The organism is Niallia sp. FSL R7-0271 (assembly GCF_038005785.1).
Classification (GTDB): domain Bacteria; phylum Bacillota; class Bacilli; order Bacillales; family Cytobacillaceae; genus Niallia.
Genome location: NZ_JBBOTZ010000001.1, coordinates 2,896,811 through 3,127,496 on the forward strand (window position 1 = coordinate 2,896,811; position 230,686 = coordinate 3,127,496).

The 230,686-nt window shown below is 39.4% G+C and carries 215 protein-coding genes, 22 tRNA genes, 3 rRNA genes, 2 riboswitches and 2 other annotated features (2 of these 244 cut by a window edge); of the genes, 60 read left to right on the forward strand and 180 right to left on the reverse strand.

The features are described 5' to 3' along the window. The 11 genes from ytaF to MKX82_RS14910 all read right to left on the reverse strand — a co-directional run. Positions 1–556, reverse strand: the 5' portion of a protein-coding gene (ytaF, locus tag MKX82_RS14860; RefSeq protein ID WP_233317463.1) for a sporulation membrane protein YtaF. It extends 80 nt beyond the left edge of the window; the window shows 556 of its 636 coding nt (coding positions 1–556); its start codon is at positions 554–556; its stop codon lies off the left edge, out of view. 79 nt (positions 557–635) lie between these two features. After that, positions 636–1,460, reverse strand: a complete 825-nt coding sequence (gene mutM, locus MKX82_RS14865; protein ID WP_233317461.1) for a DNA-formamidopyrimidine glycosylase — start codon at positions 1,458–1,460, stop codon at positions 636–638. A 20-nt stretch (positions 1,461–1,480) separates the two neighbouring features. Then, positions 1,481–4,105, reverse strand: coding sequence for a DNA polymerase I (gene polA, locus MKX82_RS14870; RefSeq protein ID WP_233317458.1), 2,625 nt, complete (start codon positions 4,103–4,105; stop codon positions 1,481–1,483). A gap of 441 nt (positions 4,106–4,546) precedes the next feature. Further along, positions 4,547–6,304 (reverse strand): two-component system histidine kinase PnpS, encoded by a 1,758-nt coding sequence (gene pnpS / locus MKX82_RS14875; RefSeq protein ID WP_233317456.1) that lies wholly within the window; start codon positions 6,302–6,304, stop codon positions 4,547–4,549. 1 nt (position 6,305) lies between these two features. Further along, positions 6,306–7,016: a response regulator transcription factor gene (locus MKX82_RS14880; protein WP_233317454.1), complete on the reverse strand. Its 711-nt coding sequence runs from the start codon at positions 7,014–7,016 to the stop codon at positions 6,306–6,308. Between the two features lie 193 nt (positions 7,017–7,209). Continuing rightward, positions 7,210–8,145 carry a malate dehydrogenase gene (mdh, locus tag MKX82_RS14885; RefSeq protein WP_233317452.1) on the reverse strand — a complete coding sequence of 312 codons (936 nt, stop codon included), beginning with the start codon at positions 8,143–8,145 and terminating at the stop codon, positions 7,210–7,212. Positions 8,146–8,298: 153 nt separating this feature from the next. Continuing rightward, complete coding sequence (icd, locus tag MKX82_RS14890; protein WP_233317450.1) at positions 8,299–9,567, reverse strand: NADP-dependent isocitrate dehydrogenase; 1,269 nt, start codon at positions 9,565–9,567, stop codon at positions 8,299–8,301. Positions 9,568–9,769: 202 nt separating this feature from the next. Further along, positions 9,770–10,885 carry a citrate synthase gene (gene citZ, locus MKX82_RS14895; RefSeq protein WP_233317447.1) on the reverse strand — a complete coding sequence of 372 codons (1,116 nt, stop codon included), beginning with the start codon at positions 10,883–10,885 and terminating at the stop codon, positions 9,770–9,772. Between the two features lie 678 nt (positions 10,886–11,563). Continuing rightward, the gene (gene ggt / locus MKX82_RS14900; RefSeq protein WP_237941793.1) at positions 11,564–13,144 is read right to left on the reverse strand and encodes a gamma-glutamyltransferase; all 1,581 of its coding nucleotides are present in this window, start codon (positions 13,142–13,144) and stop codon (positions 11,564–11,566) included. Then, complete coding sequence (locus MKX82_RS14905) at positions 13,141–14,382, reverse strand: MFS transporter (RefSeq protein ID WP_233317443.1); 1,242 nt, start codon at positions 14,380–14,382, stop codon at positions 13,141–13,143. The genes ggt and MKX82_RS14905 overlap by 4 nt, the downstream gene beginning before the upstream one ends. A gap of 285 nt (positions 14,383–14,667) precedes the next feature. Then, entirely contained in the window at positions 14,668–15,129 is a 462-nt protein-coding gene (locus tag MKX82_RS14910; RefSeq protein WP_233317441.1) for a DUF441 domain-containing protein, read from the reverse strand. Positions 15,130–15,322: 193 nt separating this feature from the next. Here MKX82_RS14910 and ytvI point away from each other — a divergent pair, with 193 nt between their 5' ends. Further along, positions 15,323–16,444, forward strand: a complete 1,122-nt coding sequence (ytvI, locus tag MKX82_RS14915) for a sporulation integral membrane protein YtvI (RefSeq protein ID WP_233317439.1) — start codon at positions 15,323–15,325, stop codon at positions 16,442–16,444. A 52-nt stretch (positions 16,445–16,496) separates the two neighbouring features. Here ytvI and MKX82_RS14920 read toward each other — a convergent pair whose 3' ends face one another. The 7 genes from MKX82_RS14920 to dnaE form a co-directional block, all read right to left on the reverse strand. After that, positions 16,497–16,886 (reverse strand): FxsA family protein, encoded by a 390-nt coding sequence (locus MKX82_RS14920; protein WP_233317437.1) that lies wholly within the window; start codon positions 16,884–16,886, stop codon positions 16,497–16,499. 141 nt (positions 16,887–17,027) lie between these two features. Next, a complete protein-coding gene (gene pyk, locus MKX82_RS14925; protein WP_233317434.1) occupies positions 17,028–18,788 on the reverse strand; it encodes a pyruvate kinase in 1,761 nt (586 codons plus the stop codon). 86 nt (positions 18,789–18,874) lie between these two features. Then, positions 18,875–19,837, reverse strand: coding sequence for a 6-phosphofructokinase (gene pfkA / locus MKX82_RS14930; protein ID WP_233317432.1), 963 nt, complete (start codon positions 19,835–19,837; stop codon positions 18,875–18,877). Positions 19,838–20,341: 504 nt separating this feature from the next. Then, a complete protein-coding gene (accA, locus tag MKX82_RS14935) occupies positions 20,342–21,295 on the reverse strand; it encodes an acetyl-CoA carboxylase carboxyl transferase subunit alpha (protein ID WP_233317429.1) in 954 nt (317 codons plus the stop codon). Then, positions 21,289–22,158 carry an acetyl-CoA carboxylase, carboxyltransferase subunit beta gene (gene accD, locus MKX82_RS14940; protein WP_237942333.1) on the reverse strand — a complete coding sequence of 290 codons (870 nt, stop codon included), beginning with the start codon at positions 22,156–22,158 and terminating at the stop codon, positions 21,289–21,291. Before accD ends, accA begins: the two co-directional genes overlap by 7 nt. 169 nt (positions 22,159–22,327) lie before the next feature. Further along, positions 22,328–22,945 (reverse strand): FadR/GntR family transcriptional regulator, encoded by a 618-nt coding sequence (locus MKX82_RS14945; RefSeq protein WP_233317427.1) that lies wholly within the window; start codon positions 22,943–22,945, stop codon positions 22,328–22,330. Positions 22,946–23,107: 162 nt separating this feature from the next. Next, positions 23,108–26,470 (reverse strand): DNA polymerase III subunit alpha, encoded by a 3,363-nt coding sequence (gene dnaE / locus MKX82_RS14950; protein WP_341078108.1) that lies wholly within the window; start codon positions 26,468–26,470, stop codon positions 23,108–23,110. A gap of 284 nt (positions 26,471–26,754) precedes the next feature. Between dnaE and MKX82_RS14955 the strand changes: the two genes are divergently transcribed. Then, positions 26,755–27,087, forward strand: coding sequence for a YtrH family sporulation protein (locus MKX82_RS14955; RefSeq protein WP_233317424.1), 333 nt, complete (start codon positions 26,755–26,757; stop codon positions 27,085–27,087). Position 27,088: 1 nt separating this feature from the next. Continuing rightward, positions 27,089–27,598 carry a sporulation membrane protein YtrI gene (gene ytrI / locus MKX82_RS14960; RefSeq protein WP_233317423.1) on the forward strand — a complete coding sequence of 170 codons (510 nt, stop codon included), beginning with the start codon at positions 27,089–27,091 and terminating at the stop codon, positions 27,596–27,598. Positions 27,599–27,643: 45 nt separating this feature from the next. Here ytrI and MKX82_RS14965 read toward each other — a convergent pair whose 3' ends face one another. The 3 genes from MKX82_RS14965 to MKX82_RS14975 all read right to left on the reverse strand — a co-directional run bounded on the left by MKX82_RS14965 (position 27,644) and on the right by MKX82_RS14975 (position 30,552). Next, a complete protein-coding gene (locus MKX82_RS14965; protein WP_233317422.1) occupies positions 27,644–28,576 on the reverse strand; it encodes a DHH family phosphoesterase in 933 nt (310 codons plus the stop codon). An 18-nt stretch (positions 28,577–28,594) separates the two neighbouring features. Then, positions 28,595–29,914, reverse strand: coding sequence for a DRTGG domain-containing protein (locus MKX82_RS14970; protein WP_233317421.1), 1,320 nt, complete (start codon positions 29,912–29,914; stop codon positions 28,595–28,597). A gap of 389 nt (positions 29,915–30,303) precedes the next feature. Next, entirely contained in the window at positions 30,304–30,552 is a 249-nt protein-coding gene (locus MKX82_RS14975) for a hypothetical protein (protein WP_233317420.1), read from the reverse strand. A gap of 176 nt (positions 30,553–30,728) precedes the next feature. Between MKX82_RS14975 and MKX82_RS14980 the strand changes: the two genes are divergently transcribed. Then, the gene (locus MKX82_RS14980) at positions 30,729–31,826 is read left to right on the forward strand and encodes a M24 family metallopeptidase (protein WP_341078119.1); all 1,098 of its coding nucleotides are present in this window, start codon (positions 30,729–30,731) and stop codon (positions 31,824–31,826) included. A 61-nt stretch (positions 31,827–31,887) separates the two neighbouring features. Here MKX82_RS14980 and MKX82_RS14985 read toward each other — a convergent pair whose 3' ends face one another. Beyond that, positions 31,888–32,022, reverse strand: a complete 135-nt coding sequence (locus tag MKX82_RS14985; RefSeq protein ID WP_267913463.1) for a hypothetical protein — start codon at positions 32,020–32,022, stop codon at positions 31,888–31,890. Positions 32,023–32,132: 110 nt separating this feature from the next. Between MKX82_RS14985 and MKX82_RS14990 the strand changes: the two genes are divergently transcribed. Further along, on the forward strand, positions 32,133–32,576 hold the full coding sequence (locus MKX82_RS14990; protein ID WP_233317418.1) for a universal stress protein: 444 nt from the start codon (positions 32,133–32,135) through the stop codon (positions 32,574–32,576). A 37-nt stretch (positions 32,577–32,613) separates the two neighbouring features. Here the strand turns inward: MKX82_RS14990 and argH are convergent, their stop codons facing one another. The 18 genes from argH to ezrA all read right to left on the reverse strand — a co-directional run bounded on the left by argH (position 32,614) and on the right by ezrA (position 52,177). Next, positions 32,614–34,002 carry an argininosuccinate lyase gene (gene argH / locus MKX82_RS14995; protein WP_233317417.1) on the reverse strand — a complete coding sequence of 463 codons (1,389 nt, stop codon included), beginning with the start codon at positions 34,000–34,002 and terminating at the stop codon, positions 32,614–32,616. Beyond that, positions 33,999–35,207, reverse strand: a complete 1,209-nt coding sequence (locus tag MKX82_RS15000; RefSeq protein WP_341078130.1) for an argininosuccinate synthase — start codon at positions 35,205–35,207, stop codon at positions 33,999–34,001. Before MKX82_RS15000 ends, argH begins: the two co-directional genes overlap by 4 nt. A 279-nt stretch (positions 35,208–35,486) precedes the next feature. Then, positions 35,487–35,987: a MogA/MoaB family molybdenum cofactor biosynthesis protein gene (locus MKX82_RS15005; RefSeq protein WP_237941798.1), complete on the reverse strand. Its 501-nt coding sequence runs from the start codon at positions 35,985–35,987 to the stop codon at positions 35,487–35,489. Between the two features lie 27 nt (positions 35,988–36,014). After that, a complete protein-coding gene (locus MKX82_RS15010; protein WP_341078133.1) occupies positions 36,015–36,845 on the reverse strand; it encodes an EcsC family protein in 831 nt (276 codons plus the stop codon). A 137-nt stretch (positions 36,846–36,982) separates the two neighbouring features. Beyond that, a complete protein-coding gene (locus tag MKX82_RS15015) occupies positions 36,983–38,173 on the reverse strand; it encodes an acetate kinase (RefSeq protein ID WP_233317413.1) in 1,191 nt (396 codons plus the stop codon). A 301-nt stretch (positions 38,174–38,474) separates the two neighbouring features. Further along, complete coding sequence (locus MKX82_RS15020; protein ID WP_341078135.1) at positions 38,475–39,461, reverse strand: class I SAM-dependent methyltransferase; 987 nt, start codon at positions 39,459–39,461, stop codon at positions 38,475–38,477. Between the two features lie 116 nt (positions 39,462–39,577). Continuing rightward, positions 39,578–40,078 (reverse strand): thiol peroxidase, encoded by a 501-nt coding sequence (gene tpx / locus MKX82_RS15025; protein ID WP_341078137.1) that lies wholly within the window; start codon positions 40,076–40,078, stop codon positions 39,578–39,580. Positions 40,079–40,236: 158 nt separating this feature from the next. Continuing rightward, entirely contained in the window at positions 40,237–40,704 is a 468-nt protein-coding gene (ytfJ, locus tag MKX82_RS15030) for a GerW family sporulation protein (RefSeq protein ID WP_341078138.1), read from the reverse strand. Positions 40,705–40,733: 29 nt separating this feature from the next. Then, the gene (locus MKX82_RS15035) at positions 40,734–41,435 is read right to left on the reverse strand and encodes a DUF2953 domain-containing protein (RefSeq protein WP_233317409.1); all 702 of its coding nucleotides are present in this window, start codon (positions 41,433–41,435) and stop codon (positions 40,734–40,736) included. Between the two features lie 90 nt (positions 41,436–41,525). Next, positions 41,526–42,014 (reverse strand): RDD family protein, encoded by a 489-nt coding sequence (locus MKX82_RS15040; RefSeq protein WP_233317559.1) that lies wholly within the window; start codon positions 42,012–42,014, stop codon positions 41,526–41,528. Between the two features lie 18 nt (positions 42,015–42,032). Next, entirely contained in the window at positions 42,033–43,046 is a 1,014-nt protein-coding gene (gene sppA / locus MKX82_RS15045; RefSeq protein WP_341078143.1) for a signal peptide peptidase SppA, read from the reverse strand. 130 nt (positions 43,047–43,176) lie between these two features. Further along, the gene (gene rarD / locus MKX82_RS15050; protein WP_233317407.1) at positions 43,177–44,106 is read right to left on the reverse strand and encodes an EamA family transporter RarD; all 930 of its coding nucleotides are present in this window, start codon (positions 44,104–44,106) and stop codon (positions 43,177–43,179) included. Between the two features lie 104 nt (positions 44,107–44,210). Next, complete coding sequence (locus tag MKX82_RS15055; RefSeq protein ID WP_233317406.1) at positions 44,211–45,818, reverse strand: amidohydrolase; 1,608 nt, start codon at positions 45,816–45,818, stop codon at positions 44,211–44,213. Between the two features lie 100 nt (positions 45,819–45,918). Continuing rightward, positions 45,919–47,496, reverse strand: a complete 1,578-nt coding sequence (mbcS, locus tag MKX82_RS15060) for an acyl-CoA synthetase MbcS (protein WP_233317405.1) — start codon at positions 47,494–47,496, stop codon at positions 45,919–45,921. A 159-nt stretch (positions 47,497–47,655) separates the two neighbouring features. Next, on the reverse strand, positions 47,656–47,862 hold the full coding sequence (locus MKX82_RS15065; RefSeq protein WP_233317404.1) for an alpha/beta-type small acid-soluble spore protein: 207 nt from the start codon (positions 47,860–47,862) through the stop codon (positions 47,656–47,658). Between the two features lie 114 nt (positions 47,863–47,976). Next, entirely contained in the window at positions 47,977–49,182 is a 1,206-nt protein-coding gene (gene thiI, locus MKX82_RS15070; protein ID WP_341078153.1) for a tRNA uracil 4-sulfurtransferase ThiI, read from the reverse strand. After that, positions 49,179–50,321, reverse strand: coding sequence for a cysteine desulfurase family protein (locus MKX82_RS15075; protein WP_341078155.1), 1,143 nt, complete (start codon positions 50,319–50,321; stop codon positions 49,179–49,181). The genes thiI and MKX82_RS15075 overlap by 4 nt, the downstream gene beginning before the upstream one ends. A gap of 149 nt (positions 50,322–50,470) precedes the next feature. Continuing rightward, positions 50,471–52,177, reverse strand: coding sequence for a septation ring formation regulator EzrA (gene ezrA / locus MKX82_RS15080; protein WP_233317401.1), 1,707 nt, complete (start codon positions 52,175–52,177; stop codon positions 50,471–50,473). Between the two features lie 345 nt (positions 52,178–52,522). On the opposite strand from ezrA, the gene hisJ reads away from it, so the two are divergent. After that, positions 52,523–53,326, forward strand: coding sequence for a histidinol-phosphatase HisJ (gene hisJ, locus MKX82_RS15085; RefSeq protein WP_341078159.1), 804 nt, complete (start codon positions 52,523–52,525; stop codon positions 53,324–53,326). On the opposite strand, the gene refZ is transcribed toward hisJ, so the two are convergent. Next, on the reverse strand, positions 53,309–53,932 hold the full coding sequence (gene refZ / locus MKX82_RS15090) for a forespore capture DNA-binding protein RefZ (RefSeq protein ID WP_237941804.1): 624 nt from the start codon (positions 53,930–53,932) through the stop codon (positions 53,309–53,311). The genes hisJ and refZ overlap by 18 nt on opposite strands. Before the next feature lie 210 nt (positions 53,933–54,142). Here refZ and MKX82_RS15095 point away from each other — a divergent pair, with 210 nt between their 5' ends. After that, on the forward strand, positions 54,143–54,631 hold the full coding sequence (locus MKX82_RS15095) for a GAF domain-containing protein (RefSeq protein WP_233317398.1): 489 nt from the start codon (positions 54,143–54,145) through the stop codon (positions 54,629–54,631). 65 nt (positions 54,632–54,696) lie between these two features. Here MKX82_RS15095 and MKX82_RS15100 read toward each other — a convergent pair whose 3' ends face one another. Beyond that, positions 54,697–56,574, reverse strand: coding sequence for a sensor domain-containing diguanylate cyclase (locus tag MKX82_RS15100; RefSeq protein WP_233317716.1), 1,878 nt, complete (start codon positions 56,572–56,574; stop codon positions 54,697–54,699). 542 nt (positions 56,575–57,116) lie between these two features. Between MKX82_RS15100 and rpsD the strand changes: the two genes are divergently transcribed. Beyond that, positions 57,117–57,719: a 30S ribosomal protein S4 gene (gene rpsD / locus MKX82_RS15105; protein WP_127736987.1), complete on the forward strand. Its 603-nt coding sequence runs from the start codon at positions 57,117–57,119 to the stop codon at positions 57,717–57,719. 775 nt (positions 57,720–58,494) lie between these two features. Here the strand turns inward: rpsD and MKX82_RS15110 are convergent. The 5 genes from MKX82_RS15110 to tyrS all read right to left on the reverse strand — a co-directional run bounded on the left by MKX82_RS15110 (position 58,495) and on the right by tyrS (position 61,765). After that, positions 58,495–58,752, reverse strand: coding sequence for a hypothetical protein (locus MKX82_RS15110; protein ID WP_233317714.1), 258 nt, complete (start codon positions 58,750–58,752; stop codon positions 58,495–58,497). Positions 58,753–58,795: 43 nt separating this feature from the next. After that, positions 58,796–58,960, reverse strand: a complete 165-nt coding sequence (locus MKX82_RS15115) for an aspartyl-phosphate phosphatase Spo0E family protein (RefSeq protein ID WP_233317712.1) — start codon at positions 58,958–58,960, stop codon at positions 58,796–58,798. A gap of 333 nt (positions 58,961–59,293) precedes the next feature. Then, positions 59,294–59,494: a YozQ family protein gene (locus MKX82_RS15120; protein WP_341078166.1), complete on the reverse strand. Its 201-nt coding sequence runs from the start codon at positions 59,492–59,494 to the stop codon at positions 59,294–59,296. Between the two features lie 246 nt (positions 59,495–59,740). Continuing rightward, positions 59,741–60,367, reverse strand: a complete 627-nt coding sequence (locus MKX82_RS15125) for a LysE family transporter (RefSeq protein ID WP_233317708.1) — start codon at positions 60,365–60,367, stop codon at positions 59,741–59,743. A gap of 141 nt (positions 60,368–60,508) precedes the next feature. Further along, on the reverse strand, positions 60,509–61,765 hold the full coding sequence (tyrS, locus tag MKX82_RS15130; RefSeq protein ID WP_237941808.1) for a tyrosine--tRNA ligase: 1,257 nt from the start codon (positions 61,763–61,765) through the stop codon (positions 60,509–60,511). Between the two features lie 103 nt (positions 61,766–61,868). After that, positions 61,869–62,097, reverse strand: a binding site (T-box leader). Positions 62,098–62,246: 149 nt separating this feature from the next. Between tyrS and MKX82_RS15135 the strand changes: the two genes are divergently transcribed. Then, positions 62,247–65,168 (forward strand): transglycosylase domain-containing protein, encoded by a 2,922-nt coding sequence (locus MKX82_RS15135; protein ID WP_341078172.1) that lies wholly within the window; start codon positions 62,247–62,249, stop codon positions 65,166–65,168. Between the two features lie 43 nt (positions 65,169–65,211). Here the strand turns inward: MKX82_RS15135 and MKX82_RS15140 are convergent, their stop codons facing one another. From MKX82_RS15140 to MKX82_RS15150, 3 genes are all read right to left on the reverse strand, one after another. Beyond that, positions 65,212–67,071 (reverse strand): SpoIID/LytB domain-containing protein, encoded by a 1,860-nt coding sequence (locus MKX82_RS15140; protein ID WP_341078174.1) that lies wholly within the window; start codon positions 67,069–67,071, stop codon positions 65,212–65,214. A gap of 182 nt (positions 67,072–67,253) precedes the next feature. Continuing rightward, the gene (gene ccpA, locus MKX82_RS15145) at positions 67,254–68,252 is read right to left on the reverse strand and encodes a catabolite control protein A (protein ID WP_233317700.1); all 999 of its coding nucleotides are present in this window, start codon (positions 68,250–68,252) and stop codon (positions 67,254–67,256) included. Between the two features lie 366 nt (positions 68,253–68,618). Beyond that, positions 68,619–69,695 carry a bifunctional 3-deoxy-7-phosphoheptulonate synthase/chorismate mutase gene (locus MKX82_RS15150; RefSeq protein ID WP_233317698.1) on the reverse strand — a complete coding sequence of 359 codons (1,077 nt, stop codon included), beginning with the start codon at positions 69,693–69,695 and terminating at the stop codon, positions 68,619–68,621. Positions 69,696–69,988: 293 nt separating this feature from the next. Between MKX82_RS15150 and pilM the strand changes: the two genes are divergently transcribed. Then, on the forward strand, positions 69,989–72,145 hold the full coding sequence (pilM, locus tag MKX82_RS15155) for a cell division protein FtsA (RefSeq protein WP_251646826.1): 2,157 nt from the start codon (positions 69,989–69,991) through the stop codon (positions 72,143–72,145). Between the two features lie 40 nt (positions 72,146–72,185). On the opposite strand, the gene ytxJ is transcribed toward pilM, so the two are convergent. The 3 genes from ytxJ to MKX82_RS15170 form a co-directional block, all read right to left on the reverse strand. After that, a complete protein-coding gene (gene ytxJ, locus MKX82_RS15160) occupies positions 72,186–72,512 on the reverse strand; it encodes a bacillithiol system redox-active protein YtxJ (protein WP_233317694.1) in 327 nt (108 codons plus the stop codon). A 61-nt stretch (positions 72,513–72,573) separates the two neighbouring features. Continuing rightward, a complete protein-coding gene (locus MKX82_RS15165) occupies positions 72,574–73,038 on the reverse strand; it encodes a YtxH domain-containing protein (protein ID WP_233317692.1) in 465 nt (154 codons plus the stop codon). A gap of 16 nt (positions 73,039–73,054) precedes the next feature. Next, positions 73,055–73,498, reverse strand: a complete 444-nt coding sequence (locus MKX82_RS15170) for a DUF948 domain-containing protein (protein ID WP_233317691.1) — start codon at positions 73,496–73,498, stop codon at positions 73,055–73,057. 283 nt (positions 73,499–73,781) lie between these two features. Here MKX82_RS15170 and MKX82_RS15175 point away from each other — a divergent pair, with 283 nt between their 5' ends. Further along, positions 73,782–74,897, forward strand: coding sequence for an aminopeptidase (locus tag MKX82_RS15175; protein ID WP_233317689.1), 1,116 nt, complete (start codon positions 73,782–73,784; stop codon positions 74,895–74,897). 48 nt (positions 74,898–74,945) lie between these two features. Here MKX82_RS15175 and murC read toward each other — a convergent pair whose 3' ends face one another. The 6 genes from murC to MKX82_RS15205 all read right to left on the reverse strand — a co-directional run bounded on the left by murC (position 74,946) and on the right by MKX82_RS15205 (position 83,572). Further along, on the reverse strand, positions 74,946–76,244 hold the full coding sequence (murC, locus tag MKX82_RS15180; protein WP_233317687.1) for a UDP-N-acetylmuramate--L-alanine ligase: 1,299 nt from the start codon (positions 76,242–76,244) through the stop codon (positions 74,946–74,948). Between the two features lie 282 nt (positions 76,245–76,526). Next, on the reverse strand, positions 76,527–80,219 hold the full coding sequence (locus MKX82_RS15185; protein ID WP_341078181.1) for a DNA translocase FtsK: 3,693 nt from the start codon (positions 80,217–80,219) through the stop codon (positions 76,527–76,529). A gap of 317 nt (positions 80,220–80,536) precedes the next feature. Next, positions 80,537–81,337: a DUF1444 domain-containing protein gene (locus MKX82_RS15190; RefSeq protein WP_233317729.1), complete on the reverse strand. Its 801-nt coding sequence runs from the start codon at positions 81,335–81,337 to the stop codon at positions 80,537–80,539. Positions 81,338–81,498: 161 nt separating this feature from the next. Continuing rightward, complete coding sequence (locus MKX82_RS15195) at positions 81,499–81,813, reverse strand: thioredoxin family protein (protein ID WP_341078184.1); 315 nt, start codon at positions 81,811–81,813, stop codon at positions 81,499–81,501. Positions 81,814–81,898: 85 nt separating this feature from the next. Further along, the gene (locus tag MKX82_RS15200) at positions 81,899–82,420 is read right to left on the reverse strand and encodes a DUF84 family protein (RefSeq protein WP_233317680.1); all 522 of its coding nucleotides are present in this window, start codon (positions 82,418–82,420) and stop codon (positions 81,899–81,901) included. A 78-nt stretch (positions 82,421–82,498) separates the two neighbouring features. Next, positions 82,499–83,572, reverse strand: a complete 1,074-nt coding sequence (locus tag MKX82_RS15205; protein ID WP_341078186.1) for a M42 family metallopeptidase — start codon at positions 83,570–83,572, stop codon at positions 82,499–82,501. A gap of 203 nt (positions 83,573–83,775) precedes the next feature. Here MKX82_RS15205 and MKX82_RS15210 point away from each other — a divergent pair, with 203 nt between their 5' ends. Continuing rightward, positions 83,776–84,087: a PepSY domain-containing protein gene (locus MKX82_RS15210; RefSeq protein ID WP_233317677.1), complete on the forward strand. Its 312-nt coding sequence runs from the start codon at positions 83,776–83,778 to the stop codon at positions 84,085–84,087. 42 nt (positions 84,088–84,129) lie between these two features. Here MKX82_RS15210 and MKX82_RS15215 read toward each other — a convergent pair whose 3' ends face one another. Together MKX82_RS15215 and trmB are read right to left on the reverse strand one after the other, a co-directional pair. Continuing rightward, positions 84,130–84,966, reverse strand: a complete 837-nt coding sequence (locus tag MKX82_RS15215) for a YtnP family quorum-quenching lactonase (RefSeq protein WP_341078189.1) — start codon at positions 84,964–84,966, stop codon at positions 84,130–84,132. Between the two features lie 101 nt (positions 84,967–85,067). Beyond that, positions 85,068–85,706 (reverse strand): tRNA (guanosine(46)-N7)-methyltransferase TrmB, encoded by a 639-nt coding sequence (gene trmB / locus MKX82_RS15220; protein ID WP_233317656.1) that lies wholly within the window; start codon positions 85,704–85,706, stop codon positions 85,068–85,070. A gap of 236 nt (positions 85,707–85,942) precedes the next feature. Between trmB and MKX82_RS15225 the strand changes: the two genes are divergently transcribed. After that, complete coding sequence (locus MKX82_RS15225) at positions 85,943–86,224, forward strand: YtzH-like family protein (RefSeq protein WP_233317654.1); 282 nt, start codon at positions 85,943–85,945, stop codon at positions 86,222–86,224. Here the strand turns inward: MKX82_RS15225 and MKX82_RS15230 are convergent. The 4 genes from MKX82_RS15230 to thpR form a co-directional block, all read right to left on the reverse strand. After that, positions 86,216–86,995 carry a phosphotransferase family protein gene (locus MKX82_RS15230; RefSeq protein ID WP_233317727.1) on the reverse strand — a complete coding sequence of 260 codons (780 nt, stop codon included), beginning with the start codon at positions 86,993–86,995 and terminating at the stop codon, positions 86,216–86,218. The two genes, MKX82_RS15225 and MKX82_RS15230, sit on opposite strands and share 9 nt — an antisense overlap. A gap of 380 nt (positions 86,996–87,375) precedes the next feature. Further along, a complete protein-coding gene (gene pulA, locus MKX82_RS15235; RefSeq protein ID WP_396953824.1) occupies positions 87,376–89,529 on the reverse strand; it encodes a type I pullulanase in 2,154 nt (717 codons plus the stop codon). A 40-nt stretch (positions 89,530–89,569) separates the two neighbouring features. Beyond that, positions 89,570–90,553, reverse strand: coding sequence for an NERD domain-containing protein (locus tag MKX82_RS15240; protein ID WP_341078194.1), 984 nt, complete (start codon positions 90,551–90,553; stop codon positions 89,570–89,572). 33 nt (positions 90,554–90,586) lie between these two features. Further along, positions 90,587–91,153: an RNA 2',3'-cyclic phosphodiesterase gene (thpR, locus tag MKX82_RS15245; RefSeq protein ID WP_251646818.1), complete on the reverse strand. Its 567-nt coding sequence runs from the start codon at positions 91,151–91,153 to the stop codon at positions 90,587–90,589. A gap of 276 nt (positions 91,154–91,429) precedes the next feature. Here thpR and cysK point away from each other — a divergent pair, with 276 nt between their 5' ends. Next, positions 91,430–92,362, forward strand: coding sequence for a cysteine synthase A (gene cysK, locus MKX82_RS15250; protein ID WP_341078197.1), 933 nt, complete (start codon positions 91,430–91,432; stop codon positions 92,360–92,362). Between the two features lie 51 nt (positions 92,363–92,413). On the opposite strand, the gene dat is transcribed toward cysK, so the two are convergent. Further along, complete coding sequence (gene dat, locus MKX82_RS15255) at positions 92,414–93,271, reverse strand: D-amino-acid transaminase (RefSeq protein WP_233317645.1); 858 nt, start codon at positions 93,269–93,271, stop codon at positions 92,414–92,416. A 31-nt stretch (positions 93,272–93,302) separates the two neighbouring features. Continuing rightward, positions 93,303–94,721 carry a dipeptidase PepV gene (gene pepV, locus MKX82_RS15260; RefSeq protein WP_233317643.1) on the reverse strand — a complete coding sequence of 473 codons (1,419 nt, stop codon included), beginning with the start codon at positions 94,719–94,721 and terminating at the stop codon, positions 93,303–93,305. Between the two features lie 278 nt (positions 94,722–94,999). Between pepV and MKX82_RS15265 the strand changes: the two genes are divergently transcribed. After that, on the forward strand, positions 95,000–95,449 hold the full coding sequence (locus MKX82_RS15265) for an NUDIX hydrolase (protein WP_341078199.1): 450 nt from the start codon (positions 95,000–95,002) through the stop codon (positions 95,447–95,449). A gap of 40 nt (positions 95,450–95,489) precedes the next feature. On the opposite strand, the gene MKX82_RS15270 is transcribed toward MKX82_RS15265, so the two are convergent. After that, positions 95,490–96,731 (reverse strand): M48 family metallopeptidase, encoded by a 1,242-nt coding sequence (locus MKX82_RS15270; RefSeq protein WP_233317638.1) that lies wholly within the window; start codon positions 96,729–96,731, stop codon positions 95,490–95,492. A gap of 380 nt (positions 96,732–97,111) precedes the next feature. Here MKX82_RS15270 and MKX82_RS15275 point away from each other — a divergent pair, with 380 nt between their 5' ends. Further along, positions 97,112–97,333, forward strand: coding sequence for a DeoR family transcriptional regulator (locus tag MKX82_RS15275; protein ID WP_127736905.1), 222 nt, complete (start codon positions 97,112–97,114; stop codon positions 97,331–97,333). A gap of 92 nt (positions 97,334–97,425) precedes the next feature. Here the strand turns inward: MKX82_RS15275 and MKX82_RS15280 are convergent, their stop codons facing one another. Continuing rightward, on the reverse strand, positions 97,426–98,145 hold the full coding sequence (locus MKX82_RS15280; RefSeq protein ID WP_233317725.1) for a pseudouridine synthase: 720 nt from the start codon (positions 98,143–98,145) through the stop codon (positions 97,426–97,428). A gap of 51 nt (positions 98,146–98,196) precedes the next feature. Then, positions 98,197–99,822 (reverse strand): putative polysaccharide biosynthesis protein, encoded by a 1,626-nt coding sequence (locus tag MKX82_RS15285; RefSeq protein ID WP_233317636.1) that lies wholly within the window; start codon positions 99,820–99,822, stop codon positions 98,197–98,199. A gap of 216 nt (positions 99,823–100,038) precedes the next feature. Between MKX82_RS15285 and MKX82_RS15290 the strand changes: the two genes are divergently transcribed. Continuing rightward, positions 100,039–101,313, forward strand: a complete 1,275-nt coding sequence (locus MKX82_RS15290) for a BaiN/RdsA family NAD(P)/FAD-dependent oxidoreductase (RefSeq protein ID WP_233317633.1) — start codon at positions 100,039–100,041, stop codon at positions 101,311–101,313. A gap of 29 nt (positions 101,314–101,342) precedes the next feature. Here the strand turns inward: MKX82_RS15290 and MKX82_RS15295 are convergent, their stop codons facing one another. The 5 genes from MKX82_RS15295 to MKX82_RS15315 form a co-directional block, all read right to left on the reverse strand. Continuing rightward, positions 101,343–101,525 carry a sporulation protein Cse60 gene (locus tag MKX82_RS15295; RefSeq protein WP_233317723.1) on the reverse strand — a complete coding sequence of 61 codons (183 nt, stop codon included), beginning with the start codon at positions 101,523–101,525 and terminating at the stop codon, positions 101,343–101,345. A gap of 116 nt (positions 101,526–101,641) precedes the next feature. After that, positions 101,642–101,947: a rhodanese-like domain-containing protein gene (locus MKX82_RS15300; RefSeq protein WP_233317631.1), complete on the reverse strand. Its 306-nt coding sequence runs from the start codon at positions 101,945–101,947 to the stop codon at positions 101,642–101,644. A 145-nt stretch (positions 101,948–102,092) separates the two neighbouring features. Beyond that, positions 102,093–104,513, reverse strand: a complete 2,421-nt coding sequence (leuS, locus tag MKX82_RS15305; protein ID WP_251646814.1) for a leucine--tRNA ligase — start codon at positions 104,511–104,513, stop codon at positions 102,093–102,095. Between the two features lie 72 nt (positions 104,514–104,585). Beyond that, positions 104,586–104,810: a binding site (T-box leader), on the reverse strand. Positions 104,811–104,920: 110 nt separating this feature from the next. After that, positions 104,921–106,096 carry an amidase gene (locus MKX82_RS15310; protein ID WP_341078204.1) on the reverse strand — a complete coding sequence of 392 codons (1,176 nt, stop codon included), beginning with the start codon at positions 106,094–106,096 and terminating at the stop codon, positions 104,921–104,923. A gap of 22 nt (positions 106,097–106,118) precedes the next feature. Next, the gene (locus tag MKX82_RS15315; RefSeq protein ID WP_341078206.1) at positions 106,119–106,691 is read right to left on the reverse strand and encodes a histidine phosphatase family protein; all 573 of its coding nucleotides are present in this window, start codon (positions 106,689–106,691) and stop codon (positions 106,119–106,121) included. Positions 106,692–106,926: 235 nt separating this feature from the next. Between MKX82_RS15315 and MKX82_RS15320 the strand changes: the two genes are divergently transcribed. Continuing rightward, positions 106,927–108,120 (forward strand): MDR family MFS transporter, encoded by a 1,194-nt coding sequence (locus MKX82_RS15320; protein WP_237941818.1) that lies wholly within the window; start codon positions 106,927–106,929, stop codon positions 108,118–108,120. A gap of 57 nt (positions 108,121–108,177) precedes the next feature. Here the strand turns inward: MKX82_RS15320 and MKX82_RS15325 are convergent, their stop codons facing one another. Then, positions 108,178–108,441 (reverse strand): YtzC family protein, encoded by a 264-nt coding sequence (locus tag MKX82_RS15325; protein ID WP_233317621.1) that lies wholly within the window; start codon positions 108,439–108,441, stop codon positions 108,178–108,180. A gap of 197 nt (positions 108,442–108,638) precedes the next feature. Here MKX82_RS15325 and MKX82_RS15330 point away from each other — a divergent pair, with 197 nt between their 5' ends. Together MKX82_RS15330 and MKX82_RS15335 are read left to right on the forward strand one after the other, a co-directional pair. After that, positions 108,639–109,601 (forward strand): TIGR01212 family radical SAM protein, encoded by a 963-nt coding sequence (locus MKX82_RS15330; RefSeq protein ID WP_233317619.1) that lies wholly within the window; start codon positions 108,639–108,641, stop codon positions 109,599–109,601. Continuing rightward, positions 109,598–110,170, forward strand: a complete 573-nt coding sequence (locus MKX82_RS15335; RefSeq protein ID WP_233317617.1) for a class I SAM-dependent methyltransferase — start codon at positions 109,598–109,600, stop codon at positions 110,168–110,170. The genes MKX82_RS15330 and MKX82_RS15335 overlap by 4 nt, the downstream gene beginning before the upstream one ends. Before the next feature lie 48 nt (positions 110,171–110,218). Here the strand turns inward: MKX82_RS15335 and MKX82_RS15340 are convergent, their stop codons facing one another. The 3 genes from MKX82_RS15340 to MKX82_RS15350 are packed head-to-tail and all read right to left on the reverse strand — an operon-like array spanning position 110,219 to position 112,703. Beyond that, on the reverse strand, positions 110,219–110,764 hold the full coding sequence (locus tag MKX82_RS15340) for a GNAT family N-acetyltransferase (protein ID WP_233317615.1): 546 nt from the start codon (positions 110,762–110,764) through the stop codon (positions 110,219–110,221). 26 nt (positions 110,765–110,790) lie between these two features. Then, positions 110,791–111,885 (reverse strand): tetraprenyl-beta-curcumene synthase family protein, encoded by a 1,095-nt coding sequence (locus tag MKX82_RS15345; protein ID WP_341078222.1) that lies wholly within the window; start codon positions 111,883–111,885, stop codon positions 110,791–110,793. A gap of 14 nt (positions 111,886–111,899) precedes the next feature. Then, positions 111,900–112,703 carry an alpha/beta hydrolase gene (locus MKX82_RS15350; protein ID WP_341078225.1) on the reverse strand — a complete coding sequence of 268 codons (804 nt, stop codon included), beginning with the start codon at positions 112,701–112,703 and terminating at the stop codon, positions 111,900–111,902. 339 nt (positions 112,704–113,042) lie between these two features. Between MKX82_RS15350 and MKX82_RS15355 the strand changes: the two genes are divergently transcribed. Beyond that, positions 113,043–113,900, forward strand: coding sequence for a C39 family peptidase (locus MKX82_RS15355; protein WP_341078226.1), 858 nt, complete (start codon positions 113,043–113,045; stop codon positions 113,898–113,900). 17 nt (positions 113,901–113,917) lie between these two features. Here MKX82_RS15355 and asnB read toward each other — a convergent pair whose 3' ends face one another. From asnB to ytkD, 5 genes are all read right to left on the reverse strand, one after another. Next, a complete protein-coding gene (gene asnB / locus MKX82_RS15360) occupies positions 113,918–115,810 on the reverse strand; it encodes an asparagine synthase (glutamine-hydrolyzing) (protein WP_341079568.1) in 1,893 nt (630 codons plus the stop codon). A 277-nt stretch (positions 115,811–116,087) separates the two neighbouring features. Next, the gene (gene metK, locus MKX82_RS15365; protein ID WP_233317609.1) at positions 116,088–117,290 is read right to left on the reverse strand and encodes a methionine adenosyltransferase; all 1,203 of its coding nucleotides are present in this window, start codon (positions 117,288–117,290) and stop codon (positions 116,088–116,090) included. A gap of 245 nt (positions 117,291–117,535) precedes the next feature. Then, positions 117,536–117,695: riboswitch (SAM riboswitch) on the reverse strand. 60 nt (positions 117,696–117,755) lie between these two features. After that, a complete protein-coding gene (locus MKX82_RS15370) occupies positions 117,756–117,998 on the reverse strand; it encodes a DUF2584 domain-containing protein (RefSeq protein ID WP_233317607.1) in 243 nt (80 codons plus the stop codon). A gap of 25 nt (positions 117,999–118,023) precedes the next feature. Next, the gene (locus tag MKX82_RS15375; protein ID WP_233317606.1) at positions 118,024–118,818 is read right to left on the reverse strand and encodes an alpha/beta hydrolase family protein; all 795 of its coding nucleotides are present in this window, start codon (positions 118,816–118,818) and stop codon (positions 118,024–118,026) included. A 15-nt stretch (positions 118,819–118,833) separates the two neighbouring features. Then, on the reverse strand, positions 118,834–119,361 hold the full coding sequence (gene ytkD, locus MKX82_RS15380; RefSeq protein WP_233317604.1) for an RNA deprotection pyrophosphohydrolase: 528 nt from the start codon (positions 119,359–119,361) through the stop codon (positions 118,834–118,836). A gap of 193 nt (positions 119,362–119,554) precedes the next feature. Between ytkD and MKX82_RS15385 the strand changes: the two genes are divergently transcribed. Both MKX82_RS15385 and cls read left to right on the forward strand, forming a co-directional pair. Continuing rightward, positions 119,555–119,812 (forward strand): DUF6154 family protein, encoded by a 258-nt coding sequence (locus tag MKX82_RS15385; RefSeq protein ID WP_233317602.1) that lies wholly within the window; start codon positions 119,555–119,557, stop codon positions 119,810–119,812. A gap of 368 nt (positions 119,813–120,180) precedes the next feature. Then, the gene (gene cls, locus MKX82_RS15390; protein WP_233317600.1) at positions 120,181–121,635 is read left to right on the forward strand and encodes a cardiolipin synthase; all 1,455 of its coding nucleotides are present in this window, start codon (positions 120,181–120,183) and stop codon (positions 121,633–121,635) included. 35 nt (positions 121,636–121,670) lie between these two features. Here the strand turns inward: cls and MKX82_RS15395 are convergent, their stop codons facing one another. After that, positions 121,671–122,144 carry an S-ribosylhomocysteine lyase gene (locus MKX82_RS15395; protein ID WP_233317599.1) on the reverse strand — a complete coding sequence of 158 codons (474 nt, stop codon included), beginning with the start codon at positions 122,142–122,144 and terminating at the stop codon, positions 121,671–121,673. Positions 122,145–122,333: 189 nt separating this feature from the next. Here MKX82_RS15395 and yidD point away from each other — a divergent pair, with 189 nt between their 5' ends. Then, on the forward strand, positions 122,334–122,582 hold the full coding sequence (gene yidD / locus MKX82_RS15400) for a membrane protein insertion efficiency factor YidD (RefSeq protein WP_245399887.1): 249 nt from the start codon (positions 122,334–122,336) through the stop codon (positions 122,580–122,582). Here yidD and MKX82_RS15405 read toward each other — a convergent pair. Beyond that, entirely contained in the window at positions 122,579–123,142 is a 564-nt protein-coding gene (locus tag MKX82_RS15405) for a beta-class carbonic anhydrase (RefSeq protein ID WP_233317598.1), read from the reverse strand. The two genes, yidD and MKX82_RS15405, sit on opposite strands and share 4 nt — an antisense overlap. Positions 123,143–123,330: 188 nt before the next feature. On the opposite strand from MKX82_RS15405, the gene MKX82_RS15410 reads away from it, so the two are divergent. From MKX82_RS15410 to MKX82_RS15420, 3 genes are all read left to right on the forward strand, one after another. After that, complete coding sequence (locus MKX82_RS15410) at positions 123,331–124,692, forward strand: cytochrome ubiquinol oxidase subunit I (protein ID WP_233317596.1); 1,362 nt, start codon at positions 123,331–123,333, stop codon at positions 124,690–124,692. 14 nt (positions 124,693–124,706) lie between these two features. Further along, entirely contained in the window at positions 124,707–125,750 is a 1,044-nt protein-coding gene (locus MKX82_RS15415) for a cytochrome d ubiquinol oxidase subunit II (RefSeq protein WP_233317595.1), read from the forward strand. 108 nt (positions 125,751–125,858) lie between these two features. Next, positions 125,859–126,014, forward strand: a complete 156-nt coding sequence (locus tag MKX82_RS15420) for a DUF1540 domain-containing protein (protein WP_233317593.1) — start codon at positions 125,859–125,861, stop codon at positions 126,012–126,014. A 36-nt stretch (positions 126,015–126,050) separates the two neighbouring features. On the opposite strand, the gene MKX82_RS15425 is transcribed toward MKX82_RS15420, so the two are convergent. The 6 genes from MKX82_RS15425 to MKX82_RS15450 form a co-directional block, all read right to left on the reverse strand. Beyond that, complete coding sequence (locus MKX82_RS15425) at positions 126,051–127,286, reverse strand: NAD(P)/FAD-dependent oxidoreductase (RefSeq protein ID WP_341078238.1); 1,236 nt, start codon at positions 127,284–127,286, stop codon at positions 126,051–126,053. A gap of 34 nt (positions 127,287–127,320) precedes the next feature. Beyond that, complete coding sequence (locus MKX82_RS15430) at positions 127,321–128,781, reverse strand: o-succinylbenzoate--CoA ligase (protein ID WP_341078241.1); 1,461 nt, start codon at positions 128,779–128,781, stop codon at positions 127,321–127,323. Positions 128,782–128,913: 132 nt separating this feature from the next. Next, the gene (gene menB, locus MKX82_RS15435) at positions 128,914–129,732 is read right to left on the reverse strand and encodes a 1,4-dihydroxy-2-naphthoyl-CoA synthase (protein WP_127736786.1); all 819 of its coding nucleotides are present in this window, start codon (positions 129,730–129,732) and stop codon (positions 128,914–128,916) included. Between the two features lie 42 nt (positions 129,733–129,774). Beyond that, a complete protein-coding gene (gene menH, locus MKX82_RS15440; protein WP_341078246.1) occupies positions 129,775–130,587 on the reverse strand; it encodes a 2-succinyl-6-hydroxy-2,4-cyclohexadiene-1-carboxylate synthase in 813 nt (270 codons plus the stop codon). Next, entirely contained in the window at positions 130,584–132,326 is a 1,743-nt protein-coding gene (gene menD / locus MKX82_RS15445; protein WP_237941823.1) for a 2-succinyl-5-enolpyruvyl-6-hydroxy-3-cyclohexene-1-carboxylic-acid synthase, read from the reverse strand. Before menD ends, menH begins: the two co-directional genes overlap by 4 nt. Then, entirely contained in the window at positions 132,323–133,699 is a 1,377-nt protein-coding gene (locus MKX82_RS15450) for an isochorismate synthase (RefSeq protein ID WP_341078256.1), read from the reverse strand. The genes menD and MKX82_RS15450 overlap by 4 nt, the downstream gene beginning before the upstream one ends. Before the next feature lie 337 nt (positions 133,700–134,036). Between MKX82_RS15450 and MKX82_RS15455 the strand changes: the two genes are divergently transcribed. Continuing rightward, a complete protein-coding gene (locus tag MKX82_RS15455; protein WP_237941825.1) occupies positions 134,037–134,771 on the forward strand; it encodes a TraR/DksA C4-type zinc finger protein in 735 nt (244 codons plus the stop codon). Positions 134,772–134,816: 45 nt separating this feature from the next. On the opposite strand, the gene MKX82_RS15460 is transcribed toward MKX82_RS15455, so the two are convergent. Genes MKX82_RS15460 through glgB form a run of 5 tightly spaced genes read right to left on the reverse strand, consistent with a single transcriptional unit; the run spans position 134,817 to position 142,749 of the window. Continuing rightward, complete coding sequence (locus MKX82_RS15460; RefSeq protein WP_251646798.1) at positions 134,817–137,219, reverse strand: glycogen/starch/alpha-glucan phosphorylase; 2,403 nt, start codon at positions 137,217–137,219, stop codon at positions 134,817–134,819. Continuing rightward, complete coding sequence (glgA, locus tag MKX82_RS15465) at positions 137,209–138,660, reverse strand: glycogen synthase GlgA (protein ID WP_233317576.1); 1,452 nt, start codon at positions 138,658–138,660, stop codon at positions 137,209–137,211. Before glgA ends, MKX82_RS15460 begins: the two co-directional genes overlap by 11 nt. Next, complete coding sequence (locus MKX82_RS15470; RefSeq protein WP_233317574.1) at positions 138,657–139,685, reverse strand: sugar phosphate nucleotidyltransferase; 1,029 nt, start codon at positions 139,683–139,685, stop codon at positions 138,657–138,659. The genes glgA and MKX82_RS15470 overlap by 4 nt, the downstream gene beginning before the upstream one ends. Before the next feature lie 30 nt (positions 139,686–139,715). Then, a complete protein-coding gene (locus MKX82_RS15475; RefSeq protein WP_233317572.1) occupies positions 139,716–140,861 on the reverse strand; it encodes a glucose-1-phosphate adenylyltransferase in 1,146 nt (381 codons plus the stop codon). Further along, the gene (glgB, locus tag MKX82_RS15480) at positions 140,809–142,749 is read right to left on the reverse strand and encodes a 1,4-alpha-glucan branching protein GlgB (protein ID WP_233317570.1); all 1,941 of its coding nucleotides are present in this window, start codon (positions 142,747–142,749) and stop codon (positions 140,809–140,811) included. The genes MKX82_RS15475 and glgB overlap by 53 nt, the downstream gene beginning before the upstream one ends. A gap of 314 nt (positions 142,750–143,063) precedes the next feature. Between glgB and MKX82_RS15485 the strand changes: the two genes are divergently transcribed. Continuing rightward, positions 143,064–143,276, forward strand: a complete 213-nt coding sequence (locus MKX82_RS15485) for a hypothetical protein (RefSeq protein ID WP_233317568.1) — start codon at positions 143,064–143,066, stop codon at positions 143,274–143,276. A gap of 150 nt (positions 143,277–143,426) precedes the next feature. Here MKX82_RS15485 and MKX82_RS15490 read toward each other — a convergent pair. From MKX82_RS15490 to MKX82_RS15605, 24 genes are all read right to left on the reverse strand, one after another. Further along, positions 143,427–143,498 (reverse strand) — tRNA-Glu (locus MKX82_RS15490). A gap of 3 nt (positions 143,499–143,501) precedes the next feature. Next, positions 143,502–143,592, reverse strand: a tRNA-Ser gene (locus tag MKX82_RS15495). 7 nt (positions 143,593–143,599) lie between these two features. Continuing rightward, positions 143,600–143,674: transfer RNA gene (locus MKX82_RS15500), tRNA-Asn, on the reverse strand. 9 nt (positions 143,675–143,683) lie between these two features. Next, positions 143,684–143,760: transfer RNA gene (locus tag MKX82_RS15505), tRNA-Ile, on the reverse strand. Positions 143,761–143,766: 6 nt separating this feature from the next. Beyond that, positions 143,767–143,840: transfer RNA gene (locus MKX82_RS15510), tRNA-Gly, on the reverse strand. 18 nt (positions 143,841–143,858) lie between these two features. After that, positions 143,859–143,934, reverse strand: a tRNA-His gene (locus MKX82_RS15515). 33 nt (positions 143,935–143,967) lie between these two features. Continuing rightward, positions 143,968–144,043, reverse strand: a tRNA-Phe gene (locus tag MKX82_RS15520). 20 nt (positions 144,044–144,063) lie between these two features. Further along, positions 144,064–144,140: transfer RNA gene (locus MKX82_RS15525), tRNA-Asp, on the reverse strand. 3 nt (positions 144,141–144,143) lie between these two features. Continuing rightward, positions 144,144–144,217: transfer RNA gene (locus MKX82_RS15530), tRNA-Met, on the reverse strand. Positions 144,218–144,243: 26 nt separating this feature from the next. Then, positions 144,244–144,336 (reverse strand) — tRNA-Ser (locus MKX82_RS15535). Between the two features lie 9 nt (positions 144,337–144,345). Continuing rightward, a tRNA-Ile gene (locus tag MKX82_RS15540) sits at positions 144,346–144,422 on the reverse strand. Between the two features lie 20 nt (positions 144,423–144,442). Continuing rightward, a tRNA-Met gene (locus MKX82_RS15545) sits at positions 144,443–144,519 on the reverse strand. Positions 144,520–144,541: 22 nt separating this feature from the next. Further along, positions 144,542–144,617 (reverse strand) — tRNA-Ala (locus MKX82_RS15550). Between the two features lie 22 nt (positions 144,618–144,639). Next, positions 144,640–144,716 (reverse strand) — tRNA-Pro (locus MKX82_RS15555). A 4-nt stretch (positions 144,717–144,720) separates the two neighbouring features. Next, positions 144,721–144,797, reverse strand: a tRNA-Arg gene (locus MKX82_RS15560). Between the two features lie 18 nt (positions 144,798–144,815). Continuing rightward, positions 144,816–144,904, reverse strand: a tRNA-Leu gene (locus tag MKX82_RS15565). Between the two features lie 16 nt (positions 144,905–144,920). Next, positions 144,921–144,995 (reverse strand) — tRNA-Gly (locus MKX82_RS15570). A gap of 17 nt (positions 144,996–145,012) precedes the next feature. Next, positions 145,013–145,097 (reverse strand) — tRNA-Leu (locus MKX82_RS15575). A gap of 4 nt (positions 145,098–145,101) precedes the next feature. After that, positions 145,102–145,177 (reverse strand) — tRNA-Lys (locus tag MKX82_RS15580). An 18-nt stretch (positions 145,178–145,195) separates the two neighbouring features. Then, a tRNA-Thr gene (locus MKX82_RS15585) sits at positions 145,196–145,271 on the reverse strand. A gap of 6 nt (positions 145,272–145,277) precedes the next feature. Next, positions 145,278–145,353 (reverse strand) — tRNA-Val (locus MKX82_RS15590). A gap of 7 nt (positions 145,354–145,360) precedes the next feature. Then, positions 145,361–145,477: ribosomal RNA gene (gene rrf / locus MKX82_RS15595) — 5S ribosomal RNA — on the reverse strand. A gap of 135 nt (positions 145,478–145,612) precedes the next feature. Then, positions 145,613–148,548, reverse strand: a 23S ribosomal RNA gene (locus tag MKX82_RS15600). A gap of 326 nt (positions 148,549–148,874) precedes the next feature. Next, positions 148,875–150,423: ribosomal RNA gene (locus MKX82_RS15605) — 16S ribosomal RNA — on the reverse strand. Together the 16S, 23S and 5S rRNA genes with 21 tRNA genes alongside form the textbook arrangement of a ribosomal RNA operon. A 671-nt stretch (positions 150,424–151,094) precedes the next feature. Between MKX82_RS15605 and MKX82_RS15610 the strand changes: the two genes are divergently transcribed. The 6 genes from MKX82_RS15610 (at position 151,095) to MKX82_RS15635 (ending at position 155,689) form a co-directional block, all read left to right on the forward strand. Beyond that, complete coding sequence (locus MKX82_RS15610) at positions 151,095–151,787, forward strand: MgtC/SapB family protein (RefSeq protein ID WP_233316424.1); 693 nt, start codon at positions 151,095–151,097, stop codon at positions 151,785–151,787. A gap of 110 nt (positions 151,788–151,897) precedes the next feature. Next, positions 151,898–151,973: transfer RNA gene (locus MKX82_RS15615), tRNA-Ala, on the forward strand. Between the two features lie 250 nt (positions 151,974–152,223). After that, positions 152,224–153,423 carry a saccharopine dehydrogenase family protein gene (locus tag MKX82_RS15620; protein ID WP_233316425.1) on the forward strand — a complete coding sequence of 400 codons (1,200 nt, stop codon included), beginning with the start codon at positions 152,224–152,226 and terminating at the stop codon, positions 153,421–153,423. 10 nt (positions 153,424–153,433) lie between these two features. Continuing rightward, positions 153,434–154,573 carry a carboxynorspermidine decarboxylase gene (nspC, locus tag MKX82_RS15625; RefSeq protein ID WP_233316426.1) on the forward strand — a complete coding sequence of 380 codons (1,140 nt, stop codon included), beginning with the start codon at positions 153,434–153,436 and terminating at the stop codon, positions 154,571–154,573. Positions 154,574–154,689: 116 nt separating this feature from the next. Continuing rightward, positions 154,690–155,475: an SDR family NAD(P)-dependent oxidoreductase gene (locus MKX82_RS15630; protein WP_341078273.1), complete on the forward strand. Its 786-nt coding sequence runs from the start codon at positions 154,690–154,692 to the stop codon at positions 155,473–155,475. A gap of 13 nt (positions 155,476–155,488) precedes the next feature. Then, positions 155,489–155,689 carry a ChaB family protein gene (locus MKX82_RS15635; RefSeq protein WP_251644694.1) on the forward strand — a complete coding sequence of 67 codons (201 nt, stop codon included), beginning with the start codon at positions 155,489–155,491 and terminating at the stop codon, positions 155,687–155,689. Between the two features lie 42 nt (positions 155,690–155,731). Here the strand turns inward: MKX82_RS15635 and MKX82_RS15640 are convergent, their stop codons facing one another. From MKX82_RS15640 to MKX82_RS15655, 4 genes are all read right to left on the reverse strand, one after another. After that, entirely contained in the window at positions 155,732–156,166 is a 435-nt protein-coding gene (locus MKX82_RS15640; protein ID WP_341078278.1) for a VOC family protein, read from the reverse strand. A gap of 116 nt (positions 156,167–156,282) precedes the next feature. Continuing rightward, on the reverse strand, positions 156,283–156,516 hold the full coding sequence (gene tlp / locus MKX82_RS15645; RefSeq protein ID WP_233316430.1) for a small acid-soluble spore protein Tlp: 234 nt from the start codon (positions 156,514–156,516) through the stop codon (positions 156,283–156,285). 136 nt (positions 156,517–156,652) lie between these two features. After that, the gene (locus MKX82_RS15650; protein WP_237941830.1) at positions 156,653–158,371 is read right to left on the reverse strand and encodes an ATP-binding protein; all 1,719 of its coding nucleotides are present in this window, start codon (positions 158,369–158,371) and stop codon (positions 156,653–156,655) included. Positions 158,372–158,608: 237 nt separating this feature from the next. After that, the gene (locus tag MKX82_RS15655; RefSeq protein ID WP_251644834.1) at positions 158,609–159,607 is read right to left on the reverse strand and encodes a zinc-dependent alcohol dehydrogenase family protein; all 999 of its coding nucleotides are present in this window, start codon (positions 159,605–159,607) and stop codon (positions 158,609–158,611) included. Between the two features lie 155 nt (positions 159,608–159,762). Here MKX82_RS15655 and MKX82_RS15660 point away from each other — a divergent pair, with 155 nt between their 5' ends. Further along, positions 159,763–160,545, forward strand: coding sequence for an SDR family oxidoreductase (locus MKX82_RS15660; protein WP_233316432.1), 783 nt, complete (start codon positions 159,763–159,765; stop codon positions 160,543–160,545). A 121-nt stretch (positions 160,546–160,666) separates the two neighbouring features. Then, a complete protein-coding gene (locus MKX82_RS15665; RefSeq protein ID WP_341078282.1) occupies positions 160,667–161,410 on the forward strand; it encodes an NADPH-dependent oxidoreductase in 744 nt (247 codons plus the stop codon). Between the two features lie 41 nt (positions 161,411–161,451). Here MKX82_RS15665 and MKX82_RS15670 read toward each other — a convergent pair whose 3' ends face one another. From MKX82_RS15670 to MKX82_RS15695, 6 genes are all read right to left on the reverse strand, one after another. After that, complete coding sequence (locus MKX82_RS15670; RefSeq protein ID WP_233316434.1) at positions 161,452–162,684, reverse strand: sensor histidine kinase; 1,233 nt, start codon at positions 162,682–162,684, stop codon at positions 161,452–161,454. An 11-nt stretch (positions 162,685–162,695) separates the two neighbouring features. Next, positions 162,696–163,367, reverse strand: a complete 672-nt coding sequence (locus MKX82_RS15675; protein ID WP_233316435.1) for a response regulator transcription factor — start codon at positions 163,365–163,367, stop codon at positions 162,696–162,698. Positions 163,368–163,525: 158 nt separating this feature from the next. Then, a complete protein-coding gene (locus tag MKX82_RS15680) occupies positions 163,526–165,658 on the reverse strand; it encodes a glycosyltransferase family 39 protein (RefSeq protein ID WP_341078285.1) in 2,133 nt (710 codons plus the stop codon). Positions 165,659–165,693: 35 nt separating this feature from the next. Then, the gene (locus MKX82_RS15685; protein ID WP_341078287.1) at positions 165,694–166,086 is read right to left on the reverse strand and encodes a GtrA family protein; all 393 of its coding nucleotides are present in this window, start codon (positions 166,084–166,086) and stop codon (positions 165,694–165,696) included. Continuing rightward, the gene (locus MKX82_RS15690; RefSeq protein WP_237941832.1) at positions 166,083–167,051 is read right to left on the reverse strand and encodes a glycosyltransferase family 2 protein; all 969 of its coding nucleotides are present in this window, start codon (positions 167,049–167,051) and stop codon (positions 166,083–166,085) included. Before MKX82_RS15690 ends, MKX82_RS15685 begins: the two co-directional genes overlap by 4 nt. 170 nt (positions 167,052–167,221) lie before the next feature. Next, positions 167,222–167,599 (reverse strand): hypothetical protein, encoded by a 378-nt coding sequence (locus MKX82_RS15695; protein ID WP_341078292.1) that lies wholly within the window; start codon positions 167,597–167,599, stop codon positions 167,222–167,224. A 181-nt stretch (positions 167,600–167,780) separates the two neighbouring features. Between MKX82_RS15695 and gsiB the strand changes: the two genes are divergently transcribed. Then, positions 167,781–168,158 (forward strand): KGG domain-containing protein, encoded by a 378-nt coding sequence (gsiB, locus tag MKX82_RS15700; protein WP_237941833.1) that lies wholly within the window; start codon positions 167,781–167,783, stop codon positions 168,156–168,158. 68 nt (positions 168,159–168,226) lie between these two features. Here gsiB and MKX82_RS15705 read toward each other — a convergent pair whose 3' ends face one another. Genes MKX82_RS15705 through MKX82_RS15720 form a run of 4 tightly spaced genes read right to left on the reverse strand, consistent with a single transcriptional unit; the run spans position 168,227 to position 170,476 of the window. Next, the gene (locus MKX82_RS15705) at positions 168,227–168,496 is read right to left on the reverse strand and encodes a hypothetical protein (RefSeq protein WP_233316441.1); all 270 of its coding nucleotides are present in this window, start codon (positions 168,494–168,496) and stop codon (positions 168,227–168,229) included. Between the two features lies 1 nt (position 168,497). Next, positions 168,498–169,208, reverse strand: coding sequence for a pirin family protein (locus MKX82_RS15710; RefSeq protein WP_233316442.1), 711 nt, complete (start codon positions 169,206–169,208; stop codon positions 168,498–168,500). Positions 169,209–169,221: 13 nt separating this feature from the next. Then, complete coding sequence (locus MKX82_RS15715; RefSeq protein ID WP_237941834.1) at positions 169,222–169,827, reverse strand: alpha/beta hydrolase; 606 nt, start codon at positions 169,825–169,827, stop codon at positions 169,222–169,224. 37 nt (positions 169,828–169,864) lie between these two features. After that, on the reverse strand, positions 169,865–170,476 hold the full coding sequence (locus MKX82_RS15720) for a flavin reductase family protein (protein WP_237941835.1): 612 nt from the start codon (positions 170,474–170,476) through the stop codon (positions 169,865–169,867). 337 nt (positions 170,477–170,813) lie between these two features. On the opposite strand from MKX82_RS15720, the gene MKX82_RS15725 reads away from it, so the two are divergent. Both MKX82_RS15725 and MKX82_RS15730 read left to right on the forward strand, forming a co-directional pair. Further along, positions 170,814–171,719: an HD-GYP domain-containing protein gene (locus tag MKX82_RS15725; protein ID WP_233316445.1), complete on the forward strand. Its 906-nt coding sequence runs from the start codon at positions 170,814–170,816 to the stop codon at positions 171,717–171,719. An 18-nt stretch (positions 171,720–171,737) separates the two neighbouring features. Continuing rightward, positions 171,738–172,058 carry an 8-amino-7-oxononanoate synthase gene (locus tag MKX82_RS15730; protein WP_233316446.1) on the forward strand — a complete coding sequence of 107 codons (321 nt, stop codon included), beginning with the start codon at positions 171,738–171,740 and terminating at the stop codon, positions 172,056–172,058. Between the two features lie 615 nt (positions 172,059–172,673). On the opposite strand, the gene ade is transcribed toward MKX82_RS15730, so the two are convergent. After that, the gene (gene ade, locus MKX82_RS15735) at positions 172,674–174,407 is read right to left on the reverse strand and encodes an adenine deaminase (RefSeq protein WP_325169585.1); all 1,734 of its coding nucleotides are present in this window, start codon (positions 174,405–174,407) and stop codon (positions 172,674–172,676) included. A 392-nt stretch (positions 174,408–174,799) separates the two neighbouring features. On the opposite strand from ade, the gene MKX82_RS15740 reads away from it, so the two are divergent. The 3 genes from MKX82_RS15740 to MKX82_RS15750 are packed head-to-tail and all read left to right on the forward strand — an operon-like array spanning position 174,800 to position 176,412. Continuing rightward, complete coding sequence (locus MKX82_RS15740; protein ID WP_233316448.1) at positions 174,800–175,369, forward strand: chromate transporter; 570 nt, start codon at positions 174,800–174,802, stop codon at positions 175,367–175,369. A 2-nt stretch (positions 175,370–175,371) separates the two neighbouring features. Then, positions 175,372–175,914 (forward strand): chromate transporter, encoded by a 543-nt coding sequence (locus MKX82_RS15745; RefSeq protein ID WP_233316449.1) that lies wholly within the window; start codon positions 175,372–175,374, stop codon positions 175,912–175,914. Between the two features lie 21 nt (positions 175,915–175,935). Beyond that, positions 175,936–176,412, forward strand: a complete 477-nt coding sequence (locus MKX82_RS15750) for an Lrp/AsnC family transcriptional regulator (RefSeq protein WP_341078303.1) — start codon at positions 175,936–175,938, stop codon at positions 176,410–176,412. A gap of 49 nt (positions 176,413–176,461) precedes the next feature. Here the strand turns inward: MKX82_RS15750 and MKX82_RS15755 are convergent, their stop codons facing one another. From MKX82_RS15755 to MKX82_RS15770, 4 genes are read right to left on the reverse strand one after another with little or no spacing between them, the layout of a single operon-like run. Then, complete coding sequence (locus tag MKX82_RS15755; RefSeq protein WP_237941838.1) at positions 176,462–177,040, reverse strand: 5' nucleotidase, NT5C type; 579 nt, start codon at positions 177,038–177,040, stop codon at positions 176,462–176,464. A gap of 17 nt (positions 177,041–177,057) precedes the next feature. Then, a complete protein-coding gene (locus tag MKX82_RS15760) occupies positions 177,058–178,170 on the reverse strand; it encodes an FAD-dependent monooxygenase (protein ID WP_341078307.1) in 1,113 nt (370 codons plus the stop codon). A 17-nt stretch (positions 178,171–178,187) separates the two neighbouring features. Beyond that, positions 178,188–179,285 (reverse strand): bifunctional diaminohydroxyphosphoribosylaminopyrimidine deaminase/5-amino-6-(5-phosphoribosylamino)uracil reductase RibD, encoded by a 1,098-nt coding sequence (ribD, locus tag MKX82_RS15765; RefSeq protein ID WP_233316622.1) that lies wholly within the window; start codon positions 179,283–179,285, stop codon positions 178,188–178,190. 13 nt (positions 179,286–179,298) lie between these two features. After that, on the reverse strand, positions 179,299–180,039 hold the full coding sequence (locus MKX82_RS15770) for a GTP cyclohydrolase II (protein ID WP_233316453.1): 741 nt from the start codon (positions 180,037–180,039) through the stop codon (positions 179,299–179,301). A 355-nt stretch (positions 180,040–180,394) separates the two neighbouring features. Here MKX82_RS15770 and MKX82_RS15775 point away from each other — a divergent pair, with 355 nt between their 5' ends. Both MKX82_RS15775 and MKX82_RS15780 read left to right on the forward strand, forming a co-directional pair. Then, positions 180,395–181,270 carry a TetR/AcrR family transcriptional regulator gene (locus MKX82_RS15775; protein WP_233316454.1) on the forward strand — a complete coding sequence of 292 codons (876 nt, stop codon included), beginning with the start codon at positions 180,395–180,397 and terminating at the stop codon, positions 181,268–181,270. Between the two features lie 85 nt (positions 181,271–181,355). Further along, the gene (locus MKX82_RS15780; protein ID WP_341078309.1) at positions 181,356–182,354 is read left to right on the forward strand and encodes a potassium channel family protein; all 999 of its coding nucleotides are present in this window, start codon (positions 181,356–181,358) and stop codon (positions 182,352–182,354) included. 55 nt (positions 182,355–182,409) lie between these two features. On the opposite strand, the gene MKX82_RS15785 is transcribed toward MKX82_RS15780, so the two are convergent. The 3 genes from MKX82_RS15785 to MKX82_RS15795 all read right to left on the reverse strand — a co-directional run bounded on the left by MKX82_RS15785 (position 182,410) and on the right by MKX82_RS15795 (position 185,581). Further along, on the reverse strand, positions 182,410–182,742 hold the full coding sequence (locus tag MKX82_RS15785) for a four-helix bundle copper-binding protein (RefSeq protein ID WP_233316456.1): 333 nt from the start codon (positions 182,740–182,742) through the stop codon (positions 182,410–182,412). 126 nt (positions 182,743–182,868) lie between these two features. Further along, the gene (locus MKX82_RS15790) at positions 182,869–184,218 is read right to left on the reverse strand and encodes a glucose-6-phosphate isomerase (protein ID WP_233316457.1); all 1,350 of its coding nucleotides are present in this window, start codon (positions 184,216–184,218) and stop codon (positions 182,869–182,871) included. A gap of 199 nt (positions 184,219–184,417) precedes the next feature. Then, positions 184,418–185,581 (reverse strand): iron-containing alcohol dehydrogenase, encoded by a 1,164-nt coding sequence (locus tag MKX82_RS15795; RefSeq protein WP_341078311.1) that lies wholly within the window; start codon positions 185,579–185,581, stop codon positions 184,418–184,420. A 249-nt stretch (positions 185,582–185,830) separates the two neighbouring features. Between MKX82_RS15795 and MKX82_RS15800 the strand changes: the two genes are divergently transcribed. Further along, positions 185,831–186,064, forward strand: coding sequence for a DUF378 domain-containing protein (locus tag MKX82_RS15800; protein WP_233316459.1), 234 nt, complete (start codon positions 185,831–185,833; stop codon positions 186,062–186,064). A 50-nt stretch (positions 186,065–186,114) separates the two neighbouring features. On the opposite strand, the gene yugI is transcribed toward MKX82_RS15800, so the two are convergent. The 4 genes from yugI to MKX82_RS15820 form a co-directional block, all read right to left on the reverse strand. Then, the gene (gene yugI / locus MKX82_RS15805) at positions 186,115–186,525 is read right to left on the reverse strand and encodes a S1 domain-containing post-transcriptional regulator GSP13 (protein ID WP_233316460.1); all 411 of its coding nucleotides are present in this window, start codon (positions 186,523–186,525) and stop codon (positions 186,115–186,117) included. Between the two features lie 197 nt (positions 186,526–186,722). Next, positions 186,723–187,895 carry an aminotransferase gene (locus tag MKX82_RS15810; protein ID WP_233316461.1) on the reverse strand — a complete coding sequence of 391 codons (1,173 nt, stop codon included), beginning with the start codon at positions 187,893–187,895 and terminating at the stop codon, positions 186,723–186,725. After that, positions 187,895–188,395 (reverse strand): Lrp/AsnC family transcriptional regulator, encoded by a 501-nt coding sequence (locus MKX82_RS15815; protein WP_233316462.1) that lies wholly within the window; start codon positions 188,393–188,395, stop codon positions 187,895–187,897. Before MKX82_RS15815 ends, MKX82_RS15810 begins: the two co-directional genes overlap by 1 nt. A 40-nt stretch (positions 188,396–188,435) precedes the next feature. Beyond that, positions 188,436–188,696, reverse strand: a complete 261-nt coding sequence (locus MKX82_RS15820) for a DUF1871 family protein (RefSeq protein ID WP_233316463.1) — start codon at positions 188,694–188,696, stop codon at positions 188,436–188,438. A 260-nt stretch (positions 188,697–188,956) separates the two neighbouring features. On the opposite strand from MKX82_RS15820, the gene MKX82_RS15825 reads away from it, so the two are divergent. After that, the gene (locus MKX82_RS15825; protein ID WP_267913430.1) at positions 188,957–190,213 is read left to right on the forward strand and encodes an Nramp family divalent metal transporter; all 1,257 of its coding nucleotides are present in this window, start codon (positions 188,957–188,959) and stop codon (positions 190,211–190,213) included. Between the two features lie 47 nt (positions 190,214–190,260). Here the strand turns inward: MKX82_RS15825 and MKX82_RS15830 are convergent, their stop codons facing one another. Continuing rightward, entirely contained in the window at positions 190,261–190,773 is a 513-nt protein-coding gene (locus tag MKX82_RS15830) for a superoxide dismutase family protein (protein WP_233316464.1), read from the reverse strand. Between the two features lie 132 nt (positions 190,774–190,905). Between MKX82_RS15830 and MKX82_RS15835 the strand changes: the two genes are divergently transcribed. Next, positions 190,906–191,301, forward strand: a complete 396-nt coding sequence (locus MKX82_RS15835) for a kinase-associated lipoprotein B (protein ID WP_233316465.1) — start codon at positions 190,906–190,908, stop codon at positions 191,299–191,301. Positions 191,302–191,401: 100 nt separating this feature from the next. On the opposite strand, the gene kapD is transcribed toward MKX82_RS15835, so the two are convergent. Beyond that, positions 191,402–192,022, reverse strand: coding sequence for a 3'-5' exonuclease KapD (kapD, locus tag MKX82_RS15840; protein WP_341078318.1), 621 nt, complete (start codon positions 192,020–192,022; stop codon positions 191,402–191,404). Between the two features lie 222 nt (positions 192,023–192,244). Between kapD and MKX82_RS15845 the strand changes: the two genes are divergently transcribed. After that, on the forward strand, positions 192,245–194,104 hold the full coding sequence (locus MKX82_RS15845) for a transglycosylase domain-containing protein (protein WP_341078320.1): 1,860 nt from the start codon (positions 192,245–192,247) through the stop codon (positions 194,102–194,104). A gap of 35 nt (positions 194,105–194,139) precedes the next feature. Here MKX82_RS15845 and MKX82_RS15850 read toward each other — a convergent pair whose 3' ends face one another. Then, on the reverse strand, positions 194,140–194,694 hold the full coding sequence (locus MKX82_RS15850) for a DUF5366 family protein (RefSeq protein WP_233316468.1): 555 nt from the start codon (positions 194,692–194,694) through the stop codon (positions 194,140–194,142). Between the two features lie 278 nt (positions 194,695–194,972). Between MKX82_RS15850 and MKX82_RS15855 the strand changes: the two genes are divergently transcribed. Further along, positions 194,973–195,152 carry an asparagine synthase gene (locus MKX82_RS15855; RefSeq protein WP_233316469.1) on the forward strand — a complete coding sequence of 60 codons (180 nt, stop codon included), beginning with the start codon at positions 194,973–194,975 and terminating at the stop codon, positions 195,150–195,152. A gap of 155 nt (positions 195,153–195,307) precedes the next feature. Then, positions 195,308–195,682, forward strand: a complete 375-nt coding sequence (locus tag MKX82_RS15860; protein ID WP_233316470.1) for a hypothetical protein — start codon at positions 195,308–195,310, stop codon at positions 195,680–195,682. A gap of 43 nt (positions 195,683–195,725) precedes the next feature. Here the strand turns inward: MKX82_RS15860 and MKX82_RS15865 are convergent, their stop codons facing one another. Further along, positions 195,726–195,926, reverse strand: a complete 201-nt coding sequence (locus MKX82_RS15865) for a hypothetical protein (protein WP_233316471.1) — start codon at positions 195,924–195,926, stop codon at positions 195,726–195,728. Between the two features lie 201 nt (positions 195,927–196,127). Here MKX82_RS15865 and MKX82_RS15870 point away from each other — a divergent pair, with 201 nt between their 5' ends. From MKX82_RS15870 to MKX82_RS15880, 3 genes are read left to right on the forward strand one after another with little or no spacing between them, the layout of a single operon-like run. After that, the gene (locus MKX82_RS15870) at positions 196,128–196,901 is read left to right on the forward strand and encodes an SDR family oxidoreductase (RefSeq protein ID WP_233316623.1); all 774 of its coding nucleotides are present in this window, start codon (positions 196,128–196,130) and stop codon (positions 196,899–196,901) included. A gap of 51 nt (positions 196,902–196,952) precedes the next feature. Continuing rightward, complete coding sequence (locus tag MKX82_RS15875) at positions 196,953–197,474, forward strand: hypothetical protein (protein WP_341078326.1); 522 nt, start codon at positions 196,953–196,955, stop codon at positions 197,472–197,474. 1 nt (position 197,475) lies between these two features. After that, positions 197,476–198,504: an alpha/beta fold hydrolase gene (locus MKX82_RS15880; RefSeq protein ID WP_341078328.1), complete on the forward strand. Its 1,029-nt coding sequence runs from the start codon at positions 197,476–197,478 to the stop codon at positions 198,502–198,504. A 47-nt stretch (positions 198,505–198,551) separates the two neighbouring features. Here MKX82_RS15880 and MKX82_RS15885 read toward each other — a convergent pair whose 3' ends face one another. Further along, positions 198,552–200,054 carry a leucyl aminopeptidase gene (locus MKX82_RS15885; protein WP_341078330.1) on the reverse strand — a complete coding sequence of 501 codons (1,503 nt, stop codon included), beginning with the start codon at positions 200,052–200,054 and terminating at the stop codon, positions 198,552–198,554. A gap of 293 nt (positions 200,055–200,347) precedes the next feature. On the opposite strand from MKX82_RS15885, the gene MKX82_RS15890 reads away from it, so the two are divergent. After that, positions 200,348–200,824, forward strand: a complete 477-nt coding sequence (locus tag MKX82_RS15890; protein ID WP_233316475.1) for a divergent PAP2 family protein — start codon at positions 200,348–200,350, stop codon at positions 200,822–200,824. A gap of 38 nt (positions 200,825–200,862) precedes the next feature. On the opposite strand, the gene MKX82_RS15895 is transcribed toward MKX82_RS15890, so the two are convergent. Further along, the gene (locus MKX82_RS15895) at positions 200,863–201,555 is read right to left on the reverse strand and encodes a 3D domain-containing protein (RefSeq protein WP_233316476.1); all 693 of its coding nucleotides are present in this window, start codon (positions 201,553–201,555) and stop codon (positions 200,863–200,865) included. A gap of 253 nt (positions 201,556–201,808) precedes the next feature. Then, on the reverse strand, positions 201,809–202,174 hold the full coding sequence (locus MKX82_RS15900; protein WP_233316477.1) for a HesB/IscA family protein: 366 nt from the start codon (positions 202,172–202,174) through the stop codon (positions 201,809–201,811). A 236-nt stretch (positions 202,175–202,410) separates the two neighbouring features. Between MKX82_RS15900 and MKX82_RS15905 the strand changes: the two genes are divergently transcribed. After that, on the forward strand, positions 202,411–203,091 hold the full coding sequence (locus MKX82_RS15905) for a DUF2225 domain-containing protein (protein ID WP_233316478.1): 681 nt from the start codon (positions 202,411–202,413) through the stop codon (positions 203,089–203,091). 41 nt (positions 203,092–203,132) lie between these two features. On the opposite strand, the gene MKX82_RS15910 is transcribed toward MKX82_RS15905, so the two are convergent. After that, on the reverse strand, positions 203,133–203,372 hold the full coding sequence (locus MKX82_RS15910; RefSeq protein ID WP_233316479.1) for a YuzB family protein: 240 nt from the start codon (positions 203,370–203,372) through the stop codon (positions 203,133–203,135). 214 nt (positions 203,373–203,586) lie between these two features. Between MKX82_RS15910 and MKX82_RS15915 the strand changes: the two genes are divergently transcribed. Continuing rightward, positions 203,587–204,678 (forward strand): NAD(P)/FAD-dependent oxidoreductase, encoded by a 1,092-nt coding sequence (locus tag MKX82_RS15915; RefSeq protein ID WP_237941846.1) that lies wholly within the window; start codon positions 203,587–203,589, stop codon positions 204,676–204,678. Between the two features lie 65 nt (positions 204,679–204,743). On the opposite strand, the gene MKX82_RS15920 is transcribed toward MKX82_RS15915, so the two are convergent. Beyond that, positions 204,744–205,070 carry a YuzD family protein gene (locus MKX82_RS15920; protein WP_233316481.1) on the reverse strand — a complete coding sequence of 109 codons (327 nt, stop codon included), beginning with the start codon at positions 205,068–205,070 and terminating at the stop codon, positions 204,744–204,746. Positions 205,071–205,236: 166 nt separating this feature from the next. On the opposite strand from MKX82_RS15920, the gene MKX82_RS15925 reads away from it, so the two are divergent. Then, positions 205,237–205,473: a NifU family protein gene (locus MKX82_RS15925; RefSeq protein WP_233316482.1), complete on the forward strand. Its 237-nt coding sequence runs from the start codon at positions 205,237–205,239 to the stop codon at positions 205,471–205,473. 44 nt (positions 205,474–205,517) lie between these two features. On the opposite strand, the gene thrB is transcribed toward MKX82_RS15925, so the two are convergent. The 4 genes from thrB to yutH form a co-directional block, all read right to left on the reverse strand. Continuing rightward, on the reverse strand, positions 205,518–206,435 hold the full coding sequence (gene thrB, locus MKX82_RS15930) for a homoserine kinase (RefSeq protein WP_233316483.1): 918 nt from the start codon (positions 206,433–206,435) through the stop codon (positions 205,518–205,520). Beyond that, positions 206,432–207,493 (reverse strand): threonine synthase, encoded by a 1,062-nt coding sequence (gene thrC / locus MKX82_RS15935; protein WP_233316484.1) that lies wholly within the window; start codon positions 207,491–207,493, stop codon positions 206,432–206,434. Before thrC ends, thrB begins: the two co-directional genes overlap by 4 nt. Further along, the gene (locus MKX82_RS15940; RefSeq protein ID WP_233316485.1) at positions 207,493–208,788 is read right to left on the reverse strand and encodes a homoserine dehydrogenase; all 1,296 of its coding nucleotides are present in this window, start codon (positions 208,786–208,788) and stop codon (positions 207,493–207,495) included. Before MKX82_RS15940 ends, thrC begins: the two co-directional genes overlap by 1 nt. Positions 208,789–209,039: 251 nt before the next feature. Then, positions 209,040–210,047 (reverse strand): spore coat putative kinase YutH, encoded by a 1,008-nt coding sequence (gene yutH / locus MKX82_RS15945; protein ID WP_311315875.1) that lies wholly within the window; start codon positions 210,045–210,047, stop codon positions 209,040–209,042. Between the two features lie 285 nt (positions 210,048–210,332). Here yutH and MKX82_RS15950 point away from each other — a divergent pair, with 285 nt between their 5' ends. Beyond that, positions 210,333–210,818 carry a phosphatidylglycerophosphatase A family protein gene (locus MKX82_RS15950; protein ID WP_233316486.1) on the forward strand — a complete coding sequence of 162 codons (486 nt, stop codon included), beginning with the start codon at positions 210,333–210,335 and terminating at the stop codon, positions 210,816–210,818. A 47-nt stretch (positions 210,819–210,865) separates the two neighbouring features. Here the strand turns inward: MKX82_RS15950 and MKX82_RS15955 are convergent, their stop codons facing one another. The 5 genes from MKX82_RS15955 to lipA form a co-directional block, all read right to left on the reverse strand. Then, positions 210,866–211,633, reverse strand: coding sequence for a TIGR01457 family HAD-type hydrolase (locus MKX82_RS15955; protein ID WP_341078338.1), 768 nt, complete (start codon positions 211,631–211,633; stop codon positions 210,866–210,868). Positions 211,634–211,667: 34 nt separating this feature from the next. After that, entirely contained in the window at positions 211,668–212,105 is a 438-nt protein-coding gene (gene hepT, locus MKX82_RS15960; RefSeq protein ID WP_233316488.1) for a type VII toxin-antitoxin system HepT family RNase toxin, read from the reverse strand. A gap of 40 nt (positions 212,106–212,145) precedes the next feature. After that, positions 212,146–213,345 carry an EAL domain-containing protein gene (locus MKX82_RS15965; RefSeq protein ID WP_251644704.1) on the reverse strand — a complete coding sequence of 400 codons (1,200 nt, stop codon included), beginning with the start codon at positions 213,343–213,345 and terminating at the stop codon, positions 212,146–212,148. Between the two features lie 246 nt (positions 213,346–213,591). Continuing rightward, positions 213,592–213,870, reverse strand: coding sequence for a YutD family protein (locus MKX82_RS15970; protein WP_233316490.1), 279 nt, complete (start codon positions 213,868–213,870; stop codon positions 213,592–213,594). A 300-nt stretch (positions 213,871–214,170) separates the two neighbouring features. Then, complete coding sequence (lipA, locus tag MKX82_RS15975; protein WP_237941848.1) at positions 214,171–215,085, reverse strand: lipoyl synthase; 915 nt, start codon at positions 215,083–215,085, stop codon at positions 214,171–214,173. 323 nt (positions 215,086–215,408) lie between these two features. Here lipA and MKX82_RS15980 point away from each other — a divergent pair, with 323 nt between their 5' ends. After that, positions 215,409–216,410 carry a M23 family metallopeptidase gene (locus MKX82_RS15980; RefSeq protein ID WP_341078346.1) on the forward strand — a complete coding sequence of 334 codons (1,002 nt, stop codon included), beginning with the start codon at positions 215,409–215,411 and terminating at the stop codon, positions 216,408–216,410. Between the two features lie 50 nt (positions 216,411–216,460). Here the strand turns inward: MKX82_RS15980 and yunB are convergent, their stop codons facing one another. From yunB to MKX82_RS16055, 15 genes are all read right to left on the reverse strand, one after another. Further along, a complete protein-coding gene (yunB, locus tag MKX82_RS15985) occupies positions 216,461–217,207 on the reverse strand; it encodes a sporulation protein YunB (RefSeq protein ID WP_233316493.1) in 747 nt (248 codons plus the stop codon). 88 nt (positions 217,208–217,295) lie between these two features. After that, positions 217,296–218,381, reverse strand: a complete 1,086-nt coding sequence (locus tag MKX82_RS15990) for an HD-GYP domain-containing protein (protein ID WP_341078349.1) — start codon at positions 218,379–218,381, stop codon at positions 217,296–217,298. A 124-nt stretch (positions 218,382–218,505) separates the two neighbouring features. Next, positions 218,506–218,808 (reverse strand): YunC family protein, encoded by a 303-nt coding sequence (locus MKX82_RS15995; protein ID WP_233316495.1) that lies wholly within the window; start codon positions 218,806–218,808, stop codon positions 218,506–218,508. 82 nt (positions 218,809–218,890) lie between these two features. Beyond that, positions 218,891–220,249, reverse strand: coding sequence for a bifunctional metallophosphatase/5'-nucleotidase (locus MKX82_RS16000; protein ID WP_341078352.1), 1,359 nt, complete (start codon positions 220,247–220,249; stop codon positions 218,891–218,893). A 44-nt stretch (positions 220,250–220,293) separates the two neighbouring features. Further along, entirely contained in the window at positions 220,294–221,139 is an 846-nt protein-coding gene (locus tag MKX82_RS16005; RefSeq protein ID WP_341078354.1) for a DUF72 domain-containing protein, read from the reverse strand. Positions 221,140–221,321: 182 nt separating this feature from the next. Then, positions 221,322–222,719 carry a Fe-S cluster assembly protein SufB gene (sufB, locus tag MKX82_RS16010; protein ID WP_233316498.1) on the reverse strand — a complete coding sequence of 466 codons (1,398 nt, stop codon included), beginning with the start codon at positions 222,717–222,719 and terminating at the stop codon, positions 221,322–221,324. A gap of 54 nt (positions 222,720–222,773) precedes the next feature. After that, positions 222,774–223,208: a Fe-S cluster assembly sulfur transfer protein SufU gene (sufU, locus tag MKX82_RS16015; protein WP_233316499.1), complete on the reverse strand. Its 435-nt coding sequence runs from the start codon at positions 223,206–223,208 to the stop codon at positions 222,774–222,776. Then, complete coding sequence (locus MKX82_RS16020; protein WP_233316500.1) at positions 223,198–224,427, reverse strand: cysteine desulfurase; 1,230 nt, start codon at positions 224,425–224,427, stop codon at positions 223,198–223,200. The genes sufU and MKX82_RS16020 overlap by 11 nt, the downstream gene beginning before the upstream one ends. Continuing rightward, positions 224,427–225,734, reverse strand: coding sequence for a Fe-S cluster assembly protein SufD (sufD, locus tag MKX82_RS16025; RefSeq protein ID WP_233316501.1), 1,308 nt, complete (start codon positions 225,732–225,734; stop codon positions 224,427–224,429). Before sufD ends, MKX82_RS16020 begins: the two co-directional genes overlap by 1 nt. Positions 225,735–225,753: 19 nt before the next feature. Beyond that, a complete protein-coding gene (gene sufC / locus MKX82_RS16030; RefSeq protein ID WP_233316502.1) occupies positions 225,754–226,539 on the reverse strand; it encodes a Fe-S cluster assembly ATPase SufC in 786 nt (261 codons plus the stop codon). Positions 226,540–226,899: 360 nt separating this feature from the next. Further along, a complete protein-coding gene (locus MKX82_RS16035; protein WP_233316625.1) occupies positions 226,900–227,265 on the reverse strand; it encodes a carboxymuconolactone decarboxylase family protein in 366 nt (121 codons plus the stop codon). Positions 227,266–227,399: 134 nt separating this feature from the next. Next, positions 227,400–228,236, reverse strand: a complete 837-nt coding sequence (gene metQ / locus MKX82_RS16040; protein WP_341078362.1) for a methionine ABC transporter substrate-binding lipoprotein MetQ — start codon at positions 228,234–228,236, stop codon at positions 227,400–227,402. 87 nt (positions 228,237–228,323) lie between these two features. After that, complete coding sequence (locus MKX82_RS16045) at positions 228,324–228,989, reverse strand: methionine ABC transporter permease (protein WP_233316504.1); 666 nt, start codon at positions 228,987–228,989, stop codon at positions 228,324–228,326. Further along, on the reverse strand, positions 228,986–230,008 hold the full coding sequence (locus MKX82_RS16050) for a methionine ABC transporter ATP-binding protein (RefSeq protein ID WP_233316505.1): 1,023 nt from the start codon (positions 230,006–230,008) through the stop codon (positions 228,986–228,988). The genes MKX82_RS16045 and MKX82_RS16050 overlap by 4 nt, the downstream gene beginning before the upstream one ends. Positions 230,009–230,161: 153 nt before the next feature. Continuing rightward, positions 230,162–230,265, reverse strand: a riboswitch (SAM riboswitch). 293 nt (positions 230,266–230,558) lie between these two features. After that, positions 230,559–230,686, reverse strand: partial view of a hypothetical protein gene (locus tag MKX82_RS16055; protein WP_233316506.1) — the 3' end only. It continues 226 nt past the right edge of the window; the window shows 128 of its 354 coding nt (coding positions 227–354); its start codon lies beyond the right edge, outside the window; its stop codon occupies positions 230,559–230,561.

Here is a 230,686-nt window from a genome sequence, read left to right on the forward strand (position 1 = left end):
GCATTCGTCCGCCAAACATTCCTAACGAAACAAAGGATGTACTCATAATGATGACAGCAAGTGTCAAAAAGAATGGAGAGAATCCTAGCATGGATGCTCCTATTCCTGCCCCAAATGCATCTAATGACAGCGCAAACCCAAGGACTATTGCCTCAACTCCTGTTATAGTTCCAGAGTTGTCAAAATCAGCTGACATCGGTTTTCTTAAAATGTTAATCACAATTCCCAATGACTTAATTTCAAAATTCACCAAGTTTTTTTCTGTGGTAATAATTTCTCTTTCTTTATCCGGCCGAAAAAACTGATATAAGATCCAGATTCCTAAAATAATAAGAATTCCGCCGCCGATTTGTTCGGCAAAATCAGAAGAGAACACTTGTGCAATAACATGGCCTAACAGCATCGAAAGCAGCAGTGTGAATCCAGAACAGCAGGCAATGATGAAAATGGATTTAAAAGGAATCTTCATCTTTCGTAAACCATAAGTGAACCCGACACTGAAATTATCAATACTGACAGCAAGCGCTAATAGGATAAGAGAAAGTACTTGTGACATTTTAAAAAAGCTCCTTCCTAACGGATAGTAATATACTATATGGAAGGAGCCCATCCAATGTTAATGCTAATACTGGCTGCTATTTTTGACAATGCGGACAAAAAACAGTCCCTCTGCCTCCAACAATGATTCTTTCTAATTCGGAGCCGCATTTTTTGCAAGCTTCCCCTTTTCTGCCGTAAACAAAAAGTTCAAGCTGGAACATTCCGATTTGCCCTTGTGTATTAACATAAGAGCGTATCGTGCTTCCGCCTTTTTCCACCGCTTCTGACAATGTCGCTATAATTTCTCTGTACAGAGTCTCTGCTTCTAGATCATTGATCGTGCTCGCAATTCGTTCTGGATGAATGCCGCTGCGGAACAATGCCTCATCTACATAAATATTTCCGAGTCCAACGACAATCTTTTGATCAAGCAAGGCTGTTTTGATGCTTCTTGTCGTGCGTCCAAGCCTTTCCTTGAAGTTCCCGATTGTAAATTCAGAGTCAAAAGGCTCCGGACCAAGCTGGGAAAGGGGAAGGGTATGGTGCTCCTCCCCTTTTTTAAATAGATGCATCGTTCCGAATTTGCGGACATCCTTATATCGCAACTGTGAGTCGTCTTCAAAATAAAAAATTACATGTGTATGCTTGTCAACAGGATCGTCCTTTTGGAACAACCCGTACCGTCCTTCCATCCGCAAATGAGAGACAATTGTAAAATCAGTTGTTTCAATGAGAAGGAACTTGCCTCTCCGTTTAATATCTTCAATCCTTTGTCCAACAAGAGCATCGGAAAACTCCTCGACATTTTCCGGTCTTTTTATCATCTTCGCCCACGATACAGCAACCTCTTTGATTACCTTATGCTGTGTGAGCTCCTTTAACGTCCGTCTGACTGTTTCTACTTCTGGTAATTCAGGCAACTTCATTTACCTCTTTTCTATTACTTAGCATCAAACCATGTGTCACCATACGAATAGTCCACCTTCAGCGGAACACTAAGTTCCACTGCGTTTTCCATCACGTCTGGCACAATTTCTTTCAGCTTTTCGATTTCATTCTTTGGTGCTTCAAAGATCAATTCATCATGCACCTGCAGCAGCAGTTTTGCTTGCAAGCCTTCTGATTCCAAACGCTTCGCCATTTCAATCATCGCTTTTTTGATAATATCTGCCGCACTGCCCTGTATTGGCGTATTCATCGCAGTTCTTTCTGCAAAGCTGCGCAAATTGAAGTTTCGGCTTGTAATATCAGGCAAGTATCTTCTTCTATGAAGCAATGTGGACACATAGCCTTGCTGCTTTGCGTCTGCCACAATCTCCTCCATATAGTTCTTAACGCCAGGATAGCTCTCCAAATATCTTTCAATAAACTTCCCAGCTTCCTTTCTCGTGATACTCAAGCTCTGTGATAAGCCGTAATCACTGATACCATAAACAATGCCAAAGTTAACTGCTTTAGCGTGTCTTCTCATATTAGAGGTTACTTCATCTGCTTCCACATGGAAAACAGACATTGCTGTTTCTGTATGGATATCATGATCCTCCCTAAAGGCCTCAATCAGCTTCTCATCATTGGCAATATGAGCAAGCACCCGAAGCTCAATTTGGCTATAGTCAGCAGCAAATATAATCCAATCCTTCTCAGAAGGAACGAATGCTTGCCTAATTTTTCTGCCTTCCTCAAGTCTGATTGGAATGTTTTGCAGATTTGGATCAATGGAGCTCAATCGGCCTGTTTGTGTCAACACCTGATTAAAGCGAGTGTGAATTTTGCCGTTGTGAACCACTTTTTGCAATCCTTCAATATATGTGGACTGAAGCTTTCCAAGCTGTCTGTATTCAAGAATTTCCTTAATCACATCATGGGAGCTCGCCAGCTGTTCTAAGACATCTGCTGAAGTGGAATAACCTGTCTTTGTCTTTTTAACGACAGGCAGACCAAGCTTTTCAAACAGGATAACCCCCAGCTGCTTAGGAGAATTGATGTTGAACGTTTCGCCAGCCAATTCATAAATACGCTCTTCAATACTTTTAAGCCTGTCATTGATTTCTGCACCCATCTTTTGAAGTCTTTCTACATCAACCTCTACTCCTGTTGATTCCATATCTGCTAGTACAAGACTAAGTGGCATTTCCAGCTCATAGAATAGTTCCTCTTGACCATTCTTCTTAAGCTCTTCTTCCATTTTGTCCTGAATGGCAGAAAGGGCAAATGTTTTGCGGACAAGATGGTCTGAAAGCATGTCTTCCTCTGGCACCTTTCGTTTAGCTCCTTTACCATAAAACGCTTCATCCGATTGAATATTCGTGAAGCCGTACTTTTTAGAAACAGACGCAACATCCTCGATGGATGCAGATGGATCTGCAAGATACGCCGCAATTAAACAGTCGAATGTGATGCCTTTCAAATGAATGCCCTTATGTCGGAGAGCTACCTCTGATCTTTTCGCGTCATACACTGTCTTCTGCTTTGACTCATCCTCTGCCCATTCCTTAAAGGCTGCTGATTCTAGGGCTGATTCAATCGGCAAATAAAATGCCCCTTTTTCATTCACTAACGAGATTCCGATAATTGGCGCATAATGATAGTTATCTTCTAACACTTCCACATACAGGACGTTCTCGTCGGCAAAAATATCTGCCGTAATCTCCTTCACATGTTCAAATTCAATTTGTTCCAGCTCTGCAGCTTCTTCCACAGGTGCATCTCCAAGCTTGTCCAAAAGAGAATTAAAGCCGAGCTCCTTGAAAAATGGGCGGAGCTTCTCTTCGTTCATGCCCGGAAATTCCAGTTCCCCTAATCCTACAGTTAACGGAGCCTCTCTTGTAATCGTGGCCAGCTCCTTGCTCATTAACGCTTGGTCTTTGAATTCCTCGAGTTTTTCTTTCAGCTTTTTACCACTGACTTGATCGATGGACTGCAGAAGATTTTCAAGTGTTTCAAATTCCTTCAACAGCTTAATCGCCGTCTTTTCTCCGACTCCTGGCACCCCAGGAATATTATCAGAACTATCACCCATTAATCCCTTCATGTCAATAATCCGGTCTGGAGTCAAGCCGTATTTTTCTTGAATATGATCAGGCGTATATGATTCAATATCTGTAATCCCTTTTCTCGTAATGTAAACAGTCGTTTTATCTGAGCTCAGTTGAGTCAAGTCTTTGTCACCTGATATAACAACAACCTCATATCCATCCTGTTCGCCTTGCAAGGAAAGTGTACCGATAATATCATCTGCTTCATAATTCTCCAGCTCATAGTGGCGGATGCCATATGACTGTAAGAGCTCCCTTATATATGGAAACTGCTCCGATAATTCAGGCGGAGTCTTTTGACGACCTCCCTTATATTCACTGAAGGTTTTATGCCGGAATGTTGTTTTGCCAGCATCAAAAGCAACGAGCATATGTGTCGGCTTTTCATCCTCCAATATTTTCATCAGCATCATTGTAAAACCGTAAACTGCATTTGTATGTACACCTTTGTCGTTGTTCAGCAGAGGCAAGGCAAAAAACGCCCTGTATGCAATGCTGTTCCCGTCAATCAGAATCAGTTTTTTCTTCAAATTCAGTTCCTCCATTCCTTATGTTCCTCTATATCAGCCGCCTTTGCTTTAACAGCAAAATAAGTAATATTATTATGGTCTAATCTCTTTTATTTTACCATGAGTAGATAAAGATTGTAAGGAATAGCCCTTGTTCATAGCCTGCTCATGCTAATCCCTTTTATAAGACAGAAAAGCATTTACTACCGTTAAAAAATAGAAAAAGTGCAGAAAACAATTCTGCACTAAAAAGATTATGTATAGATGCACCTAATTAATTGATTTTCAACGATAGGATCTCTTTTAAGTAGATTAACTCTTGTAAATGTAAGAAGCCGAAAGCGGGGTGGCTTTCGGCTTCAGCTCTTAACCTAATGGATAAGGGGGGTCTTCACTAGTATTTTAGCAAACCCTTGTAAATACTTTGCAAACCATATGTAAAAGTAATGTAAACTTGTACAATTAATATGGGAACTTTTTATGCAGCAATATGGTGAAAGTTGTTCCTTCGCCAACTTCACTATCCACCTTTATTAATCCTTTATGGAGTTCAACAAGATGCTTTACAATTGCCAATCCAAGGCCAGTTCCGCCAGAGTTCCTGCTTCTTGCTTTATCGACTCTGTAAAAGCGTTCAAAAATCCTTGGAATTTCACTTCTTTCAATACCTATTCCCGTATCTGCTACAAAAACTAATACATCCCTTTCCTTGTTTTCGACAGAAACGGAAACCTTGCCGCCGCTTGGTGTATAAGAAATCGCATTAGATATCAGATTCATAAACACTTGAATAAGACGGGCCCTGTCACCTTCAATCCAAACTTCCTCACTAGGACGTTGAAAATCAAGAATTAAATTCTTGGCATCCGCTTTATTCGCAAGAAGTTTGCTGACCTCTTCCAAAATATCCAGGATATTAATTGGCTCCTTAACTAATGAGAAGTTATGCTGCTCCAGCTTTGTTAAGTCAAGTAAGTCCTGAATAAGCGATTGCAGCCTGTCACTCTCTTTTAATATGATTTGCAAAAACTCTACTAATGCCTCTCTATTATCCATCGCCCCGTCCAATAGAGTTTCCGAAAATCCTTTAATGGAGGTGATTGGTGTCTTCAGTTCATGAGATACATTTGCGACAAAATCTTTTCTGATTTGTTCGAGTTTTTTCAACTCTGTAATGTCATGGAAGACGAGCAATATGCCCATCCACATATCATTTGTCCCGATTATAGGCACACCATAAACTTGGAAGCTTTTTTTCTCAAAATTAATAGTAAGCTGTAATTGCTTAACAACCTTATGCTCCGTCATAAAAATTTCTTCAACTAAATCAGATATTTCTCTATGTTCTATAACGTGATAGTAAAGCTTGTATAAATAATCAGATGAATTAACAGTAAATAAATCCTTGTAAGCTCTGTTTACTAGATTTATATACCCTCTGCTGTCAATCAGCAACAGCCCGCTCCCAATATTTTCAATAAGAGTTCCAAGCCGGTCCTGCTGAATCTCCTGAGCCTTAACCATCTCTTGCAGGTTTTTTGCCAGCTTATTTAAAGAGGAGCTGAGCATACCTGTCTCATCCATATTATCCTCATATGTACGTGCATGATAATTGCCTTTTGCCAAATCAACCGCTACCTTTGCAGCAGATTCGATTGGTCTCATATAGCGGAACACAAGTGTTAAACCAATAACAAAGATTAAAACAAAAGCAATGAGCAATGCAGCAAGGACATATGTATTCATCTGCTGATAGGCATCCTTCTGTGATGACAAATCAAGACCTAAAAAAAGATAGCCTTGCTTGTCCCCATTAAACTTCAGCTCTTGCCAATAATAATGGAAACTCGTATCTCCGCCAGTAAAGTCATCTTGCGGCTGGCTCGATGCTTTGCTGACGACTGAACTCAGTGATTGTAAAAATTCATCATGCGCCTTTTCTCCCTCATCAATGAGGATATTTCCTTTTGTGTCTGTTACTGTTATTTGGATATCCAAAAGCCTGCTGTATTCTGCCATCTCACTTGCATCTATATCCTCAATAGAATCAGCATTGGCCATTTGAGCTACAAGCAAACTGCTTTCCCTTTCCAGCCTCGTATCAGACGAATTTATGTAAGAAGATTTATTTAACTGGTAAATAAACAAACCCAGCACCAAAAAGACAATGGCGACGACCAGAAGTAAACTGGCCAGCAGCCTGGATTTAAATGTTTTCATTTTATTTTGGTTCCTCTAGTTTATATCCTAATCCACGAATCGTTTTAATGTAGATTGGCTTCTTCGTGTTATGCTCCATTTTTTCACGCAAATGGCTTATATGAACATCAACGATTCTTGTGTCTCCAACAAAATCGTAGTTCCAAACCGCACTTAACAGCTGATCTCTAGTTAGAACACGTCCTTTGTTTCTCGCCAAATACAGAAGCAGTTCAAATTCCTTTGGAGTAAGCTCTAAAAGTTCTTCCTTGAAATATGCTTCATAGTGGTTTGGCATGACTTTAAGCTCCCCAATTTTAAGCGTATCTCTTTCTTCCTTTTCCTGCTCTGATGATTCTGATATTAGCTGAGAGCGTCTTAATACTGCTTTAATACGGGCAATAACTTCCCTTGGGCTGAATGGTTTTGTCATATAATCATCTGCACCAAGCTCCAAGCCAAGAACCTTATCGAACTCATCATCCTTTGCAGTCAGCATAAGAATGGGTGTAAATATTCTTTGCTGCCTCAAGTTTTTGCAGACATCCATCCCGTCCATCTTCGGAAGCATCAAATCAAGGAGGATGACATCAGGATTTGACGTAACCGCAAGATTCAGCCCTTCCTCACCATCCATTGCTGTTATAACATCATAGCCCGCCTGTTGCAGGTTATATTTTAGTAGTGTTACGATAGACTGCTCATCATCAACCACAAGAACTTTCTTCTTCATAAATGCCTCCAAGTTTAAAAAATTCCCCTAAGTCCCCCAAAATTTACATGTCTATTATAGTATAAATCAGCAGCAGACGAACAACAAGCTAAGCTTGCTCTATCCATCCTACTTCCTGCATATTTTTGGTCCGTATTGGAGAGTAGGTAAAAAAGACCCATCTAGTACTAGATGGGTCTTTTTATAATACATTTTATGTAAGCACATTAAGAACATTTTTCACGGAAATTACTGACTTGTCCAATGCTGCTTTCTCTTCTTTTGTCAGTTCAAGTTCAATTACCTGCTCGATACCGTTTCCGCCAAGTATGGTCGGAACTCCCAAGTATATATTAGAATAGCCGTATTCTCCATCAAGATAAGCAACTGCAGGCAAGACTCTTCTTTGGTTTTTGATTATCGCTTCGCACATTTCGGCAAGTGATGCTGCCGGAGCGTAATAAGCGCTTCCATTTCCGAGCAGATTAACGATTTCAGCACCGCCGTTTCTTGTTCGGTCAATAATCTCATCCAAGCGATGCTTTGGTATCAATGTTTCCAGCGGAATACCACCAGCATAGGAATAACGGATTAAAGGAACCATATCATCTCCGTGGCCGCCAAGAACAAAGCCAGTAATATCCTTAACAGATAAATTCAATTCCATTGCTACAAAGCTTCTGAATCTTGCTGAATCCAGGACACCAGATTGTCCAATGACTCTATTTTTCGCAAAGCCTGACTCCTTGTACACCGTGTATGTCATTGCATCTACCGGGTTGGAAAGGACAATGATAATGCAATCCGGCGAGTACTTGACCACTTCATTTGTGACCGACTTCATAATACTTTGATTTGTTTGCACTAAATCATCTCTGCTCATCCCAGGCTTTCTTGCGATACCCGCCGTGATAACAACTATATCCGAACCTTCTGTATCCTTATAATCTGATGTTCCTTTAATATTTGCATCAAAGCCTTGTACTGGACTCGCCTCAAACATATCAAGCGCTTTTCCCTTTGTTGGATTTTCCATCTTCGGAATATCAAGCAGCACAATATCGCCAAGCTCCTTTTGAGCCAGCAGAAATGCAGTCGTAGCACCAGTAAATCCGCCGCCAATAATGGAAATCTTTTTGCGCAAACTCATGCTAATTCCTCCTTTAAATCTTTTTTATGCAATAAAAGAGGGAAGAGGCCCCTCAACACTCTTCCCTCGAATAGACTAAGCCTTAACAGTCAAGGGCTTGATTTTAGCAGGTATTCTTTTGGAATACTTGGCAAATTCAAACGATGAGCTATTTTAGTCCATATTTTTAATTAATTCATCACCGAATTCAGAACATTTCACTTCAGTCGCTCCGTCCATTAAACGAGCGAAATCGTAAGTTACCACTTTAGAAGCGATAGTCTTTTCAACTGATGAAACAACTAACTGAGCTGCCTCATTCCAGCCTAAATGTTCAAGCAACAGTACACCTGAAAGTAGAACAGATGAAGGATTCACTTTATCTAATCCAGCATATTTTGGCGCAGTTCCATGTGTCGCTTCAAAGATAGCATGACCTGTTTCGTAGTTGATATTCGCTCCTGGAGCAATTCCAATTCCGCCTACTTGTGCTGCAAGCGCGTCAGAAATGTAGTCTCCATTCAAGTTCATTGTAGCAACTACATCGAACTCAGTTGGACGAGTCAGGATTTGCTGCAGGAAGATATCAGCAATGGAATCTTTTACGATGATCTTTCCAGCTGCTTCAGCTTCTGCCTGAGCTTTATTTGCTGCATCTGAGCCTTGCTCTTCTTTAATGCGGTCATATTGCGCCCAAGTGAACACTTTATCTCCGAATTCTTTCTCAGCTAGTTCATAGCCCCAGTTCTTAAAGGCACCTTCTGTAAATTTCATGATATTGCCTTTGTGTACAAGTGTTACAGACTTTCTGCCTTCTTTGATGGCATAGTTAATTGCAGCACGCACTAAACGGCTTGTGCCTTCTTCAGAAACTGGCTTGATTCCTAAACCGGAAGTTTCCGGGAATCTGATTTTGTTAACACCCATTTCATCTTGAAGGAATTTTAGTAGTTTAGCAGCACCTTCAGACCCTTTTTCATACTCGATTCCTGCATAGATATCTTCTGTATTTTCACGGAAGATAACCATGTCTGTATCTTGCGGTCTTTTAACAGGAGAAGGCACGCCTTCAAACCATCTAACAGGTCGCAAGCATACATAAAGGTCAAGCTCTTGACGAAGTGCTACGTTCAACGAACGAATTCCACCGCCGACAGGAGTTGTTAATGGACCTTTTATAGCAATCAAGTATTCTTGTATTTGTTCCAATGTTTCAGAAGGCAGCCATTCACCTGTTTCATTAAATGCCTTCTCTCCAGCCAACACTTCTTTCCAAACAATCTTACGATCACCGCTATATGCTTTTTCTACGGCAGCATCCAGCACTCTTGAAGCTGCAGCCCAGATGTCAGGACCGATTCCGTCACCTTCGATAAATGGTACGATTGGATTTGCTGGTACATTTAATACACCATCAACTACTGAAATTTTTTCACCTTTCATATGTATCCCTCCGTTAAAAAAGTATTTCCTGCAAAAGAAGCGTTACTCCTTTTGCAAGAATGGCTAAAGTAAGTTGCGCATATTGGCTTCGTCTAAGAAGGGCGCTCGGCACGTATGCCGCTTAATCGCACATTCCCCGCTTTAGGAGACTCCTGACTTTGCTTGTTCTATGCTGCAATAAGTATATCATAGACGCGTAAATTTAGCGTTCATGAACTGGAATGTAAACAGCTCTTTCAGGTCCTGTATAATCAGCTCTTGGCCTGATCAAGCGGTTATTTTCGTATTGCTCTAAAATATGGGCAAGCCATCCGGAAACCCTGCTCACAGCAAAAATCGGCGTGAACAAATCATGATCTATTTCCAGGCTGTGATAGACAGACGCAGAAAAGAAATCTACATTCGGAACAAGGCCTTTCTTTTCCTTCAGCAGTTCTTCAATCCTTAAGCTCATTTCAAACAGCTCTGATTGACCCGTCAATTCTGTCAGCTTCCTTGCCATTTCCTTCAAGTGCTTAGCACGCGGATCACCTTTACGGTAAACGCGGTGACCGAAGCCCATGATTTTTTCCTTCTTATCCATTTTGTCAAAAATATAAGCATCAACATTATCAACACTGCCGATTTCTGTCAGCATCTTCATGACTGCTTCGTTAGCACCGCCGTGGAGCGGTCCCTTCAATGCACCAATTGCAGATGTGATACCTGAATATACATCAGACAATGTTGCCACACAAACCCGTGCTGTAAACGTAGAAGCATTCAGCTCATGGTCTGCATGCAGCACTAATGCTTTATTAAATGCCTCTACCGCAATGCTCTCAGGCTCTTCTCCTGTCAGCATATATAAAAAATTTGCTGCAAAGTTCAAATCTTTTCTCGGTGCAATCGGATCAAGCCCTTTTCTTAATCTTGAGAAGGCTGTAACGATAGTAGGGATTTTGGCTTGTAATCTCAATGCTTTTTGATAGTTTGTGCTTTCATCCATAAAGTCAGCATCCTTATCGTAAACACCCAGAAGGGATACTGCTGAACGGAGTACAGCCATTGGGTGCACATTTGCAAGCGGCAACAGCCTAAGCTGTTCAAGCAGCGGCGCAGGCAGCTCTGCATTATCAGCTAACTCTTGCTTTAAATCATCCAATTCTGCTTCTGTCGGCAATCTTCTGTTCCACAGTAAAAAAACTACTTCTTCAAAACTGGAGTTTTCCGCCAAAACATCAATGTCATAACCAACATACGATAATGAATCATCAATGATAGAGCTGATAGAAGAAGTGGTTGCAATTATTCCTTCTAGACCTCTTGTTACTGCCATAAACTATCTCTCCTTTTCTCCTTACTTCTCTCCAATACATCGCAAAATATAAGTCCCCATATTATTCATGAATGTAGTTACGTATATAATTACAGATTTCTTTAATGAATCTTGCCTCTACATTGAATTTTTAGATTATTCAGACTAAAATTTGATTAAGACTTGTTTGGAGCCATTTAATAAAAAATTAGGTAGCAGCTGAAAAACAGCCTCTAAAAAAAGTTCACTATTTTGTTAGATTAACTGATTATGTACCTAAAAATCAATAAAAATTGTTTTGCGGATTGATAAAACCAGATTTTGAGGGGCCTTTTTCTAACATTTCCACCATAGTATCATTTCTCTTTTCTGTTAAAATAAGACATTGTAAATGCTTACATTTTTCGTCAAAAAAATAAGGAATACCATCTTTATAATACGGGTGTTCCGTAACTACATTTTTATTATACCTAAAAATTCTCCAAATGTCTCATATTTTACACCTATAAACTATCAATATAGTAAAAAATATTACATACTTACCATGCCTTTAGTAAAATATATTCTTTTCACACCGCTAATATTCCGGATTTTTTAGCACAGCATTGGAGACAAGTTGTGACATATAAATTATTTTTCTGCTAAAACAGTAAGTAAAAAAAAGGAAGCACAGCTGCTTTCATCTGTGCCCCCTCACCACTATCTTCCGACAGCTGCTCCATCACTTCTCGGGTCAACACCGCCATAGAAAAACCCTTGCTCATCAATGAGAATTGCGTTCGCATGACCCATAATCCCAGCATAGTCATCAACTCTATTCACTGAATGGCCTAGCTTTTGCAGCTTTTCCAAAACGTCATTTGCCACCCGACCTTCGATTTTCAATTCTTGGGTTTTTTCTCCCCAAGTTCTGCCCCATACAAATCTTGGACCGCTGATTGCAGCTTGTGGGTCCATCCCGTAGTCAAGCATTCTAGTGATCATCACCGTTTGTGTTTGCGGCTGTCCTTCACCGCCTTGTGTGCCGTATAGTACATATGGCTTATCTTCTTTAAAAGCCATCGCCGGCATCAACGTATGAAAAGTCCTTTTATTTGGTTCTAATGCATTAATATGGTCTGCATCAAGGGAAAAGAAGGAGCCTCTGTTTTGCATCGTAATTCCTGTATCTCCGGCAATAATTCCTGATCCAAACTCGAAATATAAGCTTTGAATAAAGGAAACTGCATTGCCGTCTTCGTCCACAACTGCAGCATGCGCAGTATCACTGCCGACAGGCTGTGTCGGCAAATCACATGTATGGTCAAATGATATGGAGGCAGCCAATTCCTTTGCATATTCTTTGCTTAATAATTTTTCTAACGGTATATTATGCCACACAGGATCTGTTAAGTGATTGTTCCGATCCTGGAAGCTTTTTTTCACAGCCTCCACTAATAGATGGTAATATTCGTATGATTCATGTGGGATTGCTGATAAATCGAAATTTTCCAAAATATTAAGTATCATCAGACCAACAAATCCTTGCGAGTTAGGTGGTACTTGGAATATGGTATAGTCCCGATATGTGGACGAAAGAGGTTCAGTCCATTCACCTTGATGTGCAGCAAAATCCTGTTCTGTCAGCAAACCGCCCTTTTTTTGGATACTGGAAATAATTCTCTTTGCTAAATCTCCTTTATAAAAATCATCTCTTCCTTTATCCGCCAAGCTTTGAAGTGTACACCCAAGATTTTTCTGCACAAACTTGCTGAATGTATTGGGCACTTTTCCCTCAGGCAAAAATACTTTTGCCATGTCTTTATCTGACTGTAACAGTTCGATACTCTTTACCGTATTTTCATATTGGTCATTGGAAACAGGGAATCCATTTTCGGCATATTCAATAGCAGGTGCAAGCACTTCCTTGAGTGACATCCTTCCATATTCCCTTAGGACTGCATCCCAGCTGTCTACCATCCCTGGCACTGTAATAACACTTTCTATTCCGCGAAAAGGAATCGCCTCTTTGCCTTTATATTTGTCTCTCGTCACTTTTGAACCGGAACGGCCACTGCCGTTGTAGGAGCGGACCTTCTTTTTTTCTGCATGATAAGCAAGCCAAAAGGAATCACCGCCAAGACCTGTCATATGAGGATAAACAACTGCAAGGCAAGCACTCACTGCAACAGCAGCATCAAATGCGTTCCCTCCTTGTTGTAATATCCTTTCACCAGCCTGTGAAGCTAAATAATGGGGGCTGACCACCATCGATTTTGTGCCGACAATTACTTTCTTCAAATCAGCTTCTCCTCCCTTTTCAAAGTGGCGATTGATTCAATCGAATTAACATCCGCTTGTTTTTTATCTGTCGTGAACAAAAATAATACTGCACCGATAATTAGCAGCCCCCCTGATAAATAGAAGCCAAATTCAAGACTTCCTGTCTTATCTGCAAAATAGCCTGTTATATATGGTGCAAAAATAGAGGAAAGCATACCGCTGAAGTTGAAAAACCCATAAACTCTTGAATACATGGACTGTGGCGTAATATCTGCCATATAAGAAATCAATACTGGGTCTAGCGCTAATTTCCCAAGCAAACCGTACAGGCATAAACCAACGATTAAGAAGGAGTAATTTTCTGTGTAAGGAATGACAAACTGACAGATTGCCCCTGCCAGGGAAAGCCCGATAATAAGCGGTTTTCTGCTTTTAATTCGATCAGATAAATAACCGAAAAGAATTGCTCCAGGAATGGAGGCCCACGGTACTAAGGAGGAAATAATGCCTGTTTGCGAAGCCTCTATATCTCTTGCTGTCTGCAAATAGTAAGGAAGCCATGTCAGCATTCCGAAAAAGCCATATAAGGAACAGAAAATCAACACATAAACGAATATATGGTTTTTTGTAAAAATGCTTTTTAATTCTACTTTTTCTGCTCCTTGAACAGCCTGTTTTTTCTCTTTATGTGAGTTATCGCGGACAAAAATACCAATTAAGATACCGACGATTATCGTTGGGATGGCAAAGACATAAAAGGGAAACTGCCACCCTTTATTTAAAGTATAGGTAAAGTAGCTTGATGACATAAATCCAAGTGAGATACCAAAGGCCATGCCGCTGTTTATAATCGCAGAAACGAGGCCGCGGTACTTCTTCGGAGTAATGGTGGAGGAGATGCCGTATTGCGAGCCATAATAGGTGCCCTCACCTAATCCAGTAAGTGCGCGCATCAGTAGAAATATCCCAAATGTTGTAGATGCACCACTCAAATATGTTCCGATACCGAAAACGATAAAGCCGATCACTAACACTTTGACACGGCCGAACTTATCTGCCAAAAACCCTGTAGGAATTTGCATGAAGGCATATGCAGCAAAAAAGACGGTCGCCATTAATCCTAACTGCGTTTGATTTAAACTCCATTCCTCGCCGATACTGCCCATGACAGGTGATAAGATATTTCTGTCAGCATACATAAATACCCAGCCTAAAAAGAATAAAAAGATAGTGAGTACAGGACGTGTTTTTTTCATGTAATTGTCTCCTTTTACTAAAATGTTGACACAATCGTACCATGATAAAAACAAAAGGAAATGAATTCTGTCAGATAATCTGACAGTGTTTTTTCGTTTTGAAAATAATTATCTTTAAATAATTTCATTATGTATATTTTAAAAACTCAAAATTTACTATTCGAAAGTTGGCAGCATTTACATGAAAGGATTTCTTACAATATGTAGAGGAGATACAAAAGTGAGAGGAGATAAAACAAAAGAACAATAAAGGGAACCTCAGAACGTGTTCCCTCGCCTATTTCGCTATTTAAACCACTCCATAGCCCTCATCGCCATGTATGCAATCCCTGCTCCTATTAACGGACCAACAGCAACCCCTTTAAACAAGGAAACAGCTAAAATGGTTCCTAATACAAGTGCAGTAGTGATTTGGGGATCTGATGACAGCAAGTTAACCCCGCCTTTGGCAAGCAGTGCGACTGCAATTCCAGATAAGAGGGCAATCCATGCAAAAGGAGATTTAAAAGCGGCAGAAAGATCTCGAAAACCGATTTCACCAGTTGCGATGGGTGCCAGTACAGCTATTGTAATAATGGTAACCCCCCAATTAATCCCCTTTGACTGGATGAAAGAGAAGGATTTTGCATCAAGGCCGATCACCTTTAAAATCAATAATGCTCCGACTGCGAACAGCAGAGATGTGTTTTTGGCAATAAGGGCGATAATGACAAGCAAATATAAAAATAGGTATGATTGACTAAACATATTATGTACTCCTTTCTAAAGCTAAATTACCATTTATTGACCCATCCTTTTCCTTTCCTCTATAATCAATGATATAAGCATAGATGAGCCGTTAACTGATTATACTTTATGGCTGCATTGTTTAAGTTTACATATGAAATGATAACATTTCGGAAAGACTGCTATGTATTTTCCAAAGAATGGAGGACGTCTATTGAACCTGACTTTGATTCACCGTTCACTTCGTCTGCTGTTTGTAATTGCAGTGACGGTACTAGTATTTGTTGGTTTTTTTTATTTATCAAAAATAACCTATCCCTTTATTATCGGTTTTTTGATTGCGTTCCTGATGAATCCACTTGTAAACTTCCTGCAATTTAAGTGTAGATTACCTAGGTCCTTTGCCGTAGTTTTAAGTATTATTATCATTTTATCTGTGTTTGCAGGCCTTATTACACTGTTAATCGCAGAAATTGTCACAGGTGCTGCCTATCTTGCTAATGTCGTACCACAGCATATTAATACACTGATTGAATACATAGAGAACTTTTTTACCGCCCAAATTATCCCGCTTTACAATCAGCTTGCAAGCACATTTAACAGCTTAGGTACTAACCAGCAGGATACCATTATTTCCAATATCAAAAATGTTGGAGAGCAAATCGGGACAAGTGTGGGAGCGTTTATCCAATCGTTTTTCCAAAACATCCCGATTATCTTGTCTTGGTTTCCCAATGCTGCTACTGTGATTATTTTCTCTTTATTGGCCACCTTCTTTATCAGCAAAGACTGGAATCGCCTCATACGAAAACTTTCAAAATTGCTTCCTCCGCGTTTGAGCAGAAGCGGAAAATCCGTGTTTGTCGATTTAAAGAGAGCATTGCTTGGTTTTTTGAAGGCTCAGCTTACATTAGTATCTATCACAACAGTCATCATTTTAATCGGCTTAATCATTCTTAGAGTCGATTACGCAATCACTATTGCCTTAGTAACTGGGATTGTTGATATTATCCCTTATTTAGGCACTGGGCTAGTCTTTGTTCCATGGATTATATACGAAATGATTGCCGGACAAATGCCTTTAGCTGTCGGACTGACAGTATTGTATATAGTAGTTCTTGTGCAAAGACAAATCATGGAACCAAAAATCCTTTCTTCTAGCATCGGTGTTGATCCTCTTGCAACATTAATTGCCTTATTTGTCGGCTTTAAGCTGATCGGTTTTTTAGGATTAATCATCGGTCCAGTCACACTTGTCATTATTAGCACATTGAATAAAGCTGGAGTTTTCGCTGATTTATGGAGCTTCATAAAAGGAGACGAAAAAAAGATATAACAAGCAAACAAGCGGCCTGGAATAAATCCTGGCCGCTTGTTTTTTCCTACATTCATTGTTGAATGATAATCCTGTTCTTTTGCAGCAGTTTTTTCTGCATGTAGTTAAGCAGCAGCTTCTTGCAAAGCTTCCTCGTCGGTGGAAGCAACAGTAAAGCACCTGCAATATCAGACAGAAAGCCTGGCAGCAGCATAAGTATTCCTCCGAGAAGTACACAAAAACCGTTCAATATGGCATCGCCTGGAAGTCTTCCTGAATTTAATTGCTCTTGAACATTTTTTATGGCTTTTACGCCTTCCTTTTTAAGAATAAAAGCTCCCAGCGCACTGGTTACCACCACTAACAGCAAAGTCTCCGGTATGCCGATAAACCGTCCTGACAGCAGAAATGCAGCCAGTTCGACAAGCGGAAGAAACAATAATGCGATAAAAAGATTGCGCAAAATGATGCTCCTCCTTCAAAACCACTTTTCTCTATTATAGCTTTTTCTGCTTGATTAGAAAAATATTTAGTGAATGCATATTCTTCCAAACAAAACAAAACGCCAAGGGTAAAGAACCATTGGCGTTTTTATTATTAACTATTACAGCACACTTGCATGTCCGCTGTAGATTGTTCCAATACGGGAATCAACTGTAATTTCTTGTCCATCTTCGAAGATGCTAGTTGCATTTTCAACACCTACGATTACTGGGATACCAAGATTTAGTCCAACTACAGCAGCATGGCTTGTTAATCCGCCCTCTTCTGTAATCAAAGCACTGCATTTTTCCAAAGCTGGAACCATGTCACGATCTGTTCCTGTAGTTACTAAAACAGAACCTTGCTTCACTTTATCAAGTGCATCCTTCGCATTGTTAGCAACGATAACCTTACCGTAAGCTGTTTTGCGGCCGATACCTTGACCTTTTGCTAAAACGTCTCCAACAACATGAATTTTCATGATGTTTGTAGTTCCTGTTTCACCAACTGGCAGACCAGCTGTAATAACAACTGTGTCACCGTGTGTCACGATAGAGCTGTTAACACTCTCTTGTACTGCTACATCAAGCATTTCATCAGTAGACTCTGATCTTGTGCTTAGACGTGGATAAACACCCCAAACTAGAGCAAGCTGTCTTAAAATATGCGCATCATATGTCACAGCAACAATTGGAGCTTCCGGACGGAATTTAGAAATCATTCTTGCCGTTTGTCCACTTGCAGTTGGTGTGATTACTGCTTTAACATCAAGATTCAAAGCAGTGTGAGCAACAGATTGTCCAATTGAATCAGTGATGTTGTGCTCAATCTCTCTGCTGCGTTTTGAAAGGATCTCTTTATGGTTAAGAGCTGTTTCTGCTCTTGACGCGATATTATGCATTGTTTGAACAGCTTCAACAGGGTATGTTCCAGCAGCTGTTTCTCCAGAAAGCATGATAGCATCTGTACCGTCAAAAATCGCATTTGCTACATCACTTGCTTCCGCTCTTGTTGGACGCGGATTGCGCTGCATGCTGTCAAGCATTTGCGTAGCAGTAATAACCGGCTTACCTAAGATATTACATTTTTTAATCAATAATTTTTGAACCAATGGAACTTCCTCTGCAGGTATTTCCACACCTAAGTCACCGCGTGCTACCATTAAGCCGTCGGAAACTTCCAAGATTTCATCGATGTTATCGACACCTTCTTGGTTTTCGATTTTAGGAATGATATGAACATGAGAAGCGTTATTGTCTTTTAACAACTGCTTGATTTCAAGTACGTCAGATGCACGGCGAACAAATGAAGCTGCGATGAAGTCAATGCCTTGCTCCACTCCGAATAGAATGTCGTTAGCATCTTTTTCTGTGATTCCTGGAAGCTTAACAGAAACGCCAGGCACGTTAACACCTTTTTTGTTTTTCAATGTGCCTGTATTGAGGATTTTTGTATGTATTTCTCCTGCTGCTTTATCAATGCTTGTTACTTCAAGTCCAATTAAGCCATCATCCAAAAGGATTTTGCTTCCTGCTTCGACATCATCGATAAGTCCTTCGTATGTAATGGAGAATTTTTCTGTAGTACCTTCTACTTCTTTCATAGAAACAATGATGTTGTTTCCAGCTACAAGCTCAATAGCACCGTCTTTCATATTATTCGTACGAATTTCCGGGCCTTTTGTATCAAGAAGAATCGCGATGTTTTTACCAGTAACTTCAGATGCTTCACGGATGTTTTTAATACGAGCTCCATGCTCATCAAAATCACCATGAGAGAAGTTTAAACGTGCAACGTTCATACCTGCTTCCATAAGTTGTGTCAGCTTTTCAACACTTTCACTAGCAGGACCGATTGTACATACTATTTTTGTCTTACGCATTATTATTGCCTCCAATTTAAATATTTTTTATTCATGGCAGAGACTCCAAGTAGAAATAATTCTAATTCGAGTCTCCTGTTCTATCATTAGATGGACAATTCTTTTGATAGGCGATATAAGTTCTTGTCGATTGTATGTTTGCGTGATAATGCTTCAATTATATCATAATCTACCAATTGGTTCTTTTCGATACCAACTGCTCGTCCGCCTTTTCCTTCTACAAGAAGCTCGACTGCGTATGCGCCAAGTCTGCTTGCAAGCACACGGTCTGCTGCAGTTGGAGAACCTCCGCGCTGCATATGACCCAATACAGAGACGCGAGTGTCAAACCCGGTGTGCTCTTCAATTTGTCTGCCGATTTCGACACCTGAGCTTACACCTTCAGCAACAATGATAATGCTGTGTTTTTTGCCGCGTTCACTACCTTTTTTCAGACGGTCAACCACTTCTTCAATATGGAAGCCTTCTTCTGGAATAAGGATTGTTTCAGCTCCGCCAGCAAGACCTGCCCAAAGTGCAATGTCTCCAGCGTTTCTTCCCATAACTTCGACAATAAATGTACGCTCATGGGATGTTGCTGTATCGCGGATTTTGTCAATCGCATCAATAACAGTGTTCAAAGCTGTATCAAATCCGATAGTCAGCTCTGTTCCTGGAATATCGTTGTCGATTGTTCCTGGCACGCCGACACATGGATATCCTTGTTCTGTAAGCGCCTTCGCACCCATGTAGGACCCGTCTCCACCGATAACTACAAGACCATCAATACCGTGCTTTTTAAGCTGCTCAATACCTTTTTGTTGACCTTCTTTTGTTTTAAACTCTTCACAACGAGCAGAGAATAAGAATGTTCCGCCGCGGTGAATGATGTCTCCAACAGAACCAACTTCTAGTTTTTTGAAGTTTCCATTGATTAGACCTGCATATCCGCCAATTACTCCGTATACTTCCACGTTATGGAAAATAGCTTTACGCACAACTGCTCTTACTGCTGCATTCATTCCTGGCGCATCTCCGCCGCTAGTTAGTACCCCAATTCTTTTAACCATTACAATCACCTCATACAATTTAATCTACTGCTATGTAGATAAAAACATACATATACTAAATTATATAACATCTTTCTGCAATATCTGTCACAAATATTACACATAAAAAGATAATATTCCCTAAAAAATAGTAATTCCCAAGGCTTTCTTTTCCTTATTATGATAATTTAGCGTTCATTTAATTACATTTGACTATAACAATTCTAACATATCATGAAGGCTCATCTATCTCAACTTTATCTAAAAAAAAAATTAAAGACGGAATTGTCAGCAAAATCTTATTTGCTCCCTCTTTTATCTTTTCCCGAATAAGAAAGCTTAAACCCTCTAGCATGCTATTTAAGAATCTTTGATGATTCCTTTTTTGCCGACATCTGCATTTTCTCATTTTCCGATGATAATTGCTATATTTTCATTCAATATTTTTATATAAAGATTTGCACAAAAAAAAATAAAGCTTAAACAAGAAGCTTATGCTTCCCATTTAAGCTCTTTACGTTAGAATCACTCAGAGATATGTTCTCCGATGCTTTTGAATTTATTGTAACGGTGTTCAACAAGCTCACCTTCTGTCATTGCCCTCAATTCCTTAAGGGATGCAAACAACACCTGTTCAATCTCACCAGCTTGTGCTTCGACATCGTGATGTGCTCCGCCTCTTACCTCTGGAATGATCGTATCAACAATACCCAGCTCCTTCAAATCAGGTGCTGTGATTTTCATCTTTTCTGCAGCTTGCTTTGCCAGATTAGAGTCTTTCCATAGGATGCTTGCTGCACCTTCTGGAGAAATAACGGAATACGTGGAGTTCTCAAGCATATGCATATGGTTACCAACACCTAATGCCAGCGCTCCGCCACTTCCTCCTTCTCCAATTACGATGCAGATAACAGGCACTTTTAAAGAAGCCATCTCAAATAAATTTTTCGCAATAGCTTCACTTTGCCCGCGTTCTTCTGCCGCTTTTCCAGGATAAGCCCCTTTTGTATCAATAAAGCAAACAATCGGCCGTCTAAACTTATCTGCCTGTTTCATTAATCTCAATGCTTTTCTGTATCCCTCAGGATGAGGCATACCAAAGTTTCTGCGGATATTTTCCTTTGTATCCTTCCCTCTTTGGTGGCCTATAACTGTTATCGGAAGACCTTTAAATTTAGCAATACCGGCAACTATTGCTGCATCATCACCAAATGTTCTGTCACCATGCAGCTCGATAAAATCGGTGAAAAGATATGGAATATAGTCAAGAGTTGTCGGTCTGCTTGGGTGTCTTGCAATCTGCACCCTGTCCCAAGGCTTCATGTTCTCATATATATCCTTTTCCAATTTCTCCAATCGTTTTTCCAGTTTTTCAATTTCAGTAGAAAGATCAACATTTGCTTTTTTCGAGAAATCTTCAAGTTCTTTAATCTTGTTTTTCAGTTCAACGACTGGCTTGTCAAATTCTAGTTCTACCATTCTGAATCACCGCCCGCTTGATGCATTTCTAATACTAAATGGAGTTTTTCTTTCATTTCCAGTCTCGGTATAACGGCATCGAGCTGACCATGCTTTAATAAAAACTCAGATGTTTGGAAGTCTTCCGGCAGCTTTTCGCCTATCGTCTGTTCGATAATTCTTCTACCTGCGAATCCGATCAGGGCGCCTGGCTCAGCAAAGTTATAGTCTCCTAACGAAGCAAAACTTGCAGACACTCCACCTGTTGTTGGATGTGTCATCACCGTAATGTACAACCCGCCATTGTCGCTGAATTTCTTCAATGCTGTACTTGTTTTAGCCATTTGCATTAAACTGAGGACACCTTCCTGCATCCTTGCACCGCCTGATGCTGTGAAAATGATGAATGGCACAGAAAGTTCATCTGCTTTTTCTATTGCCAAAGTGATTTTCTCTCCGACAACCGATCCCATGCTTCCCATTCTAAAGGAAGAATCCATGACAGCGACTACTACTTGAAGACCATTTATTTCACCAGTGCCCGTTACAACCGCTTCATTCATATGCGTTTTTTTCTGATCGCCTGCGATTTTTTCCTCGTAGCCTGGGAAATTTAATGGATTGCCTGTTTTCATTTCCTTGTTCATCTCTGTGAACGTGCCTTCATCAAGCAAGCTGTCGAGCCTCTCATAGCCTGTCATTGGCAAGTGGAAGCCACAGTTCAGGCAAACCTTGAGGTTCTTTTGCAATTCCTTTGTATACATGATTTTTTTGCAATTGCTGCATTTTGTCATGACACCTTCTGGAACATCATGTTTAGATGATTCTGAAGGGATGGTTGCATATTTCTTTTTTTTCGATTTCGAAAATATTTCCTTTATCATCAATGTGGAAGCCTCCCCATTTTTTTGCATTTTGCGCTTTATCTAAGACCATATTTTTAATCTTAGCAGCACATTATAGTAAAAAAAAGCATACTGATACTTGCCTGACTGGCATTTTTAAAAAGTATCTAAAAATCAGGATAATAAATAAAATAATAGCTAATTTTCTTTAAAGTTGCTTTTTTTCCCTATAGTTCATGATCAGTTCTAGTTCATTTTTGCTTTTTATATTATTTAATAGCAGCAAATAGTCTTCTTTTGTCCAGTAGACATTGGAAAACCCTAAAGAATAATAATAATCCTTTAGAATAGTCCATAAACGAAACAGCAAATAGTTGTCGGCTATATGGACAATCTTGAAAAAGAAATCACTCTCACTGACCTTTTCAGACTCAACCCATTCTGTGATTTCGGCCAGCTCTTTCTCTGTCATTTTTTCCATTGCAATTTGCAAACAATTCAATTGTATAAAGTTCTTTGTTTCTAATACATCCAATTTAGCCTTTTCATCACGCAGTATAAATGTGCTGATTAACTGTACAAGACGATGTCCTTGAAAATCCCGAAGAAAAGTGCCTTCGCCTTTTTTCGTCTCAATAAGCCCTAAAAGCTCTAAAGCCCTCAGCGCCTCTCTTACAGACGACCTTCCTGCATTTAGCCTTTCGGAAAGGGTACGTTCAGAGGGAAGCCTGTCTCCAGGTTTTAAGCCATCCTGCTCAATCATGTCCCTTAATTGATTGACTATGTCCAAATAAAGCTTGGAGCTGTTAGAAGAAGACTCGTTCACCGTTCATCATCACCTGCTTCTTGTTAGCATGTCCTTAAAACTTCTGGTCATCTTTCCTTTTCCCGCCATAAAAACTTCCTGTTTCTGTAAGAAAACTCGCGAACTTAGTGGTCAGACCAGTTGACTTATTAAACAATATAACAAGATTGCAGAGTTGTAAAGTTAATCAGACAAGATTACGTGATTTGTACCAAGCAATTCTTCAAGCCTTTGAAGGCATTCCTTTACAGGATCGATGAAGAAATCTTCATTCAGCTGAATCGTCTTTCCAGATTGCACATAGTGGATAATAACAGGGGTAGCCCCTTTATAATTGTTAATGATGTCCAATAGTCTTCCTTTTATTTCATCTGTTTCATTTTCCTGGACAATCTTAATAAATAATTTATGTTTGTTTGCTTTCTGTGATTGGACGATTTCCAAAACATTTGCAGCATCTTGGATAACAAATTGTTTGTTTCCGTTCCGTTCATCAACTTTCCCTTCCATAAATACAATTTTTTCCGTTTGAATCAAGTTTTGCAGTTTTTTATAAGCTGCCGGAAAAGCGACTGCCTCCATTTCCCCGCTCTGGTCACTTATGGAAAGGAACGCCATCGGTTCCCCTTTTTTTGTTCGGATTGCTTTCCAGTCCGTTATATATACTATAGTCCTGTATTTTCCGCCTGGAGCCATCTCACCTAAATGATTAGAGCGAAGCAATTGCTTGTATTGCTCATATATGGAAACTGGGTGATTAGATAGATAGAGTCCGAGAACCTTTTTCTCTAATGAAAGCTTATCCTCTGCGTTCATCGGATCTACTTGGACATATTTCGGCTTAAAGAAGAAGCCTTCTTCACCGAACAGATCATCTTGTTCCATGCCATCTGGATGAACAAGTTGAGCATGCTGAATTGCTACATCAATGGTCGCAAGCAATGTTGCCCTGTCCTCTCCAAATTCGTCAAAGCAGCCTGCGTATATAAAGGCTTCTATGATTTTTCTGTTTACTATCTTTGGAGAGGTTCGCAAACAGAAATCAAAAAGATCCTCAAATCTTTTTTGCCTTCTCGCACGGAACACTTCTTTCAAGACAGCTGCTCCGACCCCTTTAACAGCCGCTAAGCTGTATAAAATCTCACTGCCTTCGACCATAAAGGCGAAATGACTCTTATTAATAGAAGGAGGCAAAACCTTAATACCCATTTGCTTTGATTCCTGGATATACTGCATAATTTTCCCTTCATTTCCGACTGCTGACGTCAGAAGAGATGACATGAAAAACAGCGGATAGTTCGCCTTTAAGTAGGCAAGCTGGTAGGCAATCATACTGTATGCTACTGCGTGACTCCTATTAAACCCGTAATCTGCAAATCGGACAATCAGTTCATAAATTTCATCTGCGGCCTTTTGTGTATATCCCTTTGCCAACGCACCATTTACAAAATGAACCCGTTCTGACGCTAGCACATCCCGCTGCTTTTTGCTCACTGCTCTGCGAAGCAAATCTGCTTCGCCTAGAGTAAAACCTGCCATTTTAGAAGCAATTTGCATAATCTGCTCTTGGTAAACAATTACCCCGTATGTTTTCTCTAAGATTACCTGTAAATCAGGGTGGTAATAATCAATTTCTTCTTTGCCGTGCTTCCTGTTAATATATAACGGGATGTTCTCCATTGGACCGGGACGGTAAAGGGCATTAACAGCTACTATGTCTTCAAACTCTGTTGGTTTTAGCTTTTTCAAGACATTTCTCATTCCGTCAGATTCCAACTGAAATATTCCTGTTGTTTCTCCTTGGCTCAAGAGTTCAAACACTGCTGAATCATCTAAAGGAATTTCTTTAATTGCGATTCTTCTATGTGTTTGGCGCTGAATGGTTTCCATGATAGATTGCAGCAAGGATAAATTCCTTAACCCGAGAAAATCCATCTTTAATAATCCCAGTTCCTCCAAATGCTCCATGCTGTACTGTGTTAAATAAACCTCTTCATTGCCTCCTTGAATCGGGACAATCTGTACAAGGGGCTCTTCGCTTAACACTACCCCAGCAGCATGTGTAGACGCATGTCGCGGCAGCCCTTCTATTTTGCAAGCTGTTTCAAAGATTTGTTTATTTTTCGGAGATTCCGCAATAAATGCTTGAAGCTGCTTTGATTCCCGCAGGGACTGCTCCAATGTGATTCCAAGCTTCGAGGGCACTGATTTTGAAAGCTGCTCCAACTCTTTCATCGATAACCCAAAAACCCTGCCAACATCTCTTAAGGCAGCTTTTGCTGCAAGTGTCCCAAATGTAATAATTTGTGCTACATGCAGCTCACCATATTTGTTTTTAACATATTCAATAACCTGTTCCCGCTTGTCATCCGGGAAATCAATATCGATATCTGGCATCGTAATCCGTTCAGGATTCAAGAAGCGCTCAAACAGCAAGTCATATTTTATCGGATCAACGTCTGTAATGAACAACACATATGCAACCATCGAGCCTGCAGCAGAACCCCTTCCAGGCCCTGTTAGGATTTCGTTGTCTCTTGCATATTTCATAAAGTCCCAGACAATCAGAAAGTAATCGCTGTAGCCCATCCGGTTGATTACATCCAGTTCATAACGAAGGCGTTCCATATGTATTTTCGAAGGATTTGTATATCTAGCTTTCAGCCCTTGCTCGCATAAGTCCAGTAAATACCCGTCGGCTGTTTGTCCGGCTAAAAGAGGGTATTTTGGCAATGCAGCGACCTTCTCTCCAAGCTGGAATTCACATGCTGAAGCAACCGCCCAAGTATTCTCCAACGCCTCCGGCTCCTCGCTGAACAGCTCTACCATCTCCTGCTTGCTTTTCAAATAACGCTCTTCAGATTCCCATTCATCCTCTACTACCTCAGCTAAGGTGATGCCATGTTTAATTGCATTCAAACAGCTTTGCGCAAAACGGTCTCCCTTGCTTGTATACTTGACATCATTTACAGCAATCAGTTTTGTTGCTGAAGACTCTGCTAATTCTTTTAGCTTTTTATTCAAGGCTGTCTCTGCTTCTATCCCGTGCTTTTGAAGCGATAAATAAAAATGACCGGGAGCGAGTATGCTCTTAAATAAAGCCACTGTTTCTTTAGCGTGCTCTAGGTCTTCTGCCAGCAGAGACTGCTCTATTTCACCACTATGTCCTGGAGTAAACGCAAACAGCCCGTCAGCATAATGCTTTAGCCATCTGATTGGAATGCCTTGTTTGTTTTTAGTCTGGATGGCACTTGATAATTTCAACAGGTTTTGGAAGCCTTCCCCGTTTTTTGCCAGCAGCACTAGAGGAAAGGCCGTATCTGTGTGCTTTTCACTGATAATATCGACAGTTAAACCGATAATAGGTTTAATATTCTGCTTGATACATTCCTTATAAAAAGCTGCCGTCCCATACATAACATTGCGATCGGTCAAGGCAAGCGCACTGAATCCCCTTTCCTTCGCAGCGGAAACAAGCTGTTTAACGGACGCTGTACTCGACAGCAAGCTGTACGCGCTTGATACTTGCAGATGAACAAAAGACATATAATCACCACTCTTTTACAAAAACTTTCTACTATTATTCTTTATCGCCACAATCATTTAATTGTTCGACTATGGCAACTAATTATCCTTTTATTATAGTTCTATTGCATAAAAAAAGAAAATATGTTCTTACTTTTTCATTGTCTATACGAATTCCTTATAGCAAAGCCTAATTCATTTTAATATGGAAGTTTTTTCGTGTTTCCAAACTCCAGCAATCATAATTCCCCCAGTTTGTCCATATGTATGATTAAGAGAATAATAGGGACTGTGAGGTTGACAAGATGAACCAAGAACCATTTTTCCCGGCATTTATAGAAAGCTATTTTATTGCCCTTGGTGTTGTGCTCGGAGGTGCCCTGTTAGGCGGTTTAGCCGCATTTATGACAGGCAAGCCTCTCTTGACAGAAATAACGAAATTGTCGGATATGATTAGGATTTGGGCGATTGTTACAGCTATAGGCGGCACTTTCGATGCAATCAATACAATTGAAAAGGGTATTTATGACGCCGGAACGAAAGATCTTTTCAAACAGATACTATTGATTGTTTCTGCATTCGGCGGGGCCCATACTGGTGCAACGATCTTACGATGGATAACACAGGAGTATATTTAACATGAGGATACCACCGTTTTATAAAAATGTTTCCCTTCAGCGTTTTTTTGCTGGAATGGTGATAGGAGGCTTTATAAGCTGGTGTGTCTTTCTGTTTATGTTTGGTGTTTGGCAAGAAAGGTACAGCACTGAAATAAAAAATCAAAAAAGCACGATTGCAGACTTAGAAAAAGATAAGGAAATATGGCAGCAGGAGTTTTCCGAGCTGAATAAAAAAGCGGAGGAAAAACTGACAATACAAGGAATAGTCGTGAAAATAAACAGCAAAGACAAGGAAAAATACGATATCAAACCATTTAATGCTTTAGAAATGGAAGATGCTATTAAGGAAGATCTGCGGACAATTGTGGCTAAAGATATGGAGCTTGTATATAAAAGCCGGGCCCTGCTCAAGAAATCTATCGAAAATAAAGTGGTCGAATCAGATCAAAAGCGCTACAGATTCAAAGTCTCTGAGCTTATCATTTATACGACTGTATATGTAGAGCTGAGTGTAACCTTTGCCGATTAGCAGTATGATAAAAAACCCAAGAAATAATTCTTGGGTTTTTATTTTTTATTTACAAAGCTCATCTAAATCACGGATAACGTCTTGTGCAACATCCCAGCTAAATATACTCGCTCCAGATGCGAGGGGATGACCGCCACCATTGTACTTTTTCGCAAGGACATTAATAATAGGACCTTTAGAGCGGAATCTGACCCTGATTTGATCGTCTTCTTCAATAAAGAACACCCATGCTGTAATACCCTTTACGCTTCCCAGTTCGCCGACAAGTAACGAAGCTTGCGAAGGAACAGCCTCAAAACGGCTTAATACCTCCTTATCAAGCTTCATATATGCTGCTCCGCTTGGAAGCATCGTAAAATTCTGCAGCACATATCCATTTAATTTAACGATATTTGGTTCAAGCTCATACATTTGATTGTACATGTCAGGCCTTGTGAAGTTGTAATTTATTAATTCTCCTGCATAGCTGAAGGTTTTTTCTGTTGTGCTTGGATATAAAAACCTGCCTGTATCTCCGACAATGCCGGCATAAAGCAGTCTTGCTCCTTCATCGTTCAGCTTCAAGCCTTGATCTTTGCCAAATAAATAAAATTCATAAATCATTTCGCTTACAGAGCTTGCCGAAGTATCGACCCAAACAATATCCCCGTATGGATCGTCATTAGGATGATGGTCAATTTTTATCAGCATACGCCCTTTTGTATATCTACTATCACATACTCTTTCTTGATTGGCAGTATCGCAAACAATAACTAAAGCATTCTCATACATGCTGTCCTCAATTACATCAAGTCTTCGTAAAAAATGAAGCGATTCTTCTTCCTTCCCTACTGTATAAACTTTTTTGGCAGGGAAAGATGTTTTGATGATTTCAGCCAAGCCTCCTTGAGATCCATATGCATCTGGATCTGGACGGACATGCCTGTGGATTATAATGGTTTCAAATTGTTTAATTGCATCTAATATGCTTTGTTTCATCTTCTATTTCTCTCCTTTCTAGTGTCTGTCAATTAACTGGCACATCATCATAGCCTTGCCGACAAGCACGCCTTGATTGAACACTTCTACATCGACTTTCCCAAATTTCCGGCCAACTTCCAGGATTTTCGGGACTATTTCAATGGTGCTGTCAATCTGAACTGGTTTTATAAAATAGATTGTTAAGTTTTCCACCACTAAATCGCCTTTTTTATGCCCTCTCAGCACTCGGTTTGCAGCTTCTGCAACAATGGTGGTGAACACTCCATAAGAAATGGTTCCTAAGTGATTTGTCATCTGCGGGGTAACTTCGCAAGTAAAGGAATTTTCTGACTTCGGTTTCCCTTTAGAAACATTGATTTGTTTTGTAATGATATCATCAATTGTTTCGCCAATCTGCGGCTGTCTCTGATTCATCTGCAGCGCTTTTAAGACATCCTGTCTGCTTATGATTCCCTGGAGCCTATTTGCTTCATCAACTACTGGAAGCAGCTCAATCCCTTCCCAAACCATAATGTGGGAGCAAGAGGCTACACTTGTTTTGCCGCCGACTGTAACAGGGCTTTTCGTCATAATCTTTTCAACTGATATTTCCTTTTGTTTACCGATAATATCTTTTGAAGTAACCATGCCTTGTACTTTCATGTTGGCATCAACAACTGGAAACCTGCCATGCATTGTCTCTTCATTATATTTCTGCCACATGGAAACAGGATCATCTGTCTTTAAATAAATCGTCTCTTCCAAAGGAGTCAGAACATCCTCTACAAGCACTATTTCCTTTTTAATCAACTGATCATAGATTGCCCTGTTGATCATGGTAGCAACAGTAAAGGAATCATAGCTTGTTAAAATAATCGGAAGCTGCAGCTCATCAGCAAGCCGCTTCACATGTTCCTCTGTATCAAATCCACCGGTAATTAAAACAGCCGCACCTGCTCTTAATACATGCTCCTGAGCCTTTATTCTGTTCCCAATGATCATTAAATTGCCTGCACCTGTATAGCGCATCATTGCATCTAGTTTCATCGCTCCAATGACAAATCGGTTTAGGGTTTTATGAAGTCCATCCCTTCCGCCAAGAACTTGTCCATCTACAATATTTACTACCTCAGCAAATGTCAGCTTTTCAATATTTTCTTTCTTTTTTCTTTCAATCCTTATCGTTCCAACCCGTTCAATCGTGCTGACATACCCTTTATTCTCAGCCTCCTTAATAGCACGATAGGCTGTTCCTTCGCTTACGCTCAGCGCCTTTGCGATTTGCCTGACGGAAATTTTTTCTCCAACGGGCAGTTCGTCGATATAATTCAGAATCTGTTCATGTTTTGTTGCCACTGTTCACCCTCCTTTTGGGTTTCATTCTCTATGTAGTCAACTCATAAACCTAATGAAAACGGGTAAGTTTAGTGAGTTTAGCTCTTTCGGTTGTCTTCTCTTTTATTATAGAATGTCCACTCGTTCGATTCAATCCAATATGTATATAACAGTGAAATTTTTATCGTCTTAATTATTAGTACAGTTTTGACCATTTAGTTATTTAATACTTGTATGACAAAGAAAAAAGAAAGTAACGAAAGAATTGTTACAAATAATTCATATATCTGTTATAGAATTAGAAGCAAAAAAAGAAGCTTGCCAAATCCCTTCTTCATTATCCACCAATGTTGCCCAATTATGCGAATGGACTCACCTGTGATTGAGAAGCTTTGACAAGCTTAAGTATTTTATTGATAGTAACGGATTTTTCTTTTCTTTTGCAGCTGCTGAAGTGTTTTTTTACTGTTCTGTTGTTTTGCTTTTGGCGTATACAGCAATGCAGTTAAGTTTCCTGCAAGCACAAAGATGGCAAATGCGAGCCAAGTAACAGAAAAGATTCCTGCCAAGCCAGCATCATACGGAGCAAGCCTTGGTACACCATAATATAAAAGAACACCACATAACAGAATGCATAATAAATACCGATTCTTCTTCATATTTTTCCTCCTTTTTTCACTTATAACCATTCTATGCGGACAAGTTTAAAAAAAGTCATTCTTCTTGAATATTTCGCATTACTAAAGGTTTACAAGCAATGGAGTTGTTGATAATCTTAAGAAGCGATAACATATATTAAGATAATGTTTAACTTTATTAAAGGAGGAATTATTCCTTGGAGAAGCAATTAAAGGAACTATCAACATGGATGGAACAAGAGGCAATCGATTTCACCTTCTTGACATCAACAGATAATATTTTTTATTTGAGCGGATTTTACAGTGATCCACATGAAAGACTACTGGCACTGATACTTTTCCCAAAAGAAGAACCGATTCTTGTATGTCCTGCAATGGAGCAAAATGATGCAAGAAATGCAGGCTGGAAGTATGACATAATCGGTTATAGTGACACGGATAATCCATGGGAAACAATTCAGGAAAAAGTCAGCAAAAAATCAGCAGCAAAACGAATTGCTGTTGAAAAAGAACATATGAATATTTCTAGATATGAAGCATTACAGCAATATTTCCCTGCCATTGAGAAATACTTGCCTGCAGAGGAAAAGCTGAATGAAGTGAGAATGGTCAAATCAGAGCATGAGCTTTCCAAAATCCGCGAAGCTTGCAAGTGGGCAGATTATGCGATTGAGGTTGGCTGCAGCGAGATTGCAGAAGGCAAAACAGAAATGGAAATTTTGGCTGCCATTGAGTATGAATTGAAGAAAAAAGGCATCGGCAAAATGTCCTTCTCCACAATGGTGCTAACAGGCAAAAACGGTGCGTCACCACACGGCACTCCAGGGAATACAAAAATCAAAAAGGGAGATTTAGTTCTGTTTGATTTAGGCGTTGTTGTGGATGGCTATTGTTCCGATATTACAAGAACGGTAGCTTTCGGGGATATAAATGATGAACAGCAAAAGATATATGACACAGTATTGAAAGCCCAGCTCGCTGCTCTTGATGCATCTGTTCCTGGAGCTAAATGTATGGATGTGGACTTGGCAGCACGAAATGTGATTAAGGACGCTGGTTATGGAGAGTATTTTCCACATCGCCTTGGACATGGTCTTGGTATAAGTGTTCATGAGTTCCCATCCCTCACATCAACAAATCCACTTACATTAAAAGAGGGTATGGTTTATACAATTGAGCCAGGTATATATGTGCCAAATGTAGCAGGTGTGCGAATCGAAGATGATGTGTATGTAACGAAAGATGGCGTGGAAATCCTGACGAAGTTTCCGAAAGAGCTTCAAGTAATTTCATAATGAATGAAGAAGGGGCTGACTCAAATGACCGTTTAACGGAGTTTTGAGTCAGTTTTTTTGCTTATTTCTCTTCTTGGCTGCGGATAATCAAGCTGTCAATGGCGCCGTCATTATAGGCGTCCATCACTTGTGCCGTAACTTCCAAATGACCATTTTCATCATAATCAAAGTTCGGGTTTCCCTTTATTTCCCTCATGATGGCTGTCCCCTCCTGTTTTGAAATGCTTTTTTATTTTTGCTTATTAAAGTTAATGTTATGCAATAGGAGGGTATATAATTAAATAGAAGAAATAGGAGGGTGTTAATATGGGGTTAACGTATAAGAAAATCATTGTTGCTGTCGACGGTTCGGAGCAAGGAGAAAAAGCCTTTGAAAAGGCTGTATCTATTGCAGCAGAAAATAATGCAAAGCTTATTTTAGCACATGTTATTGACACACGTTCTTTCGCTACAGTTGCAGCATTTGATCAATCTGTTGCTTCGAAAGCAGACGAATTTGCCAAAGAAATAATGGAAAAGTATACAAGGAAGGCAGCCCAAGGCGGTGTAGAAAATGTGGAGAAAGCAATTGAATTCGGATCACCAAGAGCTGTTATTCCAAGGGATATTGCCGAGAAATATGATGCCGATTTGATTATTTGCGGCGCTACTGGTTTGAATACAGTGGAACGTTTTATTATCGGCAGTGTTTCTGAGGGAATTGCCCGCAATGCGCCATGTGATGTGCTTATTGTAAGAAATGGAATATAAGAAAGAGAGAGGCATCCCAACGGATGCCTCTCTTAAATTATGCCTTCGCAAAAGAATCAAGGCATGTTTTTGCTTTTTTAATAGCTTGTTCGACTTGCTGGAATCCAGTTCCGCCTGCACTGTTTCTTCTTTGTACAGCCGTTCTTGGATTGAGCACCTCGTAAATATCTCCTTCAAACAGCGGGCTTGCAGCTTGAAGTTCATCCAGCGGCAAATCTGCCAAAAAGCATTGTTTCTGCACACAGTGCAGCACTAATTTGCCTACAACCTCATGTGCTTCTCTAAACGGCATGCCTTTGTCTGATAAATAGTCGGCCAGTTCTGTTGCATTAGAAAAGTCATTTTTTGTTGCTTGCTCCATTGCATTTGTCTGAACCTTCATCGTCTGAACCATGCCAGCAAAAATCTTCAAAGAACCTGCTACTGTTTTGACAGTATCAAACATTCCTTCTTTGTCTTCTTGCATGTCTTTATTATAAGCAAGAGGAAGTCCCTTTAAGACAGTCAGCAATCCCATTAAATTACCGTAGACTCTGCCTGTTTTTCCTCTGATTAGTTCTGCCATATCCGGATTTTTCTTCTGCGGCATGATGCTGCTTCCTGTTGAGAAGCTGTCATCCAGTTCAATAAATTTAAACTCCTGGCTTGACCAAAGAATGATTTCCTCACTGAATCTAGATAGATGCATCATTAAGATACTGCTCGAAGATAAAAACTCCAAGATAAAATCACGGTCGCTGACAGCATCCATGCTATTCTCATAAATACCTTCAAAATCCAAAAGTTCAGCAGTTCTGTAACGATCGATAGGGAAAGTTGTCCCTGCTAATGCTCCTGCACCAAGCGGCGAGACATTAATGCGGTTCAAGTTTTCCTTGTATCTCGCTTTATCTCGTTCAAACATCCAAAAATAAGCCATCAGATGATGAGCAAAGGATATAGGCTGTGCTCTTTGCAAATGTGTATACCCAGGCATAATCGTTTCGATGTTGGCTTCCGCCTTTTCGAGCAATGCACCTTGAAGCTCCTCTAAAAGAGCAATGATATTCTTTACTTGCTTGCGCAAATACAAATGCATATCTGTTGCAACCTGATCATTACGGCTTCTTCCAGTATGAAGCTTGCCGCCAACAGGACCAACCAGTTCTGTCAGTTGGCTTTCAAGATTAAGATGGATATCTTCCAATTTAACAGAGAACTCAAGCTCTTCCTTGTTTGCTTTTTCTTTTAATAGAAGCAATCCAGCTTTGATTTTTTCCGCTTCCTCTACACTTAGAATTCCTGTTTCAGAAAGCATTGCCACATGGGCAATGCTTCCGTCAATGTCTTCTAAGACTAGCTCTTGATCAAAGGAGATGGATGCGCCGAATTCGTCTACCCATTCTTCTGCAGATTTTGTAAATCTGCCTCCCCATAATTTCTTCACACTGTCACCTTCTTGCTGTTTTCCACAATGCTTTGCACTTTTGTTGGCAGACCCCATAGTTTAATGAAGCCAACAGCAGCTGCATGATCGAATTCATCATCTGAAGTGTATGTTGCCAGCTTTTCATCATACAAGGAGTTAGGAGATTTTCTTCCTTCAACGATTGCATGACCTTTAAATAGCTTAACACGTACAGTTCCTGTCACATTCTTTTGCGTTTCTTTCAGGAATGCCTGAAGAGCATTTGTTATTGGAGAGAACCATAAGCCTTCATAAATAACTTCCGTGATTTTCTTTTCGATAACTGGCTTGAAGTGAGCAACTTCTTTTACAAGCGTAATGTCTTCGAGCTCTTTATGTGCTTGGATAAGTGTAATAGCACCAGGGCACTCATAAACCTCACGTGATTTAATCCCAACAAGGCGGTTTTCTACATGATCAATACGTCCTACTCCATGCTTACCTGCCAATTTATTCAGCTCAAGGATTAAATCAGACAATTTGTATGAAATGCCGTCAATGCTGACTGGAATACCTTCTTTAAAGTTTATTTCGATAATGTCCGGCGTATCAGGCGCATTTTCTAGACTTACTGTTAAATCATATGCATCTTCCGGCGGTGCCGCCCATGGATCTTCTAAAATTCCGCACTCATTGCTGCGTCCCCATAAGTTTTGGTCAATAGAGAATGGGCTGTCTAAGTTAATTGGAATCGGAATATTTTTCTCTTTCGCATATTCGATTTCTTCTTCACGAGACCAACCCCATTCGCGCACTGGCGCCAACACCTTTAAGTTCGGGTTAAGAGCTTGGATAGAAACCTCAAAACGCACTTGGTCATTTCCTTTTCCTGTGCATCCGTGTGCAACAGCTACTGCATTTTCTTTTTCTGCCACTTCAACAAGTTTTTTTGCAATTAACGGTCTTGAAAGTGCAGAAACTAGCGGATATTTTCCTTCATATAATGTATGTGCCTGCATCGCTATCAAAGCAAAATCCTGTGCAAATTCTTCTTTTGCATCAATTACATATGATTGAACAGCTCCAACTGTTAGAGCCTTTTCTTGAATAAATTTCAAGTCCTTACCTTCTCCAACATCAAGACAGCAAGCAACTACATCAAAACCTTGATCTTGTAGCCATTTGATTGCTACGGATGTATCTAAACCACCTGAATATGCTAATACAACTTTTGGATTCGCCATGAGCGTTTTCCTCCTATATATACGAATAATTATTCATTTATTTATATTTTTATTCAAAAACTATACTAAACACTTTAGCAACTTTTTAAGAGAATTTCAAGCTTTTATTCTATAAAAATACAAAAATATTTATATTTATAATAACGCCTCTATACATACACTCAGGACGTCTAAAAGTATTTGTTGTCACATCAGTATTTTCATTGCCGGTTATAAAAAAAAACCGTAAAAAAAAGGAGGCTCTCCTCCCTTTTATGCAAAATCTTATTCAAATGTTCCTTATTTTTTATGTAGTTCACTGATGACATGGCTGAGCTCTGGAAGTATAAGTTTCTTCATTCCAAGCATTACAGCTCCTGTTGAACCTGGCATTGCAAAGACTGCACGCTCGCCAACCGTCCCGGCAATTGCTCTTGACAGCATAGCTGCTGCTCCAATATCCTCTGTATAGCTAAGCATCCTAAAAAGCTCACCAAACCCGCTTATTTCCTTTGTTAACAATGGTGCGACTGCTTCAATTGTGACATCTCTTGGAGAAATCCCCGTTCCCCCGTTCAAAATAATTGCTTGTGCTTCTGTATTTTTCAATAGTTCTGTTTGAATTTCCTTTATTTCATCTTTGACAATCACATAATTAGCTGTATAATGGCCTGCCGCTTCCAACAATTCCATTATTGTCTTTCCGCTTTTATCATCAGCCTCTGTTCTTGTATCACTCACTGTAATTACTTTGCACTTAATATGAGTATAATTCTTATTATTATGAGTATTTATGCTCAAACCTGCTTCCTCTCCTTTATTTTCTGCTTAACTTTGCAGCTTTTCATACAGGTACCGGCGCTGGTAAAACTTATAAATAAATTCTGTTATCTTTTTCGTATACTGATAATTGGCCCCCGCACCGATAAACATGCTGACAAAAGGCATTTTCTTATATGTCTTTTTACCAAATAGAAAAATAAAAAACATTTTCATTGTCTGCTGCAACATGACCTCTGCCACTTCCGAACTTGCAACGTTTTCTGTTCCTTCATAAAAATAATTGTTCGGTCGTCCCAACTCTTCCATTAATTCTGCCCAAGCCTTGCCTTGAAGTCTTTTTGGCAGGCATGCACCATGAAGAACCTTTAATGCAGTCATTATTTCAGTAGGAGTGTTGCCTGGTGAACCAAACAAGGAAGATATTTGCTGACAAAATCTTATATTGATTGCCATCAGTCCCAAAAAGTCAGAAGCTGCCGCTGCAACACCGCCAGTTCCTGTAATACTGCCTTGAAAACAGGCATACAAACGGTGTTTCACCATTTGCTGCTGCCCAATAAAGTGGAGTTGATCAATTGTTAAAGACTTCATATCCGTTATTTCCGTAATATTCTCATTAAATATTCTAGCGGTTGACAGCATTCGCTCATTTGCATTTTCGTGAAGGCTGGAACTTAAAAGCATCGTATATGCATGAAATAAAGAATTATCAATAACTGCATAAATATCCTGCCACTTGCTTTCTTCTATATATGACATGCTTTTTTTCACATACTTTTCATATAAACTCACCATATCATTCTTTTCATATGAAAGCAGTTCTCTCTCCCACTCAGATAGCTCCTTAAGTACTTCTTCTTCTCTAAATGTCAGCATAATACAGCTCCTTTCAAGTTACCAAAGCCTTTAGTATTTACAGTATATCATTTGGCCAGGCACTAGCATTGTATCCATACATAAAAAAAGACAATCTTTTGCAATTACAAAAGATTGTCTTTCCCTTTTAATACAGCTTACACACTTGCAATTCTTGCAACGTCGCGTGCAATCATAACTTCTTCATTTGTTGGGATTACCATAACTTTTACTGGCGAGTGAGGATAGTTAATAAATGATTCCTCACCAGAAATTTTATTTAGTGATTGATCCCAATAAACTCCCATAAATTCAAGGCCTTTCAACACTCGTGCACGAACAACTTCACTGTTTTCACCGATACCAGCTGTGAAGATGATTGCATCTACACCGTTCATGCCAGAAGCGTAAGAACCAATATATTTATGAATATGCTCAGCAAATACTGTCAATGCCAATTCAGCACGGTCATTTCCAGATTGAGCTTGTTCTGTAATATCACGAAGGTCACTTGAGAATCCGGAAATTCCTAGCAATCCGCTTTTTTTGTTCAATACTTGCAGTACTTCATCTGCAGATTGGTCTGTTTTTTCCATGATATATGGAATCAAGGCAGGGTCGATGTTACCTGAACGAGTCCCCATTGTTACACCAGCAAGCGGTGTGAAGCCCATAGAAGTATCAATTGATTTACCGCCTTCGATTGCAGCGATACTTGCTCCGTTACCTAAGTGACAAGAAATCAAACGAAGCTGGTCAATTGGACGGCCTAGCATTTCTGCAGCGCGTTGTGAAACATATTTATGGCTTGTTCCATGGAAACCGTACTTACGAATACCGTATTTTTCATAGTATTCATAAGGAAGACTGTATAGATAAGAGCTTTCAGGCATTGTTTGGTGGAAAGCAGTATCAAATACAGCAACAGCCGGCACATCTGGAAGAACGTTTTGGAATGCACGGATTCCAGTCAAGTTAGCTGGATTGTGCAGTGGAGCCAATTCAGACAGCTTGTCGATCTTCTCCATAACTTCATCTGTAATTAAAGCAGAATCAGCAAACTCTTCTCCACCATGTACAACGCGGTGTCCGATACCTTCAATTTCATCTAATGACTTAATGATTCCAAGTTCTGTCAACTTATTCAAAAGAATAGTAACTGCTACCTCGTGATCAGGAATGTCTGTCACTTCTTTGATTTTTTCACCATTAACGGAAATATTGAATACTGCCTCATTTAAACCGATTCGTTCAATAAGACCTTTTGTGATTACGTCCTCACTTGGCATTTCAAACAGCTGGAACTTAAGTGAAGAACTTCCTGCGTTGATCGCAATAATTTTTGCCATAAAGTATTTTACTCCCCTTTTATATAACAACATTTTATTGTGCTAATCTGACATTGAACAGCTTCATATAATAACCTTACTGGACAAATATCTCTCAATTTCTCATTTAAACATTGTGTCACAAACATTTCAAGTTATATTGATACAGTTCTTTGTTTTTTTCTTGTTTTTTTGTTATTTTCGTGAATTTGTCCAAAAAACAAGGAAAAACTTTTATATAATAGTGTCAGACTGTATTAGTACAAATGCTGTTTTTTTATAGAACAGGTATACGTGTACTTTTGGCGTTACGGTCTGTTTTTTACTGCTTGTTTTCTGTCAGCCATTGTTCAACCTGGCCGAGTATTTTTTCCATTGCCTGCATATTAGAGAAGCTTGGAATGCTTGCAAGGAGCACTTGTTTCGGTGCCTTTATAGTATCTCCTTTTTTCTGCAATATCAAAATGCTTTTTCCTGCCTGTTTATTTTTAAATAATGTCAATGGAAGCTGCATGATGGCTTGAATATGAACGGCATCCTTTAAATAAGCATGAAGTTTAGGTGCCTGTTCACTTTCAAATAATCCATTTGGAACCATAAAAAATCCAAATCCACCAGGTTTTAAATGATTGATGGACTGCTCGATAAAAAGATGATGGGCATAAGAATGACCGCTGTCTGCCTTAAGCTCATACTCACTTGCACCAACATCATTTGGATAGTATCCTACTGGCAGATCACTTATAACAATGTCCACTGGATCGATGAACAATTTCTCAAGACTGTCCTGATTAAAGAACTCTATTGGCTGTTCCTGAAGATTCGCATTGACATACGCAAGCTGAAGAAGTAAATCATCGATGTCTACCCCAATCGCCTCTGCTTGCTTGTCACCTTGTTGGTTAATGACAGATGTTAACAAATTTCCTGTGCCTACAGCCAAGTCTAGTAGACGCAGTTCTTTTTCTGAATAGAACTTTTGCACAAGATAACCAATAAACATTCCAATTGAATCTGGTGTCATCTGGTGATTAGGCTGTGTGTTTTCTTTCATGCCTTTTAAGATTGCCAACTGAAAGCTTTTACGGATATCCTCTTTGCTGAATGCTGAAAGCGAAATGGTCTCATAGCTTTTAGCAAGTCTTTTCTTTGCAATCTCGCTAATTTCTTCCTGCAAGATTGCTTCCTGGAAGATATTTTCTCCCGTTTCAGCTAACGCTTCTAAATAGGTACAGTGCAGTTCTTCTTGAAGCACTGTAGCTGTTTCATTAAAAATAGTAAATAATTGTTCGACAGGACTTATTTTCATGCCTCTCACCTATCTTTCCTATATGTTAAGTTAATTTTTACTAATCCCGCACAGAAAAAGCCTCGAAACTCTTTCGAGACTTTCTGCGTTATTCCCGATTACTCACAAATCACTTATTATTTTGCAGCCTTTACTGCTTCTATAGCTGCATCATAATTCGGATGATTACTCGCCTCTTCCACATATTCGGCATATGTAACAACGTCGTTTGAATCCACAACAAAAGTAGCTCGTGCAAGCAAACGCAGCTCTTCCATTACTACACCGTACGCTTTGCCGAAGGAAAGATCTTTATGGTCTGATACAGTAATGACATTTTCCAATCCGGCAGCAGCACACCATCTTCTTTGAGCGAAGGGAAGGTCTGCACTTACTGTAATTACTTCTACATTATCAAGTTTTGCAGCCTCTTCATTAAAGCGTCTCGTTTGAGCATCGCATACACCCGTGTCAATGGATGGGATGACACTGAATAAGCGTACCTTTCCTTTAGAGCTATCCAGCGTAATTTCCGTCATGTCGTTTGCCAACACTTTAAAGTCAGGAGCCTTGTCTCCAACCTTTACCTCATTGCCAATTAATGTGACGGGGTTGTTTTTGAATGTTACTGCAGGCATTAAAGTCACCCTTCCCGTAATTTTAATATGTATATGTGTTTATCATAGCGATACACGGGTCTATTTGCAAAGAAAATGTCTGCTAAAAAAATAATAGTCTGATTCCACAGGCTAAAAAAGACTGCCTTAAAATGTGGTTTCAGACCTATTATCTATTATTAAAATTCAATATCTTCCTTCTTGCTGGCAGTTTGGCTGGAAGATTGCTGCGGCTGTCCGGAACCTGACTGGCTGTCTCCGTTTTTAGAGAACATTTGCTGAATTTTATCAACAGCTTGCGGAGCAAAATCCAATAGTTTTTCATATAGGTGTGTGCTTTCGTCAAGGTGAACCATTTTTACTCCTTGGCCATTAACAATTAAGAATGCTATTGGCGTAATAGAAACTCCGCCGCCGCTTCCGCCGCCAAATGGGTGTTTGCTTACACCATTGTCATGCAAAGAATGATCTTCAAGAGTAAATTCACTTCCACCTGCTGCAAACCCGAAACCAACCTTTGAAACAGTAAGGATTACACTGCCGTCCGGAGTTTCAACAGGGTCTCCGATAATCGTATTGACATCGATCATTTCCTTTAAGTTTTCCATTGCAGTTGTCATTAAGCCTTGTATTGGATGATCAGACATGTTTATTCCTCCATTTTCGTTATTCATTATTATTTTTGGATGGCCGGCGCTTCATTATTTGCTTTTAAATGAGGCATACCGCCCTTCCAATATTTCACTAGTTTAATTCCTGCAATCATAGCATGCCCTAAGCGAAATCGAATCATACACTTAAATAAAGTTTCTGAAGCATTGCGCTGGAATTGCGGATATATATGTATATGAGGCATATTTTGCATTTTCATATAATTGCTGATGATACCGATAATCGCACCTTTAACCGCCCAAACAGCTCCTGCTATCGCCCCTGTATGGGCAGCATCTCCCAGTCCGATAATGGAGCTCCATTCGATATCCTTTATGCGGACTTTTGACAGTAAATAGCGGAAAATGCGGTGAAAGCCTACAACATGCTGAAGCAGTTCCTTTGTGTTGGAAAAGGTATTAAGTAAATCGTCGCCTGTAAATTGGTTTGTCTTCTTATCACCTTTCTGTTCAGGTCCATCCTCTCCAACCTTCACTTTCGTTTCTTCTTTAACAACAAGAGAAGGAGAGTTATCATCTACTTTAATCAGCGGGAATTTCTTCTTGATTCTTATCAGACCAAAAAACACTCTAATTTCAATAGAAAGATCATCATTGTCTTTTGCATGGTAATATCGTATCCTTACAGTAATTTTCATCAATAAAAGCAGTAAAAACAAAAGAAGAAGGCATAGAATAATGATGCCGATGATGAATATAACTCTCACACTGTGCACATCCTTTCAGCCTTACTATTATTTGCTAATGAATAAAAAAATAAACCTGCCATAAAGGCAGGTTTCTCTTGAACTTATATGCTAGCGTCTTTCGTGTACAACAGCAGTATCTGCAAATAAATCATGCAAGCCTTGTTTCTTTGGCAGAAATGCGACTAGAAGATAGAGAATAAAAATACTTGCAGATATAAATCTGCCTATCCACTCCCGGAAAATAACGGTGTCCCACGTTAATTGATCTTTCTTCAAGGGAATTACCTTCAAACCGAAAATCATTTTTCCTAACGTCTGCTTAAAATACTTTGTCATCAATACAAAATACAGGTAGAAAACGAATGCTGTCAGAATATTTACGGCAGAAAACAGGCCCGTGTTTTCCGTAGACAAGTCCATTAAGCGAAATATAGGATAAATTATAATCCGGTGTATGCTAGTAATGATAATGATATCAGCAATATACGCCCAAAACCGCATCCAAAAACCAGCATAATGATGTAAATCATTTTTCGTACTTGCCTGTTCTTCAGCATGTCCAGTGAGTTGATCGGTTCCTGTGTTTGTTATATCCATATCCATTTATCCGACCCCCTATTCTGCATACAAGTACATAAGCCGCGGTGAATTTGCATTAGTTGCGATTGTAAGAATATTGGCCAACTCACGCTCTTCTCCGCTAAGCAAACTTTTTGCTGACATGCCAAACATGGAAGCCAAGCTTCCTGAATCGCTATAGCTCACAACCATTGCATCATTCCACTTATAGTCAGCTTTCATCGCAGCAATGACATCATCCAAGTAACCAAAATCATCTATTAAATTCAAATCCTTCGCCTGTCTGCCGTCATAAATTCGGCCATCGGAAATCTCTCTGACTTTATCCTCTTTTATGCCTCTGCCTTCTGAAATAACCTTTACAAATCCTTCATAGGAATTGTTAATCATCGTCTGAAGAATATCTCTTTCTTCATCTGTCATTTCTCTTGTAGAACTCATGATATCTTTATATGGACCGCTTTTGATTGTCACAAATTCAACCCCGTACTTCTCAGCAAGTCCTTCGAAATTATAACCTGACATAATAACACCTAATGATCCTGTCATCGTTTCCTGGCTGGCGTAGATTTTGTCAGCAGGTGCCGAGATATAATACCCTCCCGAAGCCGCCATTGATCCCATTGAAACATATACAGGCTTTTTAGTTTCTTCTTGTATTTCGACGATTTTGTCATGGATTTCTGCACTTTCGACAACACCTCCGCCTGGGGAGTTCACCCTAAGAATTATCCCTTTAACATCGGAATCATCCTTCACTTTATCAAGCTTTTTCATAAAGGCTTTGTGATTGTATCCCGCAGATGAAAGGATTGATTGAGTATCTCCAGTATCCTGAATCGTCCCATCCACTTCAAGCACAGCTATTTTATTAAACTCATCTCCACTCTCCAACGTAGTTTCTGCAAATTCCTCTTCACTGCTTGCCATCAAATCGGAAAAAACACTGCTGAAATCAGTAGTTAACGCTGTCGACACAAAGCTTGTGATTATTGAAAACACAAAAATGAATCCAGCGATTCCAAGTGCCGCCCATCTTTTTTTATTCATTGCTTATGTATCCCTCCTTCTCCTTACTTTCTACGAATGACTATAATAAATGTTTCAAGATTCTTCTGTTTTATAGTCTGCTTATAAGAATAAGTTCATTCTTAACTAGCAAGAGACTCTATATGCCTTCTTAAATTTCTGCGCTTTTTTTGCCTTTTGCACTGCTTGCATGAGAAAACAGCTTTGTCTTTGATAAAGAATAAATCGATAATGCAGCCCAAATAAACAGGAAGGATAATAAATGGGTTGTTGTAAATGGTTCATCATAAACAAATACACCTAAAATAAGAGTCAAAGTTGGTGTCATATATTGGATGAATCCCAGCATGGATAGTGGTATTCGTTGAGCACCTTTAGCAAAAAATAGGAGCGGAACTGCTGTTAACACACCAGAAAGAATGACTAACAAATCCAATTGTGGTGAAACTGCCAGAAAAGCATGGTCTCCCTTAACAAATAAATAAGCAATATACATTAATGCAATTGGTGTTATAAACAATGTTTCTAATGTGAGCCCTATACTTGAATCAATTGAAATAAGCTTCTTGGCCAAACCATATAATCCAAACGTGAATGCAAGGGACAAAGCTATCCATGGAAAGCTTCCATGGGAAAAGGTTAAAATTATTACTCCAATGGCTGCTAAACCGACAGAAACATACTGTGTTTTTGTCAATTTTTCCTTCAGCACAATCATGCCAAGCAATACGCTGACTAAAGGATTAATATAATAGCCAAGACTAGTTTCAATAATTTGGTCTGCATTAACTGCCCAAATATAGATAAACCAATTGCAGCTAACTAACAAAGAAGCAACAAATAGCATCAAGCCTTGTTTTTTATTAGTTTTGAAACTGGAAAGCACTCCAATCAGTTTTTTCCATTTCTTTGTTACTGTTATTAGCAATACCATAAATACAAAAGACCATAACACTCGATTTGCGAGAATTTCGTCTGCTCCTACCCCTTGCAGATTCTTCCAATAAATCGGAAATAACCCCCAGATTAAGTAAGCGATGGCAGCATACAGCACTCCCGTTTTCATTTGGTTATCCTTCATCTTTATCTCTTCTTTCTATTTTCGAAATATTTCATATTATAATTCTATTCCAGATAATGCACAACCCGAAATTTTCCAAAAAAGAAAAAGAGATTAAGTATTCCTTAATCTCTCTCTTCTTTTTGATATACAGTTTCACTTGCAATAATAGTTTGTACAACTTGTACTTTCTGGATATCTTTAGGCTCTATTGTAAATAAATCTTGATCAAGCACCGTGAAATCTGCAAGGTATCCTTTTTCAATTACGCCTCTGTCTTTTTCATGGCAAATAGCATAGGCGCTGCCCTTTGTATACAAGCTTACTGCTTCATATACAGATAATGCTTGTTCCGGCATATAGCCTGCTCCGCTTAAATCTTCTGTATTCGTTCTCGTCACGGCAGCATAAATACCTGCAAGAGGGTCAGCGGATTCAATTGGTGCATCAGAACCGCCTGCACAATGAAGTCCGCTTTTGAGCAATGTTTTCCATGCATAACAATATTTCATATTATCCTTGCCAAGTCGGTCATACACCCATGGAAAATCTGATGTAACAAAGCTAGGCTGAATATCTAGTATAAGGGGAAGGCCTTTCATACGGTTGATTAAGTCTTCACGCAGCATGGTTGCATGAATGAGTCTGTCTCTGCCGTATCCCTTTAACGGATGCTTCTCAATCATTTGTAAAACCATATCAAAAGCGGCATCCCCAATAGCATGCACTGCTACAGGCATATTATTTTCTCTTGCCTTCTTGATTAGCTCCTCTAACTGCTCCATTGTAAAGATGCTGACACCTTGTGTGGACGGATCATCAGCATAAGGTCTGCTTAAAAATGCTGTCCTCCCGCCAAATGCGCCATCTGCAAATATTTTCATGGCGCCAAATTCTACCCAATCTCCCCCAGATTGATAAGTATTTCCGGACTTCACCATCTCATCAAAAACACGATGATGTACAAGCAAATGTGCCCTAAACAGATGCCCCTCTTCTTCTATCACTTCCTTGAAGGCTGTTTGAGTTCCCTCAAAACCGTGATAATAAAATAAATCTTCTGTATGAGCACCTGTCAAACCAAGTCTGTAAGCATCCTTGATGCCTTCACGTAATGCATTTTTAACATATTCATGACTTTTCTCAGGTATGACCTTAGTAATAAGCTCCTGCGCTTTATCCTTCAATACCCCAGTAATGGCACCTGTTTCATCTCTTTCTATTACTCCGCCAAAGGGCTCTTCTGTCTTATTTGTCACGTTTGCTAATTGTAATGCCTTTGAATTCACTGCAATGGCGTGTTTGCAGATTCTGTCCAAAACAACTGGATTATTCGGGATTGCTTTATCAAGTTCTTCTTTAGTCAGTGGAGATTTGTCATCCCAAATATTCTCATTCCAGCCTCCCCCTAAAATCCATTCACCTGCTGTTGCCTTCTTTCCTGCTTTCTTTATAAGCTGCAATGCAGCTTCTTTTGAAATACATGCGGACAGGTCGAGACGAAGCAGTCTTTCCCCATGTCCAATAAGATGCATATGACTGTCCACAAAGCCCGGCAGCATGGCAGCACCTTTTAAATGGACCTGATCCGTTATGTTGCTTCTATATTTTTTTTCAAGCGTCTGTTTATCGCCATAATCGACTATAAGCTGTCCTTCTGTATATACAGCCTCTATCATTTCGCCCTCTTGCTTCATTGTGTATATTGTTCCACCATAAAATAAAGTACCCATTCTTTTCCTCCTAAACAAATAAGCAGCTATGTATATATTTTGCATACATGCTGCTTATTCCTTCTTTGCTTATAGGGTATTTCATAAACCGAAATTTCGGTTATCCATTGTTTTTCTGTTCATTATCCCTTAGTTCCACTCTTCTTGTTTTACCAGAAGCTGTTTTAGGAAGCTCATTGATAAATTCAATCTTACGCGGATATTTATAAGGCGCAGTCATAGTCTTAACATGTGTCTGCAATTCCTTCACTAACTCATCTGTCCCTTCGATACCATCACGAAGCACAATAAATGCTTTTACGACATTTCCTCTGATAGGGTCTGGACTTGCGACAACAGCACACTCTTTTACTGCAGTATGTTTAACTAGTGCATCTTCGACTTCAAATGGCCCGATTGTATAGCCAGAGCTTATGATGATATCATCACTTCTGCCTTCAAACCAGAAATAACCGTCTGCATCCTTTTTCGCTCTGTCGCCAGTAATATAGTATTCGCCTCTGAACTGCTGTCTAGTCCGCTCCGGCTCTTTAAAGTACTCTTTAAATAAAGCAGGTGTGTCTTTATGGACAGCAATATCGCCAACTTCTCCCACTGCACATGGTTTACCATTTTCGTCGACAACTTCAACAATATTTCCAGGTGTTGGTTTGCCCATCGAACCTGGACGAAGTGGAACTCCTTTTGTAATGCCTAACAGCAGCGTATTTTCTGTTTGGCCATATCCATCTCGTACATCAAGATTGAAATGAGCTTTGAATACATCGATTACTTCTCTGTTCAGCGGCTCTCCTGCTGAAACTGCACTTCGTAAGCTAGGAAGCTTGAATGAACCGATATCTTCTACTTTAGCCATCAGGCGATACTCTGTAGGAGTACAGCATAATACATTGATTTCATAGTCTTCGAGCAGCTGTAAATATTTGCGAGGATCGAACTTGCCGTGGTAAACAAATCCGACTGCACCTGATCCTAATACGGAAAGAAGCGGACTCCAAACCCATTTCTGCCAGCCAGGTCCAGCTGTAGCCCAAACTAAGTCGCCACTTTCAATACACAGCCAGTTTGGCGCAGCTGTACGAAGGTGAGCATATGCCCAGCCATGTGTATGTACAACACCTTTTGGATTACCTGTAGTTCCAGACGTATACGAAATAAATGCTGTATCTGATTTTTTTGTTATCGTTAACTCCAACTCATCAGAAGCGTCTGCTGCTGCTTCATCTAAATATCTCCATCCATCTGCTTCTTTGCCGATAACAAATCGTTTCAGGCTGTTGAGCTCTTCTACTTTGTTAAGCTCGTCCAAAAATGGATAATAGCTGATGACAGCTTTCACTTCACCGTGTGTAATCCTGTATTGCAGATCCTTCGCCCGAAGCATTTCTGAGCTTGGAAGGATTGTAAGCCCTAATTTCAGTGCAGCTATGTATACTTGGTACGCTTCAATCAGTCTTGGTACAATGACCAATACAACATCACCTTTTACAAGGCCCGCTTCCTTAAAAACATTGCCCATCTTATTTGCCTGCTGCATAAGTTGGCTGTATGTAATTTCTTGCTTATCTCCGCTTTCATTTTGCCAGCGCAATGCAAGCCTTTCTTTGTTTTGCGCAAACTTTTCAATCTCGGAAACGAAGTTATACATTTCCGGAGCCAATAATTCTTCCCGACCCATTTCATTTCCCCCTAGTGATTAGGTTTAAAAATACTTATGTCATTATACTACTAACTCTTTCATTTTTAAAATATTTCATTTTCGCTAAGGAGATAATAAGTGATTTATAAGCAAAAAGAGATGAGGCAAAGGCCTCATCTCTATCGCCATATTATTTTATTATTGTTGGTATCCGCCACCAAGTTGTTGTTCAGCCATTTGAACTAGACGTTTAGTGATTTCACCACCAACAGAACCGTTAGCGCGAGCAGTTGTTTCTGCACCTAAGTTAACGCCAAATTCTGAAGCGATTTCATATTTCATTTGTTGTAGAGCTTGGTCTGCACCAGGTACTACTAAGTTATTGCTGCTGTTGTTGTTTGCCATGTGTATCACCTCCTTGTTGATAATAGAATGTGTAATACACATGGACTTCATTCATTTTTTCTAATTGGTAATTGTTCACATTATTACCACTACTAGCAAATAGGTTGCTTTCTGTTAAAACAAGCTGTCTAACAGACTGTTTTCTTCCTGTTTGCCAGTTAGTATAATTGTTTCTACTTTGTCGACAGCTTCCTTAATCATTGGCTCAAAGTCCACAAAACTCTCATAAAACTCCACCTTCTCTTTTTTCGGTTTTGTTTTTGGGGAAGCAGGAACAAATACTGTACAACAATCCTCATAAGGTCTGATGGAGATGTCATATGTTCCAATAGACTTAGCAATGTCGACAATATCTCCTTTATCAGATGCGACCAATGGTCTGATAATCGGTGTATTTGTAACTGCATTTATCGCATACATGCTTTCAAGGGTCTGGCTGGCAACTTGACCGAGACTTTCCCCTGTAATGATTGCTAATGCTTCTTGCCTTCTTCTGATTTCATCTGTGATTCGCAGCATTAGCCTTCTTGTCGCAGTCATTGTATAGTTTTCTGGTATTTGTTTATGAATTAACTGCTGTATCTCTGTAAAAGGTACAATGTGAAGGACAAACCGCCCATTCATGGAAGCAAGCACATTGCCAATATCGACAACCTTTTGCTTAGCTCTTTCACTAGTGAATGGAGGACTAAAGAAGTGAACCCCTTCAAGTTCAAGCCCTCTCTTCATAGACAAGTAGCCTGCAACAGGACTGTCTAACCCGCCTGATAGCATAAGAACTGCTTTTCCGCTCGCACCAGAAGGCAGTCCACCAGCACCAGCAAAGTTTTCACTCGACAAATACACTGCCTCACTTCTCACTTCGACCTGCAGTGTAATATCGGGATTTTTGACATCTACTTTTATACCAGGAATATTTTTCAAAATATGAGAACCAAAAAAATGGTTCAGTTCATTTGTGTCTAGGGAAAAGGTCTTATCAGATCTTCGCGCACTCACTTTAAACGTATTTCCATCCTTATAGATTGAAGATACAAGCTCTAATGCTGTGTCTTTCAGCAAGTCTAAATCTCGGTCGACCTTAATAGCAGGGCTGAATGACTGAATTCCAAAGATGTTCCTTAATGAATGAACGACAGCTTCTGCTTCCGTCCCATTTAAAATGACATACATACGGTCACGCTGTCCGTCAATTTTGATGCTAGGAAAACTGCTTAAAGCATCTGCAATGGAATGTCTTAATTTATCAACGAATTTTTTTCTGTTTTTTCCTTTAGTAGAAAGCTCTCCATACCGAATTAATATACGATCATACTTCATCTGTTCATTACTCCTCTTAGCCAGTTGATAGTTTCCTTTAATACAGACATTGCTTCCCGAATATCTTTTAACTCATTATCATAAGCCAAGCTGATTCGAAAAGAACTTTCTGCGATATTTTCCGGTACTCCCATAGCCAATAATGTTTTGCTGACTGTGTTTGTCTTTGATGAACACGCACTAGTAGTCGACAGAAAAATACCTTTTTCCTCGAGGGCGTGAATCAATACCTCTGCTTTGATACCACTTGCTGAGAAATTAATAATATGCGGAACACTGTTAACCGGGGAGTGGACAACAACATTATCCATGCTTTCTAACTGATCACGGATGAACTTGTTCTGTTCAAGCATTTTCCCAAGCTGATTTTTGTAGTTATCAAGCTGCATTCTTAAAGCTTTCGCTGTTGCTACTGCACCTGCCACATTTTCCGTTCCGCTTCTTACATTGCGCTCCTGTCCTCCGCCGGCAAGCAATGGAGAAATATTAATTCCGTCCTTTGCAAACAGGATACCATTGCCTTTTAGTCCATGAAATTTATGTGCGGACATTGTATATAAATCTATATGATAATCTCTTAATGAAAGAGGCGTTTTTCCTATTGCCTGAACACCATCTACATGAAAAAATATCTTAGGATATTCGTTCAATAACTTTCCGATTGCTTCAATCGGTTGGATTGCGCCTGTTTCATTATTAACATGCATGATAGAAACAAGTATTGTATCACTCTGTATATGTTTTTTAATATCCTCAACAGATACAATCCCATCCTCGTTAACAGGAAGGTATGTTACGGAGAAACCGTCTTGCTCCAGCTGTTCCATTACCTTCATTATCGAATCATGCTCTATGCTTGTTGTGATAATATGTTGACCTCTTGACTTAAACCTTCGAGCAATCCCTTTTAGTGCCATATTGTTTCCTTCTGTACCGCCAGAAGTAAAATAAATCTCGCTTTCCTTAACATCTAGCAACGCGGCAATTTGAGCCCTTGCTTGTATCAAAAGCTTCTCTGCTTCCATCCCTATTCGATGCAAAGAAGAAGGATTTCCAAAATAGTTTGCTGCAACTGCTGTATAGGATTCAATCACTTCCGGAAACGGCTTTGTTGTCGCACTATTATCCAAATATATCATAAGCCCCTCCTAACTAAGAACTCCAGCACTTTATGGTATCATAGTAAACATTATTTGAAAATATAATAGAGCTATGCGTTAAAAACAAAAAGATAGTTTGAATTGCACTGCAAAAAAAAGATAGCCTTGCTCGGGCTATCTTCTTTTTTCTATTTCATTTGCTTTTCCCTTAAATCGCCAATCAAAGCTTCCATTCGCTTCATACTGCCAGGTTCAATTTCCTCAACCGCCGCAGCTGCTTGCTCTAATGCTTCCTTATAACGATACTTACGGAAAAGCATTTCCGCTTCTGCAAGCGACTTTTCAGCCTTTGGATATTTACGGCGGTATCTATTACCATATTGGATGACCTTCTCAGCCAACAGAACCGTCTCAACCAATTCTTCCGTAGCATTCACCAGCGCATGTGTAACATGCTCTGCATTTTCAACCATGCTTTGAACCGTCGGCAAATCAAGTGGCGCCTCCTGCAATACGGTTTTAAGCTTAGCCATAGCTTCCTTTGTCTCTTCTGCAAGCTCATTGTATTCTGCTGTAACACCAGGCAAATTACTGTTCGCAACCATCCGAAGAGCATTTGTCATTTGCTTTGTGAGCTCTGTCATTTTTTCATGTGCAGCTACTTCATCTTTTCTTAAGGCATGAAGCTTGTCAAAGAGGTCCTCCTGTTCCTTTGAAGCACTCTCAAGCTGCTCTTTAAGAACCTTTAGTTCCTCACTTAAAATCGTATGTGCCGCAGACTCTGTCAACAGCTTATGCTCAAGCACCTCATATTGCTTGTATAATAGCTTCAGACGTTTCTCGAGTTTGAACTGCAGCTCTAAATCTTCATCATTCAAATTATAGCTTCTCTGCAGCAAGGATACCTCTACTTGAAGGCGAGAGTTCCCTTCCCTGATTTCTTCAAGGATTGCCTTAGCAGGATCTAAGTTTTTGTTCCAGTAGTTTCTTGCAATTACTTCTTTTTCAAGCAAGTCATACAGAAGATCCAGTTTTTCCTGTACTTCTGCAATAACATTTTGCACCTGCTCTATCTTTCCTTCTACAAGCAGCTTGTTGCTTTCTTCCAGTTCCACTTCAATTTCCTTCACTTCTGTTTCAAGCTGGATATGTTCAAGAATGAAGCCTTGTTCCAGCATATCTGCATATCCATCTTTTAAATCATTCAGCTGTTCAGGAAGCTTCGTTTGGCACTCAATAAGCAACGGAGGCACATTATCAATCAAGTAGCGAATATCGCCAGTGAGCTTTTCGATTGCATGAATAATTTCCCTTGCTTCCAAATAATCGCCATTATTCGTTTTTTCTTCATACTCTTTTAGCTTTACAGTAGTTTCCTGCAGCATTTCTTCTATTTTGCTTTCTGTTTCTCCGAAAGAGTGCCTATGTGCTAGCAATGTCTTTTTGCTTTCTCGATAGGATTCCTTTAAAGCATCAATTTCAGTTCTGTTCTTTTCTTCGCTTCCAATTAAATTATTAAGCTCCTCAAGCATTGTTTCGATGCTGCTCTCCATGCTCTCCAATTTAACGCGGATTTTTTTCTGAAGCTCTTTTGCTTTTCTGAACTTATATTTATCAATCGACTCTTCTGTATCAAACAAAAGCTCTTCGAGTTCCGGCAACTGATCTGTCACGATACCATCCCAATCAGCTCTCCATTTTTCAAAGAGTTCCTCCGTTTGCCCAATCATATTAAGCTTTTTCACTTTCGAAAGCTCATTCAACACAGGCCGATTCATTATATCGATTTTCCAGCTTTCCAGCTCATCCACTGTTCCATAATATTTTCTTCTAATAAAATATCCTGCTGCAAATAGGCAGATTAAAATGCCTACTCCTCCGATTATGTAGTTCATTTGAAGCCCCCTGTTCATACACCGACCAAATTTATTTCAACATACTTTTATATGTAAAGGTTATATATTTGTATTTATGATACCATGTAAACGACAATTTTTGACTAATATTTTATTTTTTTTTAAAGAAAATTGTTATTTTCCAAGACAGTTTTTCTTTATGTGAATTTACGTAAGGCAAACAATAGTTCTCCCAGCATCTTGCCGGCACTTACTCCCTAGTGAAATTCAGTCCGATTTCCGTCTGTTTTTAAGCATTTATAGAATATTTTAAAAAAAGCATTCCTGTATATCGGAACAATAAAGGTATAATAAATATAGCCATACTGGGAAAGGGTGAGAGTCATGTACAAAAGAGATGGTCATATTCATACACCATATTGTCCGCACGGGACAAAGGACGGATTAAAAGAATACATAAAAAGAGCTATAGACCTAGGATTTAAAGAGATAACGTTCACGGAACATGCCCCGTTACCGAAGGGGTTTGAGGATGCAGCCCCGACAAAAGACAGCTGCATGACAATGGAGCAGCTGCCTTCTTATGTCGAAGATGTCTTAGAAGTAAAGGCGGAATTCAGCAGGGAACTGATCATTAATCTTGGTCTAGAGATTGATTATATTGAAGGCTATGAGAATGGAACGATGGAGTTCTTGCTAGAGTGGGGGAAATTTTTAGATGACAGTGTATTGAGTGTGCATTTTTTAAAAAATCCACACGGAAAATATGATTGCCTTGATTACAGCCCCGAAATATTTGCTAGTATGATTGAGAAATATGGACATGTTGATTGTATCTATGAATGCTATTTCCAAACACTCTCTAAATCGATATTAGCTGATTTAGGTCCATTTAAACCGAAAAGAATCGGACATATGACGCTTGTCCATAAGTTTCAAAAGCAATTCCCTCCGGTTCAGGATTTTTCACTTGCTATAAAGGAAATACTTCATCTTGTGAAACAAAAGGAGCTTGAGCTGGATTATAATGCAGCAGGATTATTTAAGCCATTATGCGAGGAGACATACCCTCCCATTTGGGCGATAGAGGAAGCAGTGCGTCTGCAAATCCCGCTTATATATGGATCAGATGCCCACCAAGCCAAGGATTTAGGACAAGGGCAACATCTATTAATTGGGAACGGCTAAGCGCTGCGGAAAGCAAATTACTTCATCAATCCATTTATCGATTTCCTCTAGGTATTTTTTGATGAAATATGGTTCATTTAAATAAATATGAAGAACCTCTTGAATATACGATGCATTTAGAAAAGGCATAGAAAGGAAGCTTTTTAACTGAATGATGCTGTATGGAACAGATTGTTTTTTAAATTCCTTTTTTTCTATGCCACTTTCCAAAATGCTTGATAAATAATAGCGTTCCTTTACATAATAAGTAGACAATATTTCCCTGACAACTTGGGAATCAATAGATACTTCTCGGAGTACGAACCTTGTTAACTGTAAATTCTTCCATTGAAATTCAATGATTTCTTTTACGACTGTCTTCAGCTTTTCCGACATGCTGCTATAATTATGGCGGCAAACCTCCTCCAGGACAGCCATATAATTCTCAAAATAATTAGTGAAGCAATACTCAAGCAAACCATTCTTACCATTAAAGTAGTAGGAAATATTTGCAATATTTACATTGGCATGGCCTGCAATGTCTCTGATAGATGTACCATTGTAGCCTTTTCTGTTGAATAATGTAATCGCAGATTCGACTATTGCTTCCTTTGAATTTCTTTTCACCCATATCGCCTCTTTTCTCTTGCTATTCAAAGTAATATATGTTTGAATAATAATTATTTTTGTGCAGCATAAATGATAGAAGAAAAGCCTCTATATAAATTTCTTGATTATATTGGCCAATCCTTTAAAAGAAAGTCGACAAAACTTTTTCATATTCGCTCTAATCTGCTAAAATAATGAGAATAATAGAAGGAAAGTTAGGTGATTTGCTTGTTTAACGTCGAAACATACAAAGGCAATCGAGAACAGCAATACGAATTGGTAATTAAACAGCTGAAAGCTCTTCTTGAAGGCGAATCAAATACAATTGCAAACTTATCAAATGCAGCTGCTCTTTTGAATCAATTTTTGGATCGTGTCAATTGGGTAGGCTTTTATTTAACAGAGGATAATAAGGAGCTTGTACTCGGCCCGTTCCAAGGTTTGCCTGCATGTGTCCGTATTCCTTTCGGAAGAGGTGTTTGCGGAACTTCTGCCGAGAAGAAGGAGACAGTATTAGTGGAAGATGTTCATCAATTCCCGGGACATATTGCTTGTGATGCTGCTTCCCAATCAGAAATTGTCGTGCCATTGGTGAAAGAAGACGGCACATTATTAGGTGTTCTCGATATTGATTCACCTGAAAAATCCCGCTTTGATGAAACAGACAAGAAGTATTTAGAATTATTTGTTTCTGCCCTAATGGATTTTGTGAATTAATTTGTTCAAGTTCATACGAAAAACACCCCGAAACGTTTCGGGGTGTTTTCTTTTTGAAGCAAGCATTATTTTTGCAAGAATGCGTCCTGGACGATGACTCGGTCCTTCCCTGTTTCCTTAGCAATATACAGCGCTTTGTCTGCACGCTTAAAGAGTGCATGGTAATTCTCCTTCTTATGTCTCATCCAATAGGAGACCCCGCAGGAAATAGTCACAGGCGGGGCAGAGCTTTTCCTGACTTTTTCCACAAGTCTTTCTGCAATAGCAACCCCTACTTGGAGCGGAACTCTTGGCAAGTAGATTGCGAGCTCCTCACCGCCCCATCTTGCTCCAATATCTGTCGCTCGAATGTTTTCTAAGATGATATTAGCAACCTGAATAATAATTTCGTCACCGACTTGATGTCCATACGTATCATTAACTGCTTTAAAGTTATCAATATCAATGAGAATGAATGTACCTTCTGCATCCTCTACAAGGGACCTTTCTAGCTTTTCATCTAAGAAGCTTCTGGAATAGAGTTTTGTTAGATGATCTGTGACGACCATCTTTTCTAGCTCTTCTCTAAGCATAGAATTAGTCAGTGCTAATGTAGAATGATGGATAAGTGATTGCAGCAGCTTAAAAGTATCAAATGAAAAATGATACGGCTTTTGATGCATCACGATAGAAAAACCTTTTAAAATGCCTGTTTGCATCATCGGCACTGCCATAATCGATTTGAAAACAGCATCCTCTTCGGCAGGCATACTGAAATCTCCTAAAAACAAAGAGTCTTTTTCTTGTTTAATCTTTTCTTTAAAATACTGGATATAACTTTCAGCAGCTTTTGAGCAGAAAAAGTCCGTGCTTCCGTTTAAGACAGTCACTGTATTTGATTCAGCAGAAAATAAAATAAATCCTACCTCTTCAGCCTCAAAGCTTGTTGATATTCGATTCGACATATATGTCATCATTTCATTAAGCCTTAGATTAGCGTTTAACCGATGGGACGCTTCATTAATAAGCTGAAGATCAGACACCAGTTTTTTCGACTGCTGATACAGCTGTGCGTTTTCAAGTGCACCACCCGCAGTATTAGCAAGCAGAGAAATGAACTCTACTTCTTTTTTAGGGAACTTAACCGAGTTTTCAGCAATTACTTGCAAAACACCGTATACCCCTTGCTTTCCTTTCAAAGGAGCATATAGTATCGAATTTCTGCCCTCTTGAAGATACTCAAACTGGATCTCACCAGTTACGTAGGCTTCCATCGCAGCAAGGTTTGAGCTGTCATATTCCAAATCCTTAATGAGCAGATCTCCATGTGTGTTATTATCATGAGACAATAACAGATAATAGCCGAGCGATGGATAGATATCCTTTAAAGTATTGATAATCGCCCGCAAAACCCCTTCTGTATTCATGGAGGAGTGGAATTTTTCGGTTACCTTGAAGAGTTTTTTATATCTTTTCTCCTCTGCAACCACTTCCAGTAAATTTTGAACCTTTATTATATAGTAACTAAATTCTTCACTTATCAGCTTATACAGACAGTCATCACCAAGTGATTTGCTTTGCTCGGATTCATTTAATCTCACAACAAAAAAATTATAAAAGCCATCTTTATTTTTTAAAGGAATTAACAAATCATATTCTTCTAATTCATCAATACCAATTGGCTTTTTGCTGACTGCTCTTGTCAGCAGCCTGTTTTTTATATCTACTGTATACGGAAGGATGGATGCTGCAACTGTTGGGTTTGTTGACGCCTCCACAGCCCATTCATCGTTCCACTCATTAGCACTATAGTAAGTCACTTCTGCAGCATGCAAAAAATTTTTAATAATATAAAGCATTTCTCGCAGAATTATTTCGTAATTAAAGCTTTTACTTTCTATATCAAAGAGATCAAAGAAACGACTTTTTAGCTTTACTATTGATTGGTGGTCAAGCATATCCATCTAATTATCACCTATTCATCTAACTATTCATTGTATTTTTCCCAATTTATCCAAAGATATTGCCGCTGTCTTCTATTTAATTTTATAATGACAAGACTTAGTGCTAGACTAAAGTTAGCAACATCCAGTCCTATATAAACAACAGATACTTTTCGCCTAATCCAAAAGTAGGAATTTTATATACTTAAATTATCGGACAATTCTTATAGTAAAGTAAAACAATTATATCACAAGGCGCTGTAATGAGAATACAAGAGCATAAAATTTTCCTGCTCCTATAAAGGTAAATTTCTACTAGCATAAAATTAATAAATCTTAGCTTGACTTTTAGGCAGTTGAAATCATATAATATTCTTTGTGTAAAATATTGCAGCATATGCAAATCACTTTGTTGCTTTATTTTGTTCCTCAAAAGCTTTTTTGATGGTGTATTGTGTAACCCTTAGCTGCTAGGGCGAAGGTACATGAAGACAAAATAAACATAAAGGCTAGTTGCATCTGTTTTTATTTTACAAAATAAAAACATGAAGGAGGAGTCATCAATGGCTCGTTATACAGGTCCAAGTTGGAAACTTTCTCGTCGTCTTGGAATTTCTTTAAGCGGTACTGGCAAAGAGTTAGATAAACGCCCTTACGCTCCAGGACAACATGGTCCAAACCAACGCAAAAAATTATCAGAATACGGTTTACAATTACAGGAAAAGCAAAAATTACGTCATATGTATGGTGTAAATGAGCGTCAATTCCGTAATTTATTCGATATTGCTGGCAAAATGAAAGGTAAACACGGTGAAAACTTCATGGCGCTTCTAGAATCTCGCCTTGATAACGTTGTTTATCGTTTAGGTCTTGCTCGTACACGTCGTCAAGCACGTCAGCTTGTTAACCACGGTCACGTTATCGTTGATGGTGGACGTGTTGATATCCCATCATACCGTCTAAAAGCAGGTCAAACAATCACATTGCGTGAAAAATCACGTAATCTTGATATTGTTAAAGAAGCAGTTGAAGTGAACAACTTCGTACCTGATTTCTTGACTTTCGATGCTGATAAATTAGAAGGTACATTCACTCGTTTACCAGAACGTTCTGAATTGCCAGCTGAAATTAACGAAGCTCTTATCGTTGAGTTCTACTCTCGTTAATAGATTTGCTAATACAGCATTATCAAACCCTAGAAACCGCGTTGTATCAATGCTTTCTGGGGTTTTTTTATTACGCTTCGTAGAATGATGTATTATCCATTATTGATTTGGGGCTTATATTGGGACTGAATTATTAGTGTGGACAGACACATCCTCTATATTTCAGTAAATAGTTTAACTTGAAAGCTAAAACCCTTCCCCTTACACCATTTCTCTAATTTATTTTTCCTATCTTTAGTTGTTGTGAAAAATATCAATACTGGAACTGCATTTTTTATCAATGCATTAATTCTTTATATCGTTGTATCTTCTTTTTGTTATCGATCATATCCCTCGTTTTATCCACTTTGACTAAATGACTTGTATAATTAATAGGTACATTATTGTAACAGAAAGCTAATTTGCCTAATAATTTTTTAGAAGTCACATTCTCCTTATCAGGTAACTTCTTGCTGTTTGTTCATTTCAAGAAATTATTAGCTTTTAAAAAAGAACATAAAAAGACCTTCACAACTTTTGTGAAGGCTTAAATCATGAATCCTTTATAAGAAAGTACAAATAATTCTGTTAATAAAGCATCTAAAAGACCCAGAAATTACTGCAATTTCTGAGGCTTTTTTGTCATTTTCTTTGATACTGCCCAATGTTTAATTCCGAAAAATACGGCTATAAGTCTAATAAGGAGCAAAGGCGTTTTAGCGATCCCCAATTTTCTCACCACTGCCTTTGCTCCTTCCCCATAAAAAAAGACCCCCCCAGGTCTTCTGCATTCCAATTATTTTATCAAGCCTATCGCTATAGTCTCGATTAATGTCCTCACAGAAGCATTTCGTTTTCTGATGGCTTTCATCATTGTCACAAGCTTCCTTATTTCATCCTTGGACTGTTCTTCTATCAGCCACTCAACTAGCTCTGTACTTTTAATTCGAAGCGGACCACCTTTAGCAGGAACCTTAAAATCTCTTTCCCGTTTCAATACATTTCTTACATATGCTTTGTCATAATCATATAATGTCATTAAGTTTTCTTGCAACGTTCATCTTCCTTCGATTTATTTTTTATATGTAAGCCTCAATTCAAGAAGCTGCTTCTCCTTTATGTATCATCATTTGTAAATTCATTAAATTATCTAATCTCTTACTAAGTAAAATTGTTTCTTTAGAAGTGAACCCCTTTGCCATTCCTGTTGAAATCATATTCTCTCTCAGCATTTCAATTTGTTCATTTAAATGAATACTCATATGTAAACTACCCCTTTAATAATTTCCATAGAAATTTATTCTAACAAGGGTAAACGGATACAAAAAAGGATAATCTTTCTTCAAATGTCGACAATATATAACAAATTTTGACTGAATCTACCTGTAAATTCAAGCTGTTTAGATAACATCAGTTATAAAGAACTATAAATTCCCTCCTCTAATAGTTCTTAATCCCTACTATTCTTTTTGTAAGAATATTCTTTTATTTAGCTCAAGGTCTTCAGCTATATAAAATATTAAAAAAGTTACATCCTTCTTCCATCCTTAAAAATAAAGGAAGGCAGGATGCTTCTCCTACCTTCCTTTATTTGCTTATTTTTTATGACCGTCATTTTGAAGGGGAATATCTTCTCCAGCGACATTTTCCATCACGCCGTCAATAGTGCCCTCTGTATAGGTATCTGATGATTGCTCATGGGTCTCAGCAAGCCCTTTTGAGACAACATCGTTCTTTTGATAGTCTTCTGTTTCGTAGGTTTTTCCCGCTACAGGAGCATTCTGTGATTTTTTCATCGTAATTCCTCCATTTCTTCTATTTATTATTGTTGATACATGTTGTTAGAAGGATAGGAAGATGCCTTTGAATTAAGTGTTGAACAATCTGTCTGCATTGGTTTATTTGCTGCATTCCATTGATTGAGTTTTGCATCATTATCCTCCTAGAACTTCCGGCTTTGTGTTTTCTGTGATACAAAACATATTTTGCATGGATTTGAACAATCCATGCAGTCAATCGTCTGTTTACAAAAATTTACCTACTCAGAATAAAGCCTTATATGCTTGGTAAGCAAAATAAAGTCCGAAACCAATCATTGATAAAGATGACAAAACAGAAATTACATACAGCATATTAGAATGAAGCAGCCTTCTTGCAATGCCTGAAATGAGGGCCATTATGAGATCCCATAATAAAATCCCTGAGATAATAGCCAAGCTGCATAATATGAAGGACTTATTAGAAAAGCTCTCTGCTGATTTTGCCAATACAGAGCCATATATTCCAAGCCAGAAGAGAATGGTTAAAGGATTGGAAATAGACATTAAAAACCCAGAAAAAAACGACTTAAACAAAGAATTGTCCTGTTTATTCCTTTCTGTCACATTAATTTTGGCTGTATTAATCAAGCTTTCTATTCCGGTATACGTCAGTACGAAGAAACCGAACAAATACAAAAAGGTTTTCATAAATGGTGTGTTTATAAACTGACTTACTCCAAAATAAACCATCATCATATAAATGACATCAGCCGCCAATGCACCAAGCCCGAACACCCAGGCATGAAAGAAACCATTTCTGATTCCCTTGTCCAATTGTGCAGCGTTAACAGGACCAACAGGTGCCGCCAATGAAACACCTAATAATATATAAGGAAAAAAAGTACCCATAAATCCCTCCGCATATGTATATTTACTTCTAATGTATTCAGCGGCAGGGACTTGTACCACAAAAAATTATTTTCTATTTAGAGAATAAGTCGGCACTATAAAAAAGCTTCTTGGACAAACAGTCCAAGAAGCTTTAATTTATTAATATTGAATTAAGTAGTATTTCTTTTTCCCTCTTCTAATAACGGTGAACTGTCCTTCAATACGATCCTCTTCACCTAAAACATAGTCCAAATCCTGCTTTCGCTCACCATTGACGTACACAGCACCATTTGTTATGTCCTCACGAGCTTGCCTTTTCGATGATACAATGCCAGCAGCTACTAACAGGTCAACTAGAACTGCATCACCTTCTTCATGCTTGTATGTTGGAACATCCTTAAAGCCTTGCTTAATCTCAGATGCTGTCAGGTTTTTAATGTCTCCGCTGAAAAGTGCTTCCGTAATTTTCATGGCCTGCTCTAACGCTGCTTCGCCGTGAATCATTTTTGTCATTTCTTCAGCTAGAGCTTTTTGCGCCTTTCTTAAATGAGCTTCAGCCTGTAATGATTGCTCCAATTCTTCAATTGTTTCTTTTGAAAGGAATGTAAAGAATTTCAAGTATTTAATCACATCAGCATCTGCTGTATTAATCCAGAATTGGTAGAACTCATACGGTGTAGTCTTTTCCGGATCAAGCCAAATAGCACCACTTTCTGTTTTACCAAATTTAGTTCCATCAGCTTTCGTTACAAGCGGGATCGTTAATCCGTAAGCTTTTGCACCTTCTGCACTATTTTTACGGATAAGCTCTAATCCTGTCGTAATATTTCCCCATTGGTCACTGCCGCCAATTTGCAGCTTACAGTTATGGTTTTCGTAAAGATGCAAGAAATCAAGGGCCTGTAAGATTGTGTAAGTAAATTCTGTAAAGGAAATACCTGTTTCCAATCTTGAGGAGATTGTGTCTTTTGCCAGCATGTAATTGATGCCGATATGCTTGCCGTAATCTCTTAGGAATGTAACGATATCCATCTTGCCAGCCCAGTCATAGTTATTAACCATCACCGCACCATTATCGCCACCGAAATCAAATATTTTCTCGAGCTGTTTTTGCAGACATTTAACGTTATGTCCGATTGCATCTAGTGTTTGCAGATTTCTTTCTTCGCTCTTTCCGCTCGGATCACCAATAAGACCTGTTGCTCCGCCGACAAGCACGATTGGTGTATGTCCTGCATTTTGGAAGCGTCTCAATGTCAAAAACGGCAGCAAGTGTCCGATATGCATGCTGTCTGCAGTCGGGTCCACCCCGCAGTATAAGCTGATTTTTTCGTCAGCTAAAACATCTTTTAAGCCCTCTTCATCTGTTTGCTGGTAAACGATGCCTCTCCAATGTAAATCCTCAAGTAAATTCACTATAATTCCTCCATTTGTTATTCCTTTTGATTGTTATTAACAGCGCGTGCTTTTTGTGCGGCTCTTTTTTTCTGGAACAAAAAAAAGCGTCCCTGCATGAATATGCAGGGACGCTTTTTTAGCGCGGTACCACCCTAATTGAGAAAAGAAAACTTCTCTCCACTTAAAAAAGATAACGGCTCACAACCGTCTGCTGCTACTAACCCATATGAGGATTTCCCAACAGAAGCTACGGGAGGTAATTCATCCTTTTATATATGCCATTTCACACCAACCAATGGCTCTCTTAGTATAGTGATAAAAGAACTACTTATTCCCATCAACGCAATAACGAATCAATATTAGTTTGAGTTATTTTTACCATAAAAGAACGTAGCATGTCAAATGCTTTTGCGAAAAAGGTTGGAAATTATCGAACATTGTCCATATTGCCCATTGCTTTATGCTATAATGTATGTGATTTTAGGGGGAATGATACCATATGAATGAAAGCCCGAAGTGGAAAAACTATCTCCATGGTTTCCTAAGCTTCTTCACCAATAAAAAAACCGCCAAAAGAGCTCGTATCACTTATGAAGTCTCTTGGAATATTATATTGATATTCATTATTCTACTGATAGTCGGCGGTGCTTTTGCTGGAGGAATCGGTGCAGGCTATTTTGCTTCTCTTGTTAAGGAGGAACCTATCCGCTCCTACAAGACGATGCAAAAGGACATTTATAATTATGAAGAAACGTCCGAACTGTATTTTGCCGATAACGTTTATTTAGGAAAACTGCCGACAGATTTAGAACGAGAAGAAGTGCAAATAGAGGATGTATCACCATATTTAGTGGATGCGATCGTTGCCACAGAGGACGAGAACTTCTATAAGCATGATGGTGTAGTTCCTAAAGCGATAATGAGAGCATTGGTTCAGGAAGTTTCTAACAGCTCCACACAGTCTGGAGGAAGCACCTTAACACAACAGCTTATCAAAAACCAGATTTTAACGAATGAAGTTTCCTTTGAACGAAAAGCAAAGGAAATATTACTCGCATTAAGGCTGGAGAAATTTTTCTCTAAAGAGGAGATTCTTCAAGCATACTTAAATGTGTCTACTTTCGGCAGAAATGCCTCTGGCAGAAATATTGCCGGTGTACAGTCTGCTGCAAAAGGAATCTTTGGGGTGGAAGCAAAAGATCTTACATTGCCGCAGGCAGCATTTATCGCTGGACTGCCGCAAAGTCCGTTCGGCTATACTCCGTTCACCCAAGATGGAACAGTCAAAAAGAATTTAGAACCTGGTTTGGAAAGACTGCAGACGGTTCTGACAAGAATGTACAACCAGCATAAAATTACAAAAGAAGAGTACGAAAAAGCATCTGCCTATGATATAACGAAGGATTTCGCGAGCCCTGAGGCAAGTCCGACTGAAAAATATCCTTGGGTTACTTACGAAATTGAAAATAGAGCGACCCAAATCATCGCTGAAATGCTTGCAAAAGAAGACGGCTATAATGCGAAGGATTTAGAGGAAGATGAAGTTCTGGAAGAGCAGTATTATGAGCTGGCTGATCGCCAAATCCATCAGAACGGCTATGAAATTCACAGTACAATCAATAAAAAAATGTATGATAAATTTCAGGATGTAGTAGCTAAATACCCATATTACGGTCCTGATAAACCACAAACTGTTACAAACAGCGAAACAGGAGAAAAGAAAACTATCATGGAGCCTGTAGAAACAGGTGCGGTGCTGATTGATAATAAGACTGGTGCTATTATCAGCTTTGTCGGAGGAAGAGATTATGACAGAGAAGCTACAAACCATAGCACAGCCCCAAGACCGAACGGTTCCACAATGAAGCCGCTGCTCGTATACGGTCCTGCCATTGAATTAGGAACACTTTCACCTGGAACAGTCCTTCCAGATGTGCCTTTGGCTCTGGACCCTGCAAGACCTGGGACAGTCTGGCCGAATAACTATGATTCCAGATTCCATGGACTTGTAACCGCAAGGGTTGCTCTTGCTGAATCATATAACGTCCCAGCGGTAAAGGCTTATGCGCAAATTCTGCCGCAAAAGCCTGCTACCTACTTAGAAAAAATGGGCTTTTCAACATTAACAGATGCCGATTATTCTAACAGAGCAACCTCTATTGGGGGAATAACAAACGGCGTCTCTGTTGAGGAAAATACGAATGCCTTTGCAACATTTGCAAATGGCGGAGAGTTCGTTGATGCTTATATGATTGATAAAATTGTTGATAAAGACGGAAAAGTTATCTATAAGCATAAAGCAGACAAAGTGAAAGTATTCAGCCCGCAAACATCTTATTTGACAATTGATATGATGCGGGATGTTATTACTCAAGGAACTGCAAGGGCAGTTAATAATCGTCTGAAATTCAGCTCTGACTGGGCCGGAAAAACAGGAACAACACAGGACTTTAAAGATTCCTGGTTTGTCGCGACTAACCCGAATGTTTCCTTCGGTGTTTGGACAGGCTATGACACACCTAAATCACTCCAGAGTTCCGGGACGATGAGCTACAGCATGCGTAATAACTATTTATGGGCAGATTTAATGAATGCTGCTTACGATGTCGATTCGAAGCTTGTAGACCCGTCTGAAAGCTTTACAATGCCAGGCGGAATTGTCAGACGATCTGTCTGCTCCCTTTCTGGTTTGCTTGCCTCAGAGGGATGTTCAAAAGCGGGACTTGTTACAACAGATTTATTTAAAGCAAATGCTGTTCCGAACAAGACAGATGACAGTATCGTTGCAGGGAAATATGTGCAGATTGGCGATACGAAATATATGGCTTTAGACTCCACACCAAGTGAATTTGCTGAAAATGGAGTTATATTAAATCCTGACTATATTGAAAAACTGTTTGGAATTACTGTAACGGATCCTAGTACCTTGATTCAAAATAACACAGCGCTGAAAAATGTCGTTGTTCCATCAAATAAAATAACGGACAACGGAAAAGCTCCAGGAGCTCCAAAAATCAGCAGCAGCGGTAACACGATCACCTGGTCAAGATCCGGGGAAAAAGATGTTATCGGCTATCGTGTGTATCAAAACGGCAAAAAGGTCGCAAGCATTAAAGCGAGTGACAGTCTCTCCTATAGAGCTGGCAGCGGGGCTTATATTGTGAAAGCAGTTGATATTGCTGGTAAAGAATCTTCTAACTCTAATAAGATAGAAGTCGGCAATAAGACAAGCGCTAAAAAAGAGGAAAACTCTAAAGCGAAAGCAGATACGGCGAAAAACACAGAGAAAAAGGAAGAGAATAAAACAGAAGCTTCGAACGAGGATAAAAACAAGCAAGAACAGACAAATGATGAATCAACTGATTCAGATAAAGAAGACTCTAACGCTGCAAGTGAGGAAGAAAAAAGCGATAATACTTGATCTTGCTGCAAAAAAGACGTTCCGTTTAACGGAACGTCTTTTTTTATTTTAATACTGTTATATATTTAGCAGAAACATAGCCGGTCTTTGAGCCTGATTTCACCTTATACCATGTCCCTTGCTGTGAAAGAATGATAACTGTTTGCTTTTTCTTTAGTTTTGTCATCACTTTTGAAGAGGTGCTTGGCTTTTGTCTTACATTTAGCACTGATGCCTTAACACTGCCTTTTTTCTCTTTAGCAGGCTTTGAAATCGTTACTTTTTGTTTAATGGTTTTCTTATATCCGTCCAAGTTTGCTGCCGTGATTTCAGCAGTATAATTGCCATTTGCTATTTTGCTGATATTCCAATCAGCATAAATAGAGCCAGATTTCACTGCTTTATTATTGGCTAATGTGGAGATCGTCTTTCCTTTTGAGTCTTTCATTATAATGGTCGTTTTGCCAGCTTTATTAATCTTCATGGACAGCTTAACTGTATTCTTCTTGTAATCGGTATTAGCTTTAAAGCTTGAAATAACAGGTGCAACAGTATCTTTCTTTACTGTTTTGTTAGTTGATGTGTTCGAGTTACTGCTTGCATTACTATATTCCTTAACAAGAGTGGTACGGGGATAATAGAACTGTAGTATTTGTTTATAATTGTGTCCAGCCTCTGCTCTGTTTTTGGCGCCATACTGACTAAGGCCTACACCGTGACCATTTCCGCGGCCTTTAATAAAAATTATTCCGTTCTTTAATTCAGAAACATCAATTAAATAGCTTGGCATTTTGTCGATGCCAACCATCGCCCGAATCTTTGATGCTGGAACACCATTTAATTCTAGTGTTTTCTTTTCAGCAGTATTGCCATCAGCTTTTATCAGCAGATATTCAACCTTTACAGATCCTTTAGAAACTCTCCCACCAGCTGACAATGCTTTTAAATCGAGTTCCAGCTTTGAAATTGTGGAGATTTTTATCTTGTTAACATCACTTGTATAGCCTTCTGTTTTCAACCAGGTTTTCATATTTTTCAGCACTTGCTGGTCTGCATCTGCTTCCTTCACAGATGTCCACCATGTGTCAGCCGCATCCAAATCCAGCTTGTCTGTCACCTGCTGCTGTTTTAGTTGGATTACCCAAGGGAACTTTTCCTTTGTAGATGGGTGAAAATCATACGCATCCTCTTCTACTGCAAAATAAGGAACTGCATTTCCTCCCCAAACACTGCTGTTTAGTTCTGTTTTGCCCCCATTGCTTGCAGAAAATACTGCATCTATTAACGTATTATTGTATTTCAGGACAAGCCCTTCTGTTTCCTTGACAGCTGTATCGCTGCGAGAATGACTTCCTGTAATCCCCCCATACACTTGCTTTGCAATAGTATCCACCATATTTGCATCATTTATATGTTTTAAGGCGTATGTTCTTGCTGCTACTGTTTGCGCCTTTAATGCTTCCATGGTCCACAGTGCTGGCATTTCTTGCGGAACGACACCTCTTAAATATGTTTCTATATCAATTTTATTGATTGGACGAATATACAATTTATTATTCTTCGTGTCTTTTTCTAATACAAATTGGAAGGACCCATAATAGCTGCGGCCATTTAATGCTAGAGAGCTATCTGTTTTCAATGGAGTTGCTGTGATTGTTCCATTCTCTAGAAGAACCTGTCCTTTGCTTGTAGACAGTTTTAACGCATTGTTAACAATACTCATGACAGTCTCTGTTCCTGCACTGACTTTTTTACCGTTGGAAAGGGTATATTCTCCATTAAAAACAACCGTAATGGAAGAATTATTGCCGAGATAATTGACAAGCTTCACTTCTAACATCGGGACTGTTTCCGCCTTTATTTGTGGTGAAAGGACAGAAATTACAACAGCACAAATAAGCAACATACACATTATCTTTTTCATCTATTTCCCCCTATTACCCATGACTATCTATCTATTAGTTATAAAAATAGTAAAATAACAATATAATACTTCTTCATTTTATAAATCTAAAGACATGATTACTAGGTGTAATTAATGGGAAATAAGACATACAAAACAAAAAAAGATGGCATCTACCAAAGCCATCTTTTTTTGAAAAATTATTATTTTGTTGATCCTCTAGACTCAATACGGTGAGGCAATACAACGATGCCATCTTCCACTGTTTCTTTGTTCATATACTTAGTCAACAACCTCATTGCCACTGCGCCAATATCATAAAGCGGCTGAACAACAGTTGTTAATTGCGGTCTTACCATTAGTGTAAGCTTTGTATTGTCAGAACTGATAATTTCAAAATCGTCTGGAACCTTAAAGCCTTTATCTTCTGCACAGTGGATAACGCCGATTGCCATTTCATCTGATCCAACGAAGATAGCAGTAGGCTTTTCAGCCAATTCCATTAGTTTGTCAAATGATTCCATACCAGATTCGTATGTGTAATCTCCTTCTACAACAAGATCTTCATTAAAGGCAATGCCTGCATCCGCCAATGCTCGCTTATATCCTTCAAGCTTATGCAACTTGTTAATAGGCTCTTCTAATGAACCTAGCACTAGTGCAATAACCTTATGTCCTTTTTCTACAAAAGAAGTAACAGCATCATAAGTTGCTTGCGCATAATCAATATTAACAGAAGCAATCTTTTTGCTTGATTCAACGCTTGCTGCAAGTACAATCGGCACTGGAGACTTTTCAAATTCCTGAACATGCTCCTCTGTAATGTTACCGCCCATGAATACAATCCCGTCAACTTGTTTTCCAAGCATTGTATTCAGAAGGTGAAGCTCTTTATCTTTATTTTGATCTGAGTTGCTCAAAATAATATTATATTTGTACATTGTTGCAATATCTTCAATCCCTCTAGCAAGCTCTGCATAGAAAGTGCTTGAAATATCAGGTATAACGACACCTACAGTCGTTGTCTTTTTACTTGCTAAACCGCGCGCTACAGCATTAGGTCTGTATCCTAAACGGTCAATTACCTCAAGGACCTTCTTCCTTGTTGCAGGTTTCACATTCGGGTTTCCGTTTACAACACGGGAAACAGTAGCCATTGATACACTCGCTTCCCTAGCGACATCATATATTGTAATATTCATGTTCTACACTCCTTTTAAACGTACATTCACTATATTTATTTTACGGCAAGTAGCTAGAACCTAAACATTGTTTGTTTCAATTTAGCTAATCTTGTCTGATTATGTATTTAATCATACGATAACGTTGCAAATGCCGCAATGACAAGCTTTCATTTTTTTTCAAAAAAGCTGTTTTTTTTAATTAATTAAGGTTAGCCCTGTTGTCAGAGCGTTTTCATTTCTAAATATTCTAACATATATGAATCTAAAATGCCCGTGATACCTATTATCACTACTCATTTTATAGACATTTTCCAACAAACTTATACCTAATGAAAGAGCAAACAAAAAAGCAGATGGTATCATCCATCTGCTTTTTTCAAAAAATTATGCTCTTACGTATGGTGACTCAAGAATTGATTTGTAGAACTCATCGAATTGCGGAATATCCATTTGCTGTGCAGAATCTGACAGAGCAACTGCAGGATCCGGGTGAACCTCAGCCATAACGCCGTCTGCTCCGATTGCAAGTGCTGCTTTAGCACAAGGCAACAGCAAATCTTTTCTTCCAGTTGAGTGTGTTACATCAACAAATACAGGAAGATGTGTTTCTTGCTTTAAGATTGGTACTGCAGAGATATCAAGGGTATTTCTTGTAGCACGTTCGTATGTGCGGATACCGCGTTCACAAAGCATGATTTGGTCATTACCTTGAGAAATAATATATTCAGCTGCGTTAATGAACTCCTCAATTGTGGCAGCAAGTCCTCTTTTTAGCAATACAGGCTTCTTCACACTACCAGCTGCTTTTAATAACTCGAAGTTTTGCATGTTACGAGCACCGATTTGAATAACATCAATGTAATCCAATGCTTCTTCAATATGCTGTGGGCTTACGATTTCACTGATTACACGAAGATCGTATTCATCAGCAACACGCTTTAGGATTTTTAGACCTTCTACACCAAGACCTTGGAAATCATAAGGAGATGTTCTTGGTTTAAACGCTCCTCCACGAAGCAATGTTAAACCTTTTGCTTTTACACTTTCAGCAACTTTTGCAACTTGCTCATATGACTCAACTGAACATGGACCAAAGACGAATTTAGGTACTCCATCGCCAATTTTTGTTCCTCTAATATCAACAATTGTATCTTCCGGTTTCTTTTTACGGGAAACAAGAAGTGCTTTGCTGTCATCTTCTTGCTGCAGCTGCAGACCAGCTTTGAAGATTTGTTTGAACAAGTGGGCAATCGTTGCATTATCGAACGGCCCGTCGTTTTTAGCTAAAATATCGTCAAGCATTTTGCGTTCCCTTACAGGGTCATAGCGATGTGCTCCATGTGTCACTTTTGTTTGTGCGATTTTTTGGACTAAGTTAGCTCTCTCGTTAATCTTCTCTAAAATTTCTAAGTTTAACTCATCAATTCTGTCACGAAGCATTTCCAATTCTTTATTGCTCACTATCTCCATCATCCCTTCTATCAATAATCCAAATCAGTGTTTTCTATAACCTGTTTGGACAACTGCCGATTATTCTTTATACCAACTAAAAAATATGTTACATTTCTTTTAATTGGGTTTATTATAAAACAACTTTATTCGGTTGTCACTACTTTTCTTTATTAATTAAACGCTTTTAAGCACTAAAGCGTTTTTATTCATATTTTTTCTGTAAATATAAGTTAAACAATAACATTTATTATGTACACAATAAACCCATTTTTTATCATTTTCATTAAAAGAAGGTGTATTTTTTGCAAAATAAAGAAAAATTATTTGCATTAGATATTGGTACACGATCCGTAGTTGGCATTATCATTGAAGCTGATAGTGATAATTATCATGTTTCAGATATTCTTTCCATTGAGCATAAAGAAAGAGCAATGCTAGACGGACAAATACATGATGTCCTTGCAGTAGCTAAAATCATTCAGGAAATTAAAACTAAAATGGAAGAAAAACATGGTCCTCTCCGCAAAGTCAGTGTAGCTGCAGCAGGGAGAGCACTAAAAACAGAAAAAGCTGCTTATACGGTAGAAATCGCAAGAAAACCAATGATGACTAAGCAGGATATTCTACATATGGAGCTTGCGGCCGTCCAGCAGGCACAAAGTGCGGTTGCTGAAAAAAACAGTCGCGAAAACAGTCAATTTTATTATTGTGTTGGTTATTCTGTGCTTCGTTACACACTTGATGAACAAGAAATGGGGAGCTTGATTGACCAGCAGGGAAATGTTGCAAAGGTAGAGATCATTGCTACTTTTCTGCCAAAGGTTGTCGTAGAATCATTGATTGCCGCATTGCACAGGGCAGATTTGGAAATGGAGGCTTTGACACTTGAACCGATTGCCGCCATTAATGTATTGATTCCTCCATCTATGAGAAGATTAAATGTCGCTCTTGTAGATATTGGAGCAGGAACATCCGATATTGCTATTACTGATGAAGGCACTGTTATCGCTTATGGCATGGTTCCTGTCGCTGGGGATGAAATAACAGAAGCAATCAGCGATCAATATTTATTGGATTTTCCATTAGCAGAAGCAGCCAAAAAACAGCTCTCTGAACTGGAGCAAATAACGATTACTGATATTCTTGGCTTTTCTACAGACATAAGCAGAGCAGAAGTTATCAAGCAAATATCTCCTGCATTAGATAAGCTTGCAGACGCCATTTGCCGGGAAATACTGCTCCTGAATAACCATCAGTCACCAAAGGCTGTCATGCTTGTCGGCGGAGGTAGCCAAACACCTGCACTTCAAGAAAAAATAGCAGAGCTGTTAAATTTGCCTGCGAACCGAGTTGCAATTAGAGGCATTGATGCTATTAATAACTTAACCTTTGAGGATTCGGCTATTAAAGGACCTGAGCTTGTTACACCAGCAGGCATTGCGATAGCGGCAGGTCAATCTCCTGTGCAATATAAAACTGTTTATGTGAACGAACAGCCTATCAGGCTGTTTGAAGTAAATAAGCTGACAATTGGAGACTGTCTGCTTGCCTCTGGCCTCTCCGTATCTAAACTGTACGGCAAGCCGGGAATAGCAAAAATCATTTCTTTAAATGGGCAAAAAATTACTATCCCAGGAAGCCATGGGGAAGGACCTGTCATTACAAGAGATGGGGAAATTTGTTCATTAGATGATTTAGTCGAAAACGGGCAAAGTCTGAAAGTGGTAAAAGGCAAGGATGGAGAGCAGACACAAGTACAGATTAAGAGCTTGCTAGATTCAGATACTGGCAGAAGTGTGCGCATTAATGGCAAGGATTACACAATTTGTGACAGAGTTTTCTGCAACGGGCAAGCAGCCTCTCTCGATAAATGGATAGAAGATCGTGATGTAATTGATGTAGTAACAGTCTATACCATTCAAGAGCTCTTGGAAGGTCTTGAATTATACGATATTTTGGAGGAATTGCGTCCTTTCCAAATAAAAATCAATGAAAAGGATACTGTCATTCCAGCTTTTTCCGGAAAGCTTTATCGAAACGGACTGCCCTCCAAGCTAAATCACAGCTTTGATACTAACGATGAAATCATGATTGAAAAAAGGCAGATACCAACAGTCTCAGAATTGGCGGAAAGAAGACAGGTGCTGTTTGTTCAAGTGCTCCCTGTCACCTTTAATGGAAAGAAATTGACCCTCTCCAAACAGCTAGCTCAAGTTTCAAGAAATGGGCAAGCATTAAACCTAGAGGATAAAATTTATCCTAACGAAAAAATTCAAATTGAACAGAAACCTTTTGAAGGCTTCTTATTCCAAGATTTATTTGCATATGTGCAAATAGATATGCCAAAAAGTAACCAAGGAAGCTTTGAACTGATGAAAAATGGGGAAAAAGCAACCTTTTTAACACCTATCGACAAAGGTGACGACCTTTCCATTGTCTGGAAGGTTGCTGCAACATAAAAAAAAGATGGCATGGGGAGTATCCCGTTGCCATCTTTTTTTATGCTTGTGCACTTGCTTCTTGAAGAGAGTCGACTGTAATTCCACCGTGTGATGCATTCCATACAACAGAACGGTCAGAGAACAACAAAGCTTGCGGCGATTCATGTCTAACCCCGAATGTTTCAGCAATATAGTTAGATAGCGGTCTAGCCTCCTGTACAGCCAAATAATAGGTATCGATATCTTTATTTGTGTCTGCATATTGGTTATATTCGTCAAATGCTGCCGCACTAATCGGACATGTTAAACTATGCTTCACAACGAATGCTTTCTTGCTGCTGTTCAAAACCTCTTCCAATTGTTCTACTGTCTCAATTTTTTTCATGGATTTCCCTCCAGTTTTTGTCTTTACATAAAAAGGCAGCCCCATTAGCTGGGGCACCTTATTATTGGTTATATCTGCTTTCTGTTTCATCAAACGCTTTTTTTGTTTCTTCCAGTTTCTTTTGGATTTCATCATACTCGCCCTTGAAAGGGTCGTCAGTTTCCGTACCTGCAGCAGCTTCTACATTATCTGTCTGCTGTTCGTCTTTCCCTCGATTTTTTACTTTCTCCATTAAACCATTGGAATGCTTCGTTACCGTATTGCCTAAGCTGCCTGTCTTATCTTTAGCAATGCTGATATACTCAGTTCCTTTATCCTTAACTGTGCCAGAGAGCTCAATTCCTTTTTCTTTCAGAAGTCCTGCCTGCTGATTCAAATCCTGAATCAGTTCCTTACCAGGCTTTGGAGCAAGGAATAGAGCTGTCGCTGCTCCAACAATTCCGCCTACAATGGCACCTAGCAGAAAGTCTTTTCCGTTTGAGCTTTCATTTTCTACAACTGTTGTTTCGTATTCCCTTGTCATCATTACCCCTCCTAAAAAATTAATGAGCTTTTACTTTTATGTTACTCTCAGCAGCTTTGCGAGCTTTCCACTGATCTCTGATGTTAAAGAACATCTTGCTGTATTGAAGTACTTGGGCAATCTTGTCCTGATTGTGGACAAGCTTTTGCTCCACATTTTGATTGATGTTTTGAATAGAATCATTAAATCCTTTAACTGAAGTGCCAATACCTTTAACAGCATCGACAACACTGTTGAGGCTTTCTGATTTTTGCTGAATATCCTCTGCCAAAACATTTGTCTTATGCAGTAAAATGGTCGTTTCCTTCGTGACACCATCAAGCTGTCTTTCAAGGCCAACTAATGTTTTGGAGACACTATCAAGTGTGATATGTAACGATTTCAATGTTCTGGCAACATAAATTACCAAAATAGTGAAAGCAATGGCAATCAATGCAACACTGCAATATAAAATAATAATCATTTACTATACACCTCCGCTTTTTTCAATGTTTTTCCCAATTTGGCGAATGCCTAAACCTTTCTTCTATTATAGTTGGAAAAACAGCCAGAAACAAATAAAACAGGTAAATTCATCCTATAACTTTTGTGTCAAAAGACTCCCCTAGTTTAGGTTATTTCAGACAATATTATTTAAGAAAAATATTTTTTAGGGTACAATAATATAGTTGACCACATAATCGGGGGTTCGACGTATCTACATACAAAGAAGAGTCGAAATTTTTTAATAATATAGGAGGCATTTTATGAAAGATCCACGTATTGAGCTGTTAGCTAAAAACTTAATTAATTACTCTATTCGATTGCAAAAAGGAGAAAAAGTACTTATTGAAAACTTCGGTTTGCAAAAGGAGCTAGTCAAAGCTCTTGTGAAGGAAGCATATGCTGCAGGCGGATACCCATTTGTTTCATTAAAGGATAATGATGTGAACAGATCATTGCTATTAGGTGCCCAAGAAGAACAATATGAAATGATGGCTGCCTTTGAAGCGAATGTAATGAGCCAAATGGATGCTTATATTGGACTTCGTGCAGGTGACAATATTAATGAACATGCAGATGTTCCTGCTGAAAAAATGAAAATCGAAGGCTCTACAATCGGAAAGAAAGTCCACAGGGAAATTCGTGTTCCGAAGACAAAATGGGTTGTGCTTCGTTACCCAAGTCCATCTATGGCCCAGCTTGCAAAAATGAGCACAGATGGATTTGAAGATTTCTACTTTAATGTCTGCAATCTAGACTATGGCAAAATGGATAAAGCAATGGATAGTCTTGTTGATCTAATGAACAAAACGGATGAAGTAAAAATTACTGGCCCTGGAACTGATTTGACTTTCTCTATTAAAGATATTCCTGCCATCAAGTGCTCTGGCCAAATGAATATACCTGACGGGGAAGTTTATACTGCTCCTGTGCGCAATTCTGTAAACGGAACGCTTACCTATAATACACCATCTCCATACCAAGGATTCACGTTTGAGCAGGTTAAGCTTACATTCAAGGATGGCAAAATCATTGAAGCAACTTCTAATGATACAGAACGCTTGAACGCAATCCTTGATACAGATGAGGGCGCAAGATTTATTGGGGAGTTTGCGATTGGGGTAAATCCATATATTCTTCATCCAATGCAGGATATTCTGTTTGACGAAAAAATTGATGGAAGCTTCCACTTCACACCAGGACAATGCTATGATGATGCATTCAATGACAATCATTCTAATATTCATTGGGATATGGTCAATATTCAAAGACCTGATTATGGCGGAGGAGAAATTTATTTCGACGGTGTGCTTATTCGTAAGGATGGAAGATTTGTTATACCTGAACTGGAGTCATTGAATCCAGAAAACCTTAAATAAAATGACAAAAAAAAGATGCTGCTTTTAGCAGCATCTTTTTTATACTATTTACACAAGCGATTTTTCATACGCCTCTTGGAATTTCTGAACATCTCCAGCACCCATAAATAGGATAACACTCTTTTCGTGTGCTTTCAGTGCTTCAATTTTTTCTTCTGAAATGACTTTGCTGCCTGGAATTTTCTCTGCCAAGTCTTCAATGCTAAGCTTGCCATGGTTTTCTCTTGCAGATCCGAATATTTCACACAAATAAGTGGAATCAGCCAAGCTTAAGCTTTCAGCAAATTCATTTAAGAAAGTTTGCGTACGTGAGAATGTGTGCGGCTGGAATACTGCCACAATCTCTCTGTCCGGATACTTCTGTCTTGCAGCTTCAACCGTCGCTTTGATTTCCGTTGGGTGATGTGCATAATCATCAATGATTACTTGATCTCCGATTTGTTTTTCAGAGAATCTGCGTTTTACACCTTCAAATGACATTAAGCGTTCCTGCACAATGCTTGCATCCAAATCTTCGTAATGACTTAAAGCAATAACAGAAAGTGCATTTAAAATATTATGGTTGCCAAATGTCGGAATTGAGAATGTATTATAGTAAGTATTTCTTACATATACTTCAAACGTCGTACCTTCTGTTGACTTTACAACATTTCTTGCTTGGAAATCATTTTCATCGTCAAATCCGTAGAACACAACAGGCACTTTTGCTTGAATTTTTTGAAGCTGTTCATCATCACCACAAGCAAAGATTCCTTTGTTCACTTGCCAAGCCATTTCCTGGAAGGCAGAAAATACATCATCAACATTCGCAAAATAATCAGGATGATCAAAATCAATATTCGTCATGATGGCATAATCTGGGAAGTAAGATAAGAAGTGTCTTCTGTACTCACATGCTTCAAATGCAAAGTACTCCGCATTCTCCGTACCTCTTCCTGTTCCATCCCCAATTAAATATGCTGTCGGCTTCGCGCCTTTTATCACATGAGCAAGCAGCCCTGTTGTGGATGTTTTACCATGGGCGCCTGTCACAGCCACACTCGTGAACTGCTTCATAAAGTCGCCTAAAAAACGGTGGTAGCGGACAACTGGTAGACCCAGTGCGTTTGCTTCCACAACTTCTTCATGCGTATCAGGGAAAGCATTGCCCACAATGACATTCATTCCCGGCTGAATATTTTCCTTTGAGAAAGGAAGAATTTTAATTCCTGACTGTTCTAAAGCCACCTGTGTAAAAAATCTTTTTTCTACATCTGAACCTTGAACTTTTAATCCCATATCATGCAGGATTTGTGCAAGTGCACTCATCCCTGACCCTTTAATACCTACGAAGTGGTAAATAGTCATATAAAGAACCTCCAACTATCGTATATCTTTTACACAGTATATGAAATGAACCTATAATTTGCTCATAGCATAAATTTCGCCACTATGGGCCTCGTAAAGGGATATTACCTTTTTAAAGAAAATGCTAAATAAGGTAATATCCAATCAGGCCAGATTTAACTTTTTTTTCCTTTTTTCACTCACATTTATTCATTATACCATCTTTTATGGAGAAAAACTATGTATCAATCATATTCCCTACTGAAAGGATTTATATTAGTGATACAGACAGTTTATGAAAAATTAATGTTGTTCCGTGTCATGAAGCTGCAAAAATTCCATTTCCGTAATGAGTACATCTCTTGGTTTTGTGCCTTTTGCCTCTGAAATATACCCGTGTTTCTCCATCATGTCAATAAGTCTTGCTGCACGATTATAGCCGATTTTGAAGTTTCTTTGCAGGCTTGAAGTTGAAGCACCGCCTTGCTCAATCACAAATTCGCATGCCTCATAAAACAGCTCATCTTCCTCTTCAGACATCTGGACTTTTTTAAGAAGCTCTTCTTGCTCAAACAAGTATTCCGGTTTTCTTTCTCTTCTAGCATGTGCAACAACCTGATCAATTTCCTCATCTGAAACAAATGTCCCTTGTAAGCGGACTGGCTTTGATGTCCCGTTTTCTAAGAAAAGCATATCCCCTTTACCGAGGAGCTTTTCTGCACCGCTTATATCAATGACTGTTCTTGAGTCGATTTGAGACGATACAGAGAATGCGATTCTTGTCGGTACATTTGCCTTAATCAGTCCTGTAATAACATCAACAGACGGCCTTTGTGTCGCGATTAACAAATGGATACCGCATGCTCTTGCTTTTTGGGCAATCCTGCTGATGGCTTCCTCTACATCTGCAGGGGCCATCATCATTAAATCTGCAAGCTCATCAATAATGATAACAATGTACGGCAGCTTATCCGCATATTGTTTATGCTCCTCTGCAAGCTGGTTAAATTTAGTTATATCCCTTACACCTGCATGTGCAAGCAGCTCGTATCTCCGCTCCATCTCCTCAACGGCCCATTTTAAGGCAGCTGTTGCTGTTTTAACATCTGTTATAACAGGGCTTGCCAGATGAGGAATGTAATTATATGGAGCAAGCTCCACCATCTTAGGATCAATCAGCAATAGTTTAAGCTCTTCTGGCTTCGCCTTATACAGCAGACTTACTAACATTGTGTTAATACAAACACTTTTACCAGAACCAGTTGCTCCTGCAATTAATCCATGCGGCATTTTGCGCAAATCAGTAACAATCGGCTTACCTGAAATATCGAGACCTAACGCAACTGTCAGTGGAGACGCAGACTCTTTAAATTCATTGCTATTAAGAATCTCACTTAACAATACAGGTCTGCTTGTCCGGTTTGGAACTTCAATCCCAATCGTATGCTTGCCAGGAATCGGCGCTTCAATTCGAATATCCTTTGCAGCAAGGCTGAGCTTTAAGTCATCTGAAAGATTGGTGATCTTGCTGACCTTCACACCAGGCTCTGGCTGTACCTCATATCTTGTAACAGACGGCCCTTGTGTGACATTAACAACTCTCGCATGAACATTAAAGTTCTTAAATGTATGATTCAAGAGCTCAGTCTGTTCTTCGATCCAGCCGTCATGCTCCACATCGAAAATCGGCGGGTTTAATAAATTCTCTTCAGGAAAGACATAGTACGGCAGCTCTTCCTGCACCGCAACAGACTCAAGTGAAGCTGCTGTTTCTTCTGTCACAGGTTCTTCTGCCACATCGTTAACAGGCTCAGGCTGAGGCACTGGTTTGCTTATTGGCTGTTGTTTTCTTTTATTTTCAAGAGACTTCCGATCAGTATTTAGCATTAACACATTAAAAGGAAGAGCTTTTTTCTTGGCAGGCGGAGCTGGGTCAGCCTCGTTAGCCTGCTTATCTCCCACTTCCTGTTCCTGCTGTCCATGTTTGGCTGTCTCTTGCTCACTTGAAGAGTTTTCATCTAACCCAACAGCTTCTGAATGATTAGAAGCCTTATTTTCAGCAGCATTTAGAACAACAGGTTCCACCTCTTCTGGAACGCTTGCCACTTTTTCCATTTCAAGTAATATTGTCTGCTCTGCTGGCTGAATTGCATTTGCCTCTCGCAATTGTTCGCTTACTGGGTTGGAAATACTCAGCTCTTCTGCCTCCATGACAGGTTCTTCGGCCCTTTCGGTAACTACTGCTTCTGCCTCCATTACTTCCTCTGCCTCTAGTGCAGACTGAGCTTCCGACTCAATTGTGTACGGCTCCACCTGAACAACTGATTCTTTCGCCATTTCGACAACAGCAGCTTCTTCCTCTGGTGCAGTCTGAACTTCTGTCGCTACTGTATCCGACTCCTCTGCCTGCATGACTGGTTCTTCCGCCATTTCGACAACTGCTGTTATTTCTGCTTCAACTTCCTCTAGTGCAGATTGGATTTCCGACTCAGCTGTGTACGGCTCTTCCGCCTGCATGACTGGTTTTGCCGCCATTTCGACAACTGCTGTTATTTCTGCTTCAACTTCATCTTCCTCTAGCGCAGATTGGATTTCCGACTCAGCTGTGTACGGCTCTTCCGCCTGCATGACTGGTTTTGCCGCCATTTCGACAACTGCTGTTATTTCTGCTTTAACCACTTCTTCCTCTGGCACAGGCTGAACTTCTGTCTCAACTGCATACGGCTCCTCTGCCTGCATGACAGGGTCTTCTCCATTTTCAATAACTGCTGTTATTTCTGCTTCAATCACTTCTTCCTCTAGCACCTGCTGGATTCGAGCGTCTAAAGTATCCGGCGCTTCTACCTGAAGGTTTGTTTCCTCTATCAGCTCCACAACGAAAGGCATTTCTGCTTCTGCCTCTTTTGACTCCTGCATTGCTATGCTTACTTCCTGTTGTTCTTCATGAGGAATTGGTTGCTCCGCAAGCTCTAAGGTTGCAGCGGATTCGATTTGCTGTTTTTCTTCTGGGAGAAGTGCTGTCTCTGCAGCATATATTACTTCTTGTTCTTTTGCTTTGTTTCTTTCTGTTACTTCTGTAAGAAGATGTTCGGCTTTTTTCTCTATTGCTTCAGGGGTGAGTTCAGCTTTCGTTTCCTCACCACTGTTTGGGCGCACTAATGATTCTTTATCCAGCAATGAGCTCTCGATTGGCTCTTCTTTCTGCTGTGCTCGTAAGGCTGCTTGTTCCGCCTCTTTTCTTCGCATAATAGATGTCAGAAAATCGCTGCTGTCCATAACGGGACGGACCGATTTTGGTTCCATCTTTGGTTTAGCTTGAACTGCCGGCCGATTATATCCATAAATAGGAGACGGTATTTCTGTCGGTTTAAACGGCATTTTTGACTGATAGCTCTTCGGACTGCTTTCTGGTATTTCCCGTGGCTTTGTTCTGTTATGTAAGGCATCGGAGCTTGGTTTTGTTTCAGCAGGCTCCTGCCTATTTGAAACAGCAGACTTCCTTCTGCCTTGTTGAAATTCAGATCTTTCCTTACCTGCTGAACCATACTGTCTTCTTTCTAGCGGGCGCTCTTGTTTGCCTGCATTGGCTGCCCCTTGCAGGGTTCTTTCACCTGGCTTCTCAAACCTGCCTGCAGTAAATGCATTTTCTTCGGGCGGTGTTTGCCTGCCTGTAAAAGCTGGTGTGCTTTGCTTTTCCTCTTCCGGCGGTGATTGCCATTTAGCATAGGCTGAACCACTCTGCCTTCGTTCAGCTGCGTTCTCCTGTCTGGCTGGTCTGCCGGAAATGCCTATTTCATCATCTGATATAACAGGAAAACGAAACTTCCCCTTTGGATATTGATAAATAATCTTTGAATCTACTTCTTTTTTCCACTCATTATTCCAATCGTTTTGTACATGCGGTGCTTCGCTTTTTTCTTCTGCAGCTTCAAATTGGTCCGTTTCTTCGTGGTCCTCTTTAATAAACTGCTTTATTACTTTCTTGAACCAACTCACTGTAAATCACTCTTTCCATCTTTCTCTCTACTATTTTAACAGTTTATTAATAAAATCGAGATAAAAATCGCTATTATCCCTGCTTTTTCTATTATATTTTACAAAATTTTAATTGCAAGAAGGCAAAACATTTATTCGCATCTATTATTTACCAAATATCCTATTGAAAAAGGGCAGTTGCTTGTTAGTAAGACCCTCTTAGTCTTAATCAACACGCACACTACCCTTATTGTAGATAACGAATATTACATCCTGTTTTCATTCAGGCAATATTATCAAATCAAATTGATTAAGTTTTGCATACAAAGCACTTAATATTATTGCTCTTTTTTCTTATTTTTACCTAATATAAAAACAGGCTCAAGGCTGCCGTCTTCATACAAGAAGGACAACGCAGTGATTGGCACTCTGCCGCTGGCAAAGAAACTCATCGTCATCTGTGCCAAAATATCATAACCAGTCTCATTTTCAATATCCGCTATAATTAATACGTCTTGATGAGGTACTGCAACTGCCATCGTCCCCTTCACTGTCTCGCTCATTTCCTTCAGGAATGAGTCATTAAGGATGCGGCTAGCATCATATCCGTCATTTGTATTTAGGAAATAAAAAGTGTTGCCTGCTACAACATCTTTTTTAAGGGCCGTGCTTAAAGAGCGAGCATTAAACAAGGCTACTTCCTTAATTCTGCTATGTTTCCAGTTTTCCTTCGCCATGATTTTCTCATCAATGAGTCGATACGTATTTCCCATATCCAAGGCATAATATATTCTTGTTTCTGCTGTATGTTCATCTACTACAAAGGGTATTTCTTCATTCGTTTGAACTGGAAACGAAGTGGAACGAATAACAGGGTAAATATTTTTTTCTTTCCCCTCAAGTGTAGGGTCATCCACTAATGCTGTTAAACCATTTTCAATATAGTATACAACCTCGTCAACAGCCTTTTCCTTTTCCAGCTCCCATTTTGCAATAATTCCTGGCAGAGAAACGGTTACACCCTTTCCTGTATCCTTGCTTTCTATTCGAAGTTGATCCTTTTTAGAATCAAACGTAAATACTCTTCCTTCGGCTTTAAGCCTGTCCTGTAAGAGATTTTTCATTTTTTTGCTATCCATCTTCATTAATGCTTTTTCCCCCTTTAAGAGTGGGTAATGATCTATGCTGTTCCTATTATAATAGCAGTTGACCGTCTTTTCAAAGAATGTAGAATTTTGTCGTGCAGAAAAAAACAGCGTTTTTACAGAGACACGCTGTTTTTCATTTTTCTCTTATATGATTATAACGACTCAATAAACTGCTCAATTTCCTCTTGCGTTTTACGATCTTTGCTGACAAAACGGCCTAGCTCTTTCCCGTTTTCAAATGCGATAAAGCTTGGAATTCCAAATACATCTAACTCAATGCAAGTATCGATGAACTTATCGCGGTCAATGTGAATAAATGTATACTCACTGTATTTTTGCTCTACATCTGGCATGAATGGTTCAATGAAGCGACAGTCTCCGCACCAGTTAGCAGAAAATAGGAAAACATGTTTATTGCTGCTGTTTTTCAACTCATTAAATTCTTCTTGTGACTGTAGATCTCTCATCGTCTTAATCCCCCTGATTAAAGCTTTTTATTAATTGATACTAACAAAATCTCTGCTGTTTCACTACTATTATGCTTACTCTTTATTATGAACGTGACTTAGCATCATATTCGTATTGCCCAACCAATGATTCGATAACATGTGCAAACATTTTTTGTCTCGTAATTCTGCCGTTCGTAAATACGCCAATAGCACCTTCATGATGACGGACATTCTTTTTGTTTGCATAACGATCCATTACAGGACCAAGCTCTTCCCCTTCCAACAGAGCATCTGCCACTTCCGTGGGCAAAGGAATGCTCGCACCTCCGCCAATATAGGTTCTGCCGTCGCGAAGTACAAGGGCTCCCCAGTTGCAGACGAACAGGCCGTGTTCTGTTTGCTTCACACCGCCTTCAAGACCAATGCCAATGTCGCCTTTTCCAGCAGCTAAAGCATTTTTTGCACGATTAATTGCCCCAGTCATTGTTTCTTCATCAGAGAATGGCTGGGCACTTACCTCTGAAGAGACATCTATTTCTATGAACTCTACGTCTGTCATTGTGCTGAATCCTTCTTTAACAGCACTTGTTTTAGCTGGGTTTCTTGTTCCGATGCAAACAATCATTTCCATCCGCCTCTCTTTAAAAACCTTTTTCTTCATGGAAAAAGAGACAGTCTAATTGTCTGCCTCTTGTTACTCTCCTCATACATTTGCTTTAATTGAATCCACCATTGCTTTATCTGTCGCTTTTACAAGCTTCACAACCAGTTCCTTTGCAGCTGCATAGTCATCAATATGAATGATGGATGCACTTGTATGGATATATCGTGAGCAGATGCCGATTACAGCACTAGGCACTCCTTCATTTGCTGTATGCACTCTTCCTGCATCTGTACCGCCAGGGGAGATGAAGTATTGATACGCAATATTATTGCTTTCAGCTGTATCGAGGATAAATTCTCTCATGCCTCTATGCGTTACCATTGTCCGATCGTAGATGCGAAGCAAAGCACCTTTACCTAATTGGCCAAACTGGTTTTTATCACCAGAAGTATCATTTGCAGGGCTCGCGTCTAATGCATAAAAAATATCTGGCTGAATCATATTGGCAGCTGTTTGCGCGCCGCGCAAGCCAACCTCTTCTTGAACAGTTGCACCAGAATACAAAGTATTTGGCAGCACCTCTCCTTGCAGCTCCTTCAGCAGCTCAATTGCAAGACCGCAGCCATAACGGTTATCCCAAGCCTTGGCCATAATTTTCTTTTTATTAGCCATTGGAGTAAAAGGACAAATTGGAACAATAGGCTGCCCTGGCTTGATGCCGATTGAAACAGCATCTGCTTTGTCGTCAGCACCGATATCAATAAGCATGTTTTTAATATCCATCGGTTTATTACGCTGTGCGTCATCAAGTAAATGTGGAGGAATTGAAGCTATTACACCGATAACTGGACCGTTGTCTGTCATTACCTGAACTCTCTGGGCAAGCAAGACTTGGCTCCACCAACCTCCCAGCGGCTGAAAACGCAGCATTCCGTTTTCTGTGATAGAAGTAACCATAAAGCCAACTTCATCCATATGTCCTGCAACCATTACTTTAGGACCATCAGTACTTCCTTTTTTCACACCAAAAATGCTGCCAAGATTGTCTTGAATGATTTCATCGCTGTAAAGAGCAAGCTCCTTACGCATAAAATCACGTACTTCATGCTCATTTCCTGCAACACCGCGTAGCTCAGTCAGTGTACGGAATAATTCCAATGTTTGCTCATTCATCGTATTGCTCCTCTTTTTTTAAAAATTATGTATATATTTATTTTATCGAAATATTAATTTCCTTGCCACCATTAAACATATTGCTCGCTAAATAGATTATTATTAATATAACCAAAATAGGTTTATTACTGGTTTTTTTGGTTTTATTTCACTTATCTCTAATATTTTGGCTATAATAAGAACGAAAGAAAGGAGCTAAAATCATGAACTGGAAAACGATAGTTGCAGGAGCAGCTGTAGGATTTGCAGCAAGCTATGCAGTAAAGGAAGCTGTTTCCAGAAATTATTCCCTGTCAAGTGACCGCGTTCTAAAAATAGTTAAGGCTGTTTTTAAAGAGCAAGGACCTATTACAGGCAGCTGGATCAACATGCAAAAAGAACCCTATGAAACAGCAGGTACAACACAGCTCATTTATCGCGGTGGAATCACGAGAGATAATGATGGCAAAAATGAGTCTTTCGAATTTCTAGCAGACAGCAAAACAGGAAATTTGCTTGATATATATGAGCTTTAAAGATACATAAGTCCATTGCGATACTTGCAATGGACAATTTCACTAATCCCGCTTTATTGCTTCTGTTATTTCTCCTGCTTCATTCCATTTAACACTTCGGTATAATGCATCATGATAAAATGTAAACCAGGCATTTTTGTCTGCTCCCCATTTAAACCATTTTTGTTTTTCTGATATGGATGTCATCGGGTAATCATCATATGCTGTCACCCACAGAACATTTTGATGTGCATGTGTTGGCAATAAATCTGCCATATGGATGGCTGTCTCGCCTCCGTCTTCGATAAGAAGAATAGAATGACCATCACTATGGCCTCCCGTATGAATAAGCTTTAACGGACCCATGCTCCATTCTGTTTCAAAGGTTTTGACTTGTGCTTCAATCGGCTGCCAATTTTGTTCCCAATATGTATTTCTAGAGCGGATATTCGGGTTTTTCATTTCCTGCCACTCCGTTTCTGAAGTAATGATTTCTGCATTCGGAAAAATAGACACCAATTTGTCATTTTCTAACTTAGATAGTCCGCAAGCATGATCAAAATGCATATGTGTCATCAGCACATAATCAATTTCTGTTGGAGAAACCCCAAGTGCTTGTAAATCTCTTTCAAGAAAAGATTCTTCATCAACACCATAATTGCGCATTTGCTTTTTCGTAAGCTTCCCATTTCCAATTCCTGCATCAATCAGTATTCGTTTTCCATCCCACTCAAGAAACATCGGGTCTGAAGGAAGTGTTACTTGATTTAACTCATTGCACTCATACTTTTTGGACCATAACGGCTTTGGTACAACACCAAAAATGGCACCACCATCCATTTTTGTAACACCACCATTTAGCCATGTCACCGTAATTTCACCAATCTTTAAACTGTTCATTCAAGCTAGCCTCCTAATCATTATTCTTACCAAAATTATAGTTGATTTTTCTTTAGACAACAAAAAAAGAGACTAGCTTTAGCATTAGTCTCTTTGTCTTATCATCTGAATTGGGTTTCACTGCGGTAAATTCTGCTGCCACGCTCAGAGAATTTCTCTTCATATTCAGTCATTATATTACCTTCATAATCGCTGTTATGAAGATCAAGGCTGACATACTTCAGCAGCATGCCATACTCAGAGAAGCTGCGAAGAGAATATTCAAATAACCCTTGGTTATCTGTCTTAAAGTGAATTTCACCGTTCGGGATAAGGACTTCCTCATATGACTTTAGGAAATTCTTATAAGTTAGCCTTCTCTTCTCATGTCTAGTTTTTGGCCATGGATCAGAGAAATTCAAATAAACGCGCTCTACTTCCCCTTTAAGGAAATAGTCAGTCAGCTTAGATGCATCGAGATTCATCAGCTTTAGATTCGGAATTTCCGCCTCAATCACTCTGTCTAAAGCGGAAACGATGACACTTTCTTGCAGTTCAATCCCGATATAGTTAATATCTGGATTAGCTTTTGCCATCTCTGTAATAAATCTGCCTTTTCCTGTACCTACCTCTATATGAATGGGTCCTTTAACGCTGAAAGCTTGATCCCATTTTCCTTTCCATTCCTCCGGATGCTGCACTGCATATTGGGGATATGCCAGCAGCTTGTCCTTTGCCCACGGTTTATGTCTTAATCGCATTGTGACACTCCTTCTTTACGTATATATCCATCAACAAACAATACCATTCTTGCGGCTATCATGCAATACTCTTTTCTTTTCCATAACACGCTACAATTATGTCAAAAAATACAGGGTAATTTTACAAATGCAAATATCGTATAAAGAAAAAAAAGAATTCACAACCTATTAGTGAATTCCTTTACTGGTATTTGACCATTTTTTATAAAAGAGACCTGAAGAAAGGGTGCAACTAGATGCCAATTACACATGAACATCAATTAGGTATACTAAAGGATATTTTAAACAACCATCAAGAGGACTGCTGTGGTTCTGTTTCTGAATGTGAACAACTTGAACGTCTTGTTACTTCCTTAAAGGTCAATGGCAATATCGACCAAAACATTCTTCCGATTTTAGAAGAAATAAGCCAGTACAGCCAAAGAGGAATTCAGGCAAACAATTTAAACAATCATATCCAATCCTCTCAAGAGCAGCTGTCCCAATGGGTCGATGGAATAAATGACTTTTCAGGCTAAATCCTGGTCATTTAGGAATTGTATCCACTTTTCCATCTCATGATAGCGGGATTTCTTTTTATACCATTGGATAGAATTTAGGGTTTGGGCTACCACATACCACTTCATGCGCAGCATCAGGTTGTCAGTCAGCTCAAATCCATATTTTTCAAGCCATTCTTTCCAATCTGATTTTGGGATATACCAGTGAAGAAGCATTCCTAAATCGATTGCCGGATCTGCAATCATTGCGCCATCCCAATCGATTAAATACAACTGGTTGTCTTCTGATAGCAGCCAGTTGTTATGATTTACATCACAATGGCAGACAACTTCTTCCTCCGTTTTTATCGATGGAAGATTCTGTTCTAAAAAGGCAATTGAATTCGTGATGGTTGTATTCCCCGTCAGTTCTTCATCCAGTTCTGCTTTAATAACAGCAAGGATCATATTTGGCATCAAGGTTGTTTTTCCAAGCCTTTTCAGCATTTCCAATAACGGTTTAGATGTATGGATTTTTTTCAGCAGCATCACAACCCTGTCATCTGTCATATCAGATTGGCTGAATTCCCTGCCGATAAGCCACTGCTGCGCAGTAAATACATCTCCGTTTTCAAATCTTTTTGTCCAAACAAGTTTTGGGACAATTCCTTCTGCAGACAAAACAGCTAAAAAAGGCGAAGAGTTTCTTTTCAGAAACAGCTTCTGGCCATTATTCTGGGCGAAAAAGGCCTCGCCTGTTTCCCCGCCTGCAGGGGTTATTTCCCAATCTTGTCCTAATAAATGTTCCAACATTGTTCACCTACTATATATATTGCTCCATGATTTTAGGATGAGTCATTCTTGTTTGAACCTTTTTTATCCCTTGTAGGAAGAACAAACAGATTGATTCGTTCTAACTAATAAAAAACTCTTTATTCTTAGCGTTCTACGCATTTAAGTGCAATATTAATCATCATAAATAGAAAAGGACATAGTACCCCAAAAAACATACTATGCTAATGAAAAAAATCAATGTATCAAGAATAATTTATTGTTATAAAAAAAGAGAGCTATTACAATCAGTAACTGACAACAATAGCTATCACATTAAATATTATCTCTTATTTGGTTTTTTAGTCAAGTCTATCTGCAATATAATATTATTTTTCAAAAATTAAATTTCTGCCTATTCAGTTTGTCTCTTTTCGCTTTCCAATAATTGTTATGCCAATCGGGTTTATATCGATGGTTTTTTCCACATCAGGAAGTTCATGGAGATACACTTCTTCTCCCTTTAACAGCAGCTTCCAATTTCCTTCTTCGACAGCTGCCCTTTGTGAATCGTCATCAGCGTTGATATAGATAATAAGTGTTTCCCAATCACCATAGTCTTCAATATTGTTCAGTTTGTATTCTACGAATAAAGGGGAATGTGATTGAATAGTGACATGCTTTCTAATAGCTTCAGCGCTTGTCAGCCGCAGTGCAGCGGTTGATTTGCGCAAAGATATAAGGTCTTTTATAAATTGGACATTATCAAGAAATGTATCTCTTCTATCCCAGTCAAGTCTGTTAATTTCATCAGGCGATTTATAGCTGTTTTCTACACCGTATTTCGTTCGGAAAAACTCCTGACCGCTGTGAAGAAATGGTATGCCTTGGCTGAGTAAGACGATGGATGTGGCAAGTCGATGTTTTTTACGTTTCAAGCTCATCTCCAAGTCAGGAAAGCACGCCTCAATTTTATCCCAAAGCGTATGGTTATCATGCGATTCTACATAATTGATTGTCTGATTCGGCTCTGTAAATATTCCTGCGTTTTGTTCTGCTAATCCAATGCTGCCAGAGAGAAGCTCATGCACTGCTGGCTGACTCCCATTCCCTAATGCAAAGCCTGTATGTTCCAAATCAAATGTACTTCCCTTTATTTGATCGCGGAATTGATCATTGAACTGGCCGATTCGAGGCATTTTATGTTGATTGCTAATTATCGCCTTGAGATCATCTGGTAGAGGTGTCTGCAGATTCCACCCCTCTCCAAAGGTTAAAATAGACGGATCTTTACTGTCACAAATCTCCCGAACCCCCTGCATTGTCTCTACATCCAATATGCCCATCAAATCAAAACGGAAGCCGTCAATCTGGTATTCCTCCAGCCAGAAGCGAACGGAGTCCAGAATATATCTTCTTACCATCAGACGCTCAGAGGCAATATCATTGCCTACACCTGTACCGTTAGAAGGCATTCCGTGAATGTCATAGCGGAAGAAGTAGCCTGGGAGAATCTTCTCAAACGGCGAGTCTTCTTTTTTGTACACATGGTTATAAACAACATCCATAATGACCCTTATTCCTTGCTCATGAATTGCTTGGATAAGCTGTTTTAATTCTTTAATCCTTGCGTATGGGTCAGTCGGATTTGTTGAATAACTGCCTTCAGGGACATTGAAATGTGATGGATTATAACCCCAGTTATATCGTTTAAAAACATTTAATTCATCCACTTCTTCGAAATCATGGACAGGCAGAAGTTCAAGATGAGTCACGCCGAGTTCTTTCACATACGAAAGTCCGGTCCATTCTCCAGTTGAGGTTTTCGTGTTCAGCTGGGCAGCACCTAAGTACGTCCCTTTCTTATCTGCTCCACTGTTCGGATGGATAGTAAAGTCACGGATATGGGTTTCATAAATAATGCTGTCAACAGGGGAGGCAAGTGCTGGCAGTTTAGGTTTCACCGTTTTTGTTTTTCCTAAATCAACGATGACACCCTTTTCACCATTGACGCTAACAGCAACTGCATACGGATCAACCGCTTCTCTCCACTCAAGATTAATAAGAACTAAATAAGTATAGTGAAAGCCGTCTACATCCTGCTCTACCTCAGCTGTCCACACACCCTTTTCTTGTCTTGCCATCGGGATTTCCATACGCCGCTCAGAATGTATAGGATCTTGAAGAACGAGCTTTACTTGTTGAGCTGTTGGAGCCCATAAGAAAAAATGGCTTTTCTCAGCGCTGTATTGCACACCTAACGGACCTTCATAAAAATAACGCATATCAAACTCTTTCGTTCTTATGACTGCACCAATCTGCAAATCAGTGCTGCCATTGTGGTTATCAATAATGGTATAGCTTTTGCCTGCATCCAGTAATTCAGAAGAGATGCAAGTATATTTAACATATTGCTGCATCGTTTCCTTTTTCTTAATGGTTAATGGTACAGAGTATTCTCCCTGTACTGTAAAGGCATCCGCTTCACCGCCATGATACATATAAGGCAGCAGTATAGTAATAACAGACAGCTCATCTAAATAAGCATAATAGTCCCTTTTAATAGATAGCATCATTCCCCACTCCTTCTCTTGTTACCTAAACACTATTCGTTTATGATTCCTCCTCCTCTGGAGCATCCCAATCATATCTTCGAACAGAAGTTGTTAAACAATATTGCAGCAAACTTTCTGCCGCTTTCAGCTGGATAGCCTTGATAGGTGATTGCTGGGTTCTCATCATACGGAACCACTCATCATAATTTCTTTTTTCAATAATCTTTAAATCATATGGTATCGTTGGATAATCAATATAGCCATTCCTTGTCAGGATAGCCTTTTGAATAGGCAGTGCAACATCATGCCTGTCGAGAATTCCGCGGACAATTTTTTCTGTCCTGTTTAAAGCAATCAACGGGCTTAACGTCTTTTTTTCTTTGTCATTATATTTCTTTACCCAAAATTTTTCATTTGAACCTAGGTAAACAGCGGAATCTTCCTCTTCTAGGATAGTGATGCACCACACAGCAGTTGGTGTCACCATCATGACTTCCAGATCAATAGGAGCATTTTTTAATAAGAAAACTGGTTTGTATAGCACTAAATATGTATCAGGAAATCGTTGCAAAAAATATTTCAAGTGCTCATCATAATAAAACGCCTTCTTAACAGTTGATTTTTCTGTAAGAGTAGAACTAGCCCATTTCAGCTGAAAACGAAAAAGCTGATTTAAAAATTGCAGCTTCAATTGTTCTTCTGATTGAGGCTCATTAAGAGCATTAGCTTTATAATCAAAGGAAAATATTTGCTCTTCTTTGTCTTCTTCTTCTTTAACAGCTGCCGGAAATAAAAGGAGCTCTTCTTCCTTCGGCTTTTTATTCATCATTCCTCTGATTTTTAGAAAAAGAGATTCCTTTTCCTCTGTTATATCGTCTAAACTTTCATTATCCTCGTAGAATATTTTCATGTCTTGTGTATCAAATGCCTTTTTAACACCTTCCCATTTCTGCTTTTTTAAGCGGACATAACGGGACGGATACAGCAGTATATTTTGTTGGTAACGTGATATATAGTCTTTTAGCTTAATTAATTGTGCCAAAGCTTTTCCCCCTAAAAAACCTGTACTTTTCTATTAAATAAATTTTTTTGTATATATTGCTTCATATTTTGGTTCTTTATTTAAATGTGTCTGAAATAAAGAAAATTGCTCTACTTGAAAGGAAGGTTTCGCATCACTGAATGGGTTTTGGGAATTCAGCATGTTCTGGCGAAATCTCTCTGTTCCTGCCCATTTCCTTGCAATCGTAATATGCGGATGATAGGGCCTAGTCTCTAAAGTAAAGCCTGCCTTTTTGCACTTAATATATATATTCTCTCTTAACTGGTGCAGCGATGGATGATCCTCCAATCCTAACCAGAAAATCCGTGGACTGTCCTGACTGCCGAATACTCCTAATTTGTCGATATTCAACGTAAAATGGTCTATATCGTAACTATCTTCATTTAGAATAGTGATAAGTTCGCTCTTTTGTTCTTCCGTTGCTGCTCCCAAAAAAGCTAAAGTAATATGGTAGTCTTGCGGATGCACCCATTTTTTAAAAGGAAATGCTTCTTTAAGCTTACCCCTTACAGCCTCTACTTCTAGCCGGACAGCTTCCGGCAAACCTATCGCAATAAAATAATGTGTATTCGTGTTCATAAAAGCATCCTTTTCTTGTTTATCCTATTAAAGGTAAATTATTTTTCTTTTATGGGCAATTATAGCTATAATACTATTAAACATTCGCAAAAAGTCCTTTTATGTAAAGAATATATTGTTATTATATATCCTTTTCCCTTGTTTTTAATCTTAATCTTCATGAATCTCACTTTAATTGAAAGAAATAGAAGACAAGGACATTCTTGTACCTTATCAGCAATCACCATCTATGTGAGATTTTATTCATATTTAGTAAAAAGAAAGTAGGAAATAACAATGAAATTGTATGGATCCGTATCTGAGCTTATTGGTGACACTCCATTAGTTCGTTTGAACTCTATTGGTGATAAAAATGGTGCTGTCATTTACGCAAAACTGGAATATTTTAATCCTAGCAGAAGTGTAAAAGACAGGGCGGCATTCAATATGATTGAAGCCGCAGAAAAGGCAGGAAAGCTTGTTCCTGGTTCCACTATAATTGAACCAACAAGCGGCAACACAGGCATCGGCTTGGCAATGAATGCAGCTGCTAAAGGCTATCGCGCCATTCTTGTTATGCCAGACACGATGACAAAGGAAAGAATCAATATTTTAAAAGCATATGGAGCTAAGGTTGTGCTGACACCAGGTGACGAAAAAATGCCTGGAAGTATAAAAAAAGCATTGGAGCTGAAGGACGAAATTCCAAACTCTTTTGTACCCATGCAATTCAGCAACAGCCATAATCCTGAAGCGCACCGGAAAACAACTGCTCCAGAAATTATTAAAGCAATGGCTGAACTGAATAAGTCTTTGGCTGCATTCGTAGCAACAGCAGGGACTGGTGGAACAATAACTGGAACTGGCGAGGTACTAAAAGAGGTATTTCCAAATATACGCGTCCATGTCGCAGAACCAGCTGGATCTCCAGTTCTGTCTGGCGGTGCTCCTGGAAAGCATAAACTTGTCGGCACAAGCCCTGGCTTTATTCCAGATATATTAAACCAGAATGTTTATGATCAAATCCACTTAGTAACAGATGAAGCTGCATATGAGTATACAAGAAGACTTGCACTTGAAGAAGGAATACTGGCAGGACCATCCTCTGGTGCAGCCTGCTATGCTGCCGTCCAAGCAGCAAAACAATTGTCCGCTGATGATGTCGTCGTCTTTATTGTATGCGATACTGGTGAGAGATACTTATCAACAGATGTATTTGCACTAGATTAAGAAGAGTCCCTCTTATAGATAGAGGGACTCTTCTCATTTTCACAGAACATATTAAACTAATTGTCCACATTCACTTTCAATTGCATCCTTAAACAGTTTCTGCAAGTTTCTCGTAACAGGACCTATTTCACCGTTGCCAACAGGCACATTGTTTATGGATATAATCGGCATCACTTCAGCTGTTGTACTCGATAGAAATACCTCATCAGCATCTATCAGGTCCTCGATTGTAAAGGCTTCTTCTACTACCTCTATTTCGTTTTCCTTACATAACTGAATGATCTTCTGTCTTGTAATTCCATTTAAAATAAATTGGTTGGCTTCATGTGTTTTCACACTGTTATCCTTCATAATCCATATATTAGAGGAGCTTCCTTCTGTAACTGTCAGTTCCCGATATTGAATGCTTTCATAGCAGCCAGCTTCCGTCGCTTTCTGCTTGGCAATCACATTGCCAAGCAAATTCAAACTCTTAATATCACATCTCGACCAGCGGATATCTTCTACCGTAATGGCTTCCACACCGTTATCAAGCTGCTCATAAGGAATACTAACCTCTTTCGTATAAGCTATATAAGTCGGAGGAGTATCTTCTGCAGGGAATGCATGGTTCCTCGAACTGGTGCCTCTTGTGACCTGCATATAGATGATTCCTGTTTCCAGTTTGTTCTTTTCTACAAGCTGTTCCATTAACAGCTTGAGTTCTTCGACAGTATACTCTATCTTGATACTCAGCTTATCACCGCTGCCAAGCAAGCGTTCGAGATGCTCATTTGCAGTAAACAGCTTTCCATTATAAACTCTTATCACTTCATATATACCGTCACCAAACTGATAACCTCTGTCCTCAATATCAACCTTTGCTTCAGATCTATCAATAAAAGCTCCATTCATCCATACAATACTCATTTTCTCTCCCCCTTAACCATGTTAGTAATATTTATTTTGCTAGCTCATATATAGCTTGGGCATAAATTGCTGTTGCTTTAAGCAAATCCTCGATAAACATGTATTCATCCTTCTGATGAGCAATATCATCTCTGCCTGGAAACAGAGGGCCAAAGGCAACGCCATTTTCCAGAGATCTTGCGTATGTTCCGCCGCCGATTGAAATCAGTTTCGGCTCTTCACCTGTCTGTTCTAAATAAACCTTGCTTAATGTTTGAATCAGCTCAGAATCCTTGTTGACATGATGAGGCTTGGAGTCTGTAAAATTCTCAATCACAAATCCATGGCCAGCAAGCAATTTATCTAACACAGCCTTTGTCTTTTCCATTTCATTTGTGACCGGATAACGGCATGTTAATCCTATTTTGCCGCCGACTTGTTGATTATATTGCAGGATGCCTACATTCAATGTTAAGTCTCCCGTGATATCATCGTTATAAGCTACTCCTAATTTTTGACCTCTTGAGTCATCTTTGAAGTAACCGTTAACAAACTGAAAGTAATTCGCTGCCTTTTCATCAAGTGGCAAATCAGCTAGAAAGGACGCAAGCTTAAGACCGGCATTTACCCCATTATTCGGCTCCATTCCATGTGCGGAAACACCTTCAAGCTCTAATACTAGTTCACCTGCATCTACTGTATATTGACCTGTTAAATTGTCCCTGCTTAAATATTCCTGGAAGCGCTGAATGATTTCCGTCTGATCTGACAGAACATGCAGCCTCGCTTCCGCAAAATCTGGGACCATATTGTATCTTCTTCCAGAAGAAAAAGAAACTATGCCCACTTTTCCAGACTCATACTGGGCCATCTCGTCCAAAGACTGAACCATATCAAAATCAGATATTCCTTTTTCCGCATAAATGATCGGAAAATCCGCATCAGGTGCAAATCCCATCGTTGGCATTGGTTCTTCTTGGAAGTACGTTGTGACGCATCTCCAATCACTCTCTTCATCTGTTCCAATAATCATTTTAACTTCCTTTGTTAAAGGCAAATCCAATTCTTTAATTATTTTCATGGCATAATAAGCTGCCATCGTAGGACCTTTATCATCCAAGGCACCTCTTGCGAATATTTTCCCATCGCGAATTTCTGCGCTGTAAGGATCACTTGACCAGCCGTCTCCTTCTGGAACAACATCAACATGACAAAGGATTCCAATGCTTTCATCACCAGCTCCAAACTTCACATGTCCTGCTACGTTCTTAACATTCTTTTCTTCAAACCCGTCTCTTTTGCCAAGCTCCAGCATAAAGGTCAAGGCTTCTTTAACACCTTGTCCAAACGGAGCATCTTCTGTTGCATTTTCTTCATCCAGCACACTTTTTATTTGAAGTAAGCCTTGTAAATCTTGGATGAAATCATCTTTACGAATATGTACTTCTTTTAACCAATCCAGTGCTTTCACTAAACCAGCCTCCTTAACCTAATATTCCAATATGTTTTTCCTTTGCAGAATATCTTGCTTTAGCTTTATTCTTATGTTTTTTAGAATATATAAAAGTATTTTACCATAATCCCACCAATTCTTATCAATAAAAGACAAGCCCTGTATTGATTTTGTCTGTTTTTGGTTGCTTTTCTTATCATTCCCACACATAAAGGAATCATAAGACATTCAAAAATTTTCGGTTTTACGCTTCTTCCTGTAAAATATTAAAAAAAGGTTCTGAAAGGGTTGGCGTTATGGAATATATTAAGGAGCTGCGGCAAAAGGTTGGCAAGATGCCGTTAATACTCGTTGGTGCTGTTGTTATTATGGAGGATGCGGACAAAAGAGTGCTCTTGCAGGAAAGAACACATCCTCATAAAGTATGGGGGCTGCCTGGCGGTTTAATGGAATTGGCAGAGAGTACAGAAGAAACAGCTAAACGAGAGGTTTGGGAAGAAACTGGCTTGCAGGTAGAGGAGCTAAAGCTATTAAACATCTATTCTGGAAAAGAGTATTTTACAGTTGCAGCAAACGGAGATCCCTTCTACTCCGTTACAGCAGCTTATTATACGAGGAAGTACAGCGGCCAAATGAAAGTTAACAAGGAAGAGGCCTTTCAACTGCAATTTTTTGATTTAGAGAAGTTGCCTGCAAATATGGTTGGCAGTCATCGGCGATTTTTGCAGGACTATTGCACCTTATAAAAAATAACAACAAGCGGCTGATGTATCAGCCGCTTGTCTCTTATTGATATATATAACTATCAAACAAATCTAAAATGTCTTGATAATTACTTTCTGTCGCATAATCATAGGCTGTATAGCCGTACGCATCTACTATGTTTATATCTGATCCATTATCAATTAAAAGCTGAATAAGCTCCATATCTGCACCTTGATAAACTGCATACATAAGCGGTGTCATTCCGTCTTCATCTTGAGAATTTGGATCTGCCCCACTATCAAGCAGCGTTTTCACTGTATCTATATCATTTTGATATGCTGCTTCATGAAGCTCCGTATAATAACCGTCATAATATAAATCTTCATCTTCTGGGTATGAAAACTCTGTTCCACCAGATTTTATGAATTCAGCAAAATCAGAATGTTGAATGAAGGATGTTATTCCAGCAACTGCAGCGCTAACTAACCCGATGAAAATAATAACACCAGCTACAAATACGGAAATACCTACCCACATGCCTCTCTTCGATTCCTTTAATGGCTTTAGGTCAATTTCATTATAAAAGGACTCAATTGCATAAACTCTTTTAGGCAAATGAGGATGTGTAGACAGCTTTTCATTGAACCATACGAAAAAGCCGCTCTCTTTTTCCAATTGCTCCATATATGCCTGTTTATTCACTTTATTGTATAAGGTTGTACCAATCCCAAGCATGGTCAAGGCATTCTTTGCTGCAGTAAATGATTGAACATAATAGGCTGCTGTTCTGTCACAGGTATATTCGCATGCACGTAAATAAGCATTTCCCAGGAAAGGAATATACAATGCCGGCAACAGGAAAAAACCGTAATGAACATGTTTACGTTTCAAATGGGTAAATTCATGAGCCATGATGAACATGACTTCTTTTTCCGCACCTCTGTCAACCATTTCAAAAATACTTGAATACAACACTACCATATTCCGGCGCACAAACTTGGTCGCAAATGCGTTAAGGATACCCTCTGATTCCAGTATATATATATCTGGGAGCTTGCTCAGTTCAAGATCTTTGGCGATACCAACCGCCTTTGCATAAAGCTCAGGAAATTGATCTTCTCCCAGTTTAACTCCATTTCTCCTAATGCCAGCCATCGAAAGTGCATGTAAAAACAGCATGACAGCAATTATTGCTGCATAGATAATAATACCAATAACCGAAAAAAGCAATAAAATAAGTGTGCCGATACTTACAAGCAGCACGAGTACAAAATAAATGTTCTCTCTAGGATGAACTAGCTGATCTTTTCTTATGTTTTCCAATCACATATCCTCCAAAAATGTTTATCGTTTTTGATTATAATGGAAAAAAAGGTGTTAATAAACATTTTTATTGTACTTCATGCAATTTGTTATCATAAAGTTAATAGTTTGTACCATATGATATGGTAAGGAAAAAACCAGGGGGTGGTATATTTATACATTAATAATCAAATATTTTGTAAATTTGAGCAAATAATGTAGAATTAAAAAGTAAATAGGGATACAATATTTATAGAAGTTCATTTTTGTTCACTATAGCCATTTGAAAAGGAGTTGTCTGTAAAGAAGAAAATTACATACGCTTGAAGAATAAATCTTCAAATAAGCTGTCGGTCGCAGGAATTTGCCAAAGGTTTGAAAAAAGGATAGGGAGTGGTTTATTGAAACCTTCAACTAACCGGATGTTAAACCGTATCAAATCCGTCTACATGTTTATTAGTAAGCGTGGAACAGTAACAACACAAGAGCTAGTGGAGGAATTTGGTATTACTCCTCGAACGATTCAAAGAGATTTGAATGTTTTAGCTTATAACGATTTGGTGAAAAGTCCAAGTCGTGGAAAATGGACAACAACTAGAAAAAAAGTGAAAATGACGTCTTAAACCGTAGATTGATTATTGATAATATACTGCATATTTACATGCAATATAAAAAAACGCCAAAATTGGTTTGGCGTTTTTTTATGCTGCATGTTTTAATTTACTTCATAATCTTGAAGAAGTTGTATCTCCTCATCAGTGAGCTCTCTGTATTCCCCAAGCTCCAATGTTTCGTCAAGCGCAAGCGGTCCCATCGAAATTCGCTTCAGATAGATGACCTTCTTTCCTACACTCTCAAACATTCTTTTAACTTGATGAAATTTGCCTTCTGAAATCGTAAGCTCAATATCAGAGGTTTCGCCAGCCTTCAAGATAACAAGGTGCCCAGGTTTGGTTACATAACCGTCATCAAGGGTAACACCTTTTTTAAAGGATTCTATATCTTCGTCTGTAACGATTCCTTTTATGACCGCAAAATATGTTTTAGGAACATGCTTTTTCGGTGAAAGCAACCGGTGCGAAAGTTTGCCGTCATTTGTAAGCAGCAATAATCCCTCTGTATCCTTATCAAGGCGGCCGACAGGAAACGGATTGTAGACAGCATCCTCAATTTCCAGCAAATCAACAACTGTCTCCTCTCGGGCATCCTCAGTCGCTGAAATAACTCCTGGCGGCTTGTTCATCATCAGATAAATAAATTCCTTATATTCCACTATCTCCCCGTTTAATGTTATGACATCTTGCTCGGGGTCGACCTGCTGTTTAGCATCTTTAATTACTTCATCATTGACCTTAACTGCCTTGCTTTTCAGCAGCGACTTTACATCTTTTCTGCTGCCATATCCTAAATTGGCAAGCAGTTTATCAATTCTCATTTTTTTCATTTATCTTGCCATCCGTTTCATCTTTATTTATGTGTCTTCTATTTAAAATGGAAGTCTTAGCTTTCTTTTAATTGATTCAGCTCTCTCTCCCAGCAACATGTAAACAAGCTTAGAGCGGTATGCAAGATAAGCGTATATCAGCCCTCCAGCCAGCGCGACAATCCCAACCATAAGAAGAGAGGAAATTAATGATTTCGGCTCCAAGAATAACCTGAGTAGTGTGTAGATAATTTCCGTACCAACAAACATTAGGAAAGTAAAACCAACGATTAACACACTTCTACGCAGGACTAGCCTGAATGGATACTTCGCAAAAACTTTTATCACAAAGATATTAATTACTATTGCAGCAGTATATCCTAATGCTGTTGCCAAAATGGCACCTTTCGCTTCCCATCTTTCAATAAGCGGCATGTTTAAGCTCAGTTTAACCAATAAACCTACTAAAAGACTTAAGACTGTAAAGCGCTGTTCGTTTATACCTTGCAAGATTGCGGCAGTAACAGCATACAGAGAAAATAGAATGGCAACTGGTGCATATAAACGCAGCACCTCTGTTCCTAAAGCTAAATCCACTGTCCCGTAAAACAGACGATATACCGGCTCAGCCAGCACGGATAATCCTATTGTTGCCGGTAATGTAATAAATAATAATATTTGAAATGCTTGATTTAAATTATGGTTTACAGACTTTTGATCTCCACTAACAAACGCTCTTGTTATCATCGGCACGAGTGTCATGGAAAAGGCAGTTGCCAAGGAAACTGGAATAATGACAATCTTATGTGTCTGATAGTTGAATGCATTCAGCTGCGTCTCTGAAATGGCACTTAAACCTGCAACAGCCATCGCACGGTTAAAGGTAATCGTATCGATAAACTGAAAGAGCGGGTTTGCTATTCCAACGAAAACAAATGGTGCTGCTGAGATAAGTATTTCCTTATACATGGAGCCTAAGGAAATGTCCGAAATTTGCTGCCTGTCTTCTAGGAGCATGGAGTTAAAATGATGTTTTCTTTTAAGCCAATAATAGATAAGTACTGCAAGTCCGCCAATCGCACCGACAAATGCTGCAAATGTCGAAATGCTGACTGCAGTTACAATATCGCCTTTGAGTACATACAACACAGCGGCAGCTCCGCCAAGCATGAAAACGATTCGTACAATCTGCTCTACTACTTGAGAAACAGCAGAAGGTCCCATTGACTCATGTCCCTGGAAGAAACCGCGAATCAAGCTCATGACAGGGACGACGATAACAGCAAAGCTTACTGCCCTAATTACAGTCGTAACATCCTTTACGCTGGAGTTAAGATCATCCTCAGGAATATTAATCTCTGCAAGAAATGGTGCGAGGAAATACATGGCAAGGAAACAGACGAATCCGGTACAGGTCATCACAACAAGCCCTGACTTAAAAAGCCGCCTGCTGACACCGTACTCTCCCATCGCATTATATTTAGAAATGAATTTGCTGACAGCAAGAGGAATACCTGCTGTTGCAATACTGATGACAATCGTATAAGCTACATATGAATATTGATAAAGGATAGTTCCTTCTTTTCCGACAATCATATTAAACGGGATTACATAGAACAATCCCAGTGCTTTTGATATCATAGTTCCGAGTGTTAGAATAAACGTACCTCTCAACAATTTTGACGACATATAATCCCTTCCTTAAATGAAGCTTAGCTGCAAACTAACATAACAAATTATTTTAACATGAAATGAATATGATACTAAGTGTAATAATGAGCATTTTTTATACACACTATTAGTAGTTTACCTTTTCTTGACTAGAAACGCTACTTTAGCTTTCAAATGAAGAAAATAGTCTATAATAATCGATCTCAATATAGGAAAAAGAAAGTAGGTTCATCTATGCAATATGAAGTAATTGTAATTGGCGGCGGTCCTTCTGGATTAATGGCAGCGATTGGTGCTGCTGAATCTGGTTCAAAGGTCCTGTTAATTGATAAAGGGGAAAAGCTTGGCCGCAAGCTTGCTATTTCAGGAGGCGGCAGATGCAATGTCACAAACAGGCTTCCTGTTGATGAAATTATTAAGCATATTCCAGGTAACGGACGTTTTCTTTACAGCGGGTTTTCGATTTTTAATAATGAAGATATTATTAATTTTTTCGAGAATTTAGGAATTGCTCTAAAGGAAGAGGATCATGGCAGAATGTTTCCTGTCTCTAACAAAGCTCAATCTGTTGTTGATGCCTTATTGCAGGAGCTCGACAGACTGAAGGTTGAAATCCGGACAAATACTCCTGTTAAAAAGGTATCCTATAATGAAGACGGCACTAAGACAATCTTTATGCAAAACGGAAAAGAGGCAGTCACGAAGTCTCTCATCATTGCTGTCGGCGGCAAATCTGTGCCCCATACAGGCTCAACTGGCGATGGATATGCTTGGGCAGAGAGTGCTGGACATACTATTACCGAGCTGTTTCCAACAGAAGTACCTGTCACTTCAAGCGAATCATTTATCAAGGAAAAAACATTACAAGGTTTGTCTTTAAGAGATGTTGCGCTGAGTGTATTAAACCAAAAAGGAAAACCTATTATCACACATAAGATGGATATGATTTTCACCCATTTTGGGATCAGCGGTCCAGCTGTATTGCGCTGCAGCCAGTTCGTCGTCAAAGAGCTGAAGAAAACCGGTTTAGCAGAAATTCCTGTTTCGATTGATTCATTTCCTGATAAAAAGGAAGAACCACTGTTCCAAGAAATAAGTAAACTCGTTAAGGACGAGCCTAAAAAAGCGGTGAAAAACATTTTAAAAGGTTTCTTAACAGAACGCTATTTACTGTTTTTACTTGAGCTTGCAGAAATTGATCCTGCAGCACAAGGAGCTACTGTCTCCCAAGATAAGCTAAAAAAATTCACCTCTCTTTGCAAAGGATTCTCTTTTAAAGTCAACGGTACAATGCCGCTTGAGAAAGCATTTGTTACAGGCGGAGGTGTCTCTATTAAAGAGATTTCTCCAAAAACAATGGAATCAAAGCTAATGCCAGGACTCTTCTTTTGTGGAGAGATATTGGACATCCATGGATATACAGGGGGATATAACATCACAAGTGCGTTTGTGACAGGAAGACTTGCTGGTGTAAATGCCGCTCTTGAAGCAAAAAATATGTTTATGTAAAAAGTTAGCTGAACGGTTTAATAGACTGTTCAGCTTTTATATATAATCATCGAGGAGAAACAATAAATCTGTTCTTCTTCCCCCTCTTGTAATGCTGCAACATTATACTTTATATCTAAAAGCTTCTTTTCATCAAGCTTCTCCAGGAACTTATTCATTTCCATTTCCAGATCTTTTTCATGCTCCTGGTCAAATAATTTAACCTTTATCATCATCCACACTCCTAAGTGATCAGAATATTCTATTAAAATAATAGCCAATTTATCGTCATTTTAGACAATATGAAAATAAAAAACCCTTCACAGCAAGCTGCGAAGGGTTCTTTAGATTAAACAGTTTCACCGTTCCAGTTAAGCATTCCACCAACCATGTTAACAACCTTGTAGCCTCGGTCTTCAAGGAAATAGCAGACGTTTTCGCTTCTTTTACCAGAGCGGCATATAAAAATATATTCTTTCTCTTTTGAGAAGTAGTCTAGCTTTTCAGGAATATCATTCATGCGAATATGCTTAGCCCCTGGAATCATGCCTTCTGCTACTTCATCATCTTCCCTAACATCAACAAGCTCCAGCTTTTCCCCTTTTTTCAGCTTGTCTTCTAATTCTTCTGTTGTAATTATCTTAATATCTTCCATTTATTGTTTCCTCCATTCTACCAGTACGAATCATGTTAACTTCCACTCATTGTAATATAGAACAATTAAAAAAAAGATGCAAATCACATGCCCACTGTTTTTATATAAAAAAAGTCCAGCCACACAGTATGGCTGGACTTCTGTATTAATTAGCTACAATATTAACCAATTTTCCTGGAACAGCAATAATCTTTCTGACTGTTTTCCCGTCAATTTGCTCTTTCACTTGACTGTCTTCCATAGCGATTTGCTCTAGAGCATCTTTATTCGCATCAGCTGGAACCATCAATTTTGTTTTTACTTTACCGTTGATTTGGATAACGATTTCGATTTCATCGTCTACCAATTTTGCTTCATCATATGCTGGCCATGCTTCATATGCAATCGTACCTGATGAGCTTCCAAGTTTTTCCCACAGCTCTTCTGTAATATGAGGGCAAATTGGGGAAAGAAGCTTCACAAAGCCTTCAATATAAGCTTTTGGAATCGCATCTGCCTTATAGCACTCATTAATGAAGACCATCATTTGGGAAATAGCTGTGTTAAAGCGTAATCCTTCAAAGTCCTCTGTAACCTTCTTCACCGTTTGGTGGTAGATTTTGTCTAGACCCTTCGCTTCATCGATTTCTTGAACTTTGCTTGAAATCTCGCCATTATCATCCACAAGCAATCTCCAAATACGGTCAAGGAATCTTCTTGAACCATCAAGTCCGTTCGTTGACCAAGCTATTGCTGCATCAAGTGGTCCCATGAACATTTCATACAAGCGAAGTGTATCAGCACCATGGCTTGAGACTATTTCATCCGGATTCACTACATTACCTTTAGACTTACTCATTTTTTCATTGTTTTCACCAAGAATCATCCCTTGGTTATACAGCTTTTGGAATGGCTCTTTCGTAGGTACAACGCCTAAATCATACAATACCTTGTGCCAGAAGCGTGCGTACAATAAATGCAGAACCGCATGCTCTACACCACCGATATAAATATCAACTGGAAGCCATTCTTTCAGCTTTTCAGGGTCTGCAATAGCTTCACTGTTTTTCGGATCGATATAGCGGATATAATACCAGCTGCTGCCCGCCCATTGCGGCATTGTGTTTGTTTCACGTCTGCCTTTTTTACCTGTAACCGGATCTACTACATTAACCCACTCAGAGATGTTTGCCAAAGGCGATTCACCAGTTCCAGATGGTTTAATCTCTGCTGTATCAGGCAATGTTAGCGGCAATTCTTCCACAGGGACACCTGTCATTGTGCCATCTTCCCAGTGAATAATTGGAATTGGTTCACCCCAGTATCTTTGACGGCTGAATAACCAGTCACGAAGTCTGTAGGTTACTTTCTTCGTACCGATGCCTTTCTCTTCAAGCCATGCAATCATCTTAGTGATTGCTTCTTCTTTTTGCAGCCCATCAAGGAAGTCAGAGTTAACATGCGCTCCATCACCAGTATAGGCTTCTTCCTGTACATTTCCGCCAGCTACCACTTCTTTAATTGGCAAATCAAAAGTTTTTGCAAACTCGAAGTCTCTTTCATCATGTGCAGGAACTGCCATAATGCTTCCAGTTCCATAGCTGACAAGCACGTAGTCTGCAATCCAAATCGGCATTTTTTCGCCATTCACTGGATTAACAGCATAAGCTCCTGTGAATACACCTGTTTTTTCTTTAGCAAGGTCCGTTCTTTCCAAATCACTCTTGCTCTTAATTTTCTCTAAATATGCTTCAACTGCTTCCTTTTGCTCTGCTGTTGTGATTTTATCAACTAACGCATGCTCAGGAGCAAGTACAGCATAAGTAGCACCAAACAGTGTGTCTGGTCTTGTCGTGAACACAGTGAATGTTTCATCATGGTTATCAATTTGGAAAGTCACTTCCGCTCCTTCAGAACGTCCGATCCAGTTTCTTTGCATTTCTTTAATGCTTTCCGGCCAATCCACTTCATCCAAATCTTCAAGCAAACGGTCAGCATAAGCTGTAATCTTTAAAATCCATTGTCTCATCGGGCGTCTTTCAACAGGATGTCCGCCCCTTTCGCTCTTTCCGTCAATGACCTCTTCATTGGCAAGCACTGTTCCTAAAGCAGGACACCAGTTAACTGCCACTTCATCAACATATGCTAAGCCTTTTTCAAATAGCTGTAAGAAAATCCATTGTGTCCATTTATAATAATCTGGATCTGTAGTGTTAATCTCTCTGTCCCAGTCATAGGAGAAGCCTAAAGAGTTGATTTGACGTCTGAATGTTTCAATATTTTTTTCTGTGAATAGTGCTGGATGGTTGCCTGTATCAAGTGCATATTGTTCTGCAGGTAATCCAAATGCATCCCAACCCATTGGATGAAGAACATTAAAATCCTGCATTCTTTTCATTCTTGAAAGAATATCAGTAGCTGTATATCCTTCTGGATGTCCTACGTGAAGGCCCGCTCCGGATGGATATGGGAACATGTCAAGTGCATAGAATTTCTTTTTCCCTTTATCTTCACTTGTTTTAAACGTTTTATTTTGTTGCCAATAGCTTTGCCATTTCTTTTCTATGTTCTGATGATTAAAGCTCATCTTATTTCCTCCTATTAGTTTTCTATTCGCAGGGTTTGTTTTCCTTAGAAAACAAAAAATCCCCTCATCCCAAATAGGGACGAGAGGAATATATGTATATCTCCCGCGGTACCACCCACAATTAGTGAATAAATCACTCGCTTCATTTATCCCTTAACGCGGTGTACGGCAAGCATTACTGTTAGTTCACACTTGCAACTCAAAGGCGAGTTCAAGATTTTTTTTGACTGGCTTGCACCATCCGCCAGCTCTCTTCAACAAAAAAGCATCTTTACTATTCCTTTTCCTAGCTGTTGCCCTATATGATGTTTATTGTATGTTATTTTCTTCACGGATGCAAGAAGTTATTAAGCAAGAACTATCTCCGCCAGCTCCTTGTTAAGCATATGCACCGTTAAGGATTTCGGTCACCGTTTGTTTGCTTCAAGTGACGCAATAAATTGCAGGAGCTTTTTATCCTGACCTTTGCCAGCAATCACAGATACACCAACAGGAACGCCGTCTACTTCTGCAAGCGGGATATTCACCTGCGGGAAGCCGGTTAACCCAGCAATGCAGCAGAGCTGGAATGTCCTGCTTCTGCGCAGTTCCAGTTCTTCCACCGACAGATTGAGCAGAGGTGCTTTTCCAGGTGATGTTGGAATGATTAAAAGGCCATCATCCTTTAGCAGTTTTTCCATATTTTCTTGAATCATACGTCTTTTCTTTATAAATGGGGACATATCAGCTTCAGCTAGTGTGCTTGCCCATTGAAATCGTTCTGCAATGCCAGGACCGAAGGATGGTTTATACTTTTCAATCCATTTTCCATGCTCCTCCCAAATCTCTCTGCCTTGCAGCATCCTGAACGTCTCTGCCCAGTCAGCAAGCCCCTCATTTGCCAATACCGTTTGCGAATGTGTTAAAGAAGCTGTCTGCCATTTTTTCAACTCCGTTAATAATGCCTCTTTTGCATTAGGTTCAATCAATTCCCATGCATCATCTGCCATCAAAATACGAGTGAAAGGCTCTCTGGAACCTTCCTCTTTAATCAATACGTTGCCAACCTTTCGTAATGTCTCTGCGTCTCTTGCCATCCAACCGACAGTATCAAAGCTTTTAGCTAACGGAATGACTCCTTCCATATCAACAATATTATGAGTTGGACGGATGCCATAGATTCCACAATAAGAAGAAGGAATTCGGACAGACCCGCCCGTATCTGTTCCGATTGCAAAATCAGTTAATTCCGCTGCTACTGCGACTGCTGATCCGCATGATGAGCCGCCAGGAATGCGCTTTGGATCTTTCGGGTTGATTGGAGTTCCATAATAAAAGTTTTCTCCATTAAGACTATACATCAGTTCATCTGTTATCGTCGTTCCTTCAAGCCTTGCGCCATTATTAAGTAACAGGCTGAGAGAGAAAGCTGTACTTGCTGCAGCAGGGTGAGTCTTGAGCCAATCTGGATTTCCTGCCGTTGACTGATGTCCTTTTATAGCAAACACATCCTTAACTGCAAAGCTTAAGCCTGATAATCCCCCTGTATTTAATGGTTCTAATACAACCTCTTTTTTTGCAAATGCCCCAAAATCCTTAACCATCTTCTCCTCATCCTTCCCGTAATTAAACTTGCAAATGTGTGACGATGTTGTAGTCCTTTATCGCCCATTTACTGTCTTTATAATGAATATTGCTTATACAAGCATTTGTTAAGTATGTATTGTCTAATGTAATTTCCTCGTTTGACAGAATTCTTAAAATGGTATGAATGACAGCACCATGAGCAACAAGGAGAACTTTTTGCTGTGGGTAGCTTTGCAGAATATCTGCCAAGCCCTGTTTCAGTCTTTCTGCCAATTCCCAGTAAGGCTCTGCATTAGGATAAAGCATATCAGGATAAAGGACCTGTCTTTCCTCCTTTGTTTTTCCTTCTGCATCCCCAAAGCTTCTTTCAATGAATTCGGCCATTTCTACTATAGGCAGGTTTAGAGACTCGTTTATAATAGCCGCAGTTTCCTTTGCCCGCATAAGAGGGCTTGTGATGATAAGATCCCAGCTAGTTTCCTTCAAATAGTCCCGGCATTGTTCTGCTTGTCTAATTCCGTTCGAGTTCAATGGAATATCGGTTCTGCCTTGAATCTTTCCTAAGGAATTCCAATCTGTCTCTCCGTGCCTTATTAAACAAATATTTGTCATGAATCTTAATTCCTTTCTATACAAGAGCATGATATTTCTACTGTAGATTAAATAGTCTAACTTTTCAATAAATTATCTGTTTTATTCGCACGGTTGTTAAAAGTAACCGTTTTAATTAACAGAAAATAACTAATTTTCCGCCTTCATGCAGATGGAGTTATTTCTATTGCAGGAGTTCTAAAATCGCATTACACTTATTGCTGGTAGCAAATTAAATGGTAAAGGAGCACCACATATGCCTAGAGCACTATGGCTTTTAGTAATTGGAATGGCTGTCAATGTCACCGGCTCTTCTTTGCTTTGGCCATTAAACAGTATATATATCCACGACCACCTCGGAAAATCTCTTACAGTTGCCGGTTTTATCTTAATGCTTAATTCTGGTGCAAGTGTAATCGGGAATTTGGTTGGCGGCGCGCTTTATGATAAATTAGGAGGCTATCTCTCCATTCTTCTGGGAATTTCGTTAACAGCTTTGTCCTTGTTAGGGCTGTCCGTCTGGAATGCTTGGGAAGCTTATTGCTTCTTCTTCACATTGTCAGGCTTTGGATCTGGGATTATTTATCCAAGCATGTATGCAATGGCAGGAAATGTCTGGCCAGAGGGAGGCAGAAAAGCGTTTAACAGCATTTATGTTGCCCAAAACGCTGGAGTTGCATTAGGTTCAGCAATTGGCGGGCTAATTGCTTCCTATTCGTTCACTTGGATTTTTATCTCTAATACATTTATGTATGTTGTATTTTTCTTTATTGCTTTATTGAGCTATAAAAACATCCAAGTTCAACCAATTGTGCAAACGGCAGGAGACAATGGTATAAAAAGAAAGAAAGCACATCGAAATCCAGCTCTTTATGCCCTTACTATTCTCGGCTTCGGTTATTTGCTGTGCTGGATTTGTTATGTACAATGGCAAGCGACCATTTCTACACATACACAAGAGTTAAATATTCCGCTTGCACAATACAGTTTACTATGGGCCGTTAACGGCGGCTTAATCGTTTTTGGTCAGCCTCTCATCAGTCTGTTTACGAAGAAAATATGTTCTTCTGTAAAAATGCAGATGTTAATTGGTATTGTTATTTTTATTATTTCTTTCCTTATCGTCGGTCAAGCAGACATGTTTGCAGGGTTCTTAGCTGCCATGATCATTCTCACCGTAGGGGAAATGTTAATATGGCCAGCCGTTCCAACCATTGCAGATAAACTGGCACCAAAGGGACGGGAAGGCTTCTTCCAAGGTATTATCAACAGTACAGCAACCGGCGGCAGAATGATAGGTCCTTTATTAGGAGGCTATCTAGTCGATGTTAATGGAATTGGCCTGCTTGTACCTGTATTAATTTTCTTACTTGTTATTGGTATGGCAGCTGCTTACTTCTATGATGCACCATTAAAAACCAGCAAGCTTAGAGTACCTAAAACAGAATAATATTAAAAGGGCGATTCATCATTAGAATCGCCCTTTTTGATGCATTACTAAGACTCTTTATGGTAAATGTAGGGCCATTTGATTTTGCTTATCCTGTATAAGCAGCCTCATTCTGTATAATTGATCCCTTTGCTGCGCGTTGGCACTATGATCCATCGTTTGCAAGTCATTAAATACATTTTCCAGCTGAAATTGTGCATCTGTATATTCTTCTATATTATAATGCTCCTGCATTTGAGCAATTTTATACTGTTCTTCTGCATAGCCTATCGCTGTATTACATCTTTCCAAAAGCTCATCCATAGAATCACGAGTTGCCAATATATAGCCCTCCCAACAAGTGTTGCTGTCTTTGAAGCAATAGTGCTTCGCTACATATTATCTGTAGTCTGCAACCTTCTTATGACTTCCTTTTCTTTACTGAATTAGCGGTTTATATAAAACTGTTTGGAGAAGCAGCAGTTACATGTTAAAATTTTTGTTATGCATTTAGATTGCATTATAAGGAGGTCATTCTTTTGAGTCAGCAAAATCCATTTGCTTATGCAGCTGATAATAAAAGATATCATACATGGAATTATCATTTGCGAGGCGAGTTTGGACATAAAGTATTTAAAATCGCACTAGACGGAGGCTTCGATTGCCCTAACCGGGACGGCACGGTGGCACACGGCGGCTGTACTTTCTGCAGTGCTGCTGGTAGCGGTGACTTTGCAGGGAATCGTGTCGATTCATTGGAAAAGCAATTTCACGATATAAAAAACAAAATGCATGAAAAGTGGAAAGACGGCAAATATATGGCTTATTTCCAAGCATACACAAATACACATGCTCCTGTTGAAGTGCTGAGAGAAAAGTATGAAACTGTTTTGAAGCAGGAAAATGTTGTCGGCATTTCCATTGCGACAAGACCAGATTGTCTTCCTGATGATGTTGTTGAATATTTGGCAGAACTGAATGAGCGCACCTATTTATGGGTGGAGCTTGGCTTGCAGACTGTCCATGAAAAAACAGCACAGCTTATTAATAGAGCCCATGATTATCAAACATATGTGGATGGTGTTAATAAACTGAGAAAACATAATATCCGCATTTGCTCTCATATCATTAACGGGCTTCCACTTGAGACGAATGAAATGATGATGGAAACAGCGAAAGAAGTGAGCAAGCTTGATGTGCAAGGAATTAAAATTCACTTGCTTCATTTGCTGAAGGGCACACCTATGGTTAAACAATATGAAAAAGGATTGCTTAAGTTTCTAACCTTTGACGAATATATTCAGCTTGTTTGCGACCAGCTGGAAATATTGCCGCCAAGTATGATCATTCATCGAATTACAGGCGATGGACCGATTGATTTAATGGTTGGACCAATGTGGAGTGTCAACAAATGGGATGTACTGAACAGCATTGATGCAGAATTGAAAAGACGTGACAGCTGGCAAGGAAAATTTTATAATGCGGAAAAGGTGACGATATGAAGCTGGAACGCATACTTCCCTTTGCAAGAACATTGTTAGAAAATGCAATCGATGAAGACGATATTGCCATTGATGCGACAATGGGAAATGGTCATGACACCTGTTTTCTGGCAAACCTTGTAGGAGAAGGCGGCAAGGTATACAGCTTCGATATTCAGGATCAGGCCCTTGAAGCAACGAAAAGCAGACTTGCAGCCCAGTCCCTTACTAATCGGGTAATTCTTACTAAAACAGGGCATGAAAATGTGGAAAAAATTATTCCTGAAAAACTGCATGGACTTGTGAAGGGTGCTATTTTCAATTTAGGCTATTTGCCTGGTGGAGATAAATCAATCGTTACAAATTCGAACACGACTATAATGGCAGTCGAACAAATATTTAACATGCTTGCACCAGAAGGAATCATTATTCTTGTCATTTATCATGGACATACTGAAGGTGCACAAGAAAGAGATGAGCTGCTTACATTCGCTGAAAACTTCAGTCAGGAAAAAGCGCATGTTCTAAAATATCAGTTCATTAACCAAAAAAACAACCCGCCTTTTATTATTGCCATTGAGAAAAGATAAATAAGAAAAAATGCCGGATAATCAGTAAGACTGATTTCCGGCATTTTTTTATTTCTTTTCGTTTAAGGAAGGGTGAAGCAGACAATACATGAGGCAATCATAAATATGTTCATTTTGAACCATATATTTTGCCAAAGTACCTTCTTTATGAAAACCTGCTCTTTCCAGCATTTTTTGAGATGAATTATTTTCAGGATACACAATCGCTGAGATTCGGTTCAATTGCAAAGCAGAAAATCCGTATGATATAACTTCAGAAATTGCCTCCATCCCATAGCCCTTTTTCCAAAAATCCGGGTGAAGCTCATAACCGATTTCAGCCCGCTTATGCTTTTGATGCCATGCATGATAGCCAATTGTCCCAATAAAAGCGCCGCTGTCCTTTTCTACCATTCCCCAGCGAATTCCTTTTTGCATGCTGTAATTCATATTGAAAATTGCCAGCAAGGAACGTGCTTCCTCAATTGTGGTAAAAGGCTCTTGCCCGTAGTGCACCGTAACGTCAGGACGACTTAATATACTATAAATCGCTTTAACATCTTTTTCTTCTATCTCTCTTAAAAGCAACCGATCTGTTTCTAGTTCAGGAAACATCTGCAACTCCCCTTGTCGGCCTACATTTATTTAGATATCGTCTTCATCATTCCTGCTGGAATCATCTTTTGAAACTTGCGGTATGCTCGTCCATTAATATAAAAGAAGTAGCCAACCGGACCGGAAGTTTTAATAATTTCCCTTGCCAGCTTTCTAATATTTTGCTGCTTATATACTTTCTCGTCAGATAAGTAGACACCGAGCAGTCCTCTGTTAATAAGTTTGTGGAACCGTTGATGAGGGAGATTTTTTGTATGTCTGTCTGCTTCTTCTACAAAATGCTTTAACCGGCTGAAAAGCTCTTCTTCATCTTTATAATAGAAGCAGAAATTTAAATCGCCGCCCTGTCTGTCTTCTTCCTGATCGATAAAGTAATCTAATAATATGTGAAGACCTTGTATATATGGAAAATAGCCGTCTCGAATATTGGAGGAATAAGCTGGCTGAAAATCCTTTCTTAATGCATAAGAAACTAAACAAAATATCCCTAATGTTGAACCGGAGCATGCAGAGAATTCATACCAATCCATTTCAGGTATTGCGTGCTTGTTCTCATCAAACCATGATTTCAATCTTGGAATTCTTTCCTCTACCATAACATGCTTATGTATTTGCAAATCGCAATAATATCGGCAAAGTTCAAGTAACTGGTCTTTAATATATTCGTAATTCTCTAGCTCTGCGAGTGTGTCCCGGCATGTTTTGGCTAAATCATACAAGTAGCCGCCGTCGTCTTGATCCTCTCGGAACCGGTAATAGTTAGTGGGTTGTGCCCCGACTGTGAGCGCATGCTCCATTGATTCATGCAGTGCAGAGAAATCCCGCGGATCTAATGAAGTGCTCCGGTCACATAGATTATCAAGATAATCGCTGATTGTTTGGTATGCCACAATAAATTTAATGGCAGTCTTATATTCATGCCTTGAAATAAGGGCCATGATTGATCCGCCTTCACAGTGGAATATTTTGTCCTTTATGCTCGCCAAAGCCTGTCTTTGCAGCTCAGGATTTGGGATTTGCTTTGCTCTGTTCGTCCAATAGTTCAGTTCCTTGTGAACAACAGGAAAAACCTTTAAATACACTTTAGACATTAATGTTAGTGGCATGTTTGGTACAGACATTTTTAAAACCTCACTTATACAATATAACCTATCGATTTTAGCTGACTATTGATAAAATCAAGCGCATAGTCAAACACATCATCTCGTTCCGGCTCGTTAAAGATTTCATGGTAGCATTGTGGCCATTCTTTAAATCTCTTTTCTGATAATGGTACCATATTGAACCAGTTTTTTACCATTTTTTTATCTACTACTGAATCGTCTCCCCCTTGCATAAGAAGAAGAGGCAAATCCTGCATTTTGTTTACATTCGCAAAGGCTGCAGCCATTGCACTAATCAGTTCTCTATACCATCTTACAGACACTTTTGTAATATATAAGGTATCGTTGCTATCTATTTCCCTAATTTCTGCATTTCTAGTCGCCATTTCGATTGATAAGCCTGTATTCATGCGCAGTCTAGGCGCAGCTTTGTTCAAAAGGATTGAAATGGCGCTCAACAGCTTCGGCGGATATTTTTTTAACCCAAGACATGGCGATGAGAGAATAAGACCAGCAAGCTTAAGATTCTCCTGTTGCAGCAGACGAATAGATGCCAAGCCTCCTAAGCTGTGTGCAATCAAAAAAACCGGCAATTCAAATTGGTAGGCTGCTTGAATCCAGTCTTTAACTTCAATTGTATACTCACTGAAAGAGTCGATATGCCCCCTGCTTGACCGTGTTGTCATGCCTTGGCCTGGAAGATCCCCCATCACGACATGAAAACCAGATAAGCGAAACATTTCAATTAGCCAACCGTAACGGCGATGATGCTCCATAGCACCATGAACAATCACGACGACTGCTTTAGCCTCTCCTTCCGCTTCCCATTTCCACATAAAAAATCTCCCCCATTCGACTTATCACAGTATTGCTTCTTCTATTATGTAACACGTAAATGCACTTTGACAAATTTTTAAATTAAATTACGGCGATTGTTCCTGATTATTTAAGGAAAATTAAAGGTTGCCGCAGTACTCTATATTTGATAAAACACATATTTAATACAAAAAATCGGTTTTTATATTATGCACTAACGGGAAAAAAATATTAAAAAATAACCAAATGCAGCCTCTTTAGGCGTGAAAGGTATCTTCAAGTCAAGAAAGTTCATTTCTTACTATTTATTTTCTCAAAATTTATCCGATAAATACTTATATAAGAAATAGGTGATGAAAATGAATACAAACGAAATAATACTATACTCTGTCCTTGCTCTATTCTTCGTATTATTCCTTGTAGTTCAAAAAAGGCTTACTAAAATTGTAAAAGGACTGCTCTTTTCCTTAATAGCCATATTAGTTGGCATCAGCTTTTATGTATTAAATTTAGACGGTTCTAAGAATTTTGCGCTTGCAAAAGAGCGGGTAGAGGAAATAGCTGTTACAGCTAAAGAAAATGTAGAAAAATTGAGTTCAAAAGTAACTATAAAAGAATCTGTGTTATTGGAAGCAACTGCAATGAATCAACTGCCAGAGCTTCCGAGAGGCTGTGAAGTGACGGCTCTTGCGATGCTTTTGCAATATGCAGGTGTAGATGTAGATAAGATGACACTTGCAGAAGAAATTACTAAAAATACTACAGCATATGAAGTCGATAACGGTACTATTTATTATGGCAATCCTAATGATGGGTTTGTCGGAGATATGTATTCCCTTGAAGGTCCGGGGCTTGGTGTTTATCATAAGCCGATTGCTGAGCTAGCGGAAAAATATCTTCCAGGAGCAATCGTTGATTTTACTGGCTCTGATTTCGATTCGGTAAAAGAACAGCTTTCAGATGGCCGTCCAGTTTGGGTTATTACTAATTCAAAATTCCAAGAGCTTTCTGATGATAATTTCCGCACATGGGTAACTCCAAGCGGCACAATCGATATCACATATTCCGAGCATTCCGTCCTGATAACTGGCTATGACGAAGATTATGTTTACTTTAATGATCCATTGACAGGTGAACAAAATAAAAAAGCACCCATCGATGATTTTATTGCATCGTGGGTGCAGATGGGAAGCCAAGCAATAACTTACAGCAACTAACTTCCCTACTCCATTAATTAAACAAGTGTTTTTTCTTTTAAATATTCCTTTTCGAAGGAATATTTTTTTTCGATATAAACACTATGCCAAACCATAAACATCAATACAGTCCAAATTTTGCGGCTGTTGTCAGCTTTACCTTGGCAATGGTCTTCCAATAGCTGCAATACAACAGATTTGTTCAGCAAATGGTCTGTATCGCTTTCTTTAATGATTGTTTTTGCCCATTCGTTCATCTCATCTTTTAACCAGTGACGAATTGGCACAGGGAAGCCTAGTTTTTTGCGTGTTAATACATGCTCAGGCACAAAGCTTTCCGCTGCTTTTCTTAAAATATACTTTGTAGTTCCATTTGCAGTCTTTAAGCTAGACGGTATTTTAGAAGCTACTTCAAACACAGCTTTATCTAAGAAAGGTACACGCAATTCTAGAGAGTGAGCCATTGTCATTTTGTCTGCTTTCAGCAAAATATCTCCTCTCATCCATGTGTGGATGTCAATAAACTGCATGCGGTCAACTGGATCATAACCTTTGCTTTCTTCATAAAGAGGTTTTGTAATATCTGTATGATCAATATTTTTGTTGTAGATGGACAGCAACTGTGCTTTTTCACTTTCACTGAACATCTTAGCATTTCCGATATATCTTTGTTCCATCGGTGTCACACCGCGTTCAATAAAGCTCTTTCCTTTAACACCTTCAGGAAGAATCGCTGCAATAGCACGCAACAGGGACTTACCAATTTTAGGAATTTTATTAAATACTTCCAATGACTGCGGCTCACGGTAAATATTGTATCCGCCAAACAGTTCATCTGCACCTTCGCCTGAAAGAACAACTGTAACATGTTTTCTAGCTTCTTGTGCAACAAAGTATAAAGGCACACATGCTGGATCAGCAAGCGGATCATCCATATGCCACATAATTTTCGGAATTTCATTCATATATTCCTGTGGTGTAATGATGCGGCTGATGTTTTCTAAACCAAGCTTATCCGCTGTTTCCTTCGCTACGTCAATTTCACTGAAACCATTATGCTCAAACCCGACAGAGAATGTTTTAATTCCAGGATGGAATTCTTTCGCAATACTAGCAATAATCGATGAATCAATTCCGCCGGAAAGGAAAGAACCAACAGGAACATCGCTTCGCATATGCATTTTTACACTGTCAAACAGCACATCTTTAATTTCTTTAACGAACTCTGATTCCGTTTTGTTCACAGGCTGGAAAGATGCTCTCCAATAGCGTTTAATATCCATTGGCTCACCAAGTTTTTTCGTGAAGTAATGACCTGGCTCAAGCTTGTTGATGCCTTCTGACATTGTATTAGTCTCAGGAACAAACTGGTAAGTCATATAATGCTGAAGAGACTCATAGTTTAATACATCGCTTTCTAATGCCATTGCAATACTCTTTTTCTCTGATGCAAAGTAAGTCTTTTCACCATCATCAAAATAGAAGAAAGGCTTGATTCCAAATGGATCACGAGCACCATACAATGTTTTTTCCTGCTTGTCCCAAATAACAAATGCAAACATGCCGCGAAGTTTTTCAACAGCCTTTTCTTTTTCATTGCTGTAAAGGGCAATGATTACTTCTGTATCTGAGTTAGTTTGGAACGTTAAGCCTGCCTTCACTAGCTCTTCTCTGATTTCCAAATAGTTATAAACTTCTCCGTTGAAGATGATCCAATAACGTTCATTTTCATATGTTAACGGCTGATGCCCAGACTCGATATCAATAATACTCAATCTTCTGAAGCCGAATTGGATATGTTCATCATAGAAGTATCCTTCATCATCCGGTCCACGGTGTGTAATAATTCTATTCATATTCGCAAATTGTTCTTTTTGCGCCTCTTGGAAGTTTTGCTCTTTTTCATGTATACAGCCTACAAAACCACACATACTGCTCACCTACTCCATTCTTCTCCTGTTACTAAGGAGACCTAAATTACTGTTAGTATAAACTTTTACTGTTAATCTTTAAATGTAATCCGAGCTATTTTAAAACATTATTATGTCCTATTAGCAAATATTGACTACCATTTATATTTTACATTAATCCATTATAGACGAAAGTCTTGATAATTTTAAGAGCTAAAAACAAGTAAAATTTTCTACTGACTTATTAGACGGAAAAAGAAAGAAGGAGTTACACTTTATTACCGTGCAACTCCTTCTTTTATTTTCCAGCGACAGCTGTTTTTAATACATCTGATTTATCTGTACGTTCCCAAGGCAAATCTAGGTCATTACGTCCAAAATGTCCGTATGCTGCTGTTTGCTTATAAATTGGGCGACGCAAGTCCAGCATTTTAATAATTCCTGCTGGGCGAAGGTCGAAGTTTTCGCGGACAGCGTCTACCAGAACTTCTTCTGATACAGTGCCTGTATTAAATGTGTCAATAGAAATGGAAACTGGCTGAGCAACACCGATTGCATATGCAAGCTGCACTTCAACCTTGTCTGCTAATCCTGCTGCCACGATGTTTTTCGCTACATAGCGTGCTGCATATGCTGCAGAGCGGTCTACTTTAGTTGGATCCTTCCCAGAGAAAGCTCCGCCGCCATGTCTTGCATAACCGCCATATGTATCTACGATAATCTTTCTTCCTGTCAATCCTGCATCACCTTGTGGTCCGCCAATAACGAAACGGCCAGTTGGATTAATGAAATACTTCGTATTTTCATCAATTAATTCTGCTGGAACAACTGGATTAATTACATATTCCTTAATATTGCGTTGAATTTGCTCTAATGTCACTTCAGGGTGATGCTGTGTGCTGATAACAATTGTATCAATTCTTACAGGTTTATCATTTTCATCATATTCAACAGTAACTTGCGTTTTGCCGTCCGGACGCAAATATGGCAAGATTTCCTCTTTACGCACTTCAGCCAGTCTTCTAGAAAGCTTATGAGCTAAAGAGATTGGCAAAGGCATAAGCTCTTTTGTCTCATTGCATGCAAAGCCGAACATTAATCCTTGGTCCCCTGCACCGATCGCTTCTATTTCTTCATCTGACATTGTTCCTTCACGTGCTTCAAGGGCTTGGTCCACACCAAGAGCGATATCAGCAGACTGCTCATCAATAGAAGTAAGCACTGCGCTCGTTTCTGCATCGAAACCATATTTTGCACGAGTGTAGCCAATTTCCTTAACTGTTTCTCTTACAATTTTCGGTATATCCACATATGTAGATGTAGTTATTTCCCCTGCAACTAAAACTAATCCTGTTGTTACAGATGTTTCTGCTGCAACACGGGCATTTGCATCTTTTGCTAGAATAGCGTCTAAAATCGCATCTGAAATTTGGTCACAGATTTTATCCGGATGACCTTCCGTTACCGATTCAGAAGTAAACAAGCGACGTTTTGATGACATCTGATTTCCTCCTTATTATAAGGCAAGCACTCTTGCCCTCTAAATTGATACGGTACTCATTCCCTAGATAGTATGAAGTAAACAAGGCGTTTTTATCCGAGAAGTGTTATCCTTTGGCAAAAAACACTTGCTCAAAAACACACATGAAAAATATACATTTTTTTAAAAGATAATGGACCAGATTGCATACAAAAAACCTTTTCAATAGTGAAAAGGCTCCAAGCAAAATTGATTCGCACCTTTCACTCTTATCGTTCAAGGATATTTCCTTGCTACAGGTTAGCACCTTTCCTAAGAGAATGTCTGCTCCATCCATCAATTAAATGGATGTTTCAGCCTATTTTCTTCACATAGTAGGTTGCTGGGTTTCATCGGGCCAGTCCCTCCACCAGCTCAGGATAAGAGAGTATCCGTTCAAGATTTCATAATAGCTCAAACTTTTAATTACTGTCAATATATTTATCTTTAATTAGTCGAATTTAATGCAATCAATTTGTATGTTATTTTCGTTTTTCCATCAGACCACTCCAGTTTTTCAATGGAAGCAGTTCCGATAAGTTCTCCTTTAATGGTCTTTCTGACTTCTAAAGGAATATGCAGGGGATATAAACGATATGCTTCTTTTTCGAGTTGAAACCAATTCTCCTCAAGGCGCAATTCATTTCCTTTGGTGACAATCATTGTATTTAATTCTAAGGGCATTCCCATTTTTCGTTCTCCCTCCTTCTTATCCTTACTTATATTCTACCAGCTTTTCACTGTGTTTTTTCATCCAACTGCATAAATTTTCTACAACCTTCCGATTGACTTTAGGAGGGAAATAGTGAGTGAATTCTGGAAAGTACCATGTTTCAACGGTTTTCCCTTGCTTTAGAAGCCCCTCTTCCAGCTTTTTGCTGTGTTCAATGGACACATTTGTATCCTGCATTCCATGAATAATTAAAGTAGGTGCGCAAATCTTGTCCAAATAATGAAGAGGCGTTCTCTCTTGAAACCGTTCCGGATATTTTGCCGGTGTGCCGCCAATGACTCTTTTCATCATTCTCCGTAAATCCTTCCTTTCTTCATATGTCAGCACCATATCAGAAACACCGCCCCATGTGACAATAGAAGCAACAGGACAATAAATGCCAACAAACAAAGCCATAACACCGCCTCTTGAAAAACCAAAAACATGGACTCGTTTAACGCTCGGGTAATTTTTCAGCAGATGAAAAGCAGCAATTCCATCTTCCCGATCTTCTCCAGCGAAATCTTCATTTCCTTCTCCACCTTGATTGCCCCGGTAAAATGGTGCAAACACAATAAAGCCCTCTGCAGCGAATTGAACAATTCTGCCTGGTCTAACCTTGCCAACATTTTTTATTCCGCCTCGTAAATACAAAAATCCGTCTGAAATGTCTTCCTGTTTAGGTACAGCAAGTAATCCTTTTACTTTCAAACCATTTACAGCATATGTAACGATATACAAGTCAATTGAAGGATTTGGGGAGGGGAATCTGATTTGCTCCAATATCTCTCCATTCATGCGAATCCCACCTTTTTATTTTTTTGTATAATACCCCAAATTTTCTCCTGATAATTGTTCCATCATTCTTTTTATACAATAATCAATCGTCCTATCTTTCATAATATAGCTGAAAGATTTATGAAAACGGACATCTAATATATCTCCGTTATAGATTCTTGGCCCTTCTGTTTCTAAATAATTATCTCTATGCTGCAGGGAAGAGATATGTGCAAAATAGACTGCTTTAACAAACTTAGAATCTTTTTCATGGACCTCATACTCTGCAATCCAAGTAAGCTTGCCGACAATTCCGCCTGTTTCTTCCATCACTTCCCGTCTGCATGCTTCCATTAGTGTTTCCTTGTCTTCGACTTTGCCTCCTGGAAATTCAATGCCTCTCGTTTTATGCTTTGTCATCAGCCATTTTCCATCCCATAAACAAATGACTAAAACATGTTTTGCAGGAAGAGAAAATGCATTTTTCTCAAATGATAAATTCACTTTAAGTCCATTATTGTCATAGAATGTTTTCATCATTGCCTCACATTCATTAGTAATCATTTTTCTAGTCCTACTGGAATATCTTTCAATTGATAGGGTATGTAACCATTATAAAGAATAGGGGTATAATAATGAAACTGAAAGCTTTAATTAAGTTGTGGCGAAAATAGACATTCTCCGATATTATAGTAAGTATAATTAATAAAGCGGTTACATTAATACACACCGATATACCATTTGGAGGGAATGGATCATGAAATTAGTCGATGAATTATATAATTTATATAAGAATAAACTAACTGGTGATGAGGAAGATATTGATATGCTAGCATTCGCCTTTTTAGAGGAAATGTCTAGAGAAGATCTTCTTCATATCATCCAAGAGCTAAATGAGCAAGAGCTGTATGACTTGATGGGCTTATATTTAATTGAAAGCCTTAAAGGCAAATTTGCCAAAGATGATTATCGTCAGCAAGGTCATACATTGTTTTCGCCAAGAAACCTGCACTAATTCACTCTGCAAAAAAAGACAAGTTCCAAGCGGACTTGTCTTTTCCTTTTTAACCTTCATCCTCTACCTGCAGGAAATCTTTAAAGCTTTAGCTCATTGGTCATGGATTTGTCCTTTATCAAGTTTTAAATAACCTCTATTAAGTACTTTTACCATCTGGATGTTTCGTTTAATATTGTTTGTTGGAGGGAAGATTATATGGGAACAAAATAGTTTTCAACATCAATCATTTTCACCTATAATGATACAGAAATCTTCAGTACTACCATTTTTTGAACCTTTTGTTGCTCTCGACCTTTGGCGTGAAGTGGTTGCAGATGATACACAAAAGAAATATTTAAAAGACAAAGGTTGAAAGGGATTGTTCTATGCACGTATACACTATTTTATTAAGTACAATCATTTTACTTAACATTATCTTCGCTTTCCTAGTCATTTTCTTTGAAAGAAAAGATCCCATCGCCACTTGGGCATGGCTCATGGTTTTGACCTTTATCCCAATACTAGGATTTATTTTATACCTTCTTATTGGTCAAAATTTGCGAAATAGGAAAATGTTCCAATGGGATGAGCGAAAAAAGCTTGGAATCGAACAAGTCTTGGCGTCTCAATTATTGCAAATCAGTTCAAATCAGCTGCGCACTACAAATGAAGTTATTAGAAATAATCAAGATCTTATTTATATGAATTTATTCAATAATGATGCTGTTTTGACAGAAAATAACGCAGTCGATATTTATACAGACGGCAAGGAAAAGTTCGACCAATTATTAAAAGATATTATGGCAGCTAAAAAATCAATCCATCTGCAATATTATATCTTTAAAAATGATGGGATAGGTTCCAAACTGATTGCAGCCTTAACTGAGAAGGCAAAGGAAGGGCTGGAAGTAAGGCTATTGTATGATGAGCTTGGCTCGAGAACTTTACAAAAGCGCGCTTTTAAGGAATTAAAAGCTGCCGGTGGGCAAGTTGCCGTCTTTTTCCCAAGCAAGTTTCATTTAATTAATTTACGGATGAATTACCGTAATCATCGAAAGCTTGCCATTATCGACGGGCATATCGGCTATATTGGAGGCTTTAATGTTGGGGATGAATATTTAGGATTGAATCCTAAATTCGGCTACTGGCGCGACACGCATCTTCGTATTGTCGGCACAGCCATTTATGCTATTCAGACAAGGTTTATTCTTGACTGGAACCAAGCGGCCGCACACCATGAAATTCATTACTCTCCAGATTATTTTCCTGGTAAGCTTGACGAAATTATCGGAAATATCGGGATGCAGATTGTCTCAAGCGGTCCAAACTCTGAGTGGGAGCAAATCAAAAATGGCTATATTAAAATGATTACAGCTGCTAAGGATTCGGTTTTTATTCAAACACCTTACTTTATTCCTGACGCGAGCTTGCTTGATACTTTAAGAATTGCAGCCCTATCAGGGATAGATGTTAAAATTATGATACCAAACAAGCCTGACCATATGTTTGTTTATTGGGCGACATATTCCTATATTGGTGAAATGCTAAAAGCAGGAGCAAAGGTATATATATATGAAAATGGTTTTATTCACGCCAAGACATTGCTTGTTGACCGGAAAATCAGCTCTGTAGGTACTGCTAATATTGATATGAGAAGCTTCCGTCTGAACTTTGAGGTAAATGCATTTATATATAGTGAGGAAATAGCGAATTCACTGACTGACGGCTTTATGGAGGATATGAAGCTATGCACTCCCCTTTCATTGGACAGCTATTCAAAAAGATCATTATGGATTAAATTTAAGGAATCATTCTCTCGATTATTAAGTCCACTGTTATAAAAAAGAGGTGCTAGATAGCACCTCTTTTGCTTTGCTTATGCGAAAACTTGCTTCAAGTCTTCTTTGCTTTGCTTTAACCAGAACTGCATAAGCTTTTTTGCTCCCTCAAGATCATGAAGCTTCGCTTGGCCGCATTGTGTTTCATTTGCAGCAGGAATTTCTGTGATTTCAACTGCTGTTTTCATTGTATCTTCAAGCAAATCGATAACTTCTTCCACAGTCGGCTCACCGCTGACAACTAAGTAATAGCCAGTTTGGCAGCCCATTGGGGAAATATCAATAATATCAAAATGATTATATTTTTCTACATGTGCACGAAGATTAAATGCTAATAAATGCTCTAATGTATGAATCACATCAGGCTTCATTGCCTGTTTGTTCGGCTGGCAGAAACGGATATCATATTTATTAACAACCCCGTCACTTCCTACTTTGTGGACACCACAGTGTCTAACATACGGAGCTTTTACGGCATTATGATCTAGTTCAAAGCTTTCAACTGAAGGCATTCATGTCATCCCCTTTTTTTTCGTTACCTCATTATAACGTAAAACCCGAGTATTTTCATCAACTTAATTATATTATATTTTTCCAGTTTAAGAATGTTCGTAAAATGGATTGCTGTCATTTTCTTCTCTTTAACAGTCATGCTATACTGACTTCAAGTAAGCATTAGAAATTAGGAGTGCAAAATATAAATGATAAGCAAACTGTTCATCTTACTAATCCGGTTTTATCAAAAGGCCATTTCACCACTTACTCCGCCCTCCTGCCGCTTCTATCCTACCTGTTCCTCTTATGGTTTAGAGGCTATCAGAAAGCATGGTGCATGGAAGGGCGGATATTTAACAATAAGGCGCATTCTCAAGTGCCATCCATTTCATCCGGGCGGCATTGATCCGGTCCCGGAAGAATGGCCGCACAAAAAGGATCATTCCCCTAATTAAGCTTTATAGCCATCGACTACAAGGTCAAGCTTTCCTGTTTTAGGATCAATTACTAAGCCGTGAACAGGAACATTTGGTGGAAGAAGGGGATGATTCTTCACCATCTTAACACTATGTGACACACTTTCTTCAACAGAACTAAAGCCTGTTAGCCATTTATCCAAATCCATGCCGGAGTTTTCTAATGTGCTGATAGTATCCTCAGAAATTCCTCTATCCTTCATTTTATCAAGCATAGAGTCATAATTTAAGGCACTCATTCCACAATCATGATGTCCGATAATCATTACTTCATCTGCCTTTAATTCATAGACAGCTACAAGAATGCTTCGCATGATACTTCCGAAAGGATGTACTACTACTGCCCCAGCATTTTTTACAAGCTTTACATCACCGTTAGAAATATTCAAAGCATGTGGCAGAAGCTCAAGCAGTCTTGTATCCATACAAGTAAGAATAACCATTTTTTTATTTGGGAATTTCGTTGTTATGTAACGCTCGTATTTGTTTTCGGCTACAAATTGTTCGTTGAAAGTTAAAATTTCATTTAATAATGTCATTATCCTTATCTCCTATCTTATCTACTCTTTTTTTTACTATATCCATCTATTATATAGTAAGTAAAAAATCTTTTGAAGACAACTCCTAATAACTAAAAGCCTGTATCTATCCATTCTTACATAATTGCGCCAATTCCTGAAAATACTAACAGCAGTATTCGGAATACAAAAGGAAAGGATAGATATTAATGGATCATCTAGTTACTGCTCGAAGCATGTTCGGGATGACGATGGGGTTTCACATCATCTTCGCAACAATCGGGGTCGGACTGCCTTTAATGATGTTAGTGGCAGAAATTCTTTATCAAAGAAAGAAGGACCTTGATTATGTCATCATGGCGAAAAGATGGACAAAGACATTTGGGATTTTGCTTGGTGTCGGTATTCCCACAGGGACGATTGCCGGCCTTCAGCTTTCCTTGTTATGGCCAGGCTTCATGAAAGTGATTGGAGAGGTAATGGCACTCCCTTTTCAGATAGAAATCTATGCTTTCTTCATAGAGGCATTATTTATGTCTATCTATGTGTATGCAGCCGAAAGGATTCCACCATGGGCCAGAATCAGCAGTCTTATTCTTGTTGCAATTGGTGCCCTTGCATCTGCCATCCTTATTACAAATGTACATGCCTTTGAAGGAACACCGCAAGGATTTCGCATGGAAGACGGACAAATTACAGACGTAGATCCATGGAAGGCTTTCTTCAATCCTACCTTTTTTGTATCCGCAGGACATGTAGCGATGAGTGCTTATACAACAGGAGCCTTTGTTGTCGCAGCTGTTTCTGCATTTAAGATGTTAAAACAGCCATTCGGCTCGCGCATCTTTCAGTTCCATCAGAAAGCATTGATTTTAAGTATTTCAGTCGGTGCTGTCTTTTCCTTATTGACTGCCTTAAATGGACATGAGTCTGCTCAAAAACTGTATGAATATCAGCCGGAAAAGCTCGCTGCTGCTGAAGGGCTCTTTGAAACACAGTCTCATGCACCTCTCGCCATTGGCGGTTTCACAGACAAGGAGAATAGAGAAATAACCGGTGCTATTGAAATACCATGGGCACTTAGCTTTTTAGCAGGAAACAGCTTTGATACGGTTGTCACAGGCTTAAATGACTTTCCTGAGGAATATTGGCCGCCGCTTTATGTTCATACACTATTCAATGCCATGGTGGGGATAGGCTCCTTTCTAATTCTCCTTTCCTTCGCTTCATTGGCATGGAAATTCCTTTTGAAAAAGGAGCGTTTTCCTAAATTTATTATGTGGATCTTTGTAGCTTCTGGTCCTCTCGCTATTGCTAGCATAGAATTCGGCTGGATTTTTGCTTGTACAGGCCGTCAGCCTTGGACTATTTACAGGCAGTTATCAACGGCAGATTCGGTAACTACAAGCGGCAACCTTCCATTGCTGTTTTTCTCTTTTATGATTGTTTATATCATTTTAGGGGTTACGGTGGCTTTAGTACTTATCTATTACTTCCGCAAAAACACAGTACTGAAGGACTTAAATGCTGCAAAGGAAAAAGAGATCCCGCTGTTTGGATCTAACAGTTAAGGAGTGTTAGCAACATGACAGATTCATTACTGGCGATTACTGTACTGTGGGGATTTGTATTCATATACGCCATTATGGCAACGATGGACTTTGGTGCAGGCTTCTGGTCGATGGTTTACATCAACAGGGAAAAAACGCGAGCAACAAATATTGCAAACCGTTATCTTTCTCCAACATGGGAAGTAACGAATACTTTTGTTGTTGCCATCGTTGTTGCAGTTTACAGCTTATTTCCAAAAGCTGCTTATACTTTAGGAACGGTTCTGCTTATACCAGGAAGCATCATTCTTCTGCTTTTGGCAATCAGAAGTGCCTTCCTTGTTTTTTCAAATATTGTGGAAGAATACCGCAAGCCGCTAACGTATATTTCAGGCATTACTGGAATGCTGATTCCAGGTATTTTACTCAGTGTCCTTCCAATCACCCATGGAGGATTTGTTGTATTTCAAGATGGCAAGCAAAGCCTTGATCTCGTCGGATTGTTCTCTAGTCCTAACGAATATGCCTTTTTCGGCTTTGCATTAAGCAGCACACTTTTTCTATCTTCGTTGCTTCTGGCAGATTATTCAAATGTTTCGAATGAACCTGAGGCCTATCGGCTATACAGGAGGGATGCAATTATTCTCGGTCCTATTTCTTTATTGATGGCAGTATTTATCATGCTCACATTAAAGCAGGATGCCAATTGGATTTATGTAAAAATGATGGATGATTTATATTTGCTTCTCCTTTCTCTTTTCTTCTTTATACTTGGGGGAGCAGGTCTTTTCCTTCCCTCACGAAAAAATAAAGACATAAAGGGAATGCCCAGGCTCGCTATAGTATCCATTACTATTCAATATTTAATGGCTAGCTATGTTTACGGTAAAGCGCATCTTCCATATATCGTTTATCCTGAAGTAACAATCACATCGTCCTTTACTAGTCCTAGCTCATTTCATGCGATATTCGCAACTTATATTGCAGCTTTCATTATTCTGTTTCCTGGTTTTTATTTCTTTTGGAAATTGTTTATGCATGATAAAAAATACTTACAGCAAAAGGCGACTAAAAAATAGGACATCACTGCTACAAGTATAAAATTTTCGTTTCTGCTTCATACTAAGTATAGGAAGAGGGCTACCCAATTCCTGTAAATCATAAGCCAACTAAGGAGAGTGTTTCTATTGGCAAAAGATGTACTTTGTGAAGTAAGAAATTGTACTTTTTGGGAAAGCGGAAATTTATGTGGAGCCGATCAAATTTATGTAGTAAGCCATGTAGGTGAACATGCTGATAACAGCAGAGAAACAGATTGTAAAACATTTCAGCCTACAGAATAACGCAAAAAAAGAGAGGACTTTGCCTCTCTTTTTTGTTTACTTGGAATATAACTTCTTCTCTGGTCTGTCTGGAGCAACCAATTCTTCATCAGGATGCTTGCCATAAAGAATAATATCCCTGATTATTTTGGCACCAAGCATGCTGTACACTGTGCCATTTCCCCCATATCCTAAACAATAGAAGATACCATCCTTGCTTGGGTGCTTGCCGATAAATGGTCTGCCGTCTGCAGATTCGCCAAAGGTAGCTCCATAAACATAGTCAACATCCATTACATATTCAGGGAAATGCTCCTTTATTTTCTCCAGCAGTCTTTCTCCATATTTCTTTAATACTTTAGCATCTTGCGGAGCTTCCATTGGATCTTCATCAAGACCGCCTGCTACAATCCTGCCATCATATGTAGTCCGCATATAAAAATACGGTCGTTTCGTCTCCCATATCATGCACTGTCCTTCCCAGCCAGCAAAGTTTTCAAGTCTGCTTGTTGCGATTGCGAAGGAACGATTTAATTCAGCTCCAAGCCGGTCCGTATGAAGTGCGGCTTCATACCCTGTTGAATAAATAATTTTTTTCGCGTGAATGATTGCTCCGCTGTCAGCTTTAATTTGCCAATATCCATCTATAAAGCCTTGCTCCTGTACATTAGTTTGTTCATATACACGGACATTTTGCTTTAAAGCTGCCTCTTTAATAAGCTGAATAACAAGCCTCTGAGGATTAACCTCCGCATCTCCTTCTGTAAGAATAGCAGCAGGCTTTGAGAAGCCGAAGCGCTCCTTCATTTGATTATCATCTAAATATTCAACAGGAAAACCGTGTTTTTTCAACATCGCATACTCTGTTTTCAACTTATCTGCATCTGTTTGACTGCTTGCATAATATAAACTTTTTCTTTCTTTGAATTGAACATCTTCTGTTAGAGAACTGGCAATGTCTTTTAAATCTTTCATTGCCTCAAAACACAGTTCGTAAAATCTTACTGCTTTTTCCTCTCCGATTGTTTGAGCAAATTCATGGAGCATCATATCGTTGGAGTATTGTAGAAGTCCTGTATTTGCTGCAGAACTTCCATGCCCTATTTTCCTTTTATCTGCAAGTACAATCTCTAAATCTTCATTTGCTAAGATATTCGCTGCTATAGCTCCAGACATTCCACCGCCAATGATAAGTACATCACAAAAAACATCCTCCTCCAAACGAGGATAGGAAGGAATATCTTTTAATGTATGTGGCCAATACAGCTCTCCATGATATAAATCAAGCCCCATGACAAAGCCCCCTAAAATATATTAGTCTTGGCTATTACAGCCACTCTCTTAATGTTTTTCTGACAATTTTTTTTGAGGCATTCCTCGGAAGCGCTTCTATGAAACGAATTTCTTTCGGTAGCTTATAGGAAGCTAATTTCCTTCTGCATTCTTCCAACACATAACTTTCAGTCAAGTCCGTTCCTTCCTCACATACAATAAAGGCTGCGGGAACTTGTCCCCATTTTTGGTTATCCATTCCGACAACCCCAGCTTCTTTAATTCCTTCTATAGAGGAAATTACCGATTCTAATTCTGCTGGATAAATATTCTCTCCGCCAGAAATAATCAGGTCTGAACGGCGATCAAGTACATACAGGAAGCCTTCTGTATCTTTATACCCTATATCGCCAGTGTGAAACCAGCCATCAGCTGAATGAGCTCCTTTATTCAAATATCCTTTAGACACATTAGGACCATATACAACAATTTCGCCAGCTTCTCCAGCTCCTAATTCATTTCCATCATCATCGACGATTTTCAACTGAGCAGGAAACAAAGGCTTGCCTGCAGAGCCAATCTTCCTTGCAGCATCTTGAGGCGGTAATGTTACAATTTGGGAAGAGGTTTCAGTCATGCCATAAGAGTAATACACTGGAATTCCCTTTTTCATACAGCTTGAAATTAACTCAATAGATGCCGGCCCACCTCCAAGAAGCATGTAACGGAAATACTCTGGAAACGGGCTCGTTGCTGCCTTTTCTATTTTTTGGAGCATTGCTGTCACAACAGACATAATTGTTATTTTTTCCTTCTGCAAATCAGTCAGAACTTGCTGTTCATCAAAAGACTCGTGCAGGACAATTTTCATTCCATATAGCAGACTTCTTATTAATATAGAGTATCCGCTAATATGGAAGACAGGCACAGTACAAAGCCAAACATCCTTTTCGGTCATCCCCGCATTTAACACATTGCCGACAGCGCTCCACCAATGATTTCCGTATGTTTGGATAACACCTTTAGGAAAGCCTGTCGTCCCAGAGGTATACATGATGGTACATGTATCTGCTAAATTTACTGTTTCCTGAACAACAGGCTGCTGAAATGGACCATTTTCCAGCTCTTGATTAAACATCACATTTAAAGAGGGTAATGCACAGACCAATTCCTCTGTCTTTGTATGAAAATCATTGTCTGCAATAAGAGAATGTGATTTGGAGTCTTTGATTTGATACAGCAGTTCATTTGCTGTAAGGCGATTGTTTAAGAGCACGGCTCTTGCTCCCAGCAAATGAAGAGAAAGAAGAGCGATTACAGTGCGAAGATCGTTTTTCACTAAAAAAGCGACATAGTCCCCTTTCGTAATCCCTTTTGCAGTTAATACTCCTGCTGTGTAATATGCTTTTTCATACAGCTCCTGAAAGGTCAATGAAGTATTTTTGTAGACAATTGCCTCTTTGTCAGGTGTTAAAGAAGCTCGGTTCTTCAGGAAATTAGGAAGCAATTCTTCCATATGATTCTCTCCTTTTTAGTTAACAGCATTTGTTTTTTGTAATCAAAACAGGGTGACCCCCATCTTCTCCACTAATAGAGTGGAAAAGATGCTAGAAGTCACCCTTTTTTGGTTTATCCCGTTATTTGAAAATCAAGGAAAACGTGGGAATTGGCCAAAGTCTGGCTTGCGTTTTTCCTTAAAGGAATCGCGTCCTTCTTTTGCTTCATCCGTTGTGTAGTATAGAAGCGTTGCATCTCCAGCAAATTGCTGAATCCCTGCAAGTCCGTCTGTGTCTGCGTTAAACGCCGCTTTCAAGAAACGTAAAGCAGTCGGGCTCTTTTCTAGGATTTCCTCACACCATTTGATTGTCTCTTCTTCCACTTGCTCCAATGGAACAACAGTGTTTACAAGCCCCATATCCAATGCTTCCTGAGCATTGTATTGTCTGCATAAGAACCAGATTTCTTTTGCTTTTTTGTGTCCGACAATGCGAGCTAAATAGCCAGAACCGTAACCTGCGTCAAAGCTTCCTACGTTTGGTCCAGTTTGTCCAAATACAGCATTGTCTGCTGCGATTGTTAAATCACAGACTACATGCAGTACATGGCCGCCACCGATTGCATAGCCTTTAACCATTGCGATAACCGGTTTAGGAATTACACGAATTAATCTTTGCAGGTCCAGAACATTCAAACGAGGAATCTGGTCTTCTCCCACATAGCCGCCATGTCCTCTTACTTTTTGGTCTCCGCCTGAGCAGAAAGCTTTTTCTCCTGCACCAGTCAAGATAATAACACCAACACTGCTGTCATCTCTTGCTCTTGCAAAAGCATCAATTAATTCATTTACCGTTTTTGGTGTAAAGGCATTATGTACATGCGGGCGATTAATCGTAATTTTCGCAATGCCATTGTATGTTTCATAGATAATTTCATCGTAATTGCGCACAGCAACCCATTCTACTGCCATTTATATTTCCTCCTTTTATTTTGCCGAACTTTTATGAAGTCCTCAACTGCTGTTCGACAAAAACTCACTTACTATTGTACCAAAAATTTCAGGTTTCTCCACATGAATTGCATGCCCTGCATCATCCACGTTAATCCACTCGAAGTTTTCGTTTTGTTTTTGCATCTCACCAGCGATCCTGCAAAACTTTTCATCCAGCTTTCCTGTTAACAGCAATGTTGGACACTTCAGCTCTCCTAACCTTTCCCACCAGGAAGGCTGAGAGCCGGTCCCCATTTGTTCAAGGCTTTTGGCAAGACCTACTGGATTATTCATAAGCCTTTGGCTTCTAATTTTTTCTTTTACGTCCTTGCTTAAACGAGTCTGTGTGGCAAATAGGGGAATATTTTCCCATTTGTTCACAAACTTGTTAACTCCTTCTTTTAAAATATAGTTTCCTAATTGCTCATCCATTATCCGTCTTTCTCTTCTTTCCTCTTCTGTTTTCAGACCAGGTGTCGCACTTTCCAGCACTAAATTTCTGACCATGTCAGGATAGATGAATGCAAATGTTAGGGCAAGCCGCCCACCCATGGAATATCCTAAAAGATTTGTTGAATCAACTTCTAACGTATCAAGTAGCTTTTTGATTGCTTTAGCAGCATATTCTATCTTGTAAGGCTGCTGTTCATCAGGTGATGCAGTTTGGCCATGTCCAATAATGTCCATCATGATAATCTGGTGGTTCTTTTCAAAAACAGGGATAAACTGCTGCCAAGTACTAGAATCCCCTGTAAAGCCATGCAGCAGCAATAATGGCTCACCTGAACCGTAAACTTCTACATGGTAGGAGATATTATCGACAACTATATTCATTTGCCTTCATCTCTCAAAAAATGTTGTATTTCCTGGGAAACTTTCGCCATAATCTGACGATGCTCCTTCAAGTTTTCGTCTCTATTTGTCTTTATTTCAAATAATCGGATGCTAAAATTCGACTCTGCATCCGTACATAAAGCTCGTAAGTGATCCCAATTCTCCACAACACTGTATTGTCCACCGTACAAGTTAATAAGATGTTCAAAATTTAAATCTAACGGTGTTCCAAATAATAGTTCAAAATGCTTTGGATGCTGAGCTTGGGGCAAGAAGGAGAATATTCCTCCACCGTTATTGTTAATGAGTATTATCGTAATCGGCACGTCAAATTGCTTTGCTGCAATAAGACCATTCATGTCATGGAAGAAAGTTAAATCCCCCAGCACTAAATACAACGGCTTTCTTTTGGCTGCTCCCACACCAAGAGCTGTAGACACAGTACCATCAATTCCATTAGCCCCTCTGTTCGCATAAATAGAAATATTCTTTGCTTGTTTATGAAAGAATGTATCCAAATCTCTGATAGGCATACTGTTGCCTACAAACAATACAGAATTGTCAGGGATAAGATCTGCTAACAAATGAAATAGCTTCGCTTCACTTAGTTCAGTTATATCTGCTACCTGACTTATTTCTTGTTTTGTTTTCTCATTGAGACTGGTCCAAAGCTGTCTGTGGTTTCCCTTACTGTGCTCGACATGTTCAATCAGTTTCCTGCAGAATGTTGTTTCATCACAATAAACCATTTCAGCTGTCAGCTGATTAGGATCTCTGAAACCAGCACCGCCGTCGACTACTATTTGCAGAGCTTCTAATTCCCTCATATATATAGTGAGGGGCTTGCTGACAGGCATGCTTCCAAAACGAATGATAACCTCAGGAACTAATGCTTGCTTTACATCCTCGTTCCGTAAAAAAACATCATATGTGTCGACAATCAGATTATCGGGATCCTCCATGGATCGAAGCTGTGATAATGGATCAGCGAGGATAGGGAAATCGAGTGCTTTTGCTAACTCCAATATTGCCTCCGAAAAATTCCCATCGTTCATTTCTCCGCAAACAATAATTCCTTTAGAAAAGCCTGTAAGCCTTGCTGCAAGTCCTTTTACATATTCATCTGAAACAGTTAGTTCCCCATTAATGATTTGTAAATATGGATCATCCGCTTCATACTTCTCTAACTGATTAAAATCTGGGATGAGCGGTTCGCGAAATGGAAGGTTCAAATGGACTGGACCTTTAGGTTCCTTTGTTGCTGCGGCAACAGCCCTTGCACTGACGGTTTTAACATAACGCAGCATTTCTGGAGCTGCATCAGGCGGAGACATTTCTATAAACCATTTTACTTGGTTTCCATACAAGTTTATTTGATCTATTGCCTGAGGTGCACCGACATCCCTCAGCTCATGAGGTCTGTCCGCCGTTAAGACAATCAGCGGTATTCTTGAGATTTTTGCCTCCACAATAGCAGGAAAATAGTTTGCAGCCGCCGTACCGGAAGTGCAAACTAAAACAGTGGGCTCCTTTAAGGCTTTTGCCATCCCTAAAGCATAAAAAGCAGCAGACCGTTCATCCACATGAACATGGACATTTACATGAGTATGCTCAGCCATTAACAAAGCAATCGGCGTTGAACGAGAACCGGGACTAATAACAGCATTTTTAATCCCGTTTCGGACCAGCTCATTTACGAATGACTGTAAATAAGCAGTTAAGTTTTCTTGATGGTTCATCCTAACTTACCTCCTAGTGCAGAAAGCATCGGTTTGAATTTTATTGCCGTTTCCTTGAACTCTGATTCCGCATCAGAATCTTTTACTACACCGCAACCCGCAAACAATGAAGCTTCCTTGTTTTGAATAAGAGCAGAGCGGATACTCACGGCAAACTCGCCATTACCTTGATAATCCATCCAGCCTATTGGAGCTCCGTAAAGCCCTCTATCCAAAAATTCCGCCTCGCGGATTTTTTCAATAGCCTGCTTTTGCGGATAACCGCCTAATGCAGGTGTCGGATGTAATAATTCTATAAGTGAAAATATAGAAGCTGAATTTTTTAAACTTCCTGTAACTGGAGTAAATAAATGTTGAATATCTCTCATCTTTATGAGGCTAGGCTCTGCTGGGATATCAAAAGTGCTGCACACCTTTTCCATCGCCCCTTTTATCATTTGCACAACATAATCATGCTCCATCCTGTTTTTCGGGTCATTCAGCAGTTCTAAGCCGAGTGCTTCATCTTCTTCTGCACTGCTTCCTCTTGCAATAGATCCTGCTAAGCATACGGAAAAGACTTGTTTACCTGATTTTTTGACAAGTCTTTCTGGTGAAGCACCGATAAAACAATCTTCCCCTGATTCTAATGCAAACACATAGCTGTTTTTTTGTCTGTTCAATAAATTTTGGAGGACAGATTCAACGGAAATTACCTTTTCAAAACTTAAGCGGCTTTCCCTTGCCAGTACAACCTTTTTTAACGATTGTCCCAGTTCCTGAACTACCTCTTCTACCATCTTCTTCCATTCAATACCATTAATTTCTGTACAGTCGAGCAGCTTATTTGTCAGTGTTTCGCTTGAGAAAGATTCATTGCTTTTTGGCATTTTCTGTAAACACACTTTCAGTCTCTCATTTACTTGATCAGAATCTCCGAACTGGTTAACTGTAAGGTATTGCTCGCCATCTATTTCACTAAACATGATGGATGGCAAGTAAAAATGCGCGTTTTGAAAGTTTTCCCACAAATCTGTCCGTTCCTTCAAAGGATCAAACGCAAAACCGCCGAACAGAACCGGGCCAACCCCTGCAGTGTTAAATGGATTATTTATTTCACTGTTCTCAAGTAGCTCATGCCATTTTTTTTCAATCACTTCATAAGTATGCTCTTGCTTGCTGGATTGAATTGTTTTGCAAATGCCAATTCCAGCGTATATGGAAGTACCATCAGGGCTTTTCCAAAAAAATCGTTTTCCTTTATATTTATTATTCTGAGCATAAAAAGATAAAAAATCCCTTCTCTGCTCTAACTTAATCACCTTGCTTCTTAAAATAGAAGTGGACGCTTTTACTGCACTGCCTTCTAACAGAAGTCCTTTACTTTCTTTCATTACCTTGTAAATCCCCCTATAAGATCAGCCATTCCATATTGGTTTATAGCTCTGACCTTGAACTGAACTGCGATAATATCTATTCATATGCTCACAAATGTTCAATTTGACTTATTTTAAGATACACCTCCATTTCCTATTATGTCAATGATGTTATCCTATATTTCCGAATCCTGGTTTGTTATATTTGGATAGCTAAATAACTACTTCTTTTATGTTTATTATTCTTTACACAATGGAGCACTTTTACTTACATGTTTTAAGTGGGCTTAAGGCGGGAACGGTACAGTATGGACATTGGGACATGCATAAATTAATTTCTTAAGGATGTGAGATCATGCTTACAAAAGAACAATTAGCATCGTTACAAAAGCAATTGGAAGATAGAAAAGAACAATTAACAAATAGATTAGATGGTAAAGAGGAAGAAACAATGCAAGACTCTGTCGGAGAGTTATCGACATATGACAATCATCCGGCCGATATGGGAACAGAATTATTTGAACGAGGCCGTGACCTAGCGTTAGAAGAGCATGACCAAGCTGAGCTAGATAATATTAATTCTGCTTTAAAAGCGATCCAAGATGGAACATATGGTATTTGTGAAGTTTCCGGAAAAGAGATTCCATATGAACGGTTGGAAGCAATGCCTACTGCCACAACATTAATTGAATACAGTGATCGGGAGTTAAATATGGACCGGCCTGTAGAGGAAGATATATTAGAGCCTGCACACGGCAATGTTTTCCGACACAGCGATACTGCTGAAATCCGTGACTATCAAGATAGCTTTCAAGAAGTTGCCCGTTACGGAACATCCGAAACCCCTGCAGACTTAAAAGGTGATTATGAAGATTATGACAGCCTTTATTCTGACAATGAACAAAACGGCGGCTTTCCAGAAGACTATGAATCCTTTACGGCAAGTAATATAACTGCCCAAAAGCGCGAAGTTTACCGTTCAGATGAAGAGAAGGAGTATGAAGATACCCTCAATGATGCTGGAACAGACGCTCCATTTGGTGATGTTCCCTACAAAAATAGAGACAGTTATACAGATGATAAGAACTAAAAAAAAAGCGATTGTCAGCTAGCTAAGTGACAATCGCCCTTCCCCTTATTTTAAGGCTTTAATATTCCAAATTTCAGCCGCATATTCTTTAATTGTGCGGTCACTCGAAAAATGTCCCGCTTTTGCAATGTTGACTGTACATTTCTCCAGCCATTGCTGTTTATTCTTATAAGCTTTGTCTACCTCATCTTGAATACAGGCATAGGAGTGAAAATCTTTTAGCAGGAAGTACTGGTCATTCTCCGTTAATAAGGAGTCGACAATTGGTTCAAATTCATTGAGATTTGTTGATAAATGGCCATTCTTCAGCTGGTCAACAACTTGATGAATTCGCTTATCATGATGATAATATTCAGCCGACTTGTATCCTCCATTTTTATATAATTCTAGCACTTGGTCTGCATTCATGCCGAATATAAAAATATTGTCATCGCCAACTAAATCCCTCATCTCAATATTAGCACCATCAAGTGTTCCAACAGTCAAAGCTCCGTTTATCATAAATTTCATATTTCCGGTACCAGATGCCTCTTTGCTTGCAGTAGAAATCTGTTCACTTACATCTGCAGCAGGAAAAATATGCTCTGCAAGGGAAACACGGTAATTCTCTAAAAACACAACCTTTATCTTGTCTTCAATTGCTTTATCTTGATTGATTTTATCGGCGACTGAATTGATGAGCTTGATGATTTTCTTCGCATAATAATAGCCTGGTGAAGCCTTCGCGCCAAATACAAATGTCCTAGGAGTAATAGGTAAGGATGGATTCTCTTTAATGCGGTTATATAGATGCATGATATGCAGGACATTCAATAACTGCCGCTTGTATGCATGCAGTCTTTTTACTTGAATATCAAAAATAGATTGCGGGTCAACTATAATTCCATTATTCTCCTTGATGATACGTGCTAATTTCCGTTTATTTTCCTGTTTTACTGCGTCAAGCTGCTCTAAAAAAACAGAGTCGTGCTTGTATTCTAACAGCTTCTCAAGGCTCGAAGGGGTTTGAACCCACTCTGTACCGATTGTATCACTGATAAGATCTGCAAGCTTAGGATTGGATTTAATCAGCCAGCGTCTATGGGTTATTCCATTTGTTTTATTGTTGAATTTTTCAGGGAAGATTTGATAGAAAGCAGCCATTTCCCTCTTTTTCAAAATCTCTGTATGAATTTCTGCCACGCCATTAACACTATGGCTTCCTACTAAAGCTAAGTGCGCCATCTTAACCATACCATGGGCGATGATAGCCATATTCTCAATCCGGCCGAAATCTCCTGGATATAGCTCCCATAGCTGTTTGCAAAAACGTTCATTTATCTCATCAATAATCATATAGATTCTAGGCAACAACGGCTGAAAAATAGAAATCGGCCATTTTTCCAATGCCTCAGAAAGGGTTGTATGATTTGTATAGGAAATAGCTCCTGTTGTTATGGTCCAAGCCTCTTCCCAGCTAAGCCCTTCTTTATCAAGCAATATCCTCATTAATTCCGGGATTGCCAATACAGGATGTGTATCATTTATATGGATGCTTACATGCTCATGAAACTCTTTTATGTCTTTATATTGCTGTTTGTAATCCTTGATGATAGACTGCAGGCTCGAAGAAACTAAAAAATATTGCTGTTTCAAGCGCAATATTTTACCTTCATCATGTGCATCATCAGGATAAAGAAACTCTGAAATCGCTTCTGTTTCTCTTTTGTATTTCATGATGTCCCCAACATCCTTAGCGAGCAGTGACGCAGGCTCTGCATTCCATAGCCTCAGCGTATTAACGGTACTGCTGCTATAACCGATAACAGGGATATCGTGAGGGACAGCCGTTACAGTTTCAGCATTTAAATGCCGAAACTGCAGTCTTCCATCCTTTTCAAACGAATCAATATTGCCCCAAAAGGAAATATCTACAGCTAGATCCTCTTTCCGGACTTCCCAAACCTGCCCTTGCTTTAACCATTGCTCTGGCAGTTCTAATTGATATCCATCGACAATTCTCTGCTCAAATAATCCATGCTTGTAACGGATTCCAAAGCCGTGGCCGGGAAGATTCAAGGTTGCCAATGAATCTAGGAAGCATGCAGCAAGCCTTCCCAGCCCTCCATTGCCAAGACCTGCATCACATTCAATTTCTTCTACGTCTAGCAGGTCGATTCCTAATTCAGAAAGCCCCTCTTCCACTACTTTATCAATTCCTAAGTTAATTAAATTATGGTGCAGTAATCTGCCCAATAAGAATTCTATTGATAAGTAATACACTTGTTTTCCTTTATTTCTGCGGTAAAGCTCATTTGTATTAATCCAATCTCCGCTAACATACTCCCTGATCATATGTCCTAATGTCTGGAAGTGGTCGCTGCTGGTACAATCTTCAAACGGTTTGCCGTAAGTCATCTCAAGCTTTTGCAAAAAATAAGTCTTAAAATTTTCTTTGTTAGAAAACATGTGTTTCACTCCTTGAGATAAGCTCAGCATATAGTTGGTTATATTTAAATGCTGACTGTGCCCAGCTATTGTCCATTGTCATTGCATTTTTGACAATAGTGCTCCATACGTCTTTGTCATGATAGAATTGCAGGGCTCTTCGGATAGTATAGAGCATGTCGTGAGCATTGAAGTTAGTGAAACTAAAACCATTTCCGCTATTAGTAAGTTCATTGTATGAAAACACTGTGTCATTTAATCCCCCTGTCTCCCTGACAATTGGGATATTCCCGTACTGCAATGCAATCAGCTGGCCTAGCCCACATGGTTCAAACTTGGATGGCATAAGGAACAGGTCTGCACCGGCATATATCTTATGTGCCAAGCTTTCATCAAAACCAATATATGCTTTGCATTTATCGGGATATTTGAACTCCATTTCTCTAAAGAAATTCTCAAATTCAGCATCTCCTGTGCCCAGCACAAGAAATTGCACATCCTCCTCCATGATTTCATGGAAGACATGCCGTACTAACTCAAGCCCTTTTTGGCTGGTCAGCCTCGTTATCATTGATATCATTGGAATGGACGCATCCTCTTTTAATCCAAACAGCTTTTGGACTTCAAGTTTATTTTGGACCTTTCCACTAATATTTGTATTCGAGTATTTTTGAATAATGACATCATCTGTTGCAGGATTGTATACTTCTTCGTCTATTCCATTGATGATACCATTTAAGTCACTCTGCCTTAAATGTAAAAGCTGGTTGAGCTTTTCTCCGTAATAGTCTGTTTGTATTTCATTCATATATGTTGGGCTGACAGTTGTTATTTTGTCAGAAGCAATTAAGGCGGCCTTCATAAAGTTGACATTTCCATAAAACTCTAGCTGATCTGTTGTAAAGTAATCATCATTTAAGTTCAGCATATCTCCAAGGGCCCCTCTTGGCATAATCCCTTGGAACTGAAGATTATGTATAGTAAATACTGTCTTAATCTGACTGTATTCTCGTCTCCATTTATAATCCACATTCAGCAGGAACGGAATCATTGCCGTATGCCAATCATGACAATGGATAATATCTGGATAATAAGATAGATAGGAGAGGCTTTCTAAGACAGCCCTGTTAAAGAATGAGAACCTTTCTCCATCATCGAAATAGCCGTATAGCCCCGGCCTTTTAAAGTAGTATTCATTGTCTATAAAATAAAAAGTGATGCCGTCTTGCTCGAGCTTTTCGATGCCGCAGTATTGATTTCTCCACCCTACCTGCACACGGAAGTCCATTACCTTCTCCAAGTCTTTTAGTAACTTCTCGGGAATGTCCCGATACTTTGGCATAATGATCGTTACCTCTGTTCCTTGTTTCACAAGCTCTTTCGGAAGAGAACCGGCAACATCAGCCAGTCCTCCAGATTTGATAAATGGTACACATTCTGATACTGCAAACATTACTTTCACGAATTCATCAACGCTCCTTGCACTGTCCCTTTTCTAACGACAAATGGTGTATTTTTGCTGCCTGTCATAACCGTTTCATTTCCTACCATAACATCTTTATCTAAAATTACATTTTCTAATACACAATCATCCCCAATAGAGCATTTTTGCATGATGATGCAGTTTTTAAGGCGTGAACCTTTGCCAATTTTCACAGCCCTAGAAATAATGCTGTTTTCTACATCTCCTTCAATAATGCAGCCATTAGCGATCATTGAGTTTTTCACTTCTCCTGTACTCGTATAGCGGGTAGGTGGTTCATCCTTCACCTTTGTAAAGATTGGCCTTTCCTTAATGAAAAGCTGATTCCACGTTTCTGCACGCAATATTTCTTTACTTACTTCAAAATAAGCAGAAATAGAGTCGATTTTTTCCGCATAACCGTTGAATTCATAGTGGCAGATTTTATATTCATGATTGAGGTCAAGCATGACATCCTTCATGCATGTATAGCCTGTAATATCTCTTGTTAAGATTAAGTCTATTAATAGAGATTTCTTGATTAAATATATTTCTAATGAATCTCCATTGTTGGTGATTTCAGTGATATCACAGCCAGAGGTAAGATGGCGTATTAGGACGGGGTTAAAGTCCATGTTAAAAACAGTAAAGCAATTTGCTACTAAAGCATATTCCTGTTTGCTTCGATAAAAATAATCCATATTTGCGGCAAACTGATTAAAAGATCCTATTCCTTCACTATCTCCATCCGTAATGGATGCTGGAAAGAAAAATAATCCGTCTCTTTTTCTGTCTAAGTCCCAATTTTTCCCGGACCCAAGATGATCCATTAATGATCGGTATTGGTACTTTGGAAAGATAGCGACACTGCCTATTCCTGAATTAACCATATTAGAAAGGACGAAATCAATAAGCCTATATCTCCCTCCAATTGGTAAGGCAGCGAGTGTCCTATGTGAAATTAATTCCTCCAAATCATGTTGATATGTTGTAGCATCAATTACCCCTAGCATTGTTCTTAACACTAAAAACCCCTCCCTAGTCTCTGTTGTTAATCAGGATATAAACGCACTAACCATTTCTTCTGTTACGAGCACAACGTCGTTATTACCTTCTTTTGGCTTAATAACCATTCCATCCGGTATCTCGATATCTGACGGAACGATTGCCTTTTCGATATAAGTATTTTCGCCAATCCGAGCATCGGGCATAATAACAGAGCTTCGGACGATTGAACCTGTTCCTACATTTACACCTTGAAAAACAATGGATTTTTCAATATTGCCACTAATCGTGCAGCCTTCATTTATTAATGACTCTTTAACTATTGCATCACTAGAAATATATTGGGGCGGATGGTTAGGATTAACTGTGTAAATTCTCCAATTATAATCTGATATATTCAGTTCACTAGAATTATCTAACAAGTCCATATTGGCTTCCCACAAGCTTTGGACTGTACCAACATCCTTCCAATAGCCTTTGAATGGGTAAGCGACTACTTTCCGTTTCTTCTCAATCAGCATCGGTATAATATCTTTTCCGAAGTCATGGGTTGAATGGCTGTTTTTATCATCCTCTTCCAGCAATTCCTTCAGCACTTTCCACTTAAAGATGTAAATGCCCATGGAAGCGAGATTGTTCTTCGGCTTTTTTGGTTTTTCTTCAAACTCAATGATATCCATCTCTTCATTCGTGTTCATGATACCGAACCTGCTTGCCTCACTCCATGGCACCTCTATAACAGAAATAGAAGCATCTGCCTGCTTCTGAATATGATAGTCTAACATCCATTCATAATTCATCTTGTATATGTGGTCACCTGAAAGAATCAGCACATATTCTGGATCATATTGAGAGAGATAATTTTGATTTTGGTAAATGGCACTGGCTGTGCCTGTATACCATTTCACCTCTGATGATTCGCTGTATGGAGGCAGCACAGTGACACCTCCATTTACCCTATCCAAATCCCAGGCACTGCCAATTCCGATATAGGAATTTAACACAAGAGGTTGATATTGTGTCAGCACACCTACTGTTTCAATTCCTGAATTGGAGCAATTACTCAAAGTAAAATCAATAATACGATACTTACCTCCGAATGGAATGGCTGGCTTTGCCAGCTTTTTTGTCAAAGAGTAAAGTCTACTTCCCTTTCCTCCCGCTAATAGCATTGCGACGCACCGTTTCTTTCCCATTCTCTTTTCTCCCCTTCCGATGTTGAACAGGCCGTAATATGATGATGCTAAAAGCTGGAATCGTCACTGGAACGGAATATGGCTTTCCGTGGAACGAAGTCTCATTGGCCTTTATCATTTTTTTATTTATATAGTTGGCTCCTCCAAACCTCTCATCATCGCTGTTCAATATCTCTCTATAGCTGCCAGCCTTTGGTACGCCAATTAAATAATTCTCATAAGTTTGATAAGTAAAGTTGCAGATAACTACTAGGAAATCTTCCTCCTTTTCTCCTTGTCTAATAAAGGAGAAAACAGATTGTTCATGGTTGTTAGCATCAATCCAATCAAATCCTTCGTGGAGATGATCCAATTCATACAGGGGTTTAGAGCGTTTATACAGCTTCAGCACTTCTTTGAAAAATACATTTGCCTTTTCATGCATTTCATAATCCATCAGCATCCAATCAAGCTGTTCTTTATCCTTCCACTCTGAAAACTGTGCAAGCTCTGCTCCCATAAATAATAGTTTCTTTCCTGGGTGTGTCATCATATATCCGATTAATAAACGGAACTGCGCAAATTTTTGCCAATAATCACCAGGCATTTTATTTAGGAGCGATTTTTTTCCATGAACAACTTCATCATGGGAAAGAGGTAAAGCAAAATTCTCCGAAAAAGCATAGAGCAAAGAAAAAGTAATTTTATTGTGCTCATGTTTTCTATTGGCTGAGTCTGTTTCCATATATGACAGTAAATCATTCATCCAACCCATATTCCATTTATAATGAAATCCTAGACCTCCATAATGTACTGGAGCAGTAACTTGGGGTAGATCGCTTGAATCCTCTGCAAACATCAGAACGGTAGGATCATATTGACAGACGGTTGTGTTTAGCTTTCTTAAGAATTCAACTCCAAATGGGTTAAGCGAATTCTCGCCAGAGTTTGGCCAGTAAATAATATTAGAAACTGCATCAACCCTAAAACCATCAACATGAAAATAATCCATCCAAAAGATCGCGTTGGAAATTAAAAAGCTATGTACTTCCATTCTTCCTAAATCAAAGTTTGCTGTTCCCCATACAAGATTTTCCCTGTCATTAGCATTCGGGTAGTCAAATTGGCTGGAGCCGTCAAATTGATATAAGCCATGAGCATCCTTGCAAAAATGTCCTGGAGCCCAATCTAACAGAACTCCCAGCCCATTCTGATGACATTGATCCACAAAATACATAAAATCCTTCGGCTCGCCAAATCTACTCGTCGCAGAGTAATACCCAGTGCCTTGATATCCCCAGGAAATATCTAAAGGATGTTCTACTATTGGCAGTATTTCTATATGGGTAAATCCAAGCTCGATTACATAAGGGATAAGCTCATCTGCTAATTCTCGGTATGTATAAAGAGATCCGTCTTCTTTCAGTTTCCAAGATCCTAGATGTACTTCATAAATAGAAACCGGCTCTTTCAAAAAATTTTTTTTCTTCTTTCTTTGAATCCATCTTGCATCATTCCATTTGTAACCTTCCAATGAATAGACGATAGATGCGGTGTTCGGCCTCACTTCCGAATAAAAGGCAAAAGGATCAGCCTTCAAGTGCTTCCTCCCATCCTGACCAGTGATTTCATACTTATATAAAGCTCCGGTCAAATCTTTGGAAATACTGATATGCCATATTCCTTCTTTATTTATTCTTTGAAGGTCATACTGTTCACCTTGCCAATTATTGAAATCTCCTACTAAACGAACAGTCTTAGCATTCGGTGCCCACACACAAAATACCGTACAAATTTCTCCGTTCTCTTCCTTTACATGAGATCCAAACAATTGATAGCTTTCAAATAGATTGCCTTCATGAAATAAATGCTGCTGAAATTCAGTTGGGAATACTGTCTCCACATTCATCCTACTTTCTATGACTATTGATTTGATTCGACTGCAAAAAAAATATAATTTGTACAAACCGTTTTCCCTTTTTTGCTAGTTTTAAAACTATATGATTAAAAAGGGGAAGCAATTCGAAAAAGGATAAAATTATTCATTTAAATGTAATATTCTATTAACATTAATCTAAATCCTTTTTAAGTTTTTTTAAAATTTTATGACAATAAATAACTTTTTATGTTTGCTCTCCGAAAAATAGCAGTGGATTTTTATAACATAGTTTACATTCATTTAAGAAAGGATATTAAAGTAAGAAATAAAGGAGGGATTTGCTGATGAGTAAAAGCGAAGAAGAATATCTTTTAGAACAAAATCAAAAAGATCCTAGTCCCTATTTTGATGCACCAGACAAGAAGATTCTAGCCGCAGATATTTTCCGAGGTCCTCACACAGGAATGTTCTCTGATTTTGACCTGAATAATCCTGGTCAAAAGCTGATGACAGACAGGGACAAGCTTGAGGAAGATATAAAGAAGGGTAACTTTTAGCACTAAATAGCTTATGTCTATCTATGCTGATATAAGCCTAGACTTTTATAAAATAAAGTCTATCTTTTTGAGTTATCCACAGGCATAAGCTAAAAAAAACAATAGAAAGAGCTGTTGGCAATATACCAACAGCTCTTTCTATTGTAAGTATGACCCATACGGGATTCGAACCCGTGTTACCGCCGTGAAAGGGCGGTGTCTTAACCGCTTGACCAATGGGCCGTCTGGCGGAGAAGGAGGGATTTGAACCCTCGCGCCGCTTACGCGACCTACACCCTTAGCAGGGGCGCCTCTTCAGCCTCTTGAGTACTTCCCCAAAAAAATGGCTCCGCAGGTAGGATTCGAACCTACGACCGCTCGGTTAACAGCCGAGTGCTCTACCACTGAGCTACTGCGGAACAATAATATGGTGGGCCTAAATGGACTCGAACCATCGACCTCACGCTTATCAGGCGTGCGCTCTAACCAGCTGAGCTATAGGCCCATATATTGGAGCGGGTGATGAGAATCGAACTCACGACATCAGCTTGGAAGGCTGAGGTTTTACCATTAAACTACACCCGCGTTATTAAATTTAAAATATGGGGCGACTGATGGGAATCGAACCCACGAATGTCGGAGCCACAATCCGATGCGTTAACCACTTCGCCACAACCGCCATCATGTTAATCTATTATAATCATGATATTAATGGTGGCTCAGGACGGAATCGAACCGCCGACACAAGGATTTTCAGTCCTTTGCTCTACCGACTGAGCTACTGAGCCTTTATACTTTTTTTGAAAAATGGCGGTCCGGACGGGACTCGAACCCGCGACCTCCTGCGTGACAGGCAGGCATTCTAACCAACTGAACTACCGGACCAGATTGCGGGGACAGGATTTGAACCTGCGACCTTCGGGTTATGAGCCCGACGAGCTACCAGACTGCTCCACCCCGCGATAATAATATTCAAATACTTCAAAAATGGAGGAGGAAAGGGGATTCGAACCCCTGCGCGGTTTGACCCGCCTGTCGGTTTTCAAGACCGATCCCTTCAGCCGGACTTGGGTATTCCTCCTCGATATGATGGTGGACCTTGTAGGACTCGAACCTACGACCGGACGGTTATGAGCCGTCTGCTCTAACCAACTGAGCTAAAGGTCCAAACAAGTTCCTAAATAATATGGTAGCGGCAGAGGGGATCGAACCCCCGACCTCACGGGTATGAACCGTACGCTCTAGCCAGCTGAGCTACGCCGCCATTATTCAGTATTAATTAAAATTGGTGGAGCCTAGCGGGATCGAACCGCTGACCTCCTGCGTGCAAGGCAGGCGCTCTCCCAGCTGAGCTAAGGCCCCAATTTTTATGGAGTAACATACATGGTCGGGAAGACAGGATTCGAACCTGCGACCCCTTGGTCCCAAACCAAGTGCTCTACCAAGCTGAGCTACTTCCCGTATATGGCGCGCCCGAAAGGAGTCGAACCCATAACCTTCTGATCCGTAGTCAGACGCTCTATCCAATTGAGCTACGGGCGCTAATTTTTAAAGTAACAATGGTGCCGAGGACCGGAATCGAACCGGTACGGTAGTCACCTACCGCAGGATTTTAAGTCCTGTGCGTCTGCCAGTTCCGCCACCCCGGCATTGTTTTTTTAAAAATGGAGCGGAAGACGAGGTTCGAACTCGCGACCCCCACCTTGGCAAGGTGGTGTTCTACCACTGAACTACTTCCGCTTGTGTATTAAATTAAATGGTGCGGGTGAAGGGAGTCGAACCCCCACGCCTTGCGGCGCTAGATCCTAAGTCTAGTGCGTCTGCCAATTCCGCCACACCCGCATAATGGTGAGTCATGCAGGATTCGAACCTGCGACCCTCTGATTAAAAGTCAGATGCTCTACCAACTGAGCTAATGACTCATCTCGTTTTACAAAGAATGGTGCCGACGAGAGGACTTGAACCCCCAACCTACTGATTACAAGTCAGTTGCTCTACCAATTGAGCTACATCGGCGTATTATGGTGGAGGATGACGGGATCGAACCGCCGACCCTCTGCTTGTAAGGCAGATGCTCTCCCAGCTGAGCTAATCCTCCATTGTATGCCTGGCGACGTCCTACTCTCACAGGAGGAGAACCTCCAACTACCATCGGCGCTGAGAAGCTTAACTTCCGTGTTCGGTATGGGAACGGGTGTGACCTTCTCGCTATCGCCACCAGACTTTTTTTTAAAAGACAAGTATTATTATAACCTATCTAATTAGTTTTTGCAACACTTTTTTCAAAGTTTTTTTCAGAGAATTTATTCCCTGAAAACTAGATTATGTTGTAAGAAGAAAGAATGAGTAATCATTTATTAGTTAAGTCCTCGATCTATTAGTATTTGTCAGCTCCACGTGTCACCACGCTTCCACCTCAAACCTATCAACCTGATCATCTTTCAGGGATCTTACTAGCTTACGCTATGGGAAATCTCATCTTGAGGGGGGCTTCATGCTTAGATGCTTTCAGCACTTATCCCTTCCGCACATAGCTACCCAGCTATGCCTTTGGCAAGACAACTGGTACACCAGCGGTGCGTCCATCCCGGTCCTCTCGTACTAAGGACAGCTCCTCTCAAATTTCCTACGCCCACGACGGATAGGGACCGAACTGTCTCACGACGTTCTGAACCCAGCTCGCGTACCGCTTTAATGGGCGAACAGCCCAACCCTTGGGACCGACTACAGCCCCAGGATGCGATGAGCCGACATCGAGGTGCCAAACCTCCCCGTCGATGTGGACTCTTGGGGGAGATAAGCCTGTTATCCCCGGGGTAGCTTTTATCCGTTGAGCGATGGCCCTTCCATGCGGAACCACCGGATCACTAAGCCCGACTTTCGTCCCTGCTCGACTTGTAGGTCTCGCAGTCAAGCTCCCTTGTGCCTTTACACTCTACGAATGATTTCCAACCATTCTGAGGGAACCTTTGGGCGCCTCCGTTACTTTTTAGGAGGCGACCGCCCCAGTCAAACTGCCCACCTGACACTGTCTCCCACCCCGATAAGGGGTGCGGGTTAGAATGTCAATACAGCCAGGGTAGTATCCCACCAATGCCTCCACCGAAGCTGGCGCTCCGGCTTCCAAGGCTCCTACCTATCCTGTACAAGCTGTACCAAAATTCAATATCAGGCTACAGTAAAGCTCCACGGGGTCTTTCCGTCCTGTCGCGGGTAACCTGCATCTTCACAGGTACTATAATTTCACCGAGTCTCTCGTTGAGACAGTGCCCAGATCGTTACACCTTTCGTGCGGGTCGGAACTTACCCGACAAGGAATTTCGCTACCTTAGGACCGTTATAGTTACGGCCGCCGTTTACTGGGGCTTCAATTCAGAGCTTCGCGCGAACGCTAACCCCTCCTCTTAACCTTCCAGCACCGGGCAGGTGTCAGCCCCTATACTTCGCCTTACGGCTTCGCAGAGACCTGTGTTTTTGCTAAACAGTCGCCTGGGCCTATTCACTGCGGCTCTCTCGGGCTTGCACCCAAAAGAGCACCCCTTCTCCCGAAGTTACGGGGTCATTTTGCCGAGTTCCTTAACGAGAGTTCTCTCGCTCACCTTAGGATTCTCTCCTCGCCTACCTGTGTCGGTTTGCGGTACGGGCACCTTGAATCTCGCTAGAGGCTTTTCTTGGCAGTGTGGAATCAGGAACTTCGGTACTATATTTCCCTCGCCGTCACAGCTCCGCCTTCACGGTAATGGGATTTGCCTCATTACCAGCCTAACTGCTTGGACGTGCTAATCCAACAGCACGCTTACCCTATCCTCCTGCGTCCCCCCATCGCTCAAACGATTCATAAGGTGGTACAGGAATATCAACCTGTTGTCCATCGCCTACGCTCTTCAGCCTCGGCTTAGGTCCCGACTAACCCTGAGTGGACGAGCCTTCCTCAGGAAACCTTAGGCATTCGGTGGATGAGATTCTCACTCATCTTTCGCTACTCATACCGGCATTCTCACTTCTAAGCGCTCCACCAGTCCTTACGGTCTAGCTTCAACGCCCTTAGAACGCTCTCCTACCACTGACATCACTAGATGTCAATCCACAGCTTCGGTGATACGTTTAGCCCCGGTACATTTTCGGCGCAGAGTCACTCGACCAGTGAGCTATTACGCACTCTTTAAATGGTGGCTGCTTCTAAGCCAACATCCTGGTTGTCTAAGCAACTCCACATCCTTTTCCACTTAACGTATACTTTGGGACCTTAGCTGGTGGTCTGGGCTGTTTCCCTCTTGACTACGGATCTTATCACTCGCAGTCTGACTCCCAAGGATAAGTATTTGGCATTCGGAGTTTGTCTGAATTCGGTAACCCGATGGGGGCCCCTAGTCCAAACAGTGCTCTACCTCCAATACTCTTACCTTGAGGCTAGCCCTAAAGCTATTTCGGAGAGAACCAGCTATCTCCAAGTTCGATTGGAATTTCTCCGCTACCCACACCTCATCCCCGCACTTTTCAACGTGCGTGGGTTCGGGCCTCCATCCAGTGTTACCTGGACTTCACCCTGGACATGGGTAGATCACCTGGTTTCGGGTCTACGACCACATACTATTACGCCCTATTCAGACTCGCTTTCGCTGCGGCTCCGTCTCTTCAACTTAACCTCGCATGTAATCGTAACTCGCCGGTTCATTCTACAAAAGGCACGCTATCACCCATTAATGGGCTCTAACTACTTGTAGGCACACGGTTTCAGGATCTATTTCACTCCCCTTCCGGGGTGCTTTTCACCTTTCCCTCACGGTACTGGTTCACTATCGGTCACTAGGGAGTATTTAGCCTTGGGAGATGGTCCTCCCTGCTTCCGACGGGATTTCACGTGTCCCGCCGTACTCAGGATCCACTCAGGAGGGAACGAAGTTTCGACTACAGGGTTTTTACCTTCTATGACTGGCCTTTCCAGACCTATTCATCTACCCCGTTCCTTTGTAACTCCATGTAGAGTGTCCTACAACCCCAAGAGGCAAGCCTCTTGGTTTGGGCTAATCCCGTTTCGCTCGCCGCTACTCAGGGAATCGCGTTTGCTTTCTCTTCCTCCGGGTACTTAGATGTTTCAGTTCCCCGGGTCTGCCTTCTGTTACTCTATGTATTCAAGTAACGATACTATCCCATTACGGATAGTGGGTTCCCCCATTCGGAAATCTCCGGATCAAAGCTTACTTACAGCTCCCCGAAGCATATCGGTGTTAGTACCGTCCTTCATCGGCTCCTAGTGCCAAGGCATCCACCGTGCGCCCTTTCTAACTTAACTTATTCGGCTAAAGATAAACTTCGCATCTCTTCGTCAGCTCCCTCACTCCGCTCCTCACGTACTGTCGTACGCTCCGGTGCTCGTTTAGTCGCTTCCTCGACCTGCTCGTTTCTCTTTACCCTAAAATTCTACTAATAATAGAGAATCTAAGATGGCGATTACTCGGTTTCTTTCTTGGTTCTTACTATTCATAATCTAGTTTTCAAGGAACAAATTCGGCTAATGATGTTAATCATTACCCTGATGTTTTGAGGAATTGCTCCCTCAAAACTGAACAACAAAATCATCAACAATCTGTGAATGGAACGAATTCCATTTTTCCTTAGAAAGGAGGTGATCCAGCCGCACCTTCCGATACGGCTACCTTGTTACGACTTCACCCCAATCATCTATCCCACCTTAGGCGGCTGGCTCCTAAAAGGTTACCCCACCGACTTCGGGTGTTACAAACTCTCGTGGTGTGACGGGCGGTGTGTACAAGGCCCGGGAACGTATTCACCGCGGCATGCTGATCCGCGATTACTAGCGATTCCAGCTTCATGTAGGCGAGTTGCAGCCTACAATCCGAACTGAGAATGGTTTTATGGGATTGGCTCGACCTCGCGGTTTTGCTGCCCTTTGTACCATCCATTGTAGCACGTGTGTAGCCCAGGTCATAAGGGGCATGATGATTTGACGTCATCCCCACCTTCCTCCGGTTTGTCACCGGCAGTCACCTTAGAGTGCCCAACTAAATGCTGGCAACTAAGATCAAGGGTTGCGCTCGTTGCGGGACTTAACCCAACATCTCACGACACGAGCTGACGACAACCATGCACCACCTGTCATCCTGTCCCCCGAAGGGGAACGTCCTATCTCTAGGATTGTCAGGAGATGTCAAGACCTGGTAAGGTTCTTCGCGTTGCTTCGAATTAAACCACATGCTCCACCGCTTGTGCGGGCCCCCGTCAATTCCTTTGAGTTTCAGCCTTGCGGCCGTACTCCCCAGGCGGAGTGCTTAATGCGTTTGCTGCAGCACTAAAGGGCGGAAACCCTCTAACACTTAGCACTCATCGTTTACGGCGTGGACTACCAGGGTATCTAATCCTGTTTGCTCCCCACGCTTTCGCGCCTCAGCGTCAGTTACAGACCAAAGAGTCGCCTTCGCCACTGGTGTTCCTCCACATCTCTACGCATTTCACCGCTACACGTGGAATTCCACTCTTCTCTTCTGCACTCAAGTCCCCCAGTTTCCAATGACCCTCCACGGTTGAGCCGTGGGCTTTCACATCAGACTTAAAGGACCGCCTGCGCGCGCTTTACGCCCAATAATTCCGGACAACGCTTGCCACCTACGTATTACCGCGGCTGCTGGCACGTAGTTAGCCGTGGCTTTCTGGTTAGGTACCGTCAAGGTACGAGCAGTTACTCTCGTACTTGTTCTTCCCTAACAACAGAGTTTTACGATCCGAAAACCTTCATCACTCACGCGGCGTTGCTCCGTCAGACTTTCGTCCATTGCGGAAGATTCCCTACTGCTGCCTCCCGTAGGAGTCTGGGCCGTGTCTCAGTCCCAGTGTGGCCGATCACCCTCTCAGGTCGGCTACGCATCGTCGCCTTGGTGAGCCGTTACCTCACCAACTAGCTAATGCGCCGCGGGCCCATCTGTAAGTGACAGCGTAAACCGTCTTTCAGCTTTTCTACATGAGTAGAAAAGGATTATCCGGTATTAGCTCCGGTTTCCCGAAGTTATCCCAGTCTTACAGGCAGGTTGCCCACGTGTTACTCACCCGTCCGCCGCTAACTTAAAAAGCAAGCTTTTTAAGTCCGCTCGACTTGCATGTATTAGGCACGCCGCCAGCGTTCGTCCTGAGCCAGGATCAAACTCTCCGATAAAGAGTAAGATTAGCTCATTTGCTAAACTCTAGCTTTTTGTTACTTTGTTTTCATCTTTATAACGCAAGTTATAAAAACGATTATTGTTGACGTTTTGTTTGTTCAGTTTTCAAAGAGCAATCTGTTTCATTTAATCGCTTGCTTCAGAAGCGACTTTATCAATTTACCATGAAAGCAATCTTCATGTCAACAACTTTTTAGAACTTTTTTGTTTCATCTAAATTCCCTTGTTGAGGACGAGAAATAATATACCATGTATATTTTTAATTAGCAATACATTTTTTAAGTTTTTATTCGTAAGAAAACCAAATTTTATCCCAGGCTCTAGTTCCTTCCTATATCTTAAAATAAACACACCATTTGTTAAGTTATTTTTAATAATAAGAAATACTAATTAAAAAATGCCGATATAATGATTGCAAAAACAGGTTACATATATGAAGATAAAGAAAATTATCCTCCGTCTCCATTACATATGATAATCGGAAACCTCATGTTTTCAACCTCTTAATAATGGTTATATACGCTACAAAATAGAGAGAAAGGAAAATCCGCTAAAAAACTTAAGTATCAATTGTGTTTTATTGATAAAAAATACAAGCGGACTAAAAACATAAATAAAAGAGCTTTAAGCCACATAATTATATAACAACCAGATTACAGGAGGTATTATGCTTATCGACATCGACTTCTTAGTTAAATTAGGGATCTCAACAGGACTTGGCTTGATTATCGGTTTAGAAAGAGAAATAAAAAGGAAGCCTGTTGGCTTAAAGACAAGTCTTGTTATCAGTATTGTGAGCTGCCTGCTCACTATTGTTTCTATAGAGGCAGCATATAAGTTTCCCGGGAGCGAGTTTGTAAATATTACAATGGACCCCCTTCGCCTTCCTGCACAAATTGTTTCCGGTATCGGCTTTTTAGGAGCTGGTGTAATATTGAGAAGAGGGAATGACAGTATCTCCGGGCTGACGACAGCAGCACTAATTTGGGGTGCCGGTGGAATTGGAATTGCAGTTGGGGCCGGTTATTACATAGAAGCTATCGCAGGTGTAACCCTTTTATTAGTGAGCGTAAAGTTTGTTCCTTTCCTTATGAGCCTTATCGGTCCTAGACAGCTAAGAGAAAAAGAAATAAAAGTTAAGCTCAAAGCAACGGAAAAGGAAGATGTTGCAACTATTATTGCAGCCATAAGAGAATTGAAAGCAGGCATTAAAAACCTGCGCATAAAAGACTTAGAAACCGGTGAACATTCTATCAACTTAATTTTAATAGTTGATCAAAAAAGAGAGTTAACAGAATTCTATAAAGAAATTTCCGGTATTAATGGCGTCAGGGAAATTGAAATAGAAAGCTTAAATTGATTATATTGACCAAATGGGTGGAGAGGTATCTCCATCCATTTATTGTTTTTTAGTTTAGTTATTGCAATATTTCTGAAAATATGTATAATATAATTTATCATCAACCAAACGGGGGCTTAGCTCAGCTGGGAGAGCGCTTGCATGGCATGCAAGAGGTCGTCGGTTCGATCCCGATAGTCTCCACCAACATACATAAATTCAGAAGACATTTGTCATCAATGGCAAATGTCTTTTTTACGTTCTTTTCCCTCTCATTTTAAATCGATATATTTTTCTTCCAAACCTTTCCTTGTATAATATTTTTATATCGAAAAATTCTAAAAAATACAGTGTAAAAAAAAATTATATTTTGTCGGATTTTATGGATTATTTGTCGCACATTCTGTATAATCATGCTTATTGAATTTTTTCAATAAGTTAAAGGAGGTTTTTCATTTTGGGTAAAGCATTAATTATTGGTGCTGGCGGTGTAGCAAGTGTTGTTGCACATAAATGCTGTCAAGTACCTGATGTATTCGAAGAGATTTGTATTGCAAGCAGAACACTTTCAAAATGTGAAGCGCTTAAAAATAAATTAGACGGCGGCAAAACGAAGGTTTCTATTGCCCAAGTCGATGCAGATAAAACAGAAGAAGTAATTGAGTTGATCAACAGCTTCAAGCCAGATGTAGTTATTAACGTGGCATTGCCATACCAAGACTTAACAATCATGGATGCATGTCTTGCAACTGGTGTTCACTACCTTGATACAGCTAACTATGAGCCGCCAGAAACAGCTAAGTTTGAGTATAAATGGCAGTGGGATTATAAGCAAAAATTCGAAGAAGCTGGACTAACAGCACTATTAGGCAGCGGTTTTGATCCAGGTGTTACTGGTGTATTTACTGCTTATGCACAAAAACATCATTTCGATGAAATCCACTATATCGATATCGTGGATGCTAATGGTGGAGATCATGGTTATCCGTTCGCGACTAACTTCAACCCTGAAATTAATATTCGCGAAATCACTGCAAACGGCCGCTATTTCGAAAATGGCGAGTGGGTAGAAACTGCACCTCTTTCTGAAAAGAGAGAGTATGACTTGGCAGAAATCGGACCTAAAAACATCTATCTTCTATACCATGAAGAATTAGAGTCTTTAGCTGTAAACATTAAAGGTGTGAAAAGAATCAGATTCTGGATGACATTCTCTGACAATTACTTGAACCACCTAAAAGTTCTTGAAAATGTTGGTATGACATCTATCGAGCCTATTAATTATGAAGGCAAAGAGATCATTCCGTTGCAGTTCTTGAAAGAATTGCTTCCAGATCCTGCTTCACTTGGACCTAGAACTAAAGGTAAAACAAATATTGGCTGCATTATCCAAGGTATTAAAGACGGCAAGCCAAAAACATATTATGTATACAATGTATGTGACCACCAAGAATGTTACAGAGAGGTTGGCTCACAAGCAATTTCATATACAACAGGTGTTCCGGCGATGATCGGTGCTATGCTTATCATTAAAGGACAATGGAAAAAGCCAGGCGTATACAATGTGGAAGAATTCGATCCAGATCCATTCATGGATGCATTGAACAAACACGGATTGCCATGGCAGGAGAACTTCACTCCAACTCTTATAGATTGAGAGGAAAGCAATGAAAAACATTGAATTTGATAAAGTACCATCTCCTAGTTATGTAGTGGACGAGCGTCTGCTTAAGAAAAACTTGGAGACATTGAACTATGTTCAGGAAAGAACTGGTGCTAAGATTCTTCTTGCATTAAAAGGATTTTCTATGCATTCTGTATTTCCACTTGTTTCAAAGTACCTTACAGGAGTAACTTCAAGCTCTTTGTTTGAAGCTAGATTAGGTTTTGAAAAGATGGGAAAAGAAGTTCATTCATATGCACCAGCATATGTGGACAGCGAGTTCGATGAACTGATGTTATACACGGACCATATTGTCTTCAATTCTTTTGCACAATGGGACCGTTTTAAAGATAAAGTAAGAAATGCTGACAAAAAAATTGATGTCGGAATTCGTATTAATCCAGAGTACTCTGAGATTGAAACAGAACTTTATAATCCTTGTGCACCGTACTCTAGATTCGGTGTTACATTGGATAACTTCGATGCTGATCGGCTTGATGAAATCGATGGCCTTCACTTCCATACAATGTGTGAGCAAAACTCTGACACTTTAAAGAGAACCCTTAAAGTAGTTGATGAGAAGTTTGGCGAACATATTAAAAAGGTTAAGTGGCTGAACCTAGGCGGCGGTCATCATATTACAAGACCAGATTATGATATCGAAACATTGATTGAATGCATTCTGTATTTGAAAGAGAAATATGATGTTGAAGTCTATCTAGAGCCTGGTGAAGCAATTGCTCTAAATACAGGTTATCTGGTAAGTACAGTTCTTGATGTTATGAAAAACGGAATGGACTTGGCTATTCTTGATACATCAGCTACTTGCCATATGCCTGATGTTCTGGAAATGCCATACAGACCTAATATCATCGGTGCTGGTATGCCTGGTGAATATGAGTACACATACAGACTAGGTGGAATGACTTGCCTATCTGGAGATGTCATCGGTGACTACTCCTTTAAAGAGCCATTAAAGCCTGGCGATAAAATTGTTTTCTGTGATATGGCTCATTATACAATGGTAAAAAATCATATGTTTAATGGTGTAAATCTCCCTTCTATCGTATCTTACAATGACGAAGAAGGCATTAAAGTCGTAAGACAATTTAAGTTTGAGGATTACAGCAACCGCCTTTCATAAGAAATGAACCCCTTCTCTAAATTAGAGAAGGGGTTTTTTCATGCATATTCCTTCCTGAAAAGGGTAAGTGGAAAAGGATAATATTTAAAACTAGTAGGAAATAGGGGTGACAGGAAATGAAGCGTATGGAAAACAAAGTAGCTGTCATAACAGGGGGGGCTTCTGGTATTGGTAAGGCCTCTGCCATTCGTTTAGCAAGAGAAGGAGCAAAAATCAGCATACTCGATATGAATCAAGAAAGAGGCATCACGGCCACAAACGAGATTGCAGAGCTAGGCGGCGAGGCAATCTTCTTTCAAGTCGATATAACTGATGAAGAGCAAGTGGCAAACGCAATGGAAGAAACCTTTAATAAATGGGGAGAAATTACTACCCTTCTTGCAAATGCTGGGATTGTCGGAACATTGTCTCCAATCGAGGATTTTTCCACAAAAGATTGGGCTAATACAATCAATAACAATGTCGTCGGAACATTCGAGACTGTTAAGCAGGCAATTCCTTATATGAAAAATAACGGAGGAACCATTACTGTTATTAGCTCTGTTAGTGGTAACCGCCGATTTGCTCAAAAAGGTTTTTCCGCTTACAGTACATCCAAGGCAGCAATTGCAGCATTTGCTAAAATGGCTGCAATTGAGTTGGCACCATATAAAATTCGGGTAAATGCCATTTGTCCAGGTACTATTGATACGAATATTTTGGAATCCATTAAAGAATCCAATCATCCTGATGAGATACAGTTTCCATTTGGCATTCCGGAAGAGGCAATCCCGCTAAAGTCAGATGCAGGCAAACCAGAAGAAGTAGCAAATCTATTCCTGTTCTTAGCATCTGATGAAGCCTCTCATCTGACAGGAACTGAAATTTATGTCGATGGTGCAGAAACATTAATAAAAGGATAGCAGGAGGAATAACATGCCTTACAACGATGTGAAAGATCTGCCAGAATCAGTACGCAATAACCTGCCTTTTCATGCTCAGGAAATTTTTAAAGAAGCGTTCAATGCTTCCTTAGATGAATATAAAAAAGAAGAAACAGCGTTTAAAGTTGCTTGGAGTGCTGTTAAGAACAAGTACCATAAAGATAAAGATGGAAATTGGACAGCCAAGGATTAAAAAAAGACATCAGCCTGTCTGCTGATGTCTTTTAAGCAATGCTTAACTGTTTGTAAGTTTCCCTTCTGTTGATACTTGCCATTCGAATCCATATTTATCCTCGAGTTGTCCATACAAAGGGCTCCAAAATGTTTCTTGCAGGGGCATTTTTACTTTGCCGCCTTCTTGTAAGGCAGCAAATACTTTCTTTGTGTCCTCAATATTTTCCAAAATGATTGCGGTAGTAACATTCGTGCCTATTGTGTATGGCATTCCTGGAAATGTGTCAGAAAGCATTAAGTCCGTATCGCCTACCTTCAGCTGTGCATTTAACACACGGTCTTTAGCTTCTTCTGGAATTGGCATTTCAGGATTTGGAGGCATGTCACCAAAAAGCTGCATACTTATTACCTCAGCATTTAGTGCATTTTTATAAAATTCCACTGCTTCATTACCATTCCCATTAAAAACGAAATAAGGGTACATTGATTTAATCATGATCCCACTCCTTCTTCCCTGAATATTCACTAATATTCTCTTTCATTTAGCAAATTCCTTCTGATGATACAAAAAACAAATTTGACCTCTAAAAGATTAGAGGTCAAAAGGAATGCTTATTGATAGCCGTTTTCACGATTTGCAGCTTCGTCTTTTACTTCTTCTCTGAATGCATTGATTGATTCTTCTCTTCTTTTGTTTTTAGCTTCTATGTTAGCTCTTTCTTCTGAGGAAGCAAATGCCATTGTCTCTTCAGACTTATCAATATTATCTAATGTATTTTCAATCATATCTTGTAGTTTCTCTACATTATCTGCTCTGTTATCTGGATTTGGACGATTATTTGTCATGTCATTTCCTCCTGTAATTTAAAATACTATAGTATTTTGTTTATTTCTTGGTTTTTTATACACAGGAGAAATATGTTATTCCAATACTTTAACATAGATAAAAAGAGGAAAAACATAAATGTCTTTCCTCTTTTTATCAGCTTATAATAGGAAGGGTAATCATCACACATGTTCCCCAGCCTTCCTTGCTTTTCACGGACATTTGCCCGTTATTTTCCTGCAAGAGTCGATTACACACCGTTAAACCGATACCGTTGCCTTTTTCTTTACTTGTATAATACGGTTCCCATATTTGACTGAGAAGCTCTTTGTTGATGCCTTCTCCATTATCTATTATTCGGATGCGAACCATATCAGATTTACTATCAATGATCATCTTGACTTTCCCGCTTCCACCATGGATAGCTTCCAGACTATTTTTTAATACATTGATGATTACCTGCTTGAAATGCGATTTCTCCATAGATATAAACGCATTTTTTTCTTGTCTGTTTACTACAATAATTTCCTTATTCTGTTCAATAGCCAATGCCTGGAACAAAAGCTTAATATTTTGCAATTCGACACTCGGAAGAATGGTTAATAATTCAGCTCTTACAGCTGCTTTAGCTTCAGGCTTGCCAAGAATAAGTAATTCCTTTAATACCTGATTAATTCGGTCTATTTCTTCCAGAAGAATATCTTCAAAGCCAGTTTTATCACTTTTTTCTTTTAAAAGCTGGATAAAGCCTCTTATTGTCGTTAATGGGTTTCTGATTTCATGAGCAACACTTGCAGCCATTTCTCCAACAACCTTCAGCTTTTCAGAAGAGATGATCAACTGTTCGCTTCTCTTTTGCTCTGTTATATCCATTCCAAAATAAATAGTGCGTTTATTTTCGTTATTATAATAAAGTTCTTTCCTGTCCCACAGTATATAATGAACCTTCCCATTAACATCAATGTAATTTTGTGGCTTTACTGTTTCCATACTGATTTCTTGCAAAATAGTCGAAATTGATTCGCCAAGCAAATCAATTTCGGTCTTTTTCAATAACTTACATAATGAATCATTTATTTTAATGATTGTATTTCCATCTATTACTAGAAGATAATTCGGGTTTATATTCATAATTGTTTCAAGCTGTTCACTCTGCTTCCGCAATTCTCCGTTCATTGCATTTATCTTGAATGATTGCATTTGAAAAAAGCCAATAAATAATATAATTGCAGCAAAAATAGAATTGAAACTAGAGTAATATAACGGAATAAAAGCAAAACCGCTTAAGTTGCCGTTAATGAATATAAGAAGAGCAGCCGCTACCAACTTTATATAGAATCTTTTATCACCAATGTCACGAACCTTTGTCGTAATAAACAGCAACAGAAATGTATTAAGATAGCCGATAACTATGTTTAACATGAATAGCAGATTACCTACGCCATACACCGGCAGCAAGTGTGATGGTGCTAACAGCTTAGCATCTTTCCATGTATATGACACAATCCCAAAGTCAGTAAAGTTAACAATATAGACAACTAACGTATAGAGAATAAAAAAAGTCAGAATTCCTTTATTTAAAAGCCATCTGTATTTTTTCAACTCCCTATTTTTCCACACTAAGTAATAGGAGAAATAGTACATTATTGGCATAATAAAAATAGAGCCGCCCCTAAAAAAGCGAAACAGACTATCTATCCATTTGAGGGGAAGTACATTTTCTGCATACAGTGTTGCAACATCCATTTGCCAAAAAGATAACATCCCCAAAAATAGGGATAGGGTTACAGCAAGTCTCGTTTTTGAAAAAAACAGGACAGTCAGGGAAATGATGAGTGGTATCATCGCTACCATCATCAATAAAATAAATTCCATCTTAAATCCCTCCTGTCCGATACCGCCTGATGTATATTCATATGATTACACTTAAATAGCAATACTGCTGTAATCAAGGATGTAGTATTTGTTATCATGATGAGTGGTGTTTCCCCAATATAAGTTTTCTTCTTATTTTACTATGAAATGTCTCTTTTGAGTAAAAAGTCTCGTTTTTTTCTGAAAGAAAAAAAGCAATATGGCTTTAAGATTACCTTTAGCCATGTTGCTTTTTAATCAGTTCCAGCTGTTAGTTAATGAAACTTTACCTATTGCCTTTCCTGCTTCCAAATATTCATGTGCCTTGTCTGCTTCTGTAAAGGAGAATTCCTCTTCATCCACAAGCGGATTAAGCTCCCCGTTCGCCACAATCTCGGCAATTTTTTGAAGGATAGCTCCATGCTCCTTCCTTGATGATTCATCTATTATTTTCAACAGCATAAACGTAACATGCAAGGATAGACCTTTGGCGTGCATCGGTGAAAGGTCATGTGTTGATCTTGCAGCAATGGCAAGAACTGTACCATGTATGGCTGCTGCTTGGAATGATTTATCTAAATTCGTTCCGCCAACCGTGTCAAAAACAGTTTGAAATCCGTTGCCTTGTGTATATTTTTCAACATACTCACTAATAGATTCTTCCTTGTAGTTAATTACTGTATCTGCTCCTAATGATTTTGCTATTTTTGCTTTTTCATTTGAGGAAACAGTTGTATAAACCTCTGCTCCCTTCCATTTTGCTAGCTGAATGGCAACATGACCAACACCGCCTGTTCCACCATGAATCAACACTTTTTGTCCCGCAGAAATATTCCCTTTTTCAAAAAGGGCATCCCAAGCGGTAATGCTTACTAATGGCAAAACAGCAGCTTGCTTCATGGTGATGTTTTTTGGTTTATGTGCTAATAACCGGGCGTCTGCGAGCATATATTCAGCTAACGCACCACCTGTTCCTTTAAAGCCGCCAGCACAGCCAAATACTTCATCTCCTGCTTTAAAGTTGTCAACACCCTCTCCTACTTCCTCTATAACACCTGCTACATCGCCATGAAGAACTGCTGGTAGCTCTGGGGAAGCGGCAGGAACTGCTCCTGCTCTAATTTTTACATCAATAGGATTTACACTTGATGCCATTACTTTAATAAGTACATAACCTTTTTTAATAGTGGGTCTATCCATTTCTGATTCACGGAATACAGACGCATCACCATATGAATGAACTAGCATTGCTTTCAACATCATCTCTCCTCTCCATTATCTATTATTTTACAGAAAACAGGCATAATCTGCATTGGTTTTAATTTCACCAAAAAAGGTTATTAGAAAAATAACTTGCTAGCTGCATTATTTCTTATGTATTTAAACAGAACAACCATACAGGAGGAGTTATTATGAGTGACATGTCAAATAAGGTAGCAATAATTACAGGTGCGGCATCAGGGATTGGCCATGCAGCCGCTATCTCTCTAGTTAAAAGTGGAGTTAAAGTAGCATTGCTCGATTTAATTCCTGAAAACTTAGAATCTGTTGATAAGGAAATAAAAGAACTTGGCGGAGAAGCAATCATTTTAGAAGCAAATATTTCTGATGCCTGTTCCATGAGTACAGCATTTGATTATGTCATTAAAAAATGGGGTAAGCTTGATATTGTTTTTGCTAATGCTGGAATTAACGGGAAGGTCTCCCCAATTGAACATCTCTCTCCAGAGGATTGGGACATGACTATGGAAACCAATCTTAAAGGAACCTTCCTTACATTAAAATATGCTGTTCCTCATATGAAACAAAATGGCGGAAGTATTATTATTACTAGCAGCATTAACGGCAACCGAACTTATTCAAGCTTTGGTATGTCAGCATATAGTACTTCTAAAGCTGGTCAGGTTGCTTTTGGCAAAATGGCAGCATTGGAGCTGGCTAAATATAAAATAAGAGTAAATATCATTTGCCCTGGTGCAATTGATACAAATATTGAAGAAAACACGTTCCGAGAGGAAGAAAAATTAAAGGAAATTGCCATACCGGTAGAATATCCTGAAGGAAGTCAGCCGCTTGCACAAAAGTCAGGTGAGCCAAAACAGGTAGCTGATTTAGTTCAGTTCCTGAGCTCAGATGCCTCCAGCCATATCACTGGAACAGAAATTTATATTGATGGCGCTGAATCACTGCTTTAATAAACAAAGGCTAAAGGGGTTACTCCTTTAGCCTTTGTTATTTTCTAGCAAGCAAGTGAGTAAGTATTTAAAACGAATTGTGCTACAATACACCTTATAAACTTACGGGAGGTAATAGATAATGAATCAGGTAATAGAGACTTTAAAACAGCATCGTTCTTATCGAAAATACGAAAACAAACCAGTTCCTAAAGAAATGGTTGAGGCTATTTTGGATTCAGCGCAAGCTGCCCCTTCATGGGCGAATGGACAGCAGGTTACTGTTATACTGGTAGAGGATACAGCAAGGAAGGAAAGATTAGCAGAGCTTTGCGGAAATCAGCAGCATATTAAGGAGGCACCAATATTTTTAGTATTCTGCATGGATTTCTACCGGACAGAGCTTGCAGCCAACCTGGAAAACACTGCTTTTGGTGCTGCTGATCAATCAGACTTGCTTCTTGTTGGAGCAACAGATGCTGGAATTGCCTTGGCAAATGCGATAACAGCTGCTGAATCCTTAGGGTTAGGGACTGTTCCTATTGGCGGAATAAGAAGAAATGCACCAGAAGTTGTCGAGTATTTACAGCTTCCTAAATATGTATTGCCTATCTCTGGTTTAAGTATTGGCTTCCCATCTGAAGATCCTGGTGTTAAACCACGACTTCCTAAAGAAAGCTATGTTCATAAGGAAACTTATAACAGTGATCAAATCGGTTCATTAAAAGAATATAACGATATTTTTAAGCAATACTTGCAAGAACGGGGCAGTGAACAAGCTAACTGGACAAACAGGGTGGCAAACTTTTATAAGCAGCCCTATTACCCAAGTCTAGGACCATTACTGAAAAAACAAGGCTTTACTGCGAAAGATCTAGGCGAATGAAAAAAACATCCTCCCTTAAATTTCGGAGGATGTTTTTTTGGCTACTGGCCAAGCTTTGGGAAGGTAATTTCAAATTTCGTCCCTTTTTCCAGCTCACTGTCAACCTTAATAGTGCCTGAATGCTTTTCTATAATCCACTTAGCAATAGACAAGCCTAATCCAGTGCCTTCCATATCTGTCCTTGATTGCTCCACTTGATAAAACCGGTTGAAGACTTTTGGTATATCTTGTTTTGGGATGCCAATTCCGTTATCTTTCACCTCTAATTCAACAGTGTGAGTTTTAGCTGTGGCATTTATAGCAATCGTGCCTCCCTCACCTGTGAATTTCATGCTGTTATCCACTAGGATGACAAGCAGTTGGTGAATACGTTCCTTGTCACCGATCAGCTTGATAGGTGACCTTGTATCAGTATAAATTCTTTTTCCTTGAAACTCTGCGATATCGGCATACTGGTCAATCACTTCCTGGATGAGGAGATTCAAGGCAAATTCTTGCTTCGATATTTCCATTTGATTTGAGTCGCTTCTGGCAAGTGTCAGCAAATTTGTGACGAGCTTGTTCAATCGTCGTGTTTCCTTTGAAATGACTGAAATATCTATAGCCTTTTCTTGAATGGTGGCATCAGGCTCTTGGAAGAGCAGGTCTGTTCTTGTTTGGATGACTGCTAAAGGTGTTCTCAGCTCATGGGAGGCATCTGATACGAATTGCTGCTGAGATTCCCATGATTTTTGAATCGGTACAAGAGCTCTTCCAGCAAGGAAATAACCAGCCATTATGGCGAAGATGCTTCCTGCCAGCACACCTACTGTCATAATAATAATCAATCGGTTCAGCATTGATTTTTCTGGATCAATGCTGCGGATAAATTGAATTATTTCCTTTGATCCATCCTCCATTGTTACTTTAACAGCAATCGTGTTATAACTGTAGCCGCTGACTGTCTGCTTCTCTACAATCTTATCGTATTGCTCTGGATAGAAATTCTCGAATTCACTCGCATAATTCATGATGTCTTGGGAAATAACATCAATTTCCTTATCGTCTGTCCACTTAATAACAGAGATTTGCCGGGGCGGCTCTTGCATTGGTCCCCTTCCATCTCTTTGTTCAAAATGGCTGATCGTTTCCGCCGTTTCTTCCAAGGACTGATTAATATCCTTATATATTTGCTTTTCGGTATAATGATAAATCATCACACCGAGGACTACCATTAATAAGATAAATACAAGCGAGTTAAGGAAGGTTAGTTTAATTCTTGTTTTTTGGAACATTATTTATCCCCTTATACTCTTTTTAAAATATAGCCAACACCTCGGACTGTTTGAATATCTTTATGATATGCGAATTCTTCTAATTTTTTACGCAGTTGGTGGATGAACACTTCCACAATTGCAATCGTCGTATCAGAATCGAATCCCCATATCCGATCAAATATTTGTTCCTTCGTGAGGATTTTCCCAGTATTTTGAATTAAATACTCAAGCAGCTCATATTGTTTGACTGTTAACTTGATTGGCATTCCTTTAACAAGCACATCATTTTCCTTGCCTGTCAGCACGATTTCTTCATACTTAAGCCCTTCATCAATATCTAATGCCCCGCTCCTTCTCAAGAGAGCCTTGATTCTTGCTTCAAGCTCAGGAGCCTGGAAAGGCTTTACTAAATAATCGTCGCCGCCAAATTCCAGCCCTTTTACCCGATCCTCAAGTGAATCCTTTGCTGTTAAGAATAAAACAGGTGTATTGACTTTTTCTTTACGCAAGGTTTGAACAATGTCAAAACCGTTAATATAAGGAAGCATGACATCGAGCACGATCAAATCATAGATATTTTGCTGTGCATAAAACAAGCCGTCTTCTCCATTATCTGCTGTATCAACAGAATACTCCTTCTCCAATATCCCCTTTATGGATTCTAATAAAGGTTTATTATCCTCCACAACTAGTATCTTCATTGTTTCAATCTCCTTTGGCTTTTAAATCTGACAATTGCTTGATTCATTAGCATTATTAAAACATAAGCCTCTATATAAATAAATACTCTCACGAATGTTTTTGTGCCAGCTTGAAAGAGAAGCGATTCGCATCTGCGGACCGCTTCTTTTCTACCATACTATTTTTGTTGATACTCGTACAAGGTTTGCCCCATGCCTCTCATATTAGATAAATCAGTAGCAGAGCTGTCAGTAGTGCTAGTATCAGATGAATACTCGCTGCTAGGTACCTCAACACAGTTTTCTTGAATCCACTCTGTCACTTCACTATTGCCACCCATTCCTTGACCAGATACTAAGAAATACTTGATTTCTCCTGCTTCAGCCATCTCCTCCAGCTCATCTACTGTCGGTGCCGGATCTGATCCGCCAAAGCCGCCCATTGCCATTACTGCATAGTCTGTGTTCAGCATAATAGAATATGCCGATTGGGCTCTTTGTACTGCCAAGAAGAATTTTTCGCCATTGTAATTGTCTTCAAGATACGACATTAAGCCAGAATCGATACTGTCCATATCGCCCCCGCCGCCTGGTCCGCCTGTAAAACCACTGCTGGCATTATTCTCAGAAGCTCCCGGGAAACCAGTTGGAGCCTCATTAGAATCACTTGGCATTTCATTTGGAATGGAACCTTGCTCCATATTACCACCATCGAAGGCACGCATGCCTCCACCTCCGCCGCCTGGTCCGCCCATTCCACTTGTCGGACCTGCAGTTGGTGTAGATTCATTGCCAGTCTTTGTAATCGTTATAGCAGTCCAATAAATCGGCAGTACTAATAATGCCAATATGCTGATAACTGCTATTGTCTCCTTTATGGATGCACTTGATTTGCCTGCTATTAACAGCATAAACAGTACAACCCCTAAAATAATAGCAACCCACATCCATACAATGGATACAGAAGAGCTGTTCTGATAGACAATCAGCGCTTCAAAGCAGAAAGTAATTAATATTCCAACAGGCAGCAGCCAGCTCTCCCAGCCATTCTCTTCTTTATAAAAGTTCCATAATGTCGTAAAACCGATACCGACAAGTGCGGCAATTGCAGGCCCCATCATACTTAAATAATAATGATGGTAAAATAGCGCGATGCTGAAGAAAACAAACATAGGTGCTAGCCAGAAAAACCAAAATGCTGCAAAATGGTGCTGTATTGTATACTTTCTCGTCTTTAAGAAAGACAAGACTAAACCAATAATGGCAAAGACCACGAATGGCAGCAGCCAGCTAATTTGTCCAGACAGCTCGCTTTGGAATAATCGCAGCGGGCCTGCTTCACCAGTGTTAAACATGCCAGATTGGCTGGAGCTGCCTCCATCTCCTTGCTGTCCACCATTAGGCATAGTAGTAGGAGCTTCCTCACTAGTATTGCTGGAATCTGAAGTACTAGTACTAGTTTCATCAGTCGAAGTCTGAGTCTGCGGTGCTTGAGCATTCCCTCCGCCTCCCATGCCAGAATCTTGACCAGTTAATCTTGATAAGCCATTATAGCCAAAAGCAAGCTCTAGTACAGAGTTCGTTTCACTTCCGCCCATATACGGCCTTTCACTTTTTGGGGTCAAATCAACTGCAAGTGCCCATGACAAGGAGATAACAACTAGCAAAACAGTGGATGCTGCTAAGTGCATCAGCTTTTTCCAGATTTTCAATTCTCTCGTTGCAAAGAAATAATAGAAAGCAAATGCCGGCAACACCATATATGCCTGCAGCATTTTCACATTAAAGCCGACGCCCACAAGAGCAAAGCTTAATAATAGCCAGCCAAGCTTCTGCTTTTCGACTGCTTTCATCAATGCCCATGCTGCTATCATCAGTGTAACAATCAAGATACTGTCTACATTATTAGTTCTGACAACTGCTACAAAAATTGGCGAGCAAGCTAAAACCAAACTGGCAATCAGTGCTGCCGGTCTGCCGAATTTCGGCTTAATCATGATATATAACAACCAGACAGAAACGACACCAGCAAGTGCCTCTGGCAAAAGAAGCACAAAGTCATTGAAGCCGAAGATCTTAGCAAAAATCGCTTGAATCCATAAAGCTACTGGAGGTTTATCAACGGTTATAAATCCAGCAGGATCAAAGGAAACAAAGAAAAAGTTATGGAAGCTAGTCAACATGCTTTTCACAGCTACAGAATAATACGAATTCGTGCCAGCATTCTGCAAATTATAGAAATTTAAACCGGCCGAAAACAGCAATATAGCTATTAAAAGGATGTCGACTCTTCCTTTAGTCCAATTTTTCATATCTTACTCCATTCTTATAATAATTTTTTTATAAATTAATTTGTGTTTGCCTTCGTAAAAACGAGCATCTTCGTTCCAATAAAGTTGAAGACTGTTCCTATCGCTGTTACTAAAAATTTGCTCAACAGCAAATTTAAGCCCTGCTTTGTATATAAAAAATCGAGCAATATCAATGTTAACGATAATGTGGCAGCATTGACCGCAAGGAAACGAATAAACTCCTTCATGCTTGCCTTATCTTTTTGTTTAAATGTCCATGTTCTGTTTACAAAGTAACTGTTTAATAGTCCACATGAATAGGAAAGTATTTGCGATAGAAGATAATTTGCTCCAACGCTAGTCAAAAGCGCATAAACAACAAAGTCAATGATTGTATTTAACGAACCAACAATTCCGAACTTTAAAAAAACAAGCCACTTCCTAGTCATTTCATCACATATGATTTCGCCGCTGATTCATGCTGGTAAATGTCTTTCACAATATAAAGCGGTCTGTCTTTTGCTTCGTCATAAATACGGCCAATATATTCACCGATTACACCAAGCATCATAAGCGTAATTCCACTAAAGAATAGCTGAATGACAATAATAGAAGACCAGCCAGTAACAGTAGTTGTTGTAAACAGTTTTTGATAAAGCACAATCAGCATGTAAACAAATCCAATCACCGACAAGGAAGCACCTAAATAATTGGCCAGCTTTAATGGTTTATAAGAGAAAGACGTTATTCCGTCCAAAGATAATTTAAGCATTCTTTTTAAAGGATATTTTGTTTCACCAGCAAATCTCTCATCTCTTTCATATTCAACAGCACTCTGTTTAAAGCCAACCCAACTGACAAGCCCTCTGACAAAGCGGTTTTTTTCATGAATATTCTTCATTTGATTACACACCTTGCGGTCAATTAATCGGAAATCTCCTGTATCAATCGGTATTTCAATTTCTGTCATTGCCCTTAATGTCCTGTAAAAGGCCGAGGCTGTCTGTTTCTTAAAAAAGGTCTCTCCTTTTCTGGCAGTACGCTTCGCGTAGACGACATCATAGCCTTCTTTCCATTTTTGAATCATTTCTAGAATAAGCTCAGGAGGATCCTGAAGATCTGCATCAATTATGACAATAGCATCTCCTAACGCATAATCCATTCCAGCAGTTATGGCGATTTGGTGGCCGAAGTTTCTGGAGAAATCAACGATTTTAATCCTGTTGTCCTGCTCACTTAAATTCAATAATATTTCTACAGACCGGTCTCTGCTTCCGTCATTGATAAACAATAGCTCATAATTTCCATCTGCATTCTTCATCACTGTCTTAATCCGCTCATACGTATGTTCAATGACTTCCTCCTCATTAAACACGGGAATTACAATCGAATATTTTACTTTCTCGTTCGTCATGAAAATCACTCATCCTTTCTAGTAGCTCGTGACGTTTCGTTCGTCACTTCCGAATGGAATAGCCTGATTTTAGCGAACAATTCTTAATTAATCCTTAACTTATTAACAATATTTAGAAATACAAAAAAGGCTCTATGCATGCTGTTTTGCATGCATAGAGCCTTACTTTTCTAAATAACCTCAGGTAAGATAAAATAATTTCTTAATTTACTGTCGACATGTGCTTGCCAATGGTCTAAAGAAACACCAAGCTCATTAAGGAGCTTATAAGCATTCACCCATGCGCTCATTTCTGCGTTTACTCTGTACGACCAATCATTTAACCATTTATCATAATCTAAATCGCCATTCACATAATCCATTACATGGCCAATCTCGTGTGCAAGTGCATATGTATTCTCCAATGTAATTAAGAATGGAACTGTAATATACATATTAGCATTAAAGCTGATTTTCTTGTCCGCGTCATAAACGACCTTACAGCCGAGCTGTTCTGCCTTCGAAACTACTTCCATGAATTTATCTGTTGTAATCATGTATTTAATCATATCCCCTTTTTTGTAAGCTATCTAAAAACGTATATGTCTATATTATCGGTTTTATAAGTGCTGATTAGTATTACCAAACTTTTCCTCGGCAAAAAATCCGACAAAAATGTTTATATGAAGTGAAATCGGCTATATAACCAATGTACAATTTAATAACTAAAATTTCTAAGGAGTGATAATCATGGCAAACAACAACAAAATGAGTCGAGAAGAAGCAGGTAAAAAAGGTGGACAAGCAACTTCTAAAAATCACGATAAGGAATTTTACCAAGAAATTGGACAAAAAGGCGGAGAAGCCACTTCCAAGAATCATGATAAGGAATTCTATCAAGAAATCGGGAAAAAGGGCGGAGAAGCTACTTCTGATAATCATGATAAAGAATTCTATCAAGAAATCGGGAAAAAAGGCGGAGAAGCTACTTCCGATAATCATGATAAAGAATTCTATCAAGAAATCGGCAAAAAAGGCGGAGAAGCCACTTCCGAAAATCATGATAAAGAATTTTACCAAGAAATTGGCCGTAAAGGCGGCAACTCCACTAACAATAACAACAACTAATATTAAAAGTATATCAAATTTAAAAAGAAGAAGAAACCCAAATGCCCAATCGCATTTGGGTTTCTTCTTTATACGGGATAAACCGTTTTATGATCTGCAGTTACTTGCACTTTGTCGGAATCTACTATTTTGATGCTGGCATCTGAAGAATAATACCAAGTTTTTTCGTTTTTTCCAACGATAAATAAATTTAATTCCTCTTTGAAGGCAATCAAGTTCTCAAGCTCTTCTTTATTTGCAGCTGCCGTAATGACCCAGTTATCCCCTTGGGGCAGAACCGAGTAATCCTCTGTCTGCAGAAACAGCCTGCTGCCAATAGCATGTCTGATCATCAGCATCTTATTCCCCTCCCGGCAAATCAATCAGCATAAAGAAACAGTCTTTTGAAGCTGCTAACTGTAACTCAGAAACATCCGTGATACGGGCTGATTCTTGTTTTCCAAGCAGATGTTCATTGTTAAGAAGAACTCTGCCTTCTATCACATACACAAGAATTCTCCTGCCATCTTCCTGGCTGAACTCAAGACTTTTCCCCTGCTCAAGCTTTGATAAATAAATCGTCGCATCTTGATGAATCATCGCCACACCTTCACTTGCTGTTGGAGCAACTACTGGCAATAAGTTATTAGATAATTTACTCACATCATATATTACATCTTCATAGGAAGGAGGCAGCTGTTTCGTCTCAGGAAAGAACCAAAGCTGCAGAAATCTGCCTGGTTCTGTTGTGGATGGATTCACTTCAGAATGAAGAATTCCTGTTCCAGCCGTCATGCGCTGCACCTGTCCAAATTCGATAACTCCACTGTTTCCTAAGCTGTCCTCATGTTTCAATTGTCCATCAATGGCGATAGAAACAACCTCAGCCTCTCTGTGCGGATGGATACCGAACCCTTTATCCGGCTGAATGGTATCATCATTTAATACACGCATAGGGCCAAAATTAACATTCTCCGGGTCGTAATAATTACCAAAGGAAAAGCTGAAATGACTTTCTACCCAGTCATTGCTTGCAGAATGACCATCTGCTTTCGTAAATATTTTAATCATCCTTAACACCTCTTTATTTTATTGTGTTAAACCAAGCAGCTGCAGCATCAACTTCTGTTCGCGTCAATTGATGGCCATAATTCTCCCAATGAACCGTAACATTTGCTCCTGCTCCTTCTAAAAGAGTTGTCAGTTCCTCTGATTCACTTCGAGGGCAGATTGGGTCATTTGTGCCCGCTGAAATAAAGACAGGCACATCAGTAAGTTCAGGCAATGCGATACCTCTTAACGGCACCATCGGGTGATGCAAAATCGCTCCCTTCAAGCCTTTGGCGTAATGAAACAAAATGCTTGCTGCGATATTTGCACCATTTGAATAACCTATTGCAATAATATTGCGACGATCAAAGCCGTACTGTTCTGCGCTGCTGTCTAAAAAGTCATGCAGCTCCTTTGTACGCTCCTTTAGGTCTTCAATATCAAAAACGCCTTCAGCTAGTCGGCGGAAGAACCGAGGCATTCCGTTCTCCAACACATTCCCTCGTACACTGAGCACAGATGATTGTGGACTAATCAGCTCTGCCAGTGGCAATAAATCATTCTCCGTTCCTCCAGTTCCATGCAATAGTAATAAGGTTGGCAACTGTTCATTTGTTCCTTTTTTAAAAATATGCTTCATCTTCGTCTCCTAGTCATGAGGCTTAATAAGCCCTGCTTTATTTTGGTCTGTTGATTGTAAACATTTCACCCAGCTTGCTATAATCATTTCCCGCAAGCCTGCTGACAGGCTTTAAAAGCTTCGGATCGATTCTTCCATTTTCATATAATTGATCTTCAATATGGAAGCAAACAGCACGGCCCAGTATTAAATCGCAAGTAGGTATCCCATTATCATCCTTAATCTCTACAATTCCCTCTAATTTACACTCAATCCGGACTTTCGCTTCCTTAATTCCAGGCACTGAAATAACAGAACTTTCAGCAACCGACAGTCCAGCAAGTTCTATCTCACTTTCGTCCGGCGGAAGATTTGCAGCAGTTTCATTAATTGCTGCAATATTATCCTCGTCACAAACATGGATGACAAATTCGCTGTACTCCTTAATATTTTTAGCTGTATCTTTTTCATTACCGCCATTTCTTTGAACTGCAACAGATAAGATTGGAGGATTGGAAGATACGATATTAAAGAAGCTGAACGGTGCACCATTAATAACACCGCCGCTTCCTTTAGAAGTAACAAACGCGATTGGTCTCGGAATAATGCTGCCGATAAAGAACTTATACACCTCTTTCGCAGAAAGCGTGCTTGGATCAATTGTTAACATGCTATTCCTCCATTCATGGCAAACTTCGCCGGTAAAATTTTTATACAAGCTATTTTATCTTGAATTCGAGATAATCATACTATTATTAATTACTGTCTGTCAAGAATGAGTCCTTGCTTCTAGTAAAAATAAAGAAAATTACTCTATTTTTTCCTATTATAGTTTGCTATCATTAATTTGTATAATTTTTACTCTGTTTCCATTAGAAAAACTACTCATTTAGACCTAATTTAATAACTTTTACCTATTACAATTAAACTATATTTTAGATAAAATAAGGTATAATCTTAGAGTCTAGCAAATTAGCTTCTATTGTAAAAAGAGAGAGGGAAATAGTGTGGGTATATTAAATGAAGGAGAGTTTATTGAAACAGTATATTTTAAAGGCTTGCAGCTTTCATTAATTGCAGCAGGTGACGGAACGGAAGTTATTCACCATAAACTGCAGCCAGGTTCTAGCTGGGCGATGGGTCCAGAAGAGGGCTGGGAAGGACTGGAGTATTTTTTTATTGTTTCTGGCAAACTAGTATATCAAAGAGATGAAGTATCTATCGAGCTTATACCCGGACAGTCCTTTTTTGAGAGCCCAATCAAGGAATATACTATTTTCCATGCTAAAGAAGAAACAGAGTTTATTTATGTGACAAGTCAGCCAGTGTTTCACCACTATAGCCAACTTTCTAAAGACTTATTAGAGCTGACTATTTCTATAGAAGAAAAAGACGGGTACACAAGAGATCATTGTGAGAGAATTAAGGACTATTCGATGCTCGTTGGTGAAGTGCTTGATCTTAACACAAAACAAATTGCCCGCCTAAACCTTGCTTCCTTTTTTCATGATCTTGGCAAAGTTAAAGTACCTTTAAATATATTGCAAAAACCTAGTAAACTCACAGATGATGAATGGGAAATCATGAAACTACATACAACTTTTGGTCGTGAGCTGTTAGAAGAAACGAGAATTCCATTACTAGGCGAAATAGGTTTAATAGTTGAACAGCATCATGAAAGGTATGACGGTAAAGGATATCCTAAGGGTTTAAAGGGTGACGAAATTACAGTTGAAGCAGCTATAATTGCTGTCGTTGACTCCTTTGATGCAATGACAACAGATAGGGTCTATAAAAAAGGCAAATCAAAAAAGGAAGCCTTTGAGGAAATTCTAAAAAACAGAGGTACAATGTATCATCCACAAGTAGTTGATGCTTTTATAGCATTACAAGATAAAATAGAAAACTATTAACATGAGGGAGAGACTATTATGAAAAAACTAGTTTGGAGCTTATTGGCTGTCATTTTAATCGTTTCCTTGCAAGTAAAGCCTGCAGAAGCAGCTTATTTGCCAGAATACGATAAATATGTAGAAGTAACCTATGATCAAGCAAGACAAATTGCTGACTTATTAGGGATGAAGAATATTCCTCTTGGTGAACAAACTGCTAAGATTACTTTTGATGTTCAGGAAAAGGTTATTGCTAAAATCGAAAAAATTATCGGTAAAGAAATTGACCATTATTATATCTGGCTAACTGTAGATGGACAACCTGTACTTGGAATTGATCCGCCTATAATACTGGCTTAATCAGAAACAAAAAGGACTTCGGAAACCCCGAAGCCCTTTTTTATTTATTTCTAAACAAAATGATAAATTAGCTTAACCCATCCAAAAAAGGAAATCCACAGTGGTACGCTCAATAAGATGCCCCATTTCAATCCATTAAAAAAATTCGCTTGTTCTTCCATGCCATCCACCCCTTATCAGTAAGTGAGACCAGAGTTAATGATTAGCTTATATCCATTATATACGAAAACGCTTTCATTATGTCTGTATTTATTATTAATATGACCCATTTTTTTATTAAATAAACATCTTTACCTACTTGAAACTTGTAATGGTGCTTCTTACCAAATATATCGTCCTAGCGATTTCTGTTATTTATAGGACTATATACTTATTATTTAAAAACTTTTATTTTTTCTATTCTTTTAAATGAGGGGTCTGAATTAATAACTAATATTTTTTATTTTTTAATGGTTTGTTCATTATTTATTCATAATTACCAAGTAGAATAAATTTATGTTAAGAGTTTCCCCTCTTAAAATATATTTTTTTGGTCCGGCTATTTAAGCCGGATCTTTTTTTGTTTGCAGACAAGAAAAAAACGAACATCGTTAACATGTTCGTTTCTCTATAGAGTCATTTCGTTGCTTCAATTGTTGTATATGAAAAACTGCTGAAGTCGAATAAGCCTTTATCTGTTAATTTCAATGTAGGAATGACAGATAATGATAGGAAGGATAATGTCAGGAATGGATTAAAGTTGCTTGATCCTCCTAATTGCTTCACTTGTTCATTAAGTGTGTTCATTTGGTCATACAGTGTTTCATAGCTTTGGTCTGAGATAAGGCCAGCTATCGGCAATGGCAAGGCTGCGATTAATTGTCCTTCTGCTATTGCTGTTATGCCTCCATTAATATTTTTCAACTCTTCTATCGCAAGCTGGATATCTTCATCATTTGTTCCAACTGCGACAATATTGTGAGAATCATGGGATATGGTTGTTGCAATCGCTCCTTTTTTGAAACCAAATCCCTTTACAATGCCCCGCCCAATATTGCCAGTCCGATGATGTCTCTCCACAACAACCAGTTTTAGCAAATCCTGCTCGACAGATGGCTGAAAAATACCATTTTCCACACTAACCTTTTCTATCAAATGCTCTGTTACAATGCTGTTAGGAATAATGCCAATAACATTGCAAATATCTGATTGGAGCGGCAATTGTAGCTCACTAGTATTAAATGGAGCATAATTCAAGCCAGGCAGGCTGGTATCTTCATAGCCCTGTTTCTTAAACTGCTCTGTTTTCAGCTTGCCGTTTTCCACAATACACTTGCCTTCTTTATATACATGCTCTATCGTAAGCTCCTCCAGGCTGTCTACAATCAGGAAGTCTGCCTTATAGCCTGGTGACACTGCACCGATTCTATCTTGCTTATAACATTCAGCCGTATTAATCGTAGCCATTTGAATGGCTGTGATTGGGTCCAGTCCTTCTTTTATTGCTAAACGAATACAATGGTCAACACTGCCCTCATGCAAAAGATCGTCAATCAGCTTATCATCTGTTACAAAAAGACATCTGCGTGCATTTCTTTCTGTCACAACAGGCAGCAATGCTTTTAAGTCTTTAGCAACTGTTCCTTCCCTAATCATTAAATAAAGACCTAAATCCAGTCTGTCTTTCCCTTCCTGCTCTGTTGTAGCTTCATGATCATTGCGAATTCCTGCAGCACTGTAAACATTTAGGCTCTCACGCTCAATGCCGGCAGCATGGCCATCTATTACCCCGTTATTCTCTTTTGTCAGAATAAGCTTTTTGACCATATCTGCACTGGTGTTTTGGACAGACGGAAAGTCCATTACCTCTGCTAGGCCTAAAACACGCTCATGTTTAAAAAAAGGAGCCAGATCATCAGCGTACAGTGCTGCACCATTACTGTCATTCGGCACGGCTGGCACACAGGAGGGCAGCATGACACGAATATCAAGTGGCAATCCTTCCGACTGGTCAAGCATGTATTGAATTCCCTTTGTCCCGGCAACATTCGCTATTTCATGTGGGTCAGTTATCGCTGTTGTAACACCATGGAGCATGAGGACCTTTGCAAATTCCTGCGGTGCGAGCATGCTGCTTTCAATATGAACATGACCGTCTATCAGTCCAGGAATGATGAATTTTCCTTTTGCATCTATTGTTTGCTTTCCTTCATACTGGCCTATCCCGGCAATAGTATCATCAGATACAGCTAGATCACCCTTCATCAGTTCTCCAGTAAACACATTGACTATAGATGCATGCTTAATAACTAAGTCTGCCTTTTCCCGTTTTGCTGCTATTCTCAATCTTTTTTCAAATTTGCTGCTCATGTGCATTTTCCCCCTTATTTCTTTTTGGTAGTTTCACTTTGCTAAATTTTTGCAAATGCTTTTGTACGTTAAGTTCCATAATTAAAATGATTTACGGGAAATATATAGAAATCGTATGGAAGAGTAAATGCACGAAGATTTAGTTCCAATCAAGCAAATGGAGAATTGGCATTTCATGCCTTTTTGAAATTATTTTTACTATTGTATTATAGTTCGCAACAAGATTCAATTTCTTTTTGAAGTACCCCTGCACAAAAATATAATTTCATATTGTTATATTTTTTAACATTTTACGATTCATATAAAATAAATTATGGTATTATATTTACGAAAAGATAATAATAAAGGTTTTTTCAATTACATAGTGTCTAATTACGAAAGGAGAAATAAAGATGATCTATAAAGAACTCATCATCGCGATGGGCCGGTCTGGATTATTAGGATTTGGAGGTGGTCCTTCTGTTATACCGCTTATTCGCTATGAAGCAGTAAATAAATTCAAGTGGCTTGATAATGAAGAGTTTGGGGAAATATTGGCGATTGCTAATACTTTGCCTGGACCAATCGCTACAAAAATGGCCGCCTATTTAGGCTACCGCCAAAAAGGTATTTCAGGAGCTATCGTTTCTGTGCTCGCCCATATTCTGCCGACATGCCTGGCAATGGTTGTGCTAATTTCCTTTATTAACGTTGTCAGCCATTCTGCTGTCATCACAAGCATGGTGTCTGCTGTTATTCCTGTTATTGCAGTAATGCTTGGCATGATGGCCTATGAGTTTGCAGAAAAAGCAGTCAAAGGCTTAGGTATCTATGTTGGTGCAGCACTAACACTGTTATGTCTGTTCCTGCTTCAATACATTTCCCTTCACCCAGCTATTGTTGTATTAATCTTCTTGATTTACGGAGCATTTCATTTCAATCTTAAAGATCGTATTCTACATAAAAAAGAAAGAGGCATGTAAACATGGTATTAATCAGCATCTTTTTAAGCTTTTTGTTATCAAATATATTTGGATATGGCGGCGGTCCTGCCTCTATTCCACTCATGTATGAAGAGATTGTTAACCGGTACAATTGGCTGTCAAATGCGGAGTTTTCCAATATGCTCGCACTTGGAAACGCCCTGCCTGGTCCAATCGCTACAAAAATTGCTGCTTATGTCGGGTTTGGCATCGGTGGCTGGTGGGGCTTTATTGCTGCACTGGCAGCGACGGTCATTCCATCTGCTGCAGCGCTCATTTTCCTTGCCAATGTGATGAGCAAGCACCGCGATTCGAAAATAGTGAAAGGGATGACACTGTTGGTTCAGCCTGTTATTGCCGCATTGATGATAATCCTTACTTTTGAAATGCTGCAAGACTCCTATATTTCATTAGGCTGGATTCAAACAGCAGCAATCGCTGTAATCGCATTTGCCTTACTGCAAAAATTCAAAGTTCACCCAGCTTTTGTAATCATTCTTGCCTTCCTTTATGGTGGTCTTGTTGTTCCACATCTAAACAGTTAAAAGGAGAAAGGAACATATCTTATGACAAATGGACATGATCTTGCACCTAACAAACTAGATCAGATTGATCATTTAATCTTGTCTTTATTGCATGATAACGGCAGGATTTCCTACACCGATATCGGCAAAGAAGTCGGGATCTCAAGGGTAGCTGTACAGATGCGGATTAATGCAATGATCGAAAATGGCATTATTGAAAAGTTCACGGCTGTAATAAATCCAGAAAAAATCGGCAAAACAGTTTCTGCTTTCTTCAATATTGATGTAGAACCGAAGCATCTCGAAGAAGTAGCCAAACTATTAGCAGACAATGCTGCTGTAGGCAGTCTCTATCATATGACTGGCCCCAGTAAACTGCATATGCACGGATTATTTGCTGATAATCAGGAAATGGAGCTATTCCTTACAGACAAGCTATATGCTATCGAAGGTGTCGTCAGCGTAGATTGCCAAATATTAATTAAAAGATACAAGAGCAGAATGGGAATGAAGCTGTAGCTTGCAGATTATCTCCATACAAAAAAGCAGGGATACATTCTCCCTGCTTTTATTTTTTTTCCTCATTTAAATTAAGAAAATCCCAAACCTCAGCCCAGCTATGAACCCTGTCATAAGAAAGATCTTTATTGTATGATTGATCTTTTACTAACAAGTGAACTCCTGTTTGTGCCAGTGTGTTTAGCACCGCTGGCTTATCATCCATATAGAAATCAAGGTCCAGGCTTGAAATAACATCGATTTTTTCATGATCAGCCATACCGCAGAAGAACTGCTCATCCTTAACTGGAAAGCCTTTAGTCTTCATCCATTCCTTCGTCCGTTCTGCAAATTCCTTATTACGTGCGGTAATATAATACACTTCATGTCCGCTATTTGTCAGCCTTTGCAGAAATTCAACTGCATTCGGATATGGCGGACAATCTGTGAAATAAATTTCTTCGCTTAAAGTGGTCCACATGTTCTTCCCTTCATCAGCATTAAGGCCAAAGGGCTCATGTATTTCCACGGTCTTCAGTGCATGAAAATAATCGAGATGCACTTCCTTTTGCAGTTTCTTATTATATAAATGAAAGGCATGCTCTCTTAAATTTATTAATGTATCATCAATGTCAAAACCGAACTTCATCTATTGCATCCTTCCAATTAATTACTAACGCCAATTGCCGTTGCTTTTGGAAAATGATCCTTAAAAGTAGATTCTCTGTAAAGCTGTTCTGCTTGGACTTTTTCTACCTCTGTTTTCCGAATTGCTTCGTAGGTCTCTAATAGCGCTGGTGATTCGTGATAGAGTAAAATTTGTTTCAGCACTTCTGCAAGTTTTTCTGCATCCTTTAAGGAACTGTTGAGTCCAAATGCGCCGGTTGGGCTCATTGTGTGGGCTGCATCGCCTAAGAGCACTACATTATTATTGATCCACGTGCTGCTTTTAGAGCTTTCCACCTTCAACAGGACAAAATCCTTCCATGCCTTAATATGAGTGCGGACAGTTTCCTCCAACTCAGGAAAAGCAGACAGAAGATTGTCGATAAAGTGCTCAAATGATCCTTTCCGGATTTTTGAGAAGCTTCCCTCCTCAATATTCCAGCCGATCTGAATATAACCTCCATATTGGGTAAACAGAGCAACCTGACTGCCGTTAACAAGAGCCATTTTAATCGCTGGCTCCCAGCCAGATGGAGCCGGAATTTTTGCCCACAGCAAATCATAACCATGCTTGATCGCTTCAACAGGAAAGCGCCCCTGCTTTCTTATCGTTGAAAACCTGCCGTCAGCACCGACAATTATCTTGCTGTTCACCGTTGTTTCTATGCCATTAATCCAGGCGACGACGCCTGAATACTCTCCTGTTTCATTCTGAATGAGCTCTTTCACAACACTGTCCATTTCCAGCCTGAAGGCAGCCTCTTTCGATGATTCCTCCAACAGCAGCTTCAATAAATGCTTTTGCGGAACATGAATGCCAGTATGGCCTGTTTCTGAATGGGGAAGTATTCTTTTAACCACTTTGCCGTCTGCAATATAATCAACATGAGTCATGCAGAGTATGCCTTTTTCCTTCAGCTTAGCAAAAAGACCTGCGTCTATGAGGACTTGTTCTCCTTCCTCATTTAAATGCTCTCCACGAAATTCTTTATCTACATCATGATGCCGCTCCAGCAGGATTGTGGAAACCCCGGCCTTGCTAAGCAAATAAGCAAGCATTGCACCGCCGGGACCTGCACCAACAATACAAACTTCTGCATTCAGAACTGTCATTTCCCCATCCTCTTCCCTTAAACTTTAGCAGGATATGCGTAGACTTTTAAGTCTTCGCCTACCTTCTCCACTGTTTCAAACCTTAGCTGAACAGCTTCATCTATCGTATCTACATCCTCGCCTCTAAATGGTGTAAAAGATGATTTTCCACCTAAGATTTTCGGCGCAATATAAACAATGTATTTTTGAATAAGTCTCTCTCTCATAAAGCTCGCATTTACTTCACTGCCGCCTTCGAGCAGAATATCTGTTACTCCTGCTTCATACAGCCTTTTCAATGCAGCTTGAAGGTCCATTTTCCCGTTTGTATATGGAACTTGAATAATTTGAACGCCCTTCTGTTTTAAACCTTCAGCCTTCTTGTCATCCTCGGCAAGACCAGTCAAAATAATCGTTTGTGCCTCAGAGCAATCTGCCACATTTGCATCGAGCGGTGTTCGCAGCTTGCTATCCAAAATAATCCTGATTGGATTTTTAGATGGTTGGTCTAATCGAGTCGTTAATTTCGGATTATCTGCTAATACTGTACCTACTCCAACTAGGATAGCATCTACCTCATTGCGAAGGTAATGCACTTCCTTCCGAGCCTCTTCCCCTGTAATCCATTGGCTGTGCCCTGTATAGGCAGCGATTTTTCCGTCTAAAGTCATCGCAACCTTTGATACAACAAATGGAGTTTGAGTAATCATATTATGCATAAAACGCTCATTGAGTTTTTTTGCTTCTTCCTCAAGCACACCAACTTCTACTTCGATCCCCGCTTCTTTTATGATGCCAATCCCCTTACCAGCAACATGAGGATTCGGATCTTGAGCTGCCACTACAACTCTTTTCACTCCAGAATCTTTGACTAAATTCGCACATGGCGGTGTTTTTCCATAGTGGGAGCAAGGCTCCAGCGTAACATATAGTGTAGCCCCTTTAGCATGTTCTCCTGCCATATTAAATGCATGTACCTCTGCATGCGGTTCTCCAGCCTTTCTGTGCAAACCGGAGCCTACTATGACGCCATCCTTCACTAATACCGCACCAACTACTGGGTTTGGATTTGTTTTTCCCTTCGCTGTTTCTGCAAGGTCCAATGCCATTTTCATAAAATCATGATCATTTCTCATCATCGTTTACTCCTCAAATTGTCACAATCTCTTCTTGCAATGGTATATGTCCAGATTTCTGCACTTTCGTGTCCAAATACTTCTCGTTGAACGCTGATCTGTCTCCCCATAACGGAACATTCTCACTTGCAGTTAATCCAATCTTCTTCAATGCTTCCAGCTTTTTAGGATTGTTCGTAATTAGTTTAACAGGCTTTGTGCGCAATGCTTGCAGGACACTGATCGGCTCTTCATAGCTTCTTGTGTCATCAGCAAAATCAAGAGCATGGTTTGCCTCTACTGTATCCAATCCTTCCTGCTGCAGCAAATAAGCTAATGACTTTGTGAACAGACCAATTCCTCTGCCTTCATGGTTGGCAAGGTAAAAGAGGGCACCACTGCCGTGTTCAACAATCATCTTCATTGACTGATGCAGCTGGAATCCGCAGTCACAGCGCTTGCTACCGAAAATATCACCTGTATGACAAATGCTGTGCATGCGGATAAGCGTATCTTCTGTCTGCTCAAAATCGCCGTATACTAAAACCGATGATTGCTGCAAGTCTGCAAGATGCATCGAAGGCAAGCTGTTTAACAGCTCCTCTTTTGACTGCTGCTCTTCTATTGGCAGCCATGTGTACCATTGGAAAGTTACAACTTGATCTTCAAGCTGAACAGGCAGCTTGACTGGCCCGACAAGGCATATTTTTTTATCTTCCTTAAACGGAATCATTTTCATTTTATCTTGAAGAAGATCAATCACTTCTTTTTTCATATTTAAGTCTCCTTTAAATTTCATCTATCTTAATTTGTTCCAATCAAATATTTTTATCAAACCACTTACTATATGTAAGTAAGTATATATATATAAGAAAATAGCGTCAAGTAATTAATTTACCCATTTTTCTTTAGCATTACCTTACATGAGCAATAAGTGATAATTATTATCATATCGGAAGATAGGTATTTGTACAAATAACTAATTTTACTGGTTCCCAAGACAAATTATTAGCTTTTTTTTTACATATTTTAAGTTGTGTGGTTTAATAGTAAAATCTCTATAAGAGTTTATTTCGCTAAAAAATAACTATTTTCAACTCTTCCTTATAAAAAAATAGGAGGCGCTTCCATTGAAAGAGAAAGAAAAAAAGATCATAGACTCTGCGCTGAAACTTTTCGCGCAAAAAGGATATTCCTCCACTTCCATTCAAGAAATAGCAAATGATTGCGGAATATCTAAAGGTGCTTTCTATATATATTTCAAGTCAAAGGATTCTTTATTATTTGCCATTCTTGATTATTATTACAAGGAATTAGTACAGCTTTTTGACAGCATTAGGCTAGAAGACATCACTGCAAAAGAAAAGCTGGTCGAACAGACAGCAGCTTTTTTTGAACATGCTTTGAAGCATAAGGATTTCATTATTATGCAAACCCGTGAGCAGGCGATTCCCCTTAATGATTCCATCAAGCATTTAATTATGCAGATGCAAACAGATATCAGAGAGTTTTCTCTAGCATATCTGCTCGAATTATATGGAGAAAAAACGAGCCGCTTTCATTTAGATTTGCAAATCATGTACGAAGGGTTGCTGCAGTCCTTCTTAAGACTTCTTCTTCATGATCAGATTGACAGGAATGCTAAAGATGTTTCCGAATATTTATGGAGAAGAATGGACTCCATTGCAGCAGGTATTATGGAAGAGAAGCCAATATTCACTGAAGCGAATCTTTACAAATTAATGCATAAGCCAAAAATCGATTTTATGGCAGATGCTACAGAAAAATCCCTGGATATCCTTAATCAAATTCGCAAGCTTACAGAAAGCTATCCTAACAAGGAAACGATTGAAGTTACCCTTGATGTTCTAGAGTCAGAAATCAAAACAGATGCCCCAAGAAGTCCAATTATTCAAGGTATGCTTTCCAATCTTGAAGGACATGAAGAATTGCAGGACTGGATTGAAAAAATTAAAAGGCATTATCAAATAACCTCACATAAGTGAACATATAAAAATCTTTCATTTCATTATGAAAGGTTTTTTATATGTCCATAATGGTTTTATACACATGATGATGAGGTGAAATATATTGCCGAATACCGTACTAACCGCTTTTCTGCGCCTGCCTATCAGTGTGAGGATTTTGTCAATCGCAGCAAGTATTATCCTATTTTTTGGATTAATCATCACCATAGTGGAGCCAAAAACCTTTCCGACTTTTTTTGAGGGGGTTTGGTGGGCTATTATCACAGCCTCCACTGTTGGTTATGGTGATTACGCTCCAAGCACCATTGTAGGAAGAATTGCCGGCATGCTGCTCATATTGACTGGTGCAGGGTTTTTATCGACTTATTTAGTAACTTTGGCAACAGCAGCAGTCGCCAGACAAAATGCCTTTATAGAAGGGAAATCAACTTTCAGAGGACATAGTCATATCGTGATTATCGGCTGGAATGAGCGTTCGAAGGCATTGATTAATACAATCATCAAGGATGGGAAGAGATCACTACTCACTCTTATTGATGAATCGCTCCCAAAAAACCCGCTGCCAGAATCGCTTCATTTTATCCAAGGCAATCCAAATATTGATGAAACACTCCTGCGGGCAAATATCTCACAGGCTAACAAGGTAATCATCACCTCTGACCAAAGCAAAGATGAAATGAACGCCGATATGAATTCGATTTTGACACTGCTTGCAATAAAAGGACTGAATCCAGAGGTTCCTTGCATCATTGAGATATTGACTGCTGAGCAAGTGACTAATGCACACAGAGCAGGTGCAGATGAGATTATTCAAACCAATCGCCTGTCGAGCTTTGTCATGCACAGCAGTCTCAATTCGCAAGAAACAATGATTGCCTTTCTCGATTTACTGGGGAACTTCAAGGACAAGAGATTGCAAATTGTTTCTTTGGGCGAATGGAAAAACGACGAGCAGCTGAATTTTGCTGCCCTCAGTTCGTATCTTCTTTTAGAGGACAAACTCTTGTTAGGAGTTAAAAGAGGCAGCCAATCCTACATTAAACCTGGTGCCTCCTTTATAGTAGAAGAAAAGGATGAGCTGATCTTGATTGCCGGCTCATAAATGCATAAAAAAACAGCGCTTGCCATATTTAGCGCTGTTTTTTTGTTTATTAATATTAGTTGTTTAAATAGGTTTTACATGCTTCCATACATTGCAAGCAAACTTCAGCACAATACTGACAATGCTTATGGTCATGTTTTTGGCATTCCTGTGCACAATCCTCACAAACTTGCATACAGATTTTAGCAAGTTCTTTAGCATATGGAGATTGACGGATAATAGCCTGTTCTAGATATCCACAGAATTCCAAGCATTCTCGGTCTGTTCGTATGCAGTCTATCATCATGCTTGATTTATCTTCAGCGAGACATTCATTCAGGCAATGATTGCAGACTATCATACATTCTTGCAATGCCCTTACTAATGTTTGTTCTTGTTCTACTAGCATAGTATCCCTCCTTAACACTTATGTAACCTAGTAGTTATTTATCCTTAAATCTCCTCCTAAAAACATGAAATGATAGATTTATAAAATGAGAAAGGGCAATCCATTTCGGATTGCCCTTTTTTACTCTTATTTCAAACGGCTTTCAAGTTCCGCTTTTTTCTCTTCAAAACCTGGTTTACCAAGCAATGCAAACATGTTAACTTTATAAGCTTCTACTCCCGGCTGATCAAATGGATTTACACCAAGAAGGTATCCGCTGATAGCGCAAGCTTTCTCGAAGAAATACACTAAGTAACCGAAAGTATATTCATCCATTTCAGGAATTGTCACAATCAGATTCGGCACACCGCCGTCTGTATGTGCAAGAAGCGTACCTTCAAATGCTTTGTTGTTTACAAAGTCAACTGTTTTGCCAGCAAGATAGTTCAAGCCGTCAAGATCGTTTTCTTCTGCTTCAATTGTTAATTCATGACGAGGCTTGTCCACTTTAACAACTGTTTCGAAAATATCGCGACGTCCTTCTTGAACATATTGCCCTAATGAGTGCAAGTCAGTTGAGAAGTTAGCGGAAGATGGATAAATACCTTTTTGGTCTTTTCCTTCGCTCTCGCCGAAAAGCTGCTTCCACCATTCAGAGAAGTATTGAAGTCCTGGCTCATAGTTGATAAGCATTTCAATTGTTTTGCCTTTATTGTAAAGCACGTTGCGAACTGCAGCATATTGGTATGCAGCATTTTCACTAAGTTCAGATGAGCTGAAGTCTTCACGAGCAGCTGCTGCACCTTTCATCATTGCTTCAATGTCTGCACCGCTTACAGCGATTGGAAGCAAGCCTACTGCTGTAAGAACAGAGTAACGACCGCCGACATCATCAGGAATAACAAAAGTTTCAAAGCCTTCTTCAGTAGCAAGTGTTTTTAGTGCACCGCGCGCTTTATCAGTTGTTGCATAAATTCTTGATTTAGCTTCTTCTGCTCCGTATTTTTGTTCCAAAAGCTTGCGGAAAATACGGAATGCGATAGCAGGCTCTGTTGTTGTGCCTGATTTAGAGATAACATTGATTGAGAAATCTTTGTCACCTAAGAAATCGATAACATCGCTCATATATGTTGAGCTGATGTCTTTACCGATAAAGATGATTTGCGGAGTTTTTCTTTTATCCTTAGACAAAGCATTGTGGAAGCTGTGGTTCAGCATCTCGATTGCTGCACGTGCTCCAAGATAAGATCCGCCGATTCCGATAACAAGCAATACTTCAGAATCGTTTTGGATTTTTTGTGATGCTTTTAAGATACGGGAAAATTCTTCTTTATCGTAATCAACAGGAAGATCAATCCAGCCTAAAAAGTCGCTTCCAGCTCCTGTTTTTTCATGTAGGGAATGATGAGCCACTTTAACTGCATCAGATAGGTATGTAATTTCATGTTCTCCAAAAAAGCTTAATGCCTTTGAGTAATCAAAACGAACGTGTGTCATGAATGATCCTCCATTATATTTATTTTTGTATCCTCTTTCACTTTATCGAAAGTGTCCAAACTAATCAAGAATGAGATTGTTTTGAAAGCGGATACAACTTGAGTTTTTTTCGGTTATTCTTCTTTTAGTCACTATTACCTACTAAGTCCCAACTATTAACATAGCTGGGACTTAGTAATTTTTTTATAATAAACTCTGCTTACAAGGAAGCTTTGTAAATGGAGCGAACATCATCCGCCTTCAATAAATTGAAGCGTCCGAATTCTCCTCTTGCCATTGCTCTGTCCACCATCAGCTCAAGCTTGCTGTCATCAATATCATAGTCTGCCAGCCTTGAAGGTGCTCCGATGCTGTTCCAGAATTCTCTAAGCTTCTCAATGCCTTCCAATCCAGCTTCTTCATCTGTTTTACCTTCTGGATCAACCCCAAATACCCGAACAGCAAGCTGCTTGAATCTTGAAGGTTTTACACTTAAGTTATGCTTCATCCAGTTAGGGAATAGAATAGCAAGTCCCCCTCCGTGCGGAATGTCATAAACTGCTGATACAGCATGCTCAATATTGTGAGTTGCCCAGTCTCCCTGGTAGCCCATGTTAAGCATTCCGTTTAATGCCATTGTACCGGAGTACAGGATTGTGGAACGATATTCATAATTCTCTAAGTCGTTAACAAGTTTTGAACCTGTTTCCATTACTGTCTTAAGCAAGGACTCACACATATAGTCTTGGAATTGTGTATTTTCTTCCAAATGGAAATAATGCTCAAGTACATGAGACATCATGTCTACAATTCCATAAATTGTCTGATTTTTAGGTACTGTGTATGTATTCTCTGGATCGAGGATAGAGAAAACAGGGAATGTAAGTGGGCTTCCCCAGCCGTATTTTTCTTGCGTTTCCCAATTAGTAATAACAGAGCCTGAATTCATTTCAGAGCCTGTAGCTGCTAATGTTAATACAGTTCCAAATGGTACAGCATCACTTGGTATTGCTTTTCTTGTTACGATATCCCAAGGATCACCGTCATATTTTGCTCCGACAGAAATTGCTTTCGTGCAATCGATGACACTTCCTCCACCTACTGCTAAAAGGAAATCAATTCCCTCTGTCTTACAGATATCCACACCTCTTTGAACTGTAGTTAAGCGAGGGTTTGGTTCAACTCCTGAAAGTTCAAACACTTCTTTATTATTTTCTTTTAAAAGCTCAATAACTTGATCGTATAAACCGCTGCGTTTAATACTACCTCCACCATATACAAGAAGGACTTTATTTCCGTATGGAGCCAGTTGATCTGCAAGCTGGGATAGTTGGCCTTTCCCAAAGATCAGTTTTGTCGGGTTATAGAATGTAAAATTATTCATGTTCCCTTTTCCTCCTATTATAAATATTAATGCTCCTTTTGCTTCCCAATACTAGAAACCAGCAGGAGGACACTATTTATTATTTACTAAAGTAATTCGAAAATCAAAAGATAAGAACTGGATTTTTTTATAGTTGCTTACCAAACTTTATAATGCCCCAAAAAAGGAAAAAATGCAGACAAAGAAATGCATAAATATATTCTCTTTGCATCATGATAATAGGGAATCCAATACAAGGAGGAAACAATCATGAGTGGTATTCAAAGAACAGCTTTAGTGTTAACGATTATTGGAGCAATAAATTGGGGACTAATTGGATTTTTTCAATTTGATTTAGTAGCAGCAATCTTTGGCGGTCAAGAATCAGCATTATCCAGAATCATTTACGGATTAGTTGGGATTGCCGGTTTGATTAACTTAGGATTGTTGTTTAAACCAAGTGCCGAAGTTTCTCGTGAACCTGAACCAAGATCTGCTAAATAAGATTTTTCAATAAAAAAAAGCAGGATGCTTATGGCATCCTGCTTCTTTTATTATTTCTTAATTAGGTCATTGCGGTTAGACTGGTCAATCCACTCTTGCAATTTGTCTTTAAGCGTATTGAAACCTTGGCTGCTGTCTGCATCTACTTTAACTGGTGCAGCTTGGCGTTTAGCACGAGGCTTTTTAGCTTTTTCAGCATCAGCAGGTGCTGCTGGCGCTTCTTCTGTAGCGCGGATAGACAAGCCGATTTTTCCAGCATTATCATCAACAGAAAGAACCTTAACTTTTACTTCGTCGCCTACTTTAAGAAATTCATTAATATCTTTAACATAGCCGTGTGTTACTTCTGAAATATGAACAAGGCCTTGCAAGTTTTCGTCTAAAGAAACGAAAGCGCCGTATGGCTGAATGCCTGTTACCTTTCCTGTAATTATGCTTCCAACTTCGATTTTATCTGACATGAGAACACTCCTAGTTTTTATATTCATTTTTCCTTTAATATGCATTATAAAATTATATCACAAAACAGACCTTAATACAAAAGTATTTATTATTATCTCTGAATTGTGCTTTGTCAGTTAAAGTTTTTGCAAATTTTTTAAATAAATGCTGACTGATTTTTTCCAAACGAAAGGACCGTTTTAAAAACGGTCCTTGTTTACTTACTGTATCTTTCTGTAAAAGCCTTCATTCTCTTTAAAGCTTCTTGCAGCTGTTCTAAGGAAGATGCATAAGAACAGCGGATATGGCCTTCCCCGCTCTCGCCAAACACATTTCCCGGCACAACCGCTACCTTTTCTTCCATCAGCAGCTTTTCAGCGAATTGTTCTGATGTCAGCCCAGTTGATGTAATATCAGGGAATGCATAAAAAGCTCCACCTGGAATATGACAAGTCAGCCCCATTTCGTTTAATGACTGTACAACGAAATTACGTCTTCTTCGATAGCTCTTCTTCATTTCCTCGACATCGTTGCTGCCTGATCTCAACGCTTCAAGTCCGGCAAATTGCGCCATTGTCGGAGCACACATTAAGCTGTATTGATGGATTTTAAGCATAGCCTGCGTCAATTCTTCCGGTGCGCAAACAAAACCAAGTCTCCAGCCCGTCATCGCGAACCCTTTTGAGAATCCGGATATGAGCAATGTTCTCTCCCACATGCCGTTTAGGGCGCTCATACTTGTATATTCCTCGTCATAGCACAGCTCTGCATATATCTCATCAGAAATTATAAGCAGGTCATGCTTCTTAGCAACGTCTGCGATTGCTGCTAATTCTGCTGCAGACAATAGGGAGCCTGTCGGATTGCTCGGGGAGCATATCATGATTGCTTTTGTCTTATCTGTAATCACTTCCTCCAGCTGCTCTGGCAGAACCTTGAACTCATGTTCTTTTAACGTCTGAACAGGTACCGGCACACCGCCTGCAAGTGTAACTAGCGGTGCATACGCAACAAAACAAGGTTCAAGCACGATCACTTCCTCATCTGGATTTAGAATCGCCCGCAACGCAATATCAATCGCCTGGCTCGCACCAACTGTTACAATAATCTCTGAATTCGGATTATAAGCGACCTGGAATCTTCTGTTCATGTAAGACGATATTTCCTCGCGCAGCTCAAGCATTCCTGGATTTGCCGTATAGGAAGTATAGCCTTGCTCTAAGGAAAGAATAGCAGCTTCCCTTGCTGACCATGATGTAACAAAGTCAGGTTCACCGACTCCAAGTGAGATGACCCCTTCCATATTGGAAGCCAAATCAAAAAATCGTCTTATCCCGGAAGGCTTCATTTCTGCTACTTTGTCGGCGATATAGCTTTTCGTTTGATTCATCACGGTGACACCACTATCCTTTTATCATCATTATTCGGTTCAAAAATTGTTCCATCATGTTTATACTGCTTTAGAATAAAATGGGTTGTTGTGGAAAGAACAGAATCCAAAGTGGACAGCTTTTCCGAAACAAATCTTGCCACATCATTCATCGATTTCCCTTCAATAATCACAGACAGATCATATGTCCCTGACATTAAATACAGCGATTTCACTTCTTGGAAACGATAAATTCTTTGGGCTACTTCATCAAATCCAACTCCCCGTTTTGGAGTTACTTTAACATCAATCATTGCTGTAACGCCTTCATGTCCTTCAACCTTTGACCAGTCAACAATACTTGTATAGCGGACAACTACTTTCAAATCTTCAAGCTTTGCGACAATTTCTTTCGTTGTCTGAAGGTCCTCTTCAATCATTTTAGCTATGTCTTCATCTGTAATACGGGCGTTTTTTTCTAAAATTTCTGCCACTTCAATTTCTTTTTCCGTCAACTTCATCTTTATCCCTCCAGATTATACAGTACTTTTTTATTGCAAATTACAGGGAGCAAGAGCCGTTATCTTTTGTTAACAGCAGCTTTGTCGATATAGAAAGACACTCATCCATTGGTATGAATTCCTCAAAAGAAAACTCATAAATTTTTTGGATTTCTGCTGCAAGCTCTTCCCTATTGTCCAGCTCATGGACGGCATAGACGCAATCGGCTATTTCCGTATCATAATTCCCTTCCCCAAGCTTGAAGGGATCCCATTCATTCAGCAGTTTTACAAGCTCTAGATTAACTTCTTGATTGTTCATACTTTCACCTTTTCACTCCTATTTTGCTGTCCATATTCTATCACAAAATATACGCAGTTAACACGATAACAGCTAAAAAGGGCTATTTTTTTGCGGTCCTAATTTTTACGATACAGAGAACCAATAGGTCAATTTATTTACTCTATACATTTTATTGCAGATTCATTGACAAAATAGAAATCGAGGAATATCCTAAAGGAAAGTTGCGCAAAGGAAACATTTTATCACTTAGGAAAAATCAACAGAAATCAGGTGAACATATGGATAAAAGTAAAGAGGCTTCTCACGCAGGTTCTGTATTACATGGTCCTGGAGGGCTAAGAAAGTTCCTGCCGTTTCTTGGTCCTGCCTTTATTGCTGCAATTGCTTATATCGATCCAGGAAATTTCGCAACAAACATAGCTGCAGGTTCTCAATATGGTTATTTATTATTATGGGTTATCTTGTTTTCAAATATTATGGCCTTAATTATTCAGTCACTGTCTGCAAAATTAGGGATTGCTACAGGAAAAAATCTAGCTGAGGTCGCCCGGGAGGAATTTCCTAAGCCTGTCAGCATCGGTTTATGGATTCAAGGTGAAATAGTTATCATTGCTACCGATTTAGCTGAATTTATTGGTGCTGCACTCGGCATTTACTTACTGTTTGGCATTCCGATGCTTGAATCAAGCATTATCGCTGCAATCGGCAGCTTTGCCATACTGGAGCTGCAAAGACGAGGCTACAGATCGCTTGAGGCTGGGATAACAGCAATGCTGTTTATAGTTGTCTTATCCTTTATTGTGCAAATGTTCTTCGCAAAACCAGAGCTCCATTCTGTGCTGCACGGTTTGTTTACACCACAATTCCAAGGAACAGATAGTGTACTGCTTGCAGCTGGAATACTCGGAGCAACGGTTATGCCCCACGCGATTTATCTGCACTCTGCCTTAACGCAAAAACGGATTGTCGGTACAACAGAAAAAGAGAAGAAAATGATTTTCCGCTTTGAGTTTTTTGATATCCTTATTGCCATGCTGATTGCAGGATTTATTAATGCGGCTATGCTTATTGTCGCAAGTGCCTTATTCCATGCAAATGGCTTTATCGTAAATGACTTGGATGTTGCCTTTCAGCATTTCGAGCAGCTTGTAAGTCCAGCTTCAGCTATTCTGTTCGGTCTCGGCCTTTTGATTGCCGGCCTGTCCAGCTCGTCTGTTGGTACTATGTCCGGAGATGTCATTATGCAAGGCTTCATTCAATTTCGAATTCCCATCTATGTCAGAAGGCTGATTACGATTATTCCGCCCATTATTATTATTGCATCAGGAGTAAATCCTACATCAGCATTAGTATTAAGCCAGGTTATCCTTTCATTTGGAATTGGCTTCGCATTAATCCCGTTAATTATGTTTACAAGCAGCAAACGGATTATGGGCAGCCTGCAAAACTCGAAAGCAATTACGATTATCTCTTGGCTGATCGCAGCAGTTATTGTCCTTTTAAATCTTTTTTTACTGTACGATACTTTCTTCTAATAAAAGAAAAGAAGCATGCAAACCAACTGGTTTCATGCTTCTTTTTGCTATCTTTTGACTTCGCCGCAATAAACTCGTTCCCCCGAATTACCTGCCGGCTGTGTCATTCCATCATCTGCCTGGTCAGTGATGACAATGGATGTTCCTTTCGGTTTAAATAATGAATTCTTGCCGTCCCTTAATGTGACTTGCGGTGCCAACAGCTCAGCTTTGACAGTTCCGTCATCCTCAACAATTAGATTGGGAAGGTCTCCTGCATGTGCTCCTTTTGGATGGAGCAGACCATGCTCCTTATCCTCAGGATTAAAGTGATTTCCTGCACTTTGAAATGTAGGAGCCTCACATTTTCCTACCTCATGTATGTGTAGGCCATGTACTCCAGGTGTCAACCCCTTTAAGTTGACTGTAAGCATCACTCCTGCAGACTGCTCCTCCAAATTAATACTGCCTAAAGAATCGCCGACATCATTGAACATTTCCACATCTACCTTTGTTGCTTCTCCTTCCGCACAGCCTGCCATTAAAAGAAGCAATGCTAACATAGGCATGATTTTTTTCATTTACGAACTCCTCCAATACCGATAATAGGAGTATTATTTGTAGAATTGTTTAAATTATGCTGTTTCCCTGTTTCTAACATAGTGATTTATTATGGTACTATTTAAGAAAGAATGTTTTTGGAGGCGAATGATGTGGAAGAGCTAACAATTGGCACAAAGGTTACTGCCATATACAAAACAGGCAAATATATCGGCGAAATTACAGATATACGCAGCAACAGCTACTTGGTGCGGGTATTAGCTGTTCTTAAGCACCCTATGCAAGGTGATTTACATAATCCGAAGCAGGCAGAAAATGTCTTTTTTCATGAGCGAAAAGCCCTCTCATACAGAGAACAGATGAATACTCCCAAACCGATGGTAAAGCCATATGAGGAGGAGACTCCAGAATACGGGACATCCCTTTTGCAGGCTGTCTCGAAAATGAAGGATGAACTGAGTAAAGACAATTCCCCATTTGCAGCAAGGAGCTTAAGCAATCTTGACATACTGGAGCAGGAGTACCGCCGGGCAATTACAAAAGCTTAATTTTTTTCGGGATTTCTTCCTTATATGGGAGGAATCCTTTTTAGGCAAAAAAATAAAAGGGTGGCAACTAGTAGAACAAGCTTAGCTGTCAATCCTTTTTTCATGCAAATTTATTATAAAACTTAGATAGATCAATTAAATCGCCAATCGTTGTCGTTTCCGTCTTTCCTAAATACCTTTTGTCCTTTTCAACAAACTTAAATATGTCATAGGTTGTCAGCGCATCATCTAAGGCGCGGTGATGTCTTCCTGTCCCTTCGCTCCCGTATTCCCGCACTGCTTTCCATAATCCTATCTGATTTTGGTCTCCGAAAAACCGCTTATATTCCATCGACAAATCCATTTCACTGCAAGCAAGAGGAAATGACGCACCTGCCATAGTGCAATTATTCCTGAGCACCTTCATGTCCATATTACCCCATGTTACAACTGTATTTGAGAAACCGCTGCCCATCTCCTTGATTTTATCGAGCAAACCGTGAAATGGAATTCCGTTATCGACTTGTTCCTGATGTATGTGCAGGAAGGATTTGCATCGCTCTGAAAGAATGGGAAACTTGCTTGGAGCCACATAGGCAGAAAAGGTTTCTCTTATCTTGTCATTAACGACGGCGACGATGCCCACTTCAATTATTTCAGGTTGAAAACCTTTATACTTAGCATTTTTTTCTGGCATGGTAAACTCAAAATCTATAAATAAATATTGTTGCTGCTTCTCCATTTTTTCACCTTCTTTCTCTAAGTAAATCTCCGATCCATCTATCCTAAAAACCTTTTCTTATATTATAACAGAATATTCGCGAAGCTTTAAAATTTTCTATTTATTTTTTTGTTTACTATTATGGTAATATTTTGCCCTTTTTTTCAGCAAAATACTTCATGCATATTTATAAAAAATCCTTTATGCTTTTATTAACGGATTTTAAGTAATGAGGGAAAATTAATGCGAAAAAAACTTGGGGTTTCCTTTATAGTAATAATGCTAATTGCTTTAGTAGCTGTTCTTTATTTTACAGCAGCAGAAAAAAAGAAATATGTCAGCTTCCATCAATTTTTGGACGACAATATACCAGTCTCTTCCATGACACTCGCTCAATCCAGCTACATTTTGGATAATAGTGGAAGAAGTATATCAGAAATCAGCCCGCAAGCAGGGATACGAAAAAACTTGATAAATGAAGAAATCCCCCAATATGTGAAAGATTTGTTCATCTTATCAGAGGATCAGCATTTTTATGAACATGCTGGCTTTGATCTGCCGGCAATCGGGAGGGCTCTCTTGACCAATGCTGAATCAGATACTATTGAACAAGGCGGGAGTACTATTACCCAGCAGTTAGCCCGGAATATGTTTCAATCTTACGATAAAACCTACAATCGAAAACTAAAAGAGCTTCTTTACGCTTATGAGCTTGAAAGAAAGTGGTCAAAATCAGAAATTCTTACTCAATATATTAATGCCGTTTATTTTGCCAATAATATGTATGGCATTGAAGCAGCAGCGAATTATTACTTCAGCAGCAAATCGAGTGACTTGTCCAAAGCAGAACTGTCTTTTTTGGCAAGCATTCCTAATAATCCAACTATATATGATCCGCTTAAACATTTTGAACAAACAAAAAAGAGACAAGAACGGTTAATATCCTTAATGGAAAAAGAGGGTAAAATATCCAGCAGTGAAGCTAAAAAGATGACAAATGAAAAAATAACACTTCACGTGCAAAAGAAAACAGATCTTTATCCAGACTATGTCTCATATGTGGAGGATGAATTACGAGCACTCGTTTCTGAAGAAAAAGGTTATGCTAAAAAAATAACAAAAGCAAATGACAAGGAAAAGGAAATTCTCAGCAAAGAGCTGGATGCCGAAGTTCAGAAGCTCCTTGAAAGTGGCGTTATTATTCATACAGGAATGGACCGCAGCTTGCAGGAGAAAGCGGTAAAAGCAGTGAAAAGCTCCCTGATAACAGCAGATGTAGAAGCAGCAGCAGTTGTCATCGATCACAAGAGCCATACAATAGGCGCACTTGTTGGCGGGAAGAACTATAAAAAATATGAGTTTAACCGGAGCTATCAAGCATATCGCCAGCCCGGTTCTGCTATCAAGCCGCTTCTTGTGTATGGACCTTATCTGCAGGAAACAGGTAAAGGAGTTAAATCCACCGTTAATGCGGATGCTTTTTGCAAAGACGGTTATTGCCCGCAAAATTACAGTGGTCAAGACTATGGAAATGTCACATTAGATCAAGCTTTTATTCATTCCTATAATACACCTGCTGTCAGGCTTGCAGATAGTATTGGACTAAAAACTGCTTTCAGCTATTTAGCTCATTTTCCTTTTAAAAAGGTGACAGAAGAGGATGTTCATCTGTCCTCCGCTATCGGTGGATTCACAGTTGGTATGTCTCCGCTTGAGATGACGAATGCTTATACTGTCTTTGGAAATAACGGCAGCTTTAAAAGCTCACATGCCATCACGTCCGTAACAGATGCTGACGGCAATCTGCTTTATGAATGGAAGGAAGCAGAGGAAACGGTCTGGAATAAAGCGACGAATGACAAGATGAGAACCTTGCTAAAACACACAGTGACATCCGGAACAGCAAAGAAGGCAAATTTTCAAGCTCCTTATCTGGGAGGAAAAACTGGTACTACGAATGATTATAAAGATTATTGGATGGTCGGTTTATCTAATGATTTAACTGTTGGTGTTTGGGTCGGAAAGGATGCCCCAACCAATTTGAAAAGCATTGAAAGCAATGCTCCCCATCTTTCTATTTGGAAAAAGATATTGATACCATAAAAAAGCACCTGTTCAAAAAATGGACAGGTGCTTTTTTAGATTGGCAAGCTGCCAATGATAGCGTTATATAGCTTGATACATAATAACAGAAATCCTGTAATCATGACAGCCCATGTTAATACTTGAAAGAAAATATAAAAAATGATTCCGCTAAAATTCAGACTGCCGCTTGCAGAGTTAACGAAATAAACAAAGTAAACAAGTGTCGTCACGACAAAGATAGCAAGAAGGATAATATAGCTGTATACACCGAACAAGGAGAGAATACTGCCGCAAAAATAAATGAAGCTTCCTTTCCTTGTTTTGATTAAGCTGTCCCCTTTTGAATCAATGGAAAAAAACAATAACGATAACCCATTTAAAGTGTCTGCAATCAGTTTAAGTGCAGATAACGCCATAAAAATAAACACGCAAAAAAACAGCAGCAATGCAAGCCTAATCCCTGTCTCTGAGAAAAATTCCAACAAACCCTCATACATCCCCAGCCTTTTAAAAAGGTCAATCACTGTTGACTGGATGCGGATTGCAAAAGATAAGCTAAAAAAACTGATAGAAAAAAGCGGAAAGTAACTAGTCAGATATGTATTCATCTAATTCCTTTAATAACTCCTTATGCTAAACATTGGTAATAAAGATATAGCTCTTATTGTATTAGGAAATGCCTTATTAAGCAAAAATCCATCTTTCTAAAAGCTTACTCCTCTCTATTTTTTCCTTACATATTGGTTAATACACAAAGTATGAACAATTTTAATGAAGCTTTAAAAACAATATGTACCAATCCAATACAGGGCTTAATAAAGGAGGTTTAAGCACATACTATTATTGTCCTACAAGAAGGGGCAAATTATAACTGGGGTGAAGCTAAATGGAAAATATTCGTGAAGGTTTAATTCCGACTGTTTTAGGTACTGCAGTAACTACAGCTGGCCTTGTAATGAAGCAGAACCGCAAAATCGACTCTATGGTTTCCAATACGGTGTTTGGCTTTGGCTTAGCACATATTGTATTAGGAGCGATTGATTTAGTGGAGCACCGCAACAAGTAATGAATTTATGCATTAGCGCGAAGCGGCTTTTTCGTTTCGCCTAGTGCTTTTTTTATTACGCCAAAGGACATAAAAGTGCCTAAAGTGTACATATGAAAAACTGGATAGGAATACGATAAAGTAGCCACTAACAGAAACCGATTGGAGTGAATAATATGTTAAGACCTTCTCATCGTGTTTATCCTTATCAGCCAATTCCCATTCACCCATATTTGCATTATCCTTATCCCATTCGTCAGCTTCCGGAAGTAAAGCCAGATCAGTTTGTTAAAAGTGCGCAAAGCAGCATGGCCCTGTTAACAGATGCAAATACACTTATAACAAGATTCCAATCAAGAGATTATGCAAGAAGAGTTATGCAAGCAGCTCAAGCCTCCAATTCCAGCGCTGTAAATGAATTACTTCGCACTAGCGGAATAAAAAACCTCCCAAAAATTAAATATAATCCGGATGGAATCACACTTGATTTTGACAATAAGAATGCTCCTCCATGCTGTTATTTAACATTGAAGCTGCGCTGGAGTGAATAATAAAAAAAAAACTCCCGCATACAAATAATGCGGGAAAATACTTTTAATAATAAGGGTATGGGCCGTACGGAGCTGGACCATATGGAACCGGTCCATAAGGGACTGGCGGTCCATAAAAATAAGGTCTTGGTCTAACTAGCGCACCTCCGACTGCTCCTCCTACTAATCCACCTATTAATCCACCAACTAATGGTGCTCCAAAGAAAATTCTTGAATCTTGAGGACGATATCTATATCCATACATATGCACGCATTGCCTCCTCTTCTTTATTTGTAGCAGTATACTCTATTACATATGCATCTGTCCCTCTTTTGGACTGGGCAGCCGCCTTCCCTGTAAAAATTCTCCCTTAATAGGCTTGGGGATTATCATTATTTTTCGCACCTTTCACCCACTGCTTGTTTATACTATAGGGAAAAAACTTGAACTACAGGAGGCAAGGGCATAGAGATGAATGAGTTGTTTGATCTAACAGGCAAAACAGCTATTGTAACAGGCGGGGGACGAGGGTTAGGTAAAGAGATGGCCGCTGCATTAGGCGAAGCAGGTGCCAACATTGTTATTTGCTCAAGAAAGCTAAGCAACAGCAGTGAAACAGTCGAGTTTCTTAAAGAAAAAGGTATACAGGCATTGGCACTTTCTTGTGATGTTTCCAATCAAAAGGATATCGATCAGGTTATCGCAAAAACTGAAGAACAGTTTGGCTCCATAGACATTCTTGTTAACAACAGCGGCACTTCCTGGATAGCACCTACATTAGATTATCCGGAAGATAAATGGGACAAAGTGATGGATGTAAATGTTAAAGGAACCTTTTTGTTTTCCCAAGCTGCTGCCAAAAAAATGCTGCAGCAAAAAAGCGGAAAAATTATCAACATCTCCTCTGTTACAGCTAACTTCGGCACACACCCTCTTTTCTTAGATGCAATTGCCTATAATACGAGCAAAGGTGCGATTATAACTCTAACTAAAGAACTAGCAGTAAAACTAGCTCCGTATAATATCCAAGTCAATGCAATTGCTCCGGGCTTTTTCCCAACAAAAATCACTTCTGTATTAGAGAAACATGAAAAACAGCTATTGATGAAGATTCCAGCACATAGAGTCGGCCATTCCAGTGACTTAAAAGGGTTGACACTATTATTGGCAGGCATAGGTTCGGATTATATAACAGGACAGACTATTGCCATAGATGGCGGTTTGTCATCCATGCTCTAAGCTTTGCAAAGGTGTGACAAATCTGATTTGAAAAAGAAAGGATGTTAACAAATGGGTCAGGTTACATTAGATGTATATGATTTACTCAAAAAGGGAGGAACCTTCCTTCAGTTTCAAATTAACAATATGATTCAAAATCAGCTCAACCATTATTCATTAATCAATGTCGCAAAAACACAAACAAATGCCCTTACAAAAAAGATAAAAAAACTTCAACAATATACAGAACAAACAGCTGCTGTTTTAAATTTGCCTACTAAGACAGACCTGTCTAATGCCACACAGCTTATCCTGCAATCAGAAGAAAAAATCGACAATATTGACGACCAGCTTTATCAAATTACAAAAATGCTTCATGAAATGAAAGAGCTTGTCGCAAAGATTGCATTAAGCAATCATGAATCAATGGATGCTCCACTATCTGCAAGCTTAAGTGAAGAAATTGCCAAACAAGAAGAGGAGATTGCCACACTTCAACAAGAGATGCTGCAAGTTAAACAAAAAATGGCCGAACAAAAAGAGCAGCTGATTATAACGGAAACACCTTCTGTTGATCCTTACAAGGTGAACTGATATGGTTTTAAAACGATTCTCTCATTTTTTGGATGCACTTTCGGAGGATGAAATACCTGTCGGCCTCTCTGAGAAATATCCAATCTGGAAGAAAAACAAAGCAACCCTCTGGTATTATCCTTCTAAACATAGAAAGTTTAAAGAACCGATTTTCTTGATATATTCTGTCGTTAACAAAGCATATATTTTAGATTTAGCTCCATCACTCAGTCTGATTGAGGCATTTACAAATGCCGGATATGACACCTATTTAATTGACTTTGGCACTCCAGGTTTCGAAGATCGCAATACTACAATTGATGACTATATTACGAAGTATATTGAAAAAGCATACACAAGAGCACTGCGCCATGCTTGCACAAACGAGATGACAGTTATTGGCTTTTGCCTTGGAGGGACATTGGCAACCGTTTTTGCAGCTATTACCGATCAAAAAATAAAAAACCTTATTTTAGCTGTATCTCCGATTGACTTCTCCCAATTTCCTATCTTTGACAAATGGCAGAAAGCCTTGCGCAACGGGGAAGTGAAAGTCGATGATTTTATTGATACCATTGGAATGGTACCGCCTGATTTCATTAAATACGGAACAAGGCTTATCGTTGCTCCTGTATCATACAGTCACTATCTGGCATTATTAAACCGCAGTGATGATCCAAAATACCGGGAAAAATGGCTGCGGATGAACAAATGGACGCTTGATCATATCCCGCTCCCTGGCAAAGCCTTTAACCAGCTCATGAACGACTATGTCCGCGATAACAAGATTGTTGAAGGCGGTTTAGAAGTTAACGGAATTCCTGTTGATTTTCGGAATATTACTTGCAACCTGCTTGTTTTTTCAACCAAATATGATCCCCTTGTTCCGAGTGAATTGTGCGAGCCGATCATGGATCTTGTGGGAAGTGAAGACAAGACATTCATCCTGTTTGAAGGCGGGCATGCATCGTTAGTTGCCAATAAATCTATGCCTTTCCCAATGGAGGATTGGCTACTCAACCATTGCACTCCAGTTGATGATGATTGTTAAAATGCTAAAAAGCTGCATCCCTTTGGATGCAGCTCTTTTAATATTTTTTATCCCTCTTGATTAAATCTTTCAACCAATAGCGCTAATGTTCTTGTCATAACACCTGTTGCTCCTGCTTTCTGCAGTTCTGAGCTGTTATTTGTATAAGAAGTACCGGCAATATCAAGATGTACCCATGGTGTTCCTTCCGCAAACTCACCAATAAAAGCACCTGCCACAATGGCATGTCCTTCTCGTCCAGGAGAATTGTTCAAATCAGCAACCGGGCTGTTTCTGACTCTTTTCTTATGGCTTTCAAATATCGGCAGTCTCCAAATAGGCTCTCCTGCTTCATAAGATGCTTCTAGCACTTGTTCAAACAGAGCTTCATCATTTGTCATTGCACCAGTTGTTTCCATACCTAGTGCAACAATCACACCGCCAGTTAATGTTGCTACATCCACTAAATAACCTGCACCGTGTTGCTTCGCATATGTGACAGCATCAGCAAGCACGAGACGGCCCTCTGCGTCTGTATTTAATACTTCAATAGTTTTGCCGCTCATCGAAGTGATAACGTCATCTGGCTTAAAAGCAGAACCGCTGATCATATTATCTGTTGAAGCAATGACAGCAACTACATTTTGTTCTGGCTTAAGCTCTCCAATGATTTCCATTGCGCCAAGAACAGCAGCCGCACCGCCCATATCTGTTTTCATGCCGACAATCCCGTCCTTCGGCTTAATAGAATAACCGCCCGTATCAAAGGTGACTCCTTTTCCTACAAGACCGATTACATCTGTCCATTCTTCTTTGCCCTGATACTTAAGGACAATCATTTTTGGCGGTTCGGTCGAGCCTTGATTCACTGCAAGAATAGCTCCCATTCCAAGCTTGAGCATATCCTCCTTCTCCAGAATCTCAACCTCAAAGCTGTATTTTTCTCCAAGCTGCTTTGCATACTCAGCCATATCAGTAGCTGTCAGCATGTTACCAGGCAGGTTGACAAGTGTTCTCGCAGAGTTTGTTCCCTTTCCGTATGTATAGCCTACAATTGCAGCAGCACGTACTTCTTCTTCGTCTGTTGCGCTGTAGAGAATTACTTCCTCAATCTTTTTCTCTGGCTCATTGGATTTTTGCTTATAGCCTTCAAACTCGTATGTAGACAATGCTAATGCTTCTGCTAATGCATGGGAATTTTCAAGAGCATCTAGAGTTTCCGTCACAAAGGATTCTACAAAAACGGCTGCTTGCTGATACTTAGCTTTAGAAAGCTCTTGAAATACAGCTCCATAAATTTCCTGCACTTCATGGAAGGTAAGCTCCTTTTGTTTTCCTAACCCAGCAAAAACAATTCTTTTTGCGCCAATTTTACCGAATGTATGCACAATATGTATGTGTTTTTTCTTTGCAGACAGATCGTTTTCCTTCAGCAGATTAGTTAATTCTCCTCCAAAGACTTCATCAAGCTCTGCTAATTTACCTTCCAGTTTAATAGACTTTTCAAACAATCCAATTACTATACATTCTAATTTATCTGTAAAGTTCCATTCTTGTTTAAAGTTAAACATATATTTTTCTTCCTCCATTCTGTTGCTGCTTCTTTTCTATTATAGCGGACTGCGAGGATATTTCGTATAGCTAATTAGTTTTCTTCCCAAGATAATATTGCTTTTTAAGTAGAACTCCAGTAATTTGGTTATGTTATAATAAGAGAAAGCAATATCTTTCAATTAACACTATTTCCATAATTATTGACTTTTATTATTGGATTGGAAGGACTTGCTTTTCAAAAAGATTTAATTTGCTGCAATACGGGTAGTGTTTTATTTTAGAGAGAATACATAACCTTGAGGTGATTTTTTTGGATCTGCTTATCAATTTTCCTTTTTTAGCAAGTCTTGCAGCAATTTTCTTCGCTCAGTTTGTTAAGGTCCCAATTACTTTTTTTGTTACAAAAAAAATTGACTGGTCCTTGCTTACAAGCACAGGAGGCATGCCAAGTTCTCATTCAGCTGCAGTAACAGCACTCTCAACAGGCGTTGCCTTAGAAACTGGCGCTGATTCCCCGATTTTCGCCGTGTCAGCTATCTTTGCGATCATTACTATGTTCGATGCAACTGGTGTTAGACGGCAGGCTGGGGAACAAGCAATAGTGCTGAATCAGCTGGTGGATGATTTCAATAAATTTGTAGATGATGCTAAGGGCTGGCAGCAAAAGCCTGAACAGCAAAAGAGAAAGCAGTTGAAAGAGCTCCTCGGACATAAGCCGATTGAGGTTTTCTTTGGAGGACTTACCGGGATAGCTTTAACACTCATTCTCGATTTAATTTTTCACTAAAAAAAGTTCCACGGAGAAATCTCCTGTGGAACTTTTTTTTATTTGCTTTCTGCACTTGTGTATTGCTGGCGGAAAACCTGCATAGATTTCGCTTCATTAAACGCTGTTAATGTTTTCTCTGTCAGTTTCCCTTTGCCCATTTCCACTATGTATACGTCTACTGTTTTCTTGCCCCATTGGCTATATACGTCGTCTACTGTTTCATAGTATAAATCAAGCTTATTCCCTTTGATGGCAGAGCCAGTGTCTGCAACAACTCCAAATCCATAGCCTGGGATAAATAGCACGGTCCCGATTGGGAATACACTTATATCTGCAGCAATCGTGCTGTATAAATCACGCTTCACCTTTACACCAGAATAGGTGATGCCAAATGACGGATGACTAGGGTTTTTTCCTGTTGATTCAAAGCCAGCCGTATAACCAGTAGCCACAACTTGTTTCTTTGGATATTGGGACCAATCTCTTTCTTCAAGCAAAGGCGGATTGCCTGTTACCTCTGTACTAGAAGATATTTGTGTGCTTGCTGCAAAAGCTTCCTTCAAATTCTTAATTCCAAATCCAATCTTTTTAAATGTATGATCTAAATAAGAATCATCCTCTGTTTCATTACTGTCTGAAAGATGGAATGAGCTCGCTTGTACTCCTGAAATGGATTGAAATGTTGTTAGTAGTGCTGCAATGAAAAGTAAGGTCATTCCGACCCTTCTAAAAATTTTTTTACTTGTCATATTTTTCAACTCCTCCAAAACTATTCATTTCCCAAAATGGAAACAATTATTCACAAATAGTTTAAAAGAGAAGCCATTTACCTAGTAAATTAACAAAAATTGCTATAAAATACCGGTTTTTCACTAGTATAATTTGGTTAACAGCCGCCTATTTATCTTTTTCTGCACTCTTTTTTAGGTATTTTACATATTTTAAGAGGAGATTTAAAAGAGAAAAAAACTGCCTCTTCCATTCGGAAAAGGCAGTTTTTGTTTAGCACTCTTCAGGCGTACCTGCGTTAACTGCTGTGCGGAAAGAGGAACCGCATCCGCAAGATGCGATGGCGTTCGGGTTGTCGATTGTGAAACCGCCGCCCATTAAAGATTGTTTATAATCAATTTTTGTGCCTTTTAAGATGGCTGTGTCATTCTTATCAACAAGCACTTGAATACCGTGCTGCTCTGTTACATAATCATTTTCTTCTTTTTCAGGTGCAAAGCCCATTCCGTAAGAAAGTCCGCTGCAGCCTCCTCCTCTGATTGCAACCCTAAGATAAGAGCCTTCCTCTTCGTTGTCTTTCATCATTTCTTTAATTTGCAATGCTGCCGCATCTGTAATATGAAGTACTTCTTCTGTCATAATAAATCCTCCCTTTCTGATGTTTCTTCTTCCTTATATTATATACCTCGCGACAAAACTACTCAACTTGTGCAACTCACCAAATATATACCAATTAATTGCAGAAGCATGACAACTGTTATTTGATAATATTATTAATTTTTTAAATAATCGTTACTTTAATAGGTAATTCTCCTTAATGTTATGTATAATAGTAGTATAAATTAACTAAATTATTTTTGGAGAGGTATGAGAAAATGACCACCATTGAACCTCTTTATGATAAAAATTGTCTATGTCCATTATGTACCACCTCTTTTACAACAAAGAAGCTGCGTTCCCGATTTATTAAAGCAAAAGGGTTTGATTCTGACTTTTTTCCATTTTATGAAGAACATAATCCGCTTCTTTATTACGTCAATGTCTGTCCTGCCTGCGGTTTTGCGTTCGCAGATCAAGCAGAGGTCCGTTTAAATGAAGCAGAAAAAGCAATCTTAACAGAAAAGATTTCAAGCCAATGGAATCCGCAAAACTTTGGAGAAAGCAGAACGATAAGAGACAGTGTAAAAACATATAAACTTGCTGCATATGCTGGGATTCTAAGACATGAGAAGCATATTTTGATAGCTGGTTTATACATAAGACTGGCATGGCTTTATCGAATGCTGGAGGACGTAAACGAGGAAACTCGCTTCATGAAGCTGGCGTTATCTGAATACGAGCTGTCTTATTCAACCGGAGACTTCAGAGGAACTCAAGTTTCTGAAATAAAGACACTATATTTAGCAGGTGAGCTTTGCAGAAGAACAACAAAAACAGAACAAGCTGTTAAGTATTTCTCAAAAGTAATCGAACAGCAAAGCAAAACGATTGAAAAAAATATTATCAGTCTCGCAAAAGATGGCTGGCTAAAAATCAGAGAGCTGCAAAAAGCTTAAAAGCAGGCGAGTTTCGCCTGCTTTGTCTGTGTTCCTTCTATTTAAAACATCGGATTTTCTTCTATATGCTTGTACACATTCTGAACAAGCTCTTCAGGTGTTTCACCTGTCACCATTTCTCCGTCTACAAGGGCAAATAAAGATTCCCCGCACTGTCCGCACATGCCTAAACAGCCATAATCTATTACATCCAGTTTATCATCCTGCTCTAATTGGAGCTTTGCCGGTTCTGCCCCGGATGCTAGATTGCTTAAACAAAATTCAATAATCGGTTTAAACAATATAATCACCTCTTCAATAACACATATACTAACTTTTTTTATTTTATTTATCAAGCTTAACAGTATGTTTGTTATTTCTTCTTCAATTAAGAATAAACCGCCTAATCCTCATAATATACTTAAAAATAGTTAAGGATAAAATGCTTCGAAAAAGTTGTATATATTAACAACCTTTGTTCAAATACAATATGAATGTCCTTTTTAGGGAGGTTTTATGAAAAAACTAATTATACTTGGAGGCGGCTATGGCGGCATGATGCTGTTGTCCCGCCTAATTTCTAATCTGCCATATAACATAATGGTTATCCTTATTGATAGAGCCCCTTACCATTTTTTAAAGACAGAATACTATGCTTTAGCCGCAGGCACCGTCACAGATGAGCATATTAGGATTCCCTTTCCTAAACATCCCCAAGTTTCCATTCTAAATGCAGAAGTAGCAAGTATTGATTTACCATCACATAAAGTGAATCTCGTTAATGGAGAAAGCATCGTTTACGATGATTTAGTTATTGGCTTAGGCTGCGAGGATAACTATCATGGCATAACAGGAGCCGATAAGTTTACACACAGCATTCAAACGAGAAGCCGCTCACAGATGACTTACTCAGAGCTTAACCTATTGGCGGAGGAATCAAGGGTTGCTATCATCGGCGGAGGCTTAAGCGGGGTGGAGCTCGCCTCTGAAATTGCGGAGAGCCGCCAAGATTTGCATGTTACCTTGTTTGACCGGGGAGATACAATCCTTTCATCATATCCTTCGAAGGTAAGCGATTATGTGGAGAAGTGGTTTGGAGAACGAAATGTGGAAATAATCAAAAATTCCACTATTACCTTAATTGAAGAGAATACGGTATACAATAATGGAGAGCCTTATCCCTTTGACTGCATTGTTTGGACTGCTGGCGTCAAGCCGAACAAAATAGTTCTAGATCTTGCGGCAGACAAAGATAAAAAAGGGCGAATACTTCTCACCGATCATCATCACTTGCCTGATGATGACAAAGTATTTGTAGTTGGAGACTGCGCGAGTCTTGGCCTGCCACCGAGCGCCCAGCTCGCAGAAAAACAGGCTGTGCAAATAGCTGCCGTTTTGATTGCCCGTTGGAAAGGAGAGAGACTTCCTTCCTTTCCAACGCTGAAACTGAAAGGGGTGCTGGGCTCACTTGGAAAAAAGCATGGATTTGGGCTTATTGCCAACACTGCATTGACTGGCCGTATTCCGAGAATTTTAAAGCACGGGGTATTATGGAAAGATAAAAATAAAAAAAAAAGTTACTTCATTCAGCCCAAAAATCGCGGCTGAAGCGATGAGGCTTTGAACCTTTTGAGGCTGACGAGACAACATCTCTTCAGCCTGTTTTCTTTGGATTATTGTGCGCTATTGTATCCGTACCTTTCAAACTCCTCATAAATCCGTTTCAGCTTCGGATTGCCTTCACCAATTATTTCATCGTCAATTACGACAACTGGATAGAATAAATCTTCTTCAATGACCCTTTTACAAAAGGCGTTTTTATCCTCATCATAATTAGCTTCAAAGATATCATAATAATGAATCTTGAAATCTTGATCAGGGAATTTCCTTTTAAGAGCAGCCTGCAGCCACTCATATGTATCCTTTGAAGAAGGGAGATTCACACAGCTCGCACAAATTTGTTCTGCACCGTAAATGCTTATTTCTAATTCTCTTTTCATTTTTCTTCCTCTCTTTCCTGTTTAATTCACTCATTGAAGTGTTGACATTATTGTCTCAGGAAGAGACAATGCAATATGAAATAATGTTTAGGTGTTTTCATGTTTCTAGAATAGATTTTTCTCTTTAATGTGATTATAATAAATTATAGGAAAGGAGTCGATATGAATGGCAGAATTAGAAATGAGAGAACAAGTACAGGAAGTACTAGATAAATTACGCCCATTCCTTCTTAGAGATGGTGGGGATTGTGAATTGGTAGATGTGGAAGACGGCATCGTAAAATTGCGTTTGCTTGGAGCTTGCGGAAGCTGCCCAAGTTCGACAATCACGCTAAAAGCTGGTATTGAGCGCGCTCTTTTGGAAGAAGTTCCAGGGGTATATGAAGTAGAGCAAGTATTCTAATACAAACTTTAATAGCTAAAAAGGGCAGCCAATGGCTGCCCTTTTTATATATTGCTGTATGCTTTCCCTTTTACTTCCACACCATTCTTATCAATTTGCACGGGAAGATAATTCATATCAGGCAAAAGCTCCTTCAGTCCAGCGGCAACCGCTTCTGTCTTCCCTGTTTCAATGAAACATAAGACTGTTGGACCTGCACCGCTTAAGGCGACACCGTATGCCCCTAATTTCTGAGCATGCTGTTCTATTATCTCCAGATGCGGGACAAGCTCCTTTCGATACGGCTGATGATATTTGTCCAGCGCCATCATCTTGCCGGCAAGCTTGTTGTTGCCTGTCAGCAATGCGGCCACAAGAAGATTGGAAACAGCACCTGCTGCAACTGCTTCTGCAAATGGCATCGATTTAGGGAGCACATCTCTTGCTGATTTCGTAAGAAGCTCTTCATTCGGTATAACGGCCAGCAATTCCAATTCTACTGAATGGATTACTTCCACATCTGCCTCGCTTCCAAGCTGACATCCAACCACAAGGCCGCCAAATATGCTTGCACCGACATTATCCGGATGCCCTTCCATATTGGTTGCGATGGTAAATTTCTCTTCCTCTGTCAATTGAAGCTCACCTAAGGAATCGGCAAGCTCTATTGCAGCAACAATTGCCGACGCACTAGAACCGAGACCTCTAGCCAGCGGAATTTCGCTTGAAACGCTTACCCTGCAAGGCGGCAATTCTTTATTGTAGCTTTTGGCTACTTGTATAGCTGTTGCGATGATAAAGTTGCTTTCATCTGACGGAAAAGTCTTCAATTTTTCTGAGAGCGGTATTACCTCCCATTTTTCTGCTGGAGAAGCTTCCACAATCAAATATAGGCTCAGAGCCATGCCAAGGCTGTCAAATCCCGGTCCAAGATTTGCCGTACTTGCTGGAACCTTGATTTGAAGCATCTCACTTTCCATCATATATGAACGACTCCCTTAATATGAGCCGCCACTGCCTTTTCATCGTTCGGCAGAACAACAGGCTTAATTGGACTTACATCTATAGCTGTGTTCGGATCTTTTAAGCCATTTCCTGTCAGTACAGCAACGATCTTGCTGCCTTTAGCAATCTTACCGCTTTGCAAATGCTTGTAAACTCCAGCGATAGAAGCACAAGAACCAGGTTCTGCAAATACGCCTTCTTTAGCTGCAATCGTACGGTAAGCAGCGATGATTTCTTCATCTGTTACTTCATCAATAATACCTTCTGATTCCTGCTGGGCTTGTACAGCCAACTTCCAGCTCGCCGGATTTCCAATGCGAATTGCTGTTGCGATTGTTTCCGGATTTTCAAACACACGATTATGGACGATTGCTGCTGCTCCTGCTGCTTCAAATCCATGAATCTTTGGCAGTCCTGTTTGTTTTGCTTCGTTATATTCCTTAAAGCCTTTCCAGTAGGCGCTAATATTGCCTGCATTTCCGACTGGAATTGCCAAGATATCAGGTGCTGTGCCAAGCTGGTCACAAACTTCAAATGCAGCTGTTTTCTGGCCTTCTAATCTGTATGGATTGACAGAATTCACTAGCGCAACTGGTTCTGTTTCGCTGATTTTCCGAACCATTTGCAATGCTTGGTCAAAGTTTCCTTCAATCGATATAATCTCAGCACCGTACATAACAGCTTGAGCTAGTTTACCCATCGCAATTTTACCTTCTGGAATTACAACGATACAGCGCATGCCTGCACGAGCTGCATATGCTGCAGCTGCAGCCGATGTATTTCCAGTAGAGGCGCAAATAACAGTGGAATTGCCTTCCTCCTTAGCTTTAGCGACAGCCATCACCATGCCTCTGTCTTTAAATGAACCAGTCGGGTTTGTACCTTCTGTTTTTACATACAGCTCTACTCCCCATTCCTCTGAAAGCTGTTCAAGCTTTATTAAAGGAGTGTTACCCTCATTTAAAGTCAGACTTGGTGTGTTATCGTTAATTGGCAAATAATTTTTATATTCTTCAAGCAGGCCTTTCCATCTCATTACTTAGTTCCTCCTTCTACACGGTAAGAGCTTTTTACTGTACGGACAGATGATAAGTCTCTTAATTGAATTAGTATATTTTCATAGTTTAACAAGGATGCATGATGCGTAATTAAGACTATTTCTGCCATGCCTTTTTCTTTTACAGGCAATTGCAGAATCTTTTCAAAGCTCACACCATTTTTGGAGAAGATTGATGTAATTTCAGCAAATACACCTACTGCATCTTCTACTTGCAGACGAAGGAAGTATTTGGAGTACATTTCGTCCGGTTTCTTCAAGTTCTTTTTAAATTGTGGTGTAATAGCGGTTTTTCCGTTTACACCCAATCTCATGTTTTTTAGGACATTCACTAAATCAGAAACGACTGCAGTTGCTGTCGGCATGCTGCCGGCACCAGGCCCGTAAAACATCGTTTCTCCTACTGCTTCACCGTATACATAAACAGCATTAAATTCATTGTTGACTGCCGCTAGCGGGTGACTGTCAATTAAGAAGGCTGGCTGTACGCTCACTTCTACTTTTCCGTCCTGTCTATGGGCAAAACCAATCAATTTCATCGTATAGCCAAGCTGCTTGCCATACTGAATGTCTTCTTCCGTGACCTGAGTAATCCCCTCAACCTTCACATCTTCAAGGCTGATGTTCATAGAAAAGCCTAATGTAGCCAATATCGTCATTTTCCGAGCTGCATCAAGACCTTCCACGTCAGATGTCGGATCGCTTTCGGCGAATCCGAGTCGTTGTGCTTCTTCCAAGACTTCGTCGTACGCTTTTCCTTGCTTAGTCATTTTTGTCAAAATAAAGTTTGTCGTTCCATTCACGATTCCCATCAGTTTCGTAATGTGGTCTGATGCTAGGCCATCGACAAGTCCTCGAATGATAGGAATCCCGCCAGCAACGCTTGCTTCGTAGAATAAATCACAATTATTTTCTGAGGCAACTTGTAAGAGGCGCGCCCCGTAAACAGCCATTAAATCCTTGTTAGCTGTTACAACGTGCTTGCGATTTTTAAGGGCTTGGAGCAGCCTTTCTTTTGTCTCCTCTACGCCGCCCATCACTTCAATAATCACATCTATTTCTGGATCATTCAGAATCTCATCTGGATTTGTTGTTAACATGTCAGTTGCAATGGATACATCCCGGTCTTTATCTATATTTTTTACAAGTATCTTTTTTACTTTGACGGGACAGCCGATTTGGTGCATGATTTTATCTTGGTGATTTTCTATGATTTTTACAACACCTGTGCCGACAGTGCCCAATCCAAGCAGTCCAATTGATATTGTCTCCAATTTGCTATTCCCCCTAAGATGTTCTCTTTAAAAAAACAACTGTCTTTGTATAGTAGACATTATAGTGTTAGATCTGATTTTTTACAAGAGGTGAATTATATATTCTTTGAAAATTTATTCAACTCTTATTTTTGTCATTTTACTGTTTTTTCTATTATAAAGTAATTTGTAAGAAAAAGGGGAACTATTTTGGACAAGAATACCCGGCTAGAAAGCGAGCCGGGGAAAGGGTAATTGTATAAAACGGAAGGTTAATAAAGCCAGCTTAATGTGGGGATTTTTGATTTTTTGACAGGTGCTTCAACCATCTCAAAAAAAACGCGCAGGAACTCCTCTGAATCCTTAGACTGATTTAAATATTTCTTTAATTGATCCTCTAAATAATGCCGTTGTGCCTCACTTGAGCTTGAATAATAATTTTCGACACACTCCACAAAATGAAGAGGAAACAGCAATCTCGCATAGATCAGCCTCCAGGAAAACGGGCTTAATGGTGCAATGCTTTGATAGTCATTGTAAAAATTTCGAACATCCCGATAATAGGTTTTAATATTAAGAAAATATCTTTCTCTTGTCCATTCTGCTAAATCTCTGCCGCAATGATCGAATACCCAATCAAATGGATTCTTTACATAATACTCTCCCATCCATGTTGATTTCATGAAACGGTTATGACAAATCGTCCCGCTGTCAATCGGTGAAGGTTCATCATCAAGCTCTGTATCGACCAAATACTGAATCGCATTTTCAGAAACTCCCATATAATATGGAAATGCCTCGAGAAACAGTTTATCAAATTCGCTTTCAGGTTCCTGGTACATCTTTGTATTCCAAAAGGCCTCCATCTGGTCAATCCTCTTTTCCCACAAACCTTTCCATTGTCCCATTCGCGAAATTTTCTCGACACCAAATTGGACCGATCTGCCCCGATAATGAAACTTTCCTAATTTCCTTCCTAATTGCTTTGATTGAAAAGGCTGAACATGCTCATTCAGCATAATACAGTACGCCTGTCCTTCCACCTCTTCTCTAATATTGCCATCCTTTGATTCCAGAAATGTCCCAACTCTGTAATCACCCAAATTTGTCATATGATTTACAAGCTCATGAAGCTCTAATATCTCTTCATCCTCTTTGTTGTCTACTGGTATAAGCGTATACAGCTTGCCATCCTTTCTGCAGGCTTCATAGTGACCAAACCTCATTTCATCTGTGACCTCTACGCCATAATGACTGTGTAAGATTTTCCGAATCATCATACTCCTCCTTTTCAAAGAACGAATCTGCAAAACACCTTATAAGAAAAATATATGTCTTTAAGTGATAATCTTGAGTTTTTTCTTTTATAACCTGTTGCTAAAGAAATTTTCAGTAAAGAATGACACATACCTTTATAGAAGTCCTACATATACTAACAAGTATACAGCTATTATCACAGCCTGCCTTTTACGCAATGCTCGGTAAAGCGTACAGCCAATATTGGCATAGTAAGCAATGATGACCACTGTGTTTAGATAGTGAATACAATTAGAAAAGGTGATAATATGTCAGATATTACAGAAAAAACAGCGAGAAAATGGCTTCACGAGCGCGGAGTTACCATAGAAGATATTGGAGAACTAGTTTATTTATTACAGGAAAAATATCACGAGAATTTAGAAATGGCTGAATGTATCCATAATGTAGAGCGTGTATTGTCCAAAAGGGAAGTACAAAATGCCTTGTTAACTGGCATACAATTAGATGTGCTTGCAGAAAAGAAAATGCTCGAGGCACCGCTTCAAGCCATTATCGAAAGTGATGAAAGTCTTTACGGCGTTGACGAAGTACTGAGCTTTTCCATCGTAAATGTATATGGCTCAATCGGATTTACTAATTACGGATATGTAGATAAATTAAAACCTGGCATCCTTAAGAAGCTTAATGATAAATCGACAGGGAAATGTCATACTTTTTTAGATGATATAGTTGGTGCTATTGCTGCGGCAGCATCAAGCAGGCTGGCACATAGTGTCAGGGGTGAAAAATAGATGAAAATAAAAAAGGAAGAACACACTAAGTGCTTCTTCCTTTTTTGTTATTCCCACTCAGAAAGACTGTTAACGGAATATGTAGGTTTTTGCTCATAAGTGGCTAAATGCTCTACTGTTGTGACACCAGAATGAACTAACAATGTATCAATTCCTGCATTTACCCCAGCTAATATATCGGTATGATAATTATCGCCTACCATAATAGCCTCATTCTTATTTACGCCAAGCAGTTTCAATGCTTGTTCTACGATGATTGCCTCTGGCTTGCCCATATTAAGTGGGGCTGTGTTTGTTGAAACTGTTATGACTGATGTAAGGGCACCGTTTCCAGGAAGAAGTCCCCTCTCCGTCGGCAAAGCTGTATCACCGTTTGTGATAATGTATTTAGCTCCGCTGCGGACAGCAAGACATGCCTGCGCCAGCTTTTCATACGTGATTTGCTGGTCCATGCCTGCTACTACATAATCAGCCTCTTCATGGTTAGCCAGTATTTGAATGTCTTTTTCTGTAAGTGCATGGCGCAAGCCTTCTTCACCTATCATATAAACACTTGCTGATTTGTTCTGTTCGTATATATATCCAGCTGCAGCCATAGCGGAAGTAAACACTTCCTCTTTTTTTGCAGGTATGTGGAAATCTCTTAACTTTTGGGCTACTTGCTCTGGTGTTTTTGTCGAGTTGTTCGTCACATATAAATATGGGATACCAAGGGCAATTAAGCGTTTGACAAATTCAGCCGCTTCTTGAATTACTTCTGTCCCTTTATACATAGTCCCATCTAGGTCGATTAAGTATCCTTTATAGTTTATCATGAATATAAAAGCCCTTTCTATTCCATTTATCATGCTAGTTTTTGAAGGCAGTAACTGGACCGAGTTCATTAATCAAGTAGTTTTTAACAGATAACGAGAAGGATTCAACAGAAGGTATTCCCTTCTCCAATGCTTCCCTGACAATCTCATGAGAGATATTCGTATAATCATGCACCAGTGTTTTTCTCAAACCTAGCAGCTCTTTAATTTCACCTGCAACGCTAACTGAAAGTACTTTTTCGTCAGTAAGAATTTCCATAATATCCTCATAGCTGCCTGGATCTCGCATGATAAAACCGTCAATCATACTGTTGCCGACATCAAGCATTGCCTCAATCATCATATGTGCAAGTCTTTCTAATGCCAATTTCTCAAGTTTGGATTCAAACGAATCCTGTTCTTTAAACATCTGAACCAATTGCTGTAAATATTGTAATTGCTGCCCGATTTTTTCCCGATCCACAAAATACATTTGAATGCCTCCTTCAATTTTTTTTAGTATAGACAAAACCTCACACAATCGTTTGCAGATTATTGCTTAAGCTTGTCGGCCTCGCATAAAAATAGCCTTGTGCCAAATCAACCTTATTTCTTGAGAGAACAAGCGCTTCTTCCGCACTTTCAATCCCTTCTGCTACAACTATTGAACCTACTTCCTTAGCTATTAGCAGCAAGCCTTTAAGCATCGATTCTTTGACAGAATTTTTGTCAATATTCTGGATGACAGAACGGTCTATTTTAATGATATCAGGCATGATTTCACTTATCGAGTTCAAGCTTGCATAGCCTGCTCCTGTATCATCTATAGCCACTCTGAATCCAATTAGGCGCAAAAGCTTCAAGTTAGAAATGAAGTATTCTAATCCCTCAATTGAATCCCGTTCTGTCACCTCAATGGTAATCCTGTTTGGAGATATCTCTTTATATTTGTTCATCAGCTTTTTCAAGTCTTTCACAAAATGCTGATTACCTAATGTTAACGGTGTAAAATTAATAAAAATATCGAACTTCCAGGTAGTTAATTTTATTTGTTCAAGCGCTTTTTCCAATACGACCATTTCAAGGTCATAAAGATGGTTGGTTTGCCGTGCAACAGAAAACAGTTGGAGGGGATTTTCAAGCGATGTGCCGACAGGTCCTCTTGTCAGCATTTCACATGCTTTAACCTTATTTGTTTCCACATCCAATATCGGCTGTGCTAACAAGCGAATATCTTTATTTGCTACAATTTTCCCTAACGCAAATGACATTTCATTAAATTCGGACGTTAAGCCTTTTTGGGCCATTGATAAAGCCTGCTGATAAGCAAGATAAATAGCATCCCTTAATTGGTCGATTTGCCTGTCAATAAATATATAGCCTGTGCAAAAAATCGGCTGTACCGACTGCTGCAGAGATCTCCAAACTTTTGTTTGCAGCTTTTCCAATATTAACTGAATCGTAAAATCTATGTTAGGAACAGTGTCCATCTTGTGATCAATCTTCAAGAATAAGGCAATTCCATCCTGATAATAGGCACGGACTGCTGCAATTTGGTCAGAAGGTATTTCTTCTCTAATAACGGTATGGAATGCTTCTCTCACTTGCTCCCATAATCTTTGGGATGCTGCGCTGTCCATTTCCCGTTTTAAGATGGCCAAGTTATGGATGGAAAAGACAATTACAGCCACTTCATTTCCTTTATGAAGGGCCGCACTTACGTTTTGCTCCACAGGATCCCTCAAAATAAATTGAGGAGGATAATATTTTAATTTACTGGCAGGAAAAATAATCTTCCCCCAGTTCGTTAAGCTTTTTATTTTGTTGACATACACATGGACCATCTCTTCATTTCCTCTCATACAGCAAACCTGATAAGTAATAGCAAAACAGCTCTAAAAAAAACATTTATTTTTATTAGTAAACGTTTTCCTTATTTATGAAGAAGTGCTGCAAAAAGAGTCAGCACTGTACTTACATTATTGTTTTTTTATTTTCTTAACGACAAAATAAGGACATCCGAAATTGCAATATTCATACAAATATTCTGTTAACGTACTGATTTTTGTATCAAAGCTGGATTTCTGATTTTGGTCATCAAAAAATCCTCTGAGTCTAAGCTGACCATAGCCCCAATCACCGACAATATAATCATACTTTGTTAAAATATCACTGTATCTTCCTTTAAATGCCTCCTCATTGAAGCCCTCTTTTCGTTCTTCAATAAGTTCATAACAATGATTATTTATGCAAACCAAAACCTTCACCCCACTTTTTTGAAGCTTCCTTTTTCATATGTATATATGTATGACTTTATATGTAATCCTAAATAAGTCCTATTTAAGATAAACGTGCATATAACCTAATAGGTACTATATCTCACCATTTCATTATAACCCGACAATAGACAATTTACATAGTGCTGGCAAGGAAAAATTATAATAATTATGACAAGAAATAGGAAAGGCCCTCCATTTATAACTGATTATTCAGGAAAAACAAAAACAGAGTAAACTATGCTTCCTAAATAGCAGCAAGATTTACTCTGTTCCTTTACATTATGCTTCTTTCTTTTGTCCTGAAAGCATTTGGTTTTTCTTTGCCTCACTGACTTGTTCATCCGCATGATACGAAGAACGGACAAGCGGACCTGCTTCACAGTGACTGAAGCCTTTGCTTAAAGCAATTTTCTTTAGTTCCTTAAATTCATCTGGATGATAATACTTTTGTACTTTAAGATGCTTTGCTGTTGGCTGCAAGTATTGTCCTATTGTCATGATATCAACGTTGTTTGCTCGCAAATCATCCATCGTTTGAATGATTTCTTCCTTCGTTTCCCCTAATCCAATCATCAAGCTTGATTTTGTAGGAATCTCAGGATACATTTCTTTTGCTCTTCTCAAAAACTCAAGCGATCTTTGATATTTAGCACGTGCACGTACTCTTGGCGTCAGGCGCTCTACTGTCTCAATATTATGGTTCATAATATCAGGCTTCGCATCCATTAATTGGCGCAGATTCTCCTCTATTCCTCCCATATCAGACGGAAGGACCTCTATGCTAGTAAATGGATTTTTCCTGCGGATTGCCCGTACCGTTTCAGCAAAAACAGCTGCACCGCCATCCTTCAAATCGTCTCTTGCGACAGCTGTGATAACAACGTGCTTTAAGTTCATACTAAAAACAGAATCAGCAACTCTTTCCGGCTCTTGCCAGTCAAGCTCTGTCGGCAAACCTGTTTTAACTGCACAGAATCGGCATGCTCTTGTACAAATATCTCCTAAAATCATGAAGGTAGCTGTTCGTCTCACAGCCCAGCATTCATGAATATTCGGACATCTTGCTTCTTCACATACTGTATGCAGCTTTTTTTCTCGCATCATTTTTTTTAAACCAGTGTAGTTTTCATTCGTGTTAAGTTTGATTTTCAGCCATTCTGGTTTTCGTTGGTATTCGTCTTTTCTTTCTGCCATTTCGATTCATCTCCTAGTGATCCTTTTTTAGAACTCGTATCTTCTAGTCCTCTCTTTTCTTTGTATTTCGAAAAAAGAGACAACTGTTTGTAAACAAGTGTCGCCAGAAGCTTAAAAATGCTGCAAAGCTCAGCTATACTACAACACATGTCACAATGATTTAGATGTATCTTATACACAAATACTAGGCTTGTTATTGTTCCAATGTCACTTTAACATAACCAAATCTCACCTACAAGCTGGTTATTACCATTTATTGATATTCATTTATTTTGCTGGTTGCACACAAAATAAAACGACTAGTTTTAGGAAGGAGGGATTTGATGCGAAAAATATGTTTCTTAGCTGTCTTGCTTGCATTTTTGGCGCCTAATATTGTATCTCATGCAGCGGAAAATAAATCCTCTGTTGATGATACATATTATAAAAGGATGGAGCTGTATGAAAAGATTGAAGCGGTAACACAGCTGCCATGGTATTATATAGCTGCAGTTGACCAATATGAACGAAATATACGAGCTTCACGTAGGGATCTTCCTAAAGCGACCGGCTTGATCGGCATCTATTTCCCAAAAGAAACATGGGCTGGCATCATAAATCCAGACAGTGATGATACAAATCCTAAAAGCATTGCTTTTTTCGGAGGACTTGGTGTCGATGGCAATGGGGATGGAAAAGCAGACTCTTTAAATGACGAGGATGTGCTATTTACATTTGCCAATCATATTCTTAAATTTGGCGTTGATGAAGATAACTTCCGAATTGGACTTTGGGATTATTACAAACGAGATAAAACAGTAAGCATTATTATGGGTAAAGCTGCCATTTACCGGCATTTCGGCCGCTTAAACCTCGACGATCATGCATTTCCAGTTCCGTTAAGAAGTAATTACAGTTATCGGAGTACTTGGGGAGATGCACGAGGATGGGGCGGAAAACGAATACATGAGGGAACAGATATTTTTGCCGACTACAGTGTTCCTGTCAGGGCAACATCTTATGGCATCATAGAAATGAAGGGCTGGAACAGATATGGCGGCTGGAGAATTGGAATCCGCGATATCAATAACAATTATCATTATTTTGCCCATCTAAGCGGTTTTGCGAAGGATGTGCATAATGGCATGATTGTCGAACCGGGAATGCTTATCGGCGGTGTCGGCAGTTCAGGCTATGGACCTCCAGGAACTTCTGGAAAGTTCCCGCCTCATTTGCACTATGGCATGTATAAGGATAACGGCAAGACAGAATGGTCTTACGACCCGTTCTCCCATTTAAAAGTGTGGGAAAGGCAAGAAAGAATTAAATTAAAAGCAAAAAAATAGAATATTGGCTCATGTGTCCCGCTGCTTTTAAAAGGACCTTGAGCCAATATTCATTCTTTATTATCTGCCGGTAATTCTACAGCAGGAATACTGCTCCCGCTTCCATTATAAAACTCAGGCACATCTCCTTCAAATCCTGCCATCGCAATTAATATATCTTGTTTGACAGTCGTCAGCTCTGTTGCAAACGGGATAATAATTTGAATGTCTACCTTTAACTCCACGAATGCTTTTACTACAACATAATTAATGCCGACATTCTCTGTCTCTGTCTTTAAATCTGATTTAACACTGCCGACAACATTAAATTTAATTGGTACATCAGGACCAAGATTTGCGAGCAGTGCATTATTTGTTGCTTGGCCGATCGGGACATTATAAACTATTCCTTCATCTCTTGCAGTTAAATCTTTATCTAATTTAATATCCGTTAACTCTGCTGCTGCAGGAATATCGCCCTTTTCCATCCTGTTTATGTTGTCCTGTACTAAGCTCGTAATTTCTTGTTGTTTTTTTACAACTTGTGCCGTATTGAATACAAAATTATTGCCATCTATCATTAAATTATTCTCTTCTTCTCCTGTCTCGCTTTTAAGTGCATCATTAATCACCAAAGTTGCCAGCTTCTTTGTCTGTGACTGTGCATAATAGGCCAGCGTAGGCTTTAAGCCATTATTGATAATCCAGAGGCTCAATATGGTGGAGAAGATAAAAAACACTGCTGTAATTACAAGAGTCTGCTGAAAGGTCAACGGTTTTTTCCGAGTCATCCTTTGACGAAAATAAAATTTCCGCAAAAAAATATCCCTCCTTCCCATGCTAATGTATATGCAGAAAGAGGGACATGTAGAAGGCTAAACCACATGTGAATATTCGATATTTTGCTTACCCTAAAGCCTCACAATCAATAATTGTAATTGCAAGGTTTTCCTTTAAATCAAGATCATATGGTTGTATTGCTGTTCCATTCTTTTCAATAACGCGGATGACAGGACGTTCATTAAATCCTTTGTTCTGCCTTGAAACAATGCCTTTTTCCCCGCTGCTTAACATAACACTTACTCCATTTGGGTAAAGAATGACGGCATTGCGGAATGCTTCGACAATTTTCGCGTCAAAGAGTGTATCGATCCCTGTATACAGCACTTCCAACGCCTCATGCGGAAGCATTGCCTGTCTGTAAACACGATTGGAAGTTATCGCATCAAAAACATCTGCAACAGCAATGACCTTGCCGAACAGATGAATTTCTTCCCCTGTAATTCCTCTCGGATAGCCTGATCCATTCAGTCTTTCATGATGTTGATAAGCACAGTGCGCTACAATTAAAGGCATATTATGGACTTTCCTAAGCATATCAAATCCAGCATTTGCATGCTTTTTAATTTCCGTAAATTCATCTAACGTCAGCTTTCCAGGTTTGAGCAAAATCTCCAATGGAATATCCATCTTGCCGACATCATGCAGAATCGCACCAAGACCGAGAGTCTCGAGCTGCTTCCTTGGCAGCTTTAACTCCATTCCTAACGCTAAAGAATAAAGAGTGACATTCAAGCTGTGTGAAAAAATATAATTGTCATACAAAAACACATCGCTCATAATAGAAAACAGTTCTTGATGTCCTTTTAGTTCCTCAAGGACTTTGTCAATAAGCTGCTTAAAAGCAGGAGCTGATTTTTCCATGATGAAGGATTTTTCCTTACTGCTGGAACCCTTCAGTTCCTTAAAGCTTGTTTCAATTGTCTGCATTGCCTCTCTCTTTAACCGATCAGAGATCGGAGCAACCGGATAGATATCATCGGTTAATTTATCATCTATATATAAATAAGCAACGCCTAACTGCACTAATCGTTCTATTAATTGTTTATCAAGCCTCACGCCGTTGTTGACGAGAATATTTCCCTGTTCATTATGTATTGGTTTCGCTAATATTGCTCCTTCTGAAAGGTATTTTGTTCTTACTAATCTCATTCCATACTAGCTCCTATTGTCAACTTGATATAAGAAAATATGTGCCATGATTACATAAAAGACATAAAAAGGAGGGAATGGTTTTCCCATCCTTTTAGATTTAATAAAAAGCTTGCACAATCTGCTACACCATCTTTAGTAATGCTTCCTTACCTATCATACCCTTATGAATACCAAGGTTTTCTGCTTCATAAGTTATCGATTCCAGCGGGGCATCAAGCAGCTGCTCGATTGTCTTTACACCGACAGCCCTCCCGGCAATTACTTTTCGATCCTTTAATTTTTCATTTAATAAACCAACATCCAACGCTCCGCACATGATATACCCTTTATCATTTTTTACTACAAGCAGGTTTGTCTTGGGCAGCTGGACGCTTACTGCTATGAATGTCTGCTCCTCTATCACAATAGGATAAACTTCCACCATGACATGTCACCCCTCTCTTTTTCCTTATATACTATTCAGCGAAAGAAAGAGGCGTGTATTACAAGAAGTCCATTTTTAACAGCTAAACGGCCATTCTCTGCAAAGCTTCTGCCAAAATATTTCTCATAAACTCAGGCAAAAAATACTGTTTTTCTGGTGCGCGATATATAGATGGAAAGAAATCGCCGAATGTGAACATATCCGGTATTGCTACAATATATTCTGCTTTCGGATCAAGTTCTTTGCCGCCTATCCAATAGGTAATAACTTCACCATTGGTTTTTGTCTGTACACCCCTTGAAATCATTTTGCCCATTAATGTTCCTCTAAACCCTAGTCCTTTTACATGAAGGGTTTCCCATGAAGGCTGCTTCATATCTGTGAGAACTTCTTTCAATTCTGCTCCTGACAAAGTAACATTACAAGGATTGATAGGATGTGGACAGATGCTTAAAAGGTCAAAATAGCTGACCGGGCCCTTGTTTAGATCGTCAAGAATCAAACCTTCATTAAGGATAGCTACATCTGCATTGCACCATGCAAGCACTGCCTCACATAAAAGGCCCGCTGTTTCCTGTTTCGTAAGCTGCTTAGACAGTGAGATCACTTCCTCAGAAAGTGCTTTTTTGCCTTCTAAATAAAGATTCTCAATATATTCCGCTTCGTTTTCTGCTGGAGGCAGCTTGCTTGTTTCATATACCTCTGCCTGTTTTGCCAGCACTTTTTTTGCATGAGGATCATATTTTATTTCAATATGTCCAGCAAATTGTCCATATTTACCAGCAGCTCCTAACAGGCAGTTATTAATGAGTTTTCCTTGATGAAAGATATGGTGTGTATGTGCTCCTAAAATTATATCAATTTCCGGATAGTTTTCAGCCATCTGCTCGTCATCATTAATTCCTAAATGCGACAAGACGATAATGATGTCTGTTTTATCTTTTAACAAACCAAGCTGTTCCTCTAAAGCCTGAAAAGGAAGTGTCAGCTTCCAGCCAAGCAATTCATATAAAGTGTGAAAATAGGCAGTCAAACCAATAACACCAATTCGTGTCCCTTTATTCGTTTCATATATCTTATGTGGGATGCACCAATCTGGCCTACTCCCATTTTTATGAAAGAGATTGGCTACAATCACATCGTAGGAAGCATCTTGATAAAGTTGATCTAGTGCATGATAGGGCAGTGTGATTCCTTCATTATTACCGATTGTTACTGCATCGAACTGTTCTATCTCCAGCAGTGTAGCATTCGCTTTTCCTTGTGTTGCCTCAGTGTATGGATGAGATAAATCTAAATGGTCACCAATATCAAATAAGAATACAGAATCGCCTGCCTCTGTATGCCAGTTTTTTCTTTTTTGGAAAAGCTCCTTGATTCTAGGCCAGTTCTCAAAATGACTGTGCAAATCATTAGTATGATATATATGGATATTTTCCATTGTTTCGCCTGCCTATCGTATTAAAAGATTCTAGAACTAAGATGTTAAAACAAATCCAGTTGTCTAGGTGCAAGATTTCTATATTCAATGCCAAGTATTTTCATTAACTGCAGTGCATTGTCTGCAGCATCCCCGCCAGAATTATTGTTGAAAAGAACATAAACATGTTCACATTGCTTCTGTAATCGTTTAATATTCTCTGCCCATTCCTCTAATTCCTTCTGATTATATCTGTAAAGATACCGAACCTCTCTCCAGTTTGGATTGTTTTTTTGTGCCCAGCCGTAGTAGTTCCTGCCATGGAAACGGATAAGCACCTTATCGGTTCGGACAGTTTCTAGGATAGCAGGAATGGATCCTGGCATTACCTGGGGTTCATCACAGATGCTATGAATCCAATTTTCTTCCTGCATAAAGGCAAGTGTTTGCTCTCTAAATTTCTCATCAAACCATGATTGATGTCGAAATTCTAGTGCACAAGGGATGTCCTTCATCTTCGCTTTGCATACCCTTAAATAATCCACATGCGCCTTTGTGCAGTCAAACCATGGAGGAAATTGGAAAAGCACCATACTCAGCTTATTATTTTCAATAAATGGTGAAATAGATTCAATAAACGCATCAAACATTTCTTCCTTCGTTGCAAATGGAAGCTCTCCTCTTTGATGGCCAGTCATGCCCTGATATGCCTTTACAATAAATTGAAAAGCCTCTGGTGTTGTAGCTGTCCATCTTTGCGCATTCTTTATTGGCTGTATAGCATAAAAAGAAGAGTCTACTTCAACTGTCGGGAAATAGCTTGCATATTCCTGCAGTTTATTTCGCGGAGAAACATGGGAGCCATACAAAGAATCATGGTCGCCCCATCCAGTTAAACCAATCTGAATCAAATGACCACCTCTACTAACATTATGTACGAAAACGGTAAAAGTTCCTAGAGCTAATGACCTATTTACCGCTTTTAATTTTCTGTTTATACAGGTTTCTAATATTATTATCTTAACATACTCAATCGTAACTTTGCTTTTTATAAAAAAAATTCGTATCTAAACTAGATACGAATTTTTTTACATTAACCGATAGACCCTTCCATTTCAAACTTGATTAGGCGGTTCATCTCAACGGCATATTCCATTGGTAGCTCTTTAGTGAATGGCTCAATGAAGCCCATTACGATCATTTCAGTAGCTTCCTCTTCTGAGATACCTCTGCTCATCAAGTAGAATAACTGCTCTTCTGAAACTTTAGAAACCTTCGCTTCATGCTCAAGTGAAATATTATCATTTAATATTTCATTGTAAGGGATAGTATCTGATGTAGATTTATTATCCATTATTAATGTGTCACACTCGATATTAGCACGTGCTCCGTCTGCTTTACGGCCAAAGTGTACAATACCGCGGTATGTTACTTTTCCGCCTTGTTTCGAAATAGATTTTGAAACAATTGTTGACGAAGTGTTTGGTGCTAAGTGAATCATTTTTGCACCAGCATCTTGGTGCTGACCTTTACCTGCAAGTGCGATAGACAATGTCATTCCTCTTGCTCCTTCACCTTTCAAGATGACAGCAGGATATTTCATTGTCAATTTACTTCCGATGTTACCGTCAATCCATTCCATTGTAGCATTTGCATCACATACAGCTCTTTTTGTAACAAGGTTGTATACGTTGTTTGCCCAGTTTTGGATTGTAGTATAACGGCAATAAGCATCTTTTTTGATGATTATTTCTACTACTGCACTGTGAAGAGAGTTTGTTGTATATACAGGAGCTGTACAGCCCTCTACATAATGAACATGTGCCCCTTCATCAACGATGATCAATGTTCTTTCGAATTGACCCATATTTTCTGAGTTAATACGGAAATACGCTTGCAGCGGCGTATCTACTTTGATTCCTTTTGGTACATAGATGAAGGAACCACCAGACCATACAGCTGAATTCAATGCAGCAAACTTATTGTCAGTTGGAGGAATTACAGTTGCCCAGTGCTCACGGAAGATATCTTCATTTTCTTTCAATGCTGAGTCTGTATCCTTAAAGACAATTCCCATATTCTCCAAGTCTTCTTGCATGTTGTGGTAAACAACTTCAGATTCATACTGAGCAGAAACACCTGCAAGATATTTCTGTTCCGCTTCTGGAATACCAAGCTTATCGAAAGTTTGCTTGATTTCTTCTGGAACTTCATCCCAAGAACGTTCTGTCTTTTCAGATGGTTTTACGTAATAAGTGATTTCATCAAAATTCAATGAAGCCAAATCTCCGCCCCATTGAGGCATTGGCATATTGTAGAAATGCTCTAGAGACTTCAAGCGGAAGTCAAGCATCCACTGCGGCTCTTCCTTCATTTTTGAAATTTCTTCAACGATTTCTTTCGTTAATCCACGCTTAGAACGAAAGATGGAAACGTCTTTGTCTGAAAATCCATATTTATAATCCCCAATATCGGGTGCTTTTTTTGCCATTTCGTTTTCCTCCATTCTAATGCAACTCCTAAGATGGGACTAAAAAGACTGCAATTAGTTAAGACCTTCGTTGAAGCCCTTTTCCATCGCTTTCCATGCCAGTGTTGCACATTTAATCCTAGCCGGGAATTTGCAGACGCCCTGAAGCGCTTCAATATCCCCTAAATCTATATCTTCACTATAGTCTTTTCCCTGCATCATTTCGGAGAAAGTATTAGAAAGCTCAAATGCTTCTTCTACTTTTTTTCCTTTAATCGCTTGTGTCATCATTGAAGCTGATGACATGCTGATGGAACAGCCTTCCCCATCAAACTTTGCGTCTTTAACAATGCCGTCCTCCACTTGCAGTGTCAGCAGGATTCGGTCACCGCATGTCGGATTATTCATGTTAACCGTCAGACTGCCTTCTAAAATCCCTTTATTCCGGGGATTTTTATAGTGATCCATAATGACACTTCTGTAAAGTGTATCTAAATTATTAAAAGACATCGCTGAAATACTCCTTTGTTTTAACAATTCCGTCAACAAACTTATCAATATCATCTTCGGAATTATAGAGGTAGAAGCTCGCCCTTGCTGTTGCAGAAACGTTCAGCCATTTCATCAACGGCTGTGCACAGTGGTGGCCTGCCCTTACAGCAATACCTTCTGCATCAAGCACTGTCGCCACATCATGAGGATGGACATCCTCAATATTAAATGTAATGACACCTGCTCTGTTTTCGGCACTTTTTGGACCGTATATTGTCAGACCCTCTACTGTAGACATTCTCTCCATTGCGTATGCAGCAAGTTTATGCTCATGCTCTGTAATATTATCAAGACCAATCTCTTCTAAAAAGTCAATTGCTGCTCCTAGACCAATTGCGCCAGCAATGATTGGCGTGCCTGCTTCAAACTTCCATGGAAGCTCCTTCCATGAAGATTCATACAAGCCGACAAAATCAATCATCTCGCCGCCAAATTCGATTGGTTCCATGTTCTCAAGCAAATGCTTTTTGCCATATAAAACACCGATCCCTGTCGGACCGCACATCTTATGGCCAGAGAAGCCGAGAAAGTCACAGTCAATATCTTGAACATCCACCTTTAAGTGAGGAGCAGCTTGAGCAGCATCTACGACAAGCACAGCACCATGTTTGTGAGCAATTGCCCCTATTTCCTTCACTGGGTTGATGATGCCAAGAACATTGGACACATATGTCACAGAAACAAGCTTAGTTGAATCTGTAATTGTTTCCTCCACGTCGGCTAAACTGATCGTGCCATCCGCTTGAAGTGGCAAGTACTTTAGAACAGCTCCTGTTCTTTTGGCCACTTGCTGCCATGGAATGATATTACTGTGATGCTCCATCGGAGAGATGACAATTTCGTCACCCTCCTTTAGGTTTTCCATCGCATAACTTTGTGCAACCGTATTAAGGGCAGTAGTCGTACCTCTCGTGAAAATAATTTCCTCTGTAGATGTCGCATTGATAAAGTTCTTGACCTTTTCTCTTGCTCCTTCATAACCATCAGTAGCTCTTGTCCCAAGTGTATGGACACCACGATGGACGTTGGAATTATATTCTCTGTAATACTTTTCTAATGCTTCAATTACTTGCACCGGCTTTTGCGAGGTTGCAGCACTGTCTAAATACACCAAAGGATGACCGTTGACTTCTTGGTTTAATATTGGGAAGTATGGACGAACATCTTTGATATTCATTATTTTACTTTCCTTTCAATTACCTCAACCAATTGCTTTTTAACCCCTTCAATTGGAAGCTGTTCCACTACAGGAGCCAAGAAGCCATGAATAACAAGTCTTTCTGCCTCATGTTTTGGAATACCGCGGCTCATCAAGTAGTAAAGCTGCAGTGGATCTACTCTTCCGACAGAAGCAGCATGCCCTGCTGTTACATCATCTTCATCAATAAGCAGGATCGGGTTTGCATCACCACGAGCCTTTTCACTTAGCATAAGGACACGTGATTCTTGCTCGGCATTAGCTTTTGTAGCACCATGCTCGATTTTTCCGATACCGTTGAAGATAGAAGAAGCACTATCCTTCATAACACCATGTTTTAAGATATAGCCTTCTGAGCTTTTACCGAAGTGTACAACCTTCGTTGTAAAGTTTTGCTTTTGCTCACCGCGGCCAACAACAACTGATTTCGTATCACCAAATGAACCATCGCCCATTAGGTTTGTTGTGTTTTCACTGATTGTGTTTCCATCGTTCATGAAGCCTAATGCCCATTCAATCTTCGCATCACGATTAGCTACTCCACGTCTGTTAACATATGTTGTAACACCTGTTGCCAAGTTGTCTACAGCACCGTATTGCACTCTTGAATTAGCATTTGCTACAACCTCTGTAATGATGTTGAAAACTGCTTCTTTCGGCTCTGCAACAGAAAGATAGTTTTCCACATAAACAACAGAGCTATTATCTTCTGCCACAACCAATACATGGTTAAACAAGTTTGTTTCCTCATCATCATGAAGGAAGATTGATTGAATCGGTTCTTCAACCACGACATTTTTCGGAATATACAGGAATACTCCGCCGTTCATCAATGCTGCATGCAAGGCAGTTAATTTATGCTCATCAATCTTCACTGCATCCTTCATGAAATATTTTTGCAACAGGTCACCGTGTTCTCTAGCTGCTGTGAAAATATCTGTAAAGATTACGCCTTTTTCCTTAAGCTCGTTAGAAACAGCTATAAAAGTAGGGCGGTTGTTGCGTTGTATATAAAGAGTTTTATTGTTTTCCAGGTCGATCAATGCTTTTGCTTCTTCTGGAAGGTCGTTTACACTGTCGAAGTCCTGGCTGCTCACGATATGTTTATCTATTTGAGTGAAGTTCCAGTTCTTGATGTTTGTTTTGTCCGGCTTTGGCATCGGCAAGTCTTCAGCCAATTCCAATGCTTTCACACGCAATTCTGTTAACCAAGCTGGTTCACCCATATCTTTTGAAAAGGAAGTGATGTATTCCTGATCAAATGGTAATTTAATTTCCGTTGTCATGGTCGGGTCCTCCTAACTATTACGCTTCTTGTTCAACTGTTTCGTCTTCAATGCCAAGCTCTTGCTTAATCCAATCGTAACCTTCTGCTTCAAGGCGTGCAGCTAGTTCAGGTCCGCCAGACTTAACGATGCGGCCTTGCATCATAACATGGACAAAATCAGGTGTAATGTAGTTCAATAATCTTTGGTAATGCGTAATAATTAAGCAACCGAAGTCTTCGCCGCGCATTTGGTTGATACCTTTAGAAACGACTTTCAATGCATCGATATCCAAACCAGAATCGATTTCATCCAAGATTGCAATTTTCGGCTCAAGCATCATCAATTGAAGAATCTCATTACGTTTCTTTTCACCGCCAGAGAAACCTTCATTCAAATATCTTTGTGCCATATCTTGATCCATTTCCAAGAATTCCATATTGCTGTCCATTTTACGGATGAATTTCATCAATGAAATTTCGTTTCCTTCTCCTAATCTGCTGTTTAGGGCAGAACGCAAGAAGTCAGCATTTGTGACACCGCTGATTTCACTTGGGTATTGCATTGCCAAGAAAAGGCCAGCACGGGCGCGTTCGTCTACTTCCATTTCCAATACATCTTCGTCATCAAGCTGAACACTTCCGCTTGTTACTTCATACTTAGGATGTCCCATGATTGCAGAAGAAAGAGTTGATTTACCTGTACCATTTGGTCCCATGATTGCATGGATTTCTCCGCCTTTAACCTCAAGGTTTAAACCCTTGATAATTTCTTTCTCATCAATTGCTACATGTAAGTCATTAATTACTAATTTAGATTGACCCATTATTTAATACCTCCACAGTAAAAGAAGTTTTGTTCACAAAATTGTCGAAACTTCATTATCAATTTATTATCATTCTAATCTTATAACAAATAAAATCTAATGGCAACCTTTGTAGCCCCAAACTTATTTGTTCATTACACATAATAATACCAAATATTATGTATTTTTTAAAATATGGCGATTTTTTCATTTTGCTGTAGTACACTGGAGGGAATTATTGTCATTTTTCCACTGTCAAACTTGAGTAGTAAAAACAATTTCCTTCCTTATTATATATTCCAAAAAAACACATCATGAAGAAGGAGCCGGAAGACGCTTAACGCTAACCCCCGGCTCCTTACTTCCTGCGTATCTTCATGCTTATTGCTGGATTGATGTAAATTCTGCCATTGCTTCTTGCACCAATGTAACAGCCTGACTCATAACAGCTCCGCCTCCGAAAGCAGCAGTGACGCCAATTGCTTCGAGGATTTCTGCTTCTGTAGCGCCTTGGTCGATGCAGCCTTTTACGTGATAGATAATGCAGTATTCATCTTGAGAATACAAGCTAATTCCTAATGCGATAAGCTGCTTTTCCTTTTGCGATAAATGTCCTTCTTGGAAGCATTTCTCCGTATATGCATTAAATAATTCAGCAAGCTCAGGCATTTTTTTCGTAAATGTTCCTAATCCTTCTTTATAGTGGTGAATTGCATTTCCTATTGAACCATGTGTTTGCATATCCATCAATCATAGCCTCCATTTTTCAAAAGTTAGCACTAAATTGCAATGTGAATCGCAAACTTAGTATTGATAAATGAAGTAATTCTTATTCCTTAAAATAAAGAAACGCTCTTTAGAGATAAGAGCGTTTCTGCGTATTATTCAGATACAGGGATAACTGCACCTTTATATTCTTCGTTGATGAAATCTTGAATTTCTTTAGATTGTAATACTTCAACAAGTGTTTTAATTTCTTCTTTATTTTCGTCTTCTTTGCGAACTGTGATGATGTTTGCATATGGAGACTCGCTGCCTTCAATTTCAATGGAATCTTCAACTGGGTTTAGGCCAGTGTCCAATGCATAGTTAGCATTGATTACAACAGCGTCACCTTCGTTGTTGTTGAAGATTTGCGGCAACAATGATGGCTCATAATCAGGTTTGAATTTAATATTTTTTGGGTTTTCTGCAATATCGTCAACCGTTGCGCTTACTTTATCTACGCCATCTTTAAGCTTGATTAAACCGCCTTTTTCCAATAGTGAAAGCACACGGCCTTGTTCTGCCACAGAGTTAGAGAAAATTACTGTTCCTCCATCTGGAAGTTCATCTAAGCTTTTGTATTTTTTAGAGTAAACAGCCATAGGTTCAATGTGGATTGCTCCAGCGCTGACAAAGTCATAGCCGTTTTCTTTAATTTGATTTTCAAGGTAAGGAATATGTTGGAAATAGTTTGCATCTAATTCTTTAGATTCTAAAGCTTTGTTTGGCAAGATATAGTCTTGGAATACTTCAATTTTTAAGTCAATACCTTTGTCAGCCAGGATTGGTTTTGCTTTTTCCAAAATTTCAGCATGCGGAACGTTTGAAGCTCCAACTACTAATTCTTTTTTATCGTCGCTGCCTGATGATGAATCTTCATCTTTAGATGTACCGCAAGCCGCTAAAGCCAACACTAAAGCTAGTGCAAATAGTAATGATAATAATTTCTTCATGCGTTTTACCCCTCTTTTTGTTTTTTTATTTATCTTGCATGATTTCCGCCCACATATACAGCAGGAAAGAAAATCAAGAAAATAACATTATCTTTTATCAATTTTCGATGTGATTATGTCACCAATAAATTGGATGACGAACACGATAATCAAGATGATAATTGTCGCAATCAAAGTTACATCAGATCTGCTTCGCTGGAACCCTTCCAGATAAGCAAGATTTCCTAATCCGCCTGCACCGATAACACCTGCCATTGCAGTAGAACCAACAAGGGCAATGGCCGTTACAGTAATCCCGGAAACTAATGCTGGCAATGATTCTGGGATTAAGACCTTTGCGATAATTGTCATCGGTTTTGCTCCCATAGCCTTAGCTGCTTCAATTACACCCTTGTCCACTTCTCTCAAACCAATTTCAACAAGTCTTGCATAGAATGGTGCTGCGCCGATAATCAATGCTGGCAGGGCAGCATCTGCTCCTATCATGCTGCCGACTAGCAACTTAGTGAATGGAATAAGCAAAACGATTAAAATGATGAACGGAATAGAGCGAAAAATATTAACGATAGCACTGATGATTTTATTGATGACCACATTGCTCCACATATTCCCTTTCGCTGTCAAAAACAATGTAATCCCTAAAACTAACCCTAATACAAATGTGATAACGATTGAGTATCCAGTCATGTAGAGCGTTTCTACTGTTGCTGTCCACATTTTCTCCCAATCTACATTCGGAAATAATTGTGTCATCCTTCAATCACCTCCACACTAATTTCTTGTGATTGAAGAAATTGCAGTGCTTTGCCAACTTCTTCTTCTTGACCATCCAAATGGATATACAATGTTCCGTATGAACCATTTTGAGTTGGTGAAATTTTTCCTTGAATGATGTTTACTGTTATTTCAAATGAACGAATCAGCTGTGTAATAATCGGCTTTTCTGCGCTTTCGCCAACAAATCCAAGCATGATGATTTTACCTGTTGAATAGTTCGCAACAAGATGCTCGATAGTATCTTTAGCATCATCCGGCTCGATTACTTGCTGTACAAATCTTTTTGTAATGTTTTGTTCCGGCTGCTTGAACACATCGATGACAGGTCCTGTTTCTACCACTCGGCCGCCTTCCATCACTGCGACACGATGACAAATTTTGCGGATAACATGCATTTCATGCGTAATCAGCACAATCGTAAGACCTAATCGTTTATTGATATCTACAAGCAAATCCAAGATCGCATCTGTCGTTTGCGGATCAAGAGCGGATGTTGCTTCATCACAAAGCAGAACCTTCGGATCACTTGCAAGTGCTCTCGCAATGCCGACACGCTGCTTTTGCCCACCGCTCAATTGGGATGGATAAGCATCCTCTCTGCCTTCAAGACCGACAAGCTTAATCAGCTCCAATACCTTTTTCTCACGCTCTGCTTTTCCTACACCAGCAATTTCTAACGGAAAGCTGATATTCTGTTTAACTGTACGGGACCAGAGGAGATTAAAATGTTGGAATATCATGCTGATTTCCTGACGAGCCTGTCTCAGCTTGCTGCCCTTTATTTTGGAAACCTCATATCCTGCAACAGAAACTGTGCCCTCTGAAGGAATTTCAAGACCGTTAAGCATGCGGATTAATGTACTTTTTCCTGCGCCGCTGTAACCGATAACTCCAAAGATTTCTCCTTTATCTATCGTTAAGTCTACACTGTCTACTGCAGTCACTTTTCCTTTTTTCGAAGGATATATTTTTTTGACCTTTTGAATATTAATCATGTCTTACTCACCTACTTTGCTGTCTTATCAAAAGTTCCATCTACTTATTATCGTAAATAGTGTTTTACGGAATTGTCTAATCCATACTTTGGGTACAAAAAAAGCCTTCCTGCTTATATAAAATGAGCAGAAAGGCATTATGATTTAACCTTCCTCTCATCTGTCAAAGCAATTGCTTTGTGTGAATTGGCACCATGTCATACTTTGACGGTTGCCGGGCTTCATAGGGCACATCCCTCCACCTCTCTCGATAAGAGTATAGAATATATAGTTATAATAAGTTTGCTGAATAAATTTGATAGTCGTAATGTAACATGGGAAAACAGAAGGTGTCAATCATTTTTTTTAAGTTCCTAATATAGTGTTTTTTCTGAATTATATGTTTATTTATTGTAATATTTTCTAACAATAATATATATGGTTAACTTTTCTAAAAATACTGTCAATATCCCACTCAAAAGACTTACTCGACGATAATCCTCGGAAACACTTACAATTAATTAACATTATTTCAAAATAAAAACTTCCTTTAAATTAAGGAAGTTTTTGGTTAAGAGCAGCTTTTACACCAAGCTTGTTCATTAACATTCACTAGGTGAAACAGTGATTCTAATAGCAACAGTTTTCTCAAAGATGAATGAACTTCCACATCCTGCTCTTTCTTCGCACGTCGGAGCA

Coding starts and splice junctions, on each gene's coding strand:
- pnpS (WP_233317456.1), bottom strand. CDS start 6,304: ATGAAAACATTTAAATCCAGGCTGCTGGCCAGTTTACTTCTGGTCGTC.
- MKX82_RS14880 (WP_233317454.1), bottom strand. CDS start 7,016: ATGAAGAAGAAAGTTCTTGTGGTTGATGATGAGCAGTCTATCGTAACA.
- mdh (WP_233317452.1), bottom strand. CDS start 8,145: ATGAGTTTGCGCAAAAAGATTTCCATTATTGGCGGCGGATTTACTGGT.
- icd (WP_233317450.1), bottom strand. CDS start 9,567: ATGAAAGGTGAAAAAATTTCAGTAGTTGATGGTGTATTAAATGTACCA.
- citZ (WP_233317447.1), bottom strand. CDS start 10,885: ATGGCAGTAACAAGAGGTCTAGAAGGAATAATTGCAACCACTTCTTCT.
- MKX82_RS14905 (WP_233317443.1), bottom strand. CDS start 14,382: ATGAAAAAAACACGTCCTGTACTCACTATCTTTTTATTCTTTTTAGGC.
- MKX82_RS14910 (WP_233317441.1), bottom strand. CDS start 15,129: ATGTTTAGTCAATCATACCTATTTTTATATTTGCTTGTCATTATCGCC.
- pyk (WP_233317434.1), bottom strand. CDS start 18,788: ATGCGTAAGACAAAAATAGTATGTACAATCGGTCCTGCTAGTGAAAGT.
- pfkA (WP_233317432.1), bottom strand. CDS start 19,837: ATGGTTAAAAGAATTGGGGTACTAACTAGCGGCGGAGATGCGCCAGGA.
- accA (WP_233317429.1), bottom strand. CDS start 21,295: ATGGTAGAACTAGAATTTGACAAGCCAGTCGTTGAACTGAAAAACAAG.
- accD (WP_237942333.1), bottom strand. CDS start 22,158: ATGATAAAGGAAATATTTTCGAAATCGAAAAAAAAGAAATATGCAACC.
- dnaE (WP_341078108.1), bottom strand. CDS start 26,470: ATGTCTTTTGTTCATCTGCAAGTATCAAGCGCGTACAGCTTGCTGTCG.
- MKX82_RS14955 (WP_233317424.1), top strand. CDS start 26,755: ATGAACCAAGAACCATTTTTCCCGGCATTTATAGAAAGCTATTTTATT.
- ytrI (WP_233317423.1), top strand. CDS start 27,089: ATGAGGATACCACCGTTTTATAAAAATGTTTCCCTTCAGCGTTTTTTT.
- MKX82_RS14965 (WP_233317422.1), bottom strand. CDS start 28,576: ATGAAACAAAGCATATTAGATGCAATTAAACAATTTGAAACCATTATA.
- MKX82_RS14975 (WP_233317420.1), bottom strand. CDS start 30,552: ATGAAGAAGAATCGGTATTTATTATGCATTCTGTTATGTGGTGTTCTT.
- MKX82_RS14985 (WP_267913463.1), bottom strand. CDS start 32,022: ATGAGGGAAATAAAGGGAAACCCGAACTTTGATTATGATGAAAATGGT.
- MKX82_RS14990 (WP_233317418.1), top strand. CDS start 32,133: ATGGGGTTAACGTATAAGAAAATCATTGTTGCTGTCGACGGTTCGGAG.
- MKX82_RS15000 (WP_341078130.1), bottom strand. CDS start 35,207: ATGGCGAATCCAAAAGTTGTATTAGCATATTCAGGTGGTTTAGATACA.
- MKX82_RS15010 (WP_341078133.1), bottom strand. CDS start 36,845: ATGCTGACATTTAGAGAAGAAGAAGTACTTAAGGAGCTATCTGAGTGG.
- MKX82_RS15015 (WP_233317413.1), bottom strand. CDS start 38,173: ATGGCAAAAATTATTGCGATCAACGCAGGAAGTTCTTCACTTAAGTTC.
- MKX82_RS15020 (WP_341078135.1), bottom strand. CDS start 39,461: ATGAAAATAAGTCCTGTCGAACAATTATTTACTATTTTTAATGAAACA.
- tpx (WP_341078137.1), bottom strand. CDS start 40,078: ATGCCTGCAGTAACATTCAAAAACAACCCCGTCACATTAATTGGCAAT.
- ytfJ (WP_341078138.1), bottom strand. CDS start 40,704: ATGTCTGATCATCCAATACAAGGCTTAATGACAACTGCAATGGAAAAC.
- MKX82_RS15040 (WP_233317559.1), bottom strand. CDS start 42,014: ATGGATATAACAAACACAGGAACCGATCAACTCACTGGACATGCTGAA.
- sppA (WP_341078143.1), bottom strand. CDS start 43,046: ATGAATAAAAAAAGATGGGCGGCACTTGGAATCGCTGGATTCATTTTT.
- rarD (WP_233317407.1), bottom strand. CDS start 44,106: ATGAAGGATAACCAAATGAAAACGGGAGTGCTGTATGCTGCCATCGCT.
- MKX82_RS15055 (WP_233317406.1), bottom strand. CDS start 45,818: ATGGGTACTTTATTTTATGGTGGAACAATATACACAATGAAGCAAGAG.
- mbcS (WP_233317405.1), bottom strand. CDS start 47,496: ATGGGTCGGGAAGAATTATTGGCTCCGGAAATGTATAACTTCGTTTCC.
- MKX82_RS15065 (WP_233317404.1), bottom strand. CDS start 47,862: ATGGCAAACAACAACAGCAGCAATAACTTAGTAGTACCTGGTGCAGAC.
- thiI (WP_341078153.1), bottom strand. CDS start 49,182: ATGAAGTATGATCGTATATTAATTCGGTATGGAGAGCTTTCTACTAAA.
- MKX82_RS15075 (WP_341078155.1), bottom strand. CDS start 50,321: ATGATATATTTGGATAATAGTGCGACAACAAAGCCGTTTCCGGAAGTG.
- ezrA (WP_233317401.1), bottom strand. CDS start 52,177: ATGAACTACATAATCGGAGGAGTAGGCATTTTAATCTGCCTATTTGCA.
- hisJ (WP_341078159.1), top strand. CDS start 52,523: ATGTACAAAAGAGATGGTCATATTCATACACCATATTGTCCGCACGGG.
- MKX82_RS15100 (WP_233317716.1), bottom strand. CDS start 56,574: ATGGATATGCTTGACCACCAATCAATAGTAAAGCTAAAAAGTCGTTTC.
- rpsD (WP_127736987.1), top strand. CDS start 57,117: ATGGCTCGTTATACAGGTCCAAGTTGGAAACTTTCTCGTCGTCTTGGA.
- MKX82_RS15115 (WP_233317712.1), bottom strand. CDS start 58,960: ATGAGTATTCATTTAAATGAACAAATTGAAATGCTGAGAGAGAATATG.
- MKX82_RS15120 (WP_341078166.1), bottom strand. CDS start 59,494: ATGAAAAAATCACAGAATGCTCCTGTAGCGGGAAAAACCTACGAAACA.
- MKX82_RS15125 (WP_233317708.1), bottom strand. CDS start 60,367: ATGGGTACTTTTTTTCCTTATATATTATTAGGTGTTTCATTGGCGGCA.
- MKX82_RS15135 (WP_341078172.1), top strand. CDS start 62,247: ATGAATGAAAGCCCGAAGTGGAAAAACTATCTCCATGGTTTCCTAAGC.
- MKX82_RS15140 (WP_341078174.1), bottom strand. CDS start 67,071: ATGAAAAAGATAATGTGTATGTTGCTTATTTGTGCTGTTGTAATTTCT.
- ccpA (WP_233317700.1), bottom strand. CDS start 68,252: ATGAATATTACAATATATGATGTCGCTAGGGAAGCGAGTGTATCAATG.
- ytxJ (WP_233317694.1), bottom strand. CDS start 72,512: ATGAAAAAAATTGAGACAGTAGAACAATTGGAAGAGGTTTTGAACAGC.
- MKX82_RS15165 (WP_233317692.1), bottom strand. CDS start 73,038: ATGATGACAAGGGAATACGAAACAACAGTTGTAGAAAATGAAAGCTCA.
- MKX82_RS15170 (WP_233317691.1), bottom strand. CDS start 73,498: ATGATTATTATTTTATATTGCAGTGTTGCATTGATTGCCATTGCTTTC.
- MKX82_RS15175 (WP_233317689.1), top strand. CDS start 73,782: ATGAAAGATCCACGTATTGAGCTGTTAGCTAAAAACTTAATTAATTAC.
- murC (WP_233317687.1), bottom strand. CDS start 76,244: ATGACTATTTACCACTTCGTAGGTATTAAAGGGTCAGGGATGAGTGCA.
- MKX82_RS15190 (WP_233317729.1), bottom strand. CDS start 81,337: ATGGATAGCAAAAAAATGAAAAATCTCTTACAGGACAGGCTTAAAGCC.
- MKX82_RS15195 (WP_341078184.1), bottom strand. CDS start 81,813: ATGAGAGATCTACAGTCACAAGAAGAATTTAATGAGTTGAAAAACAGC.
- MKX82_RS15200 (WP_233317680.1), bottom strand. CDS start 82,420: ATGATTGTTTGCATCGGAACAAGAAACCCAGCTAAAACAAGTGCTGTT.
- MKX82_RS15205 (WP_341078186.1), bottom strand. CDS start 83,572: ATGAATGAGCAAACATTGGAATTATTCCGTACACTGACTGAGCTACGC.
- MKX82_RS15210 (WP_233317677.1), top strand. CDS start 83,776: ATGAACTGGAAAACGATAGTTGCAGGAGCAGCTGTAGGATTTGCAGCA.
- MKX82_RS15215 (WP_341078189.1), bottom strand. CDS start 84,966: ATGAACAGTTTAAAGATTGGTGAAATTACGGTGACATGGCTAAATGGT.
- trmB (WP_233317656.1), bottom strand. CDS start 85,706: ATGCGATTAAGACATAAACCGTGGGCAAAGGACAAGCTGCTGGCATAT.
- MKX82_RS15225 (WP_233317654.1), top strand. CDS start 85,943: ATGCCAATTACACATGAACATCAATTAGGTATACTAAAGGATATTTTA.
- pulA (WP_396953824.1), bottom strand. CDS start 89,529: ATGCTATCTATTAAAAGGGACTATTATGCTTATTTAGATGAGCTGTCT.
- thpR (WP_251646818.1), bottom strand. CDS start 91,153: ATGAACACGAATACACATTATTTTATTGCGATAGGTTTGCCGGAAGCT.
- cysK (WP_341078197.1), top strand. CDS start 91,430: ATGAAATTGTATGGATCCGTATCTGAGCTTATTGGTGACACTCCATTA.
- dat (WP_233317645.1), bottom strand. CDS start 93,271: ATGAGTATTGTATGGATGAATGGAGCTTTTATTGATAGATCTGAAGCA.
- MKX82_RS15265 (WP_341078199.1), top strand. CDS start 95,000: ATGGAATATATTAAGGAGCTGCGGCAAAAGGTTGGCAAGATGCCGTTA.
- MKX82_RS15280 (WP_233317725.1), bottom strand. CDS start 98,145: ATGAGAATTGATAAACTGCTTGCCAATTTAGGATATGGCAGCAGAAAA.
- MKX82_RS15285 (WP_233317636.1), bottom strand. CDS start 99,822: ATGTCGTCAAAATTGTTGAGAGGTACGTTTATTCTAACACTCGGAACT.
- MKX82_RS15290 (WP_233317633.1), top strand. CDS start 100,039: ATGCAATATGAAGTAATTGTAATTGGCGGCGGTCCTTCTGGATTAATG.
- MKX82_RS15295 (WP_233317723.1), bottom strand. CDS start 101,525: ATGATAAAGGTTAAATTATTTGACCAGGAGCATGAAAAAGATCTGGAA.
- MKX82_RS15300 (WP_233317631.1), bottom strand. CDS start 101,947: ATGGAAGATATTAAGATAATTACAACAGAAGAATTAGAAGACAAGCTG.
- leuS (WP_251646814.1), bottom strand. CDS start 104,513: ATGAGCTTTAATCATCAGAACATAGAAAAGAAATGGCAAAGCTATTGG.
- MKX82_RS15310 (WP_341078204.1), bottom strand. CDS start 106,096: ATGGTTAAGGATTTTGGGGCATTTGCAAAAAAAGAGGTTGTATTAGAA.
- MKX82_RS15315 (WP_341078206.1), bottom strand. CDS start 106,691: ATGACAAATATTTGTTTAATAAGGCACGGAGAGACAGATTGGAATTCC.
- MKX82_RS15320 (WP_237941818.1), top strand. CDS start 106,927: ATGCCTAGAGCACTATGGCTTTTAGTAATTGGAATGGCTGTCAATGTC.
- MKX82_RS15335 (WP_233317617.1), top strand. CDS start 109,598: ATGAAGCTGGAACGCATACTTCCCTTTGCAAGAACATTGTTAGAAAAT.
- MKX82_RS15340 (WP_233317615.1), bottom strand. CDS start 110,764: ATGTTTCCTGAACTAGAAACAGATCGGTTGCTTTTAAGAGAGATAGAA.
- MKX82_RS15345 (WP_341078222.1), bottom strand. CDS start 111,885: ATGTCTGTACCAAACATGCCACTAACATTAATGTCTAAAGTGTATTTA.
- MKX82_RS15350 (WP_341078225.1), bottom strand. CDS start 112,703: ATGTGGAAATGGGAAGCGGAAGGAGAGGCTAAAGCAGTCGTCGTGATT.
- MKX82_RS15355 (WP_341078226.1), top strand. CDS start 113,043: ATGAATACAAACGAAATAATACTATACTCTGTCCTTGCTCTATTCTTC.
- asnB (WP_341079568.1), bottom strand. CDS start 115,810: ATGTGTGGTTTTGTAGGCTGTATACATGAAAAAGAGCAAAACTTCCAA.
- metK (WP_233317609.1), bottom strand. CDS start 117,290: ATGTCATCAAAACGTCGCTTGTTTACTTCTGAATCGGTAACGGAAGGT.
- MKX82_RS15370 (WP_233317607.1), bottom strand. CDS start 117,998: ATGGGAATGCCCTTAGAATTAAATACAATGATTGTCACCAAAGGAAAT.
- MKX82_RS15375 (WP_233317606.1), bottom strand. CDS start 118,818: ATGAATGGAGAGATATTGGAGCAAATCAGATTCCCCTCCCCAAATCCT.
- ytkD (WP_233317604.1), bottom strand. CDS start 119,361: ATGATTACTAATGAATGTGAGGCAATGATGAAAACATTCTATGACAAT.
- MKX82_RS15385 (WP_233317602.1), top strand. CDS start 119,555: ATGAAATTAGTCGATGAATTATATAATTTATATAAGAATAAACTAACT.
- cls (WP_233317600.1), top strand. CDS start 120,181: ATGCACGTATACACTATTTTATTAAGTACAATCATTTTACTTAACATT.
- MKX82_RS15395 (WP_233317599.1), bottom strand. CDS start 122,144: ATGCCTTCAGTTGAAAGCTTTGAACTAGATCATAATGCCGTAAAAGCT.
- yidD (WP_245399887.1), top strand. CDS start 122,334: ATGATAAGCAAACTGTTCATCTTACTAATCCGGTTTTATCAAAAGGCC.
- MKX82_RS15405 (WP_233317598.1), bottom strand. CDS start 123,142: ATGACATTATTAAATGAAATTTTAACTTTCAACGAACAATTTGTAGCC.
- MKX82_RS15410 (WP_233317596.1), top strand. CDS start 123,331: ATGGATCATCTAGTTACTGCTCGAAGCATGTTCGGGATGACGATGGGG.
- MKX82_RS15415 (WP_233317595.1), top strand. CDS start 124,707: ATGACAGATTCATTACTGGCGATTACTGTACTGTGGGGATTTGTATTC.
- MKX82_RS15425 (WP_341078238.1), bottom strand. CDS start 127,286: ATGGGGCTTGATTTATATCATGGAGAGCTGTATTGGCCACATACATTA.
- MKX82_RS15430 (WP_341078241.1), bottom strand. CDS start 128,781: ATGGAAGAATTGCTTCCTAATTTCCTGAAGAACCGAGCTTCTTTAACA.
- menB (WP_127736786.1), bottom strand. CDS start 129,732: ATGGCAGTAGAATGGGTTGCTGTGCGCAATTACGATGAAATTATCTAT.
- menH (WP_341078246.1), bottom strand. CDS start 130,587: ATGAATATAGTTGTCGATAATATCTCCTACCATGTAGAAGTTTACGGT.
- menD (WP_237941823.1), bottom strand. CDS start 132,326: ATGAACCATCAAGAAAACTTAACTGCTTATTTACAGTCATTCGTAAAT.
- MKX82_RS15450 (WP_341078256.1), bottom strand. CDS start 133,699: ATGAAAGAAAGTAAAGGACTTCTGTTAGAAGGCAGTGCAGTAAAAGCG.
- MKX82_RS15455 (WP_237941825.1), top strand. CDS start 134,037: ATGCTTACAAAAGAACAATTAGCATCGTTACAAAAGCAATTGGAAGAT.
- MKX82_RS15460 (WP_251646798.1), bottom strand. CDS start 137,219: ATGTTTTCTAACAAAGAAAATTTTAAGACTTATTTTTTGCAAAAGCTT.
- MKX82_RS15475 (WP_233317572.1), bottom strand. CDS start 140,861: ATGGGAAAGAAACGGTGCGTCGCAATGCTATTAGCGGGAGGAAAGGGA.
- glgB (WP_233317570.1), bottom strand. CDS start 142,749: ATGAATGTGGAGACAGTATTCCCAACTGAATTTCAGCAGCATTTATTT.
- MKX82_RS15485 (WP_233317568.1), top strand. CDS start 143,064: ATGAGTAAAAGCGAAGAAGAATATCTTTTAGAACAAAATCAAAAAGAT.
- MKX82_RS15610 (WP_233316424.1), top strand. CDS start 151,095: ATGCTTATCGACATCGACTTCTTAGTTAAATTAGGGATCTCAACAGGA.
- nspC (WP_233316426.1), top strand. CDS start 153,434: ATGAAAAACATTGAATTTGATAAAGTACCATCTCCTAGTTATGTAGTG.
- MKX82_RS15630 (WP_341078273.1), top strand. CDS start 154,690: ATGAAGCGTATGGAAAACAAAGTAGCTGTCATAACAGGGGGGGCTTCT.
- MKX82_RS15635 (WP_251644694.1), top strand. CDS start 155,489: ATGCCTTACAACGATGTGAAAGATCTGCCAGAATCAGTACGCAATAAC.
- MKX82_RS15640 (WP_341078278.1), bottom strand. CDS start 156,166: ATGATTAAATCAATGTACCCTTATTTCGTTTTTAATGGGAATGGTAAT.
- tlp (WP_233316430.1), bottom strand. CDS start 156,516: ATGACAAATAATCGTCCAAATCCAGATAACAGAGCAGATAATGTAGAG.
- MKX82_RS15650 (WP_237941830.1), bottom strand. CDS start 158,371: ATGGAATTTATTTTATTGATGATGGTAGCGATGATACCACTCATCATT.
- MKX82_RS15660 (WP_233316432.1), top strand. CDS start 159,763: ATGAGTGACATGTCAAATAAGGTAGCAATAATTACAGGTGCGGCATCA.
- MKX82_RS15665 (WP_341078282.1), top strand. CDS start 160,667: ATGAATCAGGTAATAGAGACTTTAAAACAGCATCGTTCTTATCGAAAA.
- MKX82_RS15670 (WP_233316434.1), bottom strand. CDS start 162,684: ATGTTCCAAAAAACAAGAATTAAACTAACCTTCCTTAACTCGCTTGTA.
- MKX82_RS15675 (WP_233316435.1), bottom strand. CDS start 163,367: ATGAAGATACTAGTTGTGGAGGATAATAAACCTTTATTAGAATCCATA.
- MKX82_RS15680 (WP_341078285.1), bottom strand. CDS start 165,658: ATGAAAAATTGGACTAAAGGAAGAGTCGACATCCTTTTAATAGCTATA.
- MKX82_RS15685 (WP_341078287.1), bottom strand. CDS start 166,086: ATGACTAGGAAGTGGCTTGTTTTTTTAAAGTTCGGAATTGTTGGTTCG.
- MKX82_RS15690 (WP_237941832.1), bottom strand. CDS start 167,051: ATGACGAACGAGAAAGTAAAATATTCGATTGTAATTCCCGTGTTTAAT.
- MKX82_RS15695 (WP_341078292.1), bottom strand. CDS start 167,599: ATGATTAAATACATGATTACAACAGATAAATTCATGGAAGTAGTTTCG.
- gsiB (WP_237941833.1), top strand. CDS start 167,781: ATGGCAAACAACAACAAAATGAGTCGAGAAGAAGCAGGTAAAAAAGGT.
- MKX82_RS15705 (WP_233316441.1), bottom strand. CDS start 168,496: ATGCTGATGATCAGACATGCTATTGGCAGCAGGCTGTTTCTGCAGACA.
- MKX82_RS15710 (WP_233316442.1), bottom strand. CDS start 169,208: ATGATTAAAATATTTACGAAAGCAGATGGTCATTCTGCAAGCAATGAC.
- MKX82_RS15715 (WP_237941834.1), bottom strand. CDS start 169,827: ATGAAGCATATTTTTAAAAAAGGAACAAATGAACAGTTGCCAACCTTA.
- MKX82_RS15720 (WP_237941835.1), bottom strand. CDS start 170,476: ATGTTAACAATTGATCCAAGCACGCTTTCTGCGAAAGAGGTGTATAAG.
- MKX82_RS15730 (WP_233316446.1), top strand. CDS start 171,738: ATGAAAAAACTAGTTTGGAGCTTATTGGCTGTCATTTTAATCGTTTCC.
- ade (WP_325169585.1), bottom strand. CDS start 174,407: ATGAGCAGCAAATTTGAAAAAAGATTGAGAATAGCAGCAAAACGGGAA.
- MKX82_RS15740 (WP_233316448.1), top strand. CDS start 174,800: ATGATCTATAAAGAACTCATCATCGCGATGGGCCGGTCTGGATTATTA.
- MKX82_RS15745 (WP_233316449.1), top strand. CDS start 175,372: ATGGTATTAATCAGCATCTTTTTAAGCTTTTTGTTATCAAATATATTT.
- MKX82_RS15750 (WP_341078303.1), top strand. CDS start 175,936: ATGACAAATGGACATGATCTTGCACCTAACAAACTAGATCAGATTGAT.
- MKX82_RS15755 (WP_237941838.1), bottom strand. CDS start 177,040: ATGAAGTTCGGTTTTGACATTGATGATACATTAATAAATTTAAGAGAG.
- MKX82_RS15760 (WP_341078307.1), bottom strand. CDS start 178,170: ATGACAGTTCTGAATGCAGAAGTTTGTATTGTTGGTGCAGGTCCCGGC.
- ribD (WP_233316622.1), bottom strand. CDS start 179,285: ATGAGAAATGATCATGATTTTATGAAAATGGCATTGGACCTTGCAGAA.
- MKX82_RS15770 (WP_233316453.1), bottom strand. CDS start 180,039: ATGAAAAAAGAAGTGATTGATCTTCTTCAAGATAAAATGAAAATGATT.
- MKX82_RS15785 (WP_233316456.1), bottom strand. CDS start 182,742: ATGCTAGTAGAACAAGAACAAACATTAGTAAGGGCATTGCAAGAATGT.
- MKX82_RS15790 (WP_233316457.1), bottom strand. CDS start 184,218: ATGACACACGTTCGTTTTGATTACTCAAAGGCATTAAGCTTTTTTGGA.
- MKX82_RS15795 (WP_341078311.1), bottom strand. CDS start 185,581: ATGAATAATTTTACATTCTATAACCCGACAAAACTGATCTTTGGGAAA.
- MKX82_RS15800 (WP_233316459.1), top strand. CDS start 185,831: ATGAGTGGTATTCAAAGAACAGCTTTAGTGTTAACGATTATTGGAGCA.
- yugI (WP_233316460.1), bottom strand. CDS start 186,525: ATGTCAGATAAAATCGAAGTTGGAAGCATAATTACAGGAAAGGTAACA.
- MKX82_RS15810 (WP_233316461.1), bottom strand. CDS start 187,895: ATGAATCAAACGAAAAGCTATATCGCCGACAAAGTAGCAGAAATGAAG.
- MKX82_RS15815 (WP_233316462.1), bottom strand. CDS start 188,395: ATGAAGTTGACGGAAAAAGAAATTGAAGTGGCAGAAATTTTAGAAAAA.
- MKX82_RS15820 (WP_233316463.1), bottom strand. CDS start 188,696: ATGAACAATCAAGAAGTTAATCTAGAGCTTGTAAAACTGCTGAATGAA.
- MKX82_RS15825 (WP_267913430.1), top strand. CDS start 188,957: ATGGATAAAAGTAAAGAGGCTTCTCACGCAGGTTCTGTATTACATGGT.
- MKX82_RS15830 (WP_233316464.1), bottom strand. CDS start 190,773: ATGAAAAAAATCATGCCTATGTTAGCATTGCTTCTTTTAATGGCAGGC.
- kapD (WP_341078318.1), bottom strand. CDS start 192,022: ATGGAGAAGCAGCAACAATATTTATTTATAGATTTTGAGTTTACCATG.
- MKX82_RS15845 (WP_341078320.1), top strand. CDS start 192,245: ATGCGAAAAAAACTTGGGGTTTCCTTTATAGTAATAATGCTAATTGCT.
- MKX82_RS15850 (WP_233316468.1), bottom strand. CDS start 194,694: ATGAATACATATCTGACTAGTTACTTTCCGCTTTTTTCTATCAGTTTT.
- MKX82_RS15855 (WP_233316469.1), top strand. CDS start 194,973: ATGGAAAATATTCGTGAAGGTTTAATTCCGACTGTTTTAGGTACTGCA.
- MKX82_RS15860 (WP_233316470.1), top strand. CDS start 195,308: ATGTTAAGACCTTCTCATCGTGTTTATCCTTATCAGCCAATTCCCATT.
- MKX82_RS15865 (WP_233316471.1), bottom strand. CDS start 195,926: ATGTATGGATATAGATATCGTCCTCAAGATTCAAGAATTTTCTTTGGA.
- MKX82_RS15875 (WP_341078326.1), top strand. CDS start 196,953: ATGGGTCAGGTTACATTAGATGTATATGATTTACTCAAAAAGGGAGGA.
- MKX82_RS15880 (WP_341078328.1), top strand. CDS start 197,476: ATGGTTTTAAAACGATTCTCTCATTTTTTGGATGCACTTTCGGAGGAT.
- MKX82_RS15885 (WP_341078330.1), bottom strand. CDS start 200,054: ATGTTTAACTTTAAACAAGAATGGAACTTTACAGATAAATTAGAATGT.
- MKX82_RS15895 (WP_233316476.1), bottom strand. CDS start 201,555: ATGACAAGTAAAAAAATTTTTAGAAGGGTCGGAATGACCTTACTTTTC.
- MKX82_RS15900 (WP_233316477.1), bottom strand. CDS start 202,174: ATGACAGAAGAAGTACTTCATATTACAGATGCGGCAGCATTGCAAATT.
- MKX82_RS15905 (WP_233316478.1), top strand. CDS start 202,411: ATGACCACCATTGAACCTCTTTATGATAAAAATTGTCTATGTCCATTA.
- MKX82_RS15915 (WP_237941846.1), top strand. CDS start 203,587: ATGAAAAAACTAATTATACTTGGAGGCGGCTATGGCGGCATGATGCTG.
- MKX82_RS15920 (WP_233316481.1), bottom strand. CDS start 205,070: ATGAAAAGAGAATTAGAAATAAGCATTTACGGTGCAGAACAAATTTGT.
- MKX82_RS15925 (WP_233316482.1), top strand. CDS start 205,237: ATGGCAGAATTAGAAATGAGAGAACAAGTACAGGAAGTACTAGATAAA.
- thrB (WP_233316483.1), bottom strand. CDS start 206,435: ATGATGGAAAGTGAGATGCTTCAAATCAAGGTTCCAGCAAGTACGGCA.
- thrC (WP_233316484.1), bottom strand. CDS start 207,493: ATGAGATGGAAAGGCCTGCTTGAAGAATATAAAAATTATTTGCCAATT.
- yutH (WP_311315875.1), bottom strand. CDS start 210,047: ATGATGATTCGGAAAATCTTACACAGTCATTATGGCGTAGAGGTCACA.
- MKX82_RS15950 (WP_233316486.1), top strand. CDS start 210,333: ATGTCAGATATTACAGAAAAAACAGCGAGAAAATGGCTTCACGAGCGC.
- MKX82_RS15955 (WP_341078338.1), bottom strand. CDS start 211,633: ATGATAAACTATAAAGGATACTTAATCGACCTAGATGGGACTATGTAT.
- hepT (WP_233316488.1), bottom strand. CDS start 212,105: ATGTATTTTGTGGATCGGGAAAAAATCGGGCAGCAATTACAATATTTA.
- lipA (WP_237941848.1), bottom strand. CDS start 215,085: ATGGCAGAAAGAAAAGACGAATACCAACGAAAACCAGAATGGCTGAAA.
- MKX82_RS15980 (WP_341078346.1), top strand. CDS start 215,409: ATGCGAAAAATATGTTTCTTAGCTGTCTTGCTTGCATTTTTGGCGCCT.
- MKX82_RS15990 (WP_341078349.1), bottom strand. CDS start 218,381: ATGAGATTAGTAAGAACAAAATACCTTTCAGAAGGAGCAATATTAGCG.
- MKX82_RS15995 (WP_233316495.1), bottom strand. CDS start 218,808: ATGGTGGAAGTTTATCCTATTGTGATAGAGGAGCAGACATTCATAGCA.
- MKX82_RS16000 (WP_341078352.1), bottom strand. CDS start 220,249: ATGGAAAATATCCATATATATCATACTAATGATTTGCACAGTCATTTT.
- sufB (WP_233316498.1), bottom strand. CDS start 222,719: ATGGCAAAAAAAGCACCCGATATTGGGGATTATAAATATGGATTTTCA.
- sufU (WP_233316499.1), bottom strand. CDS start 223,208: ATGTCTTTTAATAATTTAGATACACTTTACAGAAGTGTCATTATGGAT.
- MKX82_RS16020 (WP_233316500.1), bottom strand. CDS start 224,427: ATGAATATCAAAGATGTTCGTCCATACTTCCCAATATTAAACCAAGAA.
- sufD (WP_233316501.1), bottom strand. CDS start 225,734: ATGACAACGGAAATTAAATTACCATTTGATCAGGAATACATCACTTCC.
- sufC (WP_233316502.1), bottom strand. CDS start 226,539: ATGGGTCAATCTAAATTAGTAATTAATGACTTACATGTAGCAATTGAT.
- MKX82_RS16035 (WP_233316625.1), bottom strand. CDS start 227,265: ATGGATATGCAAACACATGGTTCAATAGGAAATGCAATTCACCACTAT.
- metQ (WP_341078362.1), bottom strand. CDS start 228,236: ATGAAGAAATTATTATCATTACTATTTGCACTAGCTTTAGTGTTGGCT.
- MKX82_RS16045 (WP_233316504.1), bottom strand. CDS start 228,989: ATGACACAATTATTTCCGAATGTAGATTGGGAGAAAATGTGGACAGCA.
- MKX82_RS16050 (WP_233316505.1), bottom strand. CDS start 230,008: ATGATTAATATTCAAAAGGTCAAAAAAATATATCCTTCGAAAAAAGGA.